This is a genomic window from Ruegeria sp. BHSC029 (assembly GCF_059613085.1).
The window spans coordinates 57,672-282,445 of record NZ_JBXWRU010000003.1 but is presented as its reverse complement, the minus strand read 5'-3'; the positions used below and the strand labels follow the sequence as shown (position 1 = coordinate 282,445).

Sequence of the window (224,774 nt, the reverse complement as noted above, 5' to 3'; positions counted from 1 at the left end):
GACACGCTATGCGCATCAGGTTTTCGACGTGAATGACGAGATGGGCTACATCATCATTCTGATGTGGCCAAATTCGGCCATCTGGATGCAAAGTCTGCTGATGCTGATCGTCTGGATACACGGGTGCATCGGACTGCATATCTGGCTGCGACTGACTTCGTGGTGGCGCCAAACCGTACCCTATCTGATCGGAGTTGCCGTCTTCATCCCAAGCTTTGCCCTGGCCGGTTTGCTGACCGAAGGGCGGCGCATCTGGATGGATTTTGCGGATCCGGATCTACGCGAACAGTATATCGAGCATTACAACTGGCCCGGCCCCGAAGAGTTCCAGGTTTTGTTCAGCGTCAAGGACAACGCCTTGATGGCCTTCTGGATCGCGCTTGGTGCAGCTCTTGCGTTCCATTTCGGAGGCAAGCTTTGGCGCAGACGACACTCGGTGCGCGTCAGATATGTCGATGGGCCAGAAGTGACCTCAGAGAAAGGCATGACGCTGCTTGAGATGTCACAAGCCAACGGTATTCCGCATACTGCACTGTGCGGCGGCCGGGGGCGCTGCACGACCTGCCGCGTCATCGTCGAGGATGGCGCCGAGTCACTGCCACCGCCCAGCGAGGTCGAAGCCCGCAGCCTGAAAGCCGTGGGGGCCACACAGCGCACGCGCCTTGCCTGCCAGGTCCGCCCCTCTAGCCCCTTGACGGTTTTCCGTGTTTTCCGGCCGGATGGTGGACGCCAGAGGGCGCATGCCAGCCAGGGGCAAGAGCGAAAACTGGCCGTGCTTTTTCTGGACATGCGCGGGTTTACCGCGCGCACAACGGGGCAACTGCCCTATGACATCGTGTTCCTGCTGAACCGGTTCTTTGACGCCATTGTTCCAGCCATTACCGCAGACGGCGGGGTCGTCGACAAATACATGGGCGATGGCCTTTTGGCCGTGTTCGAAACACCCGACACGTCCAGCTCGGCCCGTTCTGCCCTGAAAGCTGCGATCGAAATCAGTCATGCGCTTGCGCAGTTCAACCAGCAGCTGTCCCAGGAAAACAGCCCCGAGATCCGCATCGGCATGGGCCTGCACCTGGGCGACCTTGTGTTGGGAGAGATCGGCGCTGCCGGCCACGCCGCGCGGACCATCATCGGTGACGCCGTGAACGTCGCCAGTCGGCTGGAAGGAGAAACCAAGGCGCTCGGGGCCGAGCTTTTGGTCTCGGAAGCCGTGCTGCGCGCGGCCGGGTTTGAGACCGATGGCCTTGACCTGCGTCTGTTCCAGCTCCGGGGCGTAACCGAGCCCGTCCCTGCCCTGCCGGTCGAGCGTGCTCTGGATCTGGACCAACTTCTGACCTCACCAGAACAGATCGCCGCCGGTTGACGATATTGTCCCCATCCGGTGGGATTTTCGTCGCTTTTTCGGTTCCGGCCCGGAAAAACCTTCCATTCCGGGGAAAAACCGCGCATATCCTCCTTTGTTTCATGAATGTATATGGACTTCGACTGACGACCGGGGCACATGGCCCGGAAATGCACCTGAATCACTGACTGACCACACTGCCTCAAGAGTATTGCGATGACGATGTTGAGTAACCTGGCTCCGATCCCAGAACTGTATGTTTCCTATGAGTCCGCCCAAAAGCTGAAAGTCGAAGCCGCCGACCTGACCAGCTGGGACCTGACCCCGCGCCAGATCTGTGATCTGGAATTGCTGATGAATGGCGGGTTCAACCCGCTAAAGGGCTTTCTGAGTCAGGAAGACTATGACAGCGTCGTCGAAAACATGCGCTTGGCCGACGGAAGCCTTTGGCCGATGCCGATCACACTGGATGTGAACGAAGATTTCGCCGATCAGATCGAACTGGGTCAGGACATTGCGCTGCGCGACCAGGAAGGCGTGATCCTGGCGACCATGACCGTTACCGACCGCTGGACCCCGGACAAATCGCGTGAGGCCGAGAAGGTGTTCGGTGCCGATGATGATGCGCATCCGGCCGTGAACTACCTGCACAACGTGGCAGGCAAGGTTTATCTGGGCGGCCCCGTGACCGGCATCCAGCCGCCGGTGCATTATGATTTCAAGGCGCGCCGCGACACCCCGAACGAGTTGCGCGCTTATTTCCGCAAGGTCGGTTGGCGCCGCATCGTGGCTTTCCAGACCCGCAACCCGCTGCACCGCGCGCACCAGGAACTGACTTTCCGCGCCGCGCGTGAGGCGCAGGCCAACCTGCTGATCCACCCGGTTGTGGGCATGACCAAGCCCGGTGATGTCGATCACTTCACCCGCGTGCGCTGCTATGAGGCGGTGCTGGACAAATACCCGGCCTCGACCACCACCATGAGCCTGCTGAACCTGGCGATGCGCATGGCCGGCCCGCGCGAAGCGGTCTGGCACGGCCTGATCCGCAAAAACCACGGCTGCACCCACTTCATCGTCGGCCGCGACCATGCCGGCCCCGGCAAGAACAGCCAGGGCGAAGATTTCTACGGCCCCTATGACGCCCAGGACCTGTTCCGCAAATTCCAGGACGAGATCGGCATCGAGATGGTCGATTTCAAACACATGGTCTATGTGCAGGAACGCGCCCAGTACGAACCCGCGGACGAGATCGAGGACCGCGACAACGTCACGATCCTGAACATCTCGGGCACCGAACTGCGCCGCCGTCTGCGCGAGGGGCTTGAGATCCCCGAGTGGTTCTCGTTCCCCGAGGTGGTCGAGCAACTGCGCCGCCGCTATCCGCCGCGCAGCCAGCAGGGCTTTACCGTCTTCTTCACCGGATTCTCGGGCTCGGGCAAATCGACCATCGCCAACGCTCTGATGGTCAAGCTGATGGAGATGGGCGGCCGTCCCGTCACGTTGCTGGACGGTGACATTGTCCGCAAGAACCTCAGCTCGGAACTGGGCTTCTCGAAGGAACACCGGGACCTGAACATCCGCCGCATCGGATATGTGGCCTCCGAGATCACCAAGAATGGTGGTATCGCCATCTGTGCCCCGATCGCGCCCTACGCCACCACCCGCCGCGCCGTACGCGAGGAGATTGAGCAATTCGGCGCCTTCTGCGAGGTACACGTGGCCACCAGCATCGAGGAATGCGAGCGCCGCGACCGCAAGGGCCTGTACAAGCTGGCGCGTGAAGGCAAGATCAAAGAGTTCACTGGTATTTCGGACCCTTACGACGTGCCGGAAAACCCGGAACTGCGCGTCGAGACCGAGAATGTGGACGTGGACAACTGTGCCCATCAGGTTCTGCTGAAGCTGGAAAGCATGGGATTGATTGCCGGATCCTGAGCCACAGCTAGTTGCTGTAAACACTGACCCCCGGAGACATCTCCGGGGGTCTTTCATTTCCAGAACACTGCTTTGAACACCCCCCTTCCATCCGCGAAGATTGGCGGTCGTTCGACGTTTCATCCAAAAAATGCTACTATTTCGCATATTTTGAGCAGACATAATTTGTCTGCATCCTTTGGGAGGGTGAACATATGGCAACTCAGAAAAATACCGACGATGGCGGAGCCATGTTTGCGGGAGACAACCGCGCAGCGGTAATTGCCGACTACAAGATCGCCCAGTTTTCCCGGTTGCAACTTCCGGCGTTGATGGCTTCGCCGGCTATGGCAGGGGGCCTGACACCATTTATCCCCATAGACTGGCTGCTGGACCTTCTGAAATCGATCCGCACCTACGCGGATTGGGTGAAGGAATGCGACAAGATCAAAGCCAAGATTCAAAAGGCGCTGGATACACTGCAGCCGCCGCCCCAGGATCACCCTTTGGGGCTTGTAGTACCACCGGTTCCGCCGACGCCCGGCACGACCCGTCTTCGTCAGATCCTTGAGGTCATCGATGCGGCCAAGACCGCAGCCGGCAACATGGAGCCAGACTCGGCGCGCGACAGCCTCAAAGAGGCCAAGGACATGATGCACCACGACTCGGTCAAAGCCGAGTTCCGCCGGCTGAATGACGTGGATGGCTGGTACGACATTCTTGAGGAATTGCAGGACGCGATCGATTACCTGGAACGTGTCTCGCGGCACTGACCCACGCCGGCACAGCCAAAGCGCGCGTGCGGCACAGTCAGCCTGCTGAAAGCTGATCCCGCAGGGCCTCGGCAGCCCTCAGTTCGAACTCTCCATAGATGGCGGCCTGCGGCTGCATCGCCCGCAGATACGGCAGGCGTTTTTCATAGTCTTCCACCGACAGCTTTTGCACGGCCTGCTGGATGTCCGCCTCGGTTTCGCACAGGATCATCCCCTTGGTATCGAGGAAGTCTCCGATATTGGGGCACCCCCAATAGATCGGGACTGTCGAACACAGAACGGCGTCGATCAGCTTCTCCGAGAAGTAGTTCCTCTCGCGCACGTTTTCGATGACGACCGAATAACGATAAAGTGCCAACCCGTCTGACTTGTTCTCGAACGGCTGATAGCCGCGGCCCATGATGTCGATGTCAGCGCCTGTGTCGCGGGCCCAATCGATCAGCCTGTGCCTCAGCTGGTGCCCCTCCAGATCGCGCTTCGCCGACGCGATCAGCGAACATGACCGCGTCTTGACGACGCTCAGATCCTGCCACTCGGGAACTTGGGTCACGCCGTAGGGCAGGAAAACCGCGTTGGGCAGGCTGTTCAGCAATACGTCGTGAAAGGTGAAAACCCGGAAAAACCGGCGCCAGGTCCAGCGCAGCATCCGATCGTGCTTGCCATGTATGGCCGATGGCTCGCCCATCATCAGCGATATCCGAGCCCGCGTGCCGCGTCGCAGGCGCAGATGCACGGTCGAATTGGGATACATGATCAGGTGGTCGGAGGGCGCGAGGTCACCAACGGTCTTTCCTGACAGGCGCTCGGGGCAACCCAGCGGCCAATTCAGATCTGCTAGCGGAACCGAGGCCAGTTTCGGCCCCAAGCGGTGCCCATAGGGCAGGATCGCGATGGCGGGTTCTGTCATGGCAGCACATCCGGCAGATCAGCCTGTCCGCGCATCAGCACAAACCCGCGCCCGGCAACCTTGATACCCGTCATCGCATCCGCTGGCCCGACCCGCGTTACGGTCGCCTGGCCGGGGCGGCCCATGTCGTGGCCCTGTTCGGCGACAAAGCTGTCTTTCGGCATCAGCCCGTATTTCCACAGGTAAGCCGCCATTGCGCCGGTGGCGGAGCCGGTGAACGGATCTTCGGGTGGGCTGGGCGGCGCCAGCAACAGACGCGAGAACGTATCCCCTTGAGCCGTGGCCCCCTGCAGGGTCACCAGAAAGGGTTCGGCCATGTCCGAGCCGGCATATCCGGCAGTTCCCGCCACCCGTTGCAGCGCATCCACATTCAGTTGTGCCGCGCGCAAGGCTGCGTGATCCCGCAGAACTGTAATGCAGAACGGCAGCCCGGTCGAAACCATCTGCGGCGGCGAAATGATCGCACTTGCAGGTAGGCCGATCGCAGCTGCAACAAGGTCTTCCGGCACCCGCGTGCCGAATTCGGGCGCGATCTGGGTCATCTCGATCTGGTCGCCATGCAGCTGGATCGACACGATCCCTGCTCCGGTTTCCAGCGTCAGTGCGTCACCAGATATCATTCCACGGGAGCGCATGGCAGCCACGGTCGCAATGGTCGGGTGTCCGGCAAAGGGAATTTCACGGCTGGCCAGGAAATACCGCGCTCGAATCTCCGCCACATCCGATGGGCCGGTAAACGTGCATTCGACCAAAGACGTCTCGCGGACAAACGCCGTGCAGACCGTTTCCGGCAAATGCGCGCCACCATGCACGACTGCACAGCCATTTCCGCCGAATGCTGTATCGCTGAAGGCATCCACCCAATCGAAATCGAACCAACTCATGCGCCCTCTCGTGCCTGCAGTCAGAAAGTGCCGGGAATGCAAACCCGCGGGTGGCATGTTTGACGCCTCACGCGCCGCTTGTCACGCTGAATCGGTCTGTGGCCGTGTCAGTGCACGGCCACCGGAGACAGGTCATGCTGACGCGCCAGTACGAAGGCCAGCTTTCGATCGGCGACAAGCGCCAGTTGCTGCCCATCTGAATCGTGAACGGCATAAAGATGATCCAGATCACCCACCTGCGTGCGCACCTCGTGCGGCAGGTTGGCCACGTTCACGGCCTTCACGTAGACGATCCGATTGCCTTCGGTGTTGATTTCATACGGTGTATTCATGGCTTACCCCTTCCTTATGTTGATCGTCTGCACAACGGTTTCCGGCACGGCGCGGGTCAAGTCGATATGCAGAAGGCCATTTTCCATGATGGCCTCGCCGACCTCGACACCGTCGGCCAGCACGAACATGCGCTGGAACTGACGGGCCGCGATTCCGCGGTGCAGGAACACGCGCCCCTCGCTGTCGTCGCGCTGACGGCCCCGGATCACCAGTTGCCGATCTTCGATGGTGATCGACAGGTCGTCCTCGGCAAACCCGGCTACGGCCAAGGTAATGCGGTAGGAATGATCCGACGTCTGTTCGATGTTGTAGGGCGGATACCCTTCGTTTCCGGCCTTTGCAGACCGTTCCAGAAGGCGTTCCAGCTGCTCGAACCCCAGAAGATGCGGGTATGAGCCAAGAGTAAGTTTTGACACGTTTTCTCGTCCTTCTTTGTCAAAGCGACGTGATGCGCGGCCCCGTAACGGCAGCTGCGCACAAGACAATATGGGATGAAACGTGTGTCTCCACAAGGTCTAGGCGGATTCACTTGAACGCACTATCTTGTGTAACACGCACCACCAGCCACACATGAGTCGCCCATGAACGCGCCCACCGACATTTCGATGAAAACCGACGAGGTTCTGCGCGTCGAACTGGAGGTGTTTCGCCAGCAGCACCGCGACCTGGACGAGGCGATCAAGGCGCTCGAGGCGACCGGCACTGCCGACCAGCTGACGGTGAAGCGGCTCAAGAAACAGAAGCTGCGCCTGAAGGATATCATCCGGCTGATCGAGGATCGCCTGACCCCTGACATCATCGCCTGATCCGGCGCGGTCAACCGCATTGCCACGCAAGCGGATTTCACTATAGTGCGCGCTTCCTAAAGCAGGCGGGGAACAGGGCGGATGAGCGAGATCAAAGTCGGAATCATCATGGGTAGCCAGTCGGACTGGCCCACCATGAAAGGCGCTGCAGAGATACTGGACGAACTGGGCGTGGCCTACGAGACCAAGATCGTCTCGGCCCACCGCACGCCGGATCGTTTGTGGGAGTACGGCAAGACCGCCGTGCAGCGCGGGCTGCAGGTGATCATCGCCGGCGCTGGCGGTGCCGCACATCTGCCGGGGATGATGGCGTCCAAGACGCGGGTACCGGTGATCGGCGTTCCGGTACAGACGCGGGCCTTGTCCGGTGTCGACTCGCTCTATTCCATCGTGCAGATGCCCAAGGGTTTCCCGGTTGCGACCATGGCCATCGGTTCGGCCGGCGGCGCCAATGCCGGCCTGATGGCCGCCGGTATTCTGGCCCTGCAGGACGCAGCCTTGGCCGACCGGCTGGACGCCTGGCGCGCGGCGCTGTCGGACTCGATCCCCGAGGAGCCCCGCGATGAGTAACCCCTTGCAGCCCGGCGCGGTGATCGGAATTCTGGGCGGCGGCCAGCTGGGGCGGATGCTGTCGATGGCCGCGGCGCGGCTGGGCTTTGTGACCCATATCTTCGAGCCGGGCGCCAACCCGCCGGCGGGCCAGGTGGCGCATCGCGTAACCACCGCACCTTATGAGGATGCCGAGGCGCTGGCCGCTTTTGCGCAATCGGTCGATGTCATCACCTACGAGTTCGAAAACATCCCGACCGAGGCGCTGGACGTTCTGGAATCGCACCGCCCCATCCGCCCGGGACGCGAGGCGCTGCGGGTCAGTCAGGACCGGCTGACAGAAAAGACATTCCTGCAAGGCCTGGGCCTGAACACCGCACCCTTTGCCGATGTGACCGACCTGGACAGTCTGCAGGCCGCCATCGAACGGATCGGCACGCCGGCCATCCTCAAGACCCGCCGCTTCGGCTATGACGGCAAAGGGCAGGCGCGGCTGAAGTCGCCCGAGGACGCACAGGCCGCGCTGGCCGACATGCAGGGCGCACCCGCGATCCTGGAAGGCTTCGTCAATTTCAGCCACGAGGTGTCGATCATCGCCGCCCGCGGGTTGGACGGCCAGGTGGCCTGCTTCGACCCCGGCGAAAACGTGCACCGCGACGGCATCCTGCACACGACCACGGTGCCCGCGCGCCTGTCCCCTGCCCTGCGGACCGACGCGGTGCTGCTGGCCGCGAATATCCTGAACGCGCTGGACTATGTCGGCGTCATGGGGGTCGAACTGTTCGTGACGCCGCAGGGCCTGATCGTGAACGAGATCGCGCCGCGCGTTCACAACTCGGGCCACTGGACGCAAAACGGCTGTGCGGTCGATCAGTTCGAACAGCATATCCGCGCCGTGGCCGGCTGGCCTCTGGGCGACGGGCAGCGTCACGCGGATGTTGTGATGGAGAACCTGATCGGCGACGACATGGACCGCGTGCCCGAGCTTTCGCAACAGCGCGACGTGGCCCTGCACCTGTATGGCAAGGCCGAGGTCAAGCCGGGCCGCAAAATGGGCCATTTCAACCGGATCAAACGCTAGCGCGCCGCGGCGACGAACCGCCCGGCGACATCCCCCGACAGGAAACTGACCCGGCCGCCGGCGATGGTGGCCGCCACGCGCTGCGTTTCCGCATCCAGAACGACCAGATCGGCGCGTTTGCCGGGTTGCAGCGACCCGCGGTCCCCGAGGCCAAGCACCCGCGCGGGCCCCGACGACACCAGCGCCCACGCGCCCGCCAGATCCATCAGCCCCGATTTCATCAACATCAGCGCCGCCCTGCGCGGGCTGGGATAGTGGTAATCCGACGCCAGCGCATCGCACAGCCCCATGGCGATCAGGTCCAGCGCGCTGACGTTGCCCTTGTGCGATCCGCCCCGCACCACGTTGGGCGAGCCCAGAATGACGTGATCGCCCGCGGCCTTGGCCGCCTCGGCCGCTTCGAGCGTTTCGGGAAATTCGGCGATATGCACGCCGCGCGCGCGGCAGTGGCAACGGGCCTCTGCCGTGGCGTCATCATGGCTGCCCAGACGCACGCCTTGTTGGGCCAACGCCGCGCACAGCGCATCAAGCGCAGTTGGCACCTCGGAGGTGCGGGCGTGCATGTCCTGCAGCATCTTCAGATGCGCCTCGGGGCTGCGACCAGCCTTGAGCGCCTGCCCGGTCAAACGCGGCGGGGTACGCCCCTGCGCCAGACGGTCATGGGGCAGATGATCGTTGAACACGACATAGGGCACCTGCCAGTCGGCGATGCGCCCCGGCAGGTCGGCATAGTCATCCAGCAGGTGGGTTTCGAACCGCAACTGCGGGATCAGGTCGGTGACCACGCTGCCCTTCACCGCCGCGATCGCGCGGAACACGTCGGCGGCGAACTCTGGGCCGCGTACGCCGCCCTCCCAGCTGTAGAACTGCGCCAGCACGGCGGTGGTGATGCCATTGGCTGCCAGTTCGGCCTCGGCGGCGCGGATGCCCTCGTCCATCTGCTTCATGGCCCCCCGGCGCGGGGCGATGTGACGCTCGAACCCGTCCCCGTGCAGGTCGATGATGCCCGGCAGGATCAGATAGCCGCTCAGATCAACGACCGGCGCACCGCTGCCCTCCTGGATCAAGCCGTCCGCGATTGAGAGATCGTTACCGACAAGTCCGCGATCAGGGTGCAGAACCTGCGCCCCGGAAAAGGTCAGTTCCAATGCGGTCATCGCGTGGGTTCCGAGGCGGGTTCGGCGCAGTCCTCTCCGATGCAGATCTCATCAATGATGTCCATCACACCGTCCAGCCAGGTTATGTTGGGATCGAACTCACCGAACTCGATGAAGTGCAAAGCCTGCGCCATGACCTGCGGGTTGTTCATCATGAAAGTATGCGTCACCGGCAGCACGATGTGGTCGGTCATGCCCTGGACTTTGGTTTCTTCGACAGCGACCTTGCCGTCATCCGGTCCATCAACCAGCGACGAAAAGACCGGATTCAAGGAGTTCTCGCCTGCAATCACCCCCAGCTCGAAGTCGACCGGTGGCAGGCGACGCGGAATACCTTCGGGACCCGTACCCAGCTGCAGGCCGGCGGGGCCGTTCAACAGACCGAACACTTCCCAATCGCCCAGTTCATCGACCAATTGGCTGCCTTGGTTGGGCGGACCAAGCATGACGACGCGGCCCAGATTTTGCGGATGGTGATCCTGCAGCCAGTAGCGCAACAGGATACCCCCCATCGAATGCGCGACAACGTTGACGGTGTCATCTCCACACGCCGCAAACGCCTCTGGTATGGTCCGGTCGGCCAGTTCCGGAATCGGAAGATCCGTCGAGCGATAACCCGGCCGCACAACGGTGTACCCGTGCACCTTGAACAACTGCTCCATGACCGAAAACGATGCTTCGGTCCGGGCAAGCCCATGCAGCAGGACAACGCATTTTGCCTGCGCGGCGATCGGCATCAGGAAAAGCAATATGAAAAACAGTATCCGCATGGCTGCCAGATAATGGCTATTCTTCAGAGAGGAAAGACCTAGCGCCGCCTCACGCGCATAACTGCCAATGCAATACCGCCCACAACCAACCCTGCCCCTGCCATCAGCCGCAGGCTCAGTTGTTCGCCGAGCAGCGCCACACCTGCAATGATCGCAATCACCGGGACGCTCAGCTGCACTACGGCTGCAACCGCAGGCGCCAACTGGGGCAGCAGGCGATACCACAGGGCGTACCCCAACCCCGAGGTTACGCCGCCGGATACGGCCGCCAGACCCAAACCCGCCCAGGTCAAGTTCCACGCCGGAGCGCCCACGATCAAAATGCCAGCGGTTACCGGCAGGGCCACCACAAAGTTCGAGGCCGTTCCCGCCAGCGCATCGGGCTCGGACCGACCGGCAATCGAATACGCAGCCCACCCGACCCCTGCGGCGGCCATCAAGGCTGCCCCTGCCGGGTCCACACGTGCCTCAGCGCCTGGCCACAGCACCCACGCCAATCCGGCCGTTGCAATTGCTGCCCCCGCCACTTGTCGAAAAGTCGGGATCGCCCCGGTCAGGGTGCCGGCCAGAAACATCGTGATCTGGACCACCGCAAACAGGATCAAGGCGCCCAATCCCGCATCAAGTGAGAGATAGGCCACCGAGAACCCGACCATGTACAACGACAAGGACCCTGCTCCGATCACTCGGCGACTGTCGAACACCCGCAGAGCGCCACCCCGCGACACGACCAATGCGCAAAGGACCAGCGCACCACAGAGCACACGAACAACGGCAAAACTCGCCGGGTCGCTGGCTCCGCTCTCAACGGCCAACCGGTTCAGGATGGAATTGGCCGCAAAGGCACACATTGTCAGGGCGGTCAGAAGAAAAAGCTGCATGCCTCACCAATACCGTGTCCGCATGCAATGGACACCCGCTTTCCTGCGCTTCAGTGTGACCGGCTGCGGCGATCCCCAGAATTGCATGCAGCGCCGGCCGAAACACCGCGGATCACTGAAAAAATCAAAACGGGGCCGCCCGAAGGCGACCCCGCTGAAATTCTCGGTAAGACTTTCCCTTGCGGGTTGCCTGAATTCGCTGACGCGAACCCGGACAGTCTTACATCATGCCGCCCATGCCGCCCATGTCGGGCATACCAGCACCGGCGCCTGCACCTTCTTTGGCGGGCTTGTCGGCAACCATGGCTTCGGTGGTGATCAGCAGACCTGCAACCGAGGCTGCGTCTTCCAGAGCGGTACGCACCACTTTGGCCGGGTCGATCACGCCGAACTTGAACATGTCGCCATATTCTTCGGTCTGAGCGTTGAAGCCGAAGGCGGTGTCCGAGGACTCGCGCACCTTGCCGGCAACGACGGCACCGTCGACACCTGCGTTTTCAGCAATCTGACGCAGCGGCGCTTCGATGGCCTTGCGAACGATGTTGATACCGGCGTCCTGATCGGCGTTGACACCTTTCAGATCGGCCAGAGCCTTGCCGGCCTGAACCAGGGCAACACCGCCACCCACGACGACACCTTCCTGAACGGCGGCGCGCGTTGCGTTCAGAGCGTCGTCCACACGGTCCTTGCGCTCTTTCACTTCAACTTCGGTCATGCCACCGACGCGGATAACGGCAACACCGCCTGCCAGTTTGGCAACGCGCTCTTGCAGCTTCTCACGGTCGTAGTCGCTGGTGGTTTCTTCGATCTGGGTACGGATCTGGGCAACGCGTGCTTCGATCTCGGCCTTCTCGCCAGCACCGTCGACGATGGTGGTTTCGTCCTTGGTGATCGACACTTTCTTGGCGGTGCCAAGCATGTCCATGGTGACGTTTTCCAGCTTCATGCCCAGGTCTTCGCTGATGACCTGACCGCCGGTCAGGATTGCGATATCCTGCAGCATTGCCTTGCGGCGATCGCCGAAGCCCGGAGCCTTGACGGCAGCGATCTTCAGACCACCGCGCAGCTTGTTGACAACCAGAGTTGCCAGCGCTTCGCCTTCAACGTCCTCGGCGATGATCAGCAGCGGCTTCTGCGACTGGATCACCTGCTCGAGCAGCGGAACCATCGGCTGCAGCGACGAGAGTTTCTTCTCGTGCAGCAGGATCATGCAGTCTTCCAGCTCGGCGACCATCTTGTCAGCGTTGGTGACGAAGTAGGGCGACAGGTAGCCACGGTCGAACTGCATACCTTCGACGACGTCGGTCTCGGTTTCCAGACCTTTGTTCTCTTCGACGGTGATGACGCCTTCGTTGCCAACCTTCTGCATCGCGTCTGCGATCTGGCGGCCGATTTCAGCTTCGCCGTTAGCCGAGATGGTACCAACCTGCGCGACTTCGTCGCTGTCTTTGACTTCGCGGGCAGCGTTCTTGATTTCTTCGACGACTTTGGCGGTTGCCATGTCGATGCCGCGCTTCAGGTCCATCGGGTTCAGGCCGGCAGCAACCTGCTTGAGGCCTTCCTTGACGATGGCCTGAGCCAGAACGGTCGCGGTGGTGGTGCCGTCACCGGCTTCGTCATTGGTGCGGCTGGCGACTTCTTTCACCATTTGCGCGCCCATGTTCTCGAACTTGTCTTCCAGTTCGATTTCCTTGGCGACCGAAACACCGTCTTTGGTGATGCGCGGCGCGCCGAAGGATTTGTCCAGAACCACGTTGCGGCCTTTGGGGCCGAGGGTCACCTTCACAGCATCCGCCAGGATGTTCACACCCTTCAGCATGCGGTTGCGGGCATCGGTGTCGAACTTGACGTCCTTTGCAGACATGTCTTTTTCTCCTCGAGAAATGTGTTTGAAATGACGATCAGAGCAAGCGCGTGCGCGTTACTCGATGATCCCCATGATGTCGCTTTCTTTCATCATCAGCAGCTCTTCGCCGTCGACGTGGACCTCGGTGCCGGACCATTTGCCGAACAGGATCTTGTCGCCGGGCTTCACAGCCATCGCGATCAGTTCGCCGCTGTCTTTCCGCGCGCCTTCGCCGGTTGCAACGACTTCGCCTTCGCTGGGCTTTTCTTTTGCGCTGTCGGGAATGATCAGGCCGCCTGCGGTTTTCTCTTCGCTTTCGGTACGGCGAACCAGCACGCGGTCATGAAGCGGTTTCAATGCCATCTTTGCAGCTCCTTGGGCTCAAAGGTTGTTTTCCTCCCCCCGCGGTCTTGCGGGGCGTTAGCACTCAGCTTGGTCGAGTGCTAACGACGCATAGCTAGGGGGTGATTTCCGGCGAGTCAACAATCGGTGATGAATTTTTTTCGCGCGCAGCCTGAGGCCGGCCTGGTCAGGTCGGGTCTTCCCAGCTGTAAGCCCAATGCTTCAGACCTTCGGACCCGGAAGGCGACAGTTCATAGACGCCCTTTGCCACCTTTTCGAACCAGCCATAATGGTTTTCGCGCATGAGGCGCGTCGCGGCCGCAACGCCGGTGGCACTGGCGACCTCAGCACCTTTGGTCGCCCCGTGTTCGGCCAGATGCGCGGCACATTTCAGGGCATCCTGCCGATAGGCAGTTACGATTCCGTGCCGGGTTGCCCCACCTGAGTTCGGGTCCCCTTCCAGCCGCTCGAACTCGCGCAACAGTCGCGCAGCTTTGGCCTTGTTCTTTCGCGGCGCATAGTGTCCAGGGTCACAATGGACTTCGACCCGCCCATCCGCACGAACGGTGATCAAACCCAGCCCCAACCGACGACACAGGGACAGGTTGTCCCGCAACGCCCGGCGCGCCGACCGGCCAGTGGGCTTGCAGACGGCCACATAGACCTGATCCGATACCTTCAACCGGGTCACGGCCTGATGGAACAAGGCCAGCGAAAATCTCAGCTTCAATTCAACGATCACTGGATCACAACCGGGCTTGACGGCCACGATGTCGGCGGCGCCCACCTCTCCTTTCACGGAGTACCCTTGCCGCTGCAATAGCGCCTTGATCGGAGGATAGAGATCCTGTTCGCGGTTCATGACGCCATGCTATGGTTTTTTCCGAAAAACGCCATACGGATACACGGCTTGCGCGCGGTAGGCGGGCGTGGCTATCTGTTCCCAAGTTCTTTCAGCCACAATCGGAATGGTCTCGATGCGCGTGTTTCTTTTTGCCCTGCTTGCTGCTCTGCATCCAATTGTGGCCAATGCCGCCTGTGACGGGCGCGATTTGCGGCAAGACATGACGCCTGAGGCCCGGGCCGAGTTGAACGCGGCCACCAGTCAGATGGCATATCCCGAAGGCAATCACTGGATTGCACAGAAGGACAACACTGTTTTGCATCTGATTGGCACATTGCACGTCAACGATCCGCGAATGGACCCGGTGGTCGAGCGGTTGGCGCCGACATTGAGCGAGGCCGACGCGTTTTACTTCGAGATCACCCAATCCGACATGTCCGCTTTCGAACAAGACCTGTCCAAGGATTTCAGCCCGGTTCTGATCAACTCGGGACCAACTCTGATCGATCTGATGAGCGAAGAGGACTGGGCCGTGATTTCCAACGCGCTTTCGGCACGCGGCATTCCCGGTTGGATGGCCGCGAAACTGCGCCCTTGGTTCCTGTCGATGATGCTGGGTATGCCACCCTGCATGCTCCAGGTGCCAGACGCAGACCGGGGAATGGATGCTCGCCTGACCGAACTGGCCGAAGCTGAAGGCAAACCGCAATACTCTCTGGAACAGATCGACGACCTGATCGCGATCTTCGACAGCCACACGCTTGAAGAGCAGGTGCAGTCTTTGGTGCGCATGGTCGATGCCTTTGACGCCGGCGATGACCACATGGTGACGATGGCCACCGCATATTTCGAGGAGAAGCACGCAGAAATCCTGCAATTCGCAAAGATATATGGGCGCGAGACTTCGGGCCTGGCGCCTGACGTGTTTGCACAGGAATGGGCCGCATTCGAGGACCAGCTTCTGGTTCAACGCAACGACAACTGGATGGAAACGATCCTGACCATCGAAAACCAGGCGGCGGTGATCGCGGTTGGTGCCGGTCATCTGGGTGGAGACCATGGACTTCTGCAACAGCTGGAACGCGCCGGATATCAACTGAGCCGCGCACAGTTCTGAGCGGTCAGCGCTTCTGTCAGACCAACCGTCGCAGCCTTGTTTCTGCCGGGTGACAACGCCAATGGACCACCCTATAAGGCGCGCAAACTCCTTATGTGCAGGAAACAGACATGACCACCCAAGTATTTGGCCACAAATCTCCCGACACCGACTCGACCGGATCGCCGATCCTGTGGGCCTGGTATCTGAACGAAGTCAAAGGCGAAAAGGCCGAGGCCGTCCTGCTGGGCGAACCCAACACCGAAGCTGCCTTCATGCTGCAGCGCTGGGACCTGCCCAAGCCGCGCATCATCGAGGATGTCGAGACCGATGCGCCCGTCGTCATCGTTGACACAAACAACCCGGCCGAATTGCCGGCCAATATCAACAACGCCGACATCCGCGCCATCATCGACCACCACAAGCTGGTCGGCGGGCTGGAGACCAAAGGCCCGATCGACATCACCGTGCGCCCGCTGGCCTGCACGGCGACCATCATGATCGACCTGATGGGCGACGACGCCGCCAAGATGCCCGAGGCTGTCAAGGGCGCGGCCCTGACCTGCATCCTGTCGGACACGCTGGAGTTCCGCTCGCCCACGACCACCGCGCATGACCGCGAAGTAGCCGAGAAGCTGGCCGCCGAGCTGGGGCTGGATGTTTCGGCCTATGCTGCCGACATGTTCGCCGCGAAATCGGACGTATCGTCTTTCTCGGACGCCGAACTGATCCGCATGGACAGCAAGGAATACGAGGTCGACGGTACCAAGTTCCGCGTGTCCGTTCTGGAAACCACCGCGCCGGGCGTGGTGCTTGACCGCAAGGATAGCTTGGCCCAGTCGATGGTCGAGGTGGCCAAGGAAGACAGTGTGGACCAGGTGCTGCTGTTCGTCGTCGACATCCTAAACGAAGAGGCCACCCTGTTGGTGCCGAACGACCTGGTCAAATCGGTTGCCGAGAAAAGCTTTGGCGCTTCGGTGTCCGGCGACACGGTTGTTCTGCCGGGCATCATGAGCCGCAAGAAGCAGATCATTCCGAACCTCAAGGTCTGATCCCGCCCACAGTTCAGCGAAAGGCGCCCTCACCGGGCGCCTTTTTTGTTTGCGCGTCGAAAGGTTTGCCGGATGGCAAATCGTTGCTAGGCTAGACGCAGGGACAGGGTGGATCAGGACACGGTGGTCACACGGAAATACAGCACGACACGCAGCATTCTGCTGTTCGAAGGCGGCGACAGGCTTGCCTATTGGCGGCGCTTTGCCATGCTGCTGACCCTTTCGGTGATGATCGCAACCATGGGACTGCTGCGCAACTCTGGCGCCGTGGTCATTGCCGCGATGCTGGTCGCGCCGCTGATGACACCCATTCTGGGCATTGCGGCCGCGATGGTCATGGGCTGGCTGAAACGCGCTTTCGTTCTGACCCTGACGGTCTGCATTGCGGCGGTTCTGTGCGTTATGATGGCCTGGATCCTGGTTTATCTTGCCGATGTCCCGCGCGGCATCCTGATCCCCGATCAGGTCTTGGCCCGCACCGACCCGGGCACCGAAGATCTGATCGTGGCGCTCGCGGCCGGCGTGGCCGGCGCATACGTTCAGATCAACAAGGCCGAACTGAGCCTGCTGCCCGGCGCCGCCATCGGCGTGTCTCTGGTTCCGCCATTATCCGCGTCCGGGATCCTGCTGTATTTCGGGGAACCCGCCGACGCCTACGAGGCGGGTCTTTTGTTCGCGACCAACCTTGGCGCGATCGTTCTGTCGGCCTGCGCGGTCTATATCGTCTATGCCGCAAGGTCGGTTGCATTCGGCAAGGGCCGGCGCAAGCTCAACTTTACTGCCGGTGTGGTCATAACCATGGCGTTCCTGGCCCTCGTCGTGGTCCAGTTGGGAAAATCGACCTACAACCGTTACCTGGAAACCCGTACCGAGGCCGAGGTTGCGCAGGCGATCCGCGACTGGGCGGACCCGGTATCGGTCGAGATCATCCGCATCGACGTGAATGCCAAGCGCAAACGGGCCGAGGTCTGGGTGATCGTAGATCTGCCGCCCGAGGCGCAATTCAAGGTCTCGTCCGTTGCCGGGCTGTTGCCCGAGAGCCTACGGGAAACGTCACTGGTGGACGTTCTGCAGGATGAACTTGGCCCCGGCTATCTCGCCGTCATCCGGTACCAGACCCGCATCGGCGCGCAGGTCATTCTTGGCACCGAAACCGTGCAACAGGCCCCGGATGTCGAAAAGTTGAGCGACGAGGAATGATGGCCAGCACCCGGCTACCTCTGGTCAAGCGGGGCCAGCTTTGCCATAGGTGGCGCAACGCCGTTTCAACAGCCCGAGGCCCGCATGACCCAGATCATCTCCGCGCTTGACCAGATTTCCGACCGTTACAAGGCGCTGTTCGTGGATCTTTGGGGCTGCGTCCACAACGGCATCACCGCCTACCCCGAAGCTGTTGCCGCGTTGAAGGCCTATCGCGACCGGGGCGGCAAAGTGGTGTTGGTGACGAACTCTCCGAAGCCGCGTGCCGGGGTTGCAGAGCAGTTAAAACAGTTCAACGTCCCCGCGGACTGCTACGACACCATCGCGACCAGTGGTGACTCGGCCCGGTCCGCCATGTTCCGCGGGGCCGTGGGCGAGAAAGTCTATTTCATGGGTGAGTGGGAGCGCGACGCCGGCTTCTTCGAGCCGCTGAAAATCCTGGAACATCCGATCCACATCGAACGCGTGCCGCTGGACCAGGCCGAGGGGATCGTCTGCTGTGGCCCGTTCGACCCGATGGCCGACCCGGCCGTGAACCGCCCGGACTTCCTGTATGCCAAGCAGAAAGGCCTGAAGCTGTTGTGCGCCAATCCCGATATCGTGGTCGATCGGGGCGAAGTTCGGGAATGGTGCGCCGGTGCGCTGGCCAAGCTTTATTCCGAAATGGGCGGCGAGAGCCTGTATTTCGGCAAACCACACCCGCCCATTTATGATCTGGCCCGGCGTCGCCTGCATGCGCTGGGAACGGACGTGCCGGATGACGAGATTCTGGCCATCGGCGACGGTCCGCATACCGACATAGCCGGCGGCATGGGAGAGGGAATTGATTCCCTGTTCATCAGCGGCGGTCTGGCCGCATCGGAAACAAAAACGTCGCACCAGCCGGATCCGAATGCTTTAAGCGATTATATTTCCAAGGAAAATATCAACCCAACCTACACGATCGGTCGTCTGCGCTAGGCAGAAAACGCTTGATTTTCTGCAGTTGCGAAGTAATAAAGTTGCCAATCTTGGGTCTTTGGTGATTTTTTGTTGCCGGGCCGATGCATAGTGAGGGCAACATGTTGGACAATCTTCCACGCGGAACGATCTGTATCGAAGACATCGAAATGGGCATGACCCGCTACCTGCGCAAAGTGGTCACGGACGAAGACATCGAGATGTTCGCCCAGGTCTCGACCGACCGGAACCCGGTGCATCTGGATGACGACTATGCCCGCGATACGATTTTCGAGGGGCGCATCGCCCACGGGATGCTGACAGCTGGTCTGATCTCGGCCGTGATCGGTGAACAGCTTCCGGGCCATGGTACCGTCTACATGGGCCAGTCGCTCAAATTCCTTGCACCGGTCCGCCCCGGCGACATGGTCTATGCCGAAGTCAAGGTGATCGACATCGACTTCGCCAAGCGCCGGGTCAAGCTGGATTGCCATTGCGCAGTAGACGGCAAGAAGGTTCTGGTTGGCGAGGCGATGGTTTTGGCTCCATCACGGAAATTCGACTGACGGCAGGTTTTGACGCCCTGCTGGGCGCTGGTCTGGAACTGCCGCTTGAACCCGGCGGACAGTCCCGCTAGGCAAGCCCCATGCAGATCATCCGGGATTTCCAGTTTGTAGACCCAGAAGACCGCGGCGCCAGCGTTGCGATCGGGAATTTCGACGGCGTTCATATTGGCCACCAGTCGGTGATAGATCTAGCCCGGAAGGCATGCCCCGATGCGCCCTTGGGCGTTCTGACCTTCGAGCCGCACCCGCGCGAATATTTCGCCCCGGACGCGCCGCCCTTTCGTCTGATGCGGGGCAATGCGCGCGCGCACCGGTTGGAGAAGCTGGGCGTGCAGAAACTGTACGAACTGCCGTTCAACGCCGCGCTTGCCGGGCTGACGCCCGAGGAATTCGCCCGCAACGTGATCTGCCAAGGCTTGGGTCTGGCCCATGTGGTGATCGGGGCCGATTTCTGTTTCGGCAAAGGCCGCAGCGGCACGGCGCAGGACATGGTTCAGTTCGGCCAGCAGATGGGGTTCGGTGTCACCATCGCCCCATTGATGCAGCAGTCCGATCACGTGGTCTCGTCCACCGCGATCCGGCAAGCCCTGAGCGACGGCCGCCCGCGGGACGCGGCGGCCATGCTGGGCCACTGGCACCGGATCGAAGGCGAGGTTATCGGCGGCGAACAGCGCGGCCGCGAATTGGGCTTTCCCACGGCCAATATGTCGATCGAAGGAATCCACCCCCCAAAATTCGGCGTCTACGCGGTTCTGGTCGACGTGCTGGATGGCCCACATGCCGGCAGCTATCACGGTGCGGCCTCGGTCGGGGTGCGGCCGATGTTCCATGGCGAGGTGCCGAATATCGAAACCTTCCTGTTCGACTTCTCCGGCGATCTTTATGGGGCGACCCTCTCGGTGGGTCTGGTCGAATTCCTGCGCCCCGAGATGACCTTTGACGGCCTCGATGCTCTGATCGCCCAGATGACCGAAGACTGCGATCGCGCGCGCAAGATCCTGGCCGCGACATGAGCAAGGATCCGATCGACCGCGCCGGGCTGGCCCCGCGTTTCTGGGAGCGCAAACCCCTGCAGAAGATGAACCCGCGCGAATGGGAAGCCCTGTGCGACGGCTGCGGCAAATGCTGTCTGAACAAGCTTGAAGACGAGGACAGTGGCGAGGTTGCCCTGACCCGTGTCGCCTGCCGGCTGCTGGATGACGCGACGTGCCGATGCACCCAGTATGACATCCGCCACCAGTTCGTACTGGAATGCATCGTCATGCGCCCGGACAACATTCACGAACACGCCTACTGGTTGCCTCAGACCTGCGCCTACCGCCTGTTGTGGGAGGGCAAGCCCCTTTACGATTGGCACCCGTTGCTGTCAGGGTCGCCCGACAGCGTCCACGCCGCCGGCGTTTCGGTTCAAGGGCTTACCGTGTCCGAATTCGAGACGCCCGAGGAAGAGTGGGAAGACTACATTATCGAGGAGCCAACCTGATGCATTTCGCCTCTGACAATTCCGGGCCCGTCCACCCCGAGGTTCTGACCGCGCTGGCCGAGGCCAATCAGGGCTATCAGATGGCTTACGGCGCCGATGACCTGATGAACGAGGTACGCGACCGGATCCGGGGCATATTCGAGGCGCCCGGGGCGGCTGTCTATCTGGTGGCGACCGGAACGGCGGCAAACTCGCTGGCTCTGGCGACCCTGTCGCAGCCGTGGGAGACCGTATTCTGCTCGCCCGTCGCGCATATTCATGAGGACGAGTGCAACGCGCCCGAATTCTACACCGGCGCCAAGCTGACGCTGGTTCCGGGCGGCGACAAGATGCAGCCGGATGCACTGCGCCGCACCATCGCCGCCGAAGAGACACGCGGCGTGCATGGGCCCCAACGCGGTCCGGTGTCGATCACGCAGGTGACCGAGCGGGGCTCGGTCTATTCGCTGACCGAACTGCGGGCCCTGTGCGGGGTCGCCAAGGAGTTCGGCCTGCCCGTCCACATGGATGGCGCGCGGTTCACCAATGCGCTGGTGGCGCTGAATTGTTCCCCGGCCGAGATGACGTGGAAGGCGGGCGTGGATGCGGTAAGCTTTGGCGGCACCAAGAACGGGCTGATGGGGGTCGAAGCGGTGATCTTCTTCGACGAAAGCAAGGCCTGGGAGTTCGAGTTGCGCCGCAAGCGCGGGGCGCATCTGTTTTCCAAGCACCGGTATCTGTCGGCCCAGATGGCGGCCTATCTGCGCGATGATCTGTGGCTGCGCTCGGCCCGTAAGGCCAACGCCAATTGCGCGCGTCTGGCCGATGGGCTGCGGGCTGCGGGTGCGCAGTTCCTGCATGAACCCCAAGCCAACATCATCTTTGCCAGCTTTCCCCGCAGCCTGCACAAGCGCCTGCACGCGGCCGGTGCCGTCTATCACCTGTGGGGCGACCCACTGGACGGCCCGGACGAGGACGAGATGCTGGCCTGCCGGTTCGTCTGCGACTGGTCGACACCGACCGAGGAAATCGACCGGTTTCTGGCGCTGCTCTAGGCGCGCCAGAACGCGTCGATCTGCGTGGCGGTTTCGCCGGGGTGCGAGACGGGCAGCATGTGCCCTGCCCCCTCGACAACGCCCTGCCGCGCGTCGGCCAAGCGGGCGCGCAGCCCGGCATTGACCACGGCCATGATCGGGTGCGAGGCCGATCCATGCAGCAGCAGGATCGGCATTTCGGCCCGCGCCATGGCCTGCGGGGCCAGCAGGCCGGTGGTGTCGCGGAACAGCGGCCCCTCGACCGCGCCGACCACTCCGACGCCCCGGATCATCGCATTTCGGGCTCGCTCGGGCAGGTCCGGCCAGCGCGGGCTGCGGTCGGTCGTGCCCCACATGCGGTTGAACAGACGGGCGGCCCGGGGGGCGTCGCCTTCGGCAAGGGCGTCCTTGTAGGGCTGAGACTCGGCCGCGTGCTGCGCCGCAAGGGCTGGCGCGTCCTGGTGGGCGACGGCAAAAAACACCGGCTCGATCAGAACGGCGCTGCGCACCAGGTCCGGGTATTCGATGGCCAGCCGCAAGGCGACCATCGCACCGAAACTATGCCCGATCACGTCCATCGGTTCGCTCAGCTGCGCACGGGACAGCGCCGTGGTCAGGTCAAAAAAATCCCCCTGCCCGTCCCAATCCGGGCTGCGTCCGTGCGACAGCATGTCGGGTGCGGTCAGTGTCGCCAGGTCTCCCAAGGCGGCGGCCAGCCCCGACCACGCACCGGAATGCGCGATCGTGCAATGCAGCGCCAGCACCTTTCGGGCGCCCGCCCCTAGAGTGCGGACATGAACGGGCGGCAGAACGGCCTTGGCCTTGGTCATGCCTTGAGCGTCGCCAGATGCGCGTCCAGATCCTCTAGCCGGTCTTGCCCCCAGAACCGCTGATCGTCCTGCGTGATGTAGAAAGGCGCGCCGAACACGCCGCGGTCCACCGCCTCTTCGAGGTTGGCGGCATAGGTCTCGGCCCCGACCAGCAGGCCGCTGTCGGCCAGCGCCGGATCAAAGCCCGCCCCGGCCAGACAATCGCGGATCACGTCATCCTGCGCGATGTCCTTGTCCTCGGCCCAGCAGGCGCGCAGGATCGAATGGCACAGTTTGCCCACGTCGCCCGACCCATCCTGAATGGCCGCGATGATGGCGTATGAGGACGGCGCTGCGTTGGTCGGCCAATGTGCAGGTTGCAGGTTGAACGGCAGGCCCGTCTTCTTGGCCTGACGCACCAGTTCCTGCGCCCGGTATTCGATGCGCGACGGGTGGCGGTCTTTGGGGGGCACGCCGCCGGTGCGCCCGAACAGCGCAATGATGTCGACCGGCTTGTAGTCGATGGTGGCGCCGTGCTTGGCCGCGATCTCCTCCAGCCGTAGCCCGGCGAGATAGGAATAGGGCGACAGTGTCGCAAAAAAGTAGTCAATGTCGGCCATGTGCACTTTCTCCACCCAGTTACCTTTGCGGAACCGTAAGGCCATGCTAAGCGGTGTCAACATCACGAATCTGTCACATTGCCACTGCTGCCCGGGGACCTCAGCCGATGCCGACACATCACGAACCCAAGCTTATTGCTGGGAACGCAAACCTTCCGCTTGCCGAAACCATCGCGCGCCGCATGAGCCTGCACCGCGGCGTCAACCAGCGTCTGGTCGATGCGCGGGTCGAACGGTTCAACGATGGCGAGATCTTTGTCGAGGTTTTCGAGAACGTCCGGGGCGAGGACATGTTCATCATCCAGCCCACCTCGAACCCGGCCAATGACAACCTGATGGAGCTACTGATCATCGCCGATGCGCTGCGCCGATCGTCGGCGGCGCGGATCACCGCGGTTATCCCCTATTTCGGATATGCCCGCCAGGATCGCCGCACCAAGGCGCGCACCCCGATCAGCGCCAAGCTTGTGGCCAACATGCTGACCGGTGCCGGGATCGAACGCATCCTGACGATGGACCTGCATGCGGCACAGATCCAAGGGTTTTTCGACATGCCGGTCGACAACCTGTATGCCTCTCCGATCTTTGCGCTGGACGTCAAGGACCAGTTCCGCGACCAGATGGACGATCTGATGGTGGTTTCGCCGGACGTCGGCGGTGTGGCTCGTGCCCGCGAGCTGGCCAAGCGGATCAGCGCTCCTCTGTCGATCGTCGACAAACGGCGTGAAAAAGCCGGGGAAGTGGCCGAGATGACCGTGATCGGCGACGTGAAGGACAAGATCTGCCTGATCGTCGACGACATATGCGACACGGCCGGTACGCTGTGCAAGGCGGCGCAGGTGCTGATAGACAACGGCGCACGCGAGGTTCACTCGTACATCACCCATGGCGTCATGAGCGGCCCGGCTGTTGAACGCGTCTCGAACTCGGTGATGAAATCGCTTGTTTTGACCGACACGATCATGCCGACCGAAGACATCAAGAAGGCCAAGAATATCCGCACGGTGCCGACGGCCCCGATCTTCACACAGGCCATTCTGAACATCTGGCAGGGCACATCAGTGTCGTCGCTGTTCGAAGACAAGACCCTGATCCCGATCTACGAATCCCTGTACCACACAGACTGAAGAAACCGGAAAGCCATTCCCATGACCGCCAACAAACGTCTGGTTCTTTCCAGCGATCACGCTGCCATCGACCTGCGCAAGGAAGTTGCCGCTTTTACAGCGGCACAAGGCTGGGACGTTCTGGATCTCGGCCCTGACAGCCCCGAAAGCACCGATTACCCCAAGCACGGCAAAGCCGCCGCCGAGGCCGTCGTCTCGGGCGAGTGCCAATTGGGCATTGTCCTGTGCGGCACGGGGCAAGGTATCATGATGGCTGCAAACAAGGTTCCCGGCATCCGCTGCGGCGTCTGTTCGGATACGTTCTCTGCTCGCATGATCCGCCAGCACAATGACGCCAACATGCTGTCGATCGGCGCGCGTGTTGTTGGCACTGGATTGGCGCTGGATATTGTCGATGCCTTTCTGAGCACCGAATTCGAAGGCGGCCGGCACGCGAAACGCGTGGCAATGATCGAATCCTAAGTCATTACGGATGGCCCGCTGGGAACGGCGGGTCAGGAGATGTCCCAGTCGTCCTCGTGGGCAACTTCCCCGATCGCGGTCCATGCCACGCGGATCCGGGCGATACGGGTGTCCGACCACGTCCGGAACACCGCATCAAAGCCCGTGGTTGTAACATTTTCGGACAGCAGCTCGGCGCGCAAGGCCGATGAGGTATCGACATCCCACAAGGACACTCCAATCTGCACGACGGGCGGGGTGCGGAAGGGTTGGCTGAAGGTGACGGGCCGGCGTCGTTCCCGCGGCCCCTCGCCCGTCCACATGTCTCCGCCATCTGCGAATTCCGAGAACAGAACCTCTTCACCTCGGTCAATTCCGATGGGGTGGGTCAAGAATTTCTTCATTGCGCATCAATTCCTATGAATTTCCGCAACTTATCCTGACCTTTCGGCGAAATCACGACAAAAAAACGGCCCCGCAGCAGCAGGGCCGTTTCCAATTCTGACGGTGCATCAGCCGTTACAGGCTCATATGCGTTCCCAGCGCTTCCATGTCGGCCAGCAGCTTGGCTGCCTCGTCGACAATGGTCTGTTCGCCGTTTTCCTTCGCCGCCTCGTGCGAGGCGCGAGCCTCGGCAATCAGCTCGTCCAGATGCGTGCGGGTCACTTCGTCAACCGGGATGGCCTTTTCGGCCAGCACCGACAGAGCATCGCCGTTGATCTGGGCAAACCCGCCGGTGACCAGGTATTCGCTGGTCCCTTCGGGCGCTTCGACCTTCAGGATGCCCGGACGCAGCGTGGTAATGGTGGGGGCATGATCGGGCATCGCCGTCATGTCCCCGTCCGCACCGGGAATCTGGACCGCGCTGGCCTGAAGCGAAGCAAGGCTCCGCTCCGGGCTGACGAGGTCGAATTGCATCGTGTTTGCCATCGGGGATACTCCTTAGGCAGCAGCTGCGGCCATCTTCTCGGCTTTGGCGATCACTTCGTCGATGCCACCAACCATCAGGAAGGCCGCTTCGGGCAGGTGGTCGAATTCGCCGGCCACGACACGCTCGAACGAGTCGATGGTGACTTCCAGCGGAACCTGCACACCCGGCGAACCGGTGAAGACTTCGGCCACGTCGAACGGCTGCGACAGGAAGCGCTCGATCTTGCGGGCGCGGGCCACGGTCAACTTGTCCTCTTCCGACAGTTCGTCCATGCCGAGGATGGCGATGATGTCCTGCAGCGACTTGTAGCGCTGGAGAATCTGCTGAACGTCGGTCGCAACCTTGTAGTGACGCTCGCCAACGATGGCCGGGTCAAGCAGGCGCGAGGTTGAGTCGAGCGGGTCCACGGCCGGGTAGATACCCTTTTCCGAAATCGCTCGGTTCAGAACGGTGGTTGCGTCCAGGTGGGCGAACGAGGTTGCCGGCGCAGGGTCGGTCAGGTCGTCCGCAGGCACGTAGATCGCCTGCACCGAGGTGATCGAGCCCTTCTTGGTCGAGGTGATGCGTTCCTGCAGGGCGCCCATGTCGGTGGCCAGCGTCGGCTGGTAGCCCACCGCCGAAGGAATACGACCCAGCAGAGCCGACACCTCGGAACCCGCCTGCGTGAAGCGGAAGATGTTGTCGACGAAGAACAGAACGTCGGTACCGGACTGGTCGCGGAACTGCTCGGCCAGGGTCAGACCGGTCAGAGCAACACGGGCACGCGCCCCCGGAGGCTCGTTCATCTGGCCGTAGACCAGGGCCACCTGGCTTTCCGACAGGTTGTCGGGCTTGATGACGTTCGATTCGATCATCTCGTGGTACAGGTCGTTGCCTTCACGGGTCCGTTCACCAACACCTGCGAACACCGAGAAGCCCGAGTGCACTTTTGCGATGTTGTTGATCAGTTCCATGATCAGAACGGTCTTGCCCACGCCGGCACCGCCGAACAGGCCGATCTTGCCGCCTTTGGCGTAGGGCGCCAGCAGGTCAACCACCTTGATGCCGGTGACCAGGATTTCCGACTCGGTCGACTGTTCGTCGAACTCGGGCGCGGGCTGGTGGATGGCACGGGTTTCAGTCGCTTCGACCGGGCCCTTTTCGTCGATCGGCTCGCCGACGACGTTCAGGATGCGGCCCAGGGTGGCGTTGCCAACCGGAACCGAGATCGGTGCGCCGGTGTCGACAACATCCGCGCCACGGACCAGACCTTCGGTCGCATCCATCGCGATGGTACGGACGGTGTTTTCACCCAGGTGCTGGGCAACTTCCAGCACCAGGCGCTTGCCGTTGTTTTCAGTTTCAAGTGCGTTCAGAATTTCAGGCAACTGATCTTCGAAGTGCACGTCGACGACGGCCCCGATGATCTGTGTGACTTTGCCTTTTGCATTCGCCATGTTTCGTCTCCGGTTTGTCTCTACAGCGCTTCGGCGCCGGAAATAATTTCAATCAGCTCGTTGGTGATCACGGCCTGACGCGAGCGGTTGAACTGGATCGTCAGCTTGTCGATCATCTCGCCCGCGTTGCGCGTCGCGTTGTCCATCGCGGACATCCGTGCACCCTGTTCCGAGGCCCCGTTTTCAAGCAGAGCCGAGAAGATCGCCGTGGCGACCCCCTTGGGCAGCAATTCGGCCAGAATGGCCTCTTCGCTGGGCTCGTAATCGAACACGGCGCCGCTGTCGTCCCCTTCGGTCTCCTCGAACGAGGCGGGGATGATCTGCTGGGCCGTCGGGATCTGGGTCACGACGTTCTGGAACTTCGCGTAGAAGATCGTTGCAACGTCGAACTCGCCCGCGTCGAAACGCGACAGGATGTCCTTTGCGATGTCCTGCGCATTGGCATAGCCGATACGCTTGACCTCGCTCAGGTCGATGTGGCCCACGAACAGATCGCCATAATCACGCTTGAGTGCGTCGCGGCCTTTCTTGCCGACGGTCAGAATCTTGACCGTCTTGCCCTTGCCGCGCAGCTCATCCGCCTTGGCGCGAGCCAGCTTGGAGATGTTCGAGTTGAAGCCGCCGCAGAGCCCGCGCTCGGCCGTCATGACGACCAGAAGGTGGACATCGTCGCTGCCGGTGCCGCGCAGCAGCTTGGGGGCGCTGTCGCTGCCCCCGACCGATGCTGCCAGCCCCGCCATCACGGCATTGAACCGTTCGGCATAGGGGCGCGAGGCTTCGGCAGATTCCTGGGCGCGGCGCAGTTTTGCAGCCGCGACCATCTGCATGGCCTTGGTGATCTTGCGGGTCGATTTGACCGACTCGATCCTGTTTTTAAGGTCCTTAAGACTTGGCATCGCCGCGTCTCCTTAAGCGAAGGTTGCGGCGTATTCGTCCAGCGCAGCCTTGATCTTGTCGGCAGCCTCGCCCTTGATCTTCGGATCTTCGTCGGTAATCCACTGCAGCAGATCGGCATGCTTGCCGCGCAGATGCGCCAGCAGACCCGCTTCGTAGCGGCCAACGTCCGAAACGTCGATCTTGTCGAGATAGCCGTTGGTACCGGCGAAGATCACGCAGACGATTTCCGCATTGGTCAGCGGCGAGTACTGCGGCTGCTTCATCAGCTCGGTCAGACGCGCACCACGGTTCAGCAGCTGCTGGGTCGCGGCGTCGAGGTCCGAACCGAACTGCGCAAATGCAGCCATTTCGCGGTACTGGGCCAGTTCCAGTTTCACCGGACCAGCAACCGACTTCATCGCGTTGGTCTGAGCCGACGAACCCACGCGCGAAACCGACAGACCGGTGTTCACGGCGGGGCGGATGCCCTGATAGAACAGCTCGGTTTCCAGGAAGATCTGGCCGTCGGTGATCGAGATCACGTTGGTCGGAATAAAGGCCGACACGTCGCCGCCCTGGGTTTCAATGACCGGCAGAGCGGTCAGCGAACCGGCGCCGAAGTCTTCGTTCAGCTTGGCCGAACGCTCCAGCAGGCGCGAGTGCAGGTAGAAAACGTCACCCGGATAGGCTTCGCGGCCCGGCGGACGGCGCAGCAGCAGCGACATCTGACGATAGGCGACGGCCTGCTTGGACAGGTCATCATAGATGATCAGAGCGTGGCGGCCGTTGTCGCGGAAGTATTCGGCCATCGCGGTTGCGGCATAGGGTGCCAGGAACTGCATCGGCGCCGGGTCGGACGCGGTTGCGGCCACGACGATCGAGTATTCGATGGCGCCGGATTCTTCCAGTTTCTTCACCAGCTGAGCAACGGTCGAACGCTTCTGACCGATGGCCACGTAGACGCAGTACAGCTTCTTCGATTCATCGTCGCCAGCGGCTTCGTTGTAGACCTTCTGGTTCAGGATGGTGTCCAGAGCCACGGCGGTCTTGCCGGTCTGACGGTCGCCGATGATCAGTTCACGCTGGCCACGGCCGATCGGGATCATCGCGTCAACCGACTTCAGGCCGGTCGCCATCGGCTCATGCACCGACTTACGCGGGATGATGCCCGGCGCCTTGACGTCTGCGACGCCGCGCTGCTTGGCATTGATCGGGCCTTTGCCGTCCAGCGGGTTGCCCAGACCGTCAACAACGCGGCCCAACAGTTCGTCACCAACCGGAACGTCCACGATCGAGTTGGTGCGCTTGACGGTGTCACCTTCCTTGATGTCACGGTCCGAGCCGAAAATCACGACACCGACGTTGTCGGCTTCGAGGTTCAGCGCCATGCCCATGATGCCGCCGGGGAACTCGACCATCTCACCCGCCTGCACATTGTCCAGGCCGTAAACACGGGCAATACCGTCACCGACGCTCAGCACGCGGCCGATTTCGGCCACCTCTGCTTCTTGACCAAAATTCTTGATCTGGTCTTTCAGGATTGCAGAAATCTCTGCGGCTTGGATACCCATTTATCCGACCTCTTTCATTGCATTCTGTAGGGAGTTGAGCTTGGAGCGGATCGAACTGTCGATCATCTGCGAGCCCACTTTGACGACAAGACCACCGATGAGGCTTTCATCGACGGTCGCATTGATGGTCACGTCCTTGCCTACGCGCTCGGACAGTGTCTTGGACAGTTTCTCCAGCTGGGTCTTGGTCAGCGCCTTGGCCGAGGCAACTTCGGCAGTCACTTCGCCGCGCTCGTCAGCCAGCATTTCGCGCAGAACCTTGATCAGCTGCGGCAGCACGAACAGACGGCGCTTCTGCGCCATCAGAGCCAGCGTGTTGCGCAGGATCGGGTGCAGCCCCATCTTGTCGGCCACGGCGGTGATGGCCGCCTGCTGGTCGGCCCGAGAGATCAGCGGCGAAGAGATCACCTCGCGCAGGTCCGCGCTTTCACTCAATGCAGCCGAAAGGTCATTGATGCCGGTTTCCAGACCTGCAAGGTCCTTGTTCTCTTTTGCGATCTCGAAGATCGCCGTTGCATAGCGTTTGGCTATGCCCGTGGAAATCGAAGCTGGTTCGGACACGTCCACCCTTCCGATATTTTAGGCCCCGATTTCGCGTGTGGCAGCTGAACCGGGGGCGTGAGGAAACCCCGTCCTGAAAGGGCGGGGATCAAAATCACCGGGGATGTAGCAGAGCCTAAGCCACCTAGCAATATGTTATGCCGGGCTCAGCTTTATCCACAAAATCTTTCTTTTCAATTAGTTACGGAAACTGCGACGGTTTGAACCCATTCGCCGGCGCGAAAAATGTTACCAAGTTGCCTGTTTTAGCGATTCCTGTGGCCTTTTTCCCTCATGTTTCCGGGAATCCCGCGCTTGTGGATGCGCGCCAGTTCACGCCGGCTTCAGCAATCCGTCCAACGCTTTGATGGGGCGTTTTTCAGCATCCTTGGTCACGCTGCCGCTTGGTGGCCGCACGAGCTTGCTGGCTTCGACCATCAGAACACCACCGGCCATGATGGTCGGGATCCGTTGCCCTGTCTTTTCGATCAACCCACCCGAGCGCAGCCAGAACCGCCGGAACGAGGGCGGCAGGTAAAGCGCGGAACAGTGCATCTCGGGCACGAAATGATGTGCGCGCAACTGGTTCTCCAACTGGGTTGCCGAATACGGATGTCCGTAACCAAAGGGCGTTCGGTCGGTTCGGGACCAAAGCCCGGCCCGATTGGGAACGACGAACACCGCTCGACCTCCCGGCCCCAGAACACGCCAGCATTCTTCAAGCAGTTGACTGGGTCGTTCCGAGGTCTCGAGCCCGTGCATGACCACCAGCTTGTCCACATGACCGGTTTCGATCGGCCACCGGGTTTCCTCGGTCAGCACCGACACGTTCTGCATACCGGCGGGCCAAGGCATCACCCCTTGCGGTCCGGGCATCAGGCCGATGACACGCCGCGCGTCCGCAAGATAAGGGCGCAACAGAGGCACCGCAAAGCCGAATCCGGCCACCGTCTGGCCCTTGGCCTCGGGCCACAGTTCGATCAGCCGGCCACGAATGGCAGCCTGCGCCGCACGCCCCAGCGTGCTGCGGTAGTAGAAGTTCCTAAGATCCTGCACATCAAGATGCATTGCAGATACCCGATCGATCGGCTTAGCTGAGCGCAGTCTAGCAACGAAAGGGCAAAAGGCCATGCCTCTTGAGATCGTCACCATCCCCTGTCTCAGCGACAACTATGCTTTTCTGGCACATGACCATGCAAGCGGACAGACAGCCCTGGTCGACGCTCCGGAGGCCGGACCCATTCTGGCCGAATTGACCGCACGCGGCTGGCGCCTGAGCCATGTCCTTCTGACCCATCACCACTGGGATCACGTCGACGGCTTGCCGGGCATCCTCGAGCAGCACCCAGCACAGGTGATTGGTGCGGCGGCCGACGCACACCGACTTCCTCCCCTCGACCAACAGGTGGCTGACGGTGACCGGTTCGAGATTGGGGGCGAACCCGTCGAGGTTCTGGATGTCTCGGGGCATACGGTGGGACATGTGGCATATTACATGCCCAAAAGCGCGGTGGTGTTCACGGCCGACAGCCTGATGGCGCTGGGATGCGGGCGCTTGTTCGAAGGAGACGCAGCGCAAATGTGGACCTCGCTTTCGAAAATCGCTGCTTTGCCCGACGAGACGTCGGTCTGCTCGGGTCACGAATACACCCAGTCAAACGCACGATTTGCGGTAACCATCGATCCTTACAACACAGCGCTGCAGCAACGGGTGCATGAGATCGATCAGGCACGGGCAAAGGGTCGCGCGACCGTGCCGTCAAATCTGGGCGTGGAAAAGGCGACCAATCCGTTCCTGCGCGCGACTGATCCCAAGATTCAGGCACAGCTTGGAATGGTGGGGGCTGACCCGGTCGCCGTTTTTGCCGAGATCCGGGGTAGAAAAGACCGCTTCTGATGCCTAATTGGACTTCTTCACGGCCACGGTCACGTTAAATGTGACTGTCAAGTGAAAGAAAACCCTTGAAGCCGCGCCATGATCAACCAAACTCTAATAGTATGAGGTCATGGTTGGGATGGGGATCCGGCCAATACTCGAACCCCTTCCGGCCCAATACAGAGGAGCACCCGCGTGCCTTCATTCTCGAGCACACTGGAACAAGCCATTCACGCGGCCCTGGCGGCTGCAAACGAACGGCGTCATGAATTCGCAACGCTGGAGCATCTGCTGCTGGCGCTGCTGGAAGAACCCGATGCGGTGCGCGTCATGAAGGCGTGCAGCGTGGATCTGGACGAATTGCGCAGCTCTCTGGTCGAGTTCATCGACGAGGATCTGTCCAATCTGGTGACAGACATCGACGGGTCCGAAGCCGTACCGACAGCTGCGTTCCAGCGTGTTATCCAGCGCGCTGCGATCCATGTGCAAAGCTCGGGCCGGACCGAGGTGACCGGGGCAAATGTTCTGGTGGCCATCTTTGCCGAACGGGAAAGCAACGCTGCATATTTCCTGCAAGAGCAGGACATGACGCGGTATGACGCGGTGAATTTCATCGCCCACGGCGTCGCCAAAGACCCGGCGTTTGGTGAAAATCGTCCGGTGACCGGCGCCGATCAGGGTGAAGAGGAAGCGCAGAACGCCTCCGGTGACGCCGACCAGAAGGAAAGCGCGTTGGGCAAGTATTGCGTGGACCTGAACGCCAAATCCCGCGCCGGCGACGTCGATCCGCTGATCGGTCGCGCCGACGAGGTCGAGCGCTGCATCCAGGTTCTGTGCCGCCGCCGTAAGAACAACCCGCTGCTGGTGGGTGATCCGGGCGTGGGCAAGACGGCGATTGCCGAAGGCTTGGCCTATAAGATCGTCCAAGGCGACGCGCCAGACGTTCTGGCCAACACCACCATCTATTCGCTGGACATGGGCGCATTGCTGGCCGGCACGCGCTATCGCGGCGACTTCGAAGAGCGGCTCAAGGCCGTGGTGACCGAGCTTGAGGATCACCCAGACGCCGTGCTGTTCATTGATGAGATTCACACCGTGATCGGTGCGGGTGCAACTTCGGGCGGCGCCATGGATGCCTCGAACCTGCTGAAGCCTGCGTTGCAGGGCGGCAAGCTGCGCACCATGGGTTCGACCACCTACAAGGAGTTCCGCCAGCACTTCGAGAAGGACCGCGCGCTGTCGCGTCGGTTCCAGAAGATCGACGTGAACGAGCCTTCGGTCGAGGACAGCGTGAAGATCCTGCGCGGTCTCAAGCCCTATTTCGAAGAGCATCACGACATCAAATACACCGCCGACGCGATCAAGACCGCGGTCGAGCTGTCTGCGCGTTACATCAACGACCGCAAACTGCCTGATAAGGCGATCGACGTGATCGACGAGGCCGGTGCGGCCCAGCATCTTGTGGCCGAAAGCAAGCGGCGCAAGACCATCGGCGTCAAGGAGATCGAGGCCGTGGTGGCCAAGATCGCGCGCATTCCGCCGAAGAATGTCACCAAGGACGATGCCGAGGTTCTGAAGGACCTTGAGAACTCGTTGAAACGGGTGGTGTTCGGGCAGGACCAGGCAATCGAGGCTCTGTCCAGCGCAATCAAGCTGGCACGGGCCGGTCTGCGCGAGCCGGAAAAACCGATCGGAAACTACCTGTTCGCCGGCCCGACCGGTGTGGGCAAAACCGAGGTCGCCAAGCAACTGGCCGATACACTCGGCGTGGAACTGCTGCGCTTCGACATGTCGGAATACATGGAGAAACACGCGGTCAGCCGTCTGATCGGTGCGCCTCCGGGCTATGTCGGCTTCGATCAGGGCGGACTGCTGACTGACGGCGTTGACCAGCACCCGCATTGCGTGCTGCTGCTGGACGAGATCGAGAAGGCGCACCCGGATGTGTTCAACATCCTGCTGCAGGTGATGGACCACGGCGAGCTGACCGATCACAACGGCCGGACGGTGAACTTCCGCAACGTGGTGTTGATCATGACCTCGAACGCGGGCGCGCAGGAACAGGCCAAGGCCGCTATAGGCTTTGCCCGCGACCGGCGTGAGGGTGAAGATACCGCCGCAATCGAACGGATGTTCACCCCTGAATTCCGCAACCGTCTGGACGCGGTAATCTCGTTCGCGCCGCTGCCCAAAGAGGTCATCCTGCAGGTGGTCGAAAAATTCGTCCTGCAGCTTGAGGCGCAACTGCTGGATCGTGGCGTCACCATCGACCTGACCCCGAAAGCTGCCGAGTGGCTGGCCGACAAGGGTTATGACGACAAGATGGGCGCACGGCCTCTGGGCCGGGTCATCCAGGAGCACATCAAGAAACCGTTGGCCGAAGAACTGCTGTTCGGAAAGCTGGCCAAGGGCGGTGTTGTGCGGGTCTCGGTCAAGAGAGGCGATCTGGATCTCGAGATTATCGGCCCCGACAATCCGCGGATCTCGGGCGACAAGCCGCCGCTGCTGACCGCGGACTAGACCTCGGTTCAATCAAAAAAGTCTCGTCGCCCGGCAGTCAGTTCTGCCGGGCGATTTCTTGAGAGGCCGCCCCCTCCCGAAAGAATTCGCCAAAAAGACAGTTCCCAGCGACGGGAATCCTTGCGCGCCACGTTTCAGACCAAAGCCTTTGGAGTGGAGCAGCGCAGTGTCCAGAAGAATCGCCGTCATATGGAGCATCGCCTTCGCGGCCTCGGTCGTCGGCGTTATCGCCTCTGCCCAGCATCGGTTTCGCTTTCATGACGAAACCCGTGCGCAACCGTTGAAACTGGAACCGGCGACCGTCAACCCAGGCGTCAACAGATCAGAGATCACCGAACAAGGCCGTGCCTTGTCGATTACCGGCAATGGCATCCCCAATCATCTGGTCGGTCGCTTTCCGAACAAAGGCAACCCCCATCAAATCGCCGAGCAGTCGGTCAAGTTGAACGTGCCGGCCGTTCCGAGGGCGAATGCAACCCCGACGCCTCTGCGCATGGGGTGGAATTTTGGCGTGTCCCTGACTGGGATCGTCTTTGACCCACTGGCCGCTGAATTCTGGCACGGCGATCCCCGGTCGGGCTGGTCCTACAATGCCTTGGGCGGCGCGATCGCCCTTGGACTCGATGCCAATTTCGCGCATGTCCAACCAAACGGAAAATATCACTACCACGGGGTTCCGACCGGCCTGATCGAAATGCAGGGCTGGTCACCGAAAGAACACTCTCCGTTGATCGGATATGCAGCGGACGGGTTTCCGATTTACGCCCGAACCGGTTTGGTGGGCGGCAAGGTCACGCAAATGACCTCTTCCTACCGGCTGAAGGCCGGACAGCGCCCGGGCGGCGCCGCCCCTGACGGACGACATGATGGAACGTTCAACGAAGACTACGAGTTCGTGGCGGGGCTTGGAACGCTCGGTGAATGCAATGGCGCCATGACCGTCTCGACCGAGTTTCCTTCCGGCACCTACGCGTATTTTCTGACCGATGACTACCCGGTTGTTCCACGCTGTTTTGCGGGCACACCCGATCCCAGCTTCCGCTTCGGGCCGCGCTGACACTGGCTTAGCGTTCGGTCAGCTTCAATTCGATGCGACGGTTCTTTGCCCGCGCTTCCGGAGTGTCCGCCGTATCGACAGGTTGAAACTCTCCAAATCCGTTTGCTGACAGACGTTCCGGCGGAATGCCCAACTGTTCGACCATGTAGCGCACGACCGACAGCGCCCGCCCTTGGCTGAGCTCCCAATTGTCTCGATACCGTCCTGTTCCGTTCAGCGGGATATTGTCCGTGTGACCGTCGACCCGGATGACCCAGTTCAATTCGGGCGGAATGTCCGCCGCAATCCCACTCAGAATGCCCGCCACTTTCGCGACCTCGCGCCGGCCATCCTCGGACAGAACCGCCGAACCGGGTGGGAACAGCACCTCGGACGAGAATACGAAGCGGTCGCCCTCGATCCGAACGCCTTCCTGGTTGCCCAGTACGTCGCGCAGGCGACCAAAGAACTCGGAGCGGTACCGCTGCAGGTCTTCGGCCTGTGCCGTAAGTTCCTGATTCTGGCCGGCCAGTTTCTCGGCCTCGGCCTCCAGGCGGACGCGTTCGGCCTCTTCCAACAAGCGGCGGCGCCGTTCTTCGGAAGCGGCCCGGGCAAGGGCCGCGTTCAGGTCCTGACCAAGGGTCTGAATTTGCACCTCGGCCTCGGCATTCCTGTCCTTGTAGTCATCCAGCAGCGCCTGCAACGACCCCAATTGGCCGCGCAATGCGGCGATCTGCTGGTTCAACAAGGCCGTCTGGCGTTGCGCCTTGGCGGAAAGAGCCTTTTCGGTGGCGATCGTTTCCCGGGCAACGGCAAGCAAGGCGTCACGCTGCTCGGCCAGCGTCCGCTGACTTTCGGCCTCGGCCTCAGCTTCGGTTCGCGCCGCAAGGGCTGCTTCAAGCTGAGCCTTGAGCTCTTCGTCATTCAACTCACCGAATTGCCGCTCAAGCTCGGCTTTGGCCGTCTGAGCGGCGGCCAACAGTGTCAGTGTTTCCTCGGCCTGTTTACGCTGCTCTTCCAGTGCCAGGGTCATGGCCGTCAATTCGGCATCCGCATTCTGCAATCTGTTGCGCAGTGCCTCAGCGGCAGCAGCCTCGGCGACGCGGGCGGCTTCCTCTTCAGTCAGTTGGCTTTGCAATTCCGCGATCTGGGCCGCGCGCGCACTGTCCGCTTGCTCAAGGTCGGCTACCAAGGCCTCCAGCGCTTCGCGGCGTGCAGCCGCCAGCCGTGCGGCCTCGGCCTGGGCATCCACCTCCGCACGGCTTTGTGCCAAGGCAAGGTTCAATGCCTCCTGCTCGGAAAGCAGTTGCTCGCGCTGGGATTCCAATTCGGCAATATCGCCCTGCGCGCGCGCCTGATCAGCTAAAAGCGCGGCAACCTGCGCTTCGAACCCCGTGATACGAGTCTGAGCCTCTTCCAACTCGGCCGCGCGCTGGTCTCGCTCCGAGGTGAGTGACGAGATCAAGGCCTGCGCCTGGCTCAGATCCTCTTCGGCCTGCGACAGCGTCGTGTTCAGCGCCCCCAACCGGGCCTGCAGACGGCTGTTCTCGCGCTCTTCCAGGCCCAAGGCATCCGCAAGGGCGGCCACTTCGTCCGACAGGGCCGTCAGCTCGTCTTCCTGTCCGGAGATGGTTTCGCGCAGCACGAACTGCACGACCATGAAAATGGTCAGCACAAAGGTCATGACCATCAGCAGCCCCGTGATTGCATCAACGAAGCCGGGCCAAACCGAGCCTTGGAAACGCTGACCGGTTCGACGAGACAGGGCCATGTGTTATTCTCCGCCCGGTGTGTGGCGCGCCGCCCCGCGCGGAAGCGTCAGCGCCTTGACCAGCAGCTCGAAATCCTTGCGCAGTTCGTTCATGCTGTCCTGGCGACCGGCCGAGATTTCTTCGAGAATGCGCAGAAGCTGCACGTCCATCGACCGCAGCCGCATTCGGCTTTCGGCGTCGATCCCCTCGCCCGCACCATGTTCACGCATGTGATCCAGCAGCGCGTCCTGCCCCAACGCGATCCGCTCGAGCGCGGCGGTGACCCCTTCGGTTTCCGCCTGTCGTTGGTTCATGTCCGCGATGACATCGACCAATGCACCCAGCTTGGCCGATACCTCGGCGCGATCCGCCTCCTGGGCCGCGAACAGGTCCTGCAGCGCGTCCATCTGCTCGGACATGGAATCAAGGACCGGGGTCAGCACCGCAAGTTCCGCACCGCCTTCATCTCCGGCGGCAAATCCGACGCGCGTGATCGACGACAGCCATTCCTCAAGCTCACGGTAGAACCGGTTCTGCCCGTGGCCGGCGAACAGTTCGAGCAAACCCACGATAAGCGATCCGGCAAGCCCCAACAGGGAGGACCCGAACGCCACGCCCATGCCTTGCAGCTGGGATTCGAGGCCACTCATCAGACGATTGAATACGGCCAGGCCTTCTTCGCCCTCTTGCGGGTTCAGGCTGCGAATGGTGTCGACAATTGCAGGAACCGTTGTTGCCAAGCCGAAGAACGTACCCAGAAGACCCAGATAGATCAGTACGTTGGTGATGTAGCGGGTGAATTCCCGCTCTTCCTCGACCCGTTCCGCGACCGAATCCAGGATCGACCGGGTCGATGTCGAGCTGATCTGCGATTTCGCCCCGCGTGCGCGAAGCAGCGACGCCAGAGGGGCCAACAGCTGCGGTGTACGAGCGTCTTCGCGCACGACGCCGCCCACGAACGCTTCGATCCAGCGAACCGAACCGATCAACTGGGTCACCTGATAGAAACAGGCCACGACGCCGATGACAAAGACCAGCAGGATGAATCCGTTCAGATAGGGGTTGGCATAAAAAACCGGCAGCACGTAGGGCAGAGCCATGAACACGCCCAGGCCCGACAGCCCGATGGCGATCAGCATCATCACGATTTGACGGATCGGTTGCGAGAAATGCGGTCTCGCGCCCTGCTGTACATGCGCCATGCGCGTCTTTCCCGGTTTTGCCTGCTCTGAGGCGAATCTATCGAAAATCTGGTGGCAAGGCCAAGGGTTTATGCGGTCAGGCTGCGCACCCGTTGCGCCAACCACTCAAGATCCGGGTCGTGCAACCCGATCTCGGACAGGTGTTCAGCGGTATTGTAAAGATACTCGGGGTTGGGGCCGCGGCCGCCCACGGCCTGCGCGATGATTTGCGCCTGCTCCTCCAGCGGCAGACCCCCGCAATACTGCACGTGGTCGGGATCGATCACATAGGTCACTGCCGTCACCGTCTGGCCGCTGTCCAGATGCACATCCAGCATCTTCTCCACGTAGGCGGACGAGATCAGTTCACGCTCGCGCAGTTCCTCGAGGGTGCGGTCCTCATGGCCTGGTTCGACCGCCAGCGCCAAGCCCTTGCAACGGGCATCCGGGTGTTCGTCCAAAGCCAAGACAAGTCCGGGGTTCTCCTCGGTTCCGCGGTGATGGATCGACCGCATGCAGAATGACCGCGCATAGCCGTGAAGTGTAGCCTGCTCGCGCCGGGCCACCGGAAAGCCCGGATTCCACAACAGCGACCCGTATCCGAATACCCACATCGTCATAGTTCTGGTCCTTGCCCGTTTAGGCCTATAAACATCAATTCCAAGGCAGGAAAAAGGGCCATTTGCGATGCGCCGACTGGTACGAGTGTTCATATTTCTGGCCATCCTCTGGGGCGGGTATTGGGCCATAGCCGGGTATGGGCTGCGCAGCGCCATCACCGGTTGGTTCGCGCATCAGCAGGATCTTGGATGGCAGGCCGACTATTCCGACGTGGAAATCGCCGGATTTCCGCTGCACCACGTGACCCGCCTGAACAGTGTAGCGCTGGCCGATCCGGTGAACGGCACAGCCTGGAGCGCGGATTGGATCGAATTCGAAAGCCCCGCCATCTGGCCCGGACGACAAATCTTGCGCTTTGCGGATACGCCGCAGCGGCTATCCTATTTCGACCAGACCGCAATCATCCTGGCCGACAGCCTTCAGGCAGAACTGAATCTGCGTCCGGGCGTCGCGCTGGAGCTGGAGAAGATGGCCCTGACATCGGGCAACTGGTCGGTGACCCAGGACGGAACCGACATGGCTGCCGGCCAGTCACTTGCCCTGGTCATGGAACAAGGCACCCAGCCCGAGAGCTATGCGATCGGGGTCAGTTCGGATGCCTTCACGCCCGGTGAAGACCTGCGCGCGCTGATGCGAACGGCTGCTTCTCTGCCCCAAGCCTTCGATACACTCGAACTGGATATGAATGTCACCTTCGACAAAACCTGGGACCGTTCCGCGCTGGAAGAACGTCGCCCTCAACCTCGTTTGATCGACCTGCATCTTGCCGAGGTGCAATGGGGCGAATTGCGTCTGTTTGCAACCGGCGAACTGGAGGTCGATGAACAGGGCATTCCGGTCGGAGAGATTGCGGTTAAAGCCGAGAACTGGCGTGACATGATTGCCATGGCCAATGCTGCAGGTGCCCTGCCCGATCAGGCCGTTGATCCGGTCACGCGGGCGTTGAACCTGCTGGCAGGTCTGGGGGGCAACCCCAACGCGCTGGACCTGCAGCTGAATTTCCGCGACGGGTTCGTGGCTTTGGGACCGTTGCCGTTGGGCCCGGCCCCGCGTCTGATCCTGCGTTAGCGGCAGTAGGGTCCGCTGCGGTAACGGGCGGTATCAAGGTGGAAATGGTTCTGGTGATAGCGGTCTGAATTCGGGCCAAGAACCGTGCCGAAGGGCCCGCACGCTCCGCGCCAGATCTTGGTCAGTTGTTTCTTCGAGGGGTTCTTGCGCCAACCGTCCAGAACCGTCACCACCTCGCCATCGGCCATTTTGAACCCCGAGATATCAATGGCCCGACCCTTGCCATGCTCCGAGATCCTGGCACCTTTCCGGTTGTTCCGGGTACGGCAAGCGTAGTGCGCAGCAACCTGCAATTCGACAACTGGACCGCGCCGTTTGAACGTCGGTTTGACGGTCTTGTCGACCCATTTGTTCAATGCGATCGCCGTGCCGCAATCCATCGTCGATGGGCGGCTGAGAACCACGCCTGACACCGATGTGATCTGGACGGCATCCTTGATCCCGCAGGCTTTGATCTTGCCGGGAACCGAGCCCACGGCCTTGCCCTGAATGGCGATGTCACCGCACACCGATCCTTTGCGCAGTTTTCGCTTTTTGAACAGGACTTGCTGTTCCAACGCCTCGGGCCGCAGATAGGGTTTGAGCGAGGTATCCGGTCCAAGCAGCGGAAGGTCGGCCGGGCGCGCTGCCACGGCCAGCACCTGAGGGGATACGGGCCGCACCACGGGTCGCATCTTCGCTGGTACAGCGATCGGCGTCGCCGGACTTGCCGGGACATAAGCGGCCTGCACCAGCTCTGACACCGGGGATGGCCGCGCAACCGGAACCGGTGATGTGTCGGGGGCCGATGCAGTGGCTGCGCCGGCCCATACCATCGCTATAACCGTCAGAGCTTTGCCTTTGATCAGTTTCATGACTTGGCCTTTACGCGCCCGAAATCAGGAGCGTCGGTGTCCTGACCCGCGTCGATGATGCCGCGCCGGATTGCGCGGGTGTGGGTAAAATAGTCGAACAGGTGCTGACCGTCGCCCGTGCGGATCGCGCGCTGCAGGGCAAACAGCTCTTCGGTGAAACGGCCGAGGATTTCCAGCGTCGCATCCTTGTTGGTCAGGAACACGTCGCGCCACATGGTCGGGTCCGAGGCCGCGATCCGGGTGAAATCGCGGAAACCGGCAGCCGAGTACTTGATGACCTCGGAGTCGGTGACGCGCCGCAGGTCGTCGGCGACGCCCACCATCGTATAGGCGATCAGGTGCGGCGCGTGGCTGGTGACGGCCAGAACCAGATCATGGTGATCGGCATCCATCTCGTCGACATTGGATCCCATCCCTTCCCACAAGGCGCGCAAGCGGGCGATGGCCTCGGGGTCAGACCCTTCGACCGGAACCAGCAGGCACCAGCGGTTGTCGAACAGCTCGGCAAAGCCGGATTCGGGGCCGGAATGCTCGGTCCCGGCCAGCGGGTGGGCGGGCACGAAATGAACGCCTTCAGGAATATGCGGGCCGACCTCTTCAATGACGTGCCGCTTGACCGAACCGACATCCGACACGGTTGCGCCGGGCTTGAGCACCGGCGCGATGTCCTTGGCGACGGCGCCCATTGCGCCCACCGGCACGCAGAGCACGACCAGATCGGCACCCTCGACCGCCTCTTGCGCGGTGTCGCAGACCCGGTCGCACAGACCGATGCGCCGCGCGGTGTCCCGGGTGGCCTCGGACCGGGCATAGCCGGTCACCTCGCCCGCCAGCCCGGCGCGCTTGATCGCCCAGTACATCGACGAGGCGATCAGACCCAACCCGATCAGCGCCACGCGGTCATAGATCTGGCTCATGCGGCGCCCCCTTTGAACGCGGTGATGGCCGCAACCACGCGGCGACAGGCCTTTTCGTCGCCCACGGTGATCCGCAGCGCGTTGGGCAGCTTGTAGCCCGCAACCCGGCGCACGATCAAACCTTTCGATTGCAGATAGGCGTCGCAGGCCTCGGCCTCGGCCTGATCCGCGAAACGCGCAAGGATGAAATTGGTGCAGGACGGATCGGACGGAACGCCGATCTTGGCCAGCTCGGCCGACAGCCATTCGCGCAGGCGGGCGTTTTCGGCCCGGCAGAACTCGACATATTCCACATCGGCCACGGCGGCCTCGGCCGCCGCGATGGCCGTCAGCGACAGATTGAAGGGCTGGCGCACGCGGTTCAGCACGTCGATGATTTCGCGATGCGCATAGCCCCAGCCGACCCGCATCCCGCCCAGCCCGTAAATCTTCGAGAAGGTCCGGGTCATGATCACGTTGCCGAACCGGTCCACCAGACCGGCGCCACCGTCAAAGCCCGGCACGAATTCCGCATAGGCGCCATCCAGCACCATCAGGCAGGTCTGCGGCAGACCCTCGGCCAGGCGCGTCAGTTCGGCGTCCGAGATCATGGTCGAGGTCGGATTGCCCGGGTTGGTCACGAACACGATCCGGGTGCGGTCGGTCACCGCGGCCAGGATCGCATCGACATCGACCTTGCGGTCACACTCGGGCACCTCGACCGGGGTCGCGCCGGCCATGCGGGCGATGATCGGATACATCGAGAATCCATGCTCGGTATGGATCACCTCGTCCCTCGGCCCGGCATAGGCCTGGGCCACGAATTGCAGCACTTCGTCGCTGCCCACCCCACAGATGATCCGGTCGGGGTCCAGCCCGTGCCGCTCGCCAATCGCGGCGCGCAGGTTGTTGTGATCGGTCACCGGATAGCGATGCAGCATCGTGGCGCTGTCGCGCACGGCTTCGATCGCCTTGGGGCTGGGGCCAAAGGGGTTTTCGTTGGAACTCAGCTTGATGACGTTTTCCACGCCCTCGACATGCGACTGACCGCCCTGATACAGCGCGATATCCATGATGCCGGGTTGCGGGGTGATCTTGTTCATGAGGGGCTCCGTTGGTTGCGCCCCTCATACAGGTCTCAAGGCCTTGGGAAAAGCGGCAATTCCGTCACGCCGCCTTGAAGCGGGCGGTTGCCGGATCGGCGGCGTAGAACGGGGCGTATTCCTGCGTACGGCGCGACAGGTCATTGACGCTGTCGATGATGAACTGAACCGTGTCCTCGGTCATCATGTACGAGAAGTTCAGCCGTACCCAACCCGGTTTCTTCATCTCTTCCCCGGCCGACAACGCCGCGTGCAGCGCCTCTGAGGCCGCCTTGTCGATGCCCAGCAGCCGATGCGCATAGGGGCCGGCGCAGGCACACCCGCCGCGCGCCTGAATGCCGTAGATGTCGCTGAGCATCCGGGTGAACAGCTGTTGGTGCACCGGCTGCCCGGTGGTGTCGCGCACCAGAAAGGAAAAGATCGGCAGGCGGTGAGGATGGTCCACCCCCAGCAGGGTCAGGTTCGGGTTGTCACGCCACCCATCCAGCGCCATGCGGTTGTACAGCGCCTCGCGCCGGGCGATCTCGTCGGTACCCACGGCATCCTTGACGATAAAGGCCAGCGCCGCGCGGATATCTCCGATCACGTTCGGGGTTCCGGCCTCTTCGCGGGTGGCCAGATCGGTGCTGTAGTCGTGGCGCCAGGGCGAAACGAAGCTGACCGTGCCCCCGCCCGGCCAACTAGGACAGGTGCGGCGCACGGCGCCCCGGTTCACGATCAGAACGCCCGAAGCCCCCGGCCCGCCCGGAAACTTGTGCGGAGACACGACGATGGCATCCTTGCGCGCATCGTCCGGCCCCATATCCATCGGCAGGTAGGGCCCGCCCCCGGCATAATCCCAGACCGCGCGCGCCCCGTGCCGTTTCAGCAGCCGCGTCACCGGATCAGGGTCGGTGATCACGCCCGTGACATTCGACGCCGCCGAGAATGACCCGATCACCAGATCCGAATCCGAATGCTCGATCAGCGTCTGTTCCAGCACCGCCATGTCCGGCCCGCCCTCGGGGCCTTCGGGGATCTCGATGACCTGCGCCTTGCTCTCGCGCCAGGGCAGGATGTTCGAATGGTGCTCGTACGGACCAATCAAGACAACCGGCCGGTCAGCCTCTTGCACTCCCATCAAACTGACCAGCCGGTTGAGCCCCGCAGTGGCACCGGACCCGGTGAAGATCACCGCGTCATCTCCCCTCGCGCCAACGATGCGGGCTATTTCCGCGCGCGCCTCGCGGCGCAGTCGCGTCATGTAGGAACCGCAATAGGAGGCCTCGGTGTGGCTGTTCGCATAGAAAGGCAACACATGCTGGGCCACAAAATCCTCGACCTGCCGCAATGCGCGGCCCGAGGCAACGTAGTCCGCGTACACAAGCGGCACGTCCCCATGCAGACCCGGGATCAGAACGTTCTCTCCGATCAGCCCGTCGCGCAGGGTCGAATTGTGAGTGGCGGCTTGGATTTCTGCACGAAAATGGGACAGGGTCATGTCATTGGCTCCATATTGCACTTCCAATATGATCTACTTGAGCTGAGTAAACTTCACCTATCTTTGCTTGAATTATAAGAATTTTAGGTCATATGATCTGAAATGAATGAAAAGATAGATCAAATTGACAAGCGCCTCCTGCGCGAACTGCAAAAGGACGCAACCCTTTCCCAGCGCGAACTGGCCGAGCGAGTCGGCCTGTCGCAAAACGCCTGCTGGCGGCGGTTGAAGGCGCTGAACGATGCAGGCGTCCTGACAGGGTCGACAGCTCGGATCATGCGCGAAAAACTGGGGCTGAACCTGGTGGTCTTCGTGATGCTGCGCACGCGTCACCACTCGGCCGAGTGGCTGCAGGCCTTTCGCAGCCATGTCCTGACCATTCCGGAAGTCGTGGATTTCCACCGTATCGGCGGCGACTACGACTATCAGCTACGGGTCGTGACACAGGATATGGCTACCTATGACAAAGTCTATCAGCGCCTGATCGAGAAGGTCGAACTGGACAGCGTGACCTCGTATTTCGCGATGGAGGCGATCGCAGAAGACCGCCCTTTGCCGATCTGAGTGCTTGCCATGAAAAAGGGCCGCACCTTCGCAGGTACGGCCCGTTTTCTAAAACTGTCTGCGAAGATCAGTTCTTCGCGTAGAATTCGACGACCAGGTTCGGTTCCATCATGACCGGGTACGGCACGTCGCCCAGCGACGGGGTGCGCACGAAGGTCGCGGTCATCTTCGAGTGGTCGACTTCCAGGTAATCCGGAACATCACGTTCGGCCAGGCCAACGGCTTCCAGAACGACGGCCAGTTGCTTGGACTTGTCGCGGACCTCGATCACGTCGCCTTCCTTGACGCGGTAGCTGGGGATGTTGACCCGCTTGCCGTTCACCTTGACGTGGCCGTGGTTCACGAACTGACGTGCGGCGAACACGGTCGGCACGAACTTGGCGCGGTAGACGACAGCGTCCAGACGGCGCTCGAGCAGGCCGATCAGATTTTCACCAGTGTCGCCCTTCACACGCTCGGCTTCGGCGTAGATGCGGCGGAATTGCTTCTCGGTCAGGTCGCCGTAGTAGCCTTTCAGCTTCTGCTTGGCGCGCAGCTGCAGACCGAAGTCCGACAGTTTGCCCTTGCGGCGCTGGCCATGCTGGCCGGGGCCGTATTCACGGCGGTTGACCGGGGATTTCGGACGACCCCAGATGTTTTCGCCCATCCGGCGGTCGATTTTGTACTTGGCAGACGTGCGTTTGGTCACGGCTGATCTCCTTCGTTAGGTCGAGGCCCCGCGGGGCCACTATGAAGGGCGTTGTCCTCTTGAGGTTTCCCCCATGACAGGCATCCCCTTGCGGGGGCCACCAACACCAATGAAGCCGCGTTTATATCTGCGAACAGACCAGAGTCAACACGCGGCGATGCGCGGACGAAAAAATAGTTCCTAAGGAATGGGCCGTCTATTCAGCGGCGGTCGCAGCCAAATGCGGCGCAAGAACCAACGTTTGCTCCGTCGACCTGCGATGCGTTGGGAAGGAAACGACATTGCCTGCATCCGATTGGCTTGCTTCGGCATATTCTTCGACGGCGCACACCCAGAAGTCCTGACCCCGCGCGGGGCAGCCATTTTGGAACAGAAAAACCGCGTCTTTCTGACCCTCGACCAACGTCAACTCGGCCTCGTAGGTCTGCGCCCCATTCGTCAATGAGATAACTGCAAGCGTGGCGATCGGCTTCAGCGTTGCAGCTTCAGGGCCATGCCCGGCCAGCGCCATCAACGCCTGATCATGTCCAGTCTGAACGGAATATTCCGCGTTACAGTCCGGCAAGCGTGTCATGCACCCATGCCACGACCAAGACGCTCCAATGGCCAAATCTGCCACAGGCGCTGCTTCAAGCCCGTCAATTTCCGTCTGGGACCAAAATACTGCTACGCGACCGTTATACCCGGCTGTCATCTGCCCGCCCGACCTTTCAAACTCATCACCCCGTACACTAGCGGTGTATCAACGATGAATCCGGCGGAAAAGAGACGGAATTGCAGCTTTCACGAGAATGTTGCCGGAGAGTCAAATCAAATTGAGACTCCGGCGAAACACAATACAACTTTAACGACAGTTATGTGGCACTCGTCAACCGCATTTCGAGTGTCCGCAGCTGCGGCAGGTCATGCAGCCCTCGATCATCACCATGTCATACTGGCCGCAGGACGGGCAGGCCTTGCCGCGTGGGGCATCCATGTTGACCACCTGCGCCTGCGGGTCTGACTTCAACCCCATCCCTTCCCCCTCAAGGAACCCGATCGCGATCATGTGCTGCTCGATCACGCCGCCGATGGCCGCCAGGATCGAGGGGATGTACTTGCCCTGCACCCAGGCCCCGCCGCGCGGGTCGAACACGGCCTTCAGTTCCTCGACCACGAAAGACACGTCGCCCCCGCGCCGGAACACGGCCGAGATCATCCGCGTCAACGCCAGCGTCCAAGCGTAATGCTCCATGTTCTTCGAGTTGATGAACACCTCGAACGGACGCCGCCGGCCACCGATGACGATGTCGTTGATCGTCAAATAGATCGCGTGTTCGCTGTCGGGCCATTTCAGCTTGTAGGTCGAACCCTCAAGCGATTGCGGCCGGTCCAGCGGTTCGGACATGTAGATCACGTCGCCGCCGTCCACCTCGTGCGGGGCATCGGCGCTTTCGCCCGGCACCTTGTCGTCGCTTTCCGAGACGGTCAGAACCGAGCCGGTCACGTCGTTCGGGCGATAGGTGGTGCAGCCCTTGCAGCCCTGATCCCAGGCCTGCATGTACACGTCCTTGAAGGCATCGAACGAGATGTCCTCGGGGCAGTTGATCGTCTTCGAGATCGAACTGTCGATCCATTTCTGGGCGGCCGCCTGCATCTTGACATGCTCGGCCGGGGTCAGGGTCTGAGCGTTCACAAAAAAGTCGGGCAGTTCGACGTCGCCGAACTTGTCGCGCCACATCTGAACGGCATAGTCCACCACCTCTTCCTCGGTGCGCGATCCGTCCTTCTGCAGCACCTTGCGGGTGTAGGCATAGGCAAAGACCGGCTCGATCCCCGACGACACGTTACCCGCATACAGCGAGATCGTCCCGGTGGGTGCGATCGAGGTCAGCAGAGCATTGCGGATCCCATGCTCGCGGATGGCCTCGCGCACATCGTCATCCATCTGCTGCATGGTGCCGCTGGCCAGGTATTTCTCGGCATCAAACAGGGGAAACGCCCCTTTTTCCTTGGCCAAGTCCACCGACGCCAGATACGCGGCGCAGGCGATCGCGTGCAGCCAGCGCTCGGTCTGACGCGCCGCCTCGTCCGAGCCATAGCGCAGGCCCAGCATCAACAGCGCATCCGCCAGCCCGGTCACGCCCAGACCGATACGACGCTTGGCCTGCGCCTCGGCGGCCTGCTGCGGCAGCGGGAATTTCGAGGCATCCACCACGTTGTCCATCATGCGAACGGCCGTGGCGACAAGCTCCTGCAATGCCGCCTCGTCCAGATGGGCCGCGCCTTCGAACGGCGCCGACACCAGCCGCGCCAAGTTGATCGAGCCCAGCAGGCAGGCGCCGTAGGGCGGCAGGGGCTGCTCCCCGCACGGGTTGGTGGCGGCAATGGTCTCGGCATAGCTCAGGTTGTTGGCCTGGTTGATCCGGTCGATGAAGATCACGCCCGGCTCGGCATAGTCATAGGTGGCCTGCATGATCTTGTTCCACAGATCGCGGGCCTGCACCGTGTGATAGACCTTGCCGCCAAAGACCAGATCCCACGAAGCATCGGCCTTGACCGCCTCCATGAAAGCATCGGTCACTAGCACCGACATGTTGAACATGCGCAGGCGGGCCGGGTCGGATTTGGCGGTGATGAACTGTTCGATATCCGGATGGTCGCAACGCATCGTCGCCATCATCGCGCCCCGGCGCGAGCCCGCCGACATGATCGTGCGGCACATGGCGTCCCACACATCCATGAACGACAGCGGCCCCGAAGCATCGGCGGCCACCCCATGTACGTCCGCGCCGCGCGGCCGGATGGTCGAGAAATCATAGCCGATCCCCCCGCCCTGCTGCATGGTCAGCGCGGCCTCTTTCAGCATGTCGAAGATACCGCCCATGCTGTCGGGGATCGTGCCCATGACGAAACAGTTGAACAGGGTCACTTGCCGCGCGGTGCCTGCTCCGGCCGTGATCCGCCCGGCGGGCAGGTATTTGAAGTCCTCAAGAGCCTCGTAGAACTTCTGTTCCCAGTGTGCGGGGTCCTTTTCCACCCGTGCCAGATCGCGCGCAATCCGCCGCCACGTATCCTCGACCGACTTGTCGATCGGCGTGCCATCCGCCTTCTTGAAGCGGTATTTCATGTCCCAGATCTGCTCGGCGATGGGGGCGGCAAAGCGGCTCATTGGTGATTCCCTGTCTTGAAAGAGGCATCCAGATTAGACCAAACCAGCGCCGAACCACAACAGCTTGATAGCGCGCAACGGTAAGCTACAATATAAAGATGGTCCGTGGGACGACTCTGTGGGAAAGCTGTGGATAAGTACATCAACCTCGTGAAACTCTCGGTCGGGTCCGAGAGCGTTGACAGCCTGATCGCCTGGCAGGACAGTTATCGCCGGCGGTTCGCGGACGGCCTGCCCCGCCACATCACCCGCATGTGGCCCAAGCGCGAGCCCGAGATTCTGAACGGCGGATCGATCTTCTGGGTCATCAAGGGTGTCATCCAGTGCCGCCAGCGCATCTTGCGTTTGGACGAGGTGACGGGTGAGGATGGCATCCGCCGCTGCGCCATCGTATTGGACCCGCAGGTCCACCGCACCCAGGGCGCGCAGAAACGGCCGTTTCAGGGCTGGCGCTATCTGAAACCCGAGGACAGCCCCGCAGACCTGCCCGAAAGCCGCGCGCAGGACGACGCCCTGCCCGAGGATCTGAACCGCGCGCTGGCCGAGATCGGCGTGCTCTGACCTCAGCCCAGCCGGCGCATCACTTCTGCCAGAGCAGCCTTTTCAGTGGCCCCGTACTCCGCAACCCGGCTGCGCCACAAAGTGGCCTGCGATTGCAGAATCAATCCATCCGAGAGGATCTTGAGGTGGTTGGCACGCAGGGTCTCACCGGTCGAGGTGATGTCGGCAATCGCCTCGGCGGTTTCGTTCATCACCGTGCCCTCGGTCGCCCCCTGGCTGTCGACCAGCGTATAGTCGGCAACCCCGGAATCGGTCAGGAACTCGCGCACCAGACGGTGGTACTTGGTGGCGATCCGCAGGCGGTGTCCGTGCGCGGCGCGGAAGGCGGCGGCGGCGGCGTCCAGATCATCCAGCGTCTCGACATCGACCCAGCAGGCCGGAACCGCGATCACCAGATCGGCCTGGCCAAAGCCCAGCGGCGCGATTTCTTCGACCTGCTGTTCCCAGCGCGGAAGTTTCTCGTGCACCAGGTCAGTGCCGGTCACGCCCAGGTGAATCCGCCCGGCAGCCAGCTCGCGCGGGATCTCTCCAGCCGACAGCAGGATCAGCGAGACATCCTCGATCCCATCAACCTTGCCGGCATATTCCCGGTCGGACCCGGCGCGCGACAGCTCGATCCCGTGGCGGGCGAACCAGGCAAAGGTTTTCTCCATCAGCCGCCCCTTGGACGGCACGCCCAGCTTCAGGGTCATTGGCCCGCCTCCTCGATTTCCAGCATCAGGTCGGGGCGCAGCACGCCACCCACCGCCGGGATCTCGGCCCCGTTGCCCAGCCGCCGCGTCAGCGCGTCATAGCGCCCGCCGGTGGCGATGGGCGGCAGGTCGGGGCGGCGCTCGGCGTAGAAGCCGAAGACGAACCCGTCGTAATACTCCATCGAGGTGCGCCCATACGAGGCCTCGAAATCCAGCTTGCTGACATCAACGCCACGCGCCTGCAGGGCGGCAATCCGCGCCTCGAGCCGGTCCAGCGCGGGGGTGATCTGGGGCAGATCGACGGCGATGTCGCGCAGATGCTCCAGCGCATAGGGCATGGTCTCGCGCACACCCAGCAGCGAGTCCAGCCCGGCCATTTCCGTGTCGGAAATCGGCGGTGTGTCGCGGTCGGCGCGCAGGGCGTCGATGCGAGCGACGATCTCGGCCGGTCGGCGCTTGCCGATCATCGGCGCGTCGCAGGCCATCGGGTCTGCCGCCCCGAGCAAAGCGGCGCGGTGGTCCGGCTCGGGCTTGCGGCCCGCGAACCGGTCCAGCAGAGACCGGAACCGGCGCGGACGCCACAGATGGCGCATCAGCGCGGCCTTGCGTTGGTCGGAGGTGCGCAGGCCTTGTACGGCCGCGGTCAGAATGCCGATGTCGCCGGTCGCCGCGCGCAGCGGCAGGCCCCGCAATTGCAGGGCAAACAGCGAGAACACCTCGGCATCGGCCCCTGCCGGGTCGTCGCGGTCAAAGACCTCGTAGCCCACCTGGATGTATTCATTGGCGCGGTCGGGGTCATGTTCCTGACGGCGGAACACCTCGCCCAAATAGGTATAGCGCGCCGGTTCGGCCCCGTCGCGCATGTGCATCTGCACCACCGGCAGGGTGAAATCCGGGCGCAGCATCTGTTCGCCGCGCAGCGCGTCCGAGGTGACATAGGCGCGCGCGCGGATGTCCTCGCCATAAAGGTCCAGCAGCGTTTCGGCCGATTGCAGCAGCGGCGTGTCGACGACCTGTGCCCCGGCGGCTTCGAAGCGCACGCGCATCATCGCGGCCCGGGCCTGGATCTGGGATCGATTGGGCATGGCTCAGTCCTGACTGTCCAGAATCTCGCGCACCTTGGCGACCAGATCACCGCGCGGCACCTCGAACTGGCTGGGGCGTTCCTTCCATTCCTCGAGCGTGGCGCTCTCGGCGATCTTGGCGCCCAGGATCAGGTCCTTGATCTGAACCACGCCACGGTCCTTCTCGTCCCCGCCCTCGATCACCGCGACGGGCGAGTTCCGCTTGTCCGCGTATTTCAACTGATTGCCGAAATTCTTGGGGTTGCCCAAGTAAACCTCGGCGCGGATGCCGGCATTGCGCAGTTCGGCCACCATCGCCTGATAGTCGGCCATGCGGTCCCGGTCCATCACGGTCACGACGACCGGCCCGGTGTCATGTGACTTGATCCGACCTTTTTCGCGCAGCGCGGCCAACAACCGGTCGACCCCGATCGAGATACCCGTCGCGGGCACTTCCTGTCCGGTGAAACGCTTCACCAGATCATCATAGCGCCCGCCGCCCGAGACCGACCCGAACTGCCTCTTGCGGCCCCTTTCGTCGAAGATCTCGAAGGTCAGCTCGGCCTCGTAGACTGGACCGGTGTAGTATCCCAGCCCTCGCACGACCGAGGGGTCGATCTGGATGCGATCGGCGCCATAACCGCCCGCGGCTAGCAATTCGCCGATCTGTTCCAGTTCCGAGATGCCTTCGGCGCCGATCTTGCTGTCGCCCACGGCCGCGCGCAGGTTAGCCAGCGTTCCGGCGGCGTCATCAGCCTTGGATGTCAGGAAGGCGATCACCGGCTCGGCCTGATCGTCGGACAGGCCCACACCATCGATGAACGCGCCCGAGGCGTCCAGCCGGCCCTTGGTCAGCAACTCGCGCACGCCCTGCTCGCCCACCTTGTCGAACTTGTCGATGGTGCGCAGAACGTCATCGCGCGCCGCCGCGTCCGTGCTGAGGCCCATGGCCTCGAGCACGCCGTTCAGGACCTTGCGGTTGTTGACCCGCACCACATAGTCGCCGCGCGGGATGCCCACGGTCTCCAGCGTGTCGGAAAGCATGGCGCAGATTTCGGCATCGGCGGCCATACTAGCCGTACCCACAGTATCCGCATCACACTGATAGAACTGGCGATACCGCCCCGGCCCCGGCTTTTCGTTGCGCCAGACCGGCCCCATCGCATAGCGGCGATAGGGCGTGGGCAGGTCGTTGCGGTGCTGGGCATAGACCCGGGCCAAAGGTGCTGTCAGATCATAGCGCAACGCCATCCAGTCGCCGTTGCCGCCCTCGTCAAACTCCTGCCAGGCGAACACGCCTTCGTTCGGGCGATCGACGTCGGGCAGAAATTTGCCCAGCGCCTCGACCGTTTCCACGGCGCTGCTTTCCAGCGCGTCAAACCCATAGCGATGATAGACGTCCGCAATCGTCCGCAGCATCTCGGTGCGCTGCGTGACTTCCTGGCCGAAATAGTCGCGGAACCCTTTCGGCGTGACGGCCTTGGGGCGGGGCTGTTTCTTGGGCTTGGCCATGTGGGGCGTCCTTGGGATTTCATCACTTGCGCGCGCGGTCTATCCCATGGTCTGGGTCGGGGCAAGCCAGCGCTGGCATTGCGCGCGCCACAGCGGTATGACCGCACCAGATCACAGGAGCCCCAGCGATGCAGCATCTGGAAGAAAAAATTGCCCATCTGACCCGCACCGTGGATGACCTGAGCATGGTGGTCGCCAAGCAGCAGGACGAAATCGACCGCCTGACCCGCCGCGTGGCGATGTTGATGCAGCGCGAAGCCGAACGTGCGCAGGAAGGATCCGGCGGAGTCATTCTGGGCGACGAGCGCCCACCGCACTATTGAGCCCAGCCCCTACAGCCCAAGCGTTGATCTAACGGCATCGTCGACGACACCACCCAACAGGGCATCCTCATCGCCTGCGCAACCTTCGGTCAACGCTGAAAGAAAAGCCTCACGCAGCTTGGCCTTTTCTTCGTCCGAGGATGCAAAATCTTCGATATTAACCTGACGGTTGTACAGTGAAAGAGCGGTCATCTTTCTGACGACGTCGAAAACGTATTCATCATTCCCATCAGCCTCTTCGATGACCGACGCGCAGGTATGGTACATTAGCGGAAGTGCGTCTTGCGCCATCTGGTCGGCGGCCTCGTCCGCCATGCCAATGGACGGGATAAGGATCAAGCCAGCCAGAACAGGTTTGAAATCAAGCAGTCGCATCAGGGCTCCTTTCTGAAGGCGGTCAATCTTGGACACCCCCGTCACTTGCGGTTTGCCCCAATGATGGCACCGACAACCGCACCTGCGGCCGCGCCTTTGCCATCTCCGATCAACGCTCCGACGCCGGCGCCAATCAGGGCGCCCTTCAGCGCATCTTCTTCCTTTTTCTTGTCCGCCAAAGCAGCTGACGCAGGCAAGACGATCAGCGATGCCGCCAATATACAGGCTGGCGCCTGCGCGCATTTCCTCAAGATCCACATTTGGTTGCCCTCCCGTGACCAAGCCCGAACCGGATGGTCAGCGTAGCCCGCTCCTGGAATTCTGGCAACTAAGGCCATCCCCAGGCTATTTGCGCCGAATGCCGATTGGTCTGCCGATCTGCGGCTCGGGGGGCAATGTGGCATGGTCGGACACCATTCGCGCCAGCCGCGCCGCGGCCCAGTCCGGATAGGGTACCGACCGGCCTGTTGTGTGGCTGACATTCATGACCAGGGCCTCTTGGGTGGCACAGACCACGCCATCCTCGGCCGACACCATCTGCGCAAAATAGTGACCACGCTTGTGATCGGCGTCCAGCATCCGAAACCGGAACACCAGCGCCTCGCCCTCGCGAACCTCGCGCAGGAAATGCAGGTGCGACTGCAGGATGTACGGCCCCTGCTCCAGCGCCGCGACCTGCGGTTCGCCCAAGCCCAGATGATCGACCAGCAGCCGCTCAAAGGCCAGATCGAACACCACGCCATAATACCCCACATTCATGTGACCGTTATAGTCGATCCAGTCGGGCCGGACCGTGAAACCGGTGATTTCGACCGGTGCGGGGTACGGGCCGTCATGGCCTCCCAAAGGCTCGTTTTCCCGGGTCATTCGTCGTCTTCCTCCTCGAAGATCGCCACCGCGCGGATGAACCCGGCCGAGGCGCCCTTGATCTTGAACGGAAAGCACGAGATCTCGAACCCCGTGGGCGGCAGGCTTTCCAGATTGGTCAGCTTCTCCATGTGGCAATAGCCGATCTCCATCGACGCGCGATGCCCCTCCCAGATGATCGAGGGGTCATGTGTTTCCGCGTATTCCTGCGCGGTCAGCGGAAAGGGCGCGTCCCAGCTCCAGGCGTCGGTGCCAGTCACGCGCACGCCGCGCTCGGTCAGGTACAGCGTGGCCTCGCGCCCCATTCCGCAGCCTTTCATCAGGTAATCCGGCTGGCCATAGCAGGTGCCGGCCGAGGTGTTGACCACGACGATATCCAGCGGTCGCAGGTCATGCCCGATCCGCTTCAGCTCGGCCGCGACATCGGCGGCGGTGACGACGTAACCATCCTCGAAATGCCGGAAATCCAGTTTCACGCCCGGGTTCATGCACCATTCCAGCGGCACCTCGTCGATGGTGATCGCCCGCTCGCCCCGGTTCATGGTCGAGTGGTGATGGTACGGCGCGTCCAGGTGGGTGCCGTTGTGGGTGGCGATCTGCAAACGTTCGATGGCCCAGCCCTCGCCGCCGGGCAGGTCCTCTTTCTTCAGACCGGGGAAAAAGGCCATCACCTGCTCGGCCGTCTGGTCGTGGCTCATGTATTCGATCTGAGGCAGCATGATCGGCGGGTCCGACACGATGCCGGATTCCAGCGGGACGGACAGATCGACGAAACGGCGGGCCATGAACTCCTCCGGGATTGCGCGGCCCAAGGGTTGGCTGGCTGCAAGCATCTGTCAAGCCAAGAAAAAGGCGGGCACGCAGGCCCGCCTTTTCAGGGTTTTGGTGAGTGGTGGCAGTCGTTACTCGGCCGCGATGGCGTCCTCGATCTTGTCCACGCGGATGGCCGAGAACTTGAACTCGGGGATCTTGCCATAGGGGTCGATGGCCGAGTTGGTCAGGATGTTCGCCGCCGCCTCGACATAGGCGAAGGGGATGAACACCATGTCCTCGGCGATCGCCCGGTCGGCACGCACCATGATCTCGATCGAGCCGCGCCGGGTGGTCAGACGCACCATCTCGCCTGGCTCGATCCCCATCAGCTTGAGCGTGCGCGGGTTCATCGAACAGTTCGCCTCGGGTTCGACCGCGTCCAGAACCTTGGCACGACGGGTCATGGACCCGGTGTGCCAGTGTTCCAGCTGCCGCCCTGTAGTGGCGATCATGGGGAATTCCTCGTCCGGGGCCTCATCCGGGGGGATGATGCTGGCCGGAGTGAACTTCGCACGGCCATCCGGGCGCGGGAAGCCGTCGCCGAACACGATGGACTGGCCCGGATCGGTCTCGGACAGCGACGGATAGGTGATGCTCTCGGTCTCGAGCCGCTCCCAGGTGATGTTGTCCAGCGAAGCCATCGTCAGCTTCATCTCGTTGAACACCTGCGAGACATCCTTGTAATCCCAGTTCAGCCCGATGCGCTGCGCCAGATCGACGGTGATCGCCCAATCCTCGCGCGCCTCGCCCGGCGGCGGCACCGCGGGGCGCACGCGCTGCACCTGACGGTTGGTGTTCGACACCGTGCCGTTCTTTTCATACAGCGCCGAGGCCGGCAGGATGATGTCGGCATAGTTCGCCGTTTCGGTCAGGAAGATGTCCTGCACGATCATCAGGTCCAGCTTGGCCAATGCCTCGCGGGCGTGGTTCACGTCGGGGTCGGACATGGCCGGGTTTTCGCCAAGGATGTACATGCCCTTGATCTTGCCCGCATAGGCGTGGTCGATGATCTCGGTCACGGTCAGGCCCTTCTCGTTCGAGAAGTCGCCCGAGTTCCAGACCTGGCTGAACTTGGCCCGCACGGCGTCGTCGGTGACCGACTGATAATCGGGCAGGAACATCGGGATCAGGCCGGCATCCGAGGCCCCCTGCACGTTGTTCTGCCCGCGCAGCGGGTGCAGACCCGCGCCCGGCTTGCCCACATTGCCCGTCATCAGGGCCAGCGAGATCAGGCAGCGCGAATTGTCGGTGCCGTGGATATGCTGGCTGACGCCCATGCCCCAAAAGATCAGACCCGCATTTGCACTGGCGAAAATCCGGGCCACGCGGCGCAGTTGATCGGGCTCGATACCGCAGATCGGCGCCATCTTCTCGGGGGTGAACTGGCGCAAGTGCTCCTTCTCCGCCTCCCAGTTCTCGGTCCAGCGGTGGATGTACTGGCTGTCATACAGTTCTTCCTCGACGATCACGTTCATGATCGCGTTCAGCATGGAGACATCGGCACCGGGCCGGAACTGCAGCATCTCGGTCGCGAATTTGCGCATGCCCACGCCGCGCGGGTCCATCACGATCAGCTTGCCGCCGCGCTTGGCGAACTGCTTGAAATAGGTCGCTGCGACGGGATGGTTCTCGATCGGGTTGGCACCGATGATGATCGCCACATCGGCGTTCTCGATCTCGTTGAATGTCGCGGTCACCGCGCCCGAGCCCACATTCTCGATCAGCGCGGCAACCGACGAGGCGTGGCACAGCCGCGTGCAGTGGTCCACGTTGTTGTGGCCAAAGCCCTGGCGGATGAACTTCTGGAACAGATAGGCCTCTTCGTTGGTGCATTTGGCCGAGCCAAAGCCCGCCACGCTGTGCGGATCCTCATCCCGCAGCTTCATCAGCCCCTTGGCGGCCAGATCCAGCGCCTCGTCCCAGGTTGCCTCACGGAAATGGGTGCTCCAGTCGGCGGGATCGACGTTCAACCCCTTGGGTGGCGCATTCTCGCGCCGGATCAGCGGCTTGGTCAGGCGGTGCGGGTGGTGGATGTAGTCGAACCCGAACCGGCCCTTGACGCACAGTCGGCCCTCGTTGGCGGGGCCGTTGATGCCCTCGACATATTTGACCTTGCCGTCCTTGACCTTGAGGCTGACCTTGCAGCCCACCCCGCAGAAGGGGCAGACGCTTTCGGTCTCGCTGTCGTAATCCTTGCTGTCACCGCGCTGCTGGTCGTCCAGCACGGTGGCCGGCATCAGCGCGCCGGTGGGGCAGGCCTGAACGCATTCGCCGCAGGCGACGCAGGTCGACTCGCCCATCGGGTCGTTCTGATCGAACACCACCTGCGCGGTATGCCCGCGGCCGGCCATGCCGATCACGTCATTCACCTGCACGTCGCGGCAAGCGCGTACGCAGAGGTTGCAGTTGATGCAGGCATCCAGATTGACCCGCATCGCCACATGGCTGTCATCCAGCAACGGGATCTTCTCGGGCTCTTTCGCCGGAAAGCGGCTGTCGCTGACATCGTTCAGCTTGGCCATGTCCCAGAAATGGCTGGAGGCATCGTGCGGCTTCTCAGGCTGGTCGGCCACCAGCAGCTCCATCACCAGCGCGCGGGATTTCTCGGCGCGGTCGGTGTCGGTTTTCACCACCAACCCCGCGGCCGCCGGGCGGATGCACGAGGCGACCAGCGTGCGCTCGCCCTCGACCTCGACCATGCAGGCGCGGCAGTTGCCGTCGGGACGATAGCCCGGCGCGGGCTTGTGGCACAGATGCGGGATGACCAGGCCCTTGCCGTTGGCCGCTTCCCAGATCGTGGTGCCCTCGGGCACCGTCACGTCTTCGCCGTTCAGGTTGAAGGTGACGGTCTTGGTTTCGCTTGCGTCAAGCATGGCTGTCTCCCTCAGATTTCTTCGGCGAAGTGTTTCATGACCAGGCGGATCGGGTTCGGGGCCGCCTGCCCCAGGCCGCAGATCGAGGCATCGCCCATCACCTGACACAGATCTTCCAGCAGGTCGGTGTCCCACTTGTCGGCTTGCATCAGCTTGACCGCCTTTTCGCAGCCCGCCCGGCAGGGCGTGCACTGGCCACAGCTTTCGTCCTCGAAGAATCGCAGCATGTTCAGCGCAGCATCCCGCGCGGTGTCCTGATCGGACAGGACCACCACTGCGGCGGACCCGATGAAGGTGCCGTGCGGTTGCAGAGTGTCGAAGTCCAACGGGATGTCGTCCATCGGCGCGGGCAGCAGGCCCGAAGACGGCCCGCCCGGTTGATACGCCTTGAACGCATGGCCCTCGGTCATGCCCCCGGCGGCCTCAATCACGTCAAGAATGGTCGAGCCCGCAGGCAGCAGGTAGACGCCGGGTTTCGCCACCCGGCCCGAGACCGAGTAGCTGCGCAGGCCCTTGCGGCCATTCTTTTCAACGGAATTGAGGATTTCCGGGCCTTCCCGGCAGATCTTGGACACCCAGTAGAGCGTCTCGACATTGTGCACCAGCGTCGGGCGGCCGAATACACCGACCTGCGCCACGAAAGGCGGGCGGTGACGCGGCAGGCCCTTCTTGCCCTCGATCGACTCGATCATTGCGGATTCTTCACCGCAGATATAGGCGCCCGCGCCGCGCCGCAGGTCGATATATCCTTTCTCGACGATCCCGGCCTGTTCCAGCGCCGCGATCTCGCGCCGCAGGATTTCCAGCACCGCCGGGTATTCGTCACGCATGTAGATGAAGCAGGCCTGTGCCTCGACCGCCCAGGCGGCGATCAGCATGCCTTCGAGGAAAACATGCGGCGTGCGTTCCAGGTAGTAGCGGTCCTTGAACGTTCCCGGCTCGCCCTCGTCGCCGTTCACGGCCAGGTAACGCGGGCCGTCATTCATGCGGACAAAACCCCATTTCTTGCCCGACGGGAAACCGGCACCGCCCAAACCGCGCAGGCCCGAGGCCAGAACCTGTTCCTGAACGGATTCCCAGTCGCCGCCTTCGCGCAGCTCTTTCAGTTTGGCATACCCGCCGTTTTCGACATAGGTCGCGAAGGTCTCATACTCGGGCAGATGGGCGTGGGTGTCCCCGGCCGCGATGGCGGCCTGCACCTTTTCAGGGGTCGCGTGGTCGATATGGTTGTGCCCGATTTCCAGCACCGGCGCAGTGTCGCAACGACCCATGCAGGGCGCGCGCAGAATGCGCACTTCGGACGGATCCAGCCCATCCTCCAGCGCCTTCTTCAGCTGTTGCGCGCCTGCCATTTCACAGGACAGGGAATCGCAGACGCGGATGGTCAGCGCGGGGGGCGGAGTTTCGCCCTCTTTGACTACGTCGAAATGCGCATAGAAAGTCGCGGTCTCGTAGATCTCGGCCTGACCGATCCGCATCTCGACGGCCAACGCGGCGATGTGGTCGGAACTGATATGGCCGTGCGTGTCCTGGATCAGATGCAGAAACTCGATCAGCAGATCGCGGCGGCGCGGGCGGTCGCCCAGCAGGCGCTGAATCTCGGCCTGCGCCTCGTCGGTGAATTGCCGTCCCTTGGGCGTGTGTCGCCCCTTGCCTTTACCTGACTTCCAGACGCCCTTTGGCGCGCCTGATGGCTTGGTATCCAATGGTGCCATGATGCCCTCCGATCGAGCCTCGTCTCTCATCAGAGTAGCATATCGTCAAATCGCAAAAACCAATGGCACGATAACGACAGTTTATCACCGCAAAGACGTCACGACCTGCCGCAATGCGCCAACGGTGGGCAATTCCGGATCCCGCGCCAGCGTCGCCAGACAGATCGGCTTGCTGACCACAGGATCAACCAGAGGCAGGACACGCGTGCCTTTCAAATCGCCGAGCGCCCGCACCAGAACCCGTGGCACGACCGTCGCCGCCAGCCCTTCGCGCGCCATGACCATCGAGGCAGTAAACCCGCTGGTTTCGGCCACCACACGCGGATGCAACCCCTGTTCGGCAAATATCCTGTCGAGGATGCGCCTGTTCTGCATCTGGGGCTCCAGCAGGCTGAGCGGGAACTCGGCCACCCGTGCCCAGGGGATCGGGCCCGTGCCCTGCGTCATATGCTCGGGTACGAGCAAAACATAGGTTTCCTCGTACAAAGGCTGCACATAGCGCAGATCAGTGCCGATGCTGTCGCCATAGGTGATCCCGGCATCCAGGCTGCCTTCGTCCAGACGGTGCTGGATTGCCGTGGCCGACATCGTCTCGATCCGCGACAGGATACGCGGATGCGCCTGCTGCAGCCGCTTGACCAAGCGGCCAGTAAACGCGATGGCGGTCGGGATCACGCCCAGGATCAGTGTACCGGTGATCTCGCCCTTGATCGCCTGCACCTCCTGCTCGAGCGCTTTGGCGTCATCCAGTATGCGGCGAGCGCGGCGGACGATCATCTCGCCCTCTTCGGTCAGGCCCTGAAAGCGGTTCGCACGGCGGACGATGGACACGCCAAGCCGATCCTCGAGGTTGCGGATACGCATCGAGAACGCGGGCTGCGAAATACCGCACTCCTCGGCCGCCTTGGCAAAATGGCGGTGGCGCGCCAAGGCGCTGAGCAGTTGCAGATCGCGGATTTCGAACACGTGCGGGCCTCGGGCGGATTGGAGCGATACCGTAAGATACCGCCAATGCCCGCCCAGAAAAGCTGTTTCGTGATCAGGTGTTGAACAGGAAGTGCATCACGTCGCCGTCCTTGACGACATAGCTTTTGCCTTCTGCACGCATCTTGCCGGCCTCTTTGGCACCCTGTTCGCCATTGCACGCTACGAAGTCATCATAGGCAATGGTCTCGGCGCGGATGAAACCCTTTTCAAAGTCCCCGTGGATGACACCGGCCGCCTGAGGCGCTGCAGTACCCCTGCGAATGGTCCAGGCGCGGGCCTCTTTCGGGCCGACCGTGAAATAGGTTTCCAGTTTGAGCAGGTCGTACCCCGCACGGATCAGCCGATCGAGGCCCGGTTCTTCGAGCCCCATCTCTTCGAGGAACATCTGCGCCTCTTCAGGCTCCAGCAGACTGATCTCTTCTTCGATCTTGGCGCTGATGATGACATGGGCATTGCCCTGCGCCGCGGCCATCTCGGCCACACGCGCGGAGTATTCATTGCCTTCGGCAGCGTCTTCTTCCGAGACATTGCAGACATACAGGACCGGCTTGGTGGTCAGCAACTGCAGCATCTTCCAGGCTTTTGCATCCTCGTCAGACACCTCGACCAAACGGGCGGGTTTGCCGCTTTCCAGCATCTCTTGCGCGGTGGCCAGCAACCGATCCTGCTGCTGCGCCTCCTTGTCGTTGCCCTTGAGCTTGCGCACGAGGTTGGCGCGACGCTTTTCGATGCTTTCCAGATCGGCCAGCATCAGTTCGGTCTCGATGGTCTCGGCATCGGCCACCGGATCGACCTTGCCTTCGACATGGGTCACGTCGCCATCTTCGAAACAGCGCAGCACATGAGCGATGGCATCGGTTTCGCGAATGTTGGCCAGAAACTGGTTCCCCAGCCCCTCACCTTTTGAAGCGCCTTTGACCAGGCCTGCAATATCCACGAAGGTCATCCGGGTCGGGATGATCTGCTTCGACTTGGCGATCGCAGCTAACTTGTCCAGACGCGCATCGGGAACGGCCACGTCACCCACATTGGGTTCGATCGTGCAGAACGGGAAATTCGCCGCCTGCGCGGCCGCGGTCTTGGTCAGCGCGTTGAACAGGGTCGACTTGCCGACATTCGGCAGACCCACGATACCCATTTTAAAGCCCATGACGGCCTCCTGATGCCATTCGCGGGCTGCTTCTATGCGGGTCCGGTGCAATGCGCAAGGCACCTGCGGCTGCTGGCCCTGAGTCCAATCCGCAACATCACGAAAATGTAGGGAAAACGTGTGCTTGTTGACATTGAATACGAGAGAATAGTGTCAAACTTTAACTTTGTAACGAATATCAACAGCGAATATCCCCATGAAAAACCTCCTTTCAAGCACCGCTTTTCTGGCTTTTTCAACAGCCGCGCAGGCGCAGTCGGTGATTTTCAGCGCCGGCTACGCCGACTATTCCGACAGCAGCTCGATTGACCAGGCGATCTTTTCCCTCGAATACCAGCACCGGCCATTTCACGAGGCCACCCGCTTCAGCGCTGCGCTGGGGGCCGCGCTGTCGGTGGACGAGGATGGAAACACACATATCGGCGCCGGGGTGATCGGGGTCTATTCCTTTGCCGACAGATGGTTCGTGGAAGGCAGCGTGATGCCGGGATTCTACAGCGAAGCCAACGAATTGAACGATCTGGGCGGGAGCTTCGAAATCCGAAGCCTTCTTGGGCTGGGCTATACGTTGAACAACGGCAATGACATATCGTTGGCCGTGACCCACAAATCGAATGCCAGCACGCAAGACGAAAACCCCGGCGTGAACGCGCTCTTGCTGCGGTATCACCTGAACTTCTGACCCCACCGCTCAGGACGGGATTGATTTTCGGCCAAAGTTTCTGCACATCAGGTCCAAACCTGTATGCAAGGATCGTCCATGACCCGTATCGACGCCAAGTTCGCCGCCCTTAAAGCCGAGGGGAAGAAGGCCTTTGTCGCCTATATCATGGCCGGGGATCCCGACTATGACACCTCGCTTGAGATTGTTCGGGGCCTGCCGGCGGCCGGCGTGGACGTGATCGAACTGGGCCTGCCCTTCACCGATCCGATGGCGGACGGCCCCACCATTCAGGCGGCTGGTCAAAGGGCGCTGGACGGTGGCATGACGCTGCAGCGCACGCTGGATCTGGCCAAGGCATTCCGGGAAACCGATGACACCACCCCGATCGTACTGATGGGCTATTACAACCCGATCTACAGCCGCGGCGTGGACAAGTTCCTTGCCGACGCCAAAGAGGCCGGCATCGACGGCCTGATCGTCGTCGACCTGCCACCCGAAGAAGATGAAGAACTGTGCCTGCCCGCGCAGGCGGCCGGTCTGAACTTCATCCGGCTGGCCACGCCAACCACGGATGACAAGCGCCTGCCGCGGGTGCTGCAGAACACCTCGGGCTTCGTCTATTACGTCTCGATCACCGGCATCACCGGCGCGGCCGAAGCCGAGGCAACCGATGTCGGCCCCGAGGTCGCGCGCATCAAGGCGGCGACCGATCTTCCGGTGATCGTGGGGTTCGGCATCAATACGCCCGAGAAATCACGTGCCATCGCCAGCGTTGCCGACGGAGCGGTGGTCGGCTCGGCCATCGTCAGTCAGATCGCCGCCGGCAAACCCGTGGCCGAGGTTCTGGACTTCGTGAAATCGCTGGCAGACGGCGCCCACAGCGCCTGAGGCCAAATCCCAAACGGATTGCAACCGCTGCAGGCCGCACGCCTGCGGCGGTTTTTCTTTGCGCCTTTGACCCACCTGACCACATGCGCAACTGGCCGTTGCGCCGCGGCGGAAGAATTGGTAAAGAAACCTAACCAATCTACAGAAGGGTGCGGCCATGCCTGTCATTACCAATATCGACGACCTGAAACGCATCTATGAACGCCGGGTGCCCCGGATGTTCTATGACTATGCCGAAAGCGGCAGCTGGACCGAGCAGACCTTCCGCGACAACAGCTCGGACTTCCACGACATCCGCCTGCGCCAGAAGGTTGCGGTGGACATGTCCGGCCGCTCGACCGCGTCGCAGATGATTGGACAGGACGTTGCCATGCCGGTGGCCCTTGCACCCGTGGGCCTGACCGGGATGCAGCATGCGGATGGTGAAATGAAGGCCGCCAAGGCCGCGCTGGATTTCGGCGTGCCCTTCACGCTGTCGACCATGTCGATCAACTCGATCGAGGATGTGGCCGAGCATACCGGCGCACCGTTCTGGTTCCAGCTGTACACCATGAAGGACGAAGATTACGTCCGCCGCCTGATCCAGCGCGCCAAGGATGCCAAATGCTCGGCCCTGGTCATCACCCTGGATCTGCAGATCCTCGGCCAACGGCACAAGGACCTGAAGAACGGCCTGTCGGCCCCGCCGAAACTGACGGCCAAAACCATCGCCAACCTGATGACGAAATGGGCCTGGGGCATCGAGATGCTGGGCGCGAAACGGCGCGAGTTTGGCAATATCGTGGGCCATGTCGAGGGCATCTCGGACGCCTCATCGCTGGGCGCGTGGACCGCCGAGCAGTTCGATCCCAGCCTCGACTGGAAGAAGATCGAGAAACTGATGGAGCAATGGGGCGGCAAGGTGATCCTGAAGGGCATCCTGGACCCCGAAGACGCCAAGATGGCGGCCAAGTTGGGCGCCGACGCCATCGTGGTGTCGAACCACGGCGGGCGGCAGTTGGATGGCGCGCTCAGCTCGATCCGGATGCTGCCACAGATCATGGATGCGGTGGGCGGCGACGTCGAAGTGCATCTCGACAGCGGCATCCGCTCGGGGCAGGACGTGCTCAAGGCGCTGGCGCTGGGGGCCAAGGGCACCTATATCGGGCGCGCATTCGTCTACGGGCTGGGCGCGATGGGCCAAAAGGGCGTGACCACCGCGCTGGAGGTGATCCAGAAGGAACTGGACACCACCATGGCCCTGTGCGGCGAACGCAACGTGGCCGATCTGGGGCCGCACAACCTGCTTGTCCCGCAGGACTTCTGCGGCCGCTGGCAGGAATGACGCGGAAATCGTTTTTACCCCTTTCCAAATGGCCGGATTCGGTCTAAGGACGCCGCTTCACGCGGGGTGACAGCCTTGGAGGCACCCTGCCCTAACATTGGAGATTTATCATGGCTGGTGAGATTCCTGATCTCGTAGCTCTGGAACGGACGGGGACAGGCAAGGGCGCCGCTCGTCAGGCACGCCGCGACGGCATGGTTCCGGGCATCGTATTTGGTGGCGAGAAAGACCCGCTGCCGATCCAGATTCCGTTCAACGAACTGTTCAAGCGCCTGAAGGCAGGCCGCTTCAAGTCGACCCTGTGGAACCTGAAGGTCGAAGGCCACGAAGACGTCCGCGTCATCTGCCGCGACGTTCAGCGTGATGTCGTCAAGGACCTGCCGACCCACCTGGACCTGATGCGTCTGCGTCGCACCACCAAGATCGCCCTGTACATCCCCGTCGAGTTCATCAACGAGGAAGAGGCCCCCGGCATCAAGAAGGGCGGCGTTCTGACCGTTGTCCGTCCCGAGGTCGAGCTGGTCTGCACCGCCGGCGACATCCCCGAAAAGATCACCGTCGATCTGACCGGTCTGGAAATCAACGACGTTGTCACCATCTCGTCGGTTGACCTGCCCAACGGCACCAAACCGACCATCGACCGTGATTTCGTGATTGCGAACATCTCGGCACCGACCGGCCTGGCGTCCAGCGACGATGAAGAAGGCGAAGGTGCAGAGGAAGTCGCAGCCGACGAAGTTGAAGTCGTAGGCAAAGACGAAGAATAAATCCGGATCCTTCGGATTGGAATTTGAAGCGGGGCCTCGTCCAGGGCCCCGTTTTTCTTTGAACGACCGGCTGGCACTGGAAAGGCATCTCGTGCAATTCTGCGCCGGACCGAAACGCACAAGGAATTCGCGATGAAGCTGTTTGTCGGATTGGGCAATCCGGGCGCAAAGTATGCCCGCAACCGGCACAATATCGGTTTCATGGCGGTGGATGCCATCGCCAGGGATCATGGCTTTGGGCCATGGCGTTCGAAATTTCAGGGTGAAATATCCGAAGGAATGCTGGGCCGAGAGAAGGTCCTGCTGCTGAAACCCATGACCTTCATGAACCGCTCGGGCCAATCGGTGGGCGAGGCCATGCGGTTCTTCAAGCTCGACTCGACCGATGTGACCGTTTTCCATGACGAACTGGACCTTGCACCCGGGAAGGTTCGCGCCAAGGCCGGTGGCGGCCATGCCGGGCATAACGGCCTTCGGTCGATCCACGACCATATCGGTGCCGCGTATGACCGTGTCCGGCTGGGGATCGGCCATCCCGGACGCAAAGAGCTGGTTTCGCCCTATGTTCTGGGCGATTTCGCCAAGGCCGACGCTGACTGGATGGACGATGTTCTGCAAGGCGTTGCAGACGGGGCGGTTCATCTGGCTGCGGGCGATGCGGCCAAGTTCATGAACGCCGTAGCGCTGCGAACAGCGCCACCGCGCAGTTCCACCACGACGCCCAAATCCGAAACCAAGACCTCTCCTGCCCCGAAAGCCGAGACACCAACGCCCGATGACCGCACGGCGATGCAGAAGCTGTTGGACAAGTTCCGATAGCGGCAAAGACCTTCCGCAACGTAGCAATTGCAGAATTGACGTCATCACGATCCAATGCCGCCAAACGGGAGGAATATCATGAAAACAGGTCTGAAGTGGCTGCTGCGAATCGTCCTGACGCTGGTCTTGGCCGCTGCAGTTGTCGGTTTCTGGAAGCGCGAGGAAATCCAGCGCCTTCTGGCGGTGAACTCTCTGTTTTCCGAAGAAAAGATCGTTCAGAATTTCTCTCACATGGACGCGGCGTTTCTGACTGTGGACCTCCCCCGCGGGAATGGTCCCACTTGGGACCTGCCCTATGGAGCTGAATTCGACCTGCCCGCCGAGACGCAGAACTGGATCGAAGAGCGAGCCGTCACATCCCTGCTGGTGGTGCAAGATGGGCAGATCCGGTTCGAGGAGTATTTCCTCGACACATCGCCGGAGGACCGCCGGATCTCGTGGTCGATGGCCAAAAGCTATTTGTCCGCTCTGTTCGGCATCCTTCTTGAGGAGGGCGCCATAGCCTCGCTGGATGATCCGGTCATCAAATATGCCCCCAAGCTGCAGGGCAGCGCCTATGAAACAGCCACGATCCGCAACGTGCTGAACATGGCCAGCGGTGTAACCTTTGACGAAGACTATCTGGACCCGAAATCCGACATCAACCGTATGGGTCGGGTCGTCGCCCTGGGGGGCGAGTTGGATGACTTTGCGGCCTCGTTGAAGGACAGTTTCGCGGCACCTGGCGAGACCTGGCAGTATGTTTCCATCGATACCCATGTCATTGGAATGGTGATCCGAGGGGCGACGGGTCAAAGCGTCGCCGCGTTGCTGGACGAAAAGATTCTGCAGCACCTCGGTCTTGAGCGGGACGGATACTATATCACCGACGGCGCCGGCGTCGCCTTTGTTCTGGGTGGCTTGAATTTCACGACGCGGGATTACGCCCGTTTTGGCCAAATGATCCTGCAGAACGGCATGCGCGATGGACGCCAGATCGTTCCGGCCGACTGGATCAAGGAATCCACCTTGCCAAGCGCGCCGACCGAACCCGGAAAGATCGGCTACGGATATCAGTGGTGGATCCCCGTTGGCGCCCATGACGGTGAGTTTCTGGCACGCGGTGTTTATGGCCAGTACATGTATTTCGACCAGTCGCGCGGCGTGCTGATCGTAGCCACGGGCGCTGATCGGAAGTTCCGCGAGCCCGGTGTTAATGAGCAGAACATCGAAATGTTCCGCAAGATCGCGCAAAGCCTGTAAGGTGGCTGCATGCAAAAGCAGGACAGCATAAATGTTCTGGGCGGCGTGCTGGCTCCGTGTTCACGAAAGCCCCTGACCGGTTTTTTCCGCGACGGGGCCTGCAACACCTGCCCTGAGGATCGCGGCAGCCACACGGTCTGCGCTGTGATGACGGCCGAGTTTCTGGCCTATTCAAAATATGTCGGCAACGACCTGAGCACGCCACGGCCCGAATTCGATTTCCCGGGCCTGAAACCTGGCGACAGCTGGTGCCTATGTGCCGCGCGGTTCATGCAGGCCCATGATGAGGGCTGTGCGCCAAAGGTTCATCTTGAGGCGACTCATCAGCGCGCACTGGAAATCGTGCCGCTGCACGTTCTGACCAGCCACCGCGCAGACTCCGAACAGTGAACCGGGAATAAAAAAACCCGGCATGGTTGAAGCGTGCCGGGTCTTGTTCTTTGCGCAGCCCTCAGGTTGCGTCGCGACCCTCGGTATCAGACATGTCGAAGTTCAGATACTTGGCGACTGTTTGCACATCCTTGTCGCCACGTCCGCACATGTTCATGCAGATGATGTGATCCTTTGGCAGCTCCGGCGCGATCTTCATGACATGCGCCAGCGCGTGGCTGGGTTCGAGCGCAGGGATGATCCCCTCGGTCGCGCAGCACAGCTGGAACGCCTCAAGCGCCTCTTTGTCGGTGACCGAGACATACTGCGCGCGCCCGATATCGTGCAGCCAGGAGTGTTCGGGGCCAATGCCCGGATAGTCGAGCCCGGCCGAAATCGAGTACCCCTCGAGGATCTGGCCGTCGTCGTCCTGCAGCAGATAGGTACGGTTGCCGTGCAGAACACCCGGCCGGCCGCCGGTGAGAGAGGCGCAATGCTCCATCTTTTCGTTGACGCCCTTGCCGCCCGCTTCGACGCCGATGATGTTGACCGATTTGTCGTCGAGGAAGGGATAGAACAGCCCCATGGCGTTCGAGCCGCCACCGATTGCCGCGATGATCGTGTCCGGCAAGCGACCCTCGGCCTTCATCATCTGTTCCTTGGCTTCCTTGCCGATGATCGATTGGAAGTCGCGCACCATCGCCGGGTACGGATGCGGTCCGGCCACCGTACCGATGCAATAGAACGTGTCGCGCACATTTGTTACCCAGTCGCGCAGCGCGTCGTTCATCGCGTCCTTCAGGGTGCCGCGGCCCGAGGTCACCGGAATCACCTCTGCCCCCAGCAAGCGCATGCGGAACACGTTGGGCGCCTGCCGCTGGACATCATGTGCGCCCATGTAGACCACGCATTTCAGACCGAACTTGGCGCAGACCGTCGCGGTGGCGACACCGTGCTGCCCTGCCCCGGTCTCGGCGATGATCCGGGTCTTTCCCATGCGGCGCGCCAAGATGATCTGGCCCAGCACGTTGTTGATCTTGTGCGCGCCGGTGTGGTTCAACTCGTCGCGCTTCATATAGATCTTGGCGCCACCCAGATGTTCGGTCAGGCGCTCGGCGTGATACAGGGGCGACGGACGGCCCACGTAGTTGGCCCACAGATCGTCCATCTCGGCCCAGAAACTCGGGTCGGTCTTGGCCTTCTCGTATTCCTCCTCCAGCGACAGGATCAACGGCATCAGAGTCTCGCTGACGAAGCGTCCGCCGAAAATGCCGAAGCGGCCGTTTTCATCCGGGCCGGACATGAAGGAATTGAACAGATCATTGGCCATGGTGGTCTCCATCGTCGTGCCTGTTGTTATTAGGAGGTGCCGGCGGGATTTGCCATCGAAAATCGCACTATTCCGCCGCGGTACTGCCGTTCATCCAGATAGTCAGCGCCTGTTCCCGGGTCGGAATGGCGATGCAGGCAAAGTGACGGAAATGGTAGGTATTGGTCAAACGTGGGGCAGCTTGCATCACCCCTCGGTGCGGGTTCGACTGGGCAAAGGTCAGCATGGCTTCGACGTCGTGCCAAACGCTGAGCGAGAAATACGCGCCCTCATGCGAAAACACCTCGGCATGGAGGCACAAGGGATCGCCCTTGGCCTGGCGCAAGGCCTTGCCCGCGCGCCAGAAAAACTCGGGCCCATGGTACCATCGCTTCAGTGAAACCGCGCCGATTGCAGCCAGCATCCCGCATCCTCCCCTTTGAGAAGAATACGCAGGCGCGTTCCGGTCAGATCACCGTGCCGCTTCAATAAATGAGCGGATCAGGCCCGGATCCTTGACACCCGGGGCGCTTTCCACGCCCGATGCCACGTCCACCTGCTTTGCACCGGTCATACGGATCGCCTCGGCTACGTTGTCCGGGTTGAGCCCCCCCGACAGCATCCACGGCGTCCGCCAGTATTTGCGACCGGCGAGCAGACGCCAGTCAAAAGGCAAACCGTTGCCGCCGGGTAGCTCAGAGTTCTTCGGCGGTTTGGCGTCAACCAACAACTGATCGGCCACGTCCGAATACAGGTCTATTGCGGCCAAATCCTCGGCTTCCGCCACTCCAATCGCCTTGATCACCGGCAAGCCGTAGCGTGATTTGACCTCGGCCACGCGCTCGGGGCTTTCGGCGCCATGCAGCTGCAGCATGTCCAGTGGAACCCCCGCGACGATTTCATCCAACTGCGCGTCGCTGAAGTTCACCGCCAAGGCCACCTTGGCTACGCCGACCGGCACGTCACTGGCCAGCGCCGCTGCCTGGGCAATCGGTGCATAGCGTGGAGACTTGGGAAAGAAATTGAACCCAATGTAACGCGCACCTGCTTCAACGGCGGCACGCACATGCTCGGGTGCGGTCAAGCCGCATATTTTTACGCTGATCTCGGAAGACATCGGCTCTCAGCTGGCCTCGTCCAGAAGGGCAAGCACATCGTCCTGGCCTTCGTTCTGCTTCTTCTTGAGCTTCTTGACCTCGCGCTCGAGCTTCTTGACCTCGGTCTTTTTGACGGTGGCGTCCTTTCGGTGCTTGTGCTCACGCAGCCATTCCCACAGAAAACCGATGACAAGGCCGGCCACAATCCCGCCAAGAACTACAAGAAACAACGGCAGCGAAGTGGCCAGATTGAAGCCAAGCAAGTCAGACAAGGCGTCCGGCATCAACTGCAACTGAACCATCTGGCGATTGGCCAACGAGACCGAGACAAGGACGATCCCCAGGACCGCAAGAAAACCGTATCGAATGTAGCGCATCATGAGATCACGCTTTACCGTTCAAACGATCCCTTAGCAACTTGCCGGTCTTGAAAAACGGCACGCACTTTTCCTCGACTTGAACCGTCTCGCCAGTGCGTGGGTTCCGGCCGACCCGCGCATCCCGTTTCTTGACCGAAAAAGCTCCGAAGCCCCGCAGTTCGACACGGTCACCGCGCGCCATCGCGTCTGTGACTTCCTCGAATACGGTATTCACGATCCGCTCGACATCACGTTGGTACAGATGTGGATTTTCGTCGGCGATTTTCTGAATCAGTTCTGAACGGATCATGCGTGCTACCCTCCCAGGTCACCGTGTCATCTCGTCTACTGGTTTGGTCAGTATAGGAAAAAACGGTGCCGGGTGGAATGTAAACTCTGTGTGTCCGGGGTGCATTTTCCAAGAAAGCACCGGAAATTCGCCTGTAGAGACGCGAATCCGGCGGTTCATGCCTGCACCTATCACCGAATAACTCGCAAAACCGGAACACATTGATTCGCAAAAGAAACGGCCCCGCTCGGGATGAGCGGGGCCGTCTGAGTGTTCAAAACTGCAAGTCTGGCTTAGTCGCCGGACTTCAGCGCTGCGCCAAGGATATCGCCCAGCGATGCACCCGAGTCGGAGGAACCGTACTGTTCCACGGCCTCTTTCTCTTCGGCGATTTCGCGCGCCTTGATCGACAGGCCCAGACGGCGGGTCTTGCTGTCCACGTTGGTGACGCGGACGTCGACCTTGTCACCGACCGAGAAACGCTCGGGGCGCTGTTCGGCACGGTCTCGGCTCAGGTCCGAACGGCGGATGAAGGACTTCATGCCTTCGTACTCCACCTCGATACCGCCATCTTCGATCGCGGTCACTTCGACGGTGATGACCGAGCCACGCTTCACGCCGCCCACGGCTTCGGCGAACTTGTCACCGCCCAGGGCTTTGATCGACAGCGAGATCCGCTCTTTTTCGACGTCAACTTCCGAGACAACCGCCTGAACGACGTCGCCCTTGCGGTAGTTCTGGATGGCATCTTCGCCACGCTCGTCCCACGACAGGTCGGACAGGTGAACCATGCCGTCGATGTCGCCTTCCAGGCCGATGAACAGACCGAATTCGGTGATGTTCTTGACTTCGCCTTCGACCTGCGTGCCCTCGGGGTGCGTTTCTGCAAACACTTCCCACGGGTTGCGCTGGGTCTGCTTGAGGCCCAGAGACACGCGACGCTTGGCGCCGTCGATTTCCAGAACCATGACGTCGACTTCCTGGCTGGTCGAAACGATCTTGCCGGGGTGGACGTTTTTCTTGGTCCAAGACATCTCGGACACGTGCACCAGACCTTCGACACCGGGCTCCAGCTCGACGAACGCGCCGTAGTCGGTGATGTTGGTGACGCGACCCTTGTGCACCGAACCCAGCGGGTACTTGGCGCCAACCAGATCCCACGGATCTTCCTGCAGCTGCTTCATGCCCAGGCTGATGCGGTGGGTTTCCTTGTTGATCTTGATGACCTGAACCTTGATGGTCTCGCCGATCGTCAGGATCTCGGACGGGTGGTTCACGCGGCGCCATGCCATGTCCGTGACGTGCAGCAGGCCGTCAACGCCGCCCAGGTCAACGAATGCACCGTATTCGGTGATGTTCTTGACGACACCCTCGACGGTCTGACCTTCGGACAGGTTGCCGATGACTTCGGCACGCTGTTCGGCACGCGATTCTTCAAGGATTGCACGACGCGAGACAACGATGTTGCCACGGCGGCGGTCCATTTTCAGGATCTGGAACGGCTGCTTCAGACCCATCAGCGGGCCAGCGTCGCGCACGGGGCGAACGTCAACCTGGCTGCCGGGCAGGAACGCAACTGCGCCACCGAGATCCACGGTGAAGCCACCTTTGACGCGACCAAAGATAGCACCTTCGACGCGCTGGTCGTCGGCATATGCTTTTTCCAGACGGTCCCATGCCTCTTCACGGCGGGCCATCTCGCGCGAGATGACGGCTTCGCCACGGGCGTTTTCTGCGGCGCGCAGGTAGACTTCGACCTCGTCGCCAACAGCGATTTCAGGAGCTTCGCCGGGATTTGCGAATTCTTTCAGATCGACACGGCCTTCCATCTTGTAGCCTACGTCGATGATGGCCTGGCCCGCTTCGATCGCGATGACCTTGCCTTTGACAACCGAACCCTCTTCGGGGGTGTCCATTTCGAAGCTTTCGTTCAGGAGGGCTTCGAATTCCTCCATGGATGCGTTAGCCATGTGGCGTTGTTTTCCTTTACATAACGTTTTTGCTGGCCGAGCGGTTGTCTCCGCCGGTCTTGTTTCATGATGTCCTCTGGCGTGACCCGGTGCGCATCTGGCTAAACAAACACAAAGGGCCGAGGAAACCCGGCCCTGCTCAGATACGTCACCCGGGCGTTGACCGCCCTTGTTCAGACAGCGCGCGTATAGGCGGATTCTAGGCGCAGCGCAAGCAGAAAGGCCCATATTGCAAGCCGACGCAGAATTCCGCTTGCGTTTTCCGGGCCAGCTACTCCTCCCAAATCCGAGCATCCCTCAGCAGCATGGCCTGCTCGATCGCATTCAAACGCGCCAGTGCGTCGGCCGGGGCCTTTGCCCCACCGGCTGCCTTCCAAATCTTGAGGGCCGAGTTCGGACTCCACGGCAAGCAGGCATTCGCAAGCCACTGACGCAACTGAGGCGGAAGGGTGTCATAGGCCTGCATCGCGGGACGTTGTCGTCTCCGGCGGTTCAGGCGGCTGCGCAGATTGCGTCTTTGATTGGTCATAGGCATCGACTGTACCAATTCGAATTTTCAGAGCGGGAACTGGACCGGACGGAGTGGGTTGGGGAAACGTCCCAACTGGTATGTTATGTTATTACGTAACATTCTTTTGTTGCGCAACCCCGGATTGAGGTCAAAAAAGGCAGGGTTCTGCAACCCTGCCCTCAACCATTTCGAAGCTCTCAATATTAGCCGAAGCCGGGAGACCTAGAACAGTTGCAGGTCTTTCTTGCCGCTTTGAATCTCGGCCAGGTTCGGCATGTTCTGGATGACCACCTGTTCGGGCGCGGCACCCGGCATCGGAACGGTCGGCTGTGCCGCCTTGGCCATCGCAAAGGTGGGTTGCTTGAGCTCTCCGCGAATGTCGCGCAGAAGGGTTTTGTGATCCGGCATCGCTTTCAGGATCTGCGCAAGGTCCACTTTCGCGCCCTTCCACCATTGGAACCAGATGTCCTTCCGCAATGGTCGAATGCGATCACGAATTCCAGTGCCATACCCCGTGTCATAGACCTGCTTGCCCAGCAGAACCGTCTGATAGACGCGATGGTCAAACAGCGTTGCAAACTCGACATCGTGCTGCATCGGAAGGCGGTTTTTCCAAAGCTCGAGGTTTTCAGCAAGCCTGTCCGGCACCTTCATCTCGGTCCGCGCGTCGATCCAGTATTGATCATCGGTGCGATTGTTCAGCTTGTAATGCAGGCAAATGAAATCCAGCACTTCGTCATAGAGCTTGTTCATCTGACGATTGTACCTGTCCCTCAATGAGGGTTCGATATCGCGGGTCGGCAAATGCTCGGCGAACCAGCGCACAGCATGGTCGACCATATGGATCGCAGTGCTTTCAAGCGGCTCGATGAACCCACCGGCCAGCCCGATTGCAACGCAGTTCTTCACCCACGCATTGCGAACGCGCCCGATCCGCATGGGGATCACCCGCGGCGTCGCGCCTTTGCCGCTGTCACCCAGCCACTCCAGATATTCGTCCGCCGCTTGATCATCCGTCCGGTGCGCGGATGAATACACGTATCCCGTACCCACACGGTTGTAGAGAGGCACGCGCCATGTCCAACCAGCGCCAAGTGCAGTCGATCGCGTGACGCTTTCGATCTTCCGCGGATTGGGGTGCTCGATCTGCAACGCCATGGCACGGTCGTTCGGCAGATAGTCCGAATAATCCATGAACGGCTCGCCCAGTGCCTGATTGATGATCAGGCCGCGGAAACCGGTGCAGTCCACGACCATTTCAATATCGTGGCGGCCTGCACGCTCAAGCATCAGATGGCTGACATTACCCTGTTCATTCAACTCGACCGACTGCACCTCATCGCGGATATGTTCGACGCCACGCTGCGTACAGACCCTGGTCAGCATGCCTGCGAATTTTACGGCGTCCAGGTGATAGGCATAGCCAAACCGCTGCTCGAATTCGGGTTGCCCCAGAAGCCGCGCGCCCTTGCACAGCCGGGCCAGATCATCATGCGGCGAGATGGACTGAGTGAAATCCCGGTCCCCGTTGCCAAACCGAAGGAAGTATTCGGCAGCCTCGAGGCCCTCCAGCATCTGGCCATGGGCAAATGGGTTCACGTAGTCGATGCGCTTTCCCTTTGCGTCCTTGTTCCAGTTGCAGAATTTGACGCCCAGCTTGAACGAAGCATTGGTTTCGCGGAAAAAGTCTCGCTCGGAAATTCCAGCCTGACGGAGCGTGACTGGCATACGTGGCACGGTCGCTTCACCAACGCCGACCGTGGCGATGTTCGGGCTTTCGATCAGGCAGATCCGCGGACGGTCCTTGGGTGCTGACGTGCGCGAAAACACCATCTCGAGTAGCAGCGCCGTCATCCAGCCGGCCGTACCGCCACCCACGATGGTGATTTTTTGCAAACGATTATTCATGTTGTTCTGTCCCTGTTGGCTGTGAGGATTATGCGGCCGCCTGCCCGTTTTGCCGGGCCTCGGTGGCGACCTCCCCTTATCGCTGAGGGAAACTATAGCAGCTTTCAGGCATCCAGCTAGGGCCAATGGCGGCATCAAGTGGGCCCAAACGGGCGCCTTTGCCAAAGCAACGCATGGTCACGACCTGCTTCCCTTGTACTGAACGGCCAGCGATGATGGATGAGCCTTTCGAGGCAACCTCAGATGTCCTCGCCTTTCTTCAGAAGATCGTCGATCAGTTCGCGTTGCAGATCATGGCTGTCGCCACCGCCGAACTCGGCCGCACCCCCGGAATAGAGAGTGCCATAGGTCCGAGCGATATTGACGGTCTGCGCCAGGCCCGAGATCAGTTGATCCTTGTTCAGCCGTGACAGCGGGTGGATGAACACGGCCCACAAGGTTCCGTTGGCGATCGCATAGCGCGCGTCCAGCGTGCTGTCGAAATTGGCCTGCATCATGCGCTGCAAGTCTTCGGCCGAAAGCTCTGAGGTGCCGCTGATCGCAACCATCGCCCGCATCCGGTCTGCATGCACATCAGTAACAACCAGCACCGGCACATCGGAAATCGTCATGGTAAAGCCCGGACCCTGCGGCTCGGCATCGGGGTCGAGAGCAAAGATGATCTTGCCCAGTCTCTCGTAGGTCATCGGTGGCTCGGCTTCCTGTGCCAACGCATGGCCGGCCAACAAAACCCAAATCAAGGCAAATCGGATCATCCGTTCTCTCCACCATAGACGCGTTCAGCCTAAGCGGGGACTGATCAACTGGCCAAACACAGCTTGGTGAGCCGGTTTGGCAGACTCTCGGCAAGTGCGAACGATCTGCAAGGTTTTCCGTTCGCCCTGCGATTACGCGTCCGCACGCCCGCATTTATCTGTTCAACACGGGTCGGCGCGAGTGCCGGCCACAACTGAACACGAAAGGAACACACAATGAAATCTGTTGTACTCAGCGCCCTTGTCGCCGTCCTGCCGATGATCGCCGCACCGGCTTTTGCGGCGGATGAGATCAATGTTTCGAACGGGATCTCGGCCGGCGGTGCGCCGCTGGCTGCTCACGGGGTCGATCTGGTTGCGCTGGTCACCGACGGCAACCCGGTCGAAGGGTTCGCCACGCATTCGGCCACCTATGACGGCGCGTCATACTACTTCACCTCGGCCGAGAACCGCGAAGCTTTCGAGGCCAACCCCGAAGCATACCTGCCGCAGCACGGCGGCTTCTGCTCGTATGGTGTTTCCGTGGGCAAGAAGTTCGATGGCGATCCGGATCAGTACCTGCTGGCCGATGGCAAGCTGTACCTGTTTCTGAACGCGGCAACTCGCGCCAAGTTCCTCGAAGACGTGTCCGGCACCGCCAAGACCGCGGATGACCAGTGGGCGAATATCAAGTCGATTGCGGTCGGCGAACTGTAATCGGACTGTCGCCAAGCGCTGTCCGCGGTCTCACCTTGCCGCGGGCAGCTTTCCTTGAACAACCGCGACCGCCTTTTCCAGCGCGGCCTCGATGCTCAGGTTCGAAGTGTCCAGAATTACGGCATCGTCGGCCGGTTTCATCGGGGCCGTGCTGCGCTCGGCGTCCCGCGCGTCGCGCTCGCGGACATCGGCCAGAACCTGCGCGCGGGTTACATCCTCGCTTTTGTCTGCCAGTTCCAGATAGCGTCGCTCGGCGCGCACTTCAGGGCTGGCTGTGACGAACAGCTTCACTTCGGCCTCGGGGCAGATCACCGTGCCGATATCGCGCCCGTCCAGCACCGCGCCGCCGGCCCGCCGGGCAAAGCTGCGCTGGAAATCGACCAGAGCTGCGCGCACCTCGGGGATCACCGCCACTTTCGACGCCGCCTGCGCGATTTCGGCGGTGCGCAGGTCGCCCTGCTCCAACTCCTCGGCCGTCAGGGACCGCGCCGCCTCGACCGGGTCGGTGCCGCCCAACGTGCGTCGGCCGACCGCGCGATAGAGCAGCCCCGTATCCAGATGCGCCAGCCCAAAATGCGCAGCCACGGCCTTGGAGATCGTGCCCTTGCCCGCAGCGGCCGGGCCGTCGATGGCGACGGTAAAGCTCATGTGCGCTCGACCTTGGCACCCAGGCCCTTCATCAACGGCTCGAAGATCGGGAACGAGGTCGCGATGGGGCTGCCGTCATCGACCGAGACCGCCTGTTGCGCGCCCATGCCCATCACCATGAACGACATGGCGATGCGATGGTCCAGAAAGCTTTCGCAGGTGCCGCCGCCGGGAACGCCGCCGATGCCCAGCCCGTCGACCGACCACCAGTCATCGCCCTCGTCAACCGTGACGCCGTTGGCCCGCAAGCCACGCGCCATGGCGTCGATGCGGTCGCTTTCCTTGACGCGCAGTTCCTTGACGCCGCCCATCATCGTCTTACCGGTGGCGTTGGCCGCAACCACCGACAGCACCGGATATTCGTCGATCATCGAAGCCGCGCGTTCGGGCGGGACGTCGATGCCCTTCATGTCGGGCGAGTAACGCGCGCGCAGGTCGGCGACCGGCTCGCCGCCTTCCTCGCGCATATTCTCATAGGTCAGATCGGCGCCCATCTCGCGCAGCGTCGTGAACAGGCCGGCGCGCGTGGGGTTCAGGCCGATGCCCGGCACCAGAACGTCCGATCCCGGCGAGATCAGCGCCGCGCAGACCGGGAAGGCCGCGCTGGAGGGATCGCGCGGTACGGCGATCACCTGTGGTTTCAACTCAGGCCGGCCGGTCAGGGTGATGACCCGGCCTTCGTCGGTGTCCTCGACGGTGATTTCGGCGCCGAACCCTGCCAGCATCCGTTCGGAATGGTCTCGGGTGGCTTCCTTCTCGATCACCACGGTCTTGCCGGGCGCGTTCAGGCCGGCCAGCAGAACGGCGGATTTTACCTGAGCCGAGGGCACCGGCACTTCGTACCAGATCGGCACCGGATCGGCCGCGCCGACGATGGTCATGGGCAGGCGTCCGCCCGAGCGGCCCACGGCCTGCGCCCCGAACAACGCCAACGGATCGGTCACCCGCGCCATCGGGCGTTTGTTCAGGCTGGCATCGCCGGTGAAGGTCGCGCTGATCGGGCTGGTCGCCATCGCGCCCATGATCAGGCGCACGCCCGTGCCCGAGTTGCCGCAGTCGATCACCTGATCCGGCTCGGCAAAGCCGCCCACGCCGACGCCATGCACCGTCCATTCGCCATTCCCGTGCGAGATCACCTCGGCCCCGAAGGCGCGCATCGCCTTGGCGGTGTCCAGAACGTCTTCGCCTTCCAGCAGGCCCGAGATCCGGGTCTCGCCCACGGCCATCGCCCCAAGGATCAGAGAGCGGTGCGAAATCGACTTGTCGCCCGGCACTTCGGCTGTGCCGGTCAGCGGGCCGCAGGGATGCGAGGTCATCGGGATGGGCGTGCCGTGTCCGGACATGAGGGCTCCTTTTGCGCTATCAGTGCCCCTGCCGATTAGCGAATTGGCGCCGCAGCGTCCAGCCGCAATCACCCGTTGCGGCGGAAGGTCAGGTAGTGCGGCGTGCGGCCTTCACGCAGGGCCTTCTGCTCGTAGCGGGTAGAAATCCAGTCGTCCCACGGCTTGCGCCAATCCTCGGGGCCCTCGGCCAGCCATTCGAAACCGGCGCGGGGCACCTCCTCGAGCGTCTGGCGGACATAGTCCGGGATGTCGGTCGCCACGCGGAAAATCGCGCCGGGTTTCAGCACACGCGCCAGCGGGTCCAGATGCTCGGGCGTCACGAAGCGGCGGCGGTGGTGCCGCTTTTTGGGCCACGGATCGGGATAGAGCAGAAACGCGCGCGAGATACTGGCATCGGGCAGCACGTCGAACAGGTCGCGCACATCGCCGGGATGTACCGCCAGGTTGGTCACTTCGGCCCGGCGGATCTTGCCCAATAGCATGGCCACGCCGTTGATGAACGGCTCGGCCCCTATGATGCCGATATCGGGGTTCTGCTGCGCCTGATGCACCAGATGCTCACCACCGCCGAACCCGACCTCAAGCCATACCGGCTTGCCGCCGAACAGCGGGTCCAGGTCGATCGGGGTGCGGTCGGGGTTGCTGTCCCAATCCACCGCGCCCGGCGACAGGGCGGCCAGGTCCTCGGACAGATAGGTCTTTTGGCTGGGCTTCAGGGTCTTGCCCTTGAAGCGGCCATAGAAGTTTCTGCGGGGGCGTTCGGGTGACTGGGTGCTCATGCCGGTGCCCTTACTGCGGTGGGGTTTGCGTTGCAAGGGGAGGGCCGTGCCGGAGGGGCGACCTTCGAAACGAAAAAGGCGCGCCACATCGGACGCGCCTTGCCGTGTTTGATTTCCCGGTGCTGGCTCAGACAGCCTTTTTCAAGGCCTCAACCAGATCGGTCCGTTCCCAGCTGAAGCCGCCGTCCGCATCCGGCTCGCGCCCGAAGTGCCCATAGGCCGCCGTGCGCTGGTAGATCGGCTTGTTCAGCTGCAGGTGTTCGCGGATGCCGCGCGGGGTCAGGTCCATCACCTGTCCGACCGCCTTCTCGATCTCGGCGTCGGCAACCTGTCCGGTGCCGTGGGTGTCAGCGTAGATCGAAAGCGGCTTGGAAACGCCGATCGCATAGCTCAGCTGGATCGTGCAACGCTCGGCCATGCCGGCGGCCACGACGTTCTTCGCCAGATACCGCGCGGCATAGGCCGCCGACCGGTCGACCTTGGTCGGGTCCTTGCCCGAGAACGCCCCGCCGCCGTGCGGGGCCGCACCGCCATATGTGTCGACGATGATCTTGCGTCCGGTCAGACCAGCATCCCCGTCCGGGCCGCCGATGACGAACTTGCCGGTAGGGTTCACATGCCATTCCGTCTGGTCGCTCAGCCAGCCATCGGGCAGAGATTCGCGGATGTAGGGCTCGACGATCTGGCGAATATCGTCCGAGGTCAGCGCCTCATCCAGATGCTGGGTAGACAGCACGACCGAACTGACACCGACTGGCCGCCCGTCACGATAGATCACCGACAGCTGCGATTTGGCATCGGGACCCAGAGCGGGCTCAGACCCGCTCTTGCGCACCTCAGCCAGACGGCGCAGGATGGCGTGTGCATATTGGATCGGAGCCGGCATCAGGGCTGGGGTTTCGGTAGTGGCATATCCAAACATGATGCCCTGGTCACCGGCGCCTTCATCCTTGTCAGCAGACGCATCGACCCCTTGGGCGATGTGCGCGGACTGCTCGTGCAGCAGGTTCGTCACCTCGACCGTTTCGTGGTGGAACTTGTCCTGCTCGTATCCGATGTCTTTTATGCAAGCGCGGGCGATCTCTTCGATCTTGCCCATATAGTCGTGCAGTTTTTCCTGATCCGACAGACCGACCTCGCCGCCGATGACCACCCGATCGGTGGTGGCAAAGGTTTCGCACGCGACGCGCGCTTCGGGCTCTTCGTTCAGAAAGGCATCCAGGACCGCATCTGAAATTCGGTCGCACACCTTGTCGGGATGCCCTTCGGAAACGGATTCCGAAGTGAAAATGTAGTTCTGTCGGGACATGAAAGCGCTCCATTAAGATTTCCCCGTCACGCCAGGAAGCCGTTGTGACAGGCATTCGACGGGATACGCCCGAAGAAACAGGGGGTCAATCGGTAATTATGCCCTGCCAAACCGAACGTTGCGCCCAAACAGCAGCAGAAGCACCAACAATAGCCCAAGCGTCAGCCCGTCGCCGGTTCGCGCATACAGTGTCGGAGGCAACGGCGCCGGAAGATGAGCATCCACGAAACCCGCCTGTCCCAAAGGCAGGGAGGCGATTACGTTGCCATAGGGATCGACCATCGCCGAAACACCGGTATTTGCCGACCGCGCCAGCGGCAGACCCTGTTCGATGGCCCGCATCCTTGCCTGCGCCAGATGCTGGAATGGTCCTGTGCGGGTCCCGAACCAGGCATCATTGGTTATCTGCAGAAGGAAATCCGGACGCTGCGGTGCCGCCGAGACATCCTGCGGAAAGATCGCCTCGTAGCAGATCAGCGGCAGCGCCAGACCCAGCTTGCCGGCGTTCAGCATCGCCGCTCCGGGCCCGGCACTGAATCCGCTTCCGGTGGTCGCGGCCATACCGTGTATTCCGAACCTGTCCATCAGATCGCCAAGGGGAACATACTCGCCGAAGGGCACCAGATGATGCTTGTCGTACAGGCCGGTCTGACGCCCCTGCTCGTCGAGGTAGATCATCGAGTTGTAGATGCGCGGCCCGTCTCCGCGTTGGATACCGAGGATGACGGGCGTTCCCGGAGCGGCCTCGGCAATCGCTTCCAGATAGGGACCCGCGCTGCCCAGCCACGCCGGAACCGATGTCTCGGGCCATACGATCAGGTCGGGGCGCGGATCGGCGGCAGTGAATTCAATCTGTCGAGCAAAAAACAGCGGGGCAAAAGAAGGGTCCCATTTCTGCTCTTGCGGCGCGTTGGGCTGGACCAGACGAACAATATGACCGGTCTCTGCAACCCTCGGGCGGTTGCTGGCTTGAACCAGCGCCAAACCGGCAAAGATGCCAACTGCCACGACGGGCCAAAGAAACGCCTTGCCGTTGCGAGGACCGGCGACGGCAGCGCCCAACGGCAGGGCAAGCAAAAAGGTCGCGGCCCCAAGGCCATATGGACCAACCCATGCCAACAGTATCCCGGCCGGGGCATCCACCCAAATCTGTGCCATTCCCGCCCAAGGAAACCCGGTCAGAACGTAGCCGCGCGCCATTTCAACCAGCGACAGGGTCAGGGCCAGAACGATGACCTTCCGCGGCCCCACCTCTCGGGTTCCGCGCGCGAGCCAAAAAGCAAACGCCCAGAACAAGGCCAAGCCAGCAGCCATGAACACAAGCGCAAAAGGGGCCATCCAGGCATAACGCTCAGCGTCGATCTGAAAGGGCTCGATGATCCAGCTCAGGGCATTGGCGAAGTAACCGGTTGCGAAAGCCCAGCCCACCCATGCCGCGCGAGCGCGCGTGGCACTGGCCAGAAACAACGGCGCGACGGATGCAAGCGCAATGCAGGTGATTATCCAATAGCCATACGGCGCCAAGCCAAAGGCCGCCAACGCGCCGAGTATCGCGGCCAGTACCACGCGCAGCCAATGCGGCCACCGCAAGGCAGGATTCATGCAGCCATATCCGGCAGCATCACCCGCAGGCGCTTGATGCGCCGCGGATCCGCGTCGATAACCTCGAACTCGGGGCCTTCGGGGTGCAAAACCACCTCACCGCGAGCTGGAACCCGCCCAGAAAGCATGAAGACCAGCCCGCCCAGGGTCTCGATCTCTTCCTCGTCCACATCCTCGTGGCTGGTCAGCGACCGGCCGATTTCGGCCTCGAAGTCCTCAAGCGGCGCCTTGGCCTGAACGATATAGCACCCGGGCTTTTCTTGCACCCACAGCTGATTTTCGTCGGCGTCATGCTCATCGGCGATTTCTCCGACGACCTGTTCGATCAGATCTTCAATCGTGACAAGCCCGTCGACGCCACCATATTCATCGATCACCAACGCCATGTGGCGACGCTCGGTCTGCATCTTGGTCAGCAAAACACCGATCGGCATCGAAGGCGGGACAAACAGCAACGGGCGGAGCATCGAGATCAGATCGAATTCCGCCGATCCACCGTTGAACCCATGCGTCAGGGCAAAATCCTTGAGGTGAACAAAGCCCAGCGGCGTGTCCAGCGTCCCCTCGTAGACCGGTATTCGGGACAGACCGCTATCCCGGAAGACCTGGGCCAGTTCCTCTTTGGTGATGGTCGAAGGCACGGACACGATGTCGGCGGAAGGAATTGCCACATCCTCGATCCGCATGCGCCGCAGATTGATCATGCCGCGTGGCTGAGGGGTCACGGCCTCATTCCCGTTCACGACGACTTCGGCGTCATCCTCGGCGGAAGAAAAAGCATCAAGAATACGAGAGAAAAGCCCGCTTTTCTCTTTGGTTTCATCGCTGCTCTGCGAGTGCGCGCTCTGCGCCGCTCCAGAACTGCCGTCAATATCGCCCATTTTCCTGTTCCAATAGATCGGGCACCAAGGCCCACATTACCCATTATATGGGTCATCAATACCCAATTTGCCAAGTATCTCGACCTCGGCACGTTCCATCAAAGTGGCGTCAAGGTCACGAATGTGATCATACCCCAGTAAATGCAACACTCCGTGAACCAGCAAATGGGTCACGTGGTCATCCATGGATTTCCCGGCCTCCTGAGCCTCGCGCCAGCAAGTGTCATACGAAATCGCGATGTCACCAAGCGCGATGTCACCCGTGAAATCCGGCTGGGGCACCAGCGGAGTGCCGCCGGGCTGATCCGCAGCAAGGTCCTCGGCGGGCCAGCTCAGCACATTCGTCGGCGCAGGCTTTTCACGAAATTCAGCGTTCAACTCGGCAATCCGGGCGTCGTCGCAGCCCAGAACGCTGACTTCGCACAAATCGGCATCCACACCGCAATGCGCCAGCGTCGCGGCCACGGCCTTGCGCGCCAACGGCTCAATACCCTGCCAACGCGGGTCTTCGATCGTGATTTCCAAGTTCATCTCGTGACGCTCCGAGGCCGATTTGCCCAGGTCCGACGGTTCAACCCGTTTCCCGGCCCGAGTCGGCCTCATACGCCTCGATGATCGCTGCGACAAGCGGATGGCGCACCACGTCCTTGGATGTGAAGTAGTTGAAGCTGATATTCGGGATCGTCTTCAGCAGCCGCTCGGCATCCGCAAGCCCCGAAGCCACGCCGCGCGGCAGATCCACCTGCGATCGGTCGCCGGTGATCACCATCCGGCTACCCTCGCCCAAGCGCGTCAGGAACATCTTCATCTGCATCGTCGTGGCGTTCTGGGCCTCGTCCAATACAACGAAGGCGTTGGCCAGTGTCCGCCCGCGCATGAACGCCAGCGGGGCGATTTCGATCCGCTTCTCCTCGATCAGCTTGGCCAATTGCTTGCCTGGCAGAAAGTCATTCAACGCGTCGTATAGCGGCTGCATATACGGATCGACCTTGTCCTTCATGTCACCAGGCAGGTAACCCAGCTTTTCGCCGGCTTCGACGGCTGGGCGGCTGAGGATGATTCGATCCACGTGTCCGCCGATGAACATCGACACACCCACGGCCACGGCAAGGTAGGTCTTGCCCGTTCCCGCCGGGCCGATGCCAAAGGCGAGTTCGTTGTTGAACAGCGACTGCACATAAGCCTTTTGCGCGTCAGTACGGGGTTCGACCAGCTTTTTGCGGGTCTTGATTTCGACAGTTCCCCCCTTGAACATTTCAAGCTGGTCGCCATCACGCGAGCCGGTTCCGGCCTCGGAATTGCCCATCCGCAATTCGCGATCAACGTCAGCAGCTTCGACGTCGCGCCCGCCTTCCAGCCGGGTGTAGAGAGCCTGCAAAACCTCGATCGCCTGCTTCTGAAGCTCGTCTTCGCCCATGACGACCAGTTGGTTGCCGCGGCGCACGATCTGAACGGACAGTTTCCGCTCGATCTCGGCCAGATTGCGGTCGTATTCGCCGCAAAGATCAATCAACAATCGGTTGTCAGGGAATTCAACAAACGCCTCGTTCGCGGGCATTTCATCTTGCGGTGGGGTAAGGGCACCGATGGCCAATCCGTTCTCCTGTCTTGGCGTTGTCACCCCAAGCGTAGACAACAAGAGTCGGTCGGCGCAAGCCACAGATTCAAAAATCTGAGCAACTGATCGCAAATCGGTCAGGCGGAAAGGAATTCACGGCCCGGCGCAATGAAATCTCAGGCCGGAATCCGCCCTTGGGATCAGAACTTGTAGTTCAACCCGACGCGAATCCCCTGGTAGCTGGGCGTGGATTTGGTCGAGAACCCCGAGCCAAAATCGACGACCCTCGACTGGAACTGCACATATTCGAATTCGCCGGTGACGGACCAATTGTCGTTCAATTGATGCTCGGCCCCGATGCTTGCAAGGAATCCGTTGCGTCGGTCATCGCTTGCGAAAGGCTGAGTGGTGCCGCCGCTGGACAGGCTGTTGGTCGTTTCAATTTCACCCTGAACGAACCCGACGGTAACGAAATACAGAACCGAACCGCTGGGGTTGGTCAGCCCGTTCTTGAACCGCAACGATAGCACATCCGATATCTCAGAACCGCCCTGAACGGTCGTGGTGCCTATCTGCGTGGTGACACTGTCATCCAGCGAAGCGAAATCGTACCCGATCTCGAACCCGTAGACGTAATCGCGCCCGCCACGCGCAGGCAGAACACCGCGCCAACCGCCCCGTATTCCGCCATAGGCACCGCTCAGGTCAAGTTTGCCGATAGGAAAGGTGCCCGCATTGGTGGCCAGCCCGAACTGGTCTGTTCCGCCTGATCCATACCCGGCGCTGAACCCCAGATAGAAGGCGCTGACGTCTTTGGAATAGCGCTCCGGCCCCAACACGACCGGATCGGAAACGGCGCCGTCCAAATCCCCCGCATGAGTGGGAATACCTGCGCTGGCGGCCAGCAATAGGCCGGCCAGAACACGGCCCACCCCTGTTTGTCGAATACCTGCCTGACGTGTCACTCGTACCCTCCATTGCGGCGCCCGGGCGACCCGAAGCCCCACCGATGTAAAGCCCGAAGGCCACTGGAAACACGGCCCCGAGAATTCTGGCTATTCTCCGACCATAGTTCCAAGCGATAAATCAAGGGTAAATTTTGGAAACAACCGCCACGAGTATTGCGTGAGCGGTGAACCGCAGCGCTGTCACAGCACCTCGCCGGCCAGTGAATTGGCGCCCGAGGCCGTGATCCGGACGTTGCGAAAATCTCCCGCCGAAAGATCGGCTCCGGAAACGTGGACAGCATGCAGATACTCGGACTTGCCCACCATCTGTCCGGCCAGACGCCCGGGTTTCTCAAACAGAACCCGGACTGTCCGATCAACCATCGCATCCTGGATCTCGCGCTGGTGCCGGGTGATCAGAGCCTGCAAGCGTTGCAGTCGGTCGTCAGCTTCCTGCGGATCGACCTGCGGACGCTCGGCCGCAGGCGTGCCCGGCCGGGTCGAATACTTGAAGGAATACGCATAGCCATAGCGGACCTGCTCGACCAGATCCAACGTGGCCTGGAAATCCTCTTCGGTTTCTTCGGGGAAGCCTACGATGAAATCTCCCGACATCAGGATATCGGGGCGCGCTTCGCGGATCCGCTCGATCAGACGCAGATAGCTTTCGGCCGTGTGGCTGCGGTTCATCCGCTTGAGGATCTTGTCCGACCCCGACTGCACCGGCAGGTGCAGATAGGGCATCAGCTTTTCGCAGGTGCCGTGCGCCTCGATCAGGTCGTCGGTCATGTCGTTGGGATGCGAGGTGGTGAACCGGATGCGCTCCAGCCCGTCGATCTTGTTCAATTCCCAGATCAGCCCGGCCAAAGTCATGTCGCCATCGGGGCCGGCCCCGTGATAGGCGTTGACGTTCTGGCCCAGTAGCGTGATCTCGCGCACGCCGCGCTCGACCAGGTCCTGCGCCTCGCGCAGGATGCGGTCGGCGGGGCGGCTGACCTCGGCCCCCCGGGTATAGGGCACGACGCAGAAGGCGCAGAACTTGTCACAGCCTTCCTGCACAGTCAGAAACGCCGTCGGGCCGCGTTTGGCCTTGGGACGGTTCTTGAGTTTCTCGAACTTGTCCTCTTCGGGGAAATCGGTATCCAACGCCTTTTCGCCCGCACGCGCCTTGGCCTCCAACTCGGGCAGGCGGTGGTAGCTTTGCGGGCCGACGACCAGATCGACCAGCGGCTGCCGACGCATGATCTCTTCGCCCTCGGCCTGCGCCACACAACCGGCCACGCCGATCTTCAGATCGGGCTTTTCGGCCTTCAACCCCTTGAACCGGCCCAGTTCGGAATACACCTTCTCGGCCGCCTTTTCGCGGATGTGGCAGGTGTTCAGCAGGATCATGTCCGCATCTTCGGGCGACTGCGTTTCCACATAGCCCTGCCCGCCCAACGCCTCGGACATGCGTTCGCTGTCATAGACGTTCATCTGACAGCCATAGGTCTTGATATACAGCTTTTTCGGTTCGGACATGGGCTGGGCCTTTTGCGTTCGCTGGATCGGCGTCGTCTATACGCATCGAACGCCGCTTGCAATGCTGGCGCAATTACCCGAATTTGACGGGTATTTCCAGCAAGGCAGGCTACAAGCGGGCAATGAAATACGAATCCCTCGACCACTTTCTGAAATCGGGCCGGGCAGCGTTGACCAAGGGGCCGGTCGCATTGGTTTTTGCCGAAGACGATGTCGAGCTTGATGGGACCTTGCGCCATCACTTGGACTTGGGGTTCAAATCCGTGATCGTATTTGCACCGGCCCAGTTTTCGATCCTGCCTGAAATCTTGGACCGGGTGCACCGGGTCACGATGCGCTGCTCGCCCAGAAACGTGGTGTTCGACACCATAAATCGCGTCATTCAGGCGGCGCCAAACATCTGGCTGTACTACTGCTACAACTCGGAATACCTGTTCTTTCCGTTCTGTGAAACGCGCACGGTCGCAGAGATGCTGGCCTTTCACGCCGAGGAGCGGCGCGACGCGATGCTCTGCCACGTGATCGACATCTACGCCGACGACCTGTCCGCCTATCCCAACGGCGTGGCCCCGGATCATGCGATGCTGGACAGCACTGGATATTATGCTCATTCCCGGCACGACCGATCGGGACAACCGCTGGAGCGTCAATTGGATATGTCGGGTGGCCTGCGTTGGCGGTTCGAGGATCACATCCCGTATGAACGGCGCCGGATCGACCGGATCGCGCTGTTCAAAAGCTGCAAGGGTCTGACCCTCCAACCCGATCACACCTTTAACGAGCCCGAGTACAACACCTATGCCTGTCCCTGGCATCACAACCTGACGGCCGCAATCTGTTCGTTCCGCGCCGCCAAAGCGCTGAAAAGCAACGCGGGATCGACCTTTGATATTCCCAGTTTCCGCTGCCCGTCCTCGGTTCCTTTCCAATGGAACTCGCACCAGTTGCTGGACCTTGGCCTGATGGAACCTGGCCAGTGGTTCTGAGCGGGCCGGAACGGCTCAGCGATTGAGCAGAACCGGGAACCAGTCCTCGCGCAATCGTTGTCCAGCCCGCATGTCATGCCCCGGAAACGGCGGCGACGTCCGGCCCGGACGCTCGACATACCGGGCGTCATCCCCGACCAGCCGCAGCGAGAAGGCGCGGCGCCGGCTGTTCGACTGGTTTCCTCGGGCACCATGCAGGGTTCGAAAGTTGAAGGCGACCGCATCGCCGGGTTCCATGTCGAACTCAACGATCCGCATCCCTTCGGCCACGGGGTCTGGTACCGCGATGTACTGGCCCTCGTCAGGAAAGAAACCCTCCTCCGAAACCCAGCGCGTCGGCAACACTTCCTTTTCCCACAGGTGAGACCCCGCCACGCAACGCAGAGTCGCCTGCGTCACCGGGTCGAGCGGCGACCAGAAGCTTATCGTCTGACGCCCTTCCACAAAATAATAGGGCCCATCCTGATGCCAGGGCGTGGCCATCGAGGTGCCGGGCTCCTTTACCAGAACGTGGTCGTGGAACATCTGGACCGAACGGGACTCCATCAGGTCGGCAGCGACCTCGGCAACCGGCGAGGCTTGAATGACCTGCCGAAACTCGGGGATGCGCGACCAGTTGCAGTAGTCGTCAAAGAAACGGCCGGTTTCGCCTTCTTTCTTGTTTTCCGACGCATATGGCCCGGGATCAGCCATGTTGCGTGCCACCCCTTCCCGCAAGGCATCGACGTGATCGGCGAACAGGCCCTTGACCAGAACAACCCCGTCATTGCGATAGGTCTCGATCGTCTCCGGTGAAACAAGAGGGTGTGGCATGTCGGTCTCCGTCATTTGCTGAGACCGATTTGCACATGTCCGGCACCCCTGTTCAAATCATATCTTTCAAAATAAGCATTAACTCCATGTTATATATCACCTTGCGCCAGTACGAATATGTTTGCGCCATTGGGCGACACGGAAGCCTGTCCGCCGCGGCACAGCACCTGAACGTTTCGCAACCTGCGCTTTCAAACGCGCTGACCCGGGTCGAAGAACACTTGGGCCACCCACTGTTCTCGCGCCGACGCGGCGCGGCAATGTCGCTGACGCCTCAGGGGCGCAAGTTCATCGACAAGGCCGAAGCCTTGCTAACGAGCGCCGCCCAGATCGAAAAGGCGGAAGCCCTGGTTGCCGGAACAAGCCGTTTGAAGTTGGGTTGCTTTGTGGATCTTGCGCCGTTCCTGCTGGCGCGGGCAATGCAGACGATCAGGGACGCCCTTCCCGATATCGTTCTGACCCACGGGGTAGACACTTTCGAAGGCTTGATCAGCGGATTGACCGACGGCCGTTTCGATCTGGCGCTCACCTATGATCTGGGCCTCGATGCCGGTTTCTCACGCCACAAGCTGCTGGACAGTACGCCAAACGCGCTGGTCAATCCTGCGCACCCTTTGGCCGGGCAAGGCAGCGTTTCACTTGCCGAGCTTGAGCAATACCCGCTCATCCTGTCCAAAGAAGGTCTGTCAGCGCAGCATGTCCTGGGCTTGTTCCGGCGTCATGGGCTGCACCCCAGCGTGTCCTACCGCGCGGAATCGCTCGAGATCCAACGCAGTCTTGCGGCCCATGGTGAAGGGGTGGGCATCAGCTATGCCAGTCCGCAAAACGGCCTCAGCTATGATCGGATGCCGCTGCTGAGCCTGCCGATCAGCGACCCCGATGCAACCGAGGCCGTGATTCTGGCTCGTCACGGCACCGGCCCTGCGGACACGACAGTCGCCGCTGCTGAACAGGCTCTAGTTAGGTCGCTTGGGAAACTGTGATCAGCGCTTTTTGCGCAGCCGGATGACAACGTCCACCGACGCGATCTCGACCCCGGCCGGTGCTTCGGGCAGACGCTGGATAACCAGTTGGTCGGACGGCGCATCGCTCAGGCGGCCCTCGTCCTCCCAGAAGAAATGCGGGTGGTCATGGGTGTTGGTGTCGAAATAGCTTTTTGAGCCGTCCACGGTGATTTCCTGCAGAACGCCGGCATCGCAGAAGGCGCGCAGGGTATTGTAGACCGTTGCAAGGGAAACGGCATCGCCCTTGTTCTTGGCCGACTCGAACAGGCTTTCGGCGGTGACATGTCGGTGGCGGCCATCGCCCACCAGCAATTCGGCCAAGGCAACACGCTGGCGCGTCGGGCGCAGCCCGGCGTCAACCAACCAGTTCGTAGCGATGTCCCGGCTTTGAGCTGTCATGAAACCATTACCCAATTTCCCCTGCCCCAATATATAAGTGCCGACCACCACCAATTTCAAATGAAATTCATTCGCAACCAGCGGCTCCGGCGGGCCGGATGTGTTCGGGTGGTCTTGCAGGACCTTGCAAACGGGTGATAGACGAGGCCAGATTGAATAAACAGACCCCTGGCAGGAGACGCGGCAGAATGGCCCAATTCCCAAGCAGCTTTGACAAGGACGACCTGCTGAAATGCGCCCGCGGCGAACTCTTCGGCCCCGGAAATGCTCAGCTTCCGGCTCCCCCGATGCTGATGATGGACCGCATCACCGACATTTCAGGCGACGGCGGCGCGCACGGCAAGGGGCATGTCGTGGCGGAATTCGACATCACACCGGACCTTTGGTTCTTCGATTGCCACTTTCCCGGAAACCCGATCATGCCGGGTTGTCTGGGTCTTGACGGACTGTGGCAGCTGACCGGTTTCAACCTCGGCTGGCGTGGCTGGCAGGGTCGCGGCTATGCGCTGGGTGTGGGCGAAGTGAAACTGACAGGCATGGTGCGCCCTGACCGCAAGATGTTGACCTACTACGTGGACTTCACCAAGGCAGTCCAGACCCGCCGCCTGACCATGGGTGTGGCGGATGGCCGGGTCGAAGCGGATGGCGAAGTCATCTATCAGGTCAAGGACATGAAGGTTGCATTGTCCGAAAGCTGACCCCAGCTGATTGACAGTCAACAGGGAATGGAACACAGGAGAACGCAAATGCGTCGCGTCGTCGTCACCGGTTTGGGGGTTGTCTCTTCCATCGGGAACAATGCCGAAGAGGTTCTGGCCTCGCTCAAGGCGGGTAAGTCCGGCATCGAGGCCAGCGAGCAGATGGTCGAGCACGGCTTCCGCAGTCAGGTTGCAGGGACGCTCAAGATCGATGTGTCGGAACAGGTCGACAAGCGCACTTTGCGGTTCATGGGGCCAGGTGCCGCGTATGCCCATATCGCAATGAGCCAGGCAATCGCTGACGCGGGTCTGAGCGAAGATCAGGTCGTCAATCCGCGTACCGGCCTTGTTGCCGGGTCCGGCGGACCGTCCACCAGCGCCATGCTGACGGCGCACCAGACCGTTCTGAAAACCGGCGCAACCAAGCGCATCGGACCGTTTGCCGTTCCGAAATGCATGTGCTCGACGATCTCGGCCAACCTGGCCACCGCCTTCAAGATCAAGGGCATCAACTACTCGATCACCTCGGCCTGTTCGACGTCGCTGCATTGCATCGGAAACGCGGCCGAGCAGATCATGCTGGGCAAACAGGACGTGATGTTCGCCGGTGGCGGCGAAGAACTGGACTGGACCCTGTCCTGCCTGTTCGATGCGATGGGCGCGATGTCCTCGAAATACAACGACACGCCCGAAAAAGCCTCGCGCGCGTTCGATCAGAACCGCGACGGATTCGTGATCTCGGGCGGCGGTGGCATCGTCGTTCTGGAAGAGCTGGAACATGCTCTGGCCCGGGGCGCGAAGATCTATGCCGAGGTGACGGGATATGCCGCAACCTCGGACGGGCACGACATGGTCGCGCCCTCGGGAGAAGGTGGAGAGCGCGCGATGCGCCTCGCCTTGTCCACCCTGCCGGAAGGCCGCAAGGTCGGCTACATCAACGCCCACGGGACCTCGACACCGGTCGGAGATGTGGGCGAAGTCGAAGCCGTCCGCCGGATTTTCGGCGAGGGCAATGTGCCGCCGATCTCCTCGACCAAGTCGATGACCGGCCACGCTCAAGGTGCTGCCGGCGCGCTCGAGGCGATTTTCTGCCTCTTGATGCTGCAGCATGATTTCATTGCGCCGTCGATCAATGTCGACACGCTGGCCGAAGGCATCCAGCCCGGCGAAATTGCAACTGAGGTTGTTGAAAACGCAGGTTTGGACAGTGTCATGACCAACAGCTTCGGCTTTGGTGGCACCAACGGTTCCATGATTCTGTCCAAGTATAACGGGTGATTATGATGTCGGATTCTATGAAGGGTAAGCGCGGTCTGATCATGGGCGTCGCCAATGATCGGTCGATCGCCTGGGGCATTGCCAAGGCCATGCACGAGGCAGGCGCTGAACTGGCATTCACCTATCAGGGCGAGGCTTTCGGAAAACGGCTGGAACCGCTTGCACAGAGCTTGGGCAGCGACTTCATGGTCGATGCGGACGTGACCGATGACGCATCGCTGGACCGGGCCTTCGACGAACTGGCCGCCCGTTGGCCAACGATTGATTTCCTCGTCCACGCCATCGCCTACTCGGACAAGACCGAGCTGACCGGGCGGTTTCTGAACACCACGCGGGCGAATTTCAAGCACTCGCTGGATGTCTCAGCCTATTCATTCATCGAAGTGGCCCGTCGCGCCTATCCGATGATGAAGGAAAACGGCGGGACTCTGCTCACGCTGACCTATCAGGGTTCGAACAAGGTCGTGCCGAACTACAATGTCATGGGTGTTGCAAAGGCTGCTCTGGAATCGGCGACGCGCTATCTTGCGAATGATCTGGGCCCCGACGGGATCCGGGTCAACGCCATCTCGCCCGGACCTATGAAAACCCTGGCCGGCGCGGCCATCGGGGGGGCTCGCAAGACCTACAAGTTCTGCGACCAGAACGCCCCGCTGCGATCGAATGCTACGCTCGAAGCGGTTGGCGGAACGGCCGTTTACCTTGCGTCGGATGCAGGGGCCTGCACCACCGGTGAAATCATTCGCGTAGACGGCGGTTTCCACATCTTGGGAATGCCTCAGCCCGACTTCATGTGACGCGATCTTTCCCTGTCGTTGCCAAGATTTTACCAAACTTCCGCGGCAGGGATATCACATGAGCAAACTAGACCGGATAATCGCGACCAATTCGCGTGCATCTCACTCTCGTCGCAAGACCGGAGTGCTCAGCAGCCGCGCGCGTACGCTGCTGCTGACCCTGACGACATTGTTGGTATTGTGGATCTTCTATACCCAACCGCAGCTTCGTGAGGCGGTTGGGTCATTGTTGGGCGGCTGAACGCGCGCTGATCAGTTGATCGAAACGACCTCGATGTCGAAGATCAGATCCTGGCCCGCCAGCGGGTGGTTTGCGTCCAGGGTCACGGTTTCTTCGTTGGCGTCCACCACCGTCACAGGCAGCGCCTGACCATCGGGGGTCTGCATCTGTAGCTGGGTGCCGGGGTCCAGCGGGATGTCGTCCGGGATGCCGTCGCGCGGGACGTCCTGGCGCATAGCGGGATTGATCGGCCCATAGGCGTCCTGACAATCCACTTCGACCCGCTTCTTCTCGCCGATTTCCATACCCGGCAGAGCGGCGTCCAGACCGGGAATGATCTGGCCGGACCCCACGGCGAACTCAAGCGGATCGCGTCCTTCCGAGCTGTCGAAAACGTTGCCGTCCCGCAAAGTTCCAGTGTAGTGAATGCGAACCGTGTCGCCTTGTTTGATTGCGGTCATGACTGTCTCCGACCTGAGTTTGGAATGAGCGGTCCAACCTAGAGACTGACCCGGCAATGTAAACCCTTTTACGCTTTAACCCGCGCATGGCCTGTGCCAACCTGCCCCGGAAGATGGGGAGAGGCAGATGGCGATCACAACCTGCGTTTTCGATGCGTACGGAACCCTTTTCGACGTGGCCGCAGCCGCACGTCAGGCGGCCGCCGAACCGGGCCAGGATGCGCTGCGTGACAAGTGGCCTGAACTGGCCAACCACTGGCGGTTGAAGCAGCTGCAATACACGTGGCTGCGTGCTGTGGCGGACGCACATGCCGATTTCTGGGACGTAACGCAGGATGGCCTGGACTGGGCGCTCGAGGCGACGGGCTTGCAGAGGGACCCAGCGCTGCGGCAGAGACTGCTGGACCTGTATTGGGAACTGCAGGCCTATCCCGAGGTTCCCGCCATGCTGAAGGCGCTCAAGGATGGCGGGATGCAGACCGCGATCTTGTCCAACGGATCGCCGCCCATGCTGGAAGGCGCGGTCAGATCTGCGGGTATCGGCGGCGTATTGGACGACATTCTGTCAGTCGAAAGCGTCGGCGTCTTCAAACCGCATGCACGGGTCTATGATCTTGTGTGCGACCGTTTCGGGTGCGAACGATCGAACGTTCTGTTCGTCAGCTCGAACGGTTGGGACGCCGCCGGAGCCAGCGGGTACGGGTTCGTTACAGCCTGGGTCAACCGCGCCGGCGAACCAATGGACCGATTGCCGTGGACCCCGGCGCATGTCCTGTCCGACCTGACCTCGATCCCGGAACTGGCGGGCGTTTGATGCCGCAATTCACGACGTCTGACGGTCTGCGCCTGACCTACGAAGAAACAGGCAGCGGCAAGCCACTGCTGTGCCTTGCCGGCCTGACCAGAAACAGCCGGGATTTTTCCTTCTTCGCGCCGCACGCCAACGGACTGCGTGTCATTACGATGGACTATCGGGGGCGCGGCGACTCGGATTTTGATCCGGATTATCGCAACTATTCCGTTCCGCGCGAGGCACAGGACGTGATCGAGTTGCTGGATCACCTCAAGCTAGATCGGGTCAGCATCCTTGGCACCTCGCGTGGCGGGTTGATTGCCATGACCCTCGCCGCAATTCGCCCCGAACGTCTGAGTGCCGTCATTCTGAATGATGTGGGCCCCGAAATCGAACCGTCGGCCATCGGGCGCATTATGGATTATGTCGGCAAGGCTCCTGCCGCAACAACGCTGGAACAGACCGCTTTTGCGCTGAAACAGGCAATGGACCCGCAGTTTCCGGGCGTATCGATTGAAACCTGGAGAAAGCAGGCCGAATTCCAATACGAAGAAACCGGCACCGGCCTACGGTTGCGCTATGACCCCGCATTGAGAACCGCGTTGAAAGAACAGATTGCAGCGGGCCCGCGCGCTGATTTGTGGCCATTGTTCGAAGCCCTGAACCCGCTTCCCACCGGAGTGATCCGTGGAGCGAACTCGGACTTGCTGAGCGCCGAGACCCTTGCAGAGATGCACCGGCGTCACGCGGGGCTGATTTCGGCTGAAGTGCCCGACCGGGGCCATGTTCCATTTCTGGACGAACCGCAGTCCATTACCGTCATTCGCAAAGTACTGGATTTGATATGAGCACAATTGACCTGATCGAAGCCGCTGCCGTGCGCCTGCAAGGGCACGCGCGCGAAACCCCGATCCTCACATCGCCGTTTCTGGACGACCTTGCCGGGCGGAGCGTTCTGGTCAAGCCCGAGTGTCTTCAACACACTGGAAGCTTCAAGTTTCGCGGCGCGTGGTCTGCGATTTCCGCCCTGGATTCCGAGGCTCGCAAACGCGGGGTGATCGCGTATTCATCAGGCAACCATGCGCAGGGCGTGGCGCATGCCGCTACGCTTCATGGTGTTCAGTCCGTCATCATCATGCCATCCGACGCACCGGCTCTGAAAATCAAAAACACTCGCGCGTTGGGCGCCGAGGTCATCCTATATGATCGCGCCAATGAAAGCCGCGAAGAGATCGGCGAGGCGTTGTCCCGGGAGCGCGGTCTTACGTTGATCCGCCCGTATGACGAACCGCAGGTGATCGCCGGTCAGGGCACCGTCGGCCTCGAGGTGGCGCGGCAGGCGCGCGATCTCGGTGTGACCGACGCCGATGTTCTGGTATGCTGTGGTGGCGGTGGACTGACCTCAGGCGTGGCACTTGCCCTGGAAAAACATGCGCCGGGTCTCAGGGCGCGCCCCTGCGAACCCGAAGGATTCGACGATGTCAAAAGATCCCTGGCCTCGGGGTCCGTTCAGACCAACAACGCAGCCGCAGGCAATATCTGCGACGCGATCCTGACACCGCGGCCCGGTGATATTACCTTTCCGATCCTTCGTCGCCTCTGCGGACCGGGATTGGCGGTATCCGAAGACGAGGCTCTCCGCGCCATGGCCTTGGCGTTCCTGCGCCTCAAGGTCGTTCTGGAACCGGGCGGGGCAGTCTCGTTGGCGTCGGCGTTGTTCCGCAAGGACGAGATCCAGGGCGACGCCGTTATCGTCGTGGCATCGGGCGGGAATGTCGATCCACAGGTCTTTGCCCGCGCGTTGGAATTCCTTACCTGACAACGGGTTAGGACAGATGCAATAAATCGCGGCGTAAACTGTCGGAATGATCGCAGCAAAAAAGGCTGACCAGATGCACATCGCTGATTTCGGAGATGTTCAGATTCACTATCGCTTGGACGGTGACCCGGATGGTCCACCTCTGGTCTTTGCCAATTCGTTGGGCACCGACATGCGCTTGTGGGACCCCGTGCTACCTCTGCTTCCCAAAGGTCTGCGCATCATCCGCTATGACAAGCGGGGGCACGGCCTGTCCTCGCAACCGGGTGGTCCCTATTCGATGGGAAGTCTGGTGCGCGATGCCGAGCGGCTTCTGGACTTTCTCGAGGTGCGGGATTGCGTCTTCGTCGGCCTGTCGATCGGCGGAATGATCGCGCAGGGGCTGGCCGTCAAGCGGATGGATCAGATCCGGGCGATGGTCCTGTCCAACACGGCCGCCAAAATCGGGACGCCCGCCATGTGGGCCGATCGGATGGCCGCCGTTCGTGCAGGTGGGATCGAGGCGCTGGCCGACGCAACCATGGAGCGCTGGTTTTCGAAAGCATTTCGGGATACCCCCGATGTCGAGCTATGGCGCAATATGATGGTACGCCAACCGGTGCAGGGGTATCTGGGCTGCTGTTCCGCCATCTCCGGCACGGATTTCTATACGCCAACCTGCGGGCTCAGACTGCCGACGCTGGGAATTGCGGGCTCGGAAGATGGCTCGACCCCTCCCGATCTGGTGCGCGAAACCGTCGACCTGATCCCCGGCTCCCGGTTCGAGCTGATCCGCAAGGCCGGGCACCTGCCCTGCGTCGAGCGGCCCGAGGTCTACGCCGAGCTGCTGAACGCTTTTCTGCGAGAAACCGGACATATCTGAAGGAGGTCACGGTGGCGGAATTTCTTCTTGTTCACGGGTCTTGCCACGGCGCATGGTGCTGGCGCGATCTGATACCGGAACTTGAGAATCTGGGGCATTCGGTCCGTGCGATCGACCTGCCCAGCCATGGATCGGACCCGACCCCAGTATCCGAGGTCACGCTCGAGACATGTCGAGATGCGGTTTTGAATGCCACGACCCCGCAAACGATCCTTGTCGGCCACTCCTGGGGCGGCTACCCGATCAGTGCGGCCGCCGAATTCGCCCCAGACCGGATGCGGGCCCTGATCTATGTCTGCGCCTACGTGCCGGTCCCCGGGCTGTCGATGATAGAAATGCGCCGGCGTGCACCAAGGCAGCTGATTGGCGATGCGGTCGAGAAATCGGCAGACGGACTGTCCTACAGCGTGTTGCCGGACCGGGTGCAATCCCTCTTCTACCACGACTGTCCGGCCGACGTTGTTACCTATGCCCTGGCCCGCCTGTGCCCGCAGGCGATCCGCCCGCAGGACACGCCGTTGGTTCTGAGCGAGCGTTTTGACGGAATTCCCAAGGCCTATATCCTCACCATGGATGACCGGACGATTCCAACTGAATACCAGGAAGAGATGAGCCATTGCGCGCCGCCCGAATTGCGCCTGACGATCGACAGCTCCCATTCTCCATTCTTCTCGCATCCGGCGGATCTGGCCCGCCAATTGGACGCAATCGCTACCCGCGTCTGAGATCCGGCCGGGTCAAAGCTGACGTACCGTCAGTCGAGATTTTCGCCTCGATCACAAAAGACCGGGTTACAACACGACAGGCTGACGACTAAGGTCCTGCAAAATAAGTCATTCGTGCGGTTTCATGCGTCTTCCTTTTCTGTTCGTCCTCGGCACTGTAATGATCGATGCCATGGGCATCGGACTGGTCATGCCGATCATGCCTCAGCTGATCGTCGAGGTTCAGGGCGGCTCTCTGGCATCGGCAGCCATCTGGGGCGGGATCCTCAGCACGGCCTTTGCCGCGATGCAATTCCTGTTCGGTCCGGTGCTGGGCAACCTGTCGGATGCTTACGGACGCCGCGCGGTCTTACTGGTTTCCCTGTTTGTCATGAGCTTGGACTACGTGGTCATGGCCATGGCCGGCAGCATCTGGCTGCTGCTGATCGGCCGCATCGTGGGTGGCATCACCGCGGCCACCCACTCTACCGCAGCGGCCTTTATGGCGGACGTTTCGAAACCTCATGAAAAGGCCGCCAATTTCGGTCTCATCGGAGCAGCTTTTGGTGTGGGTTTCGTCCTCGGCCCTTTGATGGGCGGATTGCTGAGCGAATACGGAACCCGCGCCCCGTTCTGGGCGGCTGCCGGATTGTCATTTGCGAATTTCCTGCTGGGCCTCGCGGTCATGCCTGAGACGGTGACCGACAAGAACCGCCGCGGATTCCGCTGGCACCGCGCGCGTCCTGACAGCGCATTACGTGCCATCGCCGCCCTGCCCGGCATCCGACCGTTGCTATGGGTATACTTTTTGTACTCGGTATCGATCTACGTCTATCCCGCCATCTGGTCATACTTCACGACCGAGCGTTTCGGTTGGTCACCGCAGATGATCGGGTTGTCACTCGCGGTCTACGGATTGGGCATGGCGGCAGTTCAGGGCGGCTTGATCCGCCCCGCTACCCGCCACTTGGGAGAGCGGACCACGATCGTTTGGGGCATGATCTTCGAGATCGTCAGCTTTCTGGCCCTGGGTTTTCTCACAAACGGCACAATTGCGTTGATGCTGATTCCGATCACCGCACTGGGCGCCGTCGTGACGCCGGCCCTTCAGGCACAGATGTCACGTGCAACCCCGGATTCGCAGCAGGGAGAGCTTCAGGGGGTTCTGGCCGCGCTCCACGCGCTGTCGATGGTGATCTCCCCGTTGGTGATGACCACCGTTTTCGCCCAATTCGCGCGCGTTGATGCAGCATTCTACCTTCCAGGGGCCCCGTTCCTGTTGGCATTGCTGCTGATGCTGGCCGGATTCGTCCTGTTTCTGCGCGCACATCCCAGCGAAACGTAACAACGACACGGGAATGACGGTTTCAGCCTTGCGGACCGCAGATTCCCGCGTCACCGTGGCCCAAACCAAACGAGGGATCCATGCAGACCATCAAAGCCGCCGTATGCCGCGCCTTCAACGAACCGCTTGTCATCGAAGACATCCAGATCGCGCCGCCCGGCATGGGCGAGGTCGAAGTCACGTTGGATGCGGTGGCGATCTGCCATTCTGACATCACCTATGCCAGCGGCGCTTGGGGCGGGTTTCTGCCCGCCGTCTACGGGCACGAGGCCGCCGGTGTGATCTCGGCCGTCGGAGAAGCCAGCGGAGGATTCAAGGTTGGCGATGCGGTCGTGGTGACCCTGATCCGCGCCTGCGGGTCCTGCCCGTCCTGCGCCAGCGGCAAGCCGGTGATCTGCGAAACACCCTATGACACCGTCAAGGGCCCGCTGCGCACTGCGGATGGCGGGCCGCTGGAACAGGCGATGGCCTGTGGCGCCTTTGCCGAAAAGGTCGTGGTCAGCCACCGCCAGATCGTCAAGATTCCCGACGCGATGCCCAAGGACGTGGCCAGCCTGCTGTCCTGTGGGGTGATCACCGGCGTGGGGGCGGCGGTCAACGCCGCGCGGTTGCGCCCGGGTCAGGATGTCGTGGTCATCGGTGCCGGCGGGGTGGGCCTGAACGCCATCCAGGGCGCGCGGCTGGCCGGGGCCCGGAGGATCGTGGCCGTCGACATGACCGAGGAAAAGCTGGAAATCGCCAAAGAATTCGGCGCCACGCATGGGGTTCTGGCCACGCTGAAAGAACCGTGGAAAGCAGCCTACAAGGCCCTTGGCGGTCGCGGGGCCGATGCGGTTCTGATCACCGTCGGTGCGATCCCCGCCTATGATCAGGCGCCCCGCTATCTGGGTCGCGGTGGCAAGGCGGTGATGATCGGCATGCCGCATTCCGGCGCGCAATCCAGCTATGAGCCGGTCATTCTGGCGGCTCTGGGTCAGGGCATGGTCGGGTCGAAGATGGGCGACGTGGTGATCCAGCGCGATATTCCGTGGATGATCGACCTGTACGAACAGGGGCGGCTGAAGCTGGACGAGCTGATCTCGGGTCGCTGGACGCTGGAACAGATCAACGAAGCCATCGAAGACACCAAGACCGGGTCGGCCAAGCGCAACGTCATCGTATTCGACCGGGGCTGACGGCCCCGGCCAACCAGCGGGAGGAGACAGGATGAAACTGCAGGAACTCGACGTCATCGTGACCGCTCCGCCCGCGCCGGGCTGGGGCGGGCGCTATTGGATTTTGGTGAAGGTCACCACCGATACCGGCATCACGGGCTGGGGCGAGTGTTATGCCTCCTCGGTCGGTCCCGAGGCGATGAAACACGTCATTTACGACGTCTTCGACCGCCACATGGCCGGCGAAAACCCCGAGAATATCGAGCTGATGTTCCGTCGCGCCTATTCCAGCGGCTTCACCCAGCGCCCCGACCTGACCGTGATGGGCGCGTTCTCGGGGCTGGAAATTGCGTGTTGGGACATTCTGGGCAAGGACCGGGACCGCCCGGTATACGCTCTGATCGGCGGCCGGATGAACGACCGCATCCGGGCCTACACCTATCTGTACCCGCTGCCGCAGCACAATCTGACCGATTTCTGGACCTCTCCCGAACAGGCCGCGGAAAGCGCCGCCGAAGCGGTCCGGCGCGGCTTCACCGCGGTCAAGTTCGACCCCGCCGGCCCCTACACAATGCGCGGCGGGCATATGCCAGCCATGTCCGACATCTCGATGTCGGTGGCCTTCTGCAAGGCGATCCGCCAGGCCGTGGGCGACAAGGCCGACCTGCTGTTCGGCACCCATGGCCAGTTCAACACTGCCGGCGCCATCCGTCTTGGGCAGGCGATCGAGCCGTACTCGCCGCTGTGGTTCGAAGAGCCCACCCCCCCGGACATGATCGAGGACATGGCCCGCGTCGCCCGCAATGTCCGCATTCCCGTGGCCACGGGCGAGCGGATGACCACCAAGGCCGAATTCGGCGCGGTTCTGCGCGCCGGCGCGGCCGAGATCCTGCAGCCCGCCTTGGGCCGGGCCGGTGGTATCTGGGAGATGAAGAAGGTCGCCGCCATGGCCGAGGTCTTCAATGCGCAGATGGCGCCGCATCTCTATGCCGGGCCGGTGGAATGGGCCGCGAACATCCATCTCGCGGCCTCGATCCCGAACCTTTTGCTGCTCGAGACCATCGAAACGCCGTTTCATGACCAGCTGATCAAGGGCTCGATCCGGGTCGATAACGGCTTTGTCGAGCCGCCTTCGGCCCCCGGCCTGGGCATCGAGGTCGACGAGGAACTGGCCCGTGCCCACCCCTATTCCGGCGACGGTCTGCACCTGCAGATGCAGGAAGCCCCCTGCGACTATGTCAACGGCAATGCGTTTCAGGGCGGGGCCCCGGCAACCGAGGGATGACAATTTCAGACAAGTTGGTGCATACTGCGTCTACCCCTTATTTCCATCCCCAAGGTACCACGTGACTTTCACTGACGCCGAATTGACGACCCCACAATCCGAATTGCCCTCGGAAATGGAGGAAAGCGCCGCGCAAGCAGCGGCTTTCCTCAAGACGCTGGCGCATCAGGGCCGCTTGATGATCCTGTGCCATCTCGCGGCCGGAGAACGCTCGGTGGGCGAGCTTGAAGCCTTGCTCAAGTTGCGCCAGGCCGCGGTCAGCCAGATGCTGGCGCGTCTGCGAACCGAAGGCCTGGTTTCAACCCGCCGAGAGGGCAAGACGATCTACTATTCGCTGCGCGACGGCAAAGCCAAGCAGGTGATCGAGTTGATGCATTCCCTGTTCTGTAGCCCGCAGGCCTGAACCTGTCAGCGTGATACATAGCCTGCGATCACCTGCAACAGCTTGAACGCGGTCGCAGCATCGTTTTCCACCACGGCCAGGAACTCTTCCTCGCCGATACGCAGGCAGGTCAGATCGGTTTCGGCCACCATGCTGAGTGCACGGGGCTCTTTGCGGATCAGGCCCAGTTCGCCCACCAGGGTGCCGCTGCCGACGCGGGTCACCAGCCGATCCTCCTCGGGCGGCTGCGGCAGGTACAGACCCGCTTCGCCGTCGATGATCATGTAGGCACCATCGGTCGGCTGGTCATCCTTGAGGAACACGACTTCGCCGGCCTTTGCCTCGTACCAGCGCGCACCAAAGGCCAGCAGCCGCAGCTGACGACGATCCAGCCCCGAAAACAGCGGCGTCTGTTCCAAGGCACGCAGCTTTCGCGTGAGGTCCGCCGAGGCTGCACTGTCACCTTCGACATCCGACGGAACCTGATCGGACACTACGCGCCCCTGTCGGATCTCGACGAACATGTCGAAAGCGCCGGGGTTCTTGAACTGTTCGTTCAGATAGATGATCGTGGCGTCCGGAAGCAGCTCTCGCAGGTTTCTGAACACAGCCACCTGCGTGTCCATGCCATAACTCGCCAGCGCGTTTTCCAGTATAAGGATATCCGGCTTCTTGATTGTCGCGCGGGTAAAGGCCAAAGGCTCGGCCAGCGCGGCCGGCAGGTTCTGCCCGCCCAGCGCGACCGGTACATCGTAGATCAGCTCAACCACCAGCGGACGGGCTCCGTTTTCGGTCAGCACGTCTGCGATCACTTTCCGAACCTCGTCCGACCGCGCGCCCCCGATCTGGCTGACCTTGCCGAACAGCGCATTCTCCATAACCGTCAATCCGGGCGCAAAGGTGGCCGGGTCCAGCGGCTCGAACACGTCGTTCAGGCGCTCCATCAACTTGTCGGAATGGCTGTGCCGCAGTTCGAGGATGCGGTTCTTGAGCTCTTCGGAAAAGGCCGGCCCAATCTGTTCGGCCGAGATCACGAAAGGCACGGCCAGCAGGCTGGCCAACTGGTCATCGTCCAACCCCGATGCGCCGGTTTCCCGGGTCCTCTCTACCAGGTCGACAGCGGCTTCGTAGGTGGCGGCCTCGAGACCCAGCTTGCGGAACAACGGGTGATCCGTCCCGTCCAGACCAAAGATCTGACGCAGCATTTCGATCACGTCACGTGTCAGGCCGACCAGTGTTTCATCCAGACCCAACTCGCGCAACTGCCCCAGGAAAACGGTCTGCCGGGCCAGCAACTCTTGAGTCACCTGCACGCGTGGCACAGCAAACAGCAGGTTTTCGGCAACGGGCAGCGCAGCGTTGTACGTCATGCGGTCGAAAATCAGGGCTTGCGACTCCAGACCGGCCTTTTTGACGGCGTCCTGCACTAAGGGCCGCAGCTCGATCAGCTTGGCAGCAAGGTCGGGGTGTTTTTCAGGATCGAAACCCAACTCGGCCCCGCGTTGGAACAAGGTGGGCCCGGAGCCCAGTCCGTCGATCAGCTTCAACCACCAATCGCGCAGCTGCTCGGCCGTTTCGAACCCGGCCAGGGAAGGGTCCAGCCAAGTGGCCCGGAAGGGATCGGGGCTGTTGCCCGCACGCAGCGTTTCAAGGTGGTCCGCGTCCTCCGGTGGAGCGGTCAGAGGCCTGAGCTGCATCGGCATCATCACGTTGCCGCCAACGGTTCCCTGGAACATCACCGGTCGCGATGTGGCATGACCGATCCGGGCCGCCACGACGGCCTGGTGCAGCGAGGACAGGTTAACACCCCCGATTTCGACCCGGCCCGAACTTGGCAGGATCTCCCGGGTCAATAGATCCGCCAGGGCCCGGCGGTCCTCTTCGCTGGGGGCGGCGACCCCTATGGTCTTACCGGCGGGGAAGGTCAGGTTCAGATCATCCAGAACCTGATTGCCATCCAGATCACGCACTGAGACTTGCTCCAACTCGATCGGGCCATTCAGGTGCGGTCGGCTGTCGGGCTCGCCTTCGAACAGGGTTTCATCCAGCATGCCGCTCGGGGCGAACCGTTCGATGACCACCTCCCAGCGCAGAGACATGTCCTGTGTCTGGTTGTAATAGGTCAGCAGTTCCTTCCAGGGCGAGCTGAGGTCCTTGTAGGCAGCGAGCGCGGCCACGAGAGCACCGAGCGAAACTGACCCCTGCAGAACCAGCAAACCACCGACCAGGTAGAATAGGAACGGAGTCAATTGAGAGATGAAGTTGTTGATGAACTTCATGAAGAATTTTTTCTGGTAGATCTCGAACCGGATGCTGAACAGCCGGGACAGTTGATCTGAAATCAGCGCTCGGCGGTGGCGCCAGCCGCCGTTCTGCCGCAGGGTTGCCGCGCCTGCTGCATTCTCGCCGATCTGAGCCGCCAGTACGCGCACCTCTTGGATCCGGCGCTTGTTCAACAGGTTGATCTGGCGCTGCAATCGCGGGATCAGCCAGGCCTGCAATGGGATCAGCGCGACAGCAGCCAATCCGAACCAGACGCTTTGCAGGAATAGAAAGGACAGGATTGTCAGCATCTGCCCCGCCTGAAGGACAGGCTGGCTGATCGCATCGCCCATCAGCCCGCCCATCGGCTCGCTTTCGGCGGTGATCATCGAGACCAGTTCGCCCTGACTGACGCGCTCGAAATAGGGTTGAGGAAACAACAGTGCGCGATTGATCAACTGGTATCTGAACCGGCGCAGCATTCGTTCGCTGAGAACGCCTTTCATCGTGTTGATGCGCATCTTCATCAAACCATGCGCCAACACCGCCGCCAAAAAGGCGAAGCACAAAATTACCAAAAACGTCGTCTGCGACAGACTGTATCCCCAGACATCCACGATCTCGCTGGAGGCGCCGATTGCGTCGTTGATGATGCGTTTGGGCAATTCAAGCGTCAGGTACAGCAGCGGGAACAAAGTTGCCGTCACGGCCAGCAGAACAAGCTGATCACGCTTGGAATACTTCCAAATAAATCCAAAAATTGAACGTTCTATGGCCCCTGCCCCTACTGGTGACCCGAAACTGTTTTGCAGCGATCCTGCCGCGGTCAAAGCAGCACGACGGTACTGCAATCGCGCTTGGATAGGCAAATGGTTTCCAAGGCGAAAACTATTTCGACTTGTGTGAACTAGTTCATTTGCGATCCTGTCTCATAGCCCTTAGTCTGAAGGTCAGGACGATATCGGGAGGGTAGTTATTGCCTGCTACACTTGGCACTGTGTTGCTTCTGCTGTGTGCACTGCAGATCAAACACATGTTTGCCGATTTCTACCTTCAAACGCCCAAGATGCTGTCTGGGCGGGGGGAGTACCTGCATGTCGGGCGCGCACAGCATGCCGCGGTGCATGTTGTGGGCTCAGTCGTGGTTTTCCTGATATTCGGCGCGCCGCTTTCGTTCATTCTGATCATCGGTGCGCTTGAGTGGATCGTGCATTTCAATATCGATTTCGCCAAAGCCAGCTATTCCGACAAGAAACAATTGCAACCTGATCAGGCCGCCTTTTGGCGGGCCGCCGGTCTGGATCAATGCCTTCACAACCTCACTTACATCGCGATGGCCTGGGCCTGGGTTGAATTCGTCGCGCGCTAGTCAGAACTCGACCGAACGATTGCGTTTGACCGCGCGCAGAACCACATTCGTCTGTGCACTTGCGACGGCCGGCAAACGAAACAGAAACCTCTCCAAAAAGACGTTGTAGGCGGCAAGATCGGGACACTGCACTCGCAGGTGATAGTCTGCCTGACCGGTCGTTGCGAAACATTCCTGAACTTCCTTGCAGGTTTCGATTGCCCGGATGAACTCCACGATCTTGTCGGGATCATGCCGCGTCAGATGCACATGTACGATCGCCTCGAACCCCAACCCCAGCGCGACCGGGTTCACAACTGCGCCGTAGCGTTCAATGATCCCGGCCTCTTCCAATGCGCGCACCCGTCTCCAAAGGGCCGAGGTCGACATACCGACCGCATCGGCAAGGTCCGCATTCGACACACGGCTGTCCCTTTGTAGCAGGGTCAGAATCCGGCGATCTCTGTCGTCCAACTGCATCATTTGGTAAACCTTTTCGTCTTCTTAGCGTTTATCGGCAAATTTTTTCGAAATGATATCAAGCTTGCGGACCCATTGGCACAACATTTCGCAAATACCGAACTACAGTTGTTCAATCTCAAATCCAATCCAGGTCCAAGCCATGAGCCGCCACGACAGCACTCTTCGCACTTATCAACTCACAGACCGGTACGAACAGACCGAGGGTCGCGTGTTCCTGACCGGCACGCAGGCGCTGGCGCGCATCCTGATGGATCAGGCGCGGCGCGACCGCGATGCAGGGCTGAACACGGGCGGGTTCGTCTCGGGCTATCGCGGCTCGCCCTTGGGCGGGCTGGACCTGGAGCTGTGGCGCGCGCGCGAACGGCTGAAATCCGACCGCATTACGTTTATGCCCGCCGTGAACGAAGATTTGGGCGCAACCGCCGTTCTGGGCGCGCAGCAGGCGACGCTGGACCCGCAGTGCGAATTCGAAGGCATCTTCTCGATGTGGTATGGCAAGGGGCCGGGCGTCGACCGCTCGGGCGATGCGCTGAAGCACGGCAATGCCTATGGCTCGGCGCCTAAGGGCGGCGTGCTGGTCGTGGCCGGCGACGACCATGGCTGCGTCAGCTCCTCGATGCCGCACCAGTCCGACGTTGCCTTCATGGCATGGTTCATGCCCACGCTGAACCCCGCCTCGGTCGAGGAGTATCTGGAATTCGGCGAATACGGCTTTGCACTGTCGCGGTTTTCCGGCACCTGGGTCGGGTTCAAGGCGATCTCGGAAACCGTCGAAAGCGCCCGCTCGGTCGAGCTGCGCCCCGACCGACAGTACATCCTGCCCGAGATCGAGCTGCCCCCCGGCGGGTTGCATGTTCGCGCCGCCGACCTGCCCTCGCCCGAGATCGAGACCCGCATCCAGCACAAGCTGCGCGCCGTGCGCGCCTTTGCCGAGGCCAATCCGATCGACCGGCGCATCCATGACATCGACAACGCCAAGTTCGGCTTTGTCACCACCGGAAAGGCCCATCTTGACCTGATGGAGGCGTTGCGCCTGCTGGGGCTGGACGAGGCCGCCTGCCGCCGTCTGGGCATCGACATCTACAAGGTCGGCATGGTCTGGCCACTGGCGCGGCGCAACGCGCTGCGCTTCGTGAAGGGCAAGGCCGAGGTGCTGGTGGTCGAAGAAAAGCGCGGCATCATCGAAAGCCAGTTCAAGGAATATTTCTATGACTGGCCCGGCGACAAGCCGCACAAGATGGTGGGCAAATACGACAGCCACGGCGAGCCGCTGATCCCCTGGACGGGTGAACTCAGCCCGCTGATGCTGGTGCCCATCGTGGCCGACCGCCTGCACCGGTTTTTCCCCGAAGAGGACCTGCCCGCCAAGGCCAAGGCGCTGACGGACCAGCCGCCGCAACTGATCAATGTGCCGGGCGCGACCCGCACGCCCTATTTCTGCTCGGGCTGCCCGCACAACACCTCGACCAAAGTGCCCGACGGCTCGATCGCGGCCAGTGGCATCGGCTGCCACGTCATGGCCTCGTGGATGGATCGCCACACCGTCGGCTATGCCCAGATGGGCGGCGAAGGCGTGCCGCATGTGGTGGCGTCCAAGTTCAACGGCGGCAAGCACATCTTCCAGAACCTCGGCGAGGGCACCTGGTATCACTCGGGCTCGCTGGCGATTCGGCAGGCGGTCGCGGCCGGGACCAACATCACCTACAAGATCCTCTACAATGACGCCGTGGCCATGACCGGTGGCCAGCCGGTGGACGGCCCGGTCAGCGTCGCCGGCATCGCCCAGACCTGCCGCGCCGAGGGCGTGGAACGGATCGCCGTCGTCTCGGACGACATCTCGAAGTTCCACCACGCGGATTTCCCGTCGGAAACCACGTTCCACGACCGCGCCGAACTGGACACCTTGCAACGCGAGTTGCGCGAGATCCCGGGCGTGACCGTTCTGATCTATGAACAGACCTGCGCCACCGAAAAGCGCCGCCGCCGCAAGCGCGGCACGATGGAGGACCCCAAGCGGTTCGTCTGGATCAACGATCTGGTCTGCGAGGGCTGCGGCGACTGCTCGGTCGAGTCCAACTGTTTGAGCGTCGAGCCGCGCGAAACCCCGCTGGGCCGCAAGCGCAAGATCAATTTGAGCTCGTGCAACAAGGATTTCTCGTGCCTCAACGGATTCTGCCCCAGCTTCGTGACCATCGAAGGCGGCGAACGCCGCAAACGCATGGCAAAGCTGGAACTGGCAACACTCGAGGACGGGCTGCCCGACCCTGCCCTGCCCCGCCTGGACAAACCGTTCGAGCTGCTGGTTACCGGCGTGGGCGGCACGGGTGTGGTAACGGTGGGGGCGCTGATCACGATGGCGGCCCATCTCGAGGGGAAAGGCGCCTCGGTCCTGGATTTCACAGGCTTTGCACAGAAATTCGGAACCGTTCTCAGCTATATCCGTTTGGGCGACACTCCAAACGCATTGAACCAGGTCCGCATTGATCAGGGCGCGGCCGATGCGGTGATTGGTTGCGACGTCGTCGTCAGTTCGGCCCCCAAAGCCTCGGCGCATTACCGCAAAGGTACGCGCGTGGTCCTGAACCGGGCGGAAATGCCGACCGGCGATATCGTTCTGCGCCGCGACGCTCAGTTGCAGGTAAATGCCCGTGAACAGGCCATTCAGAACGTGGTCGGGGCGGAAAACCTGTTCGGTTTCGACGCCAACGCGGTGGCGGAAACCCTGCTGGGTGATGCGGTGTTTGCCAATGTGATCATGCTGGGTTTTGCGTGGCAGCACGGTCTTGTCCCGGTATCGCAAGTCGCGCTGGGTCAGGCGGTTCTGCTAAACGGCGTCGCTGTCGAGAAGAACCGTCTGGCTTTTGCAATCGGGCGCAACATGGCGGTTCGTCCGGACGTTCTGGCGCTGCCTTCCGACGACGTTGGTTCGGAAGAAACTCTGGATCAGATGATTGCGCGCCGCACCGCCTACCTGACCGAGTATCAAAACGCGAAATACGCGCAGGCCTACGCCGATCGTATCGCCACCCTCCGCTCGGCGCTGCCGCAGGCTGACGAGACCCTGCTGCGCAGCGTCGCTCGCAACCTGTTCCGCTTGATGTCCTACAAAGATGAGTTCGAAGTCGCGCGGCTGATGACTTCGGACCATTTCGCAAAGGAACTGGCCAACCAGTTCGAGGGCGATTTTGCGGTCCGTTTCCACATGGCTCCGCCCCTGCTGAGCCGCAAAACGGATGCCCGGGGCCGACCGCTGAAAAAGGCGTTCGGACCTTGGATGCAGCCGGTTCTGCGGGGCCTGTCAAAGATGCGGGCACTGCGCGGAACAGCTCTCAATCCGTTTGGCTATCATGCCGAAGCGCGCCTGCACCGCGATCTGCTGAATTGGTACCAGGGGCTGTTGGACCGCCTTGTGGCAGAGTACGGGGATCGGGATACCGAAACGTGGCAAAGCATCCTGTCCTGCGCTGACGAGATCCGCGGTTACGGCCCGGTTCGGATACAAGCGGCCGAGACCGCCAGACGAAAGGTCGATGACTTGTTGCGCGCGCCGCGCGCTCAGGCCGCCTGATCCAGCGCCGAGGCTTTGTAGGCCGCAAGCCAAGCCGCATCCAGCCGGTCGACAACGGCTGGATTGAACCGGTCTTCGACCTCCCAATACCGGCCGGATGGCACCATGTAGCCCGCCTCGTACTCGGCCTGCAGCAGAGCATCGACGTGTTCAGTGCGCGGCCGGGCCTCGGGGATCTTTTCGGTATGAGAGACGGACGGATAGACCAGCCGGCTGGGTCCAACGGACAACCGCACCACGTTGCAATCCTGACGCGCCGCCAGCAGCGCCAGCCGTGCCGATTTCGCCTCGAGCGAACGCAGGGTGACGTCGGCACGCAAGGGATCGGCCGTTCCCTGGCCGTAGAAATGGGTATTGCCCGAGCGCGGATAGACCATGTCGCAGCCAAAGAAGGCAATCACCGATGGTTTGAGAGCGCCCAGCGCCCAGTACCCGGCGGTAAAGGCCATGGTGCCTCCGGCATAGACGAAACCGCCATACGCGTTCTGGATCGGGACATAATCCTGCGCCGTCACGATGCGCTGTGTCGCTGTCAGACAGTCGGGACGGTTCTCGGCCGGAAAATCCTCGGGATGGATCAGGAAATCCCAATCTTCGCGGATGCGCCAGGCGTTGTTGATGACCACGATGTGAGTGAACGGCCCACGCGCCCATTCCCGTGCCGCCAGCGCTGCGGCCGCACTTCCCAAGATCAGAACTTTGGTGTCATTCTCCGCCATCGCGCCCGCCCTTTCTCAGTGTTTCCAGAGAGCTAGCGCATTTGTCCGGCTTGGCTAGCCAAGGACGGAAAAACTGCTTTCCTCGTTGATGGGTCGCTTGCGGGAGTAAAAGCCCGCGTCGATGGTGCGTTTGATATGGGGCAGCTCGAATTGCAGGGGCTGGGCGTCGTGATCCGCCCCGCCCTCGCAATACTCGACCAACGCGGCCATCATCTTGCCCGCGATCGGCGCGTTCTTGTACTGGTTCCCGCTGGTGCCGCAGGCCATGTAAAACCCTGGCAGGCTGGACTTGTCATAGATCGGGATCCAGTCGGTCGAGGCGTCGTACAGATCGACCACTCCCCGCGTTCTGGACGGAATGCCCATGCTGGGAACGCGCTGCGCGTATCGCATAGCCTGCGTCGTCCACTGGTCGGTGAAGTCGTGGTTGTAGTGCACATCGTCCTCGCACCACTGATGCGGGTCGCAGTCCGGGTCTTCCGAGCCGATCAGGATATGGTTGCCATGTTCCGGCCGGCAGTAGCAGGCGATATCGCCGTCCGATACGATGGTTCCCTGACGCTCGAAATCGAACCCTTCCGGCGCGGGAACGTGGACCACCTCCTGCCGCAGCGGGCGGGTTTCGATGGTCATGTCGTCCAGCACACCCGCCATGCGGTTGATGATCGACGATCCCGGCCCGGCCACGTTGATCACCACCGGCGCGTAAATCTCTTCGTCCGAGGCCAGCCTGACGCCTTTGACTCTGCCACCTTCCTGCAGAATTTCGACGACCTCGGCCCCGGTCCGCACCTGCGCGCCGCGCTGCGTGGCCGCTTGCATCAGGTTCTGCGCGGACAGGGCCGGGTCTGTGACATAACCGGCCTTGGGCCAGAACACCGCCCCCTGCATCCTGCTGCCATTGGGCTGACCAAAGGCTGGATCGTCCATCCGTTTGGCCGGGGCAAAACTGTCCAGAGAATAGATCGGCAGGCGGTCGAGTATCTGTTCGGCCGACCATTCCTCAAACGGGCAATCCAACTCGGCACTGTATTTCATGTGCCTTGACAGGTGGCCGTTGGCCTCTGTTTTCATGACAAGGCAGCCCGTCTCGCAGAACTGCGCCAGATCGGCCCCATCGGGCAGGCCAAGATAGTCGGCCCAGTCGCGCCAGTAATGGTAGCCCTCCCACGCAAAGGCGGTGCCGTCGAAGGTGGAATAATGCATCCGGATGATCGCGCAGGACCCGGCGGTCGAGCCGTGCCCCACCTGCGCGTTGCGGTCCAGCGACAGGGTCTTCCAGCCGGCCTTGGCCATCTCGAACGCGATGGCGGCACCGATCACGCCGGTTCCGATGATGATTGCGTCAGGCTGGCTCATGGCTTGATCCTCCCTCCCAGCAGCGCTTGGCATAGGCGCTGAATTCCTCGATTTCCTCGGGGCGCGGCTCGACCCCGGTAAAGACGTACAGGTAGTGCGGCACCAGAGACAGGCGCGTCGCCAATGGCTCGTTCAACTGCGCCAAATCATAGCCGATCTGCATGTAGTAAAGCACGCGCGCGCGGGTCTCGGCCTCGACCGCCTCATAGCCATGGCGGGCGAACATGGCGCGCAGCGCGGCCAAGCGGCGGGCATCGGACTGGTCCAGCATCCGCCGCACCTTGCCCGACCGCCGCGCCCAGTCGCGCACGGCAAAGTCAAGCGCCGTGTCGAAAAGGGCGGTGTTGACCACGCAGCGATGCACGTTGCAGACGGCGGCGGTGATGGTCTGGGCCGGGGCCTCGGCCTGCGCGATCAGGGCGGCGGTGTTGGTGGCCTGCCAGCGATCCAGCAGCGCATCCAGCAGGTGCTGCCGGGACTTGAAGTACCAGTAAAACGAGGACCGCGACACCGCCATGCGGTCGGCCAGGTTCAGAACCTTGACCTGCTCGACCCCGTCCGAGATCAGCACATCCATCGCCACGTTCAACCAGTCATCGCGCGTGACCTTGACGTTCCCGACCAGAGGCTCGGCCTTGGGGTCGTCACGATGCAGGATGGGTTTGCTGTTCATCTCAACTCTCCGGCGGCGCACCGCCCTCGGCGGTTCGGCGGGCAATGAAGTCGCGCATGGCGTCCAGCCCCGGCTGGTCCTGCGCGGGTGGTTCGAAATTGTTCAGAATGTCACGCCAAACCGCAGTGGCCCGGTAGTTCGCATCGACCGATCCGCGTTCGGTCCAGGTACCGAAATTGGCATAGTCATGCAGGTGCGGTTCGTAGAACTCGGTAGTGTAGCGCTCCATCGTCTGGCTGGCGGCGAAGAAATGGCTGCCGGGCTCGACCTCGCGCAAGGCAGTGTCAAAGCCAATCTCAGCCTGACCGGCCTGAGCCCCTGCGCACAGCTCGGCTACCATGTTCAGCACCTCGGCATCGCAGACCAGCTTTTCGAAGGACACGGTAAGCCCCCCTTCCAGCCACCCGGCCGAATGGATGATCACGGTGGCCCCCGCCATCAGGCAACCCCACAGCCCGAACTGGTTTTCATTGGCGGCCTGCACGTCATTGGCGTTCGAGGCCGAGCCGGCCGCCGACCGCCACGGCAGCCCCAGATGCCGCGCCAACTGCCCCGCCGCCAGCGAGGCCTGAAAATGCGAGGGCGTGCCAAAGGCCGGGGCGCCGGATTTCATGTCCACGTTGCTGGTGAAGGTGCCATAGCAGACCGGCGCGCCGGGTTTTGCCAGTTGGGTCAGAGTCAGGGCGGCCAGCACCTCGGCATGGGACAGGGTGATCGCGCCCGCGACCGTGATCGGCGCCATCGCTCCCATCAAGGTGAACGGCGTGATAATCGACATCTGCCCGTGGCGGGCAAAGTCGATCAGCCCCTGCGCCATCGGAATGTCCAGGGTGCGCGGGCTGTTGGTGTTGATGATCGTGTAGCAATGCGGGTGGGCGCGGAACTCGTCATCGGACAGACCGCGCGCGACGGCCAGCATCTGGAAACAATCCATCACCTGCGGCGTCCCGCGCGAGAAGAAGAACGGGAACTTGTCGGTCAGCTCGATCTGCGCCTGCGTGGTGAAATAGTGGCGCAGGTGGGTCGGCACGTCCTGCGGCTCGACCTGCGGCGAGATCATCTGGAACACGTCGAAATGATGGGTGAGCTTCAGGAATTCGAGGTAATCCTGCCCGCTGGCCGGGCGGCGGCCGCGTTCGAGATCGGTGGCATTGGGCGCCCCTGCGCCGGGCTGAAAGACAAGGCTCCCCAGCTCCAGCGTGAAGTCGCGATGCCGCGCCCCGGCCCTGCAGGCGATGGATTTCGGGGCCGAGGCCACCGCAGCCTCGACCAGATCGCGGCCGATGAACACCATTTCGCTGTCTTCATCCACCCGCGCGCCTGCAGCGGCAAAGAGACGCCGCGCCTCGGGCAGCAGGACCTTGACGCCCAGTTCCTCAAGCGTGCGCAGAGCGGTTTCGTGCATGTCGGCGATCTGGTCGGCGGGAAAGACCTCCATCACCGGAAACGGGTTGCGCAACTGGCGATAATTCACGTCCCGATGGGTCGCGGGTGCGGACTCCGCACCCCGGCCCCGCCTTCGCCGATCCCTGCCCCGGGCCGCCACGATCAGCCCCTCATCGCCTTGCCCTCGGGATCATATGGCGACGGCGCGATCACCCGCGCGGGCCGCTCGACCCCGACCACGTGCACCGACAGTTCGGTGCCCGGCCGCGCCTTGTCGCGGTCCACCAGCGCCATCGCCAGCGACTTGCCGATATAGTGGCCATACCCGCCCGAGGTCACGAAACCCACGCGCTGGTCGCCCGCCCAGACCGGCTCGTACCCGCTGGCATCCGCATCCAGCGCGTCCACCTCGAGCGTCACCTGAACCTGCGCCGGGCCGTTGCCCTCACGCTGGGCCAATGCCGCGTCCTTGCCGATGAAGTCCTTGGTCCAGTCGATCCAACGGTCCATGCCAGTCATGCCGGGGGTGTAGGCCTGGGTGAATTCGGCCGACCAGATGCCAAAGCTCTTCTCAAGCCGCGTGGACAGCATCGCGTTGAAGCCGCATTCGCGGATGCCTTCGCTGGCTCCGGCCTCGAGCAGCGCGCGGCGCAGGGCGATGTGGTCGCCATACCGGCAGTTGATCTCATAACCCTTTTCGCCAGTGACCGACATGCGGGCCACCCGGGCGCGCACGAGGCCGATGTCGTAGTCACCGCAGCCCATGAATTTCAGGGTTGAGATATCCTGTTCGGCCAGTTTCTCGACCACCGCCTGTGATTTCGGGCCAACCACGGCAAAGCCGCAGACCTCTTCGCCGAGGTCGCGCACCTGTACGCCATCGATCATGTGATCGTCGAACCAGCGCATGTGCCAGGCCCGCAGGTAATAGCTGCCCATGATCCACCAGGTGCCGTCGCCCCAGTTCAGCACCGTCAGGTCGCCCTTGAGCCGCCCGTTCTCGCCCAGCATCGGCGCCAATTTCGCGCGGCCCGGTCCCGGCAGTTTCGAGGCCATCACCTTGTTGAGCCAGATTTCCGCATTGGGCCCCGAAACCTCGAACCGTGAGAACCCGGTGATGTCCATCAGGCCCACGCCTTCGCGGATGGTGCGGCATTCCTCGGCCACGATGTCGAAGGCGTTCGAGCGTTTCAGGGTCGGCGTTTCCTCGAACCCCTTGGGCGCGAAATAGAGCGGCACCTCGAGATCCCAGCTGACCCCCCATTTGCAACCCGCTTCGGTCATCGCGTCATGGGCCGGCGACATTTTCAACAGGCGTCCGGCGGGCAACTGCTCGTTCGGATAGGTCATCACGAAACGGCGTGAATAGAACTGGCCCGTCGTCTCGCGGATGTAGCGCTTGTTCTGGGCAAAGTCGCCATAGCGCGCCACGTCCATCGGCCAGGCGTCGGCCTCGGGCTCGCCATGGATCATCCATTCGGCCAGCGTCTTGCCGACGCCGCCGCCTTGAAGGAACCCGGCCATCACCGCGCAAGCGGTCCAATAGCCCCGCTTGCCCGGCACCGGACCGACCAGAGGGTTGCCGTCGGGCGAGAAGGTGAAGGCACCGTTCACCCATGTCTTGATGCCCACGTTCTGGATCGCCGGATAGCGTTCGAAGCCCAGCGTCAGTTCGTTCTCGATGCGGTCCAGCTGCTCCTGAAACAGCTCCTCGCCATAATTCCATGGCGCGCCGTCCATAGCCCAGTGTTCGTGATCGACCTCGTAGATGCCGACCAGAACACCCTTCTGGTCCTGCCGCATGTAGGTGAAGCCCTCGAGATCCACGGTCATCGGCATCTCGAAATCGGCCGCTGCGACCTCGGGCACCGTGTCGGTGATCAGGTAATGGTGCTTCAGTGGCGACACCGGCAGTTCGACCCCTGCCATGCGCCCCAGCTGCTTGGCCCACAGGCCGGCGGCGTTGACCACATGCTCGCAGGTGATCGTTCCCCTGTCGGTCACCACCTGCCAGCCATCGGCGGTCTGGATCAGTTCCTCAACCTTGGTTTCCTCGTAGTATTCCGCCCCGCGTTTTTTGGCTGCGGTGGCATAGGCCTGCACGGTGCCGGTGGTGTCGATGTAGCCCTCCCGGTCGGCCCACATCGCGCCCAGAATGCCGTCGGTGGACATGATCGGGCAGCGTTTCTGCGCCTCTTCCGGGCTCAGCAATTCGCAGTCGTCGATGCCAATGGACTGAAAGATGCGGTAGTTCGCCTGCAACCACTCCCACCGTTCGGGGGTTCCGGCCAGCGTCAGGCCGCCGGTCATGTGCAGGCCGATATTCTGGCCCGATTCCTTCTCGATCTCGCTCAGCAAGTCGATCGTGTAGGCCTGCAGCGCCGCCATGTTCGGATCGGCGTTCAGCGCGTGGATGCCCCCCGCCGCGTGCCATGACGACCCCGAAGCCAGCCGCCGGCGTTCCAGCATAACCACATCCGGCCAGCCGAACTTGGCCAGATGATACAGAACCGAGGCGCCGACGACGCCACCCCCGATGACTACAACGCGATACTGCGATTTCATCCCGACCTCCCCTGGACGATTCCCAAAGGACGCTAGGGGCACTGTTCACTTCTGTCTAGACATTTCTGTACAGTGCTGTCAGGCGCTGGCGCTGGGTCGCGCCTGCACGCTGTCGAACCAGGCCCGGGTTGCCGTGTTGCCCTCGGGGATGCGCATCTTGATGACACGGGCGAAATCCACGAACACGAAGGTCGAGATATCGGCCAGCGAGAACGCCTCGCCCGCGATGAAGGCGCTGTCTTGCAGACGTTCTTCGAGCAAGTCGAAGAACGCTCCGACGCGCGCGAGGCCGCGTTCGGCCAGTTCCGGGATCTGCGCGTGGTTCTGCGGTCCGGGGATGGCGCGGTCCTTGAAGGCCGGATGCGTGTTGCGCAGCGCGTCTGCGATGGGCGCCCCGCCCTGTTGCTCGACGATCGCGTTCCACATCAGCACCAGCCCTTTCTCGTCCGGTGTCCGCCCCATCAACGGAGGCTCAGGGAAGCGCGCCTCGAGATAGGCAGCGATGCCGAGGTTTTCGGTCAGAACGGTCCCCTCGTCGGTAACCAGAACCGGAATGGTGGCGCGGGGGTTCACCTTTCGGAACGCCTCGCTCATTTGCTCGCCCTTGGCGATCGAGATGTCGCGGGTTTCGATCTGCAGCCCCTTTTCGGCGATGAACATCCGGGCACGGCGCGGGTTCGGGGCGGTCGAGCAATCGTAAAACAGCATGGGCGGTCCTTTGCGTGAACGTCACGCGTAGGTTAGACCGCCCGCCGTGCCGGGATCGAGTCCCCGCGCAAAGTGACCCTGCGGAACGCCGCTCAGCGCCGGTAGATAAAGCAGCGATCCGGAACCGCATCTGCGGGAAGGGTCTGCTCCGTGAGCGTCTCGAAATACATCCGGTCGCTCGAGACCATCAGCCCGCCCTCGGCCAGCAGCGGTTCGATCAGGGGTGACACAAAGCGGGCGAAGGCATCGTTCTTTTCGCGGTTGTGGCCGCCCAGATCGGCATGGATCAGGCTGGCGGTCGCGCCGAACCGATCCAGCGCGGCGGGCAGCGTCTCGCGCACGTCGCCCAGGATCAGACGATCTTCGGGCGGGGTGGAATCGGGGTGCGAGGCCACAGCACGTTCGAACACATAGACGGGTCGGTTGCGGACCCGGTTCATCATGTGATGATAAGTGCGCCCGTTTCCCAGACCCAGTTCGAACACCGGACCGGCCAAATCGGCCGTGTCGGCAATCGCGAAATCCAGACATGCCCGCTGCGAGACCATGCGATCAATGAACAGATCCAGTCGGCTTTGCGCGTCGGACATTGCGAAATATCTCCCTGATACCTTAACGACCACCAATCGCGGCCAATCGCGGCTTTGATGACAAAAACTCAAGACTTTGTGTAGGCACAATGCACTGTTCGTCACGTTTCCGCGACATTTCAGCCCAAGAAGGTATTTGACTAGTCGCCCCCAAGCGCGCGAAACTGCGACAAAAAACCAGGGAGTTCAAAACCAATGTCACGTGGTGGCCACACGGGTGGAAAGCCCGCATGACGGCCTTGCTGTCTGTCCGAGACCTGAGCATCGGTTTCGGCGCCGGGGAGCCCGTCGTCAGAGATGTGAATTTCGATGTCGAGGCCGGGCAAACGCTGGCATTGGTCGGGGAATCCGGGTCGGGCAAGACGATCTCTTGCCGGGCGGTGCTGCGCATTCTGCCCAGAACGGCCCAGATCCGCAGCGGCGTGATGCAGCTGAACACCTCCAAGGGCAGCGTCGCGCTGTCCGAAATTTCCGAACGTGAGATGCGTGGCATCCGCGGCAATCGAATTTCGATGATCTTCCAAGAACCTATGCGGTCGCTGTCTCCGTTGCACAAGATCGGCAACCAGGTCAGCGAAGTTCTGTGGCTGCATCGGGGCGCCTCCGAGTCTGAGGCCCGCAAGGAAGTGCTGTCGCAGTTCGAACGCGTGGGTTTTCCCGATCCGGCGCGTGCCTATGACTCGTATCCCTTCGAACTTTCGGGCGGGATGCGTCAACGCGCGATGATTGCGATGGCGATGGTGTCCAAACCGGAATTGCTGATTGCCGACGAACCGACAACTGCGCTGGATGTGACGACCCAGGCTCAGGTGCTGGGACTGATCAAGGATCTGCAGAAAGAAACTGGTATGGCGCTGGTTTTGGTGACGCATGACCTGGGCGTGGTCGCCAATATGGCCGAACAGGTCGTCGTCATGCACAAAGGCCGGGTGATGGAGGCGGGTTCAGCCGAGCTGATCCTGAATGCTCCGGCCCATCCCTATACCCGCCAGCTGTTTGATGCGGCCCCCGAGATCCCGGACAAAGAAGCCGTGGGAATTCCGATGCCGGACGAGGATCTGATCCTCGACATGAAGGATGTGTGCAAGACCTACACGATGCGGTCGTCGCGCGGTTGGAAAGCGGACAAGCTGATTTATGCCTGCCGGGGCGTCGACCTGAAACTGGCCCGCGGCAAGACGTTGGCCGTAGTCGGCGAAAGCGGATCGGGCAAGACCACCGCGGCCCGGATCGCGCTGGGGGCCGAGTTGCCAGACCCGGGCGGCGAAGTGCTTTTTCGCGCCGCGCCGGGCGAGGACCCGATACGCGTCCACCAGATGACCCGCGAGGAGCGCACGGCGTTTCAGCGCAAGGCTCAGATGGTGTTTCAGGATCCCTACAGTTCTCTGAGCCCGCGCATGCGCATTCAGGATGCGATGACCGAACCGCTGGAGATCCACAATATCGGTACGACGGCCGAGCGCCGCGACAAGGCCGCTGAGATGCTCGAACGCGTGGGATTGAACGCCGGGATGCTCAAGCGCTACCCCCACGCTTTCTCCGGCGGTCAACGCCAACGCCTGTCAATCGCCCGTGCGATGATGCTGGATCCGTCCCTGATCGTCTGCGACGAGCCGACATCGGCTTTGGACGTTTCGGTCCAAGAGCAAATCCTGACCCTTCTGGAAAGACTGCAGGACAGTCTGAACCTGTCCTATCTTTTCATTTCTCACGATCTGGCCGTGGTCGCCCGTATCGCGGACGAGGTCGCGGTCATGCGCCAGGGGCTGGTCGTCGAACAGGCTCCACCCGAGACGTTGTTCTACAACCCGCGCCACCCCTACACCAAGGCTCTGATTGCCGCACAACCCGAACCCGATATCAATCGTCCCATCGATCTGAAGCTGGTCGCCCTTGGCGCCGGGTCTCCGGACAGTTGGGATGACGCCTTTAGATTCTCTGACACCATGATACCTTCACTCGTGGAAATGGAGCCCGGCCATAAGGTACGTTGCCATGTTTAAGACCACTCGATTCAAGTTTCTGGCCGCCGCGCTGACGCTGGGCGCGGCGCTGCCCGCCTGGGCCGACACCCTTCCCGACCTGCAGGAAAGCACGTTCTGGAAAGCCGAGGTGGACATCGGAAACCTGCCCCCGGTGCAAGATCGCATCCCGCAGGAACCGCTGATCGTCGACCTGTCTTCGAAAGGGCGCGAATTCGGCAAACAGGGCGGAACCCTGCGCACGATGGTCACCCGGTCCAAGGATATCCGGCAGATGGTGGTCTATGGCTACGCCCGACTGGTGGGCTTCGATGCCCAGTACAATCTGGTCCCCGATCTGCTGGCGTCTTACGACAACGAAGAAAACCGCAAGTACACTCTGCACCTGCGCAAGGGGCACAAATGGTCGGACGGCACACCTTTCACCTCGGAAGACTTCCGATACTGGTGGGAAGACGTGGCCAACAACGAGCTCCTCAGCCCGTCCGGCCCCCCAGATTTCCTGCGGGTTGAGGGCAAACTCCCCACTGTCACGTTCCCGGACGAAACGACGGTGATCTACGAATGGGACGACCCGAACCCGAACTTTCTGGCCTCACTGGCGCAGGCGCGACCACCATTCATCTACCGCCCTGCTGCGTTCCTGAAGCGTTATCATGAGAAATATGCCGACAAGGAAAAGCTGGACTTCGAGGTCAGTGACGCACGTGTCAAGAGCTGGGCCGCCCTGCACAACAAGCTGGACAACCTCTACAAGTACGACAATCACGAACTGCCCACTCTGCAGCCGTGGCTGAACGCGAGCTCGGGCAAGAAGATCCGGCACAATTTCGTCCGCAACCCCTATTACCACCGCATCGACTCGAAGGGTTTGCAACTGCCATACATCGACGTAGTCGAGATGGAGATCGTTGCTCCCGGCCTGGTGGCGGCCAAGGCCAATGCCGGTGAGGCCGACCTGCAGGGTCGTGGACTTGATTTTCGGGATGCCTCGATCCTAAAAAAGGGCGAAGCCAACGGAAATTACAAAACTCTACTCTGGAAAACCGGTGTCTCGTCACAGATCGCGATCTACCCAAACCTGAATTTTGAAGACGAGGTCTGGCGCAATGTGCTGCGCGATGTCCGTGTCCGTCGCGCTCTTTCGCTGGCCATCGACCGTCAGACCATCAACCAAGCGCTGTACTTCAAACTGGCGCATCCGGCCGCCATGTCGGTTCTGCCTGCCTCGCCCTTCTACAGTGAAGAGAATGCGCAGGCCTGGGCGCAATACGACGTCGCACAGGCCAACGCCCTGCTGGACGAGGTCGGGCTGACGCAGCGCGACAAGAACGGCATACGCCTGTTGCCGGACGGCCGCCCCATGGAACTGGTGATCGAGACGGCCGGGGAACGCCAAGAGGTCGAGAACGCGCTGCAGATCGTGACTGATACGTGGCGGGAAATCGGGGTGAAACTGGTCATGCGTCCGCTTGACCGCGACATCCTGCGCAACCGTGTTTTTGCCGGCAATACGATGGCTTCGGTCTGGTATGGCTGGGATGATGGCATCCCGCAGCTGCATACGTCACCGGTTTACCTGGCCCCGACCGACCAGGTGTTTCTGGCCTGGCCAAAATGGGGGCAGCACTATCAAACCGGCGGCGAAGCCGGCGAGCCGCCCGACCTGCCCGAAGCCCAGCGCTTGCTGGAGTTGAACCACATCTGGGAACTTGCAAAAACCGAGGATGAACGCCGGGCGGTCTGGGAGGAAATGTTGAAGATACACGCCGACCAGATCTATGGCATCGGAATTCTGAACGGCGCGCCCCAGCCGATCGTGGTTTCAAACCGTCTGCGCAATGTTCCCGAACAGGCCATGTGGGCGTGGGAACCCGGCGCGCATTTCGGAGTGCACCGCCCAGACGAATTCTTCTTCGCCGACTGACAGGAGCGGATAGATGATCATGCTCCGCTACGCGGTGTATCGCTTTTTCACGATGCTGCTGACCCTGTTGGTGGTATCGATGCTGATCTTCGTGATCATCAACCTGCCGCCAGGAGATTATCTCAGCAATCAGATTGCCGAGCTGCAGGCTTCGGGGCAGTCGGCCGGTGTGGCCAAGGCGGAATTCCTGCGAAAGGAATACGCTCTGGACCGCCCGATGTGGGAACAATACCTGATCTGGGTCGGCTTCTTTCCCGGCCCTCATGGGTTTGAGGGATTGCTGCAGGGCAACTACGGCTGGTCCTTTGAATTCGATCGTCCGGTTGCCGACATCGTCGGGGACACGCTGTGGCTGACCGTGGTCGTGAACCTTGCCGCGATCCTGTTCGTCTATGCCGTGGCCTTGCCTCTGGGCGTTATGGCGGCGGCCAAGTCGCGGACTTGGGTCGACTATACGACCGCCTTCGTGGGCTATCTGGGATTGGCGACGCCCAACTTTCTGCTGGCGCTTATCCTGTTTTACTACGGGCACCGTTACCTCGATTTGCCCATCGGCGGATTGATGGACCCGGTGTATGAGGGGCAACCCATGAGCTGGGACAAGATGAAGTCCATCCTGGTTCATCTGATCGTGCCCACATTCGTGATCGGCACCTCGGGCGCCTCGGCCATGATGCAGCGCCTGCGCGCCAACATGCTGGACGAATTGGGCAAGCCATATGTTGAAACCGCTATAGCCAAGGGCATGTCGCCGTCGCGGATGCTGACCAAGTACCCGCTGCGCGTCGCCTTCAACCCCTTCGTGGCCGACATCGGCAACCTGCTGCCCTCGATGGTGTCGGGATCGGTTCTGGTTTCGGTGGTGCTGGGTTTGCAGACCATCGGCCCCACGCTGCTGACGGCGCTTAAGACACAGGACCAGTTCCTGTCAGCCTTCATTCTGATGTTCGTGGCGCTGCTGACGCTGATCGGCACCATGATCTCCGACATTCTGCTGGTCATGCTTGACCCGCGTATCCGGTACGAGGGGCGCGAAGCATGAGCAAACTTCCCGACGGTCGCTTTGTCGACGACGCCCCGTTTGATCCCGAAGCATCTTTGCAGCAATTGGAGCGCAGGGATCTGGACGCCCCGAATTGGGTTCTGGTCTGGCGCAAGTTCAAGACACACCGGCTGGGTCTGATATCGGGCATTTTTCTGCTGCTGTGCTATCTGATGCTCCCGTTTGCAGGGTTCATCGCGCCTTATGGCCCGAACGAACGAAATGGCGAACATCTCTACGCACCGCCCCAATCGGTGAACTGGTTCCACCAGGGCGAGTTCATTGGGCCGTTCGTCTACCCGATCGTGGCCGAGGCCGACCTCGAGACGTTCCAATGGAAATTCGTCCCTGACACCGAGGATCCGCGACCCGTGCGGTTCTTCTGCGAGGCATCCGAGTACAAGCTGGCCGGGCTCATCCGGTCAAACACGCATCTGTTCTGCGCCCCGGAAGGCACGACACTGTTCCTCTGGGGTTCGGACCGGCTGGGCCGCGATATCTTCAGCCGCATCCTCTATGGCGCGCAGCTGTCGCTGACCGTGGGCCTGATCGGCATTTCGGTCTCGTTCTTCCTTGGCATCCTGTTCGGGTCGTTGGCCGGCTATTTCGGCGGGCGGATCGACTGGGTCATCAACCGCGTGATCGAAATCCTGCGGTCTTTGCCCGAACTCCCCCTGTGGCTGGCACTATCGGCCGCAGTTCCGTCGAACTGGTCGCCGGTTGCGGTGTTCTTCATCATCTCGATCATCCTCGGCATCCTCGACTGGCCAGGGCTGGCCCGATCCGTGCGCGCCAAATTCCTGTCGCTGCGCGAAGAAGAATATGTGCGCGCCGCCGAGATGATGGGTGCCAGTTCCGGCCGGGTGATCCGCAAGCACCTGTTGCCGAACTTCATGTCACACCTGATTGCCTCGGCCACGCTGTCGATCCCCGCCATGATTCTGGGTGAAACGGCACTCAGCTTCCTTGGCCTCGGCCTGCGGGCACCGGCGGTCAGCTGGGGCGTGATGCTGAACGACGCGCAAAACCTCGCCTCGATCGAGATCTATCCGTGGACGGCCATCCCGATGCTACCGATCATCGTGGTGGTGCTAGCCTTCAATTTCCTGGGTGACGGGCTGCGCGACAGTCTGGACCCCTATCAGCAATGAGCCTGCTGGCTTCGCTTCCACCGTCCGAGGCCTATCGGGTCGCCGGTTCCGGTGCGCTTCCCAGCGCCTTTGCCGTATCCGAGCTGGCAACAGCCAGCTTTGCTGCCGTGGGCCACGAGCTTGGACGGTTCATGCAGGCCACCAATCTTGTCTCGCTCCCACCCAAGGCAATGGTCGATCACCGCCTTGCGTCGCTGTGGTTCGGATACTCGTTCAAGCCCGAAGGCTGGGATATGCCAAGCCTCTGGGATCCGATCGCGGGCGACTATCGGGGGGCCGATGGCTGGATCAGGTTGCACACCAACCTCCCCCACCACAGGGAAGCGGCCCTCAGGGTTTTGGCGACCGAGGGGGATCGTGCCGCGGTGACGCAGGCCATCAAGAGCTGGTCGGTCTCGAACCTTGAAACGGATATCGTGGCGCAGGGTGGTGTTGCCGCCGCCATGCGCAGCCGGGCCGAGTGGCTTGACCACCCGCAAGGCCGCGCCGTGACGCGGGATCCGTTGGTCGGCTGGCACGGCCCACGCCGGATCACCCTGCGCGACAGGCCTCAGGCGCGCGCGGATCGGCCTTTGGCCGGGCTTCGGGTTCTCGACATGACGCGCGTGCTGGCAGGCCCTGTTTCCACCCGCACGCTGGCCGGGTTCGGAGCCGAAGTGCTGCGCATCGACCCACCAGGTTGGGATGAGCCGGGCGTGATCCCCGATATCTCGCTCGGCAAGCGCTGCGCATATCTGGACCTCAAGACACCCGCCGGCCTGGAAAAGCTGCAAGAGTTGCTCGCGCAAGCGGATGTCTTTGTCCATGGCTACCGCCCCGGTGCGCTGGACGCGCTTGGCCTGACCAAAGAGGTGCGCGATACGGTCGCTCCAAACCGGGTCGAGGTTACACTGGATGCCTATGGTTGGCAGGGGCCCTGGGCCACCCGTCGCGGATTTGACAGCCTCGTCCAGATGAGCGCGGGAATCGCTGACGCCGGCCGCGTTTGGGCCGGAGCCGACAAACCCACCCCGCTGCCAGTTCAGGCACTTGACCATGCCACCGGCTATTTGATGGCCGCCGCTGTCCTCTCGGCCCTGACAGAAGCGGCTTCGGGGCATTCGATCATGGATGGGCGCCTGTCGCTGGCGCGCACCGCCGAGTTGCTGGCCAGCCTCGCGAAATCCGAGACAGGCGACCCGATCACCGCTGCCGAACCCGGGGACTACGCATCCCGATCGGAAGAGTCCGGCTGGGGCCCCGGCAAACGGCTGAAACCCGCGCTGAGCGTCGGTGAGGCACGGATGCACTGGCCGATCCCGGCATCCCGGCTCGGCACGTCCGATCCAACGTGGCAAACCACTTGAACAAAGGCCCGACCGCCGCGCGGAACGCACGGCCCTGCCCAACGCTTGGAACGATGACGCAGCGGCGCCGCAGGTCAAAGGGGCGGGAGCGCCCTAGCGGTCGTCTCCACCGGGGCCGATATCGTCCAGATAATCCTCGTCAATCGCGGCTTGCACCGCGCCGGTGACCGCCTCGCGTTGTTTCGGAGACAGGTCTTCGGGCTCCTTGCCATCGGCCAGTCGTACCGTGACTTCGCGGTGGGCAAACTTGATGCCTTCGCGCGCGAACAACTCGCGGATTTCTTGGTACACCTTTTTGCGCACCAGCCACTGGTCGCCCGGCTTGGTCATAAACTTCACCCGGATGATCATCGCGGAATCCTGCATCTCGATAACGCCCTGCGACTTGAGCGGCTGGATGAAGTTGTCCCCGATCACCGGGTCCTCCAGCAACTCCTGTCCCAGCTTCTTGATCAGTTTACGGACCTTCTCGACGTCCGTGTCATAGGTCACGCGCAGAGGCAGTTTCATGATCACCCAGTCGCGCGAGTAGTTGGTCAGAACCTTGATTTCACCAAACGGGATCGTGTTCAGGGCCCCCAGATGGTGGCGCAGCTGGAAAGACCGGACCGAGATTTTTTCGACCGTACCTTTGACATCTCCGATGTCGATGTATTCACCCTTGCGGAACGCGTCATCCAGCAGGAAAAACGCGCCCGAGAAAATGTCCCGCACCAGGGTTTGCGAGCCAAAGCCCACGGCCAGACCGACAACGCCGGCGCCTGCAAACAGCGGGCTGACATTTATTCCCAGTTCCATCAGAACGATCAGCACGATGGTCACGACCACCACGGCCAGTATGGCGCCCCGGAACAGAGGCAGCAGCGTGGCAAGGCGGCTTTGACCGCCCTCTCCGCCCTCGTCACCCAACTCGGCCTCGGCGGCTCCATCATCGGTTTCTTCGGCGATCTTGGTGTCGATCCAGATCCGGAAGAAGTGGAACAGGATGTAGCCGATGAACAGGATCACCATCACATCCAACGCCCTGCCAATGGGCAAATCCTCGCTCCAGCTGGCTTCGGGATTCCAGATGACGACCAGTGCGTAGATGCCGACGACAAAGGCCAGGATGCCCGCGACACGCCGAGCTAGATCTTCGTAGGTCACCAATGTGTGCTTGCGCTTCTCCGCCTCGGGCGTCTCCGAGGTCCGCATTGTATCTTCATCGGTATCGATCTCGGCATTCAGAGCCTCGATCTGCCGGTTGCGATCGAAGTACCGCTCGAGCAGATAGTTCATGGCGCCATATGCGATGACGACCGACATGAAGATCATGTAGCTGCTTGCGACGATCGGCAGCGAGTCCTCGGTCTCGAGCACCAGATCCACCGCCAGCTTGAACCAACTGAAGACCAGATAGACGATCAGGGCCGGGGCCCAGCCAAATGATACGAACCGCAGCAACCAGGACACCTGGTCTGGCTGGCGGCCGCCTCGGATGGCGTTCGAAATGGCCCGGGCATTGAACAGGATCATCAGGATGTTCCCGACCATCCCGATCAGGGTCAGCCCGCCATAAACCATCGCGTAGACGTTGTAGTTCAGCCCGAAATCCGCCACCCAGGTGGAAAACAGAACAGCGGTAATGTCATAGGTCGCCAGAGCCGATGCCCAGATATACAGCCGCTTGGCGTCACGGTCCGAGAATGGCGGCAGCCTGTACTGGCTGAGATACGGCGACAGCACCATCCGCCACAGGTCGGAAACCGTACGTGACAGGAAAAACGCAGTGAAAATCGCCGTGACGGTGAACTGGATCGAGATATCTTCGGCCTCGCCAAAAAACAGATACCCAACGATCAGAGCCATCAGCATTGCAAACACCGTGGCCCCGATACCCATCAGAAACCGGAACACAAGGAACGGCATCTTTTCCCGATACCCCTGCGGGTTTTCCTTGATCCGGGCGACGACCCACCGTCGGGCAAAGCGCTTGCCGTACAGCTCGATCGACAGCCATCGGCCAACCATCAGGAACAGTATGTTCCATCCCAGCACCTCGACATAGGTGAAAATCCGGCCATCAGGACTGGTTTGCTCGAGGATGTAGCGCACCTCGAAGATCGAATAGGGCAACGCCTCAAGGCGGGATCGCACGGCTTCGCTGAACTTGGCAAAGCGCTCCTGCGCCTTCATCAACTGCGAACTTTCCGCCATCGGATCATGAGCGACGTCCTCGGGCTGGCCACCGGCCTGTCCAACCGAGGATACGACCTGCCCGGCGCTGTCGATGACGATCACGCTGGCGCCCGCCTCGGTCGCGGCGCGGATCGCGGCCGCAACATCGTTGTCCTGCGGGGCCTCTGTTTCACCGGACGCCCCGGGATACCCCGGGATCAGCGAGGTCTGCGCCGCCGCACCGGTCGCGCAGACCAGAGCGATTGTCCACGTCAGGAACAGTACACGGACAAGAAAGTTCGGTTTCATAAGGTCTTGCATCCTGATCTCTTGCTGCACGACAGCCTATAGAACGCACCGGCCTTGATCAAACGATCCACTCGCTGCTTCCCGACATCGTGTAGGACCGTGTTTTTGGCGCAAGCCCAAAGGCAGGATGTTTCCAACCCTCTGGAATTCCTATAAGAGCAGGCAGCATCCGGCAAATCCGGGCTTTGCCAACTTCGGGGAATGTTGCAGGCTTCGCGTTATTGGTGGCTTGCGCAATGGCTGTTGCCAAATCGCAATGATTGACGCATTTGCGGCTTTGACACAGACCCTTTGGCAGGCGGCGTCAAAAAATATAAGATAACTGGTGCGAAACGCGCGGAAACTGCACCGTAACAAAGATACGAGCGAGGGCATGAGCCTAGGCATCGACGACAAACAGACCGGTCGCGCTCCGCGCATAATGTTCTACAGTCACGATACGTTCGGACTGGGTCATCTCAGACGCTCCCGAGCGCTGGCTGCGGCAATGACGCGGGCGAACCCGCGGGCCTCGGCCCTGATCCTGACGGGCTCGCCCGTTGCCGGGCGCTTCACTTTTCCGCGGCGCGTGGACCATGTACGCCTGCCGGGCGTGACCAAGCGGGCCGATGGTTCGTATGCCGCGCGCACGATCGGAATGGGGATTGACGAGGTCACCGAGCTGCGTTCGGGACTGATCCAGACCACCGTGCGCCAATTCGATCCGGACGTCGTCGTCGTCGACAAGGAGCCGACCGGTTTCCGGGGCGAACTGCTTCCTACCCTTGAACAGCTGCATCAATCCGGGCGCGCCAAACTGGTACTGGGCCTTCGCGACGTTCTGGACGAGCCCGAGGTTCTGGCGGCGGAATGGGCCCGAAAGGACGCAGTCGCCGCGACCGAGAAATACTATCACGAAATCTGGGTCTACGGCCTGCGGTCGGTTTATGACCCGACAGAAGGATTGCCGCTCAGCCCGTCGGCGCAGGCGCGGATTCACTGGACCGGCTATCTGCGCCGCGATCTCGGCCCTGTCGGCGAACCTCCCGAGCAGCCCTATATCCTTATCACGCCCGGAGGCGGTGGCGACGGGAAGGCAATGGTCAACCTTGTCCTGTCCGCGTATGAAAAAGACCCTGATCTGTCCCCCCGAGCCCTGCTTGTCTATGGCCCTTTCCTGTCCGGTGAGTTGCGCGAAGAATTCGAGGCCCGCGTGGCGGCCCTGAACGGTCGTGTGACGGCGGTCGGGTTCGAATCCCAGATCGAAACTCTGTTCGCCGGCGCGGCGGGTGTGGTCTGTATGGGCGGATACAACACGTTCTGCGAGGTGCTCTCCTTTGACAAACGCGCGGTGATCGTCCCGCGAACCACCCCGCGGCTGGAACAGTGGATTCGCGCCTCGCGCGCCGAGGAACTGGGCCTTGTGCGGATGCTGGACGAGACCCGCGATGGGTTGACGGCCGATGCGATGATCACGGCCATTCGCAACCTGCCGCAGCAGCCCCTTCCCTCGCAGGCGATCCGGGCTGGTTTGCTGGATGGCTTGGACTATGTCTCTGATCGGGTCGAGGCCCTGCTGAGCGTGGAACAGGAACGAGCGACCGGATGACCGACGCAGAGCCGAGACTGGCGGTGTTGGTCAAAGGTTGGCCGCGCCTGTCCGAGACGTTCATCGCTCAGGAACTGGTTGCTTTGCAGGATGCCGGCCACGCCTTCGACATCTGGTCATTGCGCCAACCAACCGACACCAAACGCCACCCCCTGCACGACCGGTTTCAGGGGCGGGTGCACTATCTTCCCGAATACCTGTACCAGGAACCCCAACGCGTATGGGCGGCGAGACGAACCGCACAGGCGCTTCCGGGTTACGCACAGGCCTACCGGGTGTGGCGACAGGATCTGCGTCGCGATCCCACGCACAACCGGATCCGCCGCTTTGGACAGGCTTGCGTTCTGGCCGCGGAATTGCCCGGCGACACGCGCGCGCTGTATGCCCACTTCCTGCATACCCCGTCCTCGGTTGCCCGCTATGCTGCAATCATGCGCGGCCTGCCGTGGAGCTTTTCGGCTCACGCCAAGGATATCTGGACGTCGCCCGAGTGGGAAAAGCGTGAAAAACTTCACGCTGACACCTTCGGAGCGGCGTTCGGCGCAACCTGCACCGAGATCGGCGCGCGGCACTTGCGCGATCTGGCCGATGACCCCGCCCGTGTCGATCTGATCTATCACGGGCTGGACCTGACGCGATTTCCTGAGCCGCCCGTACGAAAACTGCGATCCGTCGATGAACGGTTCCATATGGTGTCCGTCGGACGACTGGTAGAAAAGAAAGGCTTTGATCGCTTGATCCACGCCTTGGCCATACTCCCCCCAGAGATCGACTGGCACTGGACCCACATTGGCGGCGGCACCTTGTCGGACAACCTGCGCGGCCTGGCGGAAAACCTGCGCCTACAGGATCGCATCGCCTGGAAAGGCGCCTGCGATCAACCCGAAGTCATTGCGGCCATGCGCGAGGCGGATCTGTTCGTGCTGCCCAGCCGCATCGCCGCGGACGGGGACCGGGACGGACTGCCCAATGTCCTGATGGAAGCCGCGTCGCAAAAACTACCGATCCTGTCCACTCCGGTCTCGGCCATTCCCGAATTCATCCAGACCAACGTGCACGGCATCTTGTCCGATGACGAACCCAAGGCGCTTGCAGACGCTATTTCCACCCTGGCCGCCGACCCGCAGAAAGCGGCAATCATGGCCGATGCGGCTTATGACCGCTTGCTTGCCAGTTTCCGCATGGACCCCGGCATTGCACGTCTCTCCCGCCGCCTGAAAGCCTTGTGCGCGGAGGGTGCCTGATGGTTCGGGTCGCCTTCTATGCGCCGATGAAAGCCCCAGACAGCCCGGTACCATCCGGCGACCGCGAAATGGCTCGCAACCTGATGGCTGCAATCGGGGCCGATGGACATCGTGTTGATCTGGTCTCGCGGCTGCGCATCTATGACAAGACCGGAGACCCGGACCTTCAGAACCGTCTCTACCGCGAAGCCGCGGCCGAGGCCACCCGACTGAGCACAGAACTGCCTGCAGATACAGGCCTCTGGGTGACCTATCACAACTACTACAAAGCTCCGGACCTTTTGGGGCCCGCGGTCTGCCGGGCGCGGGGAATACCCTATGTTCAGCTTGAGAGCACCCGCGCCATGTCGCGCCTTTCCGGGCCCTGGGCCGGCTTTGCCCAAGCTGCGCACGATGCCTGCGACGCCGCGCAGGTGATCTTCTATCACACAGCAAATGACTTGATCACACTGGAACGCGAGCGGTTCGGTGATCAGTCATTGATTGAACTCCCACCCTTCCTGCCCCGATCGGACCTGCCTCGACCCTCTAGATGCGCGGGGCCGATGCTGACGGTGGGAATGATGCGTTACGGGGACAAGTTGGAGTCTTTCCGCATTCTGGCCGATACGCTGGCATTGCTGAATGGGGATTGGACGCTGAACATCGCCGGCGACGGACCAGCCCGCCCGGATGTCGAGGCTTTGATGGCCCCCTTCGGCACAAGCGTCCGGTTTCTGGGCCTGCTCAGCCGCGATGACCTTGAAACGATCTACTCCGATGCTGCTCTGTTGGTATGGCCGGGCGTCAACGAAGCCTACGGGATGACCTATCTCGAGGCGCAGTCCGCGGGCGTCCCCGTTGTCGCCCAGGATCGCCCGGGAGTGCGCGACGTACTGGCGCCTGCCAATCATCCTGCCCCTGATTACGGCGCCGCCGCGCTGGCCGAGCGAATTGACCGGCTGCTGTCCGATCCCGAACTGCGTCGGAGCGAAGGTCAAAAAGCGCGCGACTACGTGGCCGGCCGTCATTTGATGCCAACCGCAACGCGGACGTTCTGGTCGGCAGTTTCTTCGCTGGTAGAGGAGATGTCATGACACGTCTGGCCCTTCTGCGCCACGGTCATACCGCCTGGAACCGCGCAGGGCGCATTCAGGGGCGCAGCGACATCAGCCTCGATGATCAGGCAAAGGCCGAACTGGCCCGATATCGCTTGCCAACTCCTTGGGACCGGGCCGAACTATGGTCCAGCCCCCTGACCCGCGCCAGCGAAACTGCGCGGCTGGTCGCCGGACGCGAACCCGCAACCTCGGCCGCCCTGGTCGAGATGAATTGGGGCAACTGGGAAGGCCAACGCGGGGAAGACCTGATTGCAGATGCCAACACTGGTTACCGGCATATCGAGGATTGGAGCTGGGAATTTCGTCCCCCCAACGGCGAAAGCCCGGCCGACATTCGCCGCCGCCTTGTGCCATGGCTGTCCAGCCTGACCGGTGACAACGTAGCTGTCTGCCATATCGGAATCATGCGGGTCATCCTGGCGCTTGCCTGGGGGTGGGAGTTCACAGGCCCCGCGCCGTTCCGCATCAAACGCAATCGTCTCTACGTGGTCGATTTGGAGCAAATGCGACCGGAGGCTGAGCCCGTCCGGCTTATCCCGCGCGAGGCCGGGTCATGAGGACCATGATCGTCGTCACCCATCTGCTGGGGACCGGACATCTCAGCCGAGCCTTGACCTTGGGTCGGGCTTTTGCGGATGCCGGACACGACGTGACCGTCGCATCCGGTGGGATGCCTGCACCACAACTGAATGCGGATGGAGTTTCCCTGCTGGCACTGCCACCCCTGCGTTCGGATGGTACCGATTTCACGCGGTTGCTGACGGCCGACGGAGATATTGCAGACGCGACCTATCTGAACTCCCGCGCTATTGCCCTGACCGAGGCTGTTCGACGGGTAAACCCCGATGTCCTGATAACGGAACTCTATCCCTTCGGGCGCCGAAGCTTGGCCGACGAATTTCTGGCCCTGCTGTCCACTGCGCGGTCACTGCCGTCCTGTCCGGTTGTTCTGAGTTCGGTCCGGGACATCCTCGCGCCACCGTCGAAACCCGCCAAAGCTGTACGGACCGAAGAAATCATTGTGCGTTTCTATGACGGCGTACTGGTTCATTCCGACCCCGAAATCACGCCGCTGGATGCCAGCTGGCCGGTTACAGGCAACTTGGCCGGACGCCTGTTCTATACGGGCTTTGTTGCCCCGCCTGCGCCGGGTCCTCATGAACAGGGGGAAGGAGCGAATGAAATCCTGGTCAGCGCTGGCGGCGGATCGGTCGGACAACCGATCTTTCGCGCGGCCATCGAGGCCGCTCAAAAGATGCCTAACTGGCGCTGGCGCCTGCTGGTCGGCGGTCAGGATGCCCAAGACCGGATTGCCGAACTGAGGCACATGACAAATGGCGAAAATGTCCTTCTGGAACCCGTACGTCCGGATTTCAGACAAATGCTGCCGCTGGCCGCAGCCTCAGTCAGCATGTGCGGGTACAACACCGCCATGGACTTGCTGCAATGCGCGACTTCGGCCGTTCTGATCCCATTCGACGATGGCAAGGAAGTGGAACAGACCCTGAGGGCAAAGAGCCTGGCGCGCCTGCCTGCGGTCGACGTGCTGCCCAGTGCGAAGCTGACCGGAGGGACATTGGCCCAAGCAGTCGACCGCGTCCTGCATCAAGGCTCGCGCGAACCCTTGGATGGCGGGTTTGACGGTGCCCGCAAGTCGGTAGAGATTGCCACCTCGCTCTGGGAGGCTCGGCAATGACAACCGATTGGACACCGCTGCGATCCGAATTGCAGGTGTGGCGAGAGGCTGGGCTTACGCTTCCACTGTGGTGGCGGGACGATGACGCGATCGCGCCCAGCCGGCAATTGGACCGTTTGGTGGGCCTGTCATCCCGAACCGGGCTGCCGGTTCATCTGGCCATCATTCCACGCGATGCCAGTCAGGATCTGGTCGACCAGGTTGCCAACCAGACCAGCTTGGTTCCGGTGGTTCACGGCTGGGCGCACCAGAACCACGCGCCTGAAGGCGAAAAGAAGTCCGAGTTCCGCCTGCATCGTCCGCTCGCCTCGATTGTGTCTGATGCACACCATGGCTTCCTGCGTTTGCAGGAGTCCTTCGGTGATCGTCTGTGCCCGATGTTCGTCCCCCCTTGGAACCGCATCGCGCCCGAAGTGACGGCAGAGCTTGCGGAGATCGGCTATCAGTTCCTGTCCACGGCCACGCCCAGAACGCACGTAGAAGCAGCGCCAGGCCTGACTCAGGTCAATACCCATCTGGATCCGATCGACTGGCGCGGTACGCGAGGGTTGGCCGATCCGAATGCGTTGATCGCCAAAACCGTCTCGATGCTGCAGGATCGCCGCGAGGAACGTGCCGACCCAACCGAACCTTTTGGCGTGTTGACCCATCATCTTGTCCATGATCAACAGATCTGGGACTTTACCGAGGCGCTTCTGGATTGTCTCATGGCGGGCCCCACACGCGTCTGGTCCGCAGGACCACACTGATTACCCGAGGAGACATTGATGAGCCGACTGGATTCCATGCTGCGACGCCTGACCGCCCAGCGCGACGGGCTGAACTGGGCTGCGGCGCGGATCAAAGGGCTGAAAGGCGATGTTCTGGACATGGGTTTGGGCAACGGCCGCACCTATGACCACCTGCGCGAGATCCTGCCCGACCGGCGCATCTGGGTCATGGACCGGGTTCTGCAATGTCACCCGGACAGCACCCCTCCGGCCGAAGATTTTCTGCAGGGCGAGGCTGAACCGATGCTGAAGAAGCTGGCCGAAGATGGCCCGCGGATCGCATTGGCGCATTATGATTTCGGTCGCGGGATCAAACACGAAGACGTGGCCGAAGCGGCGAGGCTCAGCAAGCTGATTGGCTCGGTCATGGTTCCAGGCGGGTTGCTGATATCCGGCCAACCGCTGGAAGGGTTCGAGCAGATCAACGGCCCGGTCTCCATCGCGCCTGACCGCTATCTCTTCTACCTCGCCTGATCAGGCCACGCGCTGCCCGCGCGACCAGACCGCGGTCAGGGCCGGGACGTCGCCCCGCATTCGAAATCGGATCAGGTCTGCCCGCAGCCCCGGTTTCAGAGCGCCGCGATCCGCTAGGCCCGCCGCCCGCGCCGGAGCCCGTGTCACAGTGGCGATGCCACGCGCCATGTCATCCCAGATGCGCCCAAGAGTAACGGCTGACAACAGCAAGGCTGACGGCACATAGTCCGACGACAGAATGTCCAAACACCCCAAGTCGGCCAGTTCCCGTGCTGCCACATTCCCAGAATGTGACCCGCCCCGGATCAGGTTTGGCGCGCCCATCATGACCTGAATGTCATGAGCGTGACAGGCCCGTGCGGCGTCGACCGTCGTTGGGAATTCGGCCAGCCGAATGCCATGACGGGCGGATATCGCCACTTGCGCCTCGGTCGTGTCGTCGTGGCTGGCCAGAACCGCTCCGAAGCGGCGCGCGGCGTCCACGGCCTCTTGCTCGTGGCGGTCTCCATTGCGGTCCCTCAGCCCCCGCAACTGGTTGACGTGCCGTGCGAACATGTCGTCATCCATAGCGTACTTGCCTTTGAGATAGGCTTCGAACTTGGACAGGTCCCTAAACTGGCGCTGGCCGGGCGTGTGATCCATCAACGAAACGATGCCAACCCGGTCTTCTGGACCGAATTCCTGCAATTCCTCGACCAGCGTCTCAGAACAGACTTCGGCGCGCAGATGCAGAAAGTGGCTGATCTTGAGTGCGTCCTGCTCTCGCAACTCCCACAGCTCGCGCGACAGTCCGCGCGCGTATTTCAGATACCGTCCAGCACCGGAGGGGATCGACCCCACCCGCATGGCGTCAAAGACCGTCGTGATCCCGGTGCTGGCCAGTTCCGCGTCATGCGCCAGAATGGCTGCGGCATGGGGCCAGTCCACCTTGGGCCGCGGCTGGATGTGGCGTTCCAGGTTGTCGGTGTGCAACTCGACCAGGCCGGGCGACACATAGTCCCCACCACAGTCAATCGCGCCTTTCGGAACAGCCGCGCCGGTGTCTATGTCAGCGATCGTCTGGCCAACGACACGGACACACCCCCGGACGGTCTCATCCGGCAGAACAAGCAACGCATTGGCAAGGGTCAGTTCATCTGTCATCGGATTTTCACGTGGTTTGAGGTAAGGAGAGGCCACGCAACAGGAGGCCATTGTGAATTTTGCGCGATACGCGATCTATTTCGTTCCCCCAGCCCAATCCGACTGGAGCAGGTTTGCAACCGCGTGGCTGGGGTGGGACATCGATGCGGGACGGACCGTCGACCATCCGGCCATTGACGGGTTGGACGTCGCCTCGGTAACACAAGTGCCGCGCAAATACGGGCTTCATGCCACGATGAAGCCGCCATTTCGCTTGCGTGAAGATCAGTCGCTGTCCACTTTGCAGGACACCTGCGCCCGTTTGGCCGGTAAATTCGCCCCCGTTTCGCTGGACGGGCTCGAAGTTGCACGCCTTGGTCGGTTTCTTGCTTTGCGGCCCGTGGGCGACACACGAGACCTGAACGCGCTTGCGGCGGCTTGCGTCCGCGACCTGGACCCTTTTCGTGCCCCGGCCTCGGAAACCGAGATGAACCGGCGCCGAGCGGCCGGGCTGACCATGGAGCAGGACGCCAATCTGACGAACTGGGGCTACCCATACGTTCTGGAGGCTTTCCGCTTTCACATCACCCTGTCCGGTCGCCTGAGCAAGCCGATGCTGGAAAACGTGCAAACCGTTCTGAACCAACGGCTTGTCCCATTGCTGCCAGCCCCTTTTGACATAGGGGACCTGGCCCTTGTGGGCGAGGCTGAAGACGGGCGGTTCCATATGCTTCAACGGTACGCCCTTTCGGGTTGAAGGCCGGACAAGATGGTTTCAACGGTTGCATCCAGTGACCCGGAATTGTCGACCTCGATCACGTGGTTCAGGCCTTCGGGCAGGGCTGCAGTGGCGCGCCCCAAACGCCGGGCTTGATCAGCCGCGCTTTCCCGGCCGCGCACTGCCAGACGTTGTGCCAGAACCTTTGGTTCGGCCGTCAGGGATATCACGATCAGCTCTCGAAATTCCTTCTGCGCCTCGGGCAACACAGCCCTTGAGAGGTTGACCAGAACCGCATCGGCCCTTCGGCGTTGGTCCGTGATCGCAACGGGTATGCCGTAGTGCAGCCCGTGCGCGGCCCAGCACAGAACAAAGCTGCCCTCTTGGACCATTGTTTGAAACGCCCGGTCGGACACGCGGTCAAAATCCTCACCGCCTTCGCCATGGGGACGGGTGATGACTCTACGCACCCTTTCGAAGTTCGACGCGCGCGCCAGCAGTGCTTGGATCACGCTGTCTTTTCCAACACCCGAAGGCCCGACAACTGCAATGACCGGGGCCATCTTCATGCCGCCGCCCCCGGCGCAAACTGCGTGACGTCGACCACGCGGCTGCAGACCCGGTCACGGGCCTCTTGGTCGTGGAATATCCCAATGATCGCCGCGCCGCGGGCCTTTGCTTCTTGGATCAGGGACAGCACGGTTTCGCGGTTTCGTGCGTCAAGGCTGGCCGTGGGTTCATCCAGCAACAGAGCCGGATAGTCATGCGCAAAACCACGCGCGATATTCACCCGTTGCTGTTCACCGCCCGAAAATGTCGTGGGACTGAGGCGCCAAAGCGGTTCCGGAATATTCAGGCGCTGAAGGAGGCCCGCTGCCTTGTCCAGTGCGGTCTGCCGCTCGCACCCCTGAACCAGAAGCGGTTCGGCCACGACCTCCAGCGTCGGCACACGCGGCACAACACGCAGAAACTGACTGACATAGCCCAGGGTCTCCCGGCGCAGTTGCAGGATCTCGCGCGGTTGGGCCCGGGCGACGTCGAGGCCGCCCACCCGCACCTGCCCCGAGGCCGCCAGGTAGTTGCCGTAGATCACCCGCATCAGTGTGGACTTCCCGGCCCCGCTGGCCCCGGTCAGGGCCACGCATTCTCCGGCCCCGACCTGCAGCGACGCGCCCGCCATCACCGGGATCACGGCGCCGCCCTGATTGTGCAGGGTAAAGCTCTTGCTCACGTCGATCAGTTCAATCATCGGATTTCATCTTTTCTGTAGCATTCAAACCTGCAGGACGCTGGACACAAGCAGTTGCGTATAGGCATGCTGCGGGTCGTCCAGCACCTGATCGGTCAGCCCCGCCTCGACCACCTCGCCATCCTTCATCACCATCAAGCGATCCGCCAGCAGCCGCACCACGGCAAGATCATGGGTGACGATGATGGCGCTCAGCCCCATCTCGCGCACCAGACCGCGCAGCAGGTCCAGCAGCCGCGCCTGCACCGAGACGTCCAGCCCACCGGTCGGTTCATCCATGAAAACCAGCCGCGGACCGGTCACCAGGTTGCGCGCGATCTGCAACCGTTGCTGCATGCCGCCCGAAAACGCGCTGGGGCGGTCGTCCACGCGGCTTTCCGCTATCTCGACCCGGCCCAGCCAATCCAAAGCCTGCCCGCGGATCTGGCCATAGTTCCGGCTCCCCACGGCCATCAGCCGTTCGCCGATATTGCCGCCGGCGCTGACCGACATGCGCAGCCCGTCGCGGGCATGTTGATGCACAAAGGCCCAGTCGGTGCGCCCCAGCATCCGGCGGGCCGGTTCCGACATCGTGACCGTGTCCACCGGCCCGTCGGCGCGGGTATCAAAGATCACCTGCCCGGCATCCGACTTAAGATGCCCAGCCAGACAGTTCAGCAGGGTCGACTTGCCCGACCCGCTTTCGCCGACGATCCCCATTACTTCACCGGGGTAGAGGTCGAAACTGACATCCCTGCAGCCGATCCGCGCGCCATAGCGCTTCTCGATGCCTTTGACCTGCAAGAGCGGGGTCATGCCGCATCCTCCTGCGCCAAACGGCCTTGGTGTCCGGCCTCGCGGCGGGACCGGCAGAAATCGGTGTCCGAACACACGAACATCCGGTTGCCTGCATCGTCCGTGATCACCTCGTCCAGGTAACTGTCTTCGGCCCCGCACAGATCGCAGGCGTGATCGGCCTTGCTGGCCTCGAACGGATAGTCCTCGAAATCGAGGCTGACCACCCGCGTATGCGGCGGCACCGCATAAATGCGCTGCTCGCGCCCGGCCCCGAACAGCTGGATCGCGTCCATTTCCAGTTTCGGATTGTCGAATTTCGGGATCGGAGACGGGTCCATCACATAGCGGTCGGCCACCCGGACCGGATAGGCATAGGCCGTGGAAATCGCGCCGTGCTGGCTGATGTCTTCGTAGAGCTTCACATGCATCAACCCGTATTCCTGCAGGCTGTGCATCTTGCGCGTCTCCGTCTCGCGCGGTTCCAGAAACCGCAGCGGTTCGGGGATCGGGACCTGATAGACCAGGATCTGATCGTCGCGCAGCCTGGCCTCGGGGATACGGTGGCGGGTTTGGATGATGGTCGCCTTCCCGGTCTCTTCGGTCGTGGCCACGCCCGCCGTCTTCTCAAAGAACTTGCGGATCGACACAGCATTGGTCGTGTCATCTGCTCCCTGATCGATCACCTTGAACACATCGTCCGGTGTCAGCGTCGCGGCCGAGACCTGAACCCCGCCCGTGCCCCAACCATAAGGCATGGGCATCTCACGGCTGGCAAACGGCACCTGATAACCCGGAACGGCCAAGCCCTTGAGAATGGCCCGGCGGATCATCCGCTTGGTTTGTTCGTCCAAATATGCGAAGTTATACTCATTCATTTGATGTATCACTTTCGTTTTTTGGTGTTGTTGTGGACGGTTTTCTGGTTACCTCGGCCTTCGCGGTCGTCATGCTCTACTTTCTCTGGCGCAGGATACATTCCCAGCGACGGCGCCGGGCCATGCGGCGGGACGCGCGAGGCGAATGGTCTGCGATCAGCGCGGACGCGCCACGCCGGGCTGCGGCTGGCAGGGCATCTCGGCCGGCGGACAGGATGCAGGAAGGGCACTGAAGTCATTCGGCGGCCTCGCGCGGTTCCAGGCGTTCTTCGGCTTCGCGGCGCAATTTGCGCACCAGTTCCAATTCGGACTGGAAATCGACGTAATGCGGCAGTTTGATATGCTCCAAAAAGCCGGTCGCCTGAATGTTGTCAGCATGGCTGAGGACGAATTCCTGATCCTGCGCCGGGGCGCCCAGATCGTCTTCGCCCAATTCCTCCCAGCGCAAGGCGCGGTCCACCAGCGCCATGGCAATGGCTTTGCGCTCGGACTGGCCGAAGACCAGCCCATAGCCGCGCGTAAATTGCGGCGGCTCGGTCTTTGATCCCTTGAACTGGTTCACCGTTTCGCATTCGGTCAGGGCGATCTCTCCGATCTCGATCGCGAAGCCCAGTTCGGGGATATCCATCTCGACCGCGACGGTGCCGATGCGCAGCTCACCCACGAAAGCGTGGTTGCGGGCATAGCCGCGCTGGGTCGAATAGGCCATGCCCAGCACGAACCCCTCGTCCCCGCGCGTCAGTGCTTGCAGGCGCAGGGGGCGGTCCGCCGGGAACTCCATCGGTTCGCGCGTTAGGTCGCCGGGCGGTTTATCGCTGGCGGGTTCGTCCTGGATCAGGCCTTCGTCCTTCAGGAATTTGGTGATGTGCGGGGTCGGTTCATGGCGCGGCGCGGCGGTGAGGGCCTCAGGCACCGCGCCGTCGGCGGCCAGTTTGAAATCCAACAGGCGGTGCGTGTAGTCGAAGGTCGGGCCCAGAACCTGCCCGCCCGGCGCATCCTTGAACGTGGCCGAGATCCGGCGGTCGCAGGCCATGCCGCCGGTATCGACCGGGGTCGAATAACCAAACCGCGGCAGGGTGGTGCGGTAGGCGCGGATCAGAAAGATCCCCTCGATCAGATCACCCCGCGCCTGTTTGATCGCCAGCGCGGCCAGATCGGGATCGTACAGAGAGCCCTCGGCCATCACGCGGTTCACCGCAAGGCTGAGCTGTTCACGGATCTGGGCCAAGGACAATTCGGCCACGCCGGGATCGCCCCGGCGTTCCTCTGCCAGCCAGGCATGGGCGTTTTCAATCGCCTTTTCGCCCCCTTTGACGGCTACGTACATGGCCTAACCCTCGGGCTGGATGCGGGTGCTGCGCGGCAGGGCCGCAACCATATCCCCGCAGGTGAAGAAGAAATCGCACCCCAAGGGGTACAGGTCCGAATTGGCCTGAACCGCCGCGACATCGGGCACGGCCAGGCGCGCAGTGTCGCGTATGCCCGGCCCTCGCAATACGGCACCGGAAAGGTCTAGCGCGTCACACTCCACGATCAGGGTGGCGGATCGGTCGGGGTATTCCGGCGTTCCGATCAGGTATTGGTCCAGCGGCACAAGGTCCTGCCAGCAGCCAACGGCGAAATCGGCCTGCGCGGCGGGCACGAGGGGCGCACCGGTGTGGAAGGTCAGCCATTGGCGAATGGCCGGGTTGTCGGCCCCGCGCGCCAGATAAACGCCCGTGTCCGGGTCGCACAGCGTCAGCAGCAGCGTTCCCGCGGCGACCGACAGGCCGTCGGGCGGGGTCGCGCCGACCAGCTGCCGCAACTCACCCGGCCGCGCCATCACGGTCATGGCCGCACGAAAGGCGTGGGCCGCCTGAACCGGCGCATCGGTGAAACCGCCTGAAAAACGGGTCTGTGGGGTCATTGATCCTCTCCCCGAACCATCGTGAAGAACTCGACCTTGGTGGCCGCAGCCTTGGCGGCCCGGGCCGTTCTGGCCGCCTGGACCTGGCGGGTCAGCGGCTCCAGGATTCTCGCCCGCACCGCGTCGGCGTGCCCGGTCTGCATCAGCGCGTCGATCAGAGCGGCGGTTTCGGCATGGGTCTTGTCGCGCCCCTGCACATATCCGTGGCCCTCGGTTCCGTCAGGCAGAACCAGAGCGCAGCGCGTGACTGTCATCTCGCCCAGATTGAAGGGCGCGCCCGAGCCGCCTGCCCGCCCCCGCACCATGACGCCGCCGATCTCGGGCGTGCGCAACCACTGGAATTCGGGACTTGCGCCATAGGCGGTCCACAAGGCAGCCAGCGCCTCGGCCGGCGCACGTGCCAGAAGGCCCAGCCAGGCCCGTCGATCACCCGTCGCGATTTTTGTCTGATCCGCCATCAAAGCCTCTTGGCCAAGTTGTCTACAACTACTATACAACTAGATAAATAATAGCGGAGCAAAGGGTGACTCGCAACGAATATGCTGTGAAGTTTTGATGACATGAGCCAAACACCGATCTGGAAGACCATCGCGCTGGCGCTGACCGCCGACATCGCCGAGGGGCGCTTTGCAACCGGCGACCGCCTGCCGACCGAGGCGCAGTTGGCCGCGACCCACGGCGTGAACCGCCACACGGTGCGCCGGGCCCTGGCCGAACTGGCCAGGCAGGGGCTGGTGCATCCGCGCCGCGGGGCCGGCGTGTTCGTTTCGGCGGCTGCAACCGATTACCCGATCGGCAAACGGGTCCGGTACCACCGGAACATCTCGGCCAGCGGCAAGATTCCGGGCAAGCGGGTGCTGTCTCTGATCACCCGCGCCGCCGACAAGACCGAGGCCGAGGCGCTGGCCCTGGCCCCCGGCGACCCGGTGCATGTCTATGACGGGTTGTCGCTGGCCGATGGCCAACCGATCGCGGTGTTCCAAAGCGTCTTTCCCGCCGCGCGCCTGCCCGACCTGCCCGAAGCGCTGGCCCAGAACGGCTCGGTCACGCGGGCGCTGCGGCACTGTGGCGTGGCGGATTATACTCGCATCTCGACGCGCCTGACCGCCCGCGCGGCTGATGCGATTCAGGCCCGGCACCTGCACCTGATCGAGGGTGCGCCGGTTCTGCATTCGGTCGGCATCAATGCCGATCCGCAGGGGCATCCGGTTGAATACGGCAAGACCGTCTTTGCGGGCGAGCGGGTCACTCTGACGCTGGATGACGATCACGGGTGATGCCGGTCAATCCTCGTATTTCTCCAAAAACGCCTCGGCGGGCAACGCGCGGAAATCCGGCAGCGCCGCGCGCAGTCGGGCATTGTCCCAATCCCACCAGGCCAGAGCCATCATACGCTCGGCCACGTGTTCGGGGAACCGGCGTCGGATGGGGTGGGCAGTGACGCCGCCGACGATGGTATAAGGTGGCACGTCCTTGGTCACGATCGCCCCGGAGGCTACGATTGCCCCGTGCCCGATCGTCACCTCGGGCTTGATGATGGCCGCGTGGCCGATCCAGGTGTCATGCCCGATATGCGCCAACCGCCCGGCGCGCCGGGCGAACCAGTCCGCGTCGTCCTCGGCATCGTCCCAATAGTCGGCCGAGCGGTAGTGGAAGTGATGCAGCGACGCTTTCTCGATCGGATGGTCGGTGGCGCCGATCCGGGTGAAACTGGCGATATTGGCGAATTTCCCGATCCGTGCATTGGCGATGTCGCAGGTGCGGTCGCAATAGGTATAGTCCCCAAACACCGAATTCGTCACCCGCGTTCCGGCACCGATTTCGACAAAGGCGCCAAAGCTGCTGCCGGTTATCTGGCAATCCGGGTGAATGAAAGGCTGGTCCGGTCGCAAGCGCGCCATGGTCTGCAAGTCCTCGTATACGGTTCAAGGCAACATCAGGGGCTTGGCCTGCGGGTCGCGCTGTTTGCGCGACTTGGGCGGCCCGCCCTGGATCAGCCGCCTGCGCAGCCAGCCCGAAAACCAGTCCATCAGCATGACCATCAGGATGATCAGCACGATGTAATAGGCGACTTCCTCCCAGTCTTTCTGGGTGATAATCGCCTGTGTCAGCAACAGACCGATCCCGCCCCCGGTTATCGCCCCGATCACGGTTGCGCTGCGGGTGTTGGATTCCAGGAAGTACAGGAGCTGACTGAGCAGAACCGGCGTGATCTGCGGGATCACACCGAAACGATATTTCTGCGGCGCATTGGCCCCGGTAGACTGCACGCCCTCGATCTGCTTCTGATCAACATTTTCCAGCGCCTCGGAGAAGATCTTGCCGAAGGTGCCGGTATCGGTGACCAGGATGGCCAGCGCCCCTGTTAGCGGCCCTGGCCCGAAGGCGCGTGCCAGAACCACCGTCCAGATCAACGCATCAACACCGCGCACGAAGTCAAAGATACGACGAGTGGCAAATCGGACCGTTCTAAACGGATTGAAATTTCGTGTCGCCAGAAATGCGAGGGGCAAAGCGATCATCCCTGCCCCCAATGTACCCAGAAAAGCCATCAGAAGCGTTTCAAAGATCGCCCACGCTACATCCTGATGGCGCCACATCTTGTTGGTCCAGAAATCGTCAAAGATTTCTGCGGCCTCGCCCGAAGCGGCACGCCCCATCAACTGGCTGAAAGACTGACCGTGATAGGGGCTGTCCAATGTGAACCAGAACAGTTCCCAACCGTTGAAATACCGGAACACCTCGGCCCGGTTGCGTGTCACGGTCAGCCGACCCGCCGGCGTGGTGATCGCCAGGCGATTCTTTGACATGTTGATCCAGTCCGGCACCTCGGCAGTCGGTAAGTCGGCCCGCACTCCGGCAGACCGGCTGGGCGTTGCGCGCACGGTTCCATAACCCGGGATGTCATATTCCACGGTTTCAGGTCCAAAACGAACGATGTGGCTATCTTGCAGGTCAATCACGGTGGTTTCGCCCAAAGCGACCCATTCCGGCGCAGTGCCATCCGGGTAAGCGCCCTTGCGCTCTCCCTCGATCGCAACGGACACTTCTCCGTTTCGATTGTCCCGCGTCACATGTGTCTTGTAGCTGTAGCTGTCGGATACAAGCGTCTTGCCGTTTTCCCAGTTGGCCCGCTCGGCCAAGCCGGGCACGTCAAAGGCAAAGAAAACATAGATCAGGTATAGAATGACCAGCCCCGGCAACCCGAAACTCAGCGCCCGTTTGCGCCGAAAGATGTGGTCGGTTCTGGCTTTCAAGTCGTTGATCGGCAGATCAGTGGCAAAGGTGCTCATGCTGCGGCTCCTTTGGCGGAACCGTGTGTCAGACGGTCACGCAAAACGCCGGACAGCTGATCCACGGCCACGATGGTGACGAACAGAAGCAGAAAGATGGCCGCCGCCTCGTCGTAACGCCCCTGCCCCCAGGACATGGCGTTGCGCAACTCGTACCCCAAGCCGCCTGCCCCCACGAAACCAAGAATGGCCGAGGCGCGGATGTTGATCTCGAACCGCAGAAGAGCGTAGCTGACATAGTTTGGCCCGACCTGCGGGATCACGCCCAAATACATCCGCTGCGACCAGTTGGCGCCAACCGACTGCAGCCCCTCGACCGGTTTCAGAGAGGCGTTTTCATTCACTTCGGAAAACAATTTGCCCAGGGCACCGGCAGTGTGAATGGCGATGGCAATCATTGCAGGCACTGGCCCGCCGCCAAGAACAAAGATCAGAACCAACGCGATGACAATTTCCGGAACGGCCCGGCAAATATCAGAAATCCGACGAAAAACGGGGATCAATGACGGCCACAGCGCCATGCCGCGGGTGGACATCAGCGCCAGAAAGGTGCCGCCCAGAGTGCCCACCAGCGTGGCCGCGGCGGCGATATTCAGTGTTTCGATCAGCGCGGGGAAGAACTCGACCAAATTCGCGGGCAATTCCCCGATCTTCTCCCAGGCCTCAGTCAGAACCTCGGCAGGGTAATCGAAAATGCGGTTCCACCCATCGGCAAAACTACCGGCGTTTCGCATGTCGGCGGTCCGGAATCCGGTCGCCATAAGTGCCACGAACAGGATCAGAAGTATCCCACCGTAGACCCGTTTTCGACGGGTCATGCTGGTGTAATCCTCCCGGATCCGGTCGAGGCCGGCGGATCCCGCGGTCAGGTCGGTCATGAAAGGCTCCGATGGGGATAATGGGGTCCGGTTTGCGGCCGGACCCCGAACAGAAGTTGCGCAGGCTTAGTTCGACTTCAGCTTGCGGGCTTCAATGATGATTTTGTAGGCCTCGTGGGTGATCGGCTCGAACGCTTTGGCTTCACCTGCGGCCACGCCATAGAAGCACTCACGGTCTTTGTCGGCCAGCCCGGCCATCAGAGCCGTCATCTTCTCTTTGACATCCGCCGGCAATGCCTTGCGCAGAACCACCGGACCTTCGGGGATCGGCTTCGATTTCCAGATTTCCACCATGTCGTTCATGTCGACCAGTCCGGCATCCACGGCGCGGCGCAGCGCACCCGAATTGTAGCCGTCTTCCCAGTTGCCCAGACCGTCGGCCCAAGTCACGCCACCATCCACGTCACCGTTGTTCACGGCGACGATCGTCTGCTCGTGGCCACCGGTGAACTTCACCTCACCGAAGTAGTCACCCGACTCCATCGTCGCACCCGTTGCCTGAGGGATTTCGATCGAGGGGATCAGGTAGCCCGAGGTCGAGTTCGGATCACCAAAGCCAAACACCTTGCCTTTCATGTCATCAAGCGAGGTGATGCCGCTATCCTTGCGGGCGAACCCGACCGAGTAGTAGCCATACCCACCATCCACGTTCACCTTGACCAGAACCGGTTCGACCGCCTCGGGGTCGCTCAGATAGGTCTTGGCATAGGCGGAGGCGCCCAGCCAGGCCATGTCGATCGTGCCGCCCAGCAGGCCCTGGATCACGCCGTTGTAATCGGCCGGGGCGAACAGCTTGGTTTCGACACCCAGCGCGTCCTCGGTGTATTCACGCAGACATTCGTTGTTGTTCAGCCGGTCCTGCGCGTTTTCTCCGCCCAGAATGCCGATACGGAATTCGCTGATCTCCTCGGCCATGGCAGGCGCGCTCAGGGCGGAGGTCGCGACCAGGGCGGCAACTAGTTTCTTCATCTGTCTCTCTCCAGGTTGATTGGCCCACCCCATTCATCGGGCCGGGCGATAAATGAGGTGGTTTGGGCTCAGATCGTGGCCTCGGCTTCCATCAGAGCCTTCCGGGTGGCATCCAGTGTTTCGATCTCGGTCGAGGTCGCGGCCTCGGAGAAGCTGGCATCAGCGCCGTAGATCTCGCGGGCGACGCCGGTGGTCAGCTGCTCGGGCAGGCCGTCGAACACGATGCGCCCGTCGCGCATGCCGACCACGCGGTCGCAATAGCGGCGCGCGGTGTCCAACGTGTGCAGATTGGCGATCACGGTACGGCCGTCCTCTTCGTGGATGCGGCGCAGGGCCTGCATCACGACCTGCGCATTCATCGGATCCAGCGAGGCGATGGGTTCATCGGCCAGGATGATCTTGGGATCCTGCATCAGGGCGCGCGCGATAGCGACACGCTGCTGCTGCCCGCCCGACAACGCCTCGGCCCGTTTAGAGGCATGTTCGGCGATGCCAAGTCGGTCAAGAATGTCGATGGCGCGATGGATGTCTTCCATCGGGAACAGATTGAACATGGTCGCCAGCGTCGAGTGCCGGTTCAGCGTTCCGTGCAACACATTCGAGACCACATCCATGCGGGGCACAAGGTTGAATTGCTGAAAGATCATCGCGCAATCGGCCTGCCACGCACGTTTTTCGCGCCCTTTCAGCGTGGTCACGTCGCGCCCGTGAAACAGGATCTGCCCGGCGCTGGCATCGGTCAGGCGGTTGATCATACGCAGCAGGGTGGACTTGCCCGCGCCCGACCGCCCGATGACCCCGATCATGCATGGCTTGTCGACGTCCAGCGTTGCGGTGTCGACGGCAGTATTGTCGCCGAAGCGCTTGGTCAGTTTTTCGATGCGCAGCACGTGCCACCCCCAATTCGTGATGGAGGTCGTCTACAGCTGGTGCTCAAAGGTGATGTGTCGATCCGGTGAAGCTTTTGTAACGGGCTGAAAGCCGATGGCCTATGCAAGGGCTGGGCAATGCCGCTCGTCCCGTCTATACGCGGGCTCAACACCTGAACCATCAGATCTGTCACATGAGGCCGCCATGAGCTTTGACCGCAAGATCAAGATCGCACCGTCGATCCTGTCCGCCGATTTCGCCAATTTCGGACAGGAAATCCAAGCTATCGAGGCCCAAGGCGCCGACTGGGTTCACGTTGATGTGATGGACGGGCATTTCGTGCCAAACCTCACCTTCGGCCCGCCGGCGGTCAAGGCGTTCCGCCCGCATGTCAAGACGGTGATGGATGTGCACCTGATGATCACGCCGGTCGACCCCTACATCCAGGCCTATGCCGATGCCGGCGCGGACTATCTGACGGCCCATGTCGAGGCTGGTCCGCACACGCACCGCACGTTGCAGGCGATCCGCGCGGCGGGCATGAAGGCTGGCGTGGCGCTGAACCCCGGCACCCCGGCCGAAGCGGTCGAACACATGCTGGATCTGGCCGATCTGGTCTGCGTGATGACGGTGAACCCCGGCTTTGGCGGGCAGAAATTCATCGACATGACCGCGAAGGTCCGCCGCCTGCGCGAGATGATCGGAGACCGCCCGGTGCATATCGAAATCGACGGTGGCGTCGACACCACAACCGCCCCGCTGGTCGCGGCAGCCGGCGCGGACGTTCTTGTTGCCGGTTCCGCGGTCTTCAAGGGCGGGTCGGTTGCGAACCCGGACGTCTATGGCCAGAACATCCGCGCCATTCGCGCCGCAGCCGAAGGCCACGCGGTCTGACGGCGGCTCCCGCCCGTCGTCGACGTTTTTTGCAAAACGCCTCCCCCCCTTTGGGCCCGGCATCGCGCATGGCGCGATGCCGGGCCCAAGGCCGCAAGCGGGATCGGCGCAGCCAATGTCGCGCGGGCGCGGGAGCGTTTTGCCGCCCCTGCTCCTAGGCCAGTTGATCCGCGAAATGCGTCAGCAGCCTGTGTTTTAGAATCTTGCCCGTAGGCGCCGCGGGCAGTGACGTGGCCAGCACGATCCGGCTGGGCCGCTTGTAGCCCGCAAGACGCTCGGCCACGAACTTCGCCAACTCTGCCTCGGACACAGCGCCGATTTCAGGCACCTGAACAAAGGCCAGCACCTGTTCGTCGCCGCCCACCCGATGCCCGATCACCGCAGACTGGATCACCTGCGGATGGTCGTTCAGCGCGGTCTCGACTTCGGGCGGATAGACGTTGAAGCCGCCGTGAATGATCAGTTCCTTGGCGCGGCCGACGACGTGCAGATTGCCCTGCGCGTCGAGGCGGCCGAGGTCACCCGTGCGCAACCATCCCCGGACCAGAACCCGGCCCGTTTCCTCGCCGTTGCGATAGTACCCCTTCATCACATGCGGGCCGCGCGTCAGGATCTCGCCCACGCCATCTCCGCCGCCGGGTATGCTTTCGTCAATGTGCAGCTCGACCCCCGGCAAGGGCGGGCCGACCGAGATATCCGGATCCCCGATCCGGTTGTGCGAGGCGCAGATCCCCGCCGTGCTTTCGGTCATGCCATAGCCATTCTGCAGTGCGACGCCATAGAACGCCTCGGCCTTGCGTTTCCACGCCGGATCCAGCGGGGCAGCCCCGGACGAGGTGTAGCGCAGGGCGTCCGACGGCAGCCGCTCCAACCCCTGTTCCTTAGCATATTGCATCAGCAGCGCATGCATCTGCGGCACACCCGAAAACACCGTGACGCCCGCGTTCAACGCGGCAAAGGCGCGGTCCGCCGCGAACCGGGCATCCAGCTGGACGAAGGCCCCGGCCAGCACCGACCCGGTGACGATCGAGGCCAGCCCGAAGATGTGCGAAATCGGTAGCACGCCATAGACCACGTCATCCTGCGTCAGCCCCCGGAAATTCGCCGAGGTCAGCCCGCCGAACCGCAGGTTTTCGTGGGTCAGCATCACACCCTTGGGCGTTCCGGTCGTGCCGGTGGTGAACAACATCGCCGCGACATCCGTCAGATCGGGGTCGGGCGCGCTCGGGTTCGGCGCGGCCAGGTGCATCTGCCCGAAGCCCCCGGAAACAGGCTGGGCCCCGGCCATTCGCGCATGGTCGCACGCCTCCGGCGACGCCGCCGACGTGAACAGGATCACCGCCGGGGTGATGTGATCCACGATGCGTGCCAACTCAGCCGCGGTCTGACGGGCGTTCACCGGCACCACGCAAGCGCCGATCCGGGAACAGGCAAACAGCGCGGCCACTGCCGTACAGCAATTCTCGAGCACCAGCATGACCCGATCGCACGGGCGCACCCCCGAGGCCAGCAGGATGCCTGACAGCTCGGAAATCGCGCGGTCGAGGTCAGCAAAGCTCCATTTGGCGCCGAACCCGTCGGCAAAGGCGCGGGCCTGCGGTCGGGTCCGGATCTGGGCATCCGGATAGTCGTGCCATTTGTTCATGTCCCTTCGCCCTCCCCTGCGCCGGAACCGGTTTTTCGCTCAGCGTTTCGTGGTGCGCTTGAACACCCCCGCCGCCGTTGCGATCAGGGTTCCGTCGTCGGTGTGCAACTCTCCGGTCACATAGGCCACCGTGCGCCCGCCACCCGTTGCGCGCCCTGTGGCCGTCACGCGCCCCTGTCGCACCGCCGCCACATAGCTTGTGTTCAGTGACAGGGTCAGAACCAGCGGATGTTCGTCCCGGTCGAACCAGGCCGAGGCGGTGTTGCCGCAAGCCACGTCAAGCAGCATGGCGATGATGCCGCCATGCAGGATGCCCTGGCTGTTCAGGTGATCCGCCCGGATGGTCAAATGGCACCGGGCATGGCCGTCGGGATCGGACAGATCCACCTCGAACCCGATCGCGTTTTGACAGCCCGACCGCCGGACCTTTGGGTCGCCTTCAGGCCGCGCCGAGTGCAATGAACCGCTCCAAATGATAATCCGCGTCGCCGAACCTGTGATCCGACATGACGATCCGCTTGGCAATATGCGCCAGCTCATATTCCTGCGTCATGGCGATGCCGCCATGCATCTGGATCGTTTCCTCGGCCACCAACCGGCCCACCCGCGACACCAGGTTGCGGGCCGCGGCGATCTGCCGGTCGCGATCGGGTGCTTCAAGGTGACCGGCCGCGTTGATCACCGCCGAGCGCGCCTGCTCCAGCTCGATCAGCATATCCGCGAACCGGTGCTGCAGGGCCTGAAAGGTCCCGATCGGGCGGCCGAACTGCTTGCGCGTCATCAGATATTGCCGTGTCAGGTCCACCGCGATTTCCATCGCGCCCAGAACCTCGGCGACCAGCGCGACATTGGCTGCGGCCACAACGTTCATCAGCGGCTCGAACCCCTGCCCCGCCGCGCCCAGACGCGCGGTTTCCGGCAGGCGCACATCGTCCAGAGTGACCTCGGCCGCGCGGCCCCCGGCCAGCATCGGATACCCGCGCAAGCCCAGACCCGGTGTGCCAGCAGGCACCAGAAACAGCGAAATGCCGTCCAGATCGAACGGCCCGCCAATTTCGCGCGCGGATACGATCAACTGCCCCGCGGCCTCGGCATTCACGACCACGGCCTTGCGCCCGTTCAGGATCAGTTCCGTGCCGTCGGTCCGCACGGTGGTCTCGACCCGGCTCAGGTCATACCGGCTGGCAGGCTCACCATGCGCCAGCGCCAGATGCAGCTTGCCCGAGACCACCTGATCCAGCAGCGCCCGCTGATCGGGGCTGCCCACCTGCGCGATCAGCCGACCGCCCAGAATGCAGCTGTCCAGAACCGGCTCGACCACCCCGGCCCGACCCAGTTCCTCGAACACGGTGGCGATGTCAAAGCCCGCCCCGCCGAACCCGCCATCCGCTTCTTCGAACAGCGCGCCCAGAACGCCCAGATCGGCCAGTTCGCGCCAGATGTCGGTGCTGAACCCCGCCGCGCTTTCCAGAATGTCGTTGCGCACCGGAGTCGTATATCGGTCGGCCAGATAGCGCCGCAGCGTGTCCTGCAGCATCTGCCGTTCTTCGGTCAGGTTGAAATCCATCTCAGCCCCCCATCTTGACCTTGGCGATGATCCCGCGCTGAATCTCGTTCGACCCGCCGAAGATCGACAGTTTCCGGTTGTTGAAATACTGCGCGGCGACCGGCGTGGCATAGTCCGGCCCGATCGGGTCGTTGTCGCCCGCCACTGCCTCGGATGCGAAAGGCATCGCATAAGGCCCCACCGCGCGGCGGGCCAGGTCGTTGATCTCCTGCCGGATGATCGTACCCTTGACCTTCAGCATCGAGCTTTCGACCCCCGGTGCCTGTCCGGCCGCAGCCTGGCTGATGATGCGCATGTTGGTGGTGGCCATGGCCATCAGGTCGATCTCGACCCGCGCCAGCCGAGCGGCGAAATGCGGGTTCTCGATCAGGGGGCGGCCATTCGCGGTTTCGATCCGGGCAATCCGTTTGACCATGTCCAGCCCCGCCTGGCTGAAGCCGACACCGGCGATGTTGGTGCGTTCATGCGTCAGCAGATACTTGGCATAGGTCCAGCCCTTGTTCTCTTCGCCCACCAGGTTTTCGACCGGAACACGCACATCGTCAAAGAACACTTCGTTGACCTCGGGCGTTCCGTCCAGCAGGACGATGGGGCGCACCTGGATCCCCGGCGTGTTCATGTCGATCAGCAGGAACGAGATCCCCTCCTGCGCCTTGGCCTCGGGGTCGGTGCGCACCAGGCAGAAGATCCAGTTGGCGTATTGCGCCAGCGTGGTCCAGGTCTTCTGGCCATTGACGACATAGTGGTCGCCGTCCCGCACCGCGCGGGTCTTCAGCGAGGCCAGGTCCGACCCGGCACCCGGCTCGGAATAGCCCTGGCACCACCAATGTTCACCATTCAGGATGCGCGGCAGGAAATAATCCTGCTGCGCCTTCGAGCCGAATTTCTGCAGCACCGGGCCCAGCATCGACAGGCCAAACGGCACGATGCGCGGCGCATAGGCGGCGGCGCATTCCTCCTCGAAGATATGGCGCTGAACCGCGTTCCACTCGGCGCCGCCAAACTCCTTCGGCCAGTTGAAATTCAACCAGCCGCGCTCGTTCAGCGTGGCGTGCCACCACTCATACCCTTCCTTGCCGATATTCCGGCCAGCCCGGATCTTGTCCGAGATCTCCTTGGGCAGTTTCTCGGCCAGAAAACCGCGAACCTCGTCGCGAAAAGCCTTCTCCTCGTCCGTATAATTCAAGTCCACAGCCGCCCTCCTCCTCGACGCGATCGGAACCTTGCCTGCTCGGCCCTACGGGCCGGGCAGCGCCGGGCCGGCCCTCGATGGGCTGGCCCGGCGCCTCTTTCTTCAATAGATCTCGAACAGTCCGGCCGCGCCCATACCTCCGCCGATGCACATGGTCACGACACCCAGCTTGGCCCCGCGCCGACGCCCTTCACGCAGCAGATGGCCGACCATACGCGCACCGGTCATGCCGAACGGATGCCCGATGGCGATCGAGCCGCCGTTCACGTTGCATTTCTCGTCATCGATTCCCAGACGGCTGCGGCAGTACAGCGCTTGCGAGGCGAAGGCCTCGTTCAGTTCCCACAGGTCGATGTCCTCGACGCTCAGACCATGCCGTTCCAGCAGGCGCGGCACCGCAAAGACCGGGCCGATGCCCATCTCGTCGGGCTCGCAACCCGCCACGCAGAACCCCTTGAACGCGCCCATGGGCTCCAGCCCCCGCCGCTCGGCCTCGGCGCTGTCCATCACGACCACCGCGGCCGCGCCGTCCGACAGCTGGCTGGCATTGCCGGCAGTGATGTAGTTTCCGGGGCCGCGCACCGGCTCGAGTGAGGCCAGCCCTTCCAGGGTCGTGTTCGGCCGGTTGCATTCATCCCGGTCCACGGTGACCTGTCGGTGCGAGACCTCGCCCGTCTCTTTGTCCTTGACCGCCATGGTGGTCTGCATCGGCACGATCTCGTCGTCGAACTTGCCCGCCGCCTGAGCCGCCGCGATACGCTGCTGCGACCGCAGGCCGTAGGCGTCCTGTTCTTCTCGGCTGATGCCATAGCGCTCGGCCACGATGTCGGCGGTCTCGATCATCGTCATGTAGATCGCCGGCTTGTGCTCCTGAATCCACGCCTCGGGCACGGGGCGGGTCTTCGGCTGGACCAGCGAGATGCTCTCGACCCCGCCGGCCACGATGGGGCCCGCGCCGCCCTCGGTGATGGCCTGCGCCGCAAGCGCCACGGTCTGCAGCCCCGACGAGCAGAACCGGTTCACGGTCATCCCCGAAACGCTGACCGGCAGCCCGGCCCGGATGGCGATCTGGCGGGCGATGTTGCCGCCGGTCTCGCCTTCGGGGAAACCGCAACCGATGATGCAATCCTCGATCTCGGCCCCATCCAACCCCGAGCGCGCGACCGCGGCCTGAACCGCGTGGCCGCCCATCGTGGCGCCGTGGGTCATGTTGAACGAGCCCCGGAACGACTTGGCCAGCCCGGTGCGCGCGGCGGATACGATTACGGCTTGTTTCATCACTCGGCGTCCGTGTTCAGATCGTCAAAGCTGTGGCCCTCGGCCACCAGTTTTTCCAGCAGCGGCGCGGGCTGCCAGAAATAGTCATCTTCGGCCGACCAGGCGCGGATGTCGTCCAGAATACCCGGCAGGCCCTGCAGATCCGCCCATTTCAGCGGCCCGCCGCGATAGCGCGGGAACCCATAGCCATAGAGCAGCACCACATCCACGTCCAAGGGGCGGCGGGCGATGCCCTCGCCCACCACCTTGGCGGCCTCGTTGACCATCGCCACCATATATCGCCGCACGATCTCGTCATCCGTGAATGTGCGCGGGGTGATGCCCTGCGCCGCGCGGTCGGCCGCGATCAGGTCCAGAACCTCGGGGTTCGGCGTGCCGCCGCGCTTGCCTTTTTCATAGACATAGAAGCCCTTGCCGGTCTTCTGCCCGAAATGCCCGGCCTCGCACAGTTTGTCGGCATAGCTGCTGTCGCGGGCGCGCGGGTCCTGCCCCTCGGCGCGTTTGCGTTTACGCACCGCCCAGCCGATATCCAGACCGGCCAGATCGGACACCGCGAACGGCCCCATGGCAAAGCCGAAATCGGTCAGCGCCTTGTCGATCTGGAACGGGCTTGCCCCGTCCAGAACCATGTGATCGGCGCAGGTGCGATGGGTGCTGAGGATCCGGTTGCCGATGAACCCGTCGCACACCCCTGCGCGCACCGAGACCTTTTTCAGCCGATGCCCCAGCGCAAAGCCGGTGGCGACCACCTCGGGCGCGGTCTGGTCGGCCACCACGATCTCCAGCAGCTTCATCACATGCGCGGGCGAGAAGAAATGCAGCCCGATCACGTCCTGCGGCCGCGTGGTGGTGGCGGCGATCTCGTTGACGTCCAGATACGAGGTGTTGGTCGCCAGAACCGCCCCGGGCTTGCAGACCGCGTCCAGCTGAGAAAAGACCTGCTTCTTGACGTCCATATCCTCGAACACGGCCTCGATCACCAGATCGACGGCGCTCAGCGCGTCATACCCAGTGGCAAGCTGCAATTGGTCCGACAGGATCGCGTCGTGCTGCTGCTGGCTGATCTTGCCGCGCTTCAGGGCCCCTGCCAGGTTTCCGGCGATCCGTTCCTTGGCCGCATGGGCGGCCTCCTGCGTCATCTCCAGCAAAGTCACGGGCAGACCCGCCAACAAGGCGGCGGTGGCGATCCCCGCGCCCATCGTGCCGCCGCCGATGACCCCGATCTGATGCACCGGACGCGGCTCGACACCCTTCAGTTCGGGCAGTTTGCCCACGGCGCGTTCGGCAAAGAAGGCGTGGATCAGGCCCTTGCGCTGATCCGATTCCATCAACTGCATGAACAGTTCCCGCTCGCGCGCCATGCCCTCGGCAAAGCTGGGCGCCTCGCAGGCGGCTTGCACGGCACGCACGGCAACGGCGGGGGACAACTGGCCGCGGCCCTTCTTCAGAACGGCCTCGTAGACCGCATCGAAATCGACGGGGTCCGGCGCAGGCATCTCTCCGACCGCGCGGCGGGGCGCACCCGAGTCAAGCAGCTCCTGCGCATAGGCCAGCCCGATCTCGCGCGGGTCGCCATCCTGCACCTTGTCGATCACGCCCAGCTTCAGCGCCTCGTCGGCGCGGACATGGCGACCGGTTGTGATCATGTCCAGTGCGGCCTCGACCCCGGCCACGCGCGGCAGACGCTGGGTGCCCCCGGCACCGGGCAGGATGCCCAGATTGACCTCGGGCAGGCCGACCTTGGCCGAGGGAACCGCGATGCGGTAGTGGCTGGACAGCGCAACCTCGAGCCCGCCGCCAAGCGCTGTGCCGTGCAGCGCCGAAACCACCAGCAGGGGCGAGGCCTCGATCCGGTCGCACAGGCCCGGCAGCCAGGGCTCTTGCGGGGGTTTGCCGAACTCGCGGATATCGGCCCCCGCGAAATAGGTCCGGCCCTTGCCGTAGATCAGCACCGCCTTTGCGCGCTCGGCCTCGGCCCGTTCGATTCCGGCCAGCAGGCCCCGGCGCACATCCACGCCAAGCGCATTGACCGGCGGGTTGTTCGCCGCCAGCACCGCGATATCGCCAATCCGTTCGTATTCCACCGCCTCGGACATCAGACTTGGTCTCCTCTTGCCAACCCCAGCTTGTTCCGCATTGCGGAACAATATTCCGCAACAGATTGAACCCGTCCGCGCGCGGGTTCAACCCCTTATACCCGACTGCGCCGCCGGGCCGCATTTGTTGCCGGCGAGCAGGCCCCAAACAACTTGTGAACCGGATCGCGGAAAACCGTGCTAGGCTTTGCCCATCCGGCCAATGAATTCGGCCAGGAATGAAAACAGATTGCAGAACAGGGAGTTTTGAAATGTGTGACGTTTGCGTAATGAACGCGGTGAAAGACCGGATGCTGTCGCGTCGATCCTTTTTCAAGGTTGGCGCAGCGATGGCGGCAGGCACGGCGCTTGGGACGGTGGCTGCCCCACCAGCGCTTGCGGCCGGCCATGGCGAGGTGCTGGACATGACCCATGTCTACGATGCCGATTTCCCCACCTATTTCGGCCAGCCGGGGATCGAGGCGACACAGGCCTTCAATTTCAAGGAACATGGCTTCAACCTGTTCAACCTGGCCGTCAACGAACACACCGGCACGCATGTCGATGCCCCTCTGCATTTCTCGGCGGATGGACAGTCGGTGGACGAAATCCCGGTGTCGAACCTCGTCTGCCCGCTGTGCGTGGTGGACATTGCCGCCCGCGCGGCCGAGGACCCGGATGCGCAGGTGACCCCCGACGATCTGAAGGCGTGGATCGCAGCAAATGGCGACATCCCCGATGGCGCCTGTGTCGCCATGCATTCGGGATGGGCCGCCAAAACCGCCACGCCCGAATTCCGCAACGCCGACGGCGACGGCAAGATGCATTTCCCTGGCTTCCACGTCGAAGCGGCGCAGATGCTGATCGAAGGAACCGGCGCGTTTGCTCTGGCCGTCGACACGCTGTCGCTGGACCACGGGCCATCGGCTGATTTCGTGACGCATTACGCGTGGCTGCCCACCAACCGCTACGGCATCGAGAACCTTGCCAATCTCGACAAGGTGCCCGCCAGCGGAGCGACGCTGGTGGTCGGCGCGCCGGCCCATCGTGGCGGGTCGGGCGGCCCGGCGCGCATCTTTGCGATGGTCTGAGCATGGCAACGGTTCGCCTGTTGACGGACGAAGAGGTCAGCGCCGAGGCGCTGGCCGTCTTCGATGAAATCCGCGCCACCCGCAACACCGATTTCATCAACAATTTCTGGCGCGCTCTGGCCCATGACCCGGCGCTGCTGAAAGCGACGTGGGAGCGGCTCAAGACCGTCATGGCTCCCGGCGCGCTGGACCCGTTGATGAAGGAGATGCTGTATGTCGCGGTCTCGGTCGCCAACAATTGCGAATACTGCGTGCACTCCCATTCGGCCGCGGCCCGCTCCAAGGGCATGACCGATCAGATGCAGACCGAACTGCTGGCGGTGATCGCGATGGCCAGCCAGACCAACGCCCTGGCCACCGCTTTGCAGGTGCCGGTGGACGACCAGTTCAAGGCCTGAGGCGGCGCCTGTCGGGCCAGACTTGCACCAGATGCACAGCGGCTATTCCCTCAAGTGCCTAGCTGCACTGCAGCATCAGGTCTAAATCTCTTTGGTCACATACAGACCAGAGAGGCTCCGCTCATGGCACAGACAAGCACGCACCGCCCGGCAATCCTGAACCTGTTCTCGGCCGTCGCCGATGTGTTCAGCGGCATCTATGATGCTTTGATCCGCATGGGCGAAGCAAATGCCAAGGTCATCAAGATCAAGCAACTCAGCGAGTTGACCGACGAAGAACTGGCTGCGCGTGGCCTCAAGCGCGAAGACATCGTTCGCCTGGTGATGGCGGGCGTCTACTAAGACACGCCCGCGCCCTGCATTTCGGCCACGGCCTGCGCGGCCTTGGCATAGGCGGCTTCGCACAGGTCAAAGTCCGCCTCGGTCAGCGCCAGGGACGGATAGGTCTTGCCCGGCGACTTGAACATCCCGTTCTGCATCAGAACCGTATTGAACAGGGTTGCCCCGGCCGTGTCCGCGCGGACCACATCGCGATAATCCCGCACCTTTCCTTCCGTGAACACGATTTCGAACAGGGTCGGATCGCCGATGACGCGGTGGGCGACCCCCTGCTTGGTCAGCGCGGCCGAGGCCATGTCCATCAGACGCTGACCATTGGCGCGCAGCCGGTCGTACTGACCGGGGCGGCGCAGCACTTCCATCGTCTTGAGCCCGGCCACCGCGGCCACCGGATTACCCGACAGGGTCCCCAACTGCATCAGCCATTTCTCAGGCCCAACGGCGGATTTGTCGAAATGGGCCATGATCTCGGCCCGCCCGGCGATTGCCGCCAGGGGAAAGCCGCCGCCGATGATCTTGCCCAGCGTGGCGATGTCGGGGGTCACGCCATACAGCTCCTGCGCGCCGCCATAGGCGAAACGAAACCCGGTCACCACCTCGTCGAAGATCAGCACGATGCCGTACCTGTCGGCCTCGTCCCGCAGAAGCTGCAAGAAGCCGGGTTCGGGCGGGATGATGCGTTGCAAGGGCTCGACGATGATGCCCGCGACCTGGTTGCCGTGCTCGGCCAGCAGCGAGCGGATGTAGTCCGGGTCGTTGAACGGCGCGATCAGCATTTCGGCCTGAACGCTGGCCGGTATGCCCGCGCTGTCGGGAACCGCCTGCGGGAAATTCACCATCCGTGACGGGGCCAGGCTCATCTGCGCCTCGGCGCTCATGCCGTGATAACCGCCTTCGAACTTCACGATCTTGTCGCGGCCGGTAAAGGCGCGGGCCAGCCGGATCGCGTACATGTCAGCCTCACCGCCGGACGAGACATAGCGGATCTGATCGGCGCAGGGCACGGCGGCGCAGATTTCCTCGGCCAGTTCGACTGCGCGCGCGTTGTTGGCGAAGAACGTCATGCCATTGGGCAACTGTTCGGCGACGGCCTCCAACACCTCGGGGTGGCCGTGGCCCAGCAGCATCGGCCCCGAGCCGATCAGCAGGTCGACATATTCTTTGCCGTCTTCGTCCCAGACGCGGCTGCCCCGGCCCTCGCGGATGAAGACCGACGGGTCGAAATTGCCGAAGCCACCGCCGGGCAGCACCGCGCGGGCGCGTTGACCCCAATCGGATTGGCTGAGATGTCGCGGCATGGTCGCCTCCCTAATCCAGTATCACGTCCGGCGCGCCCAGGAATTCGCGGTCTGGCGCGATGCCCAGGCCGATCCCGTCGGGCGGCGCGATCCGGCCGCCCTTGCGGGTCGGGCCATCCGGCGCCAGCCGCGGCGCGACATAGCCCGACAGGTCGCACACGTTCATCAGGCGCGCCGGTTCAGTTGCTGCGCCCAGATGCAACAGGGCGGCGGTGGTGATGTCAGATCCCCAGGTGTCTTCGACGCACATCTTCGCCCCCAGATGCAGGCACAAATCACGCGCACGGCGCGCAGCCGACAGCCCACCGAATTTCGACAGCTTCACCGCGACCGCATCCATGCAGCCCAGCGCATGCGCAGCCATCAGGCTGGCGGTGTCGTGTGCGCCCTCGTCCAGCTTCATTGGCAGGCCGGTGGCGGCGCGCACGCGGGCGCAATCCTCGATCGTGGCACAGGGTTGTTCCAGCATCACATCCAGATCCGCGACCGCCCGCCCCACCCGGCTGGCATCCAGAGACGTAGCGCCGCAGTTCCAATCGCCATAGACCAGCGGCCCGTCTCCCACCGCCTCGCGCACCAGACGCAGGCGCTCGACATCAGCCTGCCAATCGGCATCCGCGCCCAGCTTGACCTGGAACTGGGTGATGCATTGCGCCTGCGCCTCGCGGGCGATGCGGGCCATCTCGGCCGGGGCGATGCAGGTTATCGAGTGATAGAGCGGCATCGTTCGCGCCCGCCGACCACCCAGCAGCGCGTGCAGTGGCAGCCCTGCCACCTGCCCCGTCAGATCCCACAGCGCGATGTCGATCGCCGATTTGGCATAGACATGCCCCGGCAGGTGCCGGTCCAGCCGTGCCATCAACGCCTCGGGTCCGATCGGGTCGGCGCCCAGCAGAACCGGGGCCATGTCCTGAACCGCCGGGGCCACGCCGCGCGCATAGGCGGGCAGGTAATGCGGAATCGGGCAGACCTCGCCCCAGCCGGTCAGATCGTCATCGGTGTCCAGCGCCAGAACCACCGTTTCAACCGTGTCGCAGGCCTTGCCGTCAGCCATGTAATAGGCCTGATGGCTGGTCAGCGGCACATGCCAGAGCGAAATGCGGGTGATGCGGGTCATTGGTACACGGCCTTTGGTTCCCCCAGTGCATCTTCATCCGGGGCTACGCCGAGGCCGGGGGCCTGGGGCAGTTCAAGGTGGCCCTGACGGTTGCGCGGGCCGCGCCCGCCCGCGAGGTCCAGCGTCAGCATGTCCTGACAGGCCCAGACGCCCAAGCGGTTGTGGTCGGGGATGGTGGCGGCCAGATGCAGCGCCTCGGTATCGGCCAGAACCGAGCCGCCGGTGGCCATCACATACATGTCGATGCCATGCGCCAGCGCGATGTCCCGCATCCGCGAAGCCTTGGTCAGGCCGCCGACACGGTTGAGCTTGATCCCAAAGACCTCGGCCAGCCCGTCGCGGGCAATGCGTGTGGCGTCCTGCAGGGTGACCAGGCTTTCATCCACGCTGACCGGGGCGGAATGCAAGGCCCGGATGGCGGCAATGTCGTCCAGCGTCTCGCCGGGTTGTTCGAACATCACGCCCAGATCCTCGGTGGCCTTCATCACCCGCAGCGCCTGCTGCCGCGTCCAGGCGCGATTGACGTCATAGAGGATGCGCTCACCCGCCGGGCGGTGCGCCTCGACATCGCGGATGCGTTCTATGTCGCGATCCACGTCGCCGCCCACTTTGACCGAATGCACCCAATAGCCGCGGCCGCGATAGCGATCCATCACCGCGCGGGTTTCCTCGACGGTCTTGGCCCCGACCGAGGAGGCGACCGGCGCGGGGCTGCGCGACCCGCCGCCCATCAGATCGGCAATCGGCAACCCCGCCGCCTGTCCGGCAATGTCCCAGCAGGCCATGTCGATCGGCGATTTGGCGTAAAGGTGCCCGGGCAGCGCGTGGTCCATCGCCCGCTCGACCTCCAGAACCCGGCGCGGGTCCAGCCCCAGTACGAAGGGCGCCATGGTCTCGATCCCCGCCCGGATGCCCGGCCCGTGCGCGGGCACATAGGTGTGGCCCCATGGCGTGCCCTCGCCCCAGCCGGTCAGCCCGGCATCGGTTTCGATCTTGACGAAAGTGGCATCCAGCACCTCGAATTTCAGACGTCCGCCGGACAGCCAATAGGGGTGTTCAAGCGGCAGATCGACTTGAAAGACCGAGATGCGGGTGATCTTCATGCGGCGTCCATCCTGGGCAGGTCGTTCAATCCCTCACCCCGCCACAGTACGAATGTCAGGATCGGCTGATCCCCCGTGGACATGGCATGGCTTTGCCAACTGGCGTGCAACCGCGTGCCCTCAGCGCCAACAAAGGCCCGATCTCCTTCAACCTTGAAGACCGCGCCACCCGCCAGCGTCATGTAAAGCTCCTCGGCCTGATGGCTGTGCCAGTCATAGTCCAGCCCGGCGCCCCAATAGGCGACATAGCCCCGCAGCTGGGTCGAATGGAAATGACCGGTTGGCCCGAACAGCTCGAAATACCCGTACCGATTGCGGAAATCGGCACCGACCTCTGCCTCGGTATAGGTGCGTTTCCAGTGGGCAAGATGCGCCGCCGACCGGATCGCCTGAACCAAGCCCGTTGTCCGGGGTGATCCGGGTTGATCCAGCGCCTGCACCAGCGGCGTGGCGGGAATCGCCCGCGGTTGCAAACCGGTCGCGGTCAGGTCGGTGGGCCAAGTGCCGAATTCGGACAGCGCCGGCAGGGTCTGATGCAGGTGCCGCGCGGCTTCGAGAACGTTTTCAAGGGTCATGGGATCACCACGATGTTGCCGGTATGATGCTTGTCGATGAAGGCCTGCTGGGCCTCTCGCAGCTCAGTCAACGGGTAAGTGGCGGCCAAAGCTGGCTTGATTTGCCCATTTTCTATGTATTTCACGACATCAAAGAAATTCTGCGGCGTGTTCACGGTCGATCCGGTGAAGGTCAGATCGCGCAGATAGAAGGTGCGCAGGTCGAACTGCACGATCGGACCGGCAATCGCGCCCGAACAGGTATAGCGCCCGCCACGCTCCAGCATGTCGATCAGTTTGGGCCACATCTCTCCGCCCACGACGTCGGCGACGACGGTGATCCGTTCGCCTTTCAGCTCGGCCCGCAGGTTCCTGGGGTTGCGCGGCAGAATGCGATCCGGGCCCAGTTTGGCGACCTCGGGGTGTTTGGCCTCGCTGGCCATGGCGATCACGCGTGCGCCGCGCAGCTTGGACAACTGGATCAGCGCCCCGCCCACACCGCCCGAGGCGCCGGGGATCAGAACCGTGTCGCCCTCGCCGACCTGCGCCCTGTCCAACATGCCCTCGGCCGTCACATAGGAACAACTGAAGGTCGCCAGTTCGGTATCGCTCAGGTCGGAGTCGATCGCAGCCACGCCGTGGATGTCGGCCTTGGTGTATTCGGCAAAGCCGCCGTCACATTCCGAGCCGAAATATCCCGCCTTGTCGCGGTTCATCGGCTCGGACCAGTCGCGCAGCCAGCCCGCCACGATCACCCGCCGGCCGATGATCGCGGGATCGGCCCCCTCTCCCACGGCCACGACTGTTCCGACCGCGTCCGCGCCCTGAATGCGCGGGAAGGTCAGGGGCGCGCCGCCCCAGGTGCTGTCGTCGTCATCCAACTCGGAATAGGCGCCGCCGGTGGTGGCCTCGTCCACCGCCTTGGAATACCAGCCGGTGCGGGTGTTCACATCCGTGTTGTTCAGCCCGCAGGCGCCCACCTTGATCAACACCTCCATCGGGCCGGGTGTGGGGGTGGGCCAGTCCTCATGCCATTCGTATTTGTCCAGATCGCCATGCCCGGTCAGGACCATGGCCTTCATCGTCTTCGGGATCATTCCGCAGCCTCCATCGCGGTATCGGTTCGGGGCAGAACACTGTGCGGGTCATAGGCGGGCGCGCCCAGGATCCGCCCGCGACGCGGCACGCCCGCAATCACCACCTGCACTTCGGTTCCCGGCACATTGGCCTGCGGTTTGACATAGGCAAAGGCAAGGATCTTGCCGACCGTATGCCCGTAGGCCACCGAGGCGGTGGAGCCCACGACCTTGCCGTCCAGCAGGACCGCCTCGCCGCCATGCCCATCGTTCTGGCCATCTGGTTCGATCTCCAGATAGGCGCAGACCCAGCGCAGATCGGGGTTCAGGGTCCGGTCCTTGCCCAGGTATTCCTTGTCGGTGCGGGCAAAGCGCAGCACGTCGGCCTCGGCCAGGGTGACCTCGTTGGTCAACTCGCCTGCGCCCTTGAAGGCCTTCTCCATCCGCAGCGCGTTCATCGCGAACGACCCGTAATCGGCGATGCCGTGCGGTGCGCCTGCGGCCCAGAGCGTATCGTAGACGGCCAAGGCGCAGTCACGCGGCATGTGCAGTTCCCATCCCAATTCACCGGCATAGGACATGCGGAACGCCCAGAGCCGGTGACCCGCCACGTCTATTTCCTGCGCAGTCAGCCATTTGAAACCGGCATTGCTCAGGTCGGCATCCGTGCAGGCGGCCAAAACCTCGCGCGCCCGGGGGCCATTGAGGCTGAGCGCGGCCCAGTCATCGGATCGCAGGATGATTTCGACGTTTTCTTCGTCGCGATGCTGGGTCAGGTGGTCCAGCAGGCGCTGCTCGAAGAAGGCGGCACAGACGAGGTAGTACCGGTCCTCGGCCAGTTTCACGACCGTGGTCTCCAGCTCGATCCGACCACGGCGGTTCAGCATGTGGGTCAGCGCGATGCTGCCCACCTTTTGCGGCAGGCGGTTGGCAACCAGCCGGTCCAGCAGGGCCCGGGCATCCGGGCCGCTGATTTCGACCTTGGTGAAGGCCGAGATATCCATGATGCCGACCGCCTCGCGCACGGCCCTGCATTCGGTGGCCACCATGTCATGCACCACATTGCGGCGGAAGGAATAATGGTCGCGCTGTTCAACGCCGTCCTTTGCGAACCAGCGGGGGCGTTCATGGCCATAAACCTCTTCGAACACGGCCCCCTTTGCTTTCAGCCGGCCATACAGGGGGGACGGCTTGACCGGCCGCCCGGCAAGACGGTTGAAATGCGGAAACGGAATTTCGTGGCGCAGCTTGTAATCCTCATGCGCCTTGGTGACCTGCCAGTCTTTGGTGGCATAGGCCCCGAACCGGCGCGGATCATAGTCGCGCATCGAGATGTCCGCCGCCCCATGCACCATCCACCGCGCCAGTTCGCGCGTCAGGCCCGGGCCCCAGCCGATGCCGATCTGAGTGCCGCAGCAGCACCAATAGTTTCGCACCCCCGGCGCCGGGCCGATCAGCGGATTGCCGTCGGGCGGGTGCGAGATCGCCCCGTGAACCTCGCGCTGGATGCCCAGATCGGCGAAAATCGGCATCCGGTTCAGGCTTTCTTCCAGCCACGGCATGACCCGGTCGTAATCGGCGTCGAACAACCAGTTTTCATAATCCCACGGGCAATGGTCATGCCAGACCGAGTTCGAATTCTCCTTTTCGTAGATCCCGATCAGCCCGCGCTTCTGCTCCATGCGGATATAGCCCGAGACCTTGCGGTCATCGCGGATCACAGGCAACTCGTGATCGAGGTCCTGGAACTGTGGCACCGGTTCGGTCACGAAATAGTGGTGGGTCATCGAGGTCATCGGCAGTTGCAGGCCAGACCATTCGCCCATCTGCCGCGCATAGGTGCCGCCCGCATTTACCACGTGTTCGCAGCGGATCGTGCCCCGTTCGGTCTCGACCACCCATTCGCCATTGGCCGCCTGGGTGATGTTGGTGGCCCTGCAGCGGCGAATGATCCGCGCGCCCAGCTGACGCGCCCCCGCCGCCATGGCCATGGTCACGTTCGTCGGGTCCACATGCCCGTCATCCGGCGTATGCAGCGCGCCCAGAACCCCGTCGAGGTTGTAGAACGGGTGCAGTTCGACCACGCGGTCGGGGCCGACCAGTTCGATGTTGAAGCCCAGCGACCGGCCCACCGACAGGGTGTGGCGCAGCCAGTCCATCTCGTCTTCGGTATAGGCCAGCCGGAACGAGCCGCATCCATGCCATGTCACCGCCTGCCCGGTCTCGGCCTCGAGCGCACCGGAATAGAGCCCGATGTTGTAGTCCACGCACTTGCCCAGACCAAAGGAACTGGTCGAATGGGTGATCTGCCCGGCCGCATGCCAGGTGCTGCCGCTGGTCAGCTCGGCCTTTTCCAGCAGAACGACATCCGTCCAGCCCTCGTGCGCCAGGTGGTAGGCCAGACCGACGCCCATGACACCTCCGCCCACGATCACCACGCGGGCCTGTGACGGCAGTTCCTTCCCGGACATGATTTTTCCTCTCACCGAGTCGCATTTCTTCTCGACAAGCTAAAGCCACATTTGTACCATCGTCAATCATGAATGACACAAATGTATCAAACACCGTTCTTGACCGGCTGACCCGTGAATGGGACGCCCTGACGCCCGAGGCGCAGAAGGCCGCCCGCTATGTGTTGGAGAACCCCGCGGATGTTGGCGTTTCGACCGTGCGCGAAATCGCCGAGGCCGCGAACGTGAAACCCAACACCTTCGTCCGCATGGCGCGGCAGGTGGGGTTTGAGGGGTACGAGGATTTTCGCGCGCCGTTCCGCGACGCCATCCGCCGAGGCACCGTGTCGTTTCCCGACCGCGCCCGCTGGTTGCAGGAGATCGGCAAATCTGGCGAGCTGGGCGGCCTCTATGCCGACATGGTCGGGGCCGCTATCCGAAACATCGAAGAAACCTTCGCCGGGATCGACGCCACCCGGTTGCAGGCCGCGGCCGAGGCGATCTGGACATCGCGGCAGGTGTTTACGCTGGGCGTCGGCGTCAACAACGCGAACGCGCGCAACTTTACCTATCTGGCCTCGACCGGGATGAAGCAGTTCCACGCCATCCCCCGGCCCGGCTCGACCCCGGTGGACGATCTGGCCTGGGCCGATGAACAGGACGTGCTGATCGCGATGACCTGCCACCCCTACCGGACCGAGGTGATCGAGGCGGTGAAGCTGGCCCGCGAACAGGGCATGACCGTGGTCGGCATCTCCGACAGCCCCGCCAGCCCAGTCATCCTGAACGCGCAACACGGGTTTGTCGTCGCCGCCGACACGCCCCAGTTCTTTCCGTCATCGGTTTCGACCATCGCGCTGCTTGAGACGCTTCTGTCTTTCGTGGTCGCCCTGTCCAGCGATGAAATCGTCGAGCGTGTGGAGCGGTTTCACCGCCGCAGGCACCAACTTGGCCTCTATGCGGAGGAACCAGAATGACCGCACCGCTGACCCGATCGCTGGAGGCCCGCTATTACACCGACCCGGCAATATTCGAGCAGGAGAAGCAGGGACTTCTGGCCCGCACCTGGCAATTTGCCGGCCATGTGGCGCAGGTGCGCGAGCCGGGCGACTACTTCGCCTTTGAAATCGCAGGCCAGAACCTGTTCTGCATCCGCGGGCGCGATGGCGAAATCCGCACCTTCTACAATGTCTGCCAGCACCGCGCGCATGAGATGGTGACCGGGGCCGGCAACACCCGCGTCGTCGTCTGCCCCTATCACGCATGGACCTATGAACTGACCGGGCACCTGCGCGCCGGGCCCAACATCAAATCGGTTCCGGGCTTCGACCGCAGCGCGATCTGCCTGACCCCGGTGCGGACCGAGCTGTTCAACGGCTTCATTTTCGTCAACCTCGACGATGACGCCGCCCCGATGGACGACTGGTACCCCGGCGTGCGCGCGGAAATCCGCGCCTTTGTCCCGCAGATCGACGATCTTGAGCCGCTGGAATGGGTCGAGATTCCCGAAAACTGCAACTGGAAGGTCAGTATCGAGAACTACTCGGAATGCTATCACTGCCCGACCAATCACCCGACCTTTGCCACCGGCGTGGTCAAACCCGAGACCTATGACATTCAACCCGATGCAGGCGGCGGATACGTTCTGCGCCATACGACCGAGTGTCAGAGCCTCGACAAGATGACCTATCCCATCGACCTGTCTGTGCCCCATGCGGGTGACTATCAGTCGTGGTTTCTGTGGCCGATGTTCTCGTTCCAGTGCTATCCCGGCAATGTGCTGAACACCTATCACTGGCGCGCGCAGGATGCCGATCACTGCACCGTCTGGCGCGGCTGGTACACCGAGGGCGGATCCGAAAGCGCGGTGATCCGCCAACTGGCGGTGCAGGACCGGGAAACCACGGTCGAAGAGGACATCCGGCTGGTTGAAAGCGTGCATCGCGGCCTGAAATCGCGCGGCTATCGCCCCGGCCCGCTGGTGTTGGACCCGGCTTGCGGCGTAATGTCGGAACATTCGATCGCCCGCTTGCAGCAATGGATGCGCGAGGCGGTGGATACAGATGCAAGCGGAGTGGACGATGGCCGACATCTTTGACGAAGACCTGTTTCTGAAGGGACTGGCGCAGCGCAAGGCGACGCTGGGCGACGAATACGTGGAAAAGAACCTGGCCGCGGCGGATGATTTCACCCGCCCATTTCAGGAGGCCATGACAGCCTGGTGCTGGGGCTTCGGTTGGGGGGACGAGGTGATCGACCCCAAGACCCGCTCGATGATGAACCTGTCGATGATCGGCGCCCTGGGCAAGATGCACGAGTGGGAGATCCACTGTCGCGGAGCCCTGAACAACGGCGTCAGCAAGGAGGAGATTCGGGCGATCATCCATGTCGTCGGCATCTATTGCGGCGTCCCGCAGGCGCTGGAGTGCTTTCGCGTGGCGCGCAAGGTTCTGACCGAAGCCGGTCAGCTTTAGTCGGTTCCTGCCCCGAAGATCGAGATCGCCCGCCCCCGTGCGGGTTTTCTCATGTCGGCACAAATACGTTACCGAATTTCGATTTGGTGCACGATTGCGTTACATTTTCCTTGCCGCGAATCGCTTCCGGGCGTATTACCCGACCAAGCGGTCACTTATTGACCCGGACGCAAGACACGAGGTTCCGACGCATGGACGCTTTCATCTGCGACGCACAGCGCACCCCGATCGGACGCTATGGCGGGGCCCTGTCCCAGGTTCGCACCGACGATCTGGCCGCGATCCCGCTGGCTGCGCTGAAAGAGCGGAACCCGCAGGTGGACTGGGCCAGCCTGGATGACGTGATCCTGGGCGATGCCAACCAGGCCGGCGAAAGCAACCGGAACGTGGCGCGCATGGCCGCCCTGCTGGCCGGTTTCCCGGTTCAGGTGCCCGGCACCACGATCAACCGCCTGTGCGCCAGCGGCATGGATGCGGTCGGCATGGCCGCTCGGGCCATCAAGGCGGGCGATTATGACATGGCGATTGCCGGTGGCGTCGAAAGCATGTCGCGCGCGCCGTTCGTGATGCCCAAGGCCACCAGCGCCTTTTCCCGCGCAAACGCGGTCTATGACACCACGATCGGCTGGCGTTTCGTGAACCCGAAAATGCAGCAGATGTACGGCACGGATTCGATGCCGCAGACCGCCGACAACGTGGCCGAGGACTATGACATCAGCCGCGCAGATCAGGATGCCTTTGCCGCGCGCAGCCAGGCCCGCTGGGCGGCCGCGCATCAAGCCGGCGTTTTTGCCGAGGAAATCACCCCCGTCACCATCCCCCAACGCAAGGGCGACCCGCTGGTGGTGGACACCGACGAACATCCCCGCCCCGGCACCACGGCCGAAAAGCTGGCGGGGCTGAAGGGCGTCAACGGGCCGGACAAGACGGTGACGGCGGGCAATGCCTCGGGTGTCAATGACGGCGCCGCGGCCATTCTGCTGGCCAACGAGGCCGCCGCGCAGAAGAACGGCCTGACCCCGATGGCCCGTGTCGTGGGTATGGCGGTCGCGGGGGTCGAGCCTCGGGTCATGGGAATCGGTCCGGTCCCGGCCACCCGCAAGGTGCTGGCCCGCACGGGGCTGAGCATCGAGCAGATGGATGTGATAGAATTGAACGAGGCCTTCGCAGCCCAGGGTCTGGCCACCCTGCGTGAACTTGGCGTGGCTGATGACGCACCCCATGTGAATCCCAATGGCGGCGCCATCGCCATCGGCCATCCGCTGGGCATGTCCGGCGCGCGGCTGGTCATGACGGCGGCCTATCAGCTGCGCCGCACCGGCGGGCGCTATGGCTTGTGCACCATGTGCGTGGGCGTGGGCCAGGGCGCCGCGCTAATTCTCGAACGCGTGTAAGGGAGGAGACCCGACATGTACGCTCAGATGATCAAGACGGCAGGAACAGGCGTCAAATCCCGTGAGGAAATGACCGAGCAGGAACGCGCCTTTCAGGACAAGATCGACGCCGACATCAAGATCGAGCCCAAGGACTGGATGCCCGACGACTATCGCGCGACGCTGATCCGCCAGATCGGGCAGCACGCCCATTCCGAGATCGTCGGCCAGCTGCCCGAAGGCAACTGGATCACGCGCGCGCCCACGCTGGAACGCAAGGCGATCCTTCTGGCCAAGGTGCAGGACGAGGCCGGGCATGGCCTGTACCTGTACTGCGCCGCCGAAACCTTGGGCGTCAGCCGCGACGAACTGACCGAGATGCTGCTGGACGGGCGGATGAAATACAGCTCGATCTTCAACTATCCAACGCTGAACTGGGCCGATATCGGCGCGGTGGGCTGGCTGGTCGACGGCGCGGCGATCATGAACCAGGTGCCGCTGCAGCGCGCCTCGTACGGGCCGTATTCGCGGGCGATGATCCGCATCTGCAAGGAAGAAAGCTTTCACCAGCGCCAGGGCTATGACGCGATCCGCAAGATGGCCGAGGGCACGCCCGAACAGCGCAAGATGGCGCAGGACGCGCTGAACCGGTTCTGGTACCCGGCGCTGATGATGTTCGGCCCGTCCGACAAGGACTCGGTGCATTCGGCCCAGTCGATGGCGTGGAAGATAAAGATCAACACCAATGACGAGTTGCGCCAGAAATTCGTCGATCAGACCGTGCCGCAGGCCGAGTATCTGGGCCTGACCATCCCCGACCCCGACCTGAAATGGAACGAAGAGCGCGGGCATTACGATTTCACTCAGCCCGACTGGTCGGAATTCTTTGACGTGATCAAGGGCAACGGCCCCTGCAACACCGACCGCCTGGCCGCCCGCAACAAGGCCTGGGACGACGGCAAATGGGTGCGTGACGGTCTGCTGGAACATGCCCGCAAGAAACGCGCCCGCAAGGTCGCAGCCGAATAACCTGCCCGATAGGAGGACACCTGATGAAAAACGAATGGCCCCTGTGGGAAATCTTCATTCGCGGCCAGCACGGCATGAGCCATCGCCATGTCGGCTCGCTGCACGCGCCCGACGCCGAAATGGCGATCAAGAACGCCCGCGACGTCTATACCCGCCGCAACGAGGGCGTCTCGATCTGGGTGGTCGAGGCCAACAACATCACCGCCAGTTCGCCCAGCGACAAAGGCCCGCTGTACGAGCCCAGCGAAAGCAAGGTCTATCGTCATCCGACCTTTTTCGACATCCCCGAAGAAGTGGGGGCGATGTGATGACCCGCGACGAGGCATTCCTGCAATTCCTGCTGCGGATGGGCGACAACACGTTGATCCTGGGCCATCGCGTCAGCGAATGGTGCGGCCACGCGCCGGTGCTGGAGGAGGACATCGCCCTGGCCAACACCGCGCTGGACCTGATCGGCCAGACGCAGATGTGGCTGGGCCTGGCCGGAGAGGTCCAGGGCGAAGGCAAGTCTGCCGATGATCTGGCCTTTCTGCGCGACGCTTGGGATTTCCGCAACGTGCTGCTGGTCGAGGTGCCCAACGGCGATTTCGGCCGCACCCTGATGCGCCAGTTCCTGTTTGATGCCTGGCACTCGATCATGCTGGGCCGGTTGCTGAAGTCGTCTGACGACCGGGTCGCGGCGATTGGCGAGAAGGCCAGCAAAGAGGTCGCCTATCACCTGGAACGGTCCAGCGACACGGTGGTCGGGCTGGGCGACGGCACCGAGGAAAGCCACAGACGCATGCAGGAGGCGCTGGATTACCTCTGGCCCTATGTGGGCGAGATGTTCGCCAGCGACGAGGTCGATGCCGAGATGGCCGCCGCGGGCATCGCCCCCGATCCGGCCAACCTGCGCGAGGAATATGACGCGCTGGTTCGGCGCGTACTGACCGAGGCCACCCTGACCGTTCCCGACAGCCGCTTTGCCCACAAGGGCGGCCGCGGCGGACGCATGCATACCGAACATCTGGGCCACCTGTTGACCCAGATGCAATGGCTGCAGCGGGCCTATCCGGGCGCAACCTGGTAAAGGCAGATGAACCGCGCCAACGTAGAGCAGGTCTGGGAATGGCTCGACGCCGTGCCCGACCCCGAGATCCCCGTGATCTCGGTCGTCGATCTGGGCATCGTGCGCGATGTGACATGGGAAGGCGACACGCTGAAGGTTGCCGTGACGCCCACCTACTCGGGCTGCCCGGCGACCTCGGTCATCGCGATGGACATCGAAACCGCCCTGCGCGACCACGGCATCGACAAGATCAAGCTGGAGACCCGCATATCTCCGGCCTGGACGACCGATTGGCTCAGCGACAAGGGGCGTGCGAAGCTGAAGGACTATGGCATCGCGCCGCCGCAGCCCGCAGGCGGACCCGACCGCTGCCCGCATTGCGGCAGCACGGCAGTGGAAAAGGTCAGCCAGTTCGGCTCGACCCCGTGCAAGGCGCATTGGCGCTGCACCGACTGCCTGGAACCCTTCGACTATTTCAAGTGCATCTGAGGAGGACCGGATGGCACGTTTTCACGATCTTGAAGTCACCGACATCCACAAGACCATCCGCGACGCGGTCGTGGTGACGCTGAAGCCGGTGAACGGCGCGGCCGAGGAATTCGACTTTGTCCAGGGCCAGTACCTGACCTTTCGCCGCGAATTTGACGGGGAAGAGCTGCGCCGCTCCTACTCGATCTGCGCGGGCAAGGATGACGGCGTTCTGCAGGTGGGCATCAAACGGGTCGAGGGCGGCGCCTTTTCGACCTGGGCCAATACCGAGCTGAAAGTGGGCGACAGGCTGCAGGCGATGCCGCCGATGGGGGCCTTCCACACGCCGCTGGATCCGGCGGCGCACCGGCAGTACCTGGGCTTTGCCGGCGGGTCGGGCATCACGCCGGTGCTGTCGATCCTCAAGACCACGCTGGCGCGCGAGCCGCATTCGCGCTTCACGCTGGTCTATGCCAACAAGGGCGTGAACACGATCATGTTCCGCGAAGAGCTGGAAGACCTGAAGAACCAGTACATGGGCCGCCTGAACGTGATCCATATCCTGGAAACCGACGCGCAGGAGATCGACCTGTTCACCGGGCTGGTGACCAAGGAAAAATGCGCCGAACTGTTCCAGCATTGGATCGACGTCGAAAACACCGACACCGCCTTCATCTGCGGCCCCGAGCCGATGATGCTGGGCATTGCCGAGGCGTTGCGCGAACACGGGCTGGACGACAGCCAGATCAAGTTCGAGCTGTTTGCCAGCGCCCAACCCGGCCGCGCCAAACGCAAGCAGGGCGATGCGGCAACAGCTGCACAGGCCAACCAGACCCAGGCGCGGGTCACGCTGGACGGCGCCACCCAGACCATCACCATGCCCAAGCACCAGACCATTCTGGATGCGGCGCTGGAAAACGCGATGGACGCCCCCTATGCCTGCAAGGCCGGGGTCTGTTCGACCTGCCGCTGCAAGGTGATCGAAGGCGAGGTCGAGATGGTCGCGAACCACGCGCTCGAGGATTACGAGGTCGAGAAAGGCTATGTGCTCAGCTGCCAGGCCTACCCGCTGACCGACAATGTCGTCGTCGATTACGACCAGTAAAGGGAGAGGGACCATGGCCGAAGACATGAGCATCGAAAGCTACCTGGCCGCAGGCGGCGTTCTGACCAACCCGACCAACGTGCCACCCCGATACCGGGCCGAGCTGATGAAGCTGATGGCGACCTTCGTCGACAGCGAACTGGCCGGTGCGGCGGGGTTCGCCGACATCATCAACCAGGGCCCGGGCATCAAGGAACGTATCGCGGCGGCGAAGATCGTTCTGGAAAAGACCGACAATGCCGACCGCGTTCTGAAGATCATGGGCGAGTTCGGCGCGGATACAGACCGCTATGCCACGCATCACCCGTGGACCGCACGGCTGAACCGTTCCGCCGATATCGGGGCCACGCGCAGCGAACATGACATGCGCCTTGCGGTCTTCAACTATCCGATCGAAGGCTGGACCGATGCGGTGGTGATGAACCTGCTGATGAGCCGGGCCGTGGGCGTGCAACTGGCCGAGTTCGCGCTGGTGTCCTATCAGCCGCTGGCCGAGGCGTTCCGCGCCATCGCCCCGATCGAGGCACATCACGGTGAACTGGCCCTGGAAGGCGCCGTCAAGCTGTTGGAACAGGGCGCGGCGCCGGCGATGCAGGACTCGGTCGATTACTGGTGGCCCCGGGTGGCCGCAAGTTTCGGCGCGGGCAACCCCGAGCGGATGGAAAAGCTGCGCCAGATGGGCCTGCGCCGGGCCTCGGGGGGCGAACTGAAAAACCGCTGGCTGGCCGAGGCAGCCGAAGTCGTCACGCGGCTGGGCCTGCGCACCCCATGATCACCGCCCGCTGGGGCGGCTGATCAAGCCGTATTTCAGGGCAAGCGATCGCAGGCCGCGACGCCGTGGCCGGGCCACCTTGCCCGTGCCCGCGTCACGCGTACCTGCTTTGCGGTTGAATTCATAGACGTCGATGATGCGCTCGGCGCAGCCGCAGGCCTCGCCCATCCCGACCTTGGCGAAATAGAATTTGTCGAACCGTTCCGGTTTTTGCATGGCGCCCTCCGACTGCAAGTAAACGCCGGGACACCCGCAAAAGCCAAATCACATTGCCGGCAGGGCCGGTGCTACAACGCCTTGACGCCCGACAGGGTCAGGTTGCTGACCAGCGCGGCATAGTCCCGGCGCGCCTGCGCATCGGCGCCGGAATTCCACATGTAGTACCAGTTCAGCATGCCGAAGACCGACATCGTGGCCGACCGCAGCTTGGCCCCGTCGCCCTGGAACACGTCGGGTGCGACCTCGGACAGGATCCCGCTGAGGAAATTCACCATGTCGCGCTGATACCCGCGCAACAGGCGCTGCTGATCCTCGGGCAGAGCCGACATGCCGCTGGTCTGGACCCGGTGTTCGTCATCCACACCCTGATAGGCCAGCAGGATCTCGGCCACCACGCGGTGCAGTTTTTCGGGCGGGCTGAGGCCGTCCATCTCGAGCCCGCAGATCAGGTCGCGCAGTTCCCGCAGATAGGTCTCGAGAATGTCGAACAGGATCGCGTCTTTGCTATCGTAGTAGTGATAGATGTTGGCCTTCGAGATCCCGCATTCGCGCGCAAGCTGGGTCATCGAGGCGCGGTCGAAGCCTTCGCGGGCAAAGACCCGCGCCGCCGATTTCAGGATCTGCGCGCGTTTCTGGTCGTGATCTTTTGCAATCGTACGGGCCAAACCTCACTCCTTGTCTCGGTTGTCGACGACGCGCTTGGCCTTGCCTTGGCTGCGCTCGACATCGCCGGGGTCCCCTACAACGATCTCGGTGGAAACGCCAACGATGTCCTTGATCCGCTTGGTCAGCATCCGCGCGGCGGCGGTCTTGCTGAGTTCATCCGCCGCGTCGGGCATCGCCTCGACATAGACGCGCATCGCGTCCATGCGGCCGGATTTGTACAGCTCGATCTGGTAATGCGCGGCGATGCCGCCGGTGGCCATGACCTGCTCCTCGATCTGGCTGGGGAAGACGTTGACCCCGCGCAGGATGATCATGTCGTCGCTGCGGCCGGTGATCTTCTCCATCCGCCGCATCGAGCGCGCGGTGCCCGGCAGCAGCCGCGTCAGGTCGCGGGTGCGGTAGCGGATCATCGGAAGGCCTTCCTTGGTCAGCGTGGTAAAGACCAGCTCGCCCATTTCGCCGTCGGGCAGAACCTCGCCGGTCTGCGGGTCGATGATCTCGGGGTAGAAGTGATCCTCCCAGATGGCCGGGCCGTCCTTGGTTTCCACGCATTCGTTGGCGACGCCCGGCCCCATGATCTCGGACAGGCCGTAGATGTCGACGGCATGCATGTCAAAGGCCTGCTCGACCTCTTTGCGCATCGCATCCGTCCAGGGCTCGGCCCCGAACACGCCCACCAACAGAGAGCTTTCGCGCGGGTCCATCCCGACCTTGTGATACTGTTCGAGGATGTTGAGCATGTAGGACGGCGTGACCATGATGCCGTTGGGTTTGAAATCGGTGATCAGGGCCACCTGCTTCTCGGTCTGACCGCCGGACATGGGAACGACCGTGGCACCGAGACGCTCGATTCCGTAATGCGCGCCCAGACCGCCGGTGAACAGGCCGTAACCATAGGCGTTGTGGATCATGTCGCCTTTGCGCAGACCGCTGGCGCGCAGGCTGCGGGCCACCAGATCGGCCCAGTTGTCGATATCGGCCTTGGTGTACCCCACCACGGTCGGTTTGCCCGTGGTGCCGGACGAGGCATGCAGGCGGATGATCTGCTCCCGCGGCACGGCAAACAGACCGAACGGGTAGTTGTCGCGCAGGTCGTTCTTGTAGGTGAAGGGAAACTTGGCCAGATCGGCCAGGGTTTTCAGATCGTCGGGATGTACCCCGGCCTCGTCGAACCGCTGCTTGTACATCGGCACGTTGTCATAGGCGTGACGCAGCGACCATTTCAGGCGGTCCAACTGCAAGCTGCGGATTTCATCGATCGACGCGATCTCGATCGGGTCAAGATCCGCTTTGTTCGGGGTCAGATCCTTCATGATGTCCTCCTCACCTCAAGTTTCTGGAAACAGGGTGCCATTGATCGCGCGGGAAAAGCCCCGGAACTCGGCGATCTTTTGACCGTCCTGGTTGGTCACTGTCACGTCATAGATGCCGCTGCGGCCGGTCAGGCTCTGTTCGGTCGCGCGGGCGGTCAGCCGGTCGCCCAGCCGGCCCGGCGCGACATAGCTGATCACGTTGTGCTGGGCCACGGTCGACTGGTTGCGGCTGTTGCAGGCAAAGGCAAAGGCGCTGTCGGCCAGCATGAAGGTCACGCCGCCATGGCAGATCCCGTGCCCGTTGCAATGGTGCTGCTGCACGGTCAGCGCCAGCGTCGCGGTGCCCTCGTCGACCTCGACCAGTTCCATCCCCGCCCATTTCGAGGCATGGTCCTGCGCCCACATCGCGGCGGCGGCCTTTTCGGCGCGTTCTTTCGGCGTCATGCTCATTTGCCCCGAAACTCCGGGCTGCGCTTTTCCAGAAAGGCCGCGACGCCTTCGGCATAGTCGACGGATTCACCGCAGGTCTTCATGGCGTCGGCCTCGATCTCCAGATGATCGGTCAGGCTGTTGGTCGCGGCGGCCTGGATGGTCTGCTTGGTCAGACCCAGGCCCAGCGTGGGGCCGTTCGACAGGCGTTCGGCCAGCACGCGCGCCTCGGTCATCAGATCGGCATCGGGCAGGGCTTTCCAGATCAGGCCCCAGTCCGCGGCCATTTTCGCCGCCAAGGGCTCGCCGGTCAGCGCCAGCCCCTTGGCGCGCGCCTCGCCCAGCAGATGCGGCAGGTGCCAGCTGCCGCCGGTATCGGGGATCAGCCCGACCTTGGCGAAGGACTGGATAAATTTCGCGGACTCGGCGGCCAGCACGATATCGCAGGCCAGCGCAAGATTGGCGCCCGCGCCCGCGGCCACGCCATTGACCGCGCAGATCACCGGAAAGTTCAGCGACCGGATCAACCGCACCAGCGGTGCATAGAAGGTGCGCACCGTGTGGCCCAGATCCGGCGGGCCGTCCATTTTCGACGGGTCACGGTCGGCCAGATCCTGCCCCGCGCAGAACCCGCGCCCGGCCCCGGTCAGCAGGATCGCCCGCGCGCCCTCATCGCGCGCGCCTTCGATGGCGCGGCGTAGGGCATGGTGCATTTCCTCGGTGAAGCTGTTCAGGCGATCAGGGCGGTTGAGAGTGATTTCCACATAATTTCCACGCCGCTGCGCAAGAATCGTATCGCTCATGGGCCGCTCGCTTTGCATTCGTTTCGATATTCTTCTTGCATTAACCGAACGGTTGGTCAATAAATTTCTCCGACGAAGCGCCGAATCCGGGCTTTCGGCCGGTTGATGGTTACAAAAAGGACCATTAACGCATTTGTGACTCATGTTTTGGAGGAGGAAACCAGTCATGAAACTCAACGGGATCAAAACGCTGTTGGCGACGGCTGCCTTGGCAGTGTCTGGCAGCGTGGCATTTGCGGCGGATTACACCCTGACGATTTCCAGCTGGGCGCCGCCCACCCACGGGATCAACGCCAAGATGTGGCCCAAATTTGTCGAGATGGTCGAAGAGGCCACCGACGGCAAGGTGACTGCCGAGTTGAAGCTGGGCATCGCCCCGCCCCCGGCCCAGGTGGACCTGATCATGGATGGCGCGGCGGATGCGTCGATCATCTTCCACGGCTATCAGCCGGGCCGCTTCGTGACGACCAAGCTGATCGAACTGCCGGGCTATGAAGGCTCGGCCGAGGCCGCCTCGGTCGCCTATTGGCGCGCTTACGACAAATACCTGAAGGCCGCCGACGAACACCGCGGCGTCAAGGTCATTGCCCTGCACACCCACGGCCCCGCCCAGCTGCACACAAGCAGCCCGGTGACCTCGATGGACCAGATCTCGGGCCTCAAAGTGCGGATCCCCGGTGGCGTCGGTGGCGATGTGGGCACCGCACTGGGCGCGACCGGCATCCAGGTTCCGGCCCCCAAGGTCTATGAGACGTTGGCCTCGAAGGCCGCCGACGGTGTGGTCATGCCGTTCGAATCCCGCAAGGGCTTCAAGCTGACCGAAGTGGCCCCGAACGTCTATGAGATGCCGGGCGGCCTGTATCGCGGGTCGTTTGCCTTCATCATGAACGAGGACACCTTCGCCGACCTGCCCGAGGACATCCAGAAAGCGCTGGAAGAAAACGTGTTCGGCGAACCGCTGAGCCGCGAAATCGGCAAGATCTGGGACGAGATCGACGCCATCGGCCGTGAAGCGACCCAAAGCACCGAGGGCAATGCGATCCACGAAGCCGCTGCCGAGGACATGGAGAAGTTCTCGACGATCGCCGAGGACGTGCGCGCCAAGGTTATTGCCGAAGTCAACGAAGCCGGCGTCGATGCGCAAGCCGCCTATGACATGATCAAGTCGGAAATGTCCTCGAACTGATCCCTGATGCGGGGCGGCACTGGCCGCCCCCACCCAGCCCCTTCCGGAGCCACCCGATGACCCCTCTCATCCAGCTTGTACGGCGCGCCAGCGTCCTGCCGGTGATCGTCGCCTGCACGGCCCTGTTCATCCTGATGGTGATGACCTTCTGCGACGTGATCCTGCGGTCGGTCTTCAACGCGCCGATCGAGGCCGCCACTGAACTGACGCGCATCCTGATGGCGATTCTGGTGTTCTCGGTGCTGCCCATCATCTCGGTCACCAACGGGCATATCGCCGTGGACCTGACCGACGGTATCTTTCACCGCCTGCGGCTCAGCCGCCTGCGTGATGCTGTGATCTACATCCTCAGCGGCGCCATGCTGTATTGGCCGGTCCAGCGCGTGTGGATTCTGGCCGAACGCGCCCGCGACTATGGTGATGTCACCGAATACCTCAGCATCCCGACATACCTCGTCGGCTGGTTCATCACTGCGTCGGTGGCGATCACCGCCGTGGTGATGATCATCACCGGACTGCTGCACCTGTTTGCCCCCAAGACCCTGACGGAATCCACTCAATGACCGCTGCCCTCATCGGATTTGCCCTTGTCCTGATCCTGGTGCTGATGCGCCTGCCCATCGTCTTTGCCATGGGGCTGGTCGGCACGTTGGGCTTTGCCTATGAACGCGGCGGCTCGATCTTTGACGAGCGCGGGCTGAAGGCCGCGATGTCGATGGTTGGCCGCCAGATCACCGATACCGCGCAGGATTACGGCCTGTCGGTCGTGCCGCTGTTCATCCTGATGGGCCTGTTCGTCAACAAGGGCGGCATGGCGCGCGAGCTTTATGCGGTTTCCAATGCCTTTCTGGGCCATATGCGCGGCGGCATCGCCATGGCGACAGTCGCGGCCTGCGGCGGGTTCTCGGCGATCTGCGGATCGTCGCTGGCCACCGCCGCGACCATGTCCAAAGTCGCGATGCCGCAAATGCGCCGTTATGGGTATTCCGACGAACTCTCAACCGCCTCGATCGCCGCAGGCGGCACGCTGGGCATCCTGATCCCGCCCTCGGTCATTCTGGTCATCTACGGGCTGCTGACCGAAACCTCGATCGGCAAGCTGTTCATGGCCGGCATCATCCCCGGCATTCTGGGCATCCTGTTCTACCTGTTGGCCGTGCGCTGGACCGTGTGGCGCAACCCGGAGGCCGGCCCGGCCGGTGAACGCGCCAGCTGGGGCGAGCGCATCAGCGCGCTGGGGTCCGTCTGGGCGGTGCTTCTGCTGTTCTTCCTGGTGATCGGCGGGCTGTATGGCGTGTTCGATTTCGAACCGCTGAACCTGACCTTTTCGCCGACCGAGGCCGCAGGCATGGGCGCCGCCGGCGCCTTTCTGATCGCGCTGTTCCGCGGTGGGCTGACCGTGGGATCGACCTTTGAGGTGCTGAAGGAAACCTGCTTTACCGCAGCCGCGCTGTTCGCGGTGCTGATCGGTGCGCAGATCTTTTCGAACTTCATCAACCTGGCCGGTCTGCCCGAGGCGCTGATCGCCATGGTCACCGCTTATGACGTGGCGCCGTTCGTGGTGATCCTCATGATCCTCGGCATCTACATCATCCTGGGCTGCGTGTTCGAATCCCTGTCGATGCTGCTGCTGACGGTTCCGATCTTTTTCCCGCTGGTGACCTCGCTGGGCTATGACCCGATCTGGTTCGGCATCGTCGTGGTGGTGGTCACCGAGATTTCGCTGATCACCCCGCCGGTGGGCCTGAACGTGTTCATCCTGAAAGGCGTGGTGGGCGATGTCTCGACCGGCACGATCTTTCGCGGCGTGACCCCGTTCTGGGTGGCCGACATCTTCCGCCTGGCGCTGATCGTTCTGGTTCCGATCGTGGTTCTGTACTTGCCGCAACAGATGGGCGCGCTGGGTCACTGAGCACATTTCGCCGCGCATTGCGGCCCCAATACAGGAGCATTTCATGTCTCTGAAACAGATTTCCAGCTTCGCCGCAGGCCAGTGGGTTGCGCCCGGCGCCGGGGCCCGCACCATCGCCTCGGCCATCACCGGAGAGCCCTTCGCCACCGCCGGCAACGATGCGCTGGACGTGCAGGCGATGCTGGCCCATGCCCGCGACGTGGGCGGGCCCGCCCTGCGCCGGCTGACTTTCCATGAGCGCGCCAAGATGCTCAAGGCGCTGGCGCAGGCGCTGTCGGAACGCAAACAGGCGCTCTATGACCTGAGTTTTGAAACCGGCGCCACGCAGAAGGATCATCTGATCGACATCGATGGCGGTATCGGAACCATGTTCGTCTTTGCCTCGAAAGGGCGGCGCGAGATGCCCGACGGCCATGTCTATCTGGATGGCGATGTCGAGCAGCTGTCGCGGAACGGCACCTTCCTGGGCCAGCATGTCTGCACCCCGCTGCAGGGTGTCGCGGTGCATATCAACGCCTTCAATTTCCCGGTCTGGGGCATGCTGGAGAAACTGGCCCCCACCCTGCTGGCCGGGGTTCCGGCGATCGTGAAACCCGCCACCAACAGCTGCTATGTCACCGAATTGGCCGTGCGGATCATGCTGGACAGCGGCATCCTGCCCGACGGCGCACTGCAGCTGGTCTCGGGCGGGCTGGGCGACATGCTGGATCACCTGACCTGTCAGGACGTGGTCAGCTTTACCGGATCGGCCGACACCGCAATGAAGCTGCGGCAGAACCCGGTGATCGTAACCAACTCGGTGCGGTTCGTGGCCGAGCAGGACAGCCTCAACGCCTCGATCCTGGGCCCCGACGCGGCACCCGGCGCGCCCGAGTTCGACCTGTTCGTCAAGGAAGTCGTGCGCGAGATGACGACGAAAGCCGGGCAGAAATGCACCGCCATCCGCCGCATCATCGCTCCGCAGGCGCAGGTCGAGCCGCTGATCGCGGCGATCTCGGCCAAGCTGGCGCAGACCACGATCGGCGATCCGCGGCTGGCCTCCACGCGCATGGGCGCGCTGGTCTCGAACGGGCAGAAGGCCGACGTTCTGGCCAAGGCTCGCCTCATCGGGCAAGAGGCCGAACGCGTGTTCGGCGACCCAGATGCCTTCGAGGTGGTCGGCGCCGATGCCGAAAAGGGCGCCTTCGTCGCTCCGATGCTGTTTCACTGCGCCGATCCCGACGCCGCCCGGCACGTGCATGACACCGAGGCGTTCGGCCCGGTCTCGACCATCATGGGCTATCGCGATCTGGACCACGCCATCGCGCTGGCCAATCGCGGCCAGGGGTCGCTGGTCACCTCGCTGATCACCCATGACCCCGAGGTCGCGCGCCAGGTAGTGATGGGCGCGGCCGCCTTCAACGGGCGGATCTATATCAACGACCGCGACTCGATGCAGGAATCCACCGGCCATGGCTCGCCCCTGCCGCACATGGTCCATGGCGGCCCCGGCCGCGCCGGCGGCGGTGAAGAGATGGGCGGCGTGCGCGGCGTGAAACACTACATGCAGCGCACGGCCCTGCAGGGCTCGCCCCGGATGCTGGCGACGATCGGCCGGAAATGGATCCCCGGCGCGCCCGAGATCCAAGGCCCCGCGCATCCCTTCACCCGCAAGTTCACGGACCTGCAGATCGGCGAGACGCTGCACACGGCGCCCCGAACCATCACGCAGGACGACATCGAACACTTCGCCCATTTCACCGGCGACACATTCTATGCCCACATGGACGAGGACGCGGCGGCCAGAAACCCGTTCTTTCCGGGCCGGGTGGCGCATGGCTATCTGCTGCTGAGTTTTGCCGCCGGCCTGTTCGTCGAGCCGAACGAAGGGCCGGTGCTGGCCAATACCGGACTGGACGGCCTGCGCTTCATGAAGCCGGTCGTGGCCGGCGACAGAATCAAGGTCCGACTGACGGTCAAGCAAAAGACCCGCCGCACCGACGACTATGGCGAGGTGCGCTGGCACGTGACCCTGACCAATCAGGATGACGAGAAGGTCGCCGAATACGAACTGCTGACCATGAACGCCTACTGAGCGCACGGCAAAGTGTTTTTCTTGCACCGTCGGGCCGGATAGACTGGGCGCATGACCAACGCGCATCCGTGGTTCACCCAGGCCGTGGCCGAACTGGCCGACCCGCAGAATCAGCGGGTCTGGTCGATCATCGTGTCGCTGTTCGGCGACATGGCGCAGGAGCGCGGCGCCAAGATATCGGGCGGGGCGCTAGGCCGCATCATCGAGCCGATGGGCATCAAGCCCGAGGCGATCCGCGTGGCCCTGCACCGTCTGCGCAAGGATGGCTGGATCGAAAGCGACCGGGTCGGGCGCGTTTCGATGCACTTCCTGACCGAATATGGCCGCACGCAATCGGCCCGGGTCACCCCGCGCATCTATGCGCGTGACCCTGCGCCGGATACACCGCTGCACCTGCTGATCGCCGAAGATGGCACCGGCACCCGGCTGCTGGAAGACATCCTGCTCAGCCACGATTACACGCCGATCGGCCGCAACGCCGCGTTGGGATCGGGGGCACCGCCCGTGGACCAGGACGAACTGCTGATCCTTGAGGTCACCGCCCGCTCGGTCCCGCGCTGGGTGCATGAAAAGCTGTTTCCGCCCGAATTGCGCACGGCATGCCGGTCCCTGCACGAGGCCGTGCGCCACGTGTCCCAAGGCCGCCCGGCCAGTTGGGAGCCCACGCCCTGTCAGATCGCCACCCTGCGCACGTTGATCGTGCACCGGTGGCGGCGCGTCGTTTTGCGCCTGCCCGACCTGCCCGACGGATTCTGCCCGCCGGACTGGACTGGACCGGCCTGTCGTGCGCAGGTGTTCCGCCTGCTGGATCAACTGCCGCGCCCCCTGCCCGACGATCTGAACCAAGACTGACCCACCGGCAGGTTTTCCTGAAACGCAGTTTGACCCTATCCTGACCTTGTACCTTTGGGAGGAGGTGCAGACATGACCCACGACACTGACATGCTGATCGTAGGGGCCGGGTTCTCGGGACTGATCATGGCGATCGAGGCCCGCAAACGCGGCATCCACAACATCGCGATCCTTGAAAAGGCCGACGACATCGGCGGCACATGGCGAGAGAACACTTATCCCGGCGTGGCCTGCGATGTGCCCTCGCACCTGTATTCGATGGCCACCCATCCGAACCCGGACTGGACCCGCGCCTATGCAGGCGGGGCCGAAATCTGGGACTACATGCGCCGCGTTGCGCGTGACGAAGGGCTATACGATCTGTGCCATTTCCACACCGAACTGAAGTCGGCCCAGTGGGACGGCACGCATTGGCAGGTCGAGACGACCGGAGGCGCGCAATGGACGGCACGGTTCCTGGTGTCGGCCATCGGCGCCCTGCACATCCCCAGCATTCCCGAAATCCCAGGAGCAGCGGGCTTTCAGGGTCCGGCATTCCACTCGGCCAAATGGGACCACACGGTGCCGCTGCAGGGCAAACGCATAGCAGTTGTCGGCACCGGCGCATCCGCCGTTCAGTTCGTGCCGGAAATCGCCAAAACCGCCGCCCATGTCACCATCTTCCAACGCAGCGCGCCTTACGTTCTGCCACGCCCCGACGGGCCGATTGCGCCCTGGGTCCGGCACCTCTATCGCCGCATTCCGCTGCTGCCGCGCATCCGCAGGCAGTTCATCTACTGGCTGTTCGAATTCCGCCACCGGGTATTTCGCGGCGAAAAACGCGCGGTCGACTTTGCCATGAAGATGTGGCGAAAAGGGCTGGAGGAGGCCATATCCGACCCCGAAATGCGCCGCATTCTGACACCGAACTACCGGATCGGATGCAAGCGCGTCCTCAGCTCGAACGACTGGTACCCGGCGCTGGCCCGCGACAATGTCAGCGTGATCCCGCATGGGGTCGAGCGGATCGAGGGGACCGAGATTATTGCGACCGACGGCAGTCGGACGGCGGCCGACATTCTGATCTGGGGCACCGGTTTCCACGTGACGGACGCGGTCCAAAGGCTGGACATCCGCGGCGCGAACGGGCTGAGCCTGCAGGAGGCCTGGGCCGACGGCATGCAGGCCAATCTGGGCACCGCCATTGCCGGGTTTCCCAACTTTTTCATCCTGCTGGGGCCGCATACCGGGCTGGGCCACAACTCGGTCGTTCTGATGATCGAAGCACAAGTCGCCCATATCGGCCGGGTGCTGGAGGAGATGCGGCGCGCGGGTCTGCCCGCGATTGCTCCAAATGCTGACCGGCAGGCCGACTTCACCCGTGAAATGCAGGAGCGTCATACTGACAGTGTCTGGCAGGCCGGCGGATGCACTTCGTGGTATCAGGACGCACAGGGGCGCAATACGACGCTGTGGCCCGGCACCGTTTCGGAATTCCGCAAACGTCTGGCGAAGGCCGGGCTCGAGCATTACCATCCCGTTGATCCCGCCCAGACCAAAGGACCGCCGACATGACCACCCTGCTGACCATTGCGCTGATCATCGGCGCCGCGTTGATCCTGATGCATCTTTGGACCCGGCGCCTGACGCGGATGGGAGCCCAATCCGTGCCTCAGCCCGGGCAGATCCTGCCGATGAACGGCGGTTCGATCCATTATGTCGAACAGGGCGATCCAGAGAAGCCGACGGTGGTTCTGATCCACGGGCTGACCGGCCAGTTGCAGCACTTCACCTATGCCATGACCGACCTTCTGGCCGACGACTTTCACGTCATCGCGGTTGACCGGCCCGGGTGCGGGTATTCGACCCGCGACCACGCGCGGCTGGCCACCCTGCCGGAACAGGCCCGGATGGTCCACGAATTCCTCGAAGCCAAGGGCGTATCGCAGGCCATTCTGGTCGGACACTCGCTCGGGGGCGCGGTGTCGCTCGCCATGGCGCTGGACAATCCTGAGCGGGTTCGGGCGCTGGCCCTGCTGGCCCCGCTCACACATCGGGTACCCAGCACACCCGCCATCTTCAAGGCGTTGGAGATCCGGACCGAATGGCTGCGCAGCCTGATCGCCAACACGATCGCTGTTCCCTTGGCGAAAACCACGGCGCCGCATGTGATCGGCGAGGCGTTCGCCCCTGAACCGGCCCCGAGTGATTTCCTGAACCGCGCCGGTGGCGCCTTGGGGCTGCGCCCGTCAGCCTATATCACCGGATCGCAGGATCTGGCGGGCGTGGACGCCAGCATCGATGCCCAATCCCAACGCTACCACGAACTGAAGGTAGGGGGCGGCATCCTGTACGGGGCCGAAGATCCGATCCTGTCACCCAGCCAGCAAGGCGCACCGATGGTGGAATACGGGCTGAGCTTTGAACAGCTCGAGAACCGCGGCCACATGATCCCCCTGACCGCGCCCGAGGCCTGCGCAGAGTTCGTCCGCCGCATGGCCAACGCTTCGCAATCGCCGTCGAAACCCGCCAACACGGCCGGATGAAGAATCCCGCAATTTCGTGGCATTTCCCTCTTGACCCTCTTCGGCCCCTCCCTTAAATCGCCTCTCACCGTGGCGGAGTAGCTCAGTTGGTTAGAGCAGCGGAATCATAATCCGCGTGTCGGGGGTTCAAGTCCCTCCTCCGCTACCACTTCCCTGAAATCCTCGAGTTTGGCCTTGGGCCGCGCCCGCTGAGCCAGTCGCGGTTATCATCGACGGCGCCAATGCCCTCATGCCACCCGTCTGCATCAAGCGGATCGGACAAACGGCCTGTTCCCCCTCCAATGATCAACCCCGAAGGTTTGACTTTTGATCGCCGGCCCCATCATATTCAAATCTAGGATAATGACAGCCAAACAGGCACAAACGGGAGGAACAGTGATGAAACGTCTATACCTTGGAGTGGTCTGTGCCCTCAGTCTCGCTTGGCCGGCGGCGGCCTAGGATGAAAAACCAGCTCAAACACTGTTCACCAACGTGCATGTCTTCGACGGCACAAGCGAGCAACGCATCGAAAACGCCAGTGTGCTGGTCGAAGGGAATCTGATCAAAACGGTTTCGACCGAAGCGATCGACGCCCCAGACGCCACGGTGATCGACGGCGAGGGGCGCACACTGACACCCGGGTTCATCGAGAACCATGCGCATCTCATGTTGATGGGGCCAAGTCTCAGCGCCATGGAAGCCAATTCGACATGGGAGGATTTCGGAATCCATGCGACGCGGATGGCCGAAATGTATCTGATGCAGGGGTTCACGACGGTCAGGGATGCCGGCGGGGCCAATGGTGGACTTCGACGGGCTATCGACTCGGGTCAGATTCCCGGGCCACGCTATTATCCGTCGGGAGCCTTTCTAAGCACGCGTGGAGGCCACGCCGACTTTGGCAACTTCACCGCACCTCCGGGGACGGACACCAATTTCAGCCGCCTGAACATGGCACAGGAAATCAGCGGCGTTGACGACGTTTACAAATTCGGACGCAACAACTTCCGGATGGGCGCGACGCAGCTCAAATTCATGCAATCGGGCGGTGTCGTTTCGGCCTTCGACCCTTGGCAGATGCTGGCCGGATCGCCAGAGGAGATCAAGGCCGCCGTGCAGGTCGCGAATGAATATGGCAGCTATGTCATGGCGCATTCCTATCGGAAGGAAGCAATTCTGGGTGCGCTCGACGCGGGTGTGATGTCCATCGAACACGGATTTTCGTTCGACTGCGAAATCGCTGAAAAGATGAACGAAATGGGCGCGTATATCACGACCAATCTCACAGCGTTCGATCCCGGCCTTCTGGATATTCCGGCGGTCAAGAACCAACCTTCGAGCCTTGCCAAGGCAATCTCGGCTTCGGCGACGTTCGAGAACTACATCCCGAACATGAAGGAATGCCCGGTCAAGCGCGGGTTCCAGACAGATTGCGTGGGCACAGTCGAGGCCTGCAACATCCAGATCGCGTATGAAAAACACCTGAACAACGAATTCTTCGGTCCCTATCAATCAATGGTCACACTGACCTCGATCGGAGGCGAGATCGCCCAGTTGTCCGGCGATTTCACCAATCCCTACACCGCCGGTAAGCTTGGAGTGATCGAGGAAGGCGCTTATGCAGACATTCTGCTGATCGACGGCAACCCGCTCGAAGATTTCTCGGTCGTGGGTACAGGCGATCAGTGGTTCGGTGCGGATCCGCGGCCTGACAGCCCCGAGACCATCCGCCTGATCATGAAGGATGGCGTGATCTACAAAAATACGCTCAACTAGGGCCATGATGAAGATTCGCGGCCGGGACCGCCATGACAAGCCCGCTTTTCTGAACTCCGTCGGAACTCTGCTGATTGCGGCGACGCTCAGCTTGGGTACGGGCGCGCCCACTTGGGCCGGCCTCTCGGTTGGTTGGGACGATCTGCCTGACCCGACCGTTCAGACCTTTGAGGACCCCTATCGCGACCTCAGCCCCGAACAGTTCGACGACGTCCTGTTCGTCGTTCGGCTGCGTGGCCGGCTGCAGCAGGATGTCGGAACGGACGAGGACCGCCAGAAGTGGCAGGAGCTTCTGCACGAGACCGAGGATGCGCTAGCCGCAGGCGGTGTCGACGTGGACTGGTTGCTGGGTCAACGCCAGGTCGTGACCGAACGCAGGGAAAAAGCAGCCACGCTTGGCAACCCCTTGTATGACGGGCAAGAGGTCACGCTGTCCGGTTTCGCCATTCCGGCTCCTGCGGACGCGGACGGGCGATCCGTTGTCTATCTGGTGCCCGAACGGGGCATGTGCAGTCATATGCCGCCGCCGCCGCCGAACCAGATGATCCGTGTGATGCTGGATGCCGACTGGGTTCCCAGCTATGTCCACGAACCCGTCCGCCTGACGGGACGTCTGACGATTTCGCCGACCGATCACCAGATGGTCGTGGTCGACGGGCTGATGCCGATGCGCGCCACGTTCCAATTGGAGGCAGACAAGGTCGAGACGCTCCAGAACCGCACCGACGGGCTGGAGTGGAGCGAGGACGCGACAGATCTTCTTCGGGCCGCGGGGCGGCGCAAAACCGGTGGTCAGGCGGCCTCGGAATGATCCGGCGGATTGCGCTGGTGCTGGCGGCCCTTGTCTGGGCTTCGGGTGCGGTCGCTCAGGGATTGTCAGGTCCCTCGTCGGTGAATGCCGAGCTCGACCCCAGAGACGGCTTGACCGATCCGCAATTCCGGTCGGATTTTCCACGCAATATCGCGCCTGGATGGTTTGCCTGGAAGGATCGTCTGGCCGAAGACGGGTTCCGTTTCAACATTGACTATCTCGCCCTTGGGCAAACGACGGATGCCGACCTGGGCACCGGCGAAGCCGCCAGCGGAATTGCCCGTTTCTATGGCAGCTGGCAGGCAACCGAACAGGGTACGTTGACCTTCAAGGTCGAACACCGGCACAGCTATACCGATGTCGCTCCGCAGTTTCTGGGCCTGGACGGAGGCGCGCTTTCGATCACAGGAACAGCCTTCAACGACACGGGTTTGCTGCTGACGAACCTGTTCTGGTCACAGCGCGCCGCGGACGGGTCGTGGACGCTGCAATTCGGTCAGATCGACGTGACCGACTTCGTCGACATCTATGGCCTTGTCAGTCCCTATAGCGGTTTCCAGAACCTGTCGTTCAACACCAATCCGACGATAAACGCCCCCAACCCCGGGCTGGGTCTTGCCGGGGGCGTGCGGCTGGGCAGCAATTTCTATGCTGTGGCCAGTGTCGCTGACGCAAACGCCGATCCGTCCGATCCGAACTTCGACGTTTTCAGCGACGGCAACCTCTTCAAATCGCTCGAACTGGGGTACACGTCGGGCTTTGATCGGATCTATTTCGACAACATCCATCTGACACTTTGGCACGCGGATGCAGCCGATGACGGAAGCCGGGCCGAAGACTATGGCGCGGCCTTCTCCGCCGCGTGGTTCGTGGGCAACCAATGGATGCCGTTCCTGCGCGCCGGCGCGGCAAAGGGAACGGCGGCGCTGTATGATCGGTCCCTGTCAGCCGGCATCGGGTACTACGGCCGGAACACCGATCTGGCTGGGCTGGGGCTGAACTGGGCCGAAGCCCGTGGCATCGACGGCGATCAGTTCACCCTCGAAGCTTTCTACCGTTTTTCGATTTCGCCCGGCTTGCAGATCACGCCGTCGGTGCAGTTCATCTCGAACCCACTGCTGAACCCCGGCCAGGACAGCGTGGCCCTGTTCGGCCTTCGGACAAGGCTCGTGTTCTGACGCTGGCCGGGTCTGCCCACTTGAGGCAATGCAACCCATGGAAGGACACTCGATGAAGCCACTGATGACTGCGGCCGCAACCGCCCTGGCAATCGCCGCACCCCTTCACGCCAGCGAAGAGAGCAAGACCTGGGGCGCATCGGACGAAGCCAGGCAGTTCGTGCAGGACACGATCGTACTGGGCATGCTGGCCAGCCCCTACGGAACCGGCTGGACCGAAGACGAACAACTGCACACCTACTTCCAACGCGCCCGGGACAACGGCATCACCGGCCATGAAATGACATTGGCCGCCGCTGACATGACGTTCGACACGTTGCTTGAACAGCACTATCATTTCCGCGCCGCCATGGCGCAGCAGCCCGAGAATTATCTGATCGTGAATGAAACACGCGATATCGAGGCCGCGCATGCTCAGGGCAAGACGGCTGTGATCTGGAACAGCCAAACGGCAACGGTTCTGGATGGCGACCTCAAGAAGATGGCCCTGCTCAAGGACATGGGCATCAAAAGCATGATCCTGGCCTACAACGACATTTTCCGAACCGGTTCAGGGCAGTTGGCAGCTTACAACGGACGGGAAATCGGTCTGACCCCATGGGGCAAATCCGTGATCGATGAGATGGTGCGCTTTGGCATCCTGCTGGACCTTAGCCACACCGGGTCGAAAACGGCCAACGACGCGATGGACTACATGGACGAGAACTATCCCGGCGTGCCCTATGTCTACACCCACTCGGTTCCGGCAGGGCTCTATGCGAATGAGCCCAACGCCACGACCAAGGGCTGTTACCGAGCCATCCCGGACGACGAGGCACTGCGAGCAGCCAAGTCCGGAGGATACATATCGCCCACATTCACAGAATGGATGATGGACGGGGTATGGCCCGAAGACATCTCACCCAAGCAAGCCGCCGATATGATCGACTATTATGTCCAACTTGTCGGCGTCGACCATGTCGGGATCGCGACGGACGACATGTTTTCAACCGAACTTGTCGTTCAGTTCGCGACCGCGAATGCCAGCATGTATGACGACGGTGGCTACATGATTGACGCGTTCAACAAAGGCGCAACCGGGAATGGTGAATTGGCCAAGATCCTTGCCGCGATAACCGACGATCTATGGGCGCGGGGCTATTCAAACGAGGACCTCGCCAAAATCTACGGCGGCAACAAAATGCGCGTCTATGCCCAGGTATGGGAGGGCAAGCCGCCCGGACGGTTTTTACAGGAATACCCGGAACGCCTGCGGATGAGGCAGGAGTTCCAGAACCTGTTCCACTCGCGCTAGTCCCCATCCGGTCGTTGAATCTCTGACAAGGTGCTGACACCGATCTGGGCCATGGCGATGTCCATCTCTTCGGACAGCACCGCCCACAACCGGTGCAAACCGGCCTCGCCGCCCGCCGCGACGGCGAATTGCAGGGTCCGCCCGAAGAACAGGAAATCGGCACCAGCCATGAGCGCCTTGAGCGCATCTTCGCCGGACCGCAGGCCGCTGTCGTAGAACAGCGGATAGTCGTCGCCGACCGCTGCGCGGATCTGCGGCAGGACCGAAATCGGTGCGGGCGCGCTCTCCAACTGGCGGGCGCCGTGGCTCGAGACCTGGATGGCGTCGACTCCGGCAGCCTTCAGTGCAACCGCGTCTTCGACGTGCAGCACGCCCTTGACCACCAGCTTGCCCGGCCACCGGTCGCGCAACCTTGCCAGCGTGTCCCAATCGGCCATTGCACGGCTTTCGGTGCGGTCGAACGCGAACCCCTCCATCAGGAAATTCGCCATCTGCGGTTTGCCCTTCAGCAAGGTCGAGATCGACCAGCGCGGGTGCAGCGCGAAATCCAGAAACTGCCACGGCCCGACCCGGAACGGCATACGGAAGCCGTGGCGCAGTTCGCGCGGGCGGCGGCCGACTTCGGGCACGTCAACCGTCAGGATCAGAGTCTTGTAGCCCGCGGCCCTTGCCCGATCGACCAGCTTGAACGTGCCGTTGCCATCGCCGCTGAAATACAGCTGAAACCAGGCATGGCCCCGGGCCTCTTCGATCAGCGCCTCCATCGGTGTCGAGGCCACCGTGGAAACGCCCAGCGGCACCCCGTATTGCGCCGCCAGCCGCGCCAGCATCAGGTCGGCGCCCGGAGCTGACAGGTTGCACATGCCCATTGGCGCGATGCCGAAGGGCCTGTCGGCTGGTTGCCCGAATACGCGGGTTGCCAGTGACCGGCTACTGACATCGCGCAGGATCCGGGGCTGAAGGGTCATGGCGTCCAGCGCCGCGCGGGTGCGCCGGCTCCCAGCCTCGGACCCGGCGGCCCCGTCAATATAGTCGAACACCATCCACGGCAGACGCCGCCGGGCCAACCGGCGGGCATCTTCGGCGCTGTGGATGGCGCTTGCGCCCATCAGGCCTGAACGGCCTTCATGAAGCGGTCGCGGATGACGACCGGGTCCATCGTGATCGGCGGCATCTTGGCGTTGCCGCTTTCACATTTGCTGACGATGATGGTCATCTGGCGGGCGTCCAGCGCTTCTTGCAGCACGCTGCCGGTCTCTTCGGCCTGGCATTCGATCACGCGCTCGCAGCCCGCCGCCTCGGCCATCTTGGCCAGCGAGGTCTTCTGCCCCGCATAGGTCGGCTGATCTCCGGTCGAGCCGTACGAGCCGTTGTCGATGATCAGCAGGATGTAGTTGTCGGCCACGTTGTTGGCGATGGTCGGCAGCGTCCCCAGATTGGTCAGGATCGAGCCGTCGCCGTCGATGACGATCACCGGTTTCGGCTGGGACAGCGCCAGCCCCAGACCGATGCTCGAGGCCAGGCCCATCGTGCCCAGCATGTAGAAATTGGTGGGCTGATCGTCGATGGCATGCAGTTCCTGGCTGGGGATGCCGATATTGCACACGACCAGTTGGTCACGCAGGATCGGGGCGATTTCCTTCAGGATTTCAGAACGGATCATTGGTCGCCATAGCCTCCCCAGAAATTGGCGTCGGTCAGAATCGCGACGGGCTTGTTGCACATGAAGGTGTATTTCAGGATCGCGTCCAGTTCGGCCACGTCTTCCTGATGGTGGAAATGGTAGGTCGGGATGTGCATCTGCGCCAGCAGGGCCTTGGTGTGAACGGCCATCTCGACCTGGCAGGCGATGGGCTCGCGCAGTTCGCCCCGGTACGAGATCAGCATTGGCAGCGGCATCCGGTAATACTGAATCAGCGTCGCCAGCGTGTTGATCGTGACCCCGATCGCGGTGTTCTGCATGATGATAGCGGGGCGCTTGCCGCCCATCCAGGCCCCGGCGCACAGGCCCATGCCTTCGTCCTCTTTGTTCGAGGGGATGTGGTAGATGGAGTCGTGGGCGTCGATCTCGGCGATGACGCCGGCCAATTGCTTGCACGGCACCGTGGTGACGAACGAGATGTCGTTGGCCACCAGATCTTCGGTGATCTTCTTGTCTATGTTCATGTCGAAACTTCTGTTCCTGGGTTGGGGCGCCGAGGGCGCGATGGACGGGTCAGGCCCTGCGGTGGACGTGGACGGCACATTTTGCATGCCGCACCACGCGCGACGCGGTGGAGCCAAGGAAATAATCGGTCAGTCCGGGACGGTGCGAGCCGATGACGACGCAATCGAACCCGTGGTCGTTGGCATAGTCGATGATCGTGCGCGCGGTGTGGCCTTTGACCAGTTCGGGCTTTACGTCCGTAAGGCCTTCCAGCTTGTTCATCAGGACTTCGCGGGCGCGGGCAAAGCCATCGGCCACGGCATCCTTATCCAGATAGACGCTGACCGAGCCCTGCGGCATCTCATAGACATGCAGCGCCACGATCTCGGCGGATCCGCCGCCCAAGGCGCGGGCAATCTCGAGCGTTTGTGGCGAAATGCCGTGGTCAAGCGCCATGGGGACAAGAATTTTCTTATACATGGTTACCTCCAGTTCCGGGCAGTCAGGCCCACGGGGACAGCACGATTTTCGGAACCGCGACCTCACCCGAGCGTAACTGGGCAAAGGCCCGGGCGCCATCGGCCAGATCGCGTTCTTCGATCCAGTCCAGAGGGCCCAGAGCGCCGTCAAAGATGGCCTGCGCGGTCTGACGGAAATCCTGCGCGGTATAGGTGTAGGTTCCGATGAAGGTGATCTCTTGCAGGGTCATGCGTCGCACGTCCAGCCCGCCGGCGTCCTCGCCCAGGCCCACATGCGCGATCACTCCGCCGGGTTGGGCCCGTTCCGAGGCAACCGCACGGGTGGCGGCAAAACCCACGGCGTCGACCACGATCGGAAATTCGCCTTGCGCTTCGGGTGCGACCTTGGCGCAATCCAGCCTTTGCAGGAACTTACGCCGTAGGTCGTTGGGTTCGACGATGGTCACATCCACGACATCCATCGCCCGCAGCGCCAGCGCCGCCGCAAGGCCAATCGCCCCACCCCCGATCACCAGCGCACGACGCTCCATCGCCGGGTGCAGCGCCTCGAGCGCAAGGCGCGCGGCATGCCAGCTGACGGCCAGCGGCTCGGCCAAGGCGGCTTTGGCGAAGGGCACGTGATCCGGCACCTCGACCAGATTATCCCAGGGCATCGAAACATATTGAGCAAAGGCGCCTTCACGCGGGGGCATCGAGATGATCTGACGGTCGGGGCACAGGTTTTCCCGTCCCGCTTGGCAGGCCGGGCACTGCCCGCAATTTACAAGCGGATTGATCGTGACCCGCGTTCCGTCTTTGGGGCCGCCGATCACTGTGCCCGCCGCCTCGTGCCCCAGGATCAGGGGCGCTGGGCGGCGCGCATCATGACCCAAGTAGGCATGCATGTCGGACCCGCAGATCCCAGCGGCCTCGACCCGGATCAGGTGCTCGCCCGGTTGCGGCGCAGAGTCCGGTACGTCGCGATAGACCAGCTGTTCGACGCCTTCATAAACCAGAGCTTTCATTTCGCTGTGAACCCCCCGTCAACCATCAGGATCTGCCCGGTTACATAGTCGGATGCCTGCGAGCACAGGAAAAGGATCGGCCCGTCAATGTCGTCCATGCGGCCATTGCGACCGATGCATGTCTGCGCCGCGTTGCGGCCCGCGCGGGCGGGGTCATCGAACACCGCCTGCGTCAGCTCGGTCGGAAAGAAGCCCGGGCCGATGGCGTTGGCGGTGATCCCGTGGGACGACCAGGCCTCGGCCATGGCGCGGGTCAGCTGTGCGATCCCGCCCTTGCTGGCCCCATAGGCGATCCCGCCGGGAAAGGCCCGCGTCGTCTGCAGCGAGGCGAAGTTCACGATCCGGCCCCAACCACGCGCCTTCATCGCAGGAACCATGGCCTGGCTGAGGAAGAACGGCGCACCGAGGTTCAGGCCCAGCGTCGCATCCCAGCCTTCGGGCGTGACGTCATCGGCGGCCTGTCGCGAGTTCACCCCGGCGGCATGAACCACGATATCCGGCGCGCCGAACGGGGCCGAGATTTGTTCGACCAGCGATGGCAGGCCGTCCCGGTCGGCCACGTCACCTGCGACCACCGCAGAGCCTGCACCGATCTCGGCCTGCAACTCGGCCAGTGCCTCGGCCCGGCGGGCAACGCCCACCACCCGCGTGCCCGCAGCCGCCAGCACCTGCGCAACACGCCGGCCCAGCCCAGAACTGGCGCCCGTGACGCAGGCCACCCGGCCGGTCAGATCGAACAGGTCGCGGGGGTCATTCATCTGCGGTCAGGTCAAAGTTTTCGTCCGGGAAATACTTGGCCAGACGCACATCGGCCGCGCGGGCGTGGCCCTCCATCCCTTCCAGCCGCGAAATCCGCGCGGTCGCCTCGGCGATGGGTTTCGAACCCTCGCGCGTGGCCCGCTGCCAGGTGACGATCTTCATGTATTTGTGCACGCTCAACCCGCCGGTATAGCTGGCCGCGCCCGAGGTGGGCAGGACGTGGTTCGTTCCGGTGGCCTTGTCGCCATAGGACACGGTCGTTTCTTCGCCCAGGAACAACGATCCATAACAGGTCAGCCGATCCAGCCACCAATCCAGATCCGCGGCCTGCACGGTTAGGTGCTCGGGGGCGTAGTCGTCGGAACACGCGGCCATTTCTTCGCGGTCCGCGCACAGGATCACCTCGGCATAGTCGCGCCAGGCGGCGGCGGCGTTGTCGCGGTTCAGCTCGGGCAGATCGGCGATCAGGGTCGGGACCATCTCCATCACACGGGTCGCCAGATCGCGGTCATCGGTCACCAGCCAGACGGGCGAGTTGTAGCCATGCTCGGCCTGACTCACCAGGTCGGTGGCCACGACGAAGGGGTCGGCCGTGGCATCCGCCAGGATCAGGCTATCGGTCGGACCCGCGATCATGTCGATGCCGACCTTGCCGTACAGAATGCGCTTGGCCTCGGCCACGAACTGGTTGCCCGGCCCCACAAGGATGTTGGCGCGCGGCAGCCCGAACAAGCCATAGGTCATGGCGGCCACGCCTTGCACGCCCCCCATGGCCAGGATGCTGTCAGCGCCGCTGATATGGGCGGCGTAGACGATCGCCGGGGCCACGCCCTCGCCCGGGCGGGGCGGCGAACAGGCGGTGATGTGACGGCACCCCGCCACTTTGGCGGTGGTCACGGTCATGATGGCGCTGGCGATGTGGCTATACCGCCCGCCGGGCACATAGCAGCCCGCCGCATCGACCGGGATGGCCTTCTGCCCCGCGATGAAGCCCGGCACGATTTCCAGCTGCACATCCGACACGGTGGCCTTCTGCGCCTCGGCAAAGCGGCGCACGTTGTCTTGGGCAAAGCGGATGTCGGCCTTGAGCTTTTCCGGCACCCAGGCGCAGGCGGCGTCGATTTCCGCGGGGGTCATCAGTACGTTGCCCTCGAACTTGTCGAACTTGGCCGCGTATTCCATCGCCTTGGCGTCGCCGCCGGCCTCGATGTCGGCCAGAATGGTCTTGACCGTGTCATGCACCTCGGACGCGTGGGATTGTGCGGTCAGGGTGGCCTTCTTGAGGTATTCACGCGACATATTCAGAAGATCCTATTGGTAGATTTCAGGAAGCAAAGTGGTCGACAGCGCCGGAACGTAGGCGATCAGGATGACGACGATCAGCATGGTCAGCACGAAGGGCACGGCGCGGGCCGCGATCTTGAGGATGGATTCACCCGTGATCCCCGACACCACGAACAGGTTCAGCCCCAGTGGCGGCGTAATGAAGCCCACCCCCAAGGCGGTGATCATCATGATGCAGAACTGGATCTCGTTCATGCCGATATTGTCCGCCAGCGGTTTCAGGATCGGGGCTAGGATGACGATATTCGGTGTCGTCTCCATGACGCAACCGGCCGCGATCAGAATGCCGATCATCAGCAGGATCAGCAGGAACGGATCCTCGGTCAGCGAGGTCACCGAGGCCACGAAGCCCTGCGGCACGCCCATGATCGCCAGCGCCTCGGCCAGCGGGGCCGAGAAGGCGATGATCGGCAGGATAACCCCGTTCACCTTGGCCGAGCTGACCAGCATCGACGGGAAGTCCGCCAGCGTCAGCGTGCGCAGGATGAACCCCATGATGATGGTGACGACGACGGCGGTCGCGCCAGCCTCGGTCGGAGTCAGGCGACCCGAAAAGATGCCATAGAAGATGATGCCCGGCACGATGAAGGCGTACCAGCCCGACTTCAGCGCCTTGCCCAGGTTGGCCAGCCATTCGCCCATGGTCATCATCCCGCCGCCCTCATAGGCGTAGAGACGGTTCATGATGATATTGGTCACAAGGATCGAGATCAGGATCGCCAGCCCCGGGATCAGAGCAGCCAGAAACAGGGTCGAGGCCGAGATGCCCAGCACGAGCCCGATGATGATATAGGCGATCGAGGGCGGGATTAAGATCCCGGTACAGGCCCCCGCCGCCACCAGCGCACAGGCATAGGGGCGCGGATAGCCGCTTTCGACCAGTCGGTTGATCGTCATCCGACCCACCGCCGCCGCTCCTGCCGCGTCGGACCCCGAGATGGCCGCGAACATGCCGCAGACCAGAACCGTGGCCGAACCGAACCCGCCTTTGGCGAAACAGGTCAGCGCCTCGGCCACGTCCAGAAACTTGCGCGACAGCCCGGTTCGCACCAGTACGTCACCGGTCAGGATGAACAGCGGCACCGCGGTCAGGGCAAAGGCGTCGATGCCGGTGAACAGGCTTTCGCCGACAAGGCTCAGCGGCAGGTCGCCCGACATGATCAGCATCACGATCGCAGCCGAGCCGATTGCGGCCCAGACCGGAACAGCCAGCGCGATCAGGCCGACGAACAGGATCACGGGCAGGTAGAAATCCCAGCCCAGTTCGACCGTTTGATTGAGAGAACTCCACAGCATCCGGTTTCTCCTCAGTCAAACAGCTTGTCGCCTTCGAAAACGGGCGTGCCGTCACGAAGGCTTTTGATGTCATTCGTCAACGATTGGATCAGGCGCCAGATCATCAGGGCAAAGCCCGTCGGCACCGCCATCAGGAACCACACCTTCGACACCCGCAGCCCGTCAGTGACCGAGCCGAATTTGGCCGAGACATGAACCGCCTCGTAGGACCAGTAGAGCGCGATGACCGCCACCGCGAACATCACCAGATCACCAAAGATATACAGCACCGCCTTGGGCCGCGGCCCGAGGTAATGCATGATCACGTCGATCCGGATATGGGCGCGTTCCTTGACCGCCGCCGCCGCGCCGATCCAGGCCAGATAGATGAAGGAATAGCGGACGATCTCCTCGCCCCAGATCGAGGAATAGGCGAAGATCTCGCGCCGCAGCACCTCGATTGCCATCGTGATGACCAGCATCACGTAAAATACCAGCAGCAGCCAGCGTTCGGCGTTGCGGTCTATGGTTTTGAGTAAGGACATCGCTTCCCTCGGCAAGGCTGGGGGGATGGGCCTGAAAGCTCAGGCCCTGCAGGTCTGGCGAAAAGGCGGGCACACGTCCGGCGCCCGCCCGATCCGCATCAGGCGTCGTGGACGTAGTATTTGCCTTGGGTTCCGGCCGCTTCGACCAGCTTTTCGAAGGCGTCCATCGACCCGGCCAACTCGGTCTTGAAGGGGTCCCACTCCGAGCGCTGATAACCGCCGGTCTCCTGCCACTCGGCCAGTTGGTCGTCGGTCAACGAGTGGAACTCGACTCCGGCCTTGTTCAACTCGGCCATGGCATGGGCGCGGGCCGAGGGTACCTTGGCCAGGTTCTGGTGGCTGGTCATCTCCGAGCCCCACATGATGCCCTCTTGCACGTCGGCCGGCATCGAGTTGAACCATTCCAGGTTGCAGGAATAGACCTGGCTGTCCGGCACCGCCTGGGTGAAGGTGACGTGAGACAGAATGTCCTTGAAGCCAAACACATAGAGCGCGCCGACCGACGGGTCGAGCGCATCCGCCACGCCCTGCTTGATGGCCGAGGGGGTCTCACCCCAGGCAACGGGCGTCGGGTTGGCACCGACCATGCGGTAGTATTGCTGCAGCATCTTGGACCCGGGGACGCGGAATTTCACGCCGCTCATGTCCGAGGGGGTGATGATGGCATTTCCTCCTTGGCGCACGGCCACGACGCGCGGGTCGATCACGACATAGAACAGCGCCTTGAAGCCAGCGGCCTCGACCTTGGGGTGCACTTCGTTCTTCCAGGTGTCGGAATGCACCAGGTTGGTGAACCGCTGGTTCGAGCCGCACAGATACGGCATGTTGATCAGGTCCACGGTCGAAGCGAAGGGTGCGAAGTTCGACAGCGAATGCTGCGCGGCCTGGATGGTTCCACCCTGCACCTTCTGCACCAACGCGCCGCCCGCGCCCAGTTGCCCGCCCGGGGCCAGCTTGACATAGACCTTGCCGTTGGTTGCGTTCTGTATGTTCTCCTTCAGGTCCAGCTGCATGATCGGATAGCTGCGCGAGGCGCCCAGCACATAGGCCGTGGCCACCGTCATCACATGCTCGGCAGCTTGTTCGCGTTCCTTTTCTTCCTTAGCGGTCTGCGCCGCGGCCTCGGATGACCACAACACGCCGCTTGCGCCCGCCACCAGTGCGGCCGTGAACGCGCCACTGGCACTGAGTTTGAGGAAATTGCGGCGTTCAGCTGACGCCAGTTTCATTTGATCTTTGTTCATTGATTGCCCTCCCATTGGAAAAATTCAGCCGCCGTTCTCCTCACGTTCGGCCTCTTTTTTCAGAATTGCGACAACGAACAGGATCGACGCCGCGAACAGAACCAGCATCTCGCCCACATCCCCAAGAAAAGCGCGGCCTGCAAACGCACCCAGCGCCACGTTCGCGAAATAGACGACGAAGACGATGGCGGATGCGGCAAGAAACATGTTCGGGACTCCGGCTAGAATCGGCACTGAGGCCATTTGTAAGCGCTTACATGGAAAATGCAAGCGCTTACATTTCAACTTTCATTGCCAATCCGATCCGGTTAGAATTGGACAGAGCAAAGATTAGGTTTGGAAATGTCGAAGCTGAAGCCCGCCCCGACACTGGATGACGTTGCCAGAAAGGCGGGCGTTTCCACGGCTACGGTTTCGCGTTGCCTCAACACGCCGGATCGGGTTGTCGAAGCGACCCGCAAACGCGTGCAGTCGGCGATCGAGGCGCTGGGCTATACACCGAATTTCGCGGCTCGGGTCATGGCGGCCAAACGCACGTTTACCATCGGCGCGATCATCCCGACGATGGAGAACGCCATCTTTGCGCGCGGCTTGCAGGCCTTTCAGGAAGAGCTGCACCAACATGGATATACGCTGCTGGTATCCAGTTCGGCCTACAAACCGGCCACCGAAGAAGAGCAGATCCGTACTTTGGTTGCCCGCGGCGCCGATGGCCTGCTGCTGATCGGACACGACCGGGCGTCGCGCATCTACGAATTTCTTGAACACCGGGAAATTCCGGCGCTGGTCGCGTGGTCATTTTCCCCGGACGGGCGTTTGCCCTCCATCGGTTTCGACAACCGGGCGGCCATGTACGAGTTGGCGAAAAGGGTCATCGACCTCGGGCACAGACGGCTTGCGGTGATATCGGGCATCACCCACGGCAACGACCGCGCGCGCCTTCGATTGGACGGGGTGCGCGACGCTGTTCGGCAGCACGGGCTTGACCCGCAGATGCTTCAGGTCATCGAGACTCCGTACGAGATCGAAAACGGCGCAGAAGCCTTCGCGCGTCTCATGTCGCAGGACGCGCCGCCGACGGCTGTCATGTGCGGCAACGATGTGTTGGCCGCCGGCGCTTTGCTCAGGGCTCAGGACATGGGGCTGAAAGTGCCGCAGGATGTCTCGATCACCGGGTTCGATGACATCGAACTGGCCCGGATCCTGCGCCCGGCGCTGACGACCGTGCACGTGCCGCATCGGGAAATGGGTAGAAAAGCCGCCAAGGCATTGATCGAAATGGTAGAAAAAAGGGCCCCGGCGGCCGGTGAACACTTGTTCACGCATATCGTCGAACGACAGTCCTTGGGTCCTGCCAACTCGGGGTGATCCGTGTGCCTAGGTCAGGCGGCCCGATCTTCCATCGTCCGGAAATCACCCTTCAGCCACAAATGCCGCTTGCACATCGGTTCGGTAAAATACTGCCGGATCAAGCTGCTTAGGGCCTTGTGGATCAGTTTTGAAGTGGTGTCCGGATAGACCTCGGTCGTGAACAGAGAAACGATCCTGACAAAGTTCCGACCCGGAAAAGGCGTTGCCCGAACCGAGTCATGATAGCGATGCGCCCGATGGAAACACCCGGCCGTGGTGATCGCCCATCCGCTGCCTTCGGCCACCAACCCCATGATCGACTGGTTGCATTCCAGCTCGAACCGGTTGGGCAGGTTGTACTTGTTGCGCGTCAGCTGGATCTCAATCTGCTTGCCGATCGTGTAGTCTCGCGAATACCGCAGCAGCGGCAGGTCGGAATGGGGCGAGAACAGATCCTGCACCTCGCCCTTGAACTTTTCGGGCACGATCACGATGAACGGATCCCGCATCAAAGGGTATTCGACCAGGCCCTGTGTGCCGCCCGGCGGTCGGGTCGCCACGCCCGCGTCCAGCTTGTGCTCCTGCAATTTCTCGATGATCTCGTGGCTGGGCCGTGTGAAATGCCGGAAATTGCAGCGCGGCAGCGCATGGGCCAGAAACCGGATCAGTTCGGGCGCGATCTGGTTGTCGAAATCATCCACCAGGGCCAGCCGCAGATCGGTGGCGTGGCGCCAGTTGCCAGACCGGATCTCGGCCTCGCCCCGCTTCAACACGGTCAGGCCATCGCGTACATAGCGCGAAAATACCTCGCCAGCCGGTGTCAGGCTCATCGGACGACGGCCGTGATCCACCAGTGCGATGCCAAGGGCGTCTTCCAGGCTGCGAAGATGGTTGGAAACGGTGCTGATCGACAAACCCGTTTCCGAGGCCACCTGCTGAATCGAACCGGACTTGGCGATCAGGCGGAACACTTCCAACCAGCGCAGGCTCAGTGTTTTGGACACGGGGCAAAACCCTCCCGCAATTTCGATTTCATCGAAACTAGCGAAACAGAGTTTTTGCTTTCGGGCAATGGTGAATGTTGGTCACACCCATTAGCTGCGCATGCGGGTGAACTCGGGATCGTAGGGGCAGGCAGGGATCACCCGCGCCGGAACCCTGTCACCACACAGGTCCAGCATCATCTCGCTGCCCTCGGCTGACAGGTGCGGCTCGACAAAGGCATGCGCCAGGTTCAGCCCGGTGCGATGCCCCCAGTCGCCTGAGGTCACCGTTCCCACCACCCGATCCCCGACCATCAGCGACGCACCGGGTTGCGCGGGCGCGTGCGCGGCCTGCACCTGCAGGGCAACCAGCTTGCGCGACGGTCCATTGGCTTGCCGTTCGATCAGCGCCGCGCGCCCGATGAACTCCGGCTTGTCCAGCCTAACAAAGCGGCCCAACCCAGTTTCGAACGGGTCATATTCGGTGATCAGGTCGGCCTTCCAATGCAGGAAGGTCTTCTCCATCCGCATCGACTCGATCGCCCGCGCGCCGAACAGTTGCAGGCCAAAGGCCTGTCCGGCCTGCCGCAGAGCAAGATAGGCCGCATGGAGCGAGGCGTTGGGCACATGGATCTCATAGGCCAACTCGCCCGAGAAACTGACGCCCATCACGGTGGCGGGCGCGATGCCGACAAAGCACTCGCGCACGCTGAGCCACGGGAAGGCGTCCCGCGACCAATCCCCGCGCGAACAGGCCGACAGCACGTCACGCGCCCGTGGCCCGGCCAGAACCAGGATGGTCTGGTCGTTGGTCAGGCTACGCAACTGCACGTCCTCGTCGGGGGCGATGTGCCGGGACAGCCAATCCATGTCATGCAGTTCGGCCGCTGCGGCCGAGCCGTACCAAACCCGATCCGGCCCCCGGTCACTGGCGGGCAGATTTGCGATGGTCGCCTCGGCCTTGACCATGCCCTGATGGTTCAGCAGATAGGCCAACCCCACCCGCCCCGGGCGACGGGGCAGCGCGCCGCAGATCATCCGGTCGAGGAACGCATGCCGGTCGGTACCGGTGATCTCGATCCGGTTGAACCCGTTCACCTCGGCCAGCCCGGCATTCTGCTGCACATTGGCAACCTCGGCGGCGATCACGTCGAATGTTTCGTCAAAATCGAAACTGAGTGTCGGCGTGAAATCGGGCGCGGGCTTGATGTACTCGACCCGCTCCCAGCCATTCACCACGGTAAATTCCGCGCCCTCGGCGGCCAAAACCGGGGTCAGCGGCGTTGTCTTGGCGGGCCGCCCGGCGGGGCGGTGTTCGTGCGGAAAGTGAAAGCGGAACTCATTCTGGTAATCCTCGATCGCCTTCAGCGCGGTCAGCTCGACATTGGCATGCCCGGCGAACCGGCGCGGGTCGAGGCACCAGGTGTCATAGCAGGCCTCGCCATGCACGATCTGCTGGGCCAGAAGCCAGCCGTGGCCGCCCCCCTCACCCAGCCCGGCCCGCAGGCCGATGATGCAGAATGCGTTGCGCTTGCCGGGAATCGGCCCGACCAGGGGTGCACCATCGATCGTGTAGGTGATAGGGCCGTTGACGACCGTGTGGATCCCGGCCTCCATCAGGGCGGGCATGCGGGCAAACGCGCCTTCCAGCACATCGGTCACCCGGTCCAGATCGTCCGGGCACAGCGCGTTGACGAAGTTCGGATCGATCCCGTCCATGCCCCAGGTCTTGCAGTCCTGTTCGTAGAAGCCCAACAGCAGCCCGTTCTTTTCCTGCCGGCAATAATAGTCGCTGATCGGGCAGCGCAGCAGCGGCATGCGGTGGCCGGCATCGCGGATCGCGGGGATTTCCTCGGTCAGGAAATACTGGTGCTCCATCGAGGCCACGGGATGGTGTACGCCCATCATCGCGCCCACCTCGTTCACGCGGTACCCGCAGGCATTCACCACGATGTCGCAGTCGATGTCGCCGTGCTCGGTATGAACGGTCCAGGTGTCATCCTTGTGCTGGGTCAGGGCCGTGACCGGCGTGTTGCGATAGACCTCGGCCCCGGCCTTGCGCGCCCGCCGCGCCAGCGCCTGACACAGCTGGGCGGGGTCGATGTCTCCGTCCAGCGGATCCCACAGGCCACCCAGCAGCTTCTCGGTGGAAATCAGCGGGTGGCGGCGGGCGCATTCCTGCGCGTCGATCACCTCGAAATGCACGTCCATCCCCCGCGCCATCGACGCGAAATGGCGATAGCCCTGCATCTGCGCTTCGGTATTGGCCAACCGGATGCCACCGTCGCCATGATGGTAGTTGATTGGATAGTCCGGGTCCTCGGCCAGTTCCTTGTACAGGCGGATCGAATGCGACTTGAGCCCCACCATCGTCTGGTTCATTCCGAAGTTCGTCACCTGCGCGGCCGAATGCCATGTGGTGCCGGATGTCAGCTCGTTGCGCTCCACCAGAACCACGTCGCTCCAGCCTTCCTGCGTCAGGTGATACAGGGTTGAACAGCCAGCGATTCCGCCGCCGATCACCACGACCTTGGTGCGCGATTTCATGGGTGTGCTCCTTCTGACATTCCCCGAACCCTGCCGAACGACGCAGCGGGCGGGCAATGGCGCAGTGGCCGGTCCCGAAAAATCGAAACGGGGATTGAGATTTCTCAAAACGGCATTTCCGCTTTGGCCGCACCCCGCGTTGCCGCGTACTCTGCAGGGCAGGATCGGATCAGGAGCCTTCGAAGATGCCAGAACAGGGCAAACGCGGCGGGCGGCGGGCCAGGCTGGCGCAACGGGCGGCCAAACCGGCCTTTGACCCCTGCCCGCCCGGCCAGACCGGTGGGCAGTACAAACCCCTGACCTTGCCCGAGATCGCGGCGATCCACGACACCGCCCTGCGCCTGCTGGAAAGGCTGGGCATGGGCGAGGTGCCCGACCGTTTGGCACAAGACCTGATCGCCGCCGGCGCGCGGCCCGGCCCGCCGGGACGGCTGGTCTTTCCCCGCACGATGGTCGAAGGCGCGGTCCGGCAGGCCGCCAAACGGTTTACCCTGCACGGGCGCGACCCGGCCCGGTCGATCGAGGTGGGCGGCGACCGCGTGCATTTAGGCACCGGCGGAGCGGCGGTCCAGACGCTGGACCTGGACAGCGGGCTCTATCGCCCGTCGACCCTGGCTGACCTGCATGACTTCACCCGCCTTCAGGACACGCTGGCCAATGTCAGCTGGTTCACCCGATGCTGCGTCGCCACCGACGTGCCGGACAATTTCGATCTGGACGTGAATACAGCGTATGCGCTGATCCGGAATACCACCAAACCGGTGGCAACCTCGTTCACGCTGGCTGAACATGTCGCGCCCATCGTGCGGATGCTGGATATCGCCGCCGGAGGCCAGGGCGCCTTTGCGGAACGCCCGTTTCTGAAGGCGCATATCAGCCCGGTGATCTCGCCCTTGCGGTACGGCGAAGATGCGGTGGACGTGGTCTATGAATGCATCGCGCACAACATCCCCATGTCCTGCATCACCGCAGCGCAGGCCGGGGCGACCGCGCCCGCCACCATGGCCGGGTTTCTGGCCCAGTCGCTGGCCGAAACCCTGGCCAGCCTGGTCATGGTCAACGCGATCCGGTCGGGCTTTCCCATGGTGTTTTCCAACTGGCCCTTCATCATCGATCTGCGCACCGGTGCCTTTTCGGGTGGCAGTGGCGAAACCGCCGTGCTGAACGCGGCCTCGGCCCAGATCACCAACTGGTTGGGGCTGCCCTCGGGCGTGGCCTGTTCGATGACCGATGCCAAGGCCATCGACGCGCAATACGGTGCCGAGAAAGGCATCACCTCGCTGGCCGCCGCACTGGCCGGCGGCAATTTGATCTACGAAAGCTCGGGCATGACGGCATCGCTGCTGGGGGTCAGCTTCGAGGGGTTCGTACTGGACGACGAGATGCATTCGCACACCTATCGCGCCCTGCGCGGGATCGAGGTGACCGAAGAAAACCTGGGCTTTGACGCGATCTGCCAGTCGGTTCTGGGCGAGGGCCATTTCCTGGGCAGCGCCCACACCCATGCAGCGATGGAGCGCGACTATTTCTACCCCGCCCTTGCCGACCGGGCCGAGCCGCGCAGCTGGCAGGACAGCGGCGCCCGCGATGCCTGGTCAACCGCCCGCGACCGCGCGCGTAAAATCCTGCGCACGCATCACCCGCAATACCTCAGCCCCGAACAAGAGGCCGAGATCCGCGCCAATTTCCGGATTCTGTCCTGATCCGACGCCGTTGTGTCGCGGACCGGGTGTTTTTGACGCGGGCTTGGCGCTAGGCTCGGGCAAACGACGACACAGGGGGCCTCATGGCAAATGCGTTCTTTCAACCCGTCTCGGCGATGGAGCTGGCCCGCTTTGCCGGTGTCCCCACCTTCATGCGTCTGCCGGCCCTGACCTCGGACGACGACCGGATCGATCTGGTCGAGCTTGGGCTGGTCGGCATCCCCTGGGACGGGGGCACCACCAACCGGCCCGGCGCGCGGCATGGGCCGCGGCAGTTGCGCGACCAATCCACCATGATCCGCGCCATGAACCCGGTGACCGGGGTTGCCCCGTTCGAGTTGGTCAACTGTGCCGACCTGGGCGACGTGCCGCCCAACCCGGTGGATATCGAGGATACGCTGGACCGCGTCACCCGCTTCTACACCGACCTGACGCTGCGCGGCATAGTGCCCCTGACGGCGGGCGGCGATCACCTGACCACCCTGCCCGTCCTGCGGGCGCTGGCCAGCGACGGCCCGCTGGGGCTGATCCAGTTCGACAGCCATACCGACCTGTTCGACAGCTATTTCGGCGGGCACAAATACACCCATGGCACCCCGTTCCGCCGCGCGGTCGAGGAAGGATTGGTCGATCCCGAACGCTTCGTGCAGGTGGGCATTCGCGGCACCGCCTACAACACCGAGGATATCGCATGGGGCGAGGCGCAAGGCATCCGCATCATTCGCATCGAAGAGTTGTTCGATCGCGGCATCGACGATGTCATGACCGAGGTCCGCGCGATCGTCGGCGACGCGCCCTGCTATTGCACCTATGACATCGATTTCGTGGACCCCACCCATGCCCCCGGCACCGGAACGCCCGAGATCGGCGGCCCCAACAGCTTTCAGGCCCAGCAGGTCATTCGCAAGCTGGAAGGTCTGAACCTTGTGGGCGCGGATCTGGTCGAGGTCTCGCCGCCCTTTGACCCGGCGGGCGGCACCGCGTGGCTGGGCATTTCGCTGATGTTCGAACTGCTGTGCGTGCTGGCCCAAGCGATCGACGCGCGGCGCTAGGCCCGCGCGACGTTCTCGGCGATCATCGAGATCATCTCGAACATCACCGCCGCCGCCGTCAGCGCGGTGATGTTGTTGGGGCTGTCCTTGGTCGGCATCATGCAGACCACATCGCCGCCGACGATGTTGAGCCCCCGCGCGGCATGCAGAATGCCTACGGCTTCGTCGATGTCAAAACCCTTCTCGCCGGGTTCCAGGTTCGACACGCCCGGCGCGATGGTCGGGTCAAGGCAGTCGAGATCGAAGGTGATGTAGACCGGCCGGTCGCCCAGAACATCGCGCGTTTGGGCCACCACATCGGCCAAGCCACGCTGGCGGAACTCGCGCATGGTGACGATGTTGTAGCCATAGTCATAAGAAGGCTGCAGCCAGTCCAGGCTGCGCGGATGCCCCCGCAACCCGATCTGCATCGACCGGGTCGGGTCCACCTGCCCCTGATCGGCCAAGTAAGCCCCCCAATGCGCGGCGGACTTCTTGGCCCCCAGGAAATGATCGACCTTGGTGAACACATCCGTATGCGCATCCAGATGCAGAAAGCTGACCGGTTGCCCGCCCGCCAGTTCGCCTCGGCCCAGCGCCTGCACGATCCCGCCCGTGATCGAGTGATCGCCGCCCACCGAAACGGGCCGCGCACCGGCGGCGTCGATGTCACGGTAGAAGGCGGTTATACGCTCGATGCAATCCTCGTTGTCGTTGGCGCGCGGGAACGGCACGTCGCCAACATCGGCAATGCGCGCGCTCGACCACGGATCGATCTGGAACAGCGAATGCACCCGGCGCTGCACGGCGGAGACATGACGCAGCGCACGCGGGCCCAGATGCTGGTCGCGCTCGGTGGTGCCGTTGCCGGCGGAATGCGGCACGCCCACAAGGGCGATATCCTGGTCCTGCGGCCCCACATGGGGGCACCGGAACAGGGTCGGCACGCCCCACCAGTACAGGTTGTCCATCATGGATTGTTCGTAGCGGTCCGCCATCATGTCTCCCCGCCCTTAAATGAAACCGCCCCCACGGGTGACCCGGGGGGCGGCTGTCGCGTCAGATCTTTTCGTCTTCGCGTCGGAAGGCGCCCTGAACGATGCGATCCATGACCATGGCCAGGAACAGGATCGCAAAGCCACCCAGCAGGCCCGGCCCCTTGGCCGCGTATTGCAGCGCCTCAAGGATTTCCTTGCCCAGACCCCCGCCGCCGATCAGCGAGATGATCACGACCATCGACAGACACATCAGGATGGTCTGGTTCACGCCGGTCATGATCGACGGCAGCGCCAGCGGGATTTCCACGTCCTTCAGCAACTGCCATTTCGAGGCGCCAAAGGCCACGGCGGCCTCTTTGATGCTTTCCGGCACCCCGCGCATGCCCAGCGCCGTCAGGCGGATCACCGGCGGCATGCCGAAGATGATCGTAGCAAGGATGCCCGGCGGGTTGCCGGTGCCAAAGAAGGCGATGATCGGGATCAGGTAGACGAAGGCCGGCAGGGTTTGCATCAGGTCCAGCACAGGCTCGGCCGCGCGATAGGCGCGTTTGGATTTGCCGAACCAGATGCCCAGCGGAATGCCGAAGGTGACGCACAGCAGCACGGCCGCGCCCACCAAAGCCACCGTCTCCATCGCCACGTCCCAATAGCCCAGCAGCGCGATATAGGCCAACGACGCGGCGGTGAAGATCGCCACGCGCGGACCCGCCGCGCGCCACGCGGTCACGCAGATCACCAGCATGACCACCGGCCAGGGCGACCCGATCAGGGCCACGGTCAGCCCGTCCAGAACCGAGCGCACACCGGCAACGATCCCGTCGAAAATGTCTCCGCCCGCGGCGGCTGCGGCGTCGATCCGGGCCTCCATCCAGCTGGCCACGACCGAGAACAGTGTTCCCTGATCAGGCCCGAGTATCATCTCGGAGACTTGTTTCTCGGGGAAGGCATCCAGCAGCGGAAGCGAGGCATTCACCGTGAATTTGTAAACGATCAGCGGTCCGATCGCAGCGATCAGAACTGCCCCCAGAACCGTGTTCCGAGTCGAGCGGCCGCTTTCGGTGTTGTCGGGGTTGATCCGCCAGTTCGAGTACTGTTTTTCGTACACCCGGTCAGCGTAGAACCCCTGAACCAGCTTGAAAACCAGCAGCATCAGAAGCCCGGTGACCATGATCCCCAGGGCTTCGGACTGTGCCAGCTGCGCTTTCTCAAGGCTGCTGTCAGCCGCTTTCTGGATATTCGCGGCCAGTTTGTTGAACCGGTCTATGTCTGCCTTCTCGGTTGCATCCGCCGCGCGGGCCAGCAGCTCATTTGCGCGTTCCTGCTGACGGGCCGCGCGTTCGGCCAGATCGGCCCCCGGGTTACCCCAGGCACCGCGACCGATCTGCACCCAGGCGATGATCTCAAGGATCAGGAAGGTCCAGAACATTCCCCAGATCGCCCGCGAGGCGGACCAGAACGGCCCCAGCACCGCCGCCCACAGGTTGAACGTATTCGGGATCGGACTGGTCGCGTCGTGGATCTTGTGAAAGGCGTTGACATAATAGTCACCGTTGGGGCCGGCGAATTCATGGATCGACCGATCCAGCGCCTCGCGGTCCACCTCGATGTCGGAGGCGGCCGTGACTTTCAATTCCGTGGTTGCATCAGTCATTTTTGCCCCCCTGAATTCCGCGCAACAGGCGTGGTTTGGTCACGACGCCGACATCCTGACCGCCATCGGTGATCACCACCGGAAGCTCGGTGTTCACGGCCAGGTCGATCAGCTGGTCGAGGTCTGCGCCCTCATCGGCACGCGGCGCGCCATCCAGCGGGCCGGAATAACTGTCCAACGGCTCCATGATCGAATGTGCCTTGACCAGTTTAAGCTTGGATATGCCCTGCACGAACTCGCGCACGTAGTCGTCGGCCGGGTTCATCACGATGTCCTCGGGCGTGCCGATCTGGACGATCACACCGTCCTTCATGATGGCGATGCGGTGGCCGATACGGATCGCTTCGTCCAGGTCATGGGTGATGAACAGCGTGGTCTTTTTCAGTTGCGCAACCAGAGCCTTAAACTGGTCCTGCAATTGCAGCCGGATCAGCGGGTCCAGTGCCGAGAACGGTTCGTCCATCAACAGGATTTCAGGGTCCGAGGCCAGCGCGCGCGCAATGCCCACGCGCTGCTGCATCCCGCCCGACAGTTCCTTGGGCAGCCGGTCCTCGTAACCGGTCAGGTCGACCAGGCCCAGCGCATGATCGGACACCGCCCAGCGCTTGGATTTCGAGACTTTGCGGATCTCAAGCGGATAGGCCACGTTGTCGCGCACCGAGCGGTGCGGCATCAGCGCCATGTGCTGGAACACCATCCCGATCTGCTGGGCGCGAATGCGACGCAGCTCGGACTCGGAGATCTTGGACACGTCCTGCCCCATGATCTCGATCTTTCCGGCCGTGGGCTCGATCAGGCGATTGACATGGCGCACAAGGGTCGACTTGCCTGAACCCGACAGGCCCATGATGCAAAAAATCTCGCCGCGCGGCACTTCGAACGTGGCGCCTTGAACGCCGACCACGCAATTGAATCTTTCAAGAACTTCAGGTTTTCCAATACCTTCATTCCGGACCGCAGCCATGGCTTCTTCGGCCCGTGCGCCGAAAATTTTCCAGACATTTTCTAGTTTTACGACAGGTTCGTCCATTTGCCCCTCATCTACGGGGTTGCATCCCGGCAAACAGGCAAAGGGCCGCCGCGATCAGTCGCGACGGCCCCATGCGTTTGTGATTTAGTTCGTCAGCCAGCCGATAACGGTGTCTTCGTTTTCAGCCACCCACTGGCGGGCGAAATCGGCTGCTTCCATGTTGTCCACGGCCAGCGCCTTGCCCATCGCGCTCAGATCATCACCCTGCATCTGGTAGTTGCGGAACAGGGCCGCGACCTCGGGGTGATTTTCCTCAAGCTCTTTGGCGTAGTGCAGGTGCAGAGTTGCCCCGTTCCACGCGGTCGAGGCCTCGGACTTGTCCAGCCAGTCCGGGTCATCGGTCGGCTGAACGATCGTCCAGGTGGCCGGATCATGCGGCGGCTCTTCCAGCACGGTCAGATCCTGGGTCACGAAGATGTAGTGCGGGCTGTAGCAGAACCCGATCCACGGATCGCCGGCCTTGGTCGCGTTTGCCAGGTTGGCATAGGCGATGGTTTCTTCGTACTCGGTCAGTTCGAAGATCTGGTCATAGCCATAGGACTTGGCGCGGATCTTCTCGACCACGGTCGACGCCCAGCCCGGTGCGCCGATCCAGACCTCCGGGGTGCCGTTTCCGTCAGTGTCGAAGATGGCCATCTTGTCCGGATCGCTCAGGTCGTCGATGGATTTGATGTCATATTCCTCGGCAATGTAGGTCGGAACGCACATACCCTGCTCGGCCTGAACCGGGTTCTCGTTCATCACGACTGTGCCGTTCTGCTTGACATAGGTGTCGTGCAGGTTCTGCTGGTTCGGCATCCAGACTTCCGGATGGACGTGCATCGCGCCGGAATCCATCGCTTCGAAGACGATGGGGTTGGTGCCGTTCTGCAATTCGACATCAAGGCCAAGGTTTTCTTCGATAACGACTTCAAGAATGTGCGCGGTGGCGTTCACCGACGCCCAGTTCGGCACACCGATCACGATATCGGCAGCAAAAACCGGGGCAGCGACCGCCATCGATGCGCCCCCCAGTAACGTAGCAAGTTTGTTCATGTTGCATCTCTCCATGTTGGTCGTCTTCGGCGCTGATTCTCGTTGATCGAAAGCGACCAGGCAGACGGGCCTGATCGTCGAGATCGGGTCAGCGTCTCGGGTGTATTGAGCGCGTTTCGCATGTGAACACGCCCCGCACTGAAAAAAGTGAAGCACCTGCCGTTTGACCCATCAAGCGCAACTTCGAACCGGGGTCACGGTTTCGAAATTCTCGCAAAATGGTTTCGCTAAATTCGGAATAACGGTCCCACGCGTCGGGGTGAAGCCCGTGGGACCGTACGTTGGATTGGTACGCCTGCAGCATGAAATTTGGCTGCAATGCAGTTTGGTTCAGTGGGGATTGGGCCTCAAACCAGAGCCTGCGGCAAGACAAACGGAACGTCAGTTGCCGGCAGCGTGCTGACCGGCAGATCGATGCCATAGACCTGCCGCATCACCTCGTTGGTCATGACATCCGAAACCGCCCCGGTGCGCCAGACCTCTCCGTTCGACAGAACGCAGACCTTGTCGGCAAACAACGCGGTCAGGTTCAGGTCATGCATCACGACCACGACGCCCCCGCCCTGATCGGCGAATTCGCGCGCGATGCGCAGAACCGTGAACTGATGCGCGATGTCCAGGCTGGCGACGGGTTCGTCCAGCAACAGCCAGCGCGGCCTGTCGCGCCGCACCGAGCTCCAGACCTGGGTCAGAACGCGCGCAAGCTGCACGCGTTGCTGCTCACCGCCGGACAGGTTCTGGTACGAGCGCGGCTCGAACCCCGCAAGATCCACATGCGCCAGGGCGCGCGACGGCAGTGTGTCGTCACCGTCGGCCAGGCCACCGGGCAGGCCCAGCCGTACGACTTCCAGCGCGGTGAAGGGAAAGGCGACCGCCGAGGATTGCGGAAGAACGCCCCGCACCTCCGCCAGTTCCCGGGGCTGCAGGGCCGCGATGTCGAGGCCGTTCAGGGTGATCCGGCCGGTGTACGGGATGTCGCCCGACAGCGCCCCGAGCAAGGTGGATTTGCCCGAGCCGTTGGGCCCGATGATCGCGGTGACCTGTCCGGGTTCGGCCAGGAAATCCACGTCGCGCAGGATCTGCTTGCGCCCGATGCGGACGCTGACATTTTCGGCTTTCATCATTCACATTCCCATCGATCCGTGGCGGCGCAGCAGGATCCAGAAGAACACCGGCGCGCCCAGAATGGCCGTGACGATGCCGATCGGCAGCTCGGCCGGGGCCACGATCACCCGGCTGATCATGTCGGCGGCCAGCAGCAGGGCGGCACCCAGCAAGGCCGCATTCACCAGCAGCCGGTGGTGATCGGGGCCGGTGCCCAGCCGCAGCAGATGCGGCACGACGATGCCGATGAACCCGATCCCGCCCGACACGGCCACGGCCGCGCCGGTGGCGGCGGCCACCGTCAGGATCGCGATGTTCTTGCTGCGTTGCACCGGAATGCCGATGTGATGCGCCACCGCTTCGCCCATGGCCAGGCCGTTCAGGGCGCGGGCCAGACGCTGCGCGCACAGGATCGACGCCAGGATCAAGGGCGCGGCGGTGGCGACCTTGGTCCAGGTTGCGCCGGCCAGCGACCCCATGCCCCAGAAGGTCAGATCGCGCAGCTGCTGATCGTCGGCGATGTACACCATTACCCCCGACACCGCGCCCGACAGGGCGGCCAGGGCGATGCCGGCCAGCAGCATCGTGGCCACCGAGGTCTGCCCTTGGCGCGTCGAAACGCGATAGAGGATCAGAACCGACGCCCAGCCGCCCAGAAAGGCGGCAACCGCGACCAGGCCACTGCCGACCCAGGCCAGAACGGCGGCGGGCAGAAGGTTGCCGAAGACGATGGCGGTGATCGCGCCCAGCCCCGCCCCGGCGCTGACGCCGACGATGCCCGGATCCGCCAGCGGGTTGCGGAATAGCCCCTGCATCACCACGCCCGACACCGCCAGCGCCGCCCCGACCAGGATGCCCATCGCCAGCCGCGGCAGGCGGATGTCCCACAGCACGATCCGGTTCAGATCCGACAGGCCCCGGCCATGCAGCAGATCCGACACGGCCATCTTCAACGAGGCCTCGGACGCGCCGACCGAAATGCTGGCCATGCTGGTCACGGCCAGAAGGCCGACCAGGGCCAGGGTGACCCATGCCGCCCGCGACCTGCGGGCCGCGGCGGTCGGGGGCGCGCCGTTGTCCAGTGCCAGCGTCATGAGCCCCCGACGCCCCGCAATGCGGCCGACAGATCCATGACCGCGTCGGCGGTGCGCGGGCCGAAGCCTAGCAGATAGGCGCCGGGCATCCGGATCAGCGCCCGGTTCCGCCCCGCCGGGGTCAGCCGGACCGCGGGCAGCGCGAACAGCTCTTCCTCCGAGAGGATCGGCCCGCCCTGACGCTCTATCATCAGGATCACGTCCGGCGCGGTGGCGGCCATGGCTTCGGGCGTCATCGACTTGAAACCCGTCACATCGGCGGCTGCGTTTTTGCCTCCGGCCATCCGAATGATGGTATCGGCCTGGGTCTCGGCCCCGCCGACGACAAACTCGCTGCCCCGTGCCGAAAGCAGGAACAGCACCTTCACCGGCGCGTCCTGCGCGGCGGACGCCTCGGCCAGCGCCCGGTCCAGCCGGCGCGCGGTTTCGCCCGCCAAGGCTTCGGCCTCGGCCTCGACCCCCAACGCGGCCCCCACGGCGCGGATCTTGTCGATGACGCCATCGCGCGAGAACTCGTCGGCAATGGTGACGTAATCCACGCCGGCCTCTTGCAGCACAGCGATGGTCTCGGGCGGGCCCGACCCTTCGAGCGCAAGAATCAGGTCGGGGGCAACCGACAGCACGCCCTCGGGCGACAGGGCCCGGCGATACCCGACATCGGGCAGATCCGCCGCCTCGGGCGGCCAGGTCGAGCTGCGGTCACGGCCGACCAGCCGGTGCTGCTGGCCCAAGGCATGGACGATCTCGGTCAGCGAACCGCCGATGGCGATCACGCGTTTGCTCTCGGCCTGCGCGGCCGCCGCCGAAACCAGCAAAGCCGCGCAGAGTGTCACCAAGCCCCGCATCATGCCGCTCCGGCAGCGGCCGGGCCGGGCAGCGCCGCCACCAGCGCATCCCAGGCGGGGCGATGATCGGCCTTGCCGGTGCGGCGCCCGAAGGTCTGCAGGATCAGGGCGCCGTCTGCATCGAAGGCCTCGACCGAGATCGCCGGGCCGCGCTGGGTCGGCTTGTCGACGGCCCAGACCTCGGCGATGTGATCGCTGCGCAGATGCAGGTTGAAGCCCGGATCCAGCACGTTGAACCACGGCCCCATCTGCTGAAGATTTTGCACCGGGCCGCCGTGGATCTCGATGCAGCCGCGGTTGCCGACGAAGATCATCACTTCGATCTGCCGGTCCCGCACCTGTTCGAACAGGCTGGTGACCGCCGCGGGATCAACCGCGCGGGCCAGCGGTTCGCCCGCGATGCGATAGGCGCCCAGCCGGTTCATCTTGAGCTTGGAGGTCAGGCGCAGGAACTGGTGCGTGTCCGTCATCTTTGCCCATTCGCGGCGCAGGGCGTCGGCCTTGTCGGCATTGGCCTTGGGCGCTTCGGCCGGTTTGCGCGGCGCGACCGCCATCGTCTGGCCTTGATCCTCGGCAGCCAGTGTCCGGACCAAGCTGTCCCAGTGGCCCAGGTCCGAGCCATCGCGCAGGATGATCTTGTGAACCGCGTCCCCGGCCGCATCGAACACCTGGATCGAGCGGCGCAGACCGGCCTCGGTTTCCCGCTCGACGGCAAAGACATGGTGCCATTGCGTGGGGAACATGCGCAGATCGATCTCTTCGGTCAGCACCATCGCGGCATGCTGGCCGCTGTAGTAATTGTCGTATCGCCCGATCTTTTCGATCACGCAGGATGGGTTGCGCGTCAGCGCCATGACCTCGCCCAAGCCGGCCAACTGGCCGAACAGCCCGTTAAGGCCGGGGGTCAGCCGCGTCACGCCCTGCCCGGCAAAGGCCGCGACCAGCTGGCCCTCGCTCAACCCCAGTGATTCCGCGAAATCGCGGTCTCGCTGGCCTGTCTTCTGCGCATAGGCAGCACGAATATCCTGAGGAGCCATAAGCACCTGTTCCATAGCGGGTTTCCCGTCTTCTTCGTGGTTCCAAGGGGGTGCTGGCCCGGGCGCCGATCGCAAACAGGGCCCTGCTGGCAGTGCCGAAATTAAAGGCACGAAACTATGTTGACTGTTTTAGTCACCTTTATTAACGAGCACAAGTCGTCGCGAAAAGGCGATTCCAAAAAACAGCAAAAAAACTGACCAGCGCCAGCGAACTGCAAGCATCTCCGGTCCTCACACTTGTTTCGAAGGGACAGAAATGCGCGCGCGTACTTATATTGCAGGCCTGCTTGTGACGGCCTCTTGCCTTGGTTTGTCGGCGTCCATGGTTTGGGCGCAGGAACAGGATGACGGGTTCCTCGGGACCCTGGAACTGGGCGAAAGCAAACGCGAGATCCAGACCGCCACCGCGGTTCCGGTCACGAATATCGACCAGGAAGAGATCGATGACCGTCAGGCCAACACGGTGGCCGAACTGATCGATTCGGTTCCCGGCGTCACCCTGGTGAACGGCTCGACCCCGCAAGGATCGGGCATCAATATCCGCGGATACGGGGCCAACGGCACCTTCGGCACCGACCAGAAGGTTCTGATCCTTGTCGACGGCGCGACCACCGGCGCGGAAGAGCTGTACCGGATCGGCAACCAGATGTTCACCGATCCGCAGCTGTACAAAAGCGTCTCGGTCATCCGCGGCACGGTGGGGTCCTTCGAATACGGCTCGGGCGTCGTCGGCGGCGTGGTTCAGCTGGAAACCAAGGACGCGTCCGACTTTACCGGTGGCGAACCGGGGTTCCGCTTCCGCCAGACGCTCGAGGGGTATTCCAACGGCAGCGGCTTTGCCTCGTCGTCGATCCTTGCGTGGCAACCCAACCGGCAGACCGAATTCCTGTTCAACTACACCTATCGCGACCAAAGCGATCAGAAGGACGGGAACGGCGACACGATCGGCAACAGCGCCTTTACCCTGCCGTCGCTGCTGGCCAAGGGGAAATACAGCTTTGGCGACAACCTTGAGCATTCGATCACCGCGACCTGGAACCAGTCCTCCTCGGAAGAGCGCGACGTGCCCTATGATTCCTTCGGCACGACGGCGGACGCCTTCGGCAACGTGGACCGCGACATCGAAACCCGGATCGCCGTTCTGCGCTATCAGTACCGGCCGGCCGGCAACGATCTGGTCGATCTGGACGTCAATCTCAGCTATTCCGAGCAGTCCATCGACAGCAGCTATGTGCCCGGTTCGTCCAGCCTGGAGGGAACGCCCTTCTTCCCCGGCATCCGGGCGCTGGCCGATGCCACGCACAATTACGAAACCACCAAGCTGACGATCAAGAACAGCGCGTATTTCCAGACCGGGGCCGCGTCGCATGATCTGCGGTTCGGGTTGGAATTCATCGAGCGCGAGCGGCTGGACGCCCCATCGGCGCCGGGCGGCACCGACCGCCGCGTCGCGCTGTTTGCCGTCGACGACATCCAGCTCGGCGACCAGCTGACCGTCACGCCCGCGCTGCGGTATGAAACGCAGGACATCAAGGGCAACGGCGACGCGGCCGCGCCCTTCAACGCCAGCTATGACAACGACGCGCTGATGGGCGGCCTGTCGGCCCGTTACGAATTCGCCAGCGGCTTCGCGGTGTTCGCGGGCGGGGCCTATACCGAAAGCCTGCCGATCATCGACGATCTGGGCACACCGCTCTACATGACCCAGCCCGAGAAATCCCGCACCTGGGAGGCCGGCTTTTCCTATGACCGCGGCGACATCTTCGCCGCCGGCGACGCCCTGCGCGCCAAGGTCAATTTCTACAGCACCGATCTGTGGGACATCACCTCGTACGTGTCGGGCACTCCGTCCCAGCCCCTGTCCAAGGTCGAAACCGAGGGCGTCGAGATCGAGGCCTCCTATGCCCATGCCACGGGCTTCTACGTCGATTTCAACGCCAACATCGTGAACGCCACCGAGTTCAGCGCGGCGGGCATCGGATCGCCGTGGCGCAACGAACCCACGGATTCGGCGCGGATCACCCTGGGCAAGCGGTTCGGCGAAACCCTGGATGTCAGCTGGGAGATCTTCGGCGCCAAGTCGGGGCTCGATTCCTCGGGCGATCCGGTGGGCGGGTACGGGGTGAACACCCTGCGCGCGACCTATCTGCCGCAAGAGGGCGCGCTGGCCGGGTTCGAACTGCGCGCCGGGATCGAGAACATCTTCGACAAGGCCTATCAGCCGAACCTGTCGACCCGCAATTCGCCGGGCCGGAATTTCAAGCTGACCCTCGCCAAGACCTTCTGAACCCACAAGGGAAAGGACCCGTCATGACAAAAGCCATGCAAAATCTTGTTCCGGCGGTCCTGCTGGCCCTGCCCCCCATCGCGGGGGCGGGGTTGGCCAGTGCCGAGAACACGCAGGACGCGGGCGGCGTCACGATCGAGCTCAGCTCGGCCGTGGACCAGGATCAGGGCTGCCTGCTGAGCTTCGTGGTCGAAAACGCCCATCCCGCCGATATCGGCGGCGCCGTCTATGAAACGGTGCTGTTCGGCGCGCAAGGCGAAGTGGCCCTGCTGACGCTGCTGGATTTCCAGGACCTGCCCGCCGGGCGGCCCCGCGTACGCCAGTTCAAATTCGCCGGCCTGGCCTGCAATCAGATCAGCCGGATCCTGATCAACGGGGTGCAGGACTGCGCCTATCCCGGCGATCTGACCGATGCCTGCCTATCCGGCCTGACGCTGCGCAGCCGCCTCGAGACCGAATTGATTGGATGACCCGATGGATGCGTTTCTGCAAAGACTGACCGCAATTCTGGACCTGGGCGGCCCGGTCGTGGCCGTGCTGATCGCAACCTCGGTCGCGACCATGGCGCTGATCCTCTACAAGCTGTGGCAGTACAAGGCCGCCGGGGTCGGGCGGCATGTCGAGCTGTCGCAGGCCATCGAAGCCTGGGACCGCAACGACCGGGCAACCGCGCGCGCGCATCTGGACCGAAGCCGCAGCTATCTGGCGCCGGTGGTCGCCATGGCGCTGGACGGGCACGGCCCGGAACTGATGGACCGCGCCGATGCCGAGGCCGAGGCGCGTTTTGCCGGGCTGGAACGCGGGCTGAACGTGCTGGACATGGTCTCGCAGCTTGCGCCGCTGCTGGGGCTGTTCGGCACCGTGCTGGGCATGATCGAGGCCTTCCGCACTCTTCAGGCGGCCGGCAACGCGGTGGATCCGGCGCTGCTGGCCGGCGGCATCTGGGTTGCGTTGATGACGACCGCCGCGGGGCTGGCCGTGGCCATGCCCACCTCGCTGGTCCTGACTTGGTTCGAAGCGCGGATGACCCGCGAACGGGTCTTTGCCAACCGCGCCCTGCGCACGGTGTTTGCCCCCGGCCACGCCGCCGCGTCACGCCCGGCCATCCCGTCCTCCGAGGTGCTGGCCCATGGCGCTTGAAACCCGCAAAAGGCGGCGCCGGCACCTTTCGATGACGTCCCTGATCGATGTCATCTTTCTGCTGCTGCTGTTCTTCATGCTCACCTCGACCTTTTCGAAATACGCCGAGATCGAGCTGACCACCGCCGCGGCGGGCGGGGCGCAGGCCCAGCGGCCCATCCGGTTCATCAAGCTGGAGCGCGACCGCATCCTGATCGACGGCACCGAAGTCGCGCCCGACGCGATCGCCGCCCGGTTCGACGGCCGAACCGACCAGCTGGCCTTGATCAGCCTGGGCGGCGGGGCGACCTCGCAGCGGTTGATCGACTTGCTGACCGCCCTTGCGCCCGTGTCCCGGCTCAGCACGCAGGTCATCGGATGATCCGCCTGACCCCCAAAACGAAACCCGGCCGCGAGCCGACGATCGCCCTGATCAACGTGGTCTTTCTGATGCTGGTCTTCTTCATGATCGCGGGCACGCTGGCGCCGCCCCTGGGCAAGTCGGTGCAATTGGTGCGGGCGGCGGATCTTGAAGGGCGCGAGCCCCCGGATGCACTGGTCATCCGCGCCGACGGCGTGCTGGAATATCGCGGGGCCGAGCTGACGGACGTAGCGGCCTATGTCGAGCGCGCCTCGATCGACCTGCCATTGGACGCCGTGCGGCTGGTGCCCGACCGGGCCTTGCCGGCGGTGCGGCTGAAACAGATCAGCGACGCCCTGCGGGCCTTGGGCGCCAACCGGGTCTTCGTCGTGACCGAGCGGGGCCTGCCATGATCCCGCAATCCCGCATCATGGCCGCCGTGCTGGTCGTGCTGGCCGCTGCGACCCACGCCGCCGCCCTATTCGAATTCGGCACGGACGAGGCGGTTCTCATCGAAGGCGGTGGCGCGGTCGCCCCTGCGGCGCTGGGGTCCTCGTTCCGGGATTACGCGGTCGGAAGCGTAGCCCCGCCCCCGGCGGCCGCGCAGCAGTCACCCGTTGCCCCGGCCCGGACCGCGCCAGAGGCCCCGGCGGACAGTGCGCGCGCGCAGACGGCCATCAGGGTGCAGGCGCAGGCCCCGGCCCAGCGGCAGAACGCCCATGCGCCGACCCTGCAAAAACCCGAGCCTCAACAGGCCCGGCCTCCAAAACCGCCCACCCCGACCGGCAATGCCGCGGTCAGCCGCAAAAGGGGCAGCGTCACCGGCAAGGCGGCGACGCGGGCGGCCTCGGCGAAACGGACGAACCGCGCCGCGCAGGAACAGGGAAACGCCGAGGCCAGCACCTATGCCGGTCTGGTCAAGCGCAAGATTTTGCGCGCCCGTCGCAAAAGCGTGAATATCCAAGGCTCGGTTCTGGTGGCCCTTCGTATCGCCGACAACGGTGCGCTGGCGTCGGTCAGCGTCGCCCGCAGCTCGGGTTCGGCCCGGCTGGATCAGGTCGCACTGGCGCAGGTCCGGGCCGCCGCGCCCTTCCCGCCGCCGCCGGCCTCGGCCCGGCGCGCCTATACCGTGGAAATCGTCAGCAAATAGAAACTCAACCCGCGCTTGTCCGGCTACCTGGTGTCCAGCGGCTTCAACAGATCGAACACTTGTTGCCGCATCCATTTTGCCATCGGATTTGCATCCGATCGTCTGTGCCAGATAGCTATGATGTTGACGGGTTCGATTTCGAACGGCGGGGCAAGTACCTTCAGGCCGAACTCCGGCGCCAACTTCCTGGCCAGCTGAGAAGGCACCAAGGCCACAAGATCGCTTGCACTGACCACTCGGCACACCCCTGAAAACACCGGAAGGGTCATCGCGACGTGCCTTTTCCGACCAACTTTCGCCAGAGCCGCATCACCCATCGCCGCCAGTTTACCCTCGGGTGAAAACAGCACATGCGACAAGGCGCAGAACGTTTCCATCGGAAGTTCGGTGCCGTCTTCGATCTGTGCAAGGAATGGGTTGTCAACGCGGCCGACGACCATGAAGGACGACCGGAACAGCACCTCTCTGCTGATCCAATCCGGTGCATCTGTATCCGGGATCAACGCGAGATCAGCATTGTAGCGCTCAATACTCTCGACATAGTTCTCGGGAACAAGATCCACCAATTGCGCGACCATCTTCGGAGCCTTGCGGTTCAGAACACCCCCAAGACCGGGCATCAGCAGCTCGGCGAAAAAGTCGCTGGCCGCGATCTTGAAAGTTTCGGATGCCTGCCTGGGGTCGAAATCGTCATTGTGGCTCAGCAAACTTTCCAGTCGATTGAGTTCCTCACGCAGCCCGTCCTTGATCGAAACCGCAAAATCCGTTGGGACAAGCTGATTTCCCCGCCGCACAAACAGATCGTCACCCAAGGCGTGCCGCAGGCGGTTCAACGCATTCGACACTGCGGATTGCGAGACCCCAAGTCTTTCCCCTGCCTTGGTGGTGGACCCCGCCGTCAGAATCGCATCAAGAACACGGAGCAGGTTCAGATCAAGCGTTGCGAAATTCATGTTGGTAATACCGTGTATTATGAACTTTCGTTAGATTGATACCGTTTTTTGCGCCTACAAGTAAGGTACCGAAAGCGCTTTCGTTTCATGTCGGATCAAAGGACAGAAGCGATGCATGATCATCTGGTTGATGACGCCACGCTCGAATGGCAGGGCGTTCGTTACAAAACAATTCTGGACCCCGCTGAAACCGGGGGCGCCATGTCGATTGTAGACAGCCTTTCGCCGGTCGGAAGCGGTCCGCCACGGCACATCCATCAGGCAGAAGACGAAGTCTTCGTGATTTTGACCGGTGTCTGCAAAGTCTGGGTCGAAGGTGTCGAAACGCGTGTCGGCCCGGGCGAAAGCATCTTCATACCCCGCGGAAAAGAACACACGTTCAAGGTCATCGGTGATGAGCCCAGCCGTCACCTTGTCATTCTCACACCGGGAGGTTTCGAGGGCTTTTTCCACGCCATGGCAACGGCCCAGTACAAAATTCCGGAAGACATGCCGGACATCGAGGCCGTAGCCGCCAAGTACAACCTGTCATTTACTGGCCCTCCATTGGATTGAACGTCATGACCCAGCACATCGTCTATCATATTCCTGTGTGTCCCTTTTCACAGCGGCTTGAAATTCTGCTGGCGTTGCGGGGGATGAGGGACCGGGTGGAGTTCCGCGTCGTGGACATCACCAAACCCCGCGATCCAGAGCTGCTGAAGAAAACGCGCGGAACGACCGCTCTGCCGGTTCTCGAGACTCCGGACGGGCAGATCATCAAGGAAAGCCTCGTGATCCTGCGCTATCTCGATGAAATGCTCGAAGGGCCAAAGCTGCGGCGCAGCGACCCGGCCGAGCATGCGGTCGAGTCGATGCTGATTGCCAAAGAGGGCGCCTTCACGATGACCGGCTACGTCTATGTGATGAACCAGGACCCCGCGCAGAAAGATGCCCACAACGAAAAACTGCTCGCGCTTTATCGTGACCTCAATGACTTTCTTCTGACCCACAACCCGAACGGTGTTTTTCTGTTCGATCAGTTCGGGTTGGCCGAGGCGGTATTCACACCGATGTTCCAGCGCTTCTGGTTTCTGGAATACTACGAAGACTTTGAACTCCCGCAAAACGGCGAGTACGACAGAGTCCGAAACTGGAAAGCCGCCTGCATGGCCCATGAGGCCACGGGGCAGGTGACACAAGACGAAATCGTGAAACTCTACTACGACTATGCATTGGGTGCCGGAAACGGAGCGTTGGTGGGCGGCCGCAAAGTGTCGAGCTTTGCGTTCGAGCCACATTGGAAGTCGAGGCCAATGCCACCGCGGGACAAATATGCCGGGACGGCATCGGACAAAGAACTTGGGCTGGTAGTCCCGGCATCTGATTGAAGCCAGAAGGCACGCGGGTCGATCGGGGGCACCCGCCGCGGAGGACCGGCGCCCACAACACGCATTCGAATATGGCCCGGTGGTGCACAGTCGGTCTTAAGTCATGAATGCCGGCTGATTAAACCGAACCAGTCTTAGGCTTCCGGGCGCGGAACCGTTGAACCTTTAGCCGTCAGACAAACCTGTTGACGTAGTTCTCCAAGCGCTCCTGCCTTCCGGATCGAGGCTCGGGATTGATACCTTCGGCCAACACTCGAGCCGCGATTTCATCCAGCGATGAGGCAAGCATGGATTGCGCCTCCGGGCTGCCCCATCCGGAGTATCTGTCGGTCAACGCGGCATCAAGCCCGCCATCCTCGATCATCGCGGCGGCGGCCTTCAACCCGCGGGCACAGACGTCCATGCCGCCCACATGCGCCGCGACAAGATCCTCGGGGTCGATCGACTGGCGGCGGATCTTGGCGTCGAAATTCGTGCCCCCGGTCGAAAACCCTCCGGCCTTGAGGATGTAGTAGTAGGCCAACGCGACTTCGGGCACGTTGTTGGGAAACTGGTCGGTGTCCCATCCAGATTGATAATCGTTCCGGTTCATGTCGATCGAACCCAGCATACCCTCGGCCGCCGCCACGGCGATCTCATGTTCAAAGCTGTGGCCAGCCAGGATCGCGTGGCCCTGTTCCAGGTTCAGCTTCACTTCGTCTTCCAGCCCGTATTTCCTGAGAAACCCGATGCAGGTTGCGGCGTCGTAGTCGTACTGGTGCTTGGAGGGTTCCTGTGGCTTCGGCTCGACCAGGATGGTGCCCTTGAACCCGATCTTGTGCTTGTAGTCGACCACCATGTTCAGGAACCGTCCCATATGGTCCAGTTCCAGCCCCAGATCGGTGTTCAGCAACGTCTCGTAGCCTTCGCGCCCGCCCCACAACACATAGTTCTCGCCGCCCAGCTTGTGGGTCGCATCCATACAGGATTTCACGGTTGCTGCGGCAAAGGCAAAGACGTCCGGATCAGGGTTCGTGCTGGCACCCCCCATCCAGCGGCGATGGCTGAACATGTTGGCGGTCCCCCAAAGCAGCTTGGTTCCCGACGCCTGCATCTTTTCACCGATATAGTCGGTGATTTCCTCGAGCGTGCGCAGGTTTTCGGCAAAGCTGCCCTGTTCGGGGCGAATATCCGCGTCGTGCCAGCAGAAATAGGGCTGTCCCAGTATTTCAAACATCTCAAAGGCGACATCGGCCTTCATCCGGGCGCGTCCCATGTCGTCTTGCGGGTGCCACGGGCGGACAAGGGTCGGACCACCGAACGGGTCTCCGCCCTCCCATGCGAAAGAGTGCCACCAGGCGACGGCAAAGCGCAGATGGTCCTCCATGCGCTTGCCCAACACCACTTCGTCCGGGTCATAGTGACGGAACGCCAGCGGGTTCCGACTGTCTACGCCTTCGTACTCAACCTTTTCGA

Annotated in this window: 223 protein-coding genes, 1 tRNA gene and 1 riboswitch (2 of these 225 cut by a window edge); of the genes, 99 read left to right on the top strand and 125 right to left on the bottom strand. The window is 62.5% G+C overall.

Annotated features, from left to right (window positions below; genetic code table 11):
- The 3 genes from AC2FML_RS08425 to AC2FML_RS08415 all read left to right on the top strand — a co-directional run.
- Positions 1-1,363 carry the 3' portion of an adenylate/guanylate cyclase domain-containing protein gene (locus AC2FML_RS08425; RefSeq protein WP_496782763.1) on the top strand. The gene continues 329 nt to the left of window position 1, outside the view, so the window shows 1,363 of its 1,692 coding nt (coding positions 330-1,692); its start codon lies beyond the left edge, outside the window; it ends in the stop codon at positions 1,361-1,363.
- A gap of 195 nt (positions 1,364-1,558) precedes the next feature.
- A complete protein-coding gene (locus tag AC2FML_RS08420) occupies positions 1,559-3,277 on the top strand; it encodes a bifunctional sulfate adenylyltransferase/adenylylsulfate kinase (protein WP_170340581.1) in 1,719 nt (572 codons plus the stop codon).
- 194 nt (positions 3,278-3,471) lie between these two features.
- Positions 3,472-4,029, top strand: a complete 558-nt coding sequence (locus AC2FML_RS08415; RefSeq protein ID WP_170340578.1) for a hypothetical protein — start codon at positions 3,472-3,474, stop codon at positions 4,027-4,029.
- Positions 4,030-4,066: 37 nt separating this feature from the next.
- On the opposite strand, the gene AC2FML_RS08410 is transcribed toward AC2FML_RS08415, so the two are convergent.
- From AC2FML_RS08410 to AC2FML_RS08395, 4 genes are all read right to left on the bottom strand, one after another.
- A complete protein-coding gene (locus AC2FML_RS08410) occupies positions 4,067-4,936 on the bottom strand; it encodes a hypothetical protein (RefSeq protein WP_496782762.1) in 870 nt (289 codons plus the stop codon).
- Positions 4,933-5,820, bottom strand: coding sequence for a PhzF family phenazine biosynthesis protein (locus AC2FML_RS08405; protein WP_496782761.1), 888 nt, complete (start codon positions 5,818-5,820; stop codon positions 4,933-4,935). Before AC2FML_RS08405 ends, AC2FML_RS08410 begins: the two co-directional genes overlap by 4 nt.
- A 107-nt stretch (positions 5,821-5,927) precedes the next feature.
- Positions 5,928-6,152: a DUF1150 family protein gene (locus AC2FML_RS08400; RefSeq protein WP_093964659.1), complete on the bottom strand. Its 225-nt coding sequence runs from the start codon at positions 6,150-6,152 to the stop codon at positions 5,928-5,930.
- A gap of 3 nt (positions 6,153-6,155) precedes the next feature.
- Positions 6,156-6,569, bottom strand: a complete 414-nt coding sequence (locus AC2FML_RS08395) for an Hsp20 family protein (protein WP_093964658.1) — start codon at positions 6,567-6,569, stop codon at positions 6,156-6,158.
- 165 nt (positions 6,570-6,734) lie between these two features.
- On the opposite strand from AC2FML_RS08395, the gene AC2FML_RS08390 reads away from it, so the two are divergent.
- The 3 genes from AC2FML_RS08390 (at position 6,735) to AC2FML_RS08380 (ending at position 8,589) form a co-directional block, all read left to right on the top strand.
- Entirely contained in the window at positions 6,735-6,959 is a 225-nt protein-coding gene (locus AC2FML_RS08390; RefSeq protein WP_005981552.1) for a YdcH family protein, read from the top strand.
- A gap of 81 nt (positions 6,960-7,040) precedes the next feature.
- Complete coding sequence (gene purE / locus AC2FML_RS08385; RefSeq protein WP_480695658.1) at positions 7,041-7,529, top strand: 5-(carboxyamino)imidazole ribonucleotide mutase; 489 nt, start codon at positions 7,041-7,043, stop codon at positions 7,527-7,529.
- Positions 7,522-8,589, top strand: a complete 1,068-nt coding sequence (locus AC2FML_RS08380) for a 5-(carboxyamino)imidazole ribonucleotide synthase (protein ID WP_496782759.1) — start codon at positions 7,522-7,524, stop codon at positions 8,587-8,589. The genes purE and AC2FML_RS08380 overlap by 8 nt, the downstream gene beginning before the upstream one ends.
- On the opposite strand, the gene AC2FML_RS08375 is transcribed toward AC2FML_RS08380, so the two are convergent.
- The 6 genes from AC2FML_RS08375 to AC2FML_RS08350 form a co-directional block, all read right to left on the bottom strand.
- Entirely contained in the window at positions 8,586-9,746 is a 1,161-nt protein-coding gene (locus AC2FML_RS08375) for an alpha-D-ribose 1-methylphosphonate 5-triphosphate diphosphatase (RefSeq protein WP_170390895.1), read from the bottom strand. The genes AC2FML_RS08380 and AC2FML_RS08375 overlap by 4 nt on opposite strands.
- Complete coding sequence (locus AC2FML_RS08370; protein ID WP_170340560.1) at positions 9,743-10,516, bottom strand: alpha/beta fold hydrolase; 774 nt, start codon at positions 10,514-10,516, stop codon at positions 9,743-9,745. The genes AC2FML_RS08375 and AC2FML_RS08370 overlap by 4 nt, the downstream gene beginning before the upstream one ends.
- Before the next feature lie 38 nt (positions 10,517-10,554).
- On the bottom strand, positions 10,555-11,397 hold the full coding sequence (locus tag AC2FML_RS08365; protein WP_496782757.1) for a DMT family transporter: 843 nt from the start codon (positions 11,395-11,397) through the stop codon (positions 10,555-10,557).
- Between the two features lie 220 nt (positions 11,398-11,617).
- On the bottom strand, positions 11,618-13,261 hold the full coding sequence (gene groL / locus AC2FML_RS08360; protein ID WP_170339978.1) for a chaperonin GroEL: 1,644 nt from the start codon (positions 13,259-13,261) through the stop codon (positions 11,618-11,620).
- Positions 13,262-13,318: 57 nt separating this feature from the next.
- On the bottom strand, positions 13,319-13,606 hold the full coding sequence (gene groES, locus AC2FML_RS08355) for a co-chaperone GroES (protein WP_093964650.1): 288 nt from the start codon (positions 13,604-13,606) through the stop codon (positions 13,319-13,321).
- Positions 13,607-13,772: 166 nt separating this feature from the next.
- A complete protein-coding gene (locus tag AC2FML_RS08350) occupies positions 13,773-14,447 on the bottom strand; it encodes a DUF2161 domain-containing phosphodiesterase (RefSeq protein ID WP_170441639.1) in 675 nt (224 codons plus the stop codon).
- 115 nt (positions 14,448-14,562) lie between these two features.
- Between AC2FML_RS08350 and AC2FML_RS08345 the strand changes: the two genes are divergently transcribed.
- From AC2FML_RS08345 to AC2FML_RS08310, 8 genes are all read left to right on the top strand, one after another.
- Positions 14,563-15,546, top strand: coding sequence for a TraB/GumN family protein (locus AC2FML_RS08345; protein WP_496782755.1), 984 nt, complete (start codon positions 14,563-14,565; stop codon positions 15,544-15,546).
- Positions 15,547-15,656: 110 nt separating this feature from the next.
- Positions 15,657-16,577, top strand: coding sequence for a manganese-dependent inorganic pyrophosphatase (locus tag AC2FML_RS08340; protein WP_170357131.1), 921 nt, complete (start codon positions 15,657-15,659; stop codon positions 16,575-16,577).
- Between the two features lie 108 nt (positions 16,578-16,685).
- On the top strand, positions 16,686-17,777 hold the full coding sequence (locus AC2FML_RS08335; RefSeq protein WP_170357130.1) for a DUF389 domain-containing protein: 1,092 nt from the start codon (positions 16,686-16,688) through the stop codon (positions 17,775-17,777).
- An 84-nt stretch (positions 17,778-17,861) separates the two neighbouring features.
- Positions 17,862-18,737, top strand: coding sequence for a TIGR01459 family HAD-type hydrolase (locus AC2FML_RS08330; protein WP_170357129.1), 876 nt, complete (start codon positions 17,862-17,864; stop codon positions 18,735-18,737).
- A gap of 101 nt (positions 18,738-18,838) precedes the next feature.
- Positions 18,839-19,282, top strand: a complete 444-nt coding sequence (locus AC2FML_RS08325; protein ID WP_093964645.1) for a MaoC family dehydratase — start codon at positions 18,839-18,841, stop codon at positions 19,280-19,282.
- An 80-nt stretch (positions 19,283-19,362) separates the two neighbouring features.
- Positions 19,363-20,295 (top strand): bifunctional riboflavin kinase/FAD synthetase, encoded by a 933-nt coding sequence (locus AC2FML_RS08320; RefSeq protein WP_170441627.1) that lies wholly within the window; start codon positions 19,363-19,365, stop codon positions 20,293-20,295.
- Positions 20,292-20,765 carry a YcgN family cysteine cluster protein gene (locus AC2FML_RS08315; RefSeq protein ID WP_496782753.1) on the top strand — a complete coding sequence of 158 codons (474 nt, stop codon included), beginning with the start codon at positions 20,292-20,294 and terminating at the stop codon, positions 20,763-20,765. The genes AC2FML_RS08320 and AC2FML_RS08315 overlap by 4 nt, the downstream gene beginning before the upstream one ends.
- The gene (locus tag AC2FML_RS08310) at positions 20,765-21,799 is read left to right on the top strand and encodes a threonine aldolase family protein (protein ID WP_170440555.1); all 1,035 of its coding nucleotides are present in this window, start codon (positions 20,765-20,767) and stop codon (positions 21,797-21,799) included. The genes AC2FML_RS08315 and AC2FML_RS08310 overlap by 1 nt, the downstream gene beginning before the upstream one ends.
- Here AC2FML_RS08310 and AC2FML_RS08305 read toward each other — a convergent pair.
- On the bottom strand, positions 21,796-22,608 hold the full coding sequence (locus tag AC2FML_RS08305) for an alpha/beta fold hydrolase (protein ID WP_170440553.1): 813 nt from the start codon (positions 22,606-22,608) through the stop codon (positions 21,796-21,798). The two genes, AC2FML_RS08310 and AC2FML_RS08305, sit on opposite strands and share 4 nt — an antisense overlap.
- Positions 22,605-23,207, bottom strand: coding sequence for a 2-hydroxychromene-2-carboxylate isomerase (locus tag AC2FML_RS08300; RefSeq protein ID WP_496782751.1), 603 nt, complete (start codon positions 23,205-23,207; stop codon positions 22,605-22,607). The genes AC2FML_RS08305 and AC2FML_RS08300 overlap by 4 nt, the downstream gene beginning before the upstream one ends.
- A gap of 107 nt (positions 23,208-23,314) precedes the next feature.
- On the opposite strand from AC2FML_RS08300, the gene AC2FML_RS08295 reads away from it, so the two are divergent.
- Positions 23,315-24,334: a ribose-phosphate pyrophosphokinase gene (locus AC2FML_RS08295; protein WP_093964640.1), complete on the top strand. Its 1,020-nt coding sequence runs from the start codon at positions 23,315-23,317 to the stop codon at positions 24,332-24,334.
- A 21-nt stretch (positions 24,335-24,355) separates the two neighbouring features.
- Positions 24,356-24,796 carry a ribose 5-phosphate isomerase B gene (gene rpiB / locus AC2FML_RS08290; protein ID WP_496782750.1) on the top strand — a complete coding sequence of 147 codons (441 nt, stop codon included), beginning with the start codon at positions 24,356-24,358 and terminating at the stop codon, positions 24,794-24,796.
- Between the two features lie 32 nt (positions 24,797-24,828).
- Here rpiB and AC2FML_RS08285 read toward each other — a convergent pair whose 3' ends face one another.
- The 7 genes from AC2FML_RS08285 to AC2FML_RS08255 all read right to left on the bottom strand — a co-directional run bounded on the left by AC2FML_RS08285 (position 24,829) and on the right by AC2FML_RS08255 (position 31,197).
- Complete coding sequence (locus tag AC2FML_RS08285) at positions 24,829-25,179, bottom strand: H-type lectin domain-containing protein (RefSeq protein ID WP_093964638.1); 351 nt, start codon at positions 25,177-25,179, stop codon at positions 24,829-24,831.
- A 115-nt stretch (positions 25,180-25,294) separates the two neighbouring features.
- Positions 25,295-25,705 carry a F0F1 ATP synthase subunit epsilon gene (locus AC2FML_RS08280; protein ID WP_170365421.1) on the bottom strand — a complete coding sequence of 137 codons (411 nt, stop codon included), beginning with the start codon at positions 25,703-25,705 and terminating at the stop codon, positions 25,295-25,297.
- 12 nt (positions 25,706-25,717) lie between these two features.
- Complete coding sequence (atpD, locus tag AC2FML_RS08275; protein ID WP_093964636.1) at positions 25,718-27,142, bottom strand: F0F1 ATP synthase subunit beta; 1,425 nt, start codon at positions 27,140-27,142, stop codon at positions 25,718-25,720.
- Between the two features lie 20 nt (positions 27,143-27,162).
- Positions 27,163-28,038, bottom strand: a complete 876-nt coding sequence (locus AC2FML_RS08270; protein ID WP_170420253.1) for a F0F1 ATP synthase subunit gamma — start codon at positions 28,036-28,038, stop codon at positions 27,163-27,165.
- 12 nt (positions 28,039-28,050) lie between these two features.
- Positions 28,051-29,589, bottom strand: a complete 1,539-nt coding sequence (atpA, locus tag AC2FML_RS08265) for a F0F1 ATP synthase subunit alpha (RefSeq protein ID WP_170339951.1) — start codon at positions 29,587-29,589, stop codon at positions 28,051-28,053.
- Positions 29,590-30,150 (bottom strand): F0F1 ATP synthase subunit delta, encoded by a 561-nt coding sequence (locus AC2FML_RS08260; protein ID WP_170357121.1) that lies wholly within the window; start codon positions 30,148-30,150, stop codon positions 29,590-29,592. It lies immediately after the preceding gene.
- A gap of 312 nt (positions 30,151-30,462) precedes the next feature.
- Complete coding sequence (locus AC2FML_RS08255) at positions 30,463-31,197, bottom strand: class I SAM-dependent methyltransferase (RefSeq protein ID WP_170339950.1); 735 nt, start codon at positions 31,195-31,197, stop codon at positions 30,463-30,465.
- A gap of 61 nt (positions 31,198-31,258) precedes the next feature.
- On the opposite strand from AC2FML_RS08255, the gene gloB reads away from it, so the two are divergent.
- From gloB to AC2FML_RS08240, 3 genes are all read left to right on the top strand, one after another.
- Positions 31,259-32,026, top strand: coding sequence for a hydroxyacylglutathione hydrolase (gloB, locus tag AC2FML_RS08250; RefSeq protein ID WP_496782747.1), 768 nt, complete (start codon positions 31,259-31,261; stop codon positions 32,024-32,026).
- 174 nt (positions 32,027-32,200) lie between these two features.
- Entirely contained in the window at positions 32,201-34,525 is a 2,325-nt protein-coding gene (clpA, locus tag AC2FML_RS08245; protein WP_170357119.1) for an ATP-dependent Clp protease ATP-binding subunit ClpA, read from the top strand.
- A gap of 166 nt (positions 34,526-34,691) precedes the next feature.
- Positions 34,692-35,582 carry a YHYH protein gene (locus AC2FML_RS08240; RefSeq protein WP_496782745.1) on the top strand — a complete coding sequence of 297 codons (891 nt, stop codon included), beginning with the start codon at positions 34,692-34,694 and terminating at the stop codon, positions 35,580-35,582.
- A 7-nt stretch (positions 35,583-35,589) separates the two neighbouring features.
- On the opposite strand, the gene AC2FML_RS08235 is transcribed toward AC2FML_RS08240, so the two are convergent.
- From AC2FML_RS08235 to AC2FML_RS08225, 3 genes are all read right to left on the bottom strand, one after another.
- Entirely contained in the window at positions 35,590-37,332 is a 1,743-nt protein-coding gene (locus AC2FML_RS08235) for a peptidoglycan -binding protein (RefSeq protein ID WP_480752681.1), read from the bottom strand.
- Positions 37,333-37,335: 3 nt separating this feature from the next.
- On the bottom strand, positions 37,336-38,514 hold the full coding sequence (locus AC2FML_RS08230; protein ID WP_170340518.1) for a biopolymer transporter ExbB: 1,179 nt from the start codon (positions 38,512-38,514) through the stop codon (positions 37,336-37,338).
- A 68-nt stretch (positions 38,515-38,582) separates the two neighbouring features.
- Entirely contained in the window at positions 38,583-39,113 is a 531-nt protein-coding gene (locus tag AC2FML_RS08225; protein ID WP_170390882.1) for a gamma-glutamylcyclotransferase, read from the bottom strand.
- Between the two features lie 67 nt (positions 39,114-39,180).
- Here AC2FML_RS08225 and AC2FML_RS08220 point away from each other — a divergent pair, with 67 nt between their 5' ends.
- Complete coding sequence (locus AC2FML_RS08220) at positions 39,181-40,182, top strand: DUF2125 domain-containing protein (protein ID WP_170357114.1); 1,002 nt, start codon at positions 39,181-39,183, stop codon at positions 40,180-40,182.
- Here AC2FML_RS08220 and AC2FML_RS08215 read toward each other — a convergent pair.
- The 4 genes from AC2FML_RS08215 to AC2FML_RS08200 form a co-directional block, all read right to left on the bottom strand.
- Complete coding sequence (locus AC2FML_RS08215) at positions 40,179-41,036, bottom strand: extensin-like domain-containing protein (RefSeq protein ID WP_170371726.1); 858 nt, start codon at positions 41,034-41,036, stop codon at positions 40,179-40,181. The genes AC2FML_RS08220 and AC2FML_RS08215 overlap by 4 nt on opposite strands.
- The gene (locus AC2FML_RS08210) at positions 41,033-41,953 is read right to left on the bottom strand and encodes a prephenate/arogenate dehydrogenase family protein (protein ID WP_170357112.1); all 921 of its coding nucleotides are present in this window, start codon (positions 41,951-41,953) and stop codon (positions 41,033-41,035) included. The genes AC2FML_RS08215 and AC2FML_RS08210 overlap by 4 nt, the downstream gene beginning before the upstream one ends.
- Positions 41,950-43,035 (bottom strand): histidinol-phosphate transaminase, encoded by a 1,086-nt coding sequence (gene hisC / locus AC2FML_RS08205; RefSeq protein WP_496782744.1) that lies wholly within the window; start codon positions 43,033-43,035, stop codon positions 41,950-41,952. Before hisC ends, AC2FML_RS08210 begins: the two co-directional genes overlap by 4 nt.
- Before the next feature lie 64 nt (positions 43,036-43,099).
- Positions 43,100-44,515, bottom strand: a complete 1,416-nt coding sequence (locus AC2FML_RS08200; RefSeq protein ID WP_496782742.1) for an aminotransferase class V-fold PLP-dependent enzyme — start codon at positions 44,513-44,515, stop codon at positions 43,100-43,102.
- A 102-nt stretch (positions 44,516-44,617) separates the two neighbouring features.
- On the opposite strand from AC2FML_RS08200, the gene AC2FML_RS08195 reads away from it, so the two are divergent.
- Complete coding sequence (locus AC2FML_RS08195; RefSeq protein WP_170357109.1) at positions 44,618-45,079, top strand: Lrp/AsnC family transcriptional regulator; 462 nt, start codon at positions 44,618-44,620, stop codon at positions 45,077-45,079.
- A gap of 67 nt (positions 45,080-45,146) precedes the next feature.
- On the opposite strand, the gene rpsD is transcribed toward AC2FML_RS08195, so the two are convergent.
- The 3 genes from rpsD to AC2FML_RS08180 all read right to left on the bottom strand — a co-directional run bounded on the left by rpsD (position 45,147) and on the right by AC2FML_RS08180 (position 48,918).
- Positions 45,147-45,767: a 30S ribosomal protein S4 gene (rpsD, locus tag AC2FML_RS08190; protein WP_170357108.1), complete on the bottom strand. Its 621-nt coding sequence runs from the start codon at positions 45,765-45,767 to the stop codon at positions 45,147-45,149.
- A 196-nt stretch (positions 45,768-45,963) separates the two neighbouring features.
- Entirely contained in the window at positions 45,964-46,341 is a 378-nt protein-coding gene (locus tag AC2FML_RS08185) for a hypothetical protein (protein ID WP_170369696.1), read from the bottom strand.
- Positions 46,342-46,635: 294 nt separating this feature from the next.
- Positions 46,636-48,918, bottom strand: coding sequence for an adenosylcobalamin-dependent ribonucleoside-diphosphate reductase (locus AC2FML_RS08180; protein ID WP_496782740.1), 2,283 nt, complete (start codon positions 48,916-48,918; stop codon positions 46,636-46,638).
- Between the two features lie 129 nt (positions 48,919-49,047).
- On the opposite strand from AC2FML_RS08180, the gene AC2FML_RS08175 reads away from it, so the two are divergent.
- Positions 49,048-49,479, top strand: a complete 432-nt coding sequence (locus AC2FML_RS08175; protein ID WP_170340498.1) for a DUF1489 family protein — start codon at positions 49,048-49,050, stop codon at positions 49,477-49,479.
- 2 nt (positions 49,480-49,481) lie between these two features.
- Here the strand turns inward: AC2FML_RS08175 and hisG are convergent, their stop codons facing one another.
- Genes hisG through hisS form a run of 3 tightly spaced genes read right to left on the bottom strand, consistent with a single transcriptional unit; the run spans position 49,482 to position 52,747 of the window.
- The gene (gene hisG, locus AC2FML_RS08170) at positions 49,482-50,171 is read right to left on the bottom strand and encodes an ATP phosphoribosyltransferase (RefSeq protein WP_170365386.1); all 690 of its coding nucleotides are present in this window, start codon (positions 50,169-50,171) and stop codon (positions 49,482-49,484) included.
- On the bottom strand, positions 50,168-51,256 hold the full coding sequence (locus AC2FML_RS08165) for an ATP phosphoribosyltransferase regulatory subunit (protein WP_496782738.1): 1,089 nt from the start codon (positions 51,254-51,256) through the stop codon (positions 50,168-50,170). Before AC2FML_RS08165 ends, hisG begins: the two co-directional genes overlap by 4 nt.
- 3 nt (positions 51,257-51,259) lie before the next feature.
- Positions 51,260-52,747 carry a histidine--tRNA ligase gene (gene hisS / locus AC2FML_RS08160; protein ID WP_496782736.1) on the bottom strand — a complete coding sequence of 496 codons (1,488 nt, stop codon included), beginning with the start codon at positions 52,745-52,747 and terminating at the stop codon, positions 51,260-51,262.
- A gap of 128 nt (positions 52,748-52,875) precedes the next feature.
- Here hisS and AC2FML_RS08155 point away from each other — a divergent pair, with 128 nt between their 5' ends.
- Entirely contained in the window at positions 52,876-53,070 is a 195-nt protein-coding gene (locus AC2FML_RS08155; RefSeq protein ID WP_170357101.1) for a SlyX family protein, read from the top strand.
- 9 nt (positions 53,071-53,079) lie between these two features.
- On the opposite strand, the gene AC2FML_RS08150 is transcribed toward AC2FML_RS08155, so the two are convergent.
- From AC2FML_RS08150 to ychF, 8 genes are all read right to left on the bottom strand, one after another.
- Complete coding sequence (locus AC2FML_RS08150; protein WP_170527640.1) at positions 53,080-53,445, bottom strand: hypothetical protein; 366 nt, start codon at positions 53,443-53,445, stop codon at positions 53,080-53,082.
- A gap of 41 nt (positions 53,446-53,486) precedes the next feature.
- On the bottom strand, positions 53,487-53,705 hold the full coding sequence (locus AC2FML_RS08145) for a YMGG-like glycine zipper-containing protein (RefSeq protein ID WP_244952316.1): 219 nt from the start codon (positions 53,703-53,705) through the stop codon (positions 53,487-53,489).
- Positions 53,706-53,790: 85 nt separating this feature from the next.
- A complete protein-coding gene (locus AC2FML_RS08140) occupies positions 53,791-54,312 on the bottom strand; it encodes a thioesterase family protein (RefSeq protein WP_170357099.1) in 522 nt (173 codons plus the stop codon).
- Complete coding sequence (locus AC2FML_RS08135; RefSeq protein WP_170595886.1) at positions 54,309-55,097, bottom strand: cyclase family protein; 789 nt, start codon at positions 55,095-55,097, stop codon at positions 54,309-54,311. Before AC2FML_RS08135 ends, AC2FML_RS08140 begins: the two co-directional genes overlap by 4 nt.
- A gap of 117 nt (positions 55,098-55,214) precedes the next feature.
- Positions 55,215-57,998 (bottom strand): formate dehydrogenase subunit alpha, encoded by a 2,784-nt coding sequence (gene fdhF / locus AC2FML_RS08130; protein WP_496782735.1) that lies wholly within the window; start codon positions 57,996-57,998, stop codon positions 55,215-55,217.
- Positions 57,999-58,009: 11 nt separating this feature from the next.
- Positions 58,010-59,713 (bottom strand): NAD(P)H-dependent oxidoreductase subunit E, encoded by a 1,704-nt coding sequence (locus AC2FML_RS08125; protein WP_496782733.1) that lies wholly within the window; start codon positions 59,711-59,713, stop codon positions 58,010-58,012.
- Between the two features lie 84 nt (positions 59,714-59,797).
- Positions 59,798-60,679 carry a LysR family transcriptional regulator gene (locus tag AC2FML_RS08120; protein ID WP_170357095.1) on the bottom strand — a complete coding sequence of 294 codons (882 nt, stop codon included), beginning with the start codon at positions 60,677-60,679 and terminating at the stop codon, positions 59,798-59,800.
- A gap of 73 nt (positions 60,680-60,752) precedes the next feature.
- Complete coding sequence (gene ychF, locus AC2FML_RS08115) at positions 60,753-61,850, bottom strand: redox-regulated ATPase YchF (protein WP_170357094.1); 1,098 nt, start codon at positions 61,848-61,850, stop codon at positions 60,753-60,755.
- A gap of 196 nt (positions 61,851-62,046) precedes the next feature.
- Here ychF and AC2FML_RS08110 point away from each other — a divergent pair, with 196 nt between their 5' ends.
- The 7 genes from AC2FML_RS08110 (at position 62,047) to AC2FML_RS08080 (ending at position 67,944) form a co-directional block, all read left to right on the top strand.
- Positions 62,047-62,532: an acyloxyacyl hydrolase gene (locus tag AC2FML_RS08110; protein WP_496782731.1), complete on the top strand. Its 486-nt coding sequence runs from the start codon at positions 62,047-62,049 to the stop codon at positions 62,530-62,532.
- Positions 62,533-62,610: 78 nt separating this feature from the next.
- Positions 62,611-63,402 carry a tryptophan synthase subunit alpha gene (gene trpA, locus AC2FML_RS08105; RefSeq protein WP_170357093.1) on the top strand — a complete coding sequence of 264 codons (792 nt, stop codon included), beginning with the start codon at positions 62,611-62,613 and terminating at the stop codon, positions 63,400-63,402.
- A 157-nt stretch (positions 63,403-63,559) separates the two neighbouring features.
- Entirely contained in the window at positions 63,560-64,726 is a 1,167-nt protein-coding gene (locus AC2FML_RS08100) for an alpha-hydroxy acid oxidase (RefSeq protein ID WP_496782729.1), read from the top strand.
- A 110-nt stretch (positions 64,727-64,836) separates the two neighbouring features.
- Positions 64,837-65,493, top strand: coding sequence for a 50S ribosomal protein L25/general stress protein Ctc (locus AC2FML_RS08095; RefSeq protein ID WP_170369719.1), 657 nt, complete (start codon positions 64,837-64,839; stop codon positions 65,491-65,493).
- A 132-nt stretch (positions 65,494-65,625) separates the two neighbouring features.
- A complete protein-coding gene (gene pth, locus AC2FML_RS08090; protein WP_496782727.1) occupies positions 65,626-66,312 on the top strand; it encodes an aminoacyl-tRNA hydrolase in 687 nt (228 codons plus the stop codon).
- A gap of 78 nt (positions 66,313-66,390) precedes the next feature.
- Positions 66,391-67,554: a serine hydrolase domain-containing protein gene (locus tag AC2FML_RS08085; RefSeq protein WP_496782725.1), complete on the top strand. Its 1,164-nt coding sequence runs from the start codon at positions 66,391-66,393 to the stop codon at positions 67,552-67,554.
- A 9-nt stretch (positions 67,555-67,563) separates the two neighbouring features.
- Entirely contained in the window at positions 67,564-67,944 is a 381-nt protein-coding gene (locus AC2FML_RS08080) for a DUF2237 family protein (protein WP_170357089.1), read from the top strand.
- A gap of 61 nt (positions 67,945-68,005) precedes the next feature.
- On the opposite strand, the gene trpB is transcribed toward AC2FML_RS08080, so the two are convergent.
- The 9 genes from trpB to AC2FML_RS08035 form a co-directional block, all read right to left on the bottom strand.
- Positions 68,006-69,253, bottom strand: a complete 1,248-nt coding sequence (gene trpB / locus AC2FML_RS08075) for a tryptophan synthase subunit beta (RefSeq protein ID WP_170339902.1) — start codon at positions 69,251-69,253, stop codon at positions 68,006-68,008.
- A 67-nt stretch (positions 69,254-69,320) separates the two neighbouring features.
- Positions 69,321-69,656, bottom strand: a complete 336-nt coding sequence (locus AC2FML_RS08070) for a hypothetical protein (protein WP_170357088.1) — start codon at positions 69,654-69,656, stop codon at positions 69,321-69,323.
- A 48-nt stretch (positions 69,657-69,704) separates the two neighbouring features.
- On the bottom strand, positions 69,705-70,349 hold the full coding sequence (locus tag AC2FML_RS08065) for a phosphoribosylanthranilate isomerase (protein WP_170365358.1): 645 nt from the start codon (positions 70,347-70,349) through the stop codon (positions 69,705-69,707).
- A gap of 6 nt (positions 70,350-70,355) precedes the next feature.
- A complete protein-coding gene (locus tag AC2FML_RS08060) occupies positions 70,356-70,706 on the bottom strand; it encodes a lipopolysaccharide assembly protein LapA domain-containing protein (protein ID WP_170340535.1) in 351 nt (116 codons plus the stop codon).
- Between the two features lie 7 nt (positions 70,707-70,713).
- Complete coding sequence (gene ihfB, locus AC2FML_RS08055; protein ID WP_050603110.1) at positions 70,714-70,998, bottom strand: integration host factor subunit beta; 285 nt, start codon at positions 70,996-70,998, stop codon at positions 70,714-70,716.
- A gap of 272 nt (positions 70,999-71,270) precedes the next feature.
- On the bottom strand, positions 71,271-72,947 hold the full coding sequence (rpsA, locus tag AC2FML_RS08050) for a 30S ribosomal protein S1 (protein WP_170340458.1): 1,677 nt from the start codon (positions 72,945-72,947) through the stop codon (positions 71,271-71,273).
- 271 nt (positions 72,948-73,218) lie between these two features.
- On the bottom strand, positions 73,219-73,476 hold the full coding sequence (locus AC2FML_RS08045; protein ID WP_244952315.1) for a DUF6525 family protein: 258 nt from the start codon (positions 73,474-73,476) through the stop codon (positions 73,219-73,221).
- A 204-nt stretch (positions 73,477-73,680) separates the two neighbouring features.
- Positions 73,681-75,366: a tryptophan halogenase family protein gene (locus AC2FML_RS08040; RefSeq protein WP_496782723.1), complete on the bottom strand. Its 1,686-nt coding sequence runs from the start codon at positions 75,364-75,366 to the stop codon at positions 73,681-73,683.
- Between the two features lie 239 nt (positions 75,367-75,605).
- Positions 75,606-76,121 (bottom strand): hypothetical protein, encoded by a 516-nt coding sequence (locus AC2FML_RS08035; protein WP_170365353.1) that lies wholly within the window; start codon positions 76,119-76,121, stop codon positions 75,606-75,608.
- Between the two features lie 216 nt (positions 76,122-76,337).
- Between AC2FML_RS08035 and AC2FML_RS08030 the strand changes: the two genes are divergently transcribed.
- Complete coding sequence (locus tag AC2FML_RS08030; RefSeq protein ID WP_170357085.1) at positions 76,338-76,817, top strand: YHS domain-containing (seleno)protein; 480 nt, start codon at positions 76,338-76,340, stop codon at positions 76,815-76,817.
- Between the two features lie 30 nt (positions 76,818-76,847).
- Here AC2FML_RS08030 and cmk read toward each other — a convergent pair whose 3' ends face one another.
- The 10 genes from cmk to miaB form a co-directional block, all read right to left on the bottom strand.
- Positions 76,848-77,465, bottom strand: coding sequence for a (d)CMP kinase (gene cmk, locus AC2FML_RS08025; protein ID WP_170441552.1), 618 nt, complete (start codon positions 77,463-77,465; stop codon positions 76,848-76,850).
- The gene (gene aroA, locus AC2FML_RS08020) at positions 77,462-78,808 is read right to left on the bottom strand and encodes a 3-phosphoshikimate 1-carboxyvinyltransferase (RefSeq protein ID WP_496782721.1); all 1,347 of its coding nucleotides are present in this window, start codon (positions 78,806-78,808) and stop codon (positions 77,462-77,464) included. The genes cmk and aroA overlap by 4 nt, the downstream gene beginning before the upstream one ends.
- A gap of 68 nt (positions 78,809-78,876) precedes the next feature.
- Complete coding sequence (gene trmB / locus AC2FML_RS08015) at positions 78,877-79,587, bottom strand: tRNA (guanosine(46)-N7)-methyltransferase TrmB (protein ID WP_170441546.1); 711 nt, start codon at positions 79,585-79,587, stop codon at positions 78,877-78,879.
- 127 nt (positions 79,588-79,714) lie between these two features.
- Positions 79,715-80,896, bottom strand: a complete 1,182-nt coding sequence (gene metK / locus AC2FML_RS08010) for a methionine adenosyltransferase (protein ID WP_170434363.1) — start codon at positions 80,894-80,896, stop codon at positions 79,715-79,717.
- A gap of 5 nt (positions 80,897-80,901) precedes the next feature.
- Positions 80,902-80,950: riboswitch (SAM-SAH riboswitch) on the bottom strand.
- 42 nt (positions 80,951-80,992) lie between these two features.
- On the bottom strand, positions 80,993-82,498 hold the full coding sequence (lnt, locus tag AC2FML_RS08005) for an apolipoprotein N-acyltransferase (protein WP_496782719.1): 1,506 nt from the start codon (positions 82,496-82,498) through the stop codon (positions 80,993-80,995).
- Positions 82,495-83,379, bottom strand: a complete 885-nt coding sequence (locus AC2FML_RS08000; protein ID WP_170340440.1) for a hemolysin family protein — start codon at positions 83,377-83,379, stop codon at positions 82,495-82,497. Before AC2FML_RS08000 ends, lnt begins: the two co-directional genes overlap by 4 nt.
- A 36-nt stretch (positions 83,380-83,415) precedes the next feature.
- Positions 83,416-83,910, bottom strand: a complete 495-nt coding sequence (ybeY, locus tag AC2FML_RS07995; RefSeq protein ID WP_170357078.1) for an rRNA maturation RNase YbeY — start codon at positions 83,908-83,910, stop codon at positions 83,416-83,418.
- A 40-nt stretch (positions 83,911-83,950) separates the two neighbouring features.
- Positions 83,951-84,973, bottom strand: coding sequence for a PhoH family protein (locus tag AC2FML_RS07990; protein WP_093964591.1), 1,023 nt, complete (start codon positions 84,971-84,973; stop codon positions 83,951-83,953).
- Positions 84,974-85,137: 164 nt separating this feature from the next.
- Positions 85,138-85,902: an outer membrane protein gene (locus AC2FML_RS07985; RefSeq protein WP_496782717.1), complete on the bottom strand. Its 765-nt coding sequence runs from the start codon at positions 85,900-85,902 to the stop codon at positions 85,138-85,140.
- Between the two features lie 183 nt (positions 85,903-86,085).
- Positions 86,086-87,405, bottom strand: coding sequence for a tRNA (N6-isopentenyl adenosine(37)-C2)-methylthiotransferase MiaB (miaB, locus tag AC2FML_RS07980; protein ID WP_496782716.1), 1,320 nt, complete (start codon positions 87,403-87,405; stop codon positions 86,086-86,088).
- A gap of 122 nt (positions 87,406-87,527) precedes the next feature.
- Between miaB and AC2FML_RS07975 the strand changes: the two genes are divergently transcribed.
- The gene (locus AC2FML_RS07975; RefSeq protein ID WP_170339870.1) at positions 87,528-88,391 is read left to right on the top strand and encodes a glycosyltransferase family 2 protein; all 864 of its coding nucleotides are present in this window, start codon (positions 87,528-87,530) and stop codon (positions 88,389-88,391) included.
- A 15-nt stretch (positions 88,392-88,406) separates the two neighbouring features.
- On the opposite strand, the gene AC2FML_RS07970 is transcribed toward AC2FML_RS07975, so the two are convergent.
- Positions 88,407-89,204, bottom strand: coding sequence for a phytanoyl-CoA dioxygenase family protein (locus tag AC2FML_RS07970; RefSeq protein ID WP_496782715.1), 798 nt, complete (start codon positions 89,202-89,204; stop codon positions 88,407-88,409).
- Positions 89,205-89,290: 86 nt separating this feature from the next.
- Between AC2FML_RS07970 and AC2FML_RS07965 the strand changes: the two genes are divergently transcribed.
- The gene (locus AC2FML_RS07965; protein WP_496782714.1) at positions 89,291-90,187 is read left to right on the top strand and encodes a LysR family transcriptional regulator; all 897 of its coding nucleotides are present in this window, start codon (positions 89,291-89,293) and stop codon (positions 90,185-90,187) included.
- Here the strand turns inward: AC2FML_RS07965 and irrA are convergent, their stop codons facing one another.
- Positions 90,188-90,607 carry an iron response transcriptional regulator IrrA gene (gene irrA, locus AC2FML_RS07960; RefSeq protein WP_170364932.1) on the bottom strand — a complete coding sequence of 140 codons (420 nt, stop codon included), beginning with the start codon at positions 90,605-90,607 and terminating at the stop codon, positions 90,188-90,190. It lies immediately after the preceding gene.
- 188 nt (positions 90,608-90,795) lie between these two features.
- On the opposite strand from irrA, the gene fabA reads away from it, so the two are divergent.
- From fabA to AC2FML_RS07940, 4 genes are read left to right on the top strand one after another with little or no spacing between them, the layout of a single operon-like run.
- The gene (gene fabA / locus AC2FML_RS07955; RefSeq protein ID WP_093964585.1) at positions 90,796-91,305 is read left to right on the top strand and encodes a bifunctional 3-hydroxydecanoyl-ACP dehydratase/trans-2-decenoyl-ACP isomerase; all 510 of its coding nucleotides are present in this window, start codon (positions 90,796-90,798) and stop codon (positions 91,303-91,305) included.
- A 48-nt stretch (positions 91,306-91,353) separates the two neighbouring features.
- On the top strand, positions 91,354-92,583 hold the full coding sequence (fabB, locus tag AC2FML_RS07950) for a beta-ketoacyl-ACP synthase I (protein ID WP_170339862.1): 1,230 nt from the start codon (positions 91,354-91,356) through the stop codon (positions 92,581-92,583).
- 5 nt (positions 92,584-92,588) lie between these two features.
- Positions 92,589-93,380 (top strand): enoyl-ACP reductase FabI, encoded by a 792-nt coding sequence (locus AC2FML_RS07945; RefSeq protein WP_093965010.1) that lies wholly within the window; start codon positions 92,589-92,591, stop codon positions 93,378-93,380.
- A 58-nt stretch (positions 93,381-93,438) separates the two neighbouring features.
- The gene (locus AC2FML_RS07940) at positions 93,439-93,621 is read left to right on the top strand and encodes a hypothetical protein (protein ID WP_170357073.1); all 183 of its coding nucleotides are present in this window, start codon (positions 93,439-93,441) and stop codon (positions 93,619-93,621) included.
- An 11-nt stretch (positions 93,622-93,632) separates the two neighbouring features.
- On the opposite strand, the gene AC2FML_RS07935 is transcribed toward AC2FML_RS07940, so the two are convergent.
- A complete protein-coding gene (locus AC2FML_RS07935; protein ID WP_496782712.1) occupies positions 93,633-94,061 on the bottom strand; it encodes an FKBP-type peptidyl-prolyl cis-trans isomerase in 429 nt (142 codons plus the stop codon).
- Between the two features lie 127 nt (positions 94,062-94,188).
- Between AC2FML_RS07935 and AC2FML_RS07930 the strand changes: the two genes are divergently transcribed.
- From AC2FML_RS07930 to AC2FML_RS07890, 9 genes are all read left to right on the top strand, one after another.
- On the top strand, positions 94,189-94,875 hold the full coding sequence (locus tag AC2FML_RS07930) for a haloacid dehalogenase type II (RefSeq protein WP_170390854.1): 687 nt from the start codon (positions 94,189-94,191) through the stop codon (positions 94,873-94,875).
- On the top strand, positions 94,875-95,702 hold the full coding sequence (locus AC2FML_RS07925) for an alpha/beta fold hydrolase (protein WP_496782710.1): 828 nt from the start codon (positions 94,875-94,877) through the stop codon (positions 95,700-95,702). Before AC2FML_RS07930 ends, AC2FML_RS07925 begins: the two co-directional genes overlap by 1 nt.
- Positions 95,699-96,673, top strand: a complete 975-nt coding sequence (locus AC2FML_RS07920; protein ID WP_170405002.1) for a threonine ammonia-lyase — start codon at positions 95,699-95,701, stop codon at positions 96,671-96,673. Before AC2FML_RS07925 ends, AC2FML_RS07920 begins: the two co-directional genes overlap by 4 nt.
- A gap of 73 nt (positions 96,674-96,746) precedes the next feature.
- Entirely contained in the window at positions 96,747-97,535 is a 789-nt protein-coding gene (gene pcaD, locus AC2FML_RS07915; protein WP_496782982.1) for a 3-oxoadipate enol-lactonase, read from the top strand.
- A gap of 11 nt (positions 97,536-97,546) precedes the next feature.
- Positions 97,547-98,260 carry an alpha/beta fold hydrolase gene (locus AC2FML_RS07910; protein ID WP_170357068.1) on the top strand — a complete coding sequence of 238 codons (714 nt, stop codon included), beginning with the start codon at positions 97,547-97,549 and terminating at the stop codon, positions 98,258-98,260.
- Positions 98,261-98,384: 124 nt separating this feature from the next.
- Complete coding sequence (locus AC2FML_RS07905) at positions 98,385-99,584, top strand: TCR/Tet family MFS transporter (RefSeq protein WP_093964576.1); 1,200 nt, start codon at positions 98,385-98,387, stop codon at positions 99,582-99,584.
- Positions 99,585-99,664: 80 nt separating this feature from the next.
- On the top strand, positions 99,665-100,759 hold the full coding sequence (locus tag AC2FML_RS07900; RefSeq protein ID WP_496782708.1) for a Zn-dependent alcohol dehydrogenase: 1,095 nt from the start codon (positions 99,665-99,667) through the stop codon (positions 100,757-100,759).
- Positions 100,760-100,790: 31 nt separating this feature from the next.
- Positions 100,791-102,023, top strand: a complete 1,233-nt coding sequence (locus AC2FML_RS07895) for a mandelate racemase/muconate lactonizing enzyme family protein (protein ID WP_496782706.1) — start codon at positions 100,791-100,793, stop codon at positions 102,021-102,023.
- Between the two features lie 115 nt (positions 102,024-102,138).
- Positions 102,139-102,426, top strand: a complete 288-nt coding sequence (locus AC2FML_RS07890) for an ArsR/SmtB family transcription factor (protein ID WP_170340532.1) — start codon at positions 102,139-102,141, stop codon at positions 102,424-102,426.
- A 5-nt stretch (positions 102,427-102,431) separates the two neighbouring features.
- Here AC2FML_RS07890 and AC2FML_RS07885 read toward each other — a convergent pair whose 3' ends face one another.
- The gene (locus AC2FML_RS07885; RefSeq protein WP_222457544.1) at positions 102,432-105,428 is read right to left on the bottom strand and encodes a cyclic nucleotide-binding domain-containing protein; all 2,997 of its coding nucleotides are present in this window, start codon (positions 105,426-105,428) and stop codon (positions 102,432-102,434) included.
- Between the two features lie 215 nt (positions 105,429-105,643).
- On the opposite strand from AC2FML_RS07885, the gene AC2FML_RS07880 reads away from it, so the two are divergent.
- Positions 105,644-106,036, top strand: a complete 393-nt coding sequence (locus AC2FML_RS07880; RefSeq protein WP_093964572.1) for a DUF3307 domain-containing protein — start codon at positions 105,644-105,646, stop codon at positions 106,034-106,036.
- Here the strand turns inward: AC2FML_RS07880 and AC2FML_RS07875 are convergent, their stop codons facing one another.
- Positions 106,037-106,498 (bottom strand): Lrp/AsnC family transcriptional regulator, encoded by a 462-nt coding sequence (locus AC2FML_RS07875; RefSeq protein WP_244952314.1) that lies wholly within the window; start codon positions 106,496-106,498, stop codon positions 106,037-106,039.
- Positions 106,499-106,637: 139 nt separating this feature from the next.
- On the opposite strand from AC2FML_RS07875, the gene AC2FML_RS07870 reads away from it, so the two are divergent.
- Positions 106,638-110,066 (top strand): indolepyruvate ferredoxin oxidoreductase family protein, encoded by a 3,429-nt coding sequence (locus AC2FML_RS07870; RefSeq protein WP_496782704.1) that lies wholly within the window; start codon positions 106,638-106,640, stop codon positions 110,064-110,066.
- Here AC2FML_RS07870 and AC2FML_RS07865 read toward each other — a convergent pair.
- The 7 genes from AC2FML_RS07865 to AC2FML_RS07835 form a co-directional block, all read right to left on the bottom strand.
- Positions 110,054-110,785 (bottom strand): hypothetical protein, encoded by a 732-nt coding sequence (locus tag AC2FML_RS07865; protein ID WP_496782702.1) that lies wholly within the window; start codon positions 110,783-110,785, stop codon positions 110,054-110,056. The two genes, AC2FML_RS07870 and AC2FML_RS07865, sit on opposite strands and share 13 nt — an antisense overlap.
- A gap of 54 nt (positions 110,786-110,839) precedes the next feature.
- A complete protein-coding gene (locus AC2FML_RS07860; protein ID WP_496782701.1) occupies positions 110,840-112,144 on the bottom strand; it encodes an NAD(P)/FAD-dependent oxidoreductase in 1,305 nt (434 codons plus the stop codon).
- Positions 112,131-112,817: a TetR/AcrR family transcriptional regulator gene (locus AC2FML_RS07855; RefSeq protein WP_496782699.1), complete on the bottom strand. Its 687-nt coding sequence runs from the start codon at positions 112,815-112,817 to the stop codon at positions 112,131-112,133. Before AC2FML_RS07855 ends, AC2FML_RS07860 begins: the two co-directional genes overlap by 14 nt.
- 1 nt (position 112,818) lies before the next feature.
- The gene (locus AC2FML_RS07850; protein WP_496782697.1) at positions 112,819-114,363 is read right to left on the bottom strand and encodes a trimethylamine methyltransferase family protein; all 1,545 of its coding nucleotides are present in this window, start codon (positions 114,361-114,363) and stop codon (positions 112,819-112,821) included.
- 2 nt (positions 114,364-114,365) lie between these two features.
- Entirely contained in the window at positions 114,366-116,768 is a 2,403-nt protein-coding gene (locus tag AC2FML_RS07845) for a GcvT family protein (RefSeq protein WP_496782696.1), read from the bottom strand.
- A gap of 78 nt (positions 116,769-116,846) precedes the next feature.
- The gene (locus tag AC2FML_RS07840; protein ID WP_170357059.1) at positions 116,847-117,476 is read right to left on the bottom strand and encodes a glutathione S-transferase family protein; all 630 of its coding nucleotides are present in this window, start codon (positions 117,474-117,476) and stop codon (positions 116,847-116,849) included.
- Positions 117,477-117,568: 92 nt separating this feature from the next.
- Positions 117,569-118,066, bottom strand: coding sequence for a class I SAM-dependent methyltransferase (locus tag AC2FML_RS07835; RefSeq protein ID WP_496735134.1), 498 nt, complete (start codon positions 118,064-118,066; stop codon positions 117,569-117,571).
- Positions 118,067-118,296: 230 nt separating this feature from the next.
- Here AC2FML_RS07835 and AC2FML_RS07830 point away from each other — a divergent pair, with 230 nt between their 5' ends.
- The 5 genes from AC2FML_RS07830 to AC2FML_RS07810 are packed head-to-tail and all read left to right on the top strand — an operon-like array spanning position 118,297 to position 125,514.
- The gene (locus AC2FML_RS07830; protein ID WP_170390840.1) at positions 118,297-120,069 is read left to right on the top strand and encodes an ABC transporter ATP-binding protein; all 1,773 of its coding nucleotides are present in this window, start codon (positions 118,297-118,299) and stop codon (positions 120,067-120,069) included.
- Positions 120,062-121,975, top strand: a complete 1,914-nt coding sequence (locus tag AC2FML_RS07825) for an ABC transporter substrate-binding protein (protein ID WP_496782694.1) — start codon at positions 120,062-120,064, stop codon at positions 121,973-121,975. Before AC2FML_RS07830 ends, AC2FML_RS07825 begins: the two co-directional genes overlap by 8 nt.
- 13 nt (positions 121,976-121,988) lie before the next feature.
- Positions 121,989-123,017 (top strand): ABC transporter permease, encoded by a 1,029-nt coding sequence (locus tag AC2FML_RS07820; RefSeq protein ID WP_170364965.1) that lies wholly within the window; start codon positions 121,989-121,991, stop codon positions 123,015-123,017.
- Positions 123,014-124,168 carry an ABC transporter permease gene (locus AC2FML_RS07815; protein ID WP_170357056.1) on the top strand — a complete coding sequence of 385 codons (1,155 nt, stop codon included), beginning with the start codon at positions 123,014-123,016 and terminating at the stop codon, positions 124,166-124,168. The genes AC2FML_RS07820 and AC2FML_RS07815 overlap by 4 nt, the downstream gene beginning before the upstream one ends.
- Entirely contained in the window at positions 124,165-125,514 is a 1,350-nt protein-coding gene (locus tag AC2FML_RS07810) for a CoA transferase (protein WP_496782692.1), read from the top strand. The genes AC2FML_RS07815 and AC2FML_RS07810 overlap by 4 nt, the downstream gene beginning before the upstream one ends.
- A 93-nt stretch (positions 125,515-125,607) precedes the next feature.
- On the opposite strand, the gene AC2FML_RS07805 is transcribed toward AC2FML_RS07810, so the two are convergent.
- Complete coding sequence (locus AC2FML_RS07805) at positions 125,608-127,980, bottom strand: mechanosensitive ion channel domain-containing protein (RefSeq protein WP_496782979.1); 2,373 nt, start codon at positions 127,978-127,980, stop codon at positions 125,608-125,610.
- Between the two features lie 373 nt (positions 127,981-128,353).
- Between AC2FML_RS07805 and AC2FML_RS07800 the strand changes: the two genes are divergently transcribed.
- Genes AC2FML_RS07800 through AC2FML_RS07770 form a run of 7 tightly spaced genes read left to right on the top strand, consistent with a single transcriptional unit; the run spans position 128,354 to position 134,852 of the window.
- The gene (locus AC2FML_RS07800) at positions 128,354-129,568 is read left to right on the top strand and encodes a glycosyltransferase family protein (protein ID WP_170340379.1); all 1,215 of its coding nucleotides are present in this window, start codon (positions 128,354-128,356) and stop codon (positions 129,566-129,568) included.
- Positions 129,565-130,812, top strand: coding sequence for a glycosyltransferase family 4 protein (locus AC2FML_RS07795; RefSeq protein ID WP_496782690.1), 1,248 nt, complete (start codon positions 129,565-129,567; stop codon positions 130,810-130,812). Before AC2FML_RS07800 ends, AC2FML_RS07795 begins: the two co-directional genes overlap by 4 nt.
- The gene (locus AC2FML_RS07790; protein WP_496735124.1) at positions 130,812-131,888 is read left to right on the top strand and encodes a glycosyltransferase family 4 protein; all 1,077 of its coding nucleotides are present in this window, start codon (positions 130,812-130,814) and stop codon (positions 131,886-131,888) included. The genes AC2FML_RS07795 and AC2FML_RS07790 overlap by 1 nt, the downstream gene beginning before the upstream one ends.
- Positions 131,885-132,469 carry a histidine phosphatase family protein gene (locus tag AC2FML_RS07785; protein WP_170441485.1) on the top strand — a complete coding sequence of 195 codons (585 nt, stop codon included), beginning with the start codon at positions 131,885-131,887 and terminating at the stop codon, positions 132,467-132,469. Before AC2FML_RS07790 ends, AC2FML_RS07785 begins: the two co-directional genes overlap by 4 nt.
- A complete protein-coding gene (locus tag AC2FML_RS07780) occupies positions 132,466-133,608 on the top strand; it encodes a glycosyltransferase family protein (protein ID WP_496782688.1) in 1,143 nt (380 codons plus the stop codon). Before AC2FML_RS07785 ends, AC2FML_RS07780 begins: the two co-directional genes overlap by 4 nt.
- Positions 133,605-134,357: a polysaccharide deacetylase family protein gene (locus AC2FML_RS07775; RefSeq protein WP_170405060.1), complete on the top strand. Its 753-nt coding sequence runs from the start codon at positions 133,605-133,607 to the stop codon at positions 134,355-134,357. Before AC2FML_RS07780 ends, AC2FML_RS07775 begins: the two co-directional genes overlap by 4 nt.
- A gap of 18 nt (positions 134,358-134,375) precedes the next feature.
- Complete coding sequence (locus tag AC2FML_RS07770) at positions 134,376-134,852, top strand: class I SAM-dependent methyltransferase (protein WP_496782687.1); 477 nt, start codon at positions 134,376-134,378, stop codon at positions 134,850-134,852.
- Here AC2FML_RS07770 and AC2FML_RS07765 read toward each other — a convergent pair whose 3' ends face one another.
- Entirely contained in the window at positions 134,853-135,995 is a 1,143-nt protein-coding gene (locus tag AC2FML_RS07765) for an alpha-D-ribose 1-methylphosphonate 5-triphosphate diphosphatase (RefSeq protein ID WP_496735120.1), read from the bottom strand.
- Positions 135,996-136,047: 52 nt separating this feature from the next.
- On the opposite strand from AC2FML_RS07765, the gene AC2FML_RS07760 reads away from it, so the two are divergent.
- Positions 136,048-136,731, top strand: a complete 684-nt coding sequence (locus AC2FML_RS07760; protein WP_496782685.1) for a DUF1045 domain-containing protein — start codon at positions 136,048-136,050, stop codon at positions 136,729-136,731.
- Here the strand turns inward: AC2FML_RS07760 and phnN are convergent.
- The 7 genes from phnN to phnG form a co-directional block, all read right to left on the bottom strand.
- A complete protein-coding gene (phnN, locus tag AC2FML_RS07755; RefSeq protein ID WP_170451063.1) occupies positions 136,707-137,261 on the bottom strand; it encodes a phosphonate metabolism protein/1,5-bisphosphokinase (PRPP-forming) PhnN in 555 nt (184 codons plus the stop codon). The two genes, AC2FML_RS07760 and phnN, sit on opposite strands and share 25 nt — an antisense overlap.
- On the bottom strand, positions 137,258-137,941 hold the full coding sequence (gene phnL / locus AC2FML_RS07750; RefSeq protein WP_170339802.1) for a phosphonate C-P lyase system protein PhnL: 684 nt from the start codon (positions 137,939-137,941) through the stop codon (positions 137,258-137,260). Before phnL ends, phnN begins: the two co-directional genes overlap by 4 nt.
- A 24-nt stretch (positions 137,942-137,965) precedes the next feature.
- Positions 137,966-138,736 carry a phosphonate C-P lyase system protein PhnK gene (gene phnK / locus AC2FML_RS07745; RefSeq protein ID WP_170357044.1) on the bottom strand — a complete coding sequence of 257 codons (771 nt, stop codon included), beginning with the start codon at positions 138,734-138,736 and terminating at the stop codon, positions 137,966-137,968.
- A complete protein-coding gene (locus AC2FML_RS07740) occupies positions 138,733-139,593 on the bottom strand; it encodes an alpha-D-ribose 1-methylphosphonate 5-phosphate C-P-lyase PhnJ (RefSeq protein WP_174819621.1) in 861 nt (286 codons plus the stop codon). Before AC2FML_RS07740 ends, phnK begins: the two co-directional genes overlap by 4 nt.
- Before the next feature lie 235 nt (positions 139,594-139,828).
- Positions 139,829-140,920 (bottom strand): carbon-phosphorus lyase complex subunit, encoded by a 1,092-nt coding sequence (locus AC2FML_RS07735; RefSeq protein ID WP_496782683.1) that lies wholly within the window; start codon positions 140,918-140,920, stop codon positions 139,829-139,831.
- 3 nt (positions 140,921-140,923) lie between these two features.
- Positions 140,924-141,499 carry a phosphonate C-P lyase system protein PhnH gene (phnH, locus tag AC2FML_RS07730; RefSeq protein ID WP_496782681.1) on the bottom strand — a complete coding sequence of 192 codons (576 nt, stop codon included), beginning with the start codon at positions 141,497-141,499 and terminating at the stop codon, positions 140,924-140,926.
- On the bottom strand, positions 141,496-141,957 hold the full coding sequence (gene phnG / locus AC2FML_RS07725; protein ID WP_170436272.1) for a phosphonate C-P lyase system protein PhnG: 462 nt from the start codon (positions 141,955-141,957) through the stop codon (positions 141,496-141,498). The genes phnH and phnG overlap by 4 nt, the downstream gene beginning before the upstream one ends.
- A 102-nt stretch (positions 141,958-142,059) precedes the next feature.
- On the opposite strand from phnG, the gene phnF reads away from it, so the two are divergent.
- A complete protein-coding gene (phnF, locus tag AC2FML_RS07720) occupies positions 142,060-142,776 on the top strand; it encodes a phosphonate metabolism transcriptional regulator PhnF (RefSeq protein WP_170371796.1) in 717 nt (238 codons plus the stop codon).
- 6 nt (positions 142,777-142,782) lie between these two features.
- Here phnF and AC2FML_RS07715 read toward each other — a convergent pair whose 3' ends face one another.
- From AC2FML_RS07715 to phnC, 5 genes are all read right to left on the bottom strand, one after another.
- The gene (locus AC2FML_RS07715) at positions 142,783-143,400 is read right to left on the bottom strand and encodes an LbetaH domain-containing protein (protein ID WP_170357039.1); all 618 of its coding nucleotides are present in this window, start codon (positions 143,398-143,400) and stop codon (positions 142,783-142,785) included.
- Between the two features lie 24 nt (positions 143,401-143,424).
- Entirely contained in the window at positions 143,425-144,792 is a 1,368-nt protein-coding gene (gene phnE / locus AC2FML_RS07710) for a phosphonate ABC transporter, permease protein PhnE (RefSeq protein ID WP_496782679.1), read from the bottom strand.
- On the bottom strand, positions 144,789-145,670 hold the full coding sequence (phnE, locus tag AC2FML_RS07705; RefSeq protein WP_496782678.1) for a phosphonate ABC transporter, permease protein PhnE: 882 nt from the start codon (positions 145,668-145,670) through the stop codon (positions 144,789-144,791). Before phnE (AC2FML_RS07705) ends, phnE (AC2FML_RS07710) begins: the two co-directional genes overlap by 4 nt.
- 66 nt (positions 145,671-145,736) lie before the next feature.
- Positions 145,737-146,639 (bottom strand): phosphonate ABC transporter substrate-binding protein, encoded by a 903-nt coding sequence (gene phnD, locus AC2FML_RS07700; protein WP_496782676.1) that lies wholly within the window; start codon positions 146,637-146,639, stop codon positions 145,737-145,739.
- A gap of 68 nt (positions 146,640-146,707) precedes the next feature.
- Positions 146,708-147,529, bottom strand: a complete 822-nt coding sequence (gene phnC / locus AC2FML_RS07695; protein ID WP_496782675.1) for a phosphonate ABC transporter ATP-binding protein — start codon at positions 147,527-147,529, stop codon at positions 146,708-146,710.
- A gap of 184 nt (positions 147,530-147,713) precedes the next feature.
- On the opposite strand from phnC, the gene rpe reads away from it, so the two are divergent.
- Positions 147,714-148,403, top strand: a complete 690-nt coding sequence (rpe, locus tag AC2FML_RS07690; RefSeq protein WP_496782674.1) for a ribulose-phosphate 3-epimerase — start codon at positions 147,714-147,716, stop codon at positions 148,401-148,403.
- A 154-nt stretch (positions 148,404-148,557) separates the two neighbouring features.
- On the opposite strand, the gene AC2FML_RS07685 is transcribed toward rpe, so the two are convergent.
- From AC2FML_RS07685 to AC2FML_RS07660, 6 genes are all read right to left on the bottom strand, one after another.
- Entirely contained in the window at positions 148,558-150,048 is a 1,491-nt protein-coding gene (locus AC2FML_RS07685; RefSeq protein WP_496782673.1) for a class I adenylate-forming enzyme family protein, read from the bottom strand.
- A 39-nt stretch (positions 150,049-150,087) separates the two neighbouring features.
- On the bottom strand, positions 150,088-150,507 hold the full coding sequence (locus AC2FML_RS07680; protein ID WP_496782672.1) for a PaaI family thioesterase: 420 nt from the start codon (positions 150,505-150,507) through the stop codon (positions 150,088-150,090).
- Complete coding sequence (locus AC2FML_RS07675) at positions 150,488-151,615, bottom strand: acyl-CoA dehydrogenase family protein (protein ID WP_496782670.1); 1,128 nt, start codon at positions 151,613-151,615, stop codon at positions 150,488-150,490. Before AC2FML_RS07675 ends, AC2FML_RS07680 begins: the two co-directional genes overlap by 20 nt.
- 1 nt (position 151,616) lies before the next feature.
- On the bottom strand, positions 151,617-152,807 hold the full coding sequence (locus AC2FML_RS07670; RefSeq protein ID WP_496782668.1) for an acyl-CoA dehydrogenase family protein: 1,191 nt from the start codon (positions 152,805-152,807) through the stop codon (positions 151,617-151,619).
- 102 nt (positions 152,808-152,909) lie between these two features.
- Positions 152,910-154,085, bottom strand: coding sequence for an acetyl-CoA C-acyltransferase (locus AC2FML_RS07665; RefSeq protein WP_170357029.1), 1,176 nt, complete (start codon positions 154,083-154,085; stop codon positions 152,910-152,912).
- On the bottom strand, positions 154,085-156,181 hold the full coding sequence (locus tag AC2FML_RS07660) for a 3-hydroxyacyl-CoA dehydrogenase NAD-binding domain-containing protein (protein WP_496782666.1): 2,097 nt from the start codon (positions 156,179-156,181) through the stop codon (positions 154,085-154,087). Before AC2FML_RS07660 ends, AC2FML_RS07665 begins: the two co-directional genes overlap by 1 nt.
- A 251-nt stretch (positions 156,182-156,432) precedes the next feature.
- Between AC2FML_RS07660 and AC2FML_RS07655 the strand changes: the two genes are divergently transcribed.
- From AC2FML_RS07655 to AC2FML_RS07645, 3 genes are all read left to right on the top strand, one after another.
- A complete protein-coding gene (locus AC2FML_RS07655; protein ID WP_496782664.1) occupies positions 156,433-157,251 on the top strand; it encodes a cyclase family protein in 819 nt (272 codons plus the stop codon).
- A gap of 2 nt (positions 157,252-157,253) precedes the next feature.
- On the top strand, positions 157,254-157,649 hold the full coding sequence (locus tag AC2FML_RS07650) for a carboxymuconolactone decarboxylase family protein (protein WP_496782662.1): 396 nt from the start codon (positions 157,254-157,256) through the stop codon (positions 157,647-157,649).
- Positions 157,650-157,772: 123 nt separating this feature from the next.
- Complete coding sequence (locus tag AC2FML_RS07645; protein ID WP_093964526.1) at positions 157,773-157,991, top strand: hypothetical protein; 219 nt, start codon at positions 157,773-157,775, stop codon at positions 157,989-157,991.
- On the opposite strand, the gene AC2FML_RS07640 is transcribed toward AC2FML_RS07645, so the two are convergent.
- From AC2FML_RS07640 to AC2FML_RS07615, 6 genes are read right to left on the bottom strand one after another with little or no spacing between them, the layout of a single operon-like run.
- On the bottom strand, positions 157,988-159,286 hold the full coding sequence (locus tag AC2FML_RS07640; RefSeq protein ID WP_496782661.1) for an aspartate aminotransferase family protein: 1,299 nt from the start codon (positions 159,284-159,286) through the stop codon (positions 157,988-157,990). The genes AC2FML_RS07645 and AC2FML_RS07640 overlap by 4 nt on opposite strands.
- A 10-nt stretch (positions 159,287-159,296) precedes the next feature.
- The gene (locus AC2FML_RS07635; protein ID WP_480636716.1) at positions 159,297-160,403 is read right to left on the bottom strand and encodes a mandelate racemase/muconate lactonizing enzyme family protein; all 1,107 of its coding nucleotides are present in this window, start codon (positions 160,401-160,403) and stop codon (positions 159,297-159,299) included.
- Positions 160,400-161,506: a mandelate racemase/muconate lactonizing enzyme family protein gene (locus tag AC2FML_RS07630; protein WP_170390810.1), complete on the bottom strand. Its 1,107-nt coding sequence runs from the start codon at positions 161,504-161,506 to the stop codon at positions 160,400-160,402. The genes AC2FML_RS07635 and AC2FML_RS07630 overlap by 4 nt, the downstream gene beginning before the upstream one ends.
- Positions 161,503-162,081, bottom strand: coding sequence for a dimethylsulfonioproprionate lyase family protein (locus tag AC2FML_RS07625; protein WP_480636720.1), 579 nt, complete (start codon positions 162,079-162,081; stop codon positions 161,503-161,505). Before AC2FML_RS07625 ends, AC2FML_RS07630 begins: the two co-directional genes overlap by 4 nt.
- The gene (locus AC2FML_RS07620) at positions 162,078-163,157 is read right to left on the bottom strand and encodes an alcohol dehydrogenase family protein (protein ID WP_480636722.1); all 1,080 of its coding nucleotides are present in this window, start codon (positions 163,155-163,157) and stop codon (positions 162,078-162,080) included. The genes AC2FML_RS07625 and AC2FML_RS07620 overlap by 4 nt, the downstream gene beginning before the upstream one ends.
- Positions 163,154-165,607, bottom strand: a complete 2,454-nt coding sequence (locus AC2FML_RS07615) for an FAD-dependent oxidoreductase (protein ID WP_496782657.1) — start codon at positions 165,605-165,607, stop codon at positions 163,154-163,156. Before AC2FML_RS07615 ends, AC2FML_RS07620 begins: the two co-directional genes overlap by 4 nt.
- Before the next feature lie 68 nt (positions 165,608-165,675).
- Here AC2FML_RS07615 and AC2FML_RS07610 point away from each other — a divergent pair, with 68 nt between their 5' ends.
- The 10 genes from AC2FML_RS07610 (at position 165,676) to AC2FML_RS07565 (ending at position 173,855) form a co-directional block, all read left to right on the top strand.
- Entirely contained in the window at positions 165,676-166,563 is an 888-nt protein-coding gene (locus AC2FML_RS07610; protein WP_005978233.1) for a MurR/RpiR family transcriptional regulator, read from the top strand.
- A complete protein-coding gene (locus AC2FML_RS07605; protein ID WP_496736125.1) occupies positions 166,560-167,684 on the top strand; it encodes an aromatic ring-hydroxylating oxygenase subunit alpha in 1,125 nt (374 codons plus the stop codon). Before AC2FML_RS07610 ends, AC2FML_RS07605 begins: the two co-directional genes overlap by 4 nt.
- Positions 167,668-168,060, top strand: coding sequence for a carboxymuconolactone decarboxylase family protein (locus tag AC2FML_RS07600; protein WP_170357019.1), 393 nt, complete (start codon positions 167,668-167,670; stop codon positions 168,058-168,060). The genes AC2FML_RS07605 and AC2FML_RS07600 overlap by 17 nt, the downstream gene beginning before the upstream one ends.
- A gap of 191 nt (positions 168,061-168,251) precedes the next feature.
- Entirely contained in the window at positions 168,252-169,454 is a 1,203-nt protein-coding gene (gene pcaF, locus AC2FML_RS07595) for a 3-oxoadipyl-CoA thiolase (RefSeq protein WP_496782655.1), read from the top strand.
- A gap of 15 nt (positions 169,455-169,469) precedes the next feature.
- Positions 169,470-170,462 carry a 1,2-phenylacetyl-CoA epoxidase subunit PaaA gene (paaA, locus tag AC2FML_RS07590; RefSeq protein WP_496782653.1) on the top strand — a complete coding sequence of 331 codons (993 nt, stop codon included), beginning with the start codon at positions 169,470-169,472 and terminating at the stop codon, positions 170,460-170,462.
- Between the two features lie 23 nt (positions 170,463-170,485).
- Positions 170,486-170,770, top strand: coding sequence for a 1,2-phenylacetyl-CoA epoxidase subunit PaaB (gene paaB, locus AC2FML_RS07585; protein WP_005978248.1), 285 nt, complete (start codon positions 170,486-170,488; stop codon positions 170,768-170,770).
- Positions 170,770-171,531, top strand: a complete 762-nt coding sequence (paaC, locus tag AC2FML_RS07580; protein WP_496782651.1) for a 1,2-phenylacetyl-CoA epoxidase subunit PaaC — start codon at positions 170,770-170,772, stop codon at positions 171,529-171,531. The genes paaB and paaC overlap by 1 nt, the downstream gene beginning before the upstream one ends.
- Before the next feature lie 6 nt (positions 171,532-171,537).
- Positions 171,538-171,999 (top strand): 1,2-phenylacetyl-CoA epoxidase subunit PaaD, encoded by a 462-nt coding sequence (gene paaD, locus AC2FML_RS07575; RefSeq protein WP_170340292.1) that lies wholly within the window; start codon positions 171,538-171,540, stop codon positions 171,997-171,999.
- 10 nt (positions 172,000-172,009) lie between these two features.
- Entirely contained in the window at positions 172,010-173,083 is a 1,074-nt protein-coding gene (locus tag AC2FML_RS07570) for a 2Fe-2S iron-sulfur cluster-binding protein (RefSeq protein ID WP_496782649.1), read from the top strand.
- Positions 173,084-173,096: 13 nt separating this feature from the next.
- A complete protein-coding gene (locus AC2FML_RS07565) occupies positions 173,097-173,855 on the top strand; it encodes a Phenylacetic acid catabolic protein (RefSeq protein WP_170441420.1) in 759 nt (252 codons plus the stop codon).
- On the opposite strand, the gene AC2FML_RS07560 is transcribed toward AC2FML_RS07565, so the two are convergent.
- The 5 genes from AC2FML_RS07560 to paaG all read right to left on the bottom strand — a co-directional run bounded on the left by AC2FML_RS07560 (position 173,856) and on the right by paaG (position 177,285).
- Positions 173,856-174,071 (bottom strand): hypothetical protein, encoded by a 216-nt coding sequence (locus AC2FML_RS07560; RefSeq protein ID WP_496736116.1) that lies wholly within the window; start codon positions 174,069-174,071, stop codon positions 173,856-173,858.
- A 71-nt stretch (positions 174,072-174,142) separates the two neighbouring features.
- A complete protein-coding gene (locus tag AC2FML_RS07555; protein WP_170340282.1) occupies positions 174,143-174,739 on the bottom strand; it encodes a TetR/AcrR family transcriptional regulator in 597 nt (198 codons plus the stop codon).
- Positions 174,740-174,742: 3 nt separating this feature from the next.
- Entirely contained in the window at positions 174,743-176,053 is a 1,311-nt protein-coding gene (gene paaK / locus AC2FML_RS07550) for a phenylacetate--CoA ligase PaaK (protein WP_496782647.1), read from the bottom strand.
- Positions 176,054-176,068: 15 nt separating this feature from the next.
- Positions 176,069-176,497: a hydroxyphenylacetyl-CoA thioesterase PaaI gene (gene paaI / locus AC2FML_RS07545; RefSeq protein WP_170438675.1), complete on the bottom strand. Its 429-nt coding sequence runs from the start codon at positions 176,495-176,497 to the stop codon at positions 176,069-176,071.
- Between the two features lie 2 nt (positions 176,498-176,499).
- Positions 176,500-177,285 (bottom strand): 2-(1,2-epoxy-1,2-dihydrophenyl)acetyl-CoA isomerase PaaG, encoded by a 786-nt coding sequence (gene paaG / locus AC2FML_RS07540; RefSeq protein WP_170357009.1) that lies wholly within the window; start codon positions 177,283-177,285, stop codon positions 176,500-176,502.
- A 166-nt stretch (positions 177,286-177,451) separates the two neighbouring features.
- Here paaG and AC2FML_RS07535 point away from each other — a divergent pair, with 166 nt between their 5' ends.
- The 12 genes from AC2FML_RS07535 (at position 177,452) to AC2FML_RS07480 (ending at position 190,875) form a co-directional block, all read left to right on the top strand.
- On the top strand, positions 177,452-178,471 hold the full coding sequence (locus AC2FML_RS07535) for a TRAP transporter substrate-binding protein (RefSeq protein WP_170405156.1): 1,020 nt from the start codon (positions 177,452-177,454) through the stop codon (positions 178,469-178,471).
- 56 nt (positions 178,472-178,527) lie between these two features.
- The gene (locus tag AC2FML_RS07530; RefSeq protein ID WP_170357007.1) at positions 178,528-179,034 is read left to right on the top strand and encodes a TRAP transporter small permease; all 507 of its coding nucleotides are present in this window, start codon (positions 178,528-178,530) and stop codon (positions 179,032-179,034) included.
- A complete protein-coding gene (locus AC2FML_RS07525; protein ID WP_170441412.1) occupies positions 179,031-180,383 on the top strand; it encodes a TRAP transporter large permease in 1,353 nt (450 codons plus the stop codon). Before AC2FML_RS07530 ends, AC2FML_RS07525 begins: the two co-directional genes overlap by 4 nt.
- A gap of 43 nt (positions 180,384-180,426) precedes the next feature.
- Positions 180,427-182,457, top strand: a complete 2,031-nt coding sequence (paaZ, locus tag AC2FML_RS07520; protein WP_496782644.1) for a phenylacetic acid degradation bifunctional protein PaaZ — start codon at positions 180,427-180,429, stop codon at positions 182,455-182,457.
- Positions 182,458-182,508: 51 nt separating this feature from the next.
- Complete coding sequence (locus AC2FML_RS07515) at positions 182,509-183,309, top strand: PaaX family transcriptional regulator C-terminal domain-containing protein (protein WP_496736108.1); 801 nt, start codon at positions 182,509-182,511, stop codon at positions 183,307-183,309.
- 72 nt (positions 183,310-183,381) lie between these two features.
- Positions 183,382-184,863 carry a flavin-containing monooxygenase gene (locus AC2FML_RS07510; RefSeq protein ID WP_496782642.1) on the top strand — a complete coding sequence of 494 codons (1,482 nt, stop codon included), beginning with the start codon at positions 183,382-183,384 and terminating at the stop codon, positions 184,861-184,863.
- On the top strand, positions 184,860-185,834 hold the full coding sequence (locus tag AC2FML_RS07505) for an alpha/beta fold hydrolase (RefSeq protein ID WP_496782640.1): 975 nt from the start codon (positions 184,860-184,862) through the stop codon (positions 185,832-185,834). The genes AC2FML_RS07510 and AC2FML_RS07505 overlap by 4 nt, the downstream gene beginning before the upstream one ends.
- Positions 185,835-185,905: 71 nt before the next feature.
- Positions 185,906-185,982 (top strand) — tRNA-Met (locus tag AC2FML_RS07500).
- 326 nt (positions 185,983-186,308) lie between these two features.
- A complete protein-coding gene (locus tag AC2FML_RS07495) occupies positions 186,309-187,592 on the top strand; it encodes a metal-dependent hydrolase family protein (protein ID WP_496782638.1) in 1,284 nt (427 codons plus the stop codon).
- 4 nt (positions 187,593-187,596) lie between these two features.
- A complete protein-coding gene (locus tag AC2FML_RS07490) occupies positions 187,597-188,403 on the top strand; it encodes a DUF3299 domain-containing protein (RefSeq protein ID WP_496782637.1) in 807 nt (268 codons plus the stop codon).
- The gene (locus tag AC2FML_RS07485) at positions 188,400-189,581 is read left to right on the top strand and encodes a carbohydrate porin (RefSeq protein WP_496782635.1); all 1,182 of its coding nucleotides are present in this window, start codon (positions 188,400-188,402) and stop codon (positions 189,579-189,581) included. Before AC2FML_RS07490 ends, AC2FML_RS07485 begins: the two co-directional genes overlap by 4 nt.
- A gap of 52 nt (positions 189,582-189,633) precedes the next feature.
- A complete protein-coding gene (locus AC2FML_RS07480; protein WP_496782633.1) occupies positions 189,634-190,875 on the top strand; it encodes a membrane dipeptidase in 1,242 nt (413 codons plus the stop codon).
- Here the strand turns inward: AC2FML_RS07480 and AC2FML_RS07475 are convergent.
- The 11 genes from AC2FML_RS07475 to AC2FML_RS07425 form a co-directional block, all read right to left on the bottom strand.
- A complete protein-coding gene (locus AC2FML_RS07475; RefSeq protein ID WP_496782631.1) occupies positions 190,872-191,984 on the bottom strand; it encodes an alpha-hydroxy acid oxidase in 1,113 nt (370 codons plus the stop codon). The two genes, AC2FML_RS07480 and AC2FML_RS07475, sit on opposite strands and share 4 nt — an antisense overlap.
- Positions 191,984-192,538: a sulfopyruvate decarboxylase subunit beta gene (gene comE / locus AC2FML_RS07470; RefSeq protein ID WP_170365073.1), complete on the bottom strand. Its 555-nt coding sequence runs from the start codon at positions 192,536-192,538 to the stop codon at positions 191,984-191,986. Before comE ends, AC2FML_RS07475 begins: the two co-directional genes overlap by 1 nt.
- Positions 192,535-193,041, bottom strand: a complete 507-nt coding sequence (comD, locus tag AC2FML_RS07465; protein ID WP_170339639.1) for a sulfopyruvate decarboxylase subunit alpha — start codon at positions 193,039-193,041, stop codon at positions 192,535-192,537. Before comD ends, comE begins: the two co-directional genes overlap by 4 nt.
- 49 nt (positions 193,042-193,090) lie before the next feature.
- A complete protein-coding gene (locus AC2FML_RS07460) occupies positions 193,091-193,501 on the bottom strand; it encodes a universal stress protein (protein ID WP_170340249.1) in 411 nt (136 codons plus the stop codon).
- Between the two features lie 22 nt (positions 193,502-193,523).
- Positions 193,524-194,504: a zinc-dependent alcohol dehydrogenase gene (locus tag AC2FML_RS07455; RefSeq protein WP_496782628.1), complete on the bottom strand. Its 981-nt coding sequence runs from the start codon at positions 194,502-194,504 to the stop codon at positions 193,524-193,526.
- Positions 194,501-195,262 (bottom strand): SDR family NAD(P)-dependent oxidoreductase, encoded by a 762-nt coding sequence (locus AC2FML_RS07450; RefSeq protein WP_496782626.1) that lies wholly within the window; start codon positions 195,260-195,262, stop codon positions 194,501-194,503. Before AC2FML_RS07450 ends, AC2FML_RS07455 begins: the two co-directional genes overlap by 4 nt.
- Positions 195,255-196,562, bottom strand: coding sequence for a histidinol dehydrogenase (hisD, locus tag AC2FML_RS07445; protein WP_496782624.1), 1,308 nt, complete (start codon positions 196,560-196,562; stop codon positions 195,255-195,257). Before hisD ends, AC2FML_RS07450 begins: the two co-directional genes overlap by 8 nt.
- A gap of 12 nt (positions 196,563-196,574) precedes the next feature.
- Entirely contained in the window at positions 196,575-197,903 is a 1,329-nt protein-coding gene (locus tag AC2FML_RS07440) for a TRAP transporter large permease (protein WP_170340241.1), read from the bottom strand.
- A gap of 11 nt (positions 197,904-197,914) precedes the next feature.
- A complete protein-coding gene (locus AC2FML_RS07435) occupies positions 197,915-198,427 on the bottom strand; it encodes a TRAP transporter small permease (RefSeq protein ID WP_170405198.1) in 513 nt (170 codons plus the stop codon).
- A gap of 98 nt (positions 198,428-198,525) precedes the next feature.
- The gene (locus AC2FML_RS07430; protein ID WP_496782622.1) at positions 198,526-199,671 is read right to left on the bottom strand and encodes a TRAP transporter substrate-binding protein; all 1,146 of its coding nucleotides are present in this window, start codon (positions 199,669-199,671) and stop codon (positions 198,526-198,528) included.
- Positions 199,672-199,695: 24 nt separating this feature from the next.
- A complete protein-coding gene (locus AC2FML_RS07425; protein ID WP_170365134.1) occupies positions 199,696-199,878 on the bottom strand; it encodes a hypothetical protein in 183 nt (60 codons plus the stop codon).
- 135 nt (positions 199,879-200,013) lie between these two features.
- Here AC2FML_RS07425 and AC2FML_RS07420 point away from each other — a divergent pair, with 135 nt between their 5' ends.
- Positions 200,014-201,039, top strand: a complete 1,026-nt coding sequence (locus AC2FML_RS07420) for a LacI family DNA-binding transcriptional regulator (protein ID WP_170420140.1) — start codon at positions 200,014-200,016, stop codon at positions 201,037-201,039.
- A gap of 14 nt (positions 201,040-201,053) precedes the next feature.
- On the opposite strand, the gene AC2FML_RS07415 is transcribed toward AC2FML_RS07420, so the two are convergent.
- Entirely contained in the window at positions 201,054-202,025 is a 972-nt protein-coding gene (locus AC2FML_RS07415; protein WP_170441376.1) for a LysR family transcriptional regulator, read from the bottom strand.
- 90 nt (positions 202,026-202,115) lie between these two features.
- A complete protein-coding gene (locus AC2FML_RS07410; RefSeq protein ID WP_496782620.1) occupies positions 202,116-204,551 on the bottom strand; it encodes a GcvT family protein in 2,436 nt (811 codons plus the stop codon).
- A gap of 185 nt (positions 204,552-204,736) precedes the next feature.
- Between AC2FML_RS07410 and AC2FML_RS07405 the strand changes: the two genes are divergently transcribed.
- Together AC2FML_RS07405 and AC2FML_RS07400 are read left to right on the top strand one after the other, a co-directional pair.
- The gene (locus tag AC2FML_RS07405) at positions 204,737-206,254 is read left to right on the top strand and encodes a trimethylamine methyltransferase family protein (RefSeq protein ID WP_496782618.1); all 1,518 of its coding nucleotides are present in this window, start codon (positions 204,737-204,739) and stop codon (positions 206,252-206,254) included.
- A gap of 83 nt (positions 206,255-206,337) precedes the next feature.
- Positions 206,338-207,306: an agmatinase gene (locus AC2FML_RS07400; RefSeq protein ID WP_496736060.1), complete on the top strand. Its 969-nt coding sequence runs from the start codon at positions 206,338-206,340 to the stop codon at positions 207,304-207,306.
- Here the strand turns inward: AC2FML_RS07400 and AC2FML_RS07395 are convergent.
- The 8 genes from AC2FML_RS07395 to AC2FML_RS07360 form a co-directional block, all read right to left on the bottom strand.
- Complete coding sequence (locus AC2FML_RS07395) at positions 207,303-208,283, bottom strand: arginase family protein (RefSeq protein ID WP_170390782.1); 981 nt, start codon at positions 208,281-208,283, stop codon at positions 207,303-207,305. The two genes, AC2FML_RS07400 and AC2FML_RS07395, sit on opposite strands and share 4 nt — an antisense overlap.
- A gap of 61 nt (positions 208,284-208,344) precedes the next feature.
- The gene (locus AC2FML_RS07390) at positions 208,345-209,934 is read right to left on the bottom strand and encodes an ABC transporter permease (RefSeq protein ID WP_093964482.1); all 1,590 of its coding nucleotides are present in this window, start codon (positions 209,932-209,934) and stop codon (positions 208,345-208,347) included.
- A complete protein-coding gene (locus AC2FML_RS07385) occupies positions 209,927-210,964 on the bottom strand; it encodes a quaternary amine ABC transporter ATP-binding protein (protein WP_170339611.1) in 1,038 nt (345 codons plus the stop codon). Before AC2FML_RS07385 ends, AC2FML_RS07390 begins: the two co-directional genes overlap by 8 nt.
- 84 nt (positions 210,965-211,048) lie before the next feature.
- Positions 211,049-211,999: an ABC transporter substrate-binding protein gene (locus tag AC2FML_RS07380; RefSeq protein ID WP_170356986.1), complete on the bottom strand. Its 951-nt coding sequence runs from the start codon at positions 211,997-211,999 to the stop codon at positions 211,049-211,051.
- A gap of 347 nt (positions 212,000-212,346) precedes the next feature.
- Positions 212,347-213,123 (bottom strand): heme ABC transporter ATP-binding protein, encoded by a 777-nt coding sequence (locus tag AC2FML_RS07375; protein WP_496782616.1) that lies wholly within the window; start codon positions 213,121-213,123, stop codon positions 212,347-212,349.
- On the bottom strand, positions 213,124-214,197 hold the full coding sequence (locus AC2FML_RS07370; protein WP_496782614.1) for a FecCD family ABC transporter permease: 1,074 nt from the start codon (positions 214,195-214,197) through the stop codon (positions 213,124-213,126).
- The gene (locus AC2FML_RS07365) at positions 214,194-215,042 is read right to left on the bottom strand and encodes a heme/hemin ABC transporter substrate-binding protein (RefSeq protein ID WP_496782612.1); all 849 of its coding nucleotides are present in this window, start codon (positions 215,040-215,042) and stop codon (positions 214,194-214,196) included. Before AC2FML_RS07365 ends, AC2FML_RS07370 begins: the two co-directional genes overlap by 4 nt.
- Complete coding sequence (locus tag AC2FML_RS07360) at positions 215,042-216,094, bottom strand: hemin-degrading factor (protein ID WP_496782610.1); 1,053 nt, start codon at positions 216,092-216,094, stop codon at positions 215,042-215,044. The genes AC2FML_RS07365 and AC2FML_RS07360 overlap by 1 nt, the downstream gene beginning before the upstream one ends.
- Positions 216,095-216,335: 241 nt before the next feature.
- Here AC2FML_RS07360 and AC2FML_RS07355 point away from each other — a divergent pair, with 241 nt between their 5' ends.
- From AC2FML_RS07355 to AC2FML_RS07330, 6 genes are read left to right on the top strand one after another with little or no spacing between them, the layout of a single operon-like run.
- A complete protein-coding gene (locus AC2FML_RS07355) occupies positions 216,336-218,366 on the top strand; it encodes a TonB-dependent receptor domain-containing protein (protein WP_496782608.1) in 2,031 nt (676 codons plus the stop codon).
- Between the two features lie 23 nt (positions 218,367-218,389).
- Positions 218,390-218,836: a hypothetical protein gene (locus tag AC2FML_RS07350; RefSeq protein WP_496782606.1), complete on the top strand. Its 447-nt coding sequence runs from the start codon at positions 218,390-218,392 to the stop codon at positions 218,834-218,836.
- Between the two features lie 4 nt (positions 218,837-218,840).
- A complete protein-coding gene (locus AC2FML_RS07345; RefSeq protein WP_170356980.1) occupies positions 218,841-219,506 on the top strand; it encodes a MotA/TolQ/ExbB proton channel family protein in 666 nt (221 codons plus the stop codon).
- Positions 219,496-219,867: a biopolymer transporter ExbD gene (locus AC2FML_RS07340; RefSeq protein ID WP_496782604.1), complete on the top strand. Its 372-nt coding sequence runs from the start codon at positions 219,496-219,498 to the stop codon at positions 219,865-219,867. Before AC2FML_RS07345 ends, AC2FML_RS07340 begins: the two co-directional genes overlap by 11 nt.
- Positions 219,864-220,259 (top strand): ExbD/TolR family protein, encoded by a 396-nt coding sequence (locus AC2FML_RS07335; RefSeq protein ID WP_496782602.1) that lies wholly within the window; start codon positions 219,864-219,866, stop codon positions 220,257-220,259. Before AC2FML_RS07340 ends, AC2FML_RS07335 begins: the two co-directional genes overlap by 4 nt.
- Entirely contained in the window at positions 220,256-220,996 is a 741-nt protein-coding gene (locus AC2FML_RS07330; RefSeq protein ID WP_496782600.1) for an energy transducer TonB, read from the top strand. Before AC2FML_RS07335 ends, AC2FML_RS07330 begins: the two co-directional genes overlap by 4 nt.
- A gap of 23 nt (positions 220,997-221,019) precedes the next feature.
- On the opposite strand, the gene AC2FML_RS07325 is transcribed toward AC2FML_RS07330, so the two are convergent.
- Complete coding sequence (locus tag AC2FML_RS07325; protein WP_170356977.1) at positions 221,020-221,949, bottom strand: LysR family transcriptional regulator; 930 nt, start codon at positions 221,947-221,949, stop codon at positions 221,020-221,022.
- Positions 221,950-222,060: 111 nt separating this feature from the next.
- Here AC2FML_RS07325 and AC2FML_RS07320 point away from each other — a divergent pair, with 111 nt between their 5' ends.
- Positions 222,061-222,504, top strand: coding sequence for a cupin domain-containing protein (locus AC2FML_RS07320; protein ID WP_170339584.1), 444 nt, complete (start codon positions 222,061-222,063; stop codon positions 222,502-222,504).
- 5 nt (positions 222,505-222,509) lie between these two features.
- Positions 222,510-223,319: a glutathione S-transferase family protein gene (locus AC2FML_RS07315; protein WP_170339582.1), complete on the top strand. Its 810-nt coding sequence runs from the start codon at positions 222,510-222,512 to the stop codon at positions 223,317-223,319.
- Between the two features lie 172 nt (positions 223,320-223,491).
- On the opposite strand, the gene xylA is transcribed toward AC2FML_RS07315, so the two are convergent.
- Positions 223,492-224,774, bottom strand: partial view of a xylose isomerase gene (gene xylA, locus AC2FML_RS07310; RefSeq protein WP_496782599.1) — the 3' portion only. The gene runs 25 nt beyond the window's last position; the window shows 1,283 of its 1,308 coding nt (coding positions 26-1,308); its start codon lies beyond the right edge, outside the window; the stop codon is at positions 223,492-223,494.

Excerpts from the sequence above, each read along its gene's own strand:
- AC2FML_RS08420 (WP_170340581.1), top strand. The coding sequence starts at position 1,559 with ATGACGATGTTGAGTAACCTGGCTCCGATCCCAGAACTGTATGTTTCC.
- AC2FML_RS08415 (WP_170340578.1), top strand. The coding sequence starts at position 3,472 with ATGGCAACTCAGAAAAATACCGACGATGGCGGAGCCATGTTTGCGGGA.
- AC2FML_RS08410 (WP_496782762.1), bottom strand. The coding sequence starts at position 4,936 with ATGACAGAACCCGCCATCGCGATCCTGCCCTATGGGCACCGCTTGGGG.
- AC2FML_RS08405 (WP_496782761.1), bottom strand. The coding sequence starts at position 5,820 with ATGAGTTGGTTCGATTTCGATTGGGTGGATGCCTTCAGCGATACAGCA.
- AC2FML_RS08400 (WP_093964659.1), bottom strand. The coding sequence starts at position 6,152 with ATGAATACACCGTATGAAATCAACACCGAAGGCAATCGGATCGTCTAC.
- AC2FML_RS08390 (WP_005981552.1), top strand. The coding sequence starts at position 6,735 with ATGAACGCGCCCACCGACATTTCGATGAAAACCGACGAGGTTCTGCGC.
- purE (WP_480695658.1), top strand. The coding sequence starts at position 7,041 with ATGAGCGAGATCAAAGTCGGAATCATCATGGGTAGCCAGTCGGACTGG.
- AC2FML_RS08380 (WP_496782759.1), top strand. The coding sequence starts at position 7,522 with ATGAGTAACCCCTTGCAGCCCGGCGCGGTGATCGGAATTCTGGGCGGC.
- AC2FML_RS08375 (WP_170390895.1), bottom strand. The coding sequence starts at position 9,746 with ATGACCGCATTGGAACTGACCTTTTCCGGGGCGCAGGTTCTGCACCCT.
- AC2FML_RS08370 (WP_170340560.1), bottom strand. The coding sequence starts at position 10,516 with ATGCGGATACTGTTTTTCATATTGCTTTTCCTGATGCCGATCGCCGCG.
- AC2FML_RS08365 (WP_496782757.1), bottom strand. The coding sequence starts at position 11,397 with ATGCAGCTTTTTCTTCTGACCGCCCTGACAATGTGTGCCTTTGCGGCC.
- groL (WP_170339978.1), bottom strand. The coding sequence starts at position 13,261 with ATGTCTGCAAAGGACGTCAAGTTCGACACCGATGCCCGCAACCGCATG.
- groES (WP_093964650.1), bottom strand. The coding sequence starts at position 13,606 with ATGGCATTGAAACCGCTTCATGACCGCGTGCTGGTTCGCCGTACCGAA.
- AC2FML_RS08350 (WP_170441639.1), bottom strand. The coding sequence starts at position 14,447 with ATGAACCGCGAACAGGATCTCTATCCTCCGATCAAGGCGCTATTGCAG.
- AC2FML_RS08345 (WP_496782755.1), top strand. The coding sequence starts at position 14,563 with ATGCGCGTGTTTCTTTTTGCCCTGCTTGCTGCTCTGCATCCAATTGTG.
- AC2FML_RS08340 (WP_170357131.1), top strand. The coding sequence starts at position 15,657 with ATGACCACCCAAGTATTTGGCCACAAATCTCCCGACACCGACTCGACC.
- AC2FML_RS08330 (WP_170357129.1), top strand. The coding sequence starts at position 17,862 with ATGACCCAGATCATCTCCGCGCTTGACCAGATTTCCGACCGTTACAAG.
- AC2FML_RS08325 (WP_093964645.1), top strand. The coding sequence starts at position 18,839 with ATGTTGGACAATCTTCCACGCGGAACGATCTGTATCGAAGACATCGAA.
- AC2FML_RS08320 (WP_170441627.1), top strand. The coding sequence starts at position 19,363 with ATGCAGATCATCCGGGATTTCCAGTTTGTAGACCCAGAAGACCGCGGC.
- AC2FML_RS08315 (WP_496782753.1), top strand. The coding sequence starts at position 20,292 with ATGAGCAAGGATCCGATCGACCGCGCCGGGCTGGCCCCGCGTTTCTGG.
- AC2FML_RS08310 (WP_170440555.1), top strand. The coding sequence starts at position 20,765 with ATGCATTTCGCCTCTGACAATTCCGGGCCCGTCCACCCCGAGGTTCTG.
- AC2FML_RS08305 (WP_170440553.1), bottom strand. The coding sequence starts at position 22,608 with ATGACCAAGGCCAAGGCCGTTCTGCCGCCCGTTCATGTCCGCACTCTA.
- AC2FML_RS08300 (WP_496782751.1), bottom strand. The coding sequence starts at position 23,207 with ATGGCCGACATTGACTACTTTTTTGCGACACTGTCGCCCTATTCCTAT.
- AC2FML_RS08295 (WP_093964640.1), top strand. The coding sequence starts at position 23,315 with ATGCCGACACATCACGAACCCAAGCTTATTGCTGGGAACGCAAACCTT.
- rpiB (WP_496782750.1), top strand. The coding sequence starts at position 24,356 with ATGACCGCCAACAAACGTCTGGTTCTTTCCAGCGATCACGCTGCCATC.
- AC2FML_RS08285 (WP_093964638.1), bottom strand. The coding sequence starts at position 25,179 with ATGAAGAAATTCTTGACCCACCCCATCGGAATTGACCGAGGTGAAGAG.
- AC2FML_RS08280 (WP_170365421.1), bottom strand. The coding sequence starts at position 25,705 with ATGGCAAACACGATGCAATTCGACCTCGTCAGCCCGGAGCGGAGCCTT.
- atpD (WP_093964636.1), bottom strand. The coding sequence starts at position 27,142 with ATGGCGAATGCAAAAGGCAAAGTCACACAGATCATCGGGGCCGTCGTC.
- AC2FML_RS08270 (WP_170420253.1), bottom strand. The coding sequence starts at position 28,038 with ATGCCAAGTCTTAAGGACCTTAAAAACAGGATCGAGTCGGTCAAATCG.
- atpA (WP_170339951.1), bottom strand. The coding sequence starts at position 29,589 with ATGGGTATCCAAGCCGCAGAGATTTCTGCAATCCTGAAAGACCAGATC.
- AC2FML_RS08255 (WP_170339950.1), bottom strand. The coding sequence starts at position 31,197 with ATGCATCTTGATGTGCAGGATCTTAGGAACTTCTACTACCGCAGCACG.
- gloB (WP_496782747.1), top strand. The coding sequence starts at position 31,259 with ATGCCTCTTGAGATCGTCACCATCCCCTGTCTCAGCGACAACTATGCT.
- AC2FML_RS08235 (WP_480752681.1), bottom strand. The coding sequence starts at position 37,332 with ATGGCCCTGTCTCGTCGAACCGGTCAGCGTTTCCAAGGCTCGGTTTGG.
- AC2FML_RS08230 (WP_170340518.1), bottom strand. The coding sequence starts at position 38,514 with ATGGCGCATGTACAGCAGGGCGCGAGACCGCATTTCTCGCAACCGATC.
- AC2FML_RS08225 (WP_170390882.1), bottom strand. The coding sequence starts at position 39,113 with ATGACGATGTGGGTATTCGGATACGGGTCGCTGTTGTGGAATCCGGGC.
- AC2FML_RS08220 (WP_170357114.1), top strand. The coding sequence starts at position 39,181 with ATGCGCCGACTGGTACGAGTGTTCATATTTCTGGCCATCCTCTGGGGC.
- AC2FML_RS08215 (WP_170371726.1), bottom strand. The coding sequence starts at position 41,036 with ATGAAACTGATCAAAGGCAAAGCTCTGACGGTTATAGCGATGGTATGG.
- AC2FML_RS08210 (WP_170357112.1), bottom strand. The coding sequence starts at position 41,953 with ATGAGCCAGATCTATGACCGCGTGGCGCTGATCGGGTTGGGTCTGATC.
- hisC (WP_496782744.1), bottom strand. The coding sequence starts at position 43,035 with ATGAACAAGATCACCCCGCAACCCGGCATCATGGATATCGCGCTGTAT.
- AC2FML_RS08200 (WP_496782742.1), bottom strand. The coding sequence starts at position 44,515 with ATGACCCTGTCCCATTTTCGTGCAGAAATCCAAGCCGCCACTCACAAT.
- AC2FML_RS08195 (WP_170357109.1), top strand. The coding sequence starts at position 44,618 with ATGAATGAAAAGATAGATCAAATTGACAAGCGCCTCCTGCGCGAACTG.
- AC2FML_RS08185 (WP_170369696.1), bottom strand. The coding sequence starts at position 46,341 with ATGACACGCTTGCCGGACTGTAACGCGGAATATTCCGTTCAGACTGGA.
- AC2FML_RS08180 (WP_496782740.1), bottom strand. The coding sequence starts at position 48,918 with ATGAGCCGCTTTGCCGCCCCCATCGCCGAGCAGATCTGGGACATGAAA.
- hisG (WP_170365386.1), bottom strand. The coding sequence starts at position 50,171 with ATGACCCTGAAGCTGGGCGTGCCGTCCAAGGGGCGGCTGATGGAGAAA.
- AC2FML_RS08165 (WP_496782738.1), bottom strand. The coding sequence starts at position 51,256 with ATGCCCAATCGATCCCAGATCCAGGCCCGGGCCGCGATGATGCGCGTG.
- hisS (WP_496782736.1), bottom strand. The coding sequence starts at position 52,747 with ATGGCCAAGCCCAAGAAACAGCCCCGCCCCAAGGCCGTCACGCCGAAA.
- AC2FML_RS08155 (WP_170357101.1), top strand. The coding sequence starts at position 52,876 with ATGCAGCATCTGGAAGAAAAAATTGCCCATCTGACCCGCACCGTGGAT.
- AC2FML_RS08150 (WP_170527640.1), bottom strand. The coding sequence starts at position 53,445 with ATGCGACTGCTTGATTTCAAACCTGTTCTGGCTGGCTTGATCCTTATC.
- AC2FML_RS08145 (WP_244952316.1), bottom strand. The coding sequence starts at position 53,705 with ATGTGGATCTTGAGGAAATGCGCGCAGGCGCCAGCCTGTATATTGGCG.
- AC2FML_RS08140 (WP_170357099.1), bottom strand. The coding sequence starts at position 54,312 with ATGACCCGGGAAAACGAGCCTTTGGGAGGCCATGACGGCCCGTACCCC.
- AC2FML_RS08135 (WP_170595886.1), bottom strand. The coding sequence starts at position 55,097 with ATGGCCCGCCGTTTCGTCGATCTGTCCGTCCCGCTGGAATCCGGCATC.
- fdhF (WP_496782735.1), bottom strand. The coding sequence starts at position 57,998 with ATGCTTGACGCAAGCGAAACCAAGACCGTCACCTTCAACCTGAACGGC.
- AC2FML_RS08125 (WP_496782733.1), bottom strand. The coding sequence starts at position 59,713 with ATGGCACCATTGGATACCAAGCCATCAGGCGCGCCAAAGGGCGTCTGG.
- ychF (WP_170357094.1), bottom strand. The coding sequence starts at position 61,850 with ATGGGCTTTAAAATGGGTATCGTGGGTCTGCCGAATGTCGGCAAGTCG.
- AC2FML_RS08110 (WP_496782731.1), top strand. The coding sequence starts at position 62,047 with ATGAAAAACCTCCTTTCAAGCACCGCTTTTCTGGCTTTTTCAACAGCC.
- trpA (WP_170357093.1), top strand. The coding sequence starts at position 62,611 with ATGACCCGTATCGACGCCAAGTTCGCCGCCCTTAAAGCCGAGGGGAAG.
- AC2FML_RS08100 (WP_496782729.1), top strand. The coding sequence starts at position 63,560 with ATGCCTGTCATTACCAATATCGACGACCTGAAACGCATCTATGAACGC.
- AC2FML_RS08095 (WP_170369719.1), top strand. The coding sequence starts at position 64,837 with ATGGCTGGTGAGATTCCTGATCTCGTAGCTCTGGAACGGACGGGGACA.
- pth (WP_496782727.1), top strand. The coding sequence starts at position 65,626 with ATGAAGCTGTTTGTCGGATTGGGCAATCCGGGCGCAAAGTATGCCCGC.
- AC2FML_RS08085 (WP_496782725.1), top strand. The coding sequence starts at position 66,391 with ATGAAAACAGGTCTGAAGTGGCTGCTGCGAATCGTCCTGACGCTGGTC.
- AC2FML_RS08080 (WP_170357089.1), top strand. The coding sequence starts at position 67,564 with ATGCAAAAGCAGGACAGCATAAATGTTCTGGGCGGCGTGCTGGCTCCG.
- trpB (WP_170339902.1), bottom strand. The coding sequence starts at position 69,253 with ATGGCCAATGATCTGTTCAATTCCTTCATGTCCGGCCCGGATGAAAAC.
- AC2FML_RS08070 (WP_170357088.1), bottom strand. The coding sequence starts at position 69,656 with ATGCTGGCTGCAATCGGCGCGGTTTCACTGAAGCGATGGTACCATGGG.
- AC2FML_RS08065 (WP_170365358.1), bottom strand. The coding sequence starts at position 70,349 with ATGTCTTCCGAGATCAGCGTAAAAATATGCGGCTTGACCGCACCCGAG.
- AC2FML_RS08060 (WP_170340535.1), bottom strand. The coding sequence starts at position 70,706 with ATGCGCTACATTCGATACGGTTTTCTTGCGGTCCTGGGGATCGTCCTT.
- ihfB (WP_050603110.1), bottom strand. The coding sequence starts at position 70,998 with ATGATCCGTTCAGAACTGATTCAGAAAATCGCCGACGAAAATCCACAT.
- rpsA (WP_170340458.1), bottom strand. The coding sequence starts at position 72,947 with ATGGCTAACGCATCCATGGAGGAATTCGAAGCCCTCCTGAACGAAAGC.
- AC2FML_RS08045 (WP_244952315.1), bottom strand. The coding sequence starts at position 73,476 with ATGACCAATCAAAGACGCAATCTGCGCAGCCGCCTGAACCGCCGGAGA.
- AC2FML_RS08040 (WP_496782723.1), bottom strand. The coding sequence starts at position 75,366 with ATGAATAATCGTTTGCAAAAAATCACCATCGTGGGTGGCGGTACGGCC.
- AC2FML_RS08035 (WP_170365353.1), bottom strand. The coding sequence starts at position 76,121 with ATGATCCGATTTGCCTTGATTTGGGTTTTGTTGGCCGGCCATGCGTTG.
- AC2FML_RS08030 (WP_170357085.1), top strand. The coding sequence starts at position 76,338 with ATGAAATCTGTTGTACTCAGCGCCCTTGTCGCCGTCCTGCCGATGATC.
- cmk (WP_170441552.1), bottom strand. The coding sequence starts at position 77,465 with ATGAGCTTTACCGTCGCCATCGACGGCCCGGCCGCTGCGGGCAAGGGC.
- aroA (WP_496782721.1), bottom strand. The coding sequence starts at position 78,808 with ATGTCCGGACACGGCACGCCCATCCCGATGACCTCGCATCCCTGCGGC.
- trmB (WP_170441546.1), bottom strand. The coding sequence starts at position 79,587 with ATGAGCACCCAGTCACCCGAACGCCCCCGCAGAAACTTCTATGGCCGC.
- metK (WP_170434363.1), bottom strand. The coding sequence starts at position 80,896 with ATGTCCCGACAGAACTACATTTTCACTTCGGAATCCGTTTCCGAAGGG.
- lnt (WP_496782719.1), bottom strand. The coding sequence starts at position 82,498 with ATGAATCCTGCCTTGCGGTGGCCGCATTGGCTGCGCGTGGTACTGGCC.
- AC2FML_RS08000 (WP_170340440.1), bottom strand. The coding sequence starts at position 83,379 with ATGGGCGATATTGACGGCAGTTCTGGAGCGGCGCAGAGCGCGCACTCG.
- ybeY (WP_170357078.1), bottom strand. The coding sequence starts at position 83,910 with ATGAACTTGGAAATCACGATCGAAGACCCGCGTTGGCAGGGTATTGAG.
- miaB (WP_496782716.1), bottom strand. The coding sequence starts at position 87,405 with ATGTCCGAACCGAAAAAGCTGTATATCAAGACCTATGGCTGTCAGATG.
- AC2FML_RS07975 (WP_170339870.1), top strand. The coding sequence starts at position 87,528 with ATGAAATACGAATCCCTCGACCACTTTCTGAAATCGGGCCGGGCAGCG.
- AC2FML_RS07970 (WP_496782715.1), bottom strand. The coding sequence starts at position 89,204 with ATGCCACACCCTCTTGTTTCACCGGAGACGATCGAGACCTATCGCAAT.
- AC2FML_RS07965 (WP_496782714.1), top strand. The coding sequence starts at position 89,291 with ATGTTATATATCACCTTGCGCCAGTACGAATATGTTTGCGCCATTGGG.
- irrA (WP_170364932.1), bottom strand. The coding sequence starts at position 90,607 with ATGACAGCTCAAAGCCGGGACATCGCTACGAACTGGTTGGTTGACGCC.
- fabA (WP_093964585.1), top strand. The coding sequence starts at position 90,796 with ATGGCCCAATTCCCAAGCAGCTTTGACAAGGACGACCTGCTGAAATGC.
- fabB (WP_170339862.1), top strand. The coding sequence starts at position 91,354 with ATGCGTCGCGTCGTCGTCACCGGTTTGGGGGTTGTCTCTTCCATCGGG.
- AC2FML_RS07945 (WP_093965010.1), top strand. The coding sequence starts at position 92,589 with ATGTCGGATTCTATGAAGGGTAAGCGCGGTCTGATCATGGGCGTCGCC.
- AC2FML_RS07940 (WP_170357073.1), top strand. The coding sequence starts at position 93,439 with ATGAGCAAACTAGACCGGATAATCGCGACCAATTCGCGTGCATCTCAC.
- AC2FML_RS07935 (WP_496782712.1), bottom strand. The coding sequence starts at position 94,061 with ATGACCGCAATCAAACAAGGCGACACGGTTCGCATTCACTACACTGGA.
- AC2FML_RS07930 (WP_170390854.1), top strand. The coding sequence starts at position 94,189 with ATGGCGATCACAACCTGCGTTTTCGATGCGTACGGAACCCTTTTCGAC.
- AC2FML_RS07925 (WP_496782710.1), top strand. The coding sequence starts at position 94,875 with ATGCCGCAATTCACGACGTCTGACGGTCTGCGCCTGACCTACGAAGAA.
- AC2FML_RS07920 (WP_170405002.1), top strand. The coding sequence starts at position 95,699 with ATGAGCACAATTGACCTGATCGAAGCCGCTGCCGTGCGCCTGCAAGGG.
- pcaD (WP_496782982.1), top strand. The coding sequence starts at position 96,747 with ATGCACATCGCTGATTTCGGAGATGTTCAGATTCACTATCGCTTGGAC.
- AC2FML_RS07905 (WP_093964576.1), top strand. The coding sequence starts at position 98,385 with ATGCGTCTTCCTTTTCTGTTCGTCCTCGGCACTGTAATGATCGATGCC.
- AC2FML_RS07900 (WP_496782708.1), top strand. The coding sequence starts at position 99,665 with ATGCAGACCATCAAAGCCGCCGTATGCCGCGCCTTCAACGAACCGCTT.
- AC2FML_RS07895 (WP_496782706.1), top strand. The coding sequence starts at position 100,791 with ATGAAACTGCAGGAACTCGACGTCATCGTGACCGCTCCGCCCGCGCCG.
- AC2FML_RS07890 (WP_170340532.1), top strand. The coding sequence starts at position 102,139 with ATGGAGGAAAGCGCCGCGCAAGCAGCGGCTTTCCTCAAGACGCTGGCG.
- AC2FML_RS07875 (WP_244952314.1), bottom strand. The coding sequence starts at position 106,498 with ATGATGCAGTTGGACGACAGAGATCGCCGGATTCTGACCCTGCTACAA.
- AC2FML_RS07870 (WP_496782704.1), top strand. The coding sequence starts at position 106,638 with ATGAGCCGCCACGACAGCACTCTTCGCACTTATCAACTCACAGACCGG.
- AC2FML_RS07865 (WP_496782702.1), bottom strand. The coding sequence starts at position 110,785 with ATGGCGGAGAATGACACCAAAGTTCTGATCTTGGGAAGTGCGGCCGCA.
- AC2FML_RS07860 (WP_496782701.1), bottom strand. The coding sequence starts at position 112,144 with ATGAGCCAGCCTGACGCAATCATCATCGGAACCGGCGTGATCGGTGCC.
- AC2FML_RS07855 (WP_496782699.1), bottom strand. The coding sequence starts at position 112,817 with ATGAACAGCAAACCCATCCTGCATCGTGACGACCCCAAGGCCGAGCCT.
- AC2FML_RS07845 (WP_496782696.1), bottom strand. The coding sequence starts at position 116,768 with ATGAAATCGCAGTATCGCGTTGTAGTCATCGGGGGTGGCGTCGTCGGC.
- AC2FML_RS07840 (WP_170357059.1), bottom strand. The coding sequence starts at position 117,476 with ATGCTGTTTTACGATTGCTCGACCGCCCCGAACCCGCGCCGTGCCCGG.
- AC2FML_RS07835 (WP_496735134.1), bottom strand. The coding sequence starts at position 118,066 with ATGTCCGACGCGCAAAGCCGACTGGATCTGTTCATTGATCGCATGGTC.
- AC2FML_RS07830 (WP_170390840.1), top strand. The coding sequence starts at position 118,297 with ATGACGGCCTTGCTGTCTGTCCGAGACCTGAGCATCGGTTTCGGCGCC.
- AC2FML_RS07825 (WP_496782694.1), top strand. The coding sequence starts at position 120,062 with ATGTTTAAGACCACTCGATTCAAGTTTCTGGCCGCCGCGCTGACGCTG.
- AC2FML_RS07820 (WP_170364965.1), top strand. The coding sequence starts at position 121,989 with ATGATCATGCTCCGCTACGCGGTGTATCGCTTTTTCACGATGCTGCTG.
- AC2FML_RS07815 (WP_170357056.1), top strand. The coding sequence starts at position 123,014 with ATGAGCAAACTTCCCGACGGTCGCTTTGTCGACGACGCCCCGTTTGAT.
- AC2FML_RS07810 (WP_496782692.1), top strand. The coding sequence starts at position 124,165 with ATGAGCCTGCTGGCTTCGCTTCCACCGTCCGAGGCCTATCGGGTCGCC.
- AC2FML_RS07805 (WP_496782979.1), bottom strand. The coding sequence starts at position 127,980 with ATGAAACCGAACTTTCTTGTCCGTGTACTGTTCCTGACGTGGACAATC.
- AC2FML_RS07800 (WP_170340379.1), top strand. The coding sequence starts at position 128,354 with ATGAGCCTAGGCATCGACGACAAACAGACCGGTCGCGCTCCGCGCATA.
- AC2FML_RS07795 (WP_496782690.1), top strand. The coding sequence starts at position 129,565 with ATGACCGACGCAGAGCCGAGACTGGCGGTGTTGGTCAAAGGTTGGCCG.
- AC2FML_RS07790 (WP_496735124.1), top strand. The coding sequence starts at position 130,812 with ATGGTTCGGGTCGCCTTCTATGCGCCGATGAAAGCCCCAGACAGCCCG.
- AC2FML_RS07785 (WP_170441485.1), top strand. The coding sequence starts at position 131,885 with ATGACACGTCTGGCCCTTCTGCGCCACGGTCATACCGCCTGGAACCGC.
- AC2FML_RS07780 (WP_496782688.1), top strand. The coding sequence starts at position 132,466 with ATGAGGACCATGATCGTCGTCACCCATCTGCTGGGGACCGGACATCTC.
- AC2FML_RS07775 (WP_170405060.1), top strand. The coding sequence starts at position 133,605 with ATGACAACCGATTGGACACCGCTGCGATCCGAATTGCAGGTGTGGCGA.
- AC2FML_RS07770 (WP_496782687.1), top strand. The coding sequence starts at position 134,376 with ATGAGCCGACTGGATTCCATGCTGCGACGCCTGACCGCCCAGCGCGAC.
- AC2FML_RS07765 (WP_496735120.1), bottom strand. The coding sequence starts at position 135,995 with ATGACAGATGAACTGACCCTTGCCAATGCGTTGCTTGTTCTGCCGGAT.
- phnN (WP_170451063.1), bottom strand. The coding sequence starts at position 137,261 with ATGAAGATGGCCCCGGTCATTGCAGTTGTCGGGCCTTCGGGTGTTGGA.
- phnL (WP_170339802.1), bottom strand. The coding sequence starts at position 137,941 with ATGATTGAACTGATCGACGTGAGCAAGAGCTTTACCCTGCACAATCAG.
- phnK (WP_170357044.1), bottom strand. The coding sequence starts at position 138,736 with ATGACCCCGCTCTTGCAGGTCAAAGGCATCGAGAAGCGCTATGGCGCG.
- AC2FML_RS07740 (WP_174819621.1), bottom strand. The coding sequence starts at position 139,593 with ATGAATGAGTATAACTTCGCATATTTGGACGAACAAACCAAGCGGATG.
- AC2FML_RS07735 (WP_496782683.1), bottom strand. The coding sequence starts at position 140,920 with ATGTACGTAGCCGTCAAAGGGGGCGAAAAGGCGATTGAAAACGCCCAT.
- phnH (WP_496782681.1), bottom strand. The coding sequence starts at position 141,499 with ATGACCCCACAGACCCGTTTTTCAGGCGGTTTCACCGATGCGCCGGTT.
- phnG (WP_170436272.1), bottom strand. The coding sequence starts at position 141,957 with ATGGCGGATCAGACAAAAATCGCGACGGGTGATCGACGGGCCTGGCTG.
- phnF (WP_170371796.1), top strand. The coding sequence starts at position 142,060 with ATGAGCCAAACACCGATCTGGAAGACCATCGCGCTGGCGCTGACCGCC.
- AC2FML_RS07715 (WP_170357039.1), bottom strand. The coding sequence starts at position 143,400 with ATGGCGCGCTTGCGACCGGACCAGCCTTTCATTCACCCGGATTGCCAG.
- phnE (WP_496782679.1), bottom strand. The coding sequence starts at position 144,792 with ATGAGCACCTTTGCCACTGATCTGCCGATCAACGACTTGAAAGCCAGA.
- phnE (WP_496782678.1), bottom strand. The coding sequence starts at position 145,670 with ATGACCGACCTGACCGCGGGATCCGCCGGCCTCGACCGGATCCGGGAG.
- phnD (WP_496782676.1), bottom strand. The coding sequence starts at position 146,639 with ATGAAGAAACTAGTTGCCGCCCTGGTCGCGACCTCCGCCCTGAGCGCG.
- rpe (WP_496782674.1), top strand. The coding sequence starts at position 147,714 with ATGAGCTTTGACCGCAAGATCAAGATCGCACCGTCGATCCTGTCCGCC.
- AC2FML_RS07685 (WP_496782673.1), bottom strand. The coding sequence starts at position 150,048 with ATGAACAAATGGCACGACTATCCGGATGCCCAGATCCGGACCCGACCG.
- AC2FML_RS07675 (WP_496782670.1), bottom strand. The coding sequence starts at position 151,615 with ATGGATTTCAACCTGACCGAAGAACGGCAGATGCTGCAGGACACGCTG.
- AC2FML_RS07665 (WP_170357029.1), bottom strand. The coding sequence starts at position 154,085 with ATGAAACAAGCCGTAATCGTATCCGCCGCGCGCACCGGGCTGGCCAAG.
- AC2FML_RS07660 (WP_496782666.1), bottom strand. The coding sequence starts at position 156,181 with ATGTCCGAGGCGGTGGAATACGAACGGATTGGCGATATCGCGGTGCTG.
- AC2FML_RS07655 (WP_496782664.1), top strand. The coding sequence starts at position 156,433 with ATGTGTGACGTTTGCGTAATGAACGCGGTGAAAGACCGGATGCTGTCG.
- AC2FML_RS07650 (WP_496782662.1), top strand. The coding sequence starts at position 157,254 with ATGGCAACGGTTCGCCTGTTGACGGACGAAGAGGTCAGCGCCGAGGCG.
- AC2FML_RS07645 (WP_093964526.1), top strand. The coding sequence starts at position 157,773 with ATGGCACAGACAAGCACGCACCGCCCGGCAATCCTGAACCTGTTCTCG.
- AC2FML_RS07640 (WP_496782661.1), bottom strand. The coding sequence starts at position 159,286 with ATGCCGCGACATCTCAGCCAATCCGATTGGGGTCAACGCGCCCGCGCG.
- AC2FML_RS07635 (WP_480636716.1), bottom strand. The coding sequence starts at position 160,403 with ATGACCCGCATCACCCGCATTTCGCTCTGGCATGTGCCGCTGACCAGC.
- AC2FML_RS07630 (WP_170390810.1), bottom strand. The coding sequence starts at position 161,506 with ATGAAGATCACCCGCATCTCGGTCTTTCAAGTCGATCTGCCGCTTGAA.
- AC2FML_RS07625 (WP_480636720.1), bottom strand. The coding sequence starts at position 162,081 with ATGACCCTTGAAAACGTTCTCGAAGCCGCGCGGCACCTGCATCAGACC.
- AC2FML_RS07620 (WP_480636722.1), bottom strand. The coding sequence starts at position 163,157 with ATGATCCCGAAGACGATGAAGGCCATGGTCCTGACCGGGCATGGCGAT.
- AC2FML_RS07615 (WP_496782657.1), bottom strand. The coding sequence starts at position 165,607 with ATGTCCGGGAAGGAACTGCCGTCACAGGCCCGCGTGGTGATCGTGGGC.
- AC2FML_RS07610 (WP_005978233.1), top strand. The coding sequence starts at position 165,676 with ATGAATGACACAAATGTATCAAACACCGTTCTTGACCGGCTGACCCGT.
- AC2FML_RS07605 (WP_496736125.1), top strand. The coding sequence starts at position 166,560 with ATGACCGCACCGCTGACCCGATCGCTGGAGGCCCGCTATTACACCGAC.
- AC2FML_RS07600 (WP_170357019.1), top strand. The coding sequence starts at position 167,668 with ATGGCCGACATCTTTGACGAAGACCTGTTTCTGAAGGGACTGGCGCAG.
- pcaF (WP_496782655.1), top strand. The coding sequence starts at position 168,252 with ATGGACGCTTTCATCTGCGACGCACAGCGCACCCCGATCGGACGCTAT.
- paaA (WP_496782653.1), top strand. The coding sequence starts at position 169,470 with ATGTACGCTCAGATGATCAAGACGGCAGGAACAGGCGTCAAATCCCGT.
- paaB (WP_005978248.1), top strand. The coding sequence starts at position 170,486 with ATGAAAAACGAATGGCCCCTGTGGGAAATCTTCATTCGCGGCCAGCAC.
- paaC (WP_496782651.1), top strand. The coding sequence starts at position 170,770 with ATGACCCGCGACGAGGCATTCCTGCAATTCCTGCTGCGGATGGGCGAC.
- paaD (WP_170340292.1), top strand. The coding sequence starts at position 171,538 with ATGAACCGCGCCAACGTAGAGCAGGTCTGGGAATGGCTCGACGCCGTG.
- AC2FML_RS07570 (WP_496782649.1), top strand. The coding sequence starts at position 172,010 with ATGGCACGTTTTCACGATCTTGAAGTCACCGACATCCACAAGACCATC.
- AC2FML_RS07565 (WP_170441420.1), top strand. The coding sequence starts at position 173,097 with ATGGCCGAAGACATGAGCATCGAAAGCTACCTGGCCGCAGGCGGCGTT.
- AC2FML_RS07560 (WP_496736116.1), bottom strand. The coding sequence starts at position 174,071 with ATGCAAAAACCGGAACGGTTCGACAAATTCTATTTCGCCAAGGTCGGG.
- paaK (WP_496782647.1), bottom strand. The coding sequence starts at position 176,053 with ATGAAGGATCTGACCCCGAACAAAGCGGATCTTGACCCGATCGAGATC.
- paaI (WP_170438675.1), bottom strand. The coding sequence starts at position 176,497 with ATGACGCCGAAAGAACGCGCCGAAAAGGCCGCCGCCGCGATGTGGGCG.
- paaG (WP_170357009.1), bottom strand. The coding sequence starts at position 177,285 with ATGAGCGATACGATTCTTGCGCAGCGGCGTGGAAATTATGTGGAAATC.
- AC2FML_RS07535 (WP_170405156.1), top strand. The coding sequence starts at position 177,452 with ATGAAACTCAACGGGATCAAAACGCTGTTGGCGACGGCTGCCTTGGCA.
- AC2FML_RS07530 (WP_170357007.1), top strand. The coding sequence starts at position 178,528 with ATGACCCCTCTCATCCAGCTTGTACGGCGCGCCAGCGTCCTGCCGGTG.
- AC2FML_RS07525 (WP_170441412.1), top strand. The coding sequence starts at position 179,031 with ATGACCGCTGCCCTCATCGGATTTGCCCTTGTCCTGATCCTGGTGCTG.
- paaZ (WP_496782644.1), top strand. The coding sequence starts at position 180,427 with ATGTCTCTGAAACAGATTTCCAGCTTCGCCGCAGGCCAGTGGGTTGCG.
- AC2FML_RS07515 (WP_496736108.1), top strand. The coding sequence starts at position 182,509 with ATGACCAACGCGCATCCGTGGTTCACCCAGGCCGTGGCCGAACTGGCC.
- AC2FML_RS07510 (WP_496782642.1), top strand. The coding sequence starts at position 183,382 with ATGACCCACGACACTGACATGCTGATCGTAGGGGCCGGGTTCTCGGGA.
- AC2FML_RS07505 (WP_496782640.1), top strand. The coding sequence starts at position 184,860 with ATGACCACCCTGCTGACCATTGCGCTGATCATCGGCGCCGCGTTGATC.
- AC2FML_RS07490 (WP_496782637.1), top strand. The coding sequence starts at position 187,597 with ATGATGAAGATTCGCGGCCGGGACCGCCATGACAAGCCCGCTTTTCTG.
- AC2FML_RS07485 (WP_496782635.1), top strand. The coding sequence starts at position 188,400 with ATGATCCGGCGGATTGCGCTGGTGCTGGCGGCCCTTGTCTGGGCTTCG.
- AC2FML_RS07480 (WP_496782633.1), top strand. The coding sequence starts at position 189,634 with ATGAAGCCACTGATGACTGCGGCCGCAACCGCCCTGGCAATCGCCGCA.
- AC2FML_RS07475 (WP_496782631.1), bottom strand. The coding sequence starts at position 191,984 with ATGGGCGCAAGCGCCATCCACAGCGCCGAAGATGCCCGCCGGTTGGCC.
- comE (WP_170365073.1), bottom strand. The coding sequence starts at position 192,538 with ATGATCCGTTCTGAAATCCTGAAGGAAATCGCCCCGATCCTGCGTGAC.
- comD (WP_170339639.1), bottom strand. The coding sequence starts at position 193,041 with ATGAACATAGACAAGAAGATCACCGAAGATCTGGTGGCCAACGACATC.
- AC2FML_RS07460 (WP_170340249.1), bottom strand. The coding sequence starts at position 193,501 with ATGTATAAGAAAATTCTTGTCCCCATGGCGCTTGACCACGGCATTTCG.
- AC2FML_RS07455 (WP_496782628.1), bottom strand. The coding sequence starts at position 194,504 with ATGAAAGCTCTGGTTTATGAAGGCGTCGAACAGCTGGTCTATCGCGAC.
- AC2FML_RS07450 (WP_496782626.1), bottom strand. The coding sequence starts at position 195,262 with ATGAATGACCCCCGCGACCTGTTCGATCTGACCGGCCGGGTGGCCTGC.
- hisD (WP_496782624.1), bottom strand. The coding sequence starts at position 196,562 with ATGTCGCGTGAATACCTCAAGAAGGCCACCCTGACCGCACAATCCCAC.
- AC2FML_RS07440 (WP_170340241.1), bottom strand. The coding sequence starts at position 197,903 with ATGCTGTGGAGTTCTCTCAATCAAACGGTCGAACTGGGCTGGGATTTC.
- AC2FML_RS07435 (WP_170405198.1), bottom strand. The coding sequence starts at position 198,427 with ATGTCCTTACTCAAAACCATAGACCGCAACGCCGAACGCTGGCTGCTG.
- AC2FML_RS07430 (WP_496782622.1), bottom strand. The coding sequence starts at position 199,671 with ATGAACAAAGATCAAATGAAACTGGCGTCAGCTGAACGCCGCAATTTC.
- AC2FML_RS07425 (WP_170365134.1), bottom strand. The coding sequence starts at position 199,878 with ATGTTTCTTGCCGCATCCGCCATCGTCTTCGTCGTCTATTTCGCGAAC.
- AC2FML_RS07420 (WP_170420140.1), top strand. The coding sequence starts at position 200,014 with ATGTCGAAGCTGAAGCCCGCCCCGACACTGGATGACGTTGCCAGAAAG.
- AC2FML_RS07410 (WP_496782620.1), bottom strand. The coding sequence starts at position 204,551 with ATGAAATCGCGCACCAAGGTCGTGGTGATCGGCGGCGGAATCGCTGGC.
- AC2FML_RS07405 (WP_496782618.1), top strand. The coding sequence starts at position 204,737 with ATGCCAGAACAGGGCAAACGCGGCGGGCGGCGGGCCAGGCTGGCGCAA.
- AC2FML_RS07400 (WP_496736060.1), top strand. The coding sequence starts at position 206,338 with ATGGCAAATGCGTTCTTTCAACCCGTCTCGGCGATGGAGCTGGCCCGC.
- AC2FML_RS07395 (WP_170390782.1), bottom strand. The coding sequence starts at position 208,283 with ATGGCGGACCGCTACGAACAATCCATGATGGACAACCTGTACTGGTGG.
- AC2FML_RS07390 (WP_093964482.1), bottom strand. The coding sequence starts at position 209,934 with ATGACTGATGCAACCACGGAATTGAAAGTCACGGCCGCCTCCGACATC.
- AC2FML_RS07385 (WP_170339611.1), bottom strand. The coding sequence starts at position 210,964 with ATGGACGAACCTGTCGTAAAACTAGAAAATGTCTGGAAAATTTTCGGC.
- AC2FML_RS07380 (WP_170356986.1), bottom strand. The coding sequence starts at position 211,999 with ATGAACAAACTTGCTACGTTACTGGGGGGCGCATCGATGGCGGTCGCT.
- AC2FML_RS07375 (WP_496782616.1), bottom strand. The coding sequence starts at position 213,123 with ATGATGAAAGCCGAAAATGTCAGCGTCCGCATCGGGCGCAAGCAGATC.
- AC2FML_RS07370 (WP_496782614.1), bottom strand. The coding sequence starts at position 214,197 with ATGACGCTGGCACTGGACAACGGCGCGCCCCCGACCGCCGCGGCCCGC.
- AC2FML_RS07365 (WP_496782612.1), bottom strand. The coding sequence starts at position 215,042 with ATGCGGGGCTTGGTGACACTCTGCGCGGCTTTGCTGGTTTCGGCGGCG.
- AC2FML_RS07360 (WP_496782610.1), bottom strand. The coding sequence starts at position 216,094 with ATGGAACAGGTGCTTATGGCTCCTCAGGATATTCGTGCTGCCTATGCG.
- AC2FML_RS07355 (WP_496782608.1), top strand. The coding sequence starts at position 216,336 with ATGCGCGCGCGTACTTATATTGCAGGCCTGCTTGTGACGGCCTCTTGC.
- AC2FML_RS07350 (WP_496782606.1), top strand. The coding sequence starts at position 218,390 with ATGACAAAAGCCATGCAAAATCTTGTTCCGGCGGTCCTGCTGGCCCTG.
- AC2FML_RS07345 (WP_170356980.1), top strand. The coding sequence starts at position 218,841 with ATGGATGCGTTTCTGCAAAGACTGACCGCAATTCTGGACCTGGGCGGC.
- AC2FML_RS07340 (WP_496782604.1), top strand. The coding sequence starts at position 219,496 with ATGGCGCTTGAAACCCGCAAAAGGCGGCGCCGGCACCTTTCGATGACG.
- AC2FML_RS07335 (WP_496782602.1), top strand. The coding sequence starts at position 219,864 with ATGATCCGCCTGACCCCCAAAACGAAACCCGGCCGCGAGCCGACGATC.
- AC2FML_RS07330 (WP_496782600.1), top strand. The coding sequence starts at position 220,256 with ATGATCCCGCAATCCCGCATCATGGCCGCCGTGCTGGTCGTGCTGGCC.
- AC2FML_RS07325 (WP_170356977.1), bottom strand. The coding sequence starts at position 221,949 with ATGAATTTCGCAACGCTTGATCTGAACCTGCTCCGTGTTCTTGATGCG.
- AC2FML_RS07320 (WP_170339584.1), top strand. The coding sequence starts at position 222,061 with ATGCATGATCATCTGGTTGATGACGCCACGCTCGAATGGCAGGGCGTT.
- AC2FML_RS07315 (WP_170339582.1), top strand. The coding sequence starts at position 222,510 with ATGACCCAGCACATCGTCTATCATATTCCTGTGTGTCCCTTTTCACAG.